This is a genomic window from Gimesia aquarii (assembly GCF_007748175.1).
GTDB classification, from domain to species: Bacteria; Planctomycetota; Planctomycetia; order Planctomycetales; family Planctomycetaceae; genus Gimesia; species Gimesia aquarii_A.
Genome location: NZ_CP037422.1, coordinates 5,802,447 through 6,033,132, shown reverse-complemented (window position 1 = coordinate 6,033,132; position 230,686 = coordinate 5,802,447). Strand labels below are relative to the sequence as shown.

176 protein-coding genes and 5 tRNA genes (2 of these 181 only partly in view) are annotated in these 230,686 nt (G+C 43.9%); 110 read left to right on the top strand and 71 right to left on the bottom strand.

Annotated features, from left to right (window positions below; genetic code table 11):
• The 6 genes from V202x_RS22860 to V202x_RS22835 form a co-directional block, all read left to right on the top strand.
• A protein-coding gene (locus tag V202x_RS22860; RefSeq protein WP_145179144.1) for a hypothetical protein crosses the window boundary here: on the top strand, positions 1-1,315 show its 3' portion. It extends 134 nt beyond the left edge of the window; 1,315 of the gene's 1,449 nt are visible here — the last part of the coding sequence; its start codon lies beyond the left edge, outside the window; it ends in the stop codon at positions 1,313-1,315.
• A 593-nt stretch (positions 1,316-1,908) separates the two neighbouring features.
• A complete protein-coding gene (locus tag V202x_RS22855) occupies positions 1,909-2,082 on the top strand; it encodes a Flp family type IVb pilin (RefSeq protein ID WP_144985973.1) in 174 nt (57 codons plus the stop codon).
• A gap of 553 nt (positions 2,083-2,635) precedes the next feature.
• Positions 2,636-3,187 (top strand): prepilin peptidase, encoded by a 552-nt coding sequence (locus tag V202x_RS22850; RefSeq protein ID WP_145179143.1) that lies wholly within the window; start codon positions 2,636-2,638, stop codon positions 3,185-3,187.
• A 307-nt stretch (positions 3,188-3,494) separates the two neighbouring features.
• Positions 3,495-4,544, top strand: a complete 1,050-nt coding sequence (cpaB, locus tag V202x_RS22845; RefSeq protein ID WP_145179142.1) for a Flp pilus assembly protein CpaB — start codon at positions 3,495-3,497, stop codon at positions 4,542-4,544.
• A gap of 160 nt (positions 4,545-4,704) precedes the next feature.
• Entirely contained in the window at positions 4,705-6,486 is a 1,782-nt protein-coding gene (locus V202x_RS22840; RefSeq protein ID WP_145179141.1) for a type II and III secretion system protein family protein, read from the top strand.
• Positions 6,487-6,569: 83 nt separating this feature from the next.
• Positions 6,570-7,781 (top strand): CpaE family protein, encoded by a 1,212-nt coding sequence (locus V202x_RS22835; RefSeq protein ID WP_145179140.1) that lies wholly within the window; start codon positions 6,570-6,572, stop codon positions 7,779-7,781.
• A 26-nt stretch (positions 7,782-7,807) separates the two neighbouring features.
• Here V202x_RS22835 and V202x_RS22830 read toward each other — a convergent pair whose 3' ends face one another.
• Together V202x_RS22830 and V202x_RS22825 are read right to left on the bottom strand one after the other, a co-directional pair.
• Entirely contained in the window at positions 7,808-8,134 is a 327-nt protein-coding gene (locus tag V202x_RS22830; RefSeq protein WP_145179139.1) for a hypothetical protein, read from the bottom strand.
• Positions 8,135-8,276: 142 nt separating this feature from the next.
• Positions 8,277-8,765, bottom strand: a complete 489-nt coding sequence (locus V202x_RS22825) for a DinB family protein (RefSeq protein WP_145179138.1) — start codon at positions 8,763-8,765, stop codon at positions 8,277-8,279.
• A 202-nt stretch (positions 8,766-8,967) separates the two neighbouring features.
• Here V202x_RS22825 and V202x_RS22820 point away from each other — a divergent pair, with 202 nt between their 5' ends.
• Positions 8,968-10,392: a bifunctional folylpolyglutamate synthase/dihydrofolate synthase gene (locus V202x_RS22820; RefSeq protein ID WP_145179137.1), complete on the top strand. Its 1,425-nt coding sequence runs from the start codon at positions 8,968-8,970 to the stop codon at positions 10,390-10,392.
• Positions 10,393-10,538: 146 nt separating this feature from the next.
• Here the strand turns inward: V202x_RS22820 and V202x_RS22815 are convergent, their stop codons facing one another.
• From V202x_RS22815 to pilM, 3 genes are all read right to left on the bottom strand, one after another.
• Complete coding sequence (locus V202x_RS22815; protein ID WP_145179136.1) at positions 10,539-12,722, bottom strand: hypothetical protein; 2,184 nt, start codon at positions 12,720-12,722, stop codon at positions 10,539-10,541.
• An 83-nt stretch (positions 12,723-12,805) separates the two neighbouring features.
• Positions 12,806-14,497 (bottom strand): hypothetical protein, encoded by a 1,692-nt coding sequence (locus tag V202x_RS22810; RefSeq protein ID WP_145179135.1) that lies wholly within the window; start codon positions 14,495-14,497, stop codon positions 12,806-12,808.
• Positions 14,498-14,592: 95 nt separating this feature from the next.
• Positions 14,593-16,728, bottom strand: coding sequence for a type IV pilus assembly protein PilM (gene pilM, locus V202x_RS22805; protein WP_145179134.1), 2,136 nt, complete (start codon positions 16,726-16,728; stop codon positions 14,593-14,595).
• A 653-nt stretch (positions 16,729-17,381) separates the two neighbouring features.
• Here pilM and V202x_RS22800 point away from each other — a divergent pair.
• Entirely contained in the window at positions 17,382-20,279 is a 2,898-nt protein-coding gene (locus V202x_RS22800) for a hypothetical protein (protein WP_145179133.1), read from the top strand.
• Between the two features lie 3 nt (positions 20,280-20,282).
• Positions 20,283-20,945 carry a (d)CMP kinase gene (gene cmk, locus V202x_RS22795; RefSeq protein WP_145179132.1) on the top strand — a complete coding sequence of 221 codons (663 nt, stop codon included), beginning with the start codon at positions 20,283-20,285 and terminating at the stop codon, positions 20,943-20,945.
• Between the two features lie 21 nt (positions 20,946-20,966).
• On the opposite strand, the gene V202x_RS22790 is transcribed toward cmk, so the two are convergent.
• Both V202x_RS22790 and V202x_RS22785 read right to left on the bottom strand, forming a co-directional pair.
• Complete coding sequence (locus V202x_RS22790; RefSeq protein WP_145179131.1) at positions 20,967-22,121, bottom strand: hypothetical protein; 1,155 nt, start codon at positions 22,119-22,121, stop codon at positions 20,967-20,969.
• Between the two features lie 239 nt (positions 22,122-22,360).
• Positions 22,361-23,755: a sigma-54-dependent transcriptional regulator gene (locus V202x_RS22785; protein WP_145179130.1), complete on the bottom strand. Its 1,395-nt coding sequence runs from the start codon at positions 23,753-23,755 to the stop codon at positions 22,361-22,363.
• A 1,073-nt stretch (positions 23,756-24,828) separates the two neighbouring features.
• Here V202x_RS22785 and V202x_RS22780 point away from each other — a divergent pair.
• From V202x_RS22780 to mnmE, 3 genes are read left to right on the top strand one after another with little or no spacing between them, the layout of a single operon-like run.
• A complete protein-coding gene (locus tag V202x_RS22780; RefSeq protein ID WP_145179129.1) occupies positions 24,829-25,575 on the top strand; it encodes a metallophosphoesterase family protein in 747 nt (248 codons plus the stop codon).
• Positions 25,576-25,577: 2 nt separating this feature from the next.
• On the top strand, positions 25,578-27,713 hold the full coding sequence (gene yidC / locus V202x_RS22775) for a membrane protein insertase YidC (RefSeq protein ID WP_145179128.1): 2,136 nt from the start codon (positions 25,578-25,580) through the stop codon (positions 27,711-27,713).
• Positions 27,714-27,737: 24 nt separating this feature from the next.
• A complete protein-coding gene (gene mnmE, locus V202x_RS22770; RefSeq protein ID WP_145179127.1) occupies positions 27,738-29,120 on the top strand; it encodes a tRNA uridine-5-carboxymethylaminomethyl(34) synthesis GTPase MnmE in 1,383 nt (460 codons plus the stop codon).
• 8 nt (positions 29,121-29,128) lie between these two features.
• Here the strand turns inward: mnmE and V202x_RS22765 are convergent, their stop codons facing one another.
• Positions 29,129-30,736, bottom strand: a complete 1,608-nt coding sequence (locus V202x_RS22765) for an SLC13 family permease (RefSeq protein WP_145179126.1) — start codon at positions 30,734-30,736, stop codon at positions 29,129-29,131.
• 78 nt (positions 30,737-30,814) lie between these two features.
• Entirely contained in the window at positions 30,815-31,291 is a 477-nt protein-coding gene (locus tag V202x_RS22760; protein ID WP_144985954.1) for a universal stress protein, read from the bottom strand.
• Positions 31,292-31,569: 278 nt separating this feature from the next.
• On the opposite strand from V202x_RS22760, the gene V202x_RS22755 reads away from it, so the two are divergent.
• The 14 genes from V202x_RS22755 to V202x_RS22690 all read left to right on the top strand — a co-directional run bounded on the left by V202x_RS22755 (position 31,570) and on the right by V202x_RS22690 (position 42,068).
• Entirely contained in the window at positions 31,570-32,418 is an 849-nt protein-coding gene (locus V202x_RS22755) for a sugar phosphate isomerase/epimerase family protein (RefSeq protein WP_145179125.1), read from the top strand.
• Between the two features lie 53 nt (positions 32,419-32,471).
• The gene (locus V202x_RS22750; RefSeq protein ID WP_145179124.1) at positions 32,472-33,719 is read left to right on the top strand and encodes a hypothetical protein; all 1,248 of its coding nucleotides are present in this window, start codon (positions 32,472-32,474) and stop codon (positions 33,717-33,719) included.
• A gap of 243 nt (positions 33,720-33,962) precedes the next feature.
• The gene (locus V202x_RS22745; protein ID WP_145179123.1) at positions 33,963-35,315 is read left to right on the top strand and encodes an HD-GYP domain-containing protein; all 1,353 of its coding nucleotides are present in this window, start codon (positions 33,963-33,965) and stop codon (positions 35,313-35,315) included.
• A gap of 228 nt (positions 35,316-35,543) precedes the next feature.
• A tRNA-Phe gene (locus tag V202x_RS22740) sits at positions 35,544-35,616 on the top strand.
• 393 nt (positions 35,617-36,009) lie between these two features.
• Entirely contained in the window at positions 36,010-36,354 is a 345-nt protein-coding gene (locus tag V202x_RS22735; protein WP_145179122.1) for a hypothetical protein, read from the top strand.
• A 615-nt stretch (positions 36,355-36,969) separates the two neighbouring features.
• Complete coding sequence (locus tag V202x_RS22730) at positions 36,970-37,962, top strand: tyrosine-type recombinase/integrase (RefSeq protein WP_145179121.1); 993 nt, start codon at positions 36,970-36,972, stop codon at positions 37,960-37,962.
• 190 nt (positions 37,963-38,152) lie between these two features.
• Entirely contained in the window at positions 38,153-38,374 is a 222-nt protein-coding gene (locus V202x_RS22725) for a hypothetical protein (protein WP_145179120.1), read from the top strand.
• 9 nt (positions 38,375-38,383) lie between these two features.
• The gene (locus tag V202x_RS22720; protein WP_145179119.1) at positions 38,384-38,635 is read left to right on the top strand and encodes a hypothetical protein; all 252 of its coding nucleotides are present in this window, start codon (positions 38,384-38,386) and stop codon (positions 38,633-38,635) included.
• Between the two features lie 36 nt (positions 38,636-38,671).
• Positions 38,672-38,854 (top strand): carbon storage regulator, encoded by a 183-nt coding sequence (locus V202x_RS22715; RefSeq protein ID WP_144980124.1) that lies wholly within the window; start codon positions 38,672-38,674, stop codon positions 38,852-38,854.
• A gap of 23 nt (positions 38,855-38,877) precedes the next feature.
• Positions 38,878-39,957, top strand: coding sequence for a hypothetical protein (locus V202x_RS22710; protein WP_145179118.1), 1,080 nt, complete (start codon positions 38,878-38,880; stop codon positions 39,955-39,957).
• Positions 39,958-40,037: 80 nt separating this feature from the next.
• On the top strand, positions 40,038-40,433 hold the full coding sequence (locus V202x_RS22705) for a hypothetical protein (protein ID WP_145179117.1): 396 nt from the start codon (positions 40,038-40,040) through the stop codon (positions 40,431-40,433).
• Positions 40,434-40,445: 12 nt separating this feature from the next.
• Complete coding sequence (locus V202x_RS22700; RefSeq protein WP_145179116.1) at positions 40,446-41,120, top strand: DUF4031 domain-containing protein; 675 nt, start codon at positions 40,446-40,448, stop codon at positions 41,118-41,120.
• Between the two features lie 208 nt (positions 41,121-41,328).
• The gene (locus V202x_RS22695) at positions 41,329-41,586 is read left to right on the top strand and encodes a hypothetical protein (RefSeq protein WP_145179115.1); all 258 of its coding nucleotides are present in this window, start codon (positions 41,329-41,331) and stop codon (positions 41,584-41,586) included.
• A 62-nt stretch (positions 41,587-41,648) separates the two neighbouring features.
• Positions 41,649-42,068 carry a hypothetical protein gene (locus tag V202x_RS22690; RefSeq protein WP_145179114.1) on the top strand — a complete coding sequence of 140 codons (420 nt, stop codon included), beginning with the start codon at positions 41,649-41,651 and terminating at the stop codon, positions 42,066-42,068.
• Between the two features lie 79 nt (positions 42,069-42,147).
• On the opposite strand, the gene V202x_RS22685 is transcribed toward V202x_RS22690, so the two are convergent.
• A complete protein-coding gene (locus V202x_RS22685) occupies positions 42,148-42,396 on the bottom strand; it encodes a hypothetical protein (RefSeq protein ID WP_145179113.1) in 249 nt (82 codons plus the stop codon).
• Positions 42,397-42,572: 176 nt separating this feature from the next.
• Between V202x_RS22685 and V202x_RS22680 the strand changes: the two genes are divergently transcribed.
• The 4 genes from V202x_RS22680 (at position 42,573) to V202x_RS22665 (ending at position 46,160) form a co-directional block, all read left to right on the top strand.
• The gene (locus tag V202x_RS22680) at positions 42,573-42,959 is read left to right on the top strand and encodes a hypothetical protein (protein ID WP_145179112.1); all 387 of its coding nucleotides are present in this window, start codon (positions 42,573-42,575) and stop codon (positions 42,957-42,959) included.
• 166 nt (positions 42,960-43,125) lie between these two features.
• Positions 43,126-44,670 (top strand): toll/interleukin-1 receptor domain-containing protein, encoded by a 1,545-nt coding sequence (locus tag V202x_RS22675; RefSeq protein ID WP_145179111.1) that lies wholly within the window; start codon positions 43,126-43,128, stop codon positions 44,668-44,670.
• Between the two features lie 258 nt (positions 44,671-44,928).
• Positions 44,929-45,753 (top strand): toll/interleukin-1 receptor domain-containing protein, encoded by an 825-nt coding sequence (locus V202x_RS22670; RefSeq protein ID WP_145179110.1) that lies wholly within the window; start codon positions 44,929-44,931, stop codon positions 45,751-45,753.
• 62 nt (positions 45,754-45,815) lie between these two features.
• Positions 45,816-46,160 (top strand): hypothetical protein, encoded by a 345-nt coding sequence (locus tag V202x_RS22665; protein ID WP_145179109.1) that lies wholly within the window; start codon positions 45,816-45,818, stop codon positions 46,158-46,160.
• Positions 46,161-46,311: 151 nt separating this feature from the next.
• Here V202x_RS22665 and V202x_RS22660 read toward each other — a convergent pair whose 3' ends face one another.
• On the bottom strand, positions 46,312-46,845 hold the full coding sequence (locus tag V202x_RS22660) for a hypothetical protein (RefSeq protein WP_145179108.1): 534 nt from the start codon (positions 46,843-46,845) through the stop codon (positions 46,312-46,314).
• Between the two features lie 601 nt (positions 46,846-47,446).
• Between V202x_RS22660 and V202x_RS22655 the strand changes: the two genes are divergently transcribed.
• A complete protein-coding gene (locus tag V202x_RS22655) occupies positions 47,447-48,853 on the top strand; it encodes a hypothetical protein (protein WP_145179107.1) in 1,407 nt (468 codons plus the stop codon).
• A gap of 231 nt (positions 48,854-49,084) precedes the next feature.
• Here the strand turns inward: V202x_RS22655 and V202x_RS22650 are convergent, their stop codons facing one another.
• Together V202x_RS22650 and V202x_RS28170 are read right to left on the bottom strand one after the other, a co-directional pair.
• A complete protein-coding gene (locus V202x_RS22650; protein WP_145179106.1) occupies positions 49,085-49,825 on the bottom strand; it encodes a methyltransferase domain-containing protein in 741 nt (246 codons plus the stop codon).
• A 303-nt stretch (positions 49,826-50,128) separates the two neighbouring features.
• Positions 50,129-50,221, bottom strand: coding sequence for a hypothetical protein (locus tag V202x_RS28170; protein ID WP_409996669.1), 93 nt, complete (start codon positions 50,219-50,221; stop codon positions 50,129-50,131).
• A 218-nt stretch (positions 50,222-50,439) separates the two neighbouring features.
• Between V202x_RS28170 and V202x_RS22645 the strand changes: the two genes are divergently transcribed.
• The 3 genes from V202x_RS22645 to V202x_RS22635 all read left to right on the top strand — a co-directional run bounded on the left by V202x_RS22645 (position 50,440) and on the right by V202x_RS22635 (position 52,851).
• Complete coding sequence (locus tag V202x_RS22645) at positions 50,440-50,916, top strand: hypothetical protein (RefSeq protein WP_145179105.1); 477 nt, start codon at positions 50,440-50,442, stop codon at positions 50,914-50,916.
• Between the two features lie 64 nt (positions 50,917-50,980).
• Positions 50,981-52,051 carry a DUF4062 domain-containing protein gene (locus V202x_RS22640; protein WP_145179104.1) on the top strand — a complete coding sequence of 357 codons (1,071 nt, stop codon included), beginning with the start codon at positions 50,981-50,983 and terminating at the stop codon, positions 52,049-52,051.
• 296 nt (positions 52,052-52,347) lie between these two features.
• Positions 52,348-52,851 (top strand): hypothetical protein, encoded by a 504-nt coding sequence (locus V202x_RS22635; protein ID WP_145179103.1) that lies wholly within the window; start codon positions 52,348-52,350, stop codon positions 52,849-52,851.
• Positions 52,852-53,387: 536 nt separating this feature from the next.
• On the opposite strand, the gene V202x_RS22630 is transcribed toward V202x_RS22635, so the two are convergent.
• Entirely contained in the window at positions 53,388-54,437 is a 1,050-nt protein-coding gene (locus V202x_RS22630) for an IS110 family transposase (RefSeq protein ID WP_145179102.1), read from the bottom strand.
• 554 nt (positions 54,438-54,991) lie between these two features.
• On the opposite strand from V202x_RS22630, the gene V202x_RS22625 reads away from it, so the two are divergent.
• Entirely contained in the window at positions 54,992-55,609 is a 618-nt protein-coding gene (locus tag V202x_RS22625; RefSeq protein ID WP_145179101.1) for a hypothetical protein, read from the top strand.
• 550 nt (positions 55,610-56,159) lie between these two features.
• Here the strand turns inward: V202x_RS22625 and V202x_RS22620 are convergent.
• Positions 56,160-56,354 (bottom strand): hypothetical protein, encoded by a 195-nt coding sequence (locus V202x_RS22620; protein ID WP_145179100.1) that lies wholly within the window; start codon positions 56,352-56,354, stop codon positions 56,160-56,162.
• Between the two features lie 434 nt (positions 56,355-56,788).
• Here V202x_RS22620 and V202x_RS22615 point away from each other — a divergent pair, with 434 nt between their 5' ends.
• The 4 genes from V202x_RS22615 (at position 56,789) to V202x_RS22600 (ending at position 59,243) form a co-directional block, all read left to right on the top strand.
• A complete protein-coding gene (locus V202x_RS22615; protein ID WP_145179099.1) occupies positions 56,789-56,992 on the top strand; it encodes a hypothetical protein in 204 nt (67 codons plus the stop codon).
• Positions 56,993-57,300: 308 nt separating this feature from the next.
• Positions 57,301-57,768 carry a terminase small subunit gene (locus V202x_RS22610; protein ID WP_145179098.1) on the top strand — a complete coding sequence of 156 codons (468 nt, stop codon included), beginning with the start codon at positions 57,301-57,303 and terminating at the stop codon, positions 57,766-57,768.
• A 317-nt stretch (positions 57,769-58,085) separates the two neighbouring features.
• Positions 58,086-58,616, top strand: a complete 531-nt coding sequence (locus V202x_RS22605) for a hypothetical protein (RefSeq protein WP_145179097.1) — start codon at positions 58,086-58,088, stop codon at positions 58,614-58,616.
• A 150-nt stretch (positions 58,617-58,766) separates the two neighbouring features.
• Positions 58,767-59,243 carry a J domain-containing protein gene (locus V202x_RS22600; protein ID WP_145179096.1) on the top strand — a complete coding sequence of 159 codons (477 nt, stop codon included), beginning with the start codon at positions 58,767-58,769 and terminating at the stop codon, positions 59,241-59,243.
• 123 nt (positions 59,244-59,366) lie between these two features.
• Here V202x_RS22600 and V202x_RS22595 read toward each other — a convergent pair whose 3' ends face one another.
• Both V202x_RS22595 and V202x_RS22590 read right to left on the bottom strand, forming a co-directional pair.
• On the bottom strand, positions 59,367-59,726 hold the full coding sequence (locus V202x_RS22595; RefSeq protein ID WP_145179095.1) for a hypothetical protein: 360 nt from the start codon (positions 59,724-59,726) through the stop codon (positions 59,367-59,369).
• Positions 59,723-61,372 carry a DNA-methyltransferase gene (locus V202x_RS22590; protein ID WP_145179094.1) on the bottom strand — a complete coding sequence of 550 codons (1,650 nt, stop codon included), beginning with the start codon at positions 61,370-61,372 and terminating at the stop codon, positions 59,723-59,725. The genes V202x_RS22595 and V202x_RS22590 overlap by 4 nt, the downstream gene beginning before the upstream one ends.
• A 141-nt stretch (positions 61,373-61,513) precedes the next feature.
• On the opposite strand from V202x_RS22590, the gene V202x_RS22585 reads away from it, so the two are divergent.
• The 3 genes from V202x_RS22585 (at position 61,514) to V202x_RS22575 (ending at position 69,515) form a co-directional block, all read left to right on the top strand.
• A complete protein-coding gene (locus tag V202x_RS22585) occupies positions 61,514-62,548 on the top strand; it encodes a hypothetical protein (protein ID WP_145179093.1) in 1,035 nt (344 codons plus the stop codon).
• Between the two features lie 429 nt (positions 62,549-62,977).
• Complete coding sequence (locus tag V202x_RS22580; RefSeq protein WP_145179092.1) at positions 62,978-66,169, top strand: CHAT domain-containing protein; 3,192 nt, start codon at positions 62,978-62,980, stop codon at positions 66,167-66,169.
• 28 nt (positions 66,170-66,197) lie between these two features.
• The gene (locus V202x_RS22575; protein ID WP_145179091.1) at positions 66,198-69,515 is read left to right on the top strand and encodes a WD40 repeat domain-containing protein; all 3,318 of its coding nucleotides are present in this window, start codon (positions 66,198-66,200) and stop codon (positions 69,513-69,515) included.
• A gap of 33 nt (positions 69,516-69,548) precedes the next feature.
• On the opposite strand, the gene V202x_RS22570 is transcribed toward V202x_RS22575, so the two are convergent.
• The 6 genes from V202x_RS22570 to V202x_RS22545 all read right to left on the bottom strand — a co-directional run bounded on the left by V202x_RS22570 (position 69,549) and on the right by V202x_RS22545 (position 75,070).
• Complete coding sequence (locus V202x_RS22570) at positions 69,549-70,739, bottom strand: S8 family peptidase (RefSeq protein ID WP_145179090.1); 1,191 nt, start codon at positions 70,737-70,739, stop codon at positions 69,549-69,551.
• A 299-nt stretch (positions 70,740-71,038) separates the two neighbouring features.
• Entirely contained in the window at positions 71,039-71,239 is a 201-nt protein-coding gene (locus tag V202x_RS22565; protein WP_145179089.1) for a hypothetical protein, read from the bottom strand.
• A 240-nt stretch (positions 71,240-71,479) separates the two neighbouring features.
• Complete coding sequence (locus V202x_RS22560) at positions 71,480-72,160, bottom strand: RusA family crossover junction endodeoxyribonuclease (RefSeq protein WP_144984079.1); 681 nt, start codon at positions 72,158-72,160, stop codon at positions 71,480-71,482.
• Between the two features lie 395 nt (positions 72,161-72,555).
• On the bottom strand, positions 72,556-73,122 hold the full coding sequence (locus V202x_RS22555; RefSeq protein WP_144984076.1) for a hypothetical protein: 567 nt from the start codon (positions 73,120-73,122) through the stop codon (positions 72,556-72,558).
• Between the two features lie 391 nt (positions 73,123-73,513).
• Positions 73,514-74,494 carry an SdiA-regulated domain-containing protein gene (locus V202x_RS22550; protein WP_197993049.1) on the bottom strand — a complete coding sequence of 327 codons (981 nt, stop codon included), beginning with the start codon at positions 74,492-74,494 and terminating at the stop codon, positions 73,514-73,516.
• A gap of 378 nt (positions 74,495-74,872) precedes the next feature.
• On the bottom strand, positions 74,873-75,070 hold the full coding sequence (locus V202x_RS22545; RefSeq protein ID WP_144984070.1) for a hypothetical protein: 198 nt from the start codon (positions 75,068-75,070) through the stop codon (positions 74,873-74,875).
• Between the two features lie 167 nt (positions 75,071-75,237).
• Here V202x_RS22545 and V202x_RS22540 point away from each other — a divergent pair, with 167 nt between their 5' ends.
• The 12 genes from V202x_RS22540 (at position 75,238) to V202x_RS22490 (ending at position 84,505) form a co-directional block, all read left to right on the top strand.
• A complete protein-coding gene (locus V202x_RS22540) occupies positions 75,238-75,498 on the top strand; it encodes a hypothetical protein (protein WP_145179088.1) in 261 nt (86 codons plus the stop codon).
• A gap of 3 nt (positions 75,499-75,501) precedes the next feature.
• Entirely contained in the window at positions 75,502-75,699 is a 198-nt protein-coding gene (locus V202x_RS22535) for a hypothetical protein (protein ID WP_145179087.1), read from the top strand.
• A 13-nt stretch (positions 75,700-75,712) separates the two neighbouring features.
• Positions 75,713-75,892 (top strand): hypothetical protein, encoded by a 180-nt coding sequence (locus tag V202x_RS22530; RefSeq protein ID WP_145179086.1) that lies wholly within the window; start codon positions 75,713-75,715, stop codon positions 75,890-75,892.
• Positions 75,889-76,431 (top strand): hypothetical protein, encoded by a 543-nt coding sequence (locus V202x_RS22525; RefSeq protein WP_145179085.1) that lies wholly within the window; start codon positions 75,889-75,891, stop codon positions 76,429-76,431. The genes V202x_RS22530 and V202x_RS22525 overlap by 4 nt, the downstream gene beginning before the upstream one ends.
• On the top strand, positions 76,409-77,071 hold the full coding sequence (locus V202x_RS22520) for a host-nuclease inhibitor Gam family protein (RefSeq protein ID WP_145179084.1): 663 nt from the start codon (positions 76,409-76,411) through the stop codon (positions 77,069-77,071). Before V202x_RS22525 ends, V202x_RS22520 begins: the two co-directional genes overlap by 23 nt.
• A gap of 116 nt (positions 77,072-77,187) precedes the next feature.
• Positions 77,188-77,772 carry a terminase small subunit gene (locus tag V202x_RS22515; protein ID WP_145179083.1) on the top strand — a complete coding sequence of 195 codons (585 nt, stop codon included), beginning with the start codon at positions 77,188-77,190 and terminating at the stop codon, positions 77,770-77,772.
• 740 nt (positions 77,773-78,512) lie between these two features.
• Positions 78,513-78,610: transfer RNA gene (locus tag V202x_RS27625), tRNA-OTHER, on the top strand.
• Positions 78,611-78,821: 211 nt separating this feature from the next.
• The gene (locus tag V202x_RS22510; RefSeq protein WP_145179082.1) at positions 78,822-79,166 is read left to right on the top strand and encodes a hypothetical protein; all 345 of its coding nucleotides are present in this window, start codon (positions 78,822-78,824) and stop codon (positions 79,164-79,166) included.
• Between the two features lie 532 nt (positions 79,167-79,698).
• Positions 79,699-81,390: a glycosyltransferase family 39 protein gene (locus V202x_RS22505; protein WP_145179081.1), complete on the top strand. Its 1,692-nt coding sequence runs from the start codon at positions 79,699-79,701 to the stop codon at positions 81,388-81,390.
• 46 nt (positions 81,391-81,436) lie between these two features.
• Positions 81,437-83,104: a bifunctional glycosyltransferase/class I SAM-dependent methyltransferase gene (locus tag V202x_RS22500; protein WP_145179080.1), complete on the top strand. Its 1,668-nt coding sequence runs from the start codon at positions 81,437-81,439 to the stop codon at positions 83,102-83,104.
• A 520-nt stretch (positions 83,105-83,624) separates the two neighbouring features.
• Positions 83,625-83,951 (top strand): hypothetical protein, encoded by a 327-nt coding sequence (locus tag V202x_RS22495; RefSeq protein WP_145179079.1) that lies wholly within the window; start codon positions 83,625-83,627, stop codon positions 83,949-83,951.
• Positions 83,952-83,998: 47 nt separating this feature from the next.
• A complete protein-coding gene (locus tag V202x_RS22490; protein WP_145179078.1) occupies positions 83,999-84,505 on the top strand; it encodes a GrpB family protein in 507 nt (168 codons plus the stop codon).
• Between the two features lie 27 nt (positions 84,506-84,532).
• On the opposite strand, the gene V202x_RS22485 is transcribed toward V202x_RS22490, so the two are convergent.
• On the bottom strand, positions 84,533-86,722 hold the full coding sequence (locus V202x_RS22485) for an FdhF/YdeP family oxidoreductase (protein WP_145179077.1): 2,190 nt from the start codon (positions 86,720-86,722) through the stop codon (positions 84,533-84,535).
• A 253-nt stretch (positions 86,723-86,975) separates the two neighbouring features.
• On the opposite strand from V202x_RS22485, the gene V202x_RS22480 reads away from it, so the two are divergent.
• The 5 genes from V202x_RS22480 (at position 86,976) to V202x_RS22460 (ending at position 97,051) form a co-directional block, all read left to right on the top strand.
• On the top strand, positions 86,976-88,940 hold the full coding sequence (locus V202x_RS22480; protein WP_145179076.1) for a redoxin domain-containing protein: 1,965 nt from the start codon (positions 86,976-86,978) through the stop codon (positions 88,938-88,940).
• An 88-nt stretch (positions 88,941-89,028) separates the two neighbouring features.
• Positions 89,029-91,371: an efflux RND transporter permease subunit gene (locus tag V202x_RS22475; protein ID WP_145179075.1), complete on the top strand. Its 2,343-nt coding sequence runs from the start codon at positions 89,029-89,031 to the stop codon at positions 91,369-91,371.
• Between the two features lie 221 nt (positions 91,372-91,592).
• Positions 91,593-94,241, top strand: a complete 2,649-nt coding sequence (locus tag V202x_RS22470) for a PSD1 and planctomycete cytochrome C domain-containing protein (RefSeq protein WP_197993048.1) — start codon at positions 91,593-91,595, stop codon at positions 94,239-94,241.
• A gap of 67 nt (positions 94,242-94,308) precedes the next feature.
• Positions 94,309-95,763, top strand: a complete 1,455-nt coding sequence (locus V202x_RS22465) for a DUF1501 domain-containing protein (RefSeq protein ID WP_145179073.1) — start codon at positions 94,309-94,311, stop codon at positions 95,761-95,763.
• A gap of 91 nt (positions 95,764-95,854) precedes the next feature.
• On the top strand, positions 95,855-97,051 hold the full coding sequence (locus V202x_RS22460; protein WP_197993047.1) for a M14-type cytosolic carboxypeptidase: 1,197 nt from the start codon (positions 95,855-95,857) through the stop codon (positions 97,049-97,051).
• A 54-nt stretch (positions 97,052-97,105) separates the two neighbouring features.
• On the opposite strand, the gene V202x_RS27620 is transcribed toward V202x_RS22460, so the two are convergent.
• The gene (locus tag V202x_RS27620) at positions 97,106-97,252 is read right to left on the bottom strand and encodes a hypothetical protein (RefSeq protein ID WP_197993046.1); all 147 of its coding nucleotides are present in this window, start codon (positions 97,250-97,252) and stop codon (positions 97,106-97,108) included.
• Positions 97,253-97,332: 80 nt separating this feature from the next.
• Between V202x_RS27620 and V202x_RS22455 the strand changes: the two genes are divergently transcribed.
• Entirely contained in the window at positions 97,333-98,715 is a 1,383-nt protein-coding gene (locus V202x_RS22455) for a BPL-N domain-containing protein (protein ID WP_145179071.1), read from the top strand.
• A 19-nt stretch (positions 98,716-98,734) separates the two neighbouring features.
• Here the strand turns inward: V202x_RS22455 and V202x_RS22450 are convergent, their stop codons facing one another.
• The gene (locus V202x_RS22450) at positions 98,735-100,021 is read right to left on the bottom strand and encodes a metal-dependent hydrolase family protein (RefSeq protein ID WP_145179070.1); all 1,287 of its coding nucleotides are present in this window, start codon (positions 100,019-100,021) and stop codon (positions 98,735-98,737) included.
• 33 nt (positions 100,022-100,054) lie between these two features.
• Positions 100,055-100,915: an alpha/beta fold hydrolase gene (locus V202x_RS22445; protein WP_145179069.1), complete on the bottom strand. Its 861-nt coding sequence runs from the start codon at positions 100,913-100,915 to the stop codon at positions 100,055-100,057.
• A gap of 123 nt (positions 100,916-101,038) precedes the next feature.
• Between V202x_RS22445 and V202x_RS22440 the strand changes: the two genes are divergently transcribed.
• Both V202x_RS22440 and V202x_RS22435 read left to right on the top strand, forming a co-directional pair.
• Positions 101,039-101,713 (top strand): GntR family transcriptional regulator, encoded by a 675-nt coding sequence (locus V202x_RS22440; RefSeq protein WP_145179068.1) that lies wholly within the window; start codon positions 101,039-101,041, stop codon positions 101,711-101,713.
• 48 nt (positions 101,714-101,761) lie between these two features.
• Positions 101,762-106,363 carry a DUF6797 domain-containing protein gene (locus tag V202x_RS22435; RefSeq protein ID WP_145179067.1) on the top strand — a complete coding sequence of 1,534 codons (4,602 nt, stop codon included), beginning with the start codon at positions 101,762-101,764 and terminating at the stop codon, positions 106,361-106,363.
• Positions 106,364-106,459: 96 nt separating this feature from the next.
• Here V202x_RS22435 and V202x_RS22430 read toward each other — a convergent pair whose 3' ends face one another.
• Entirely contained in the window at positions 106,460-107,428 is a 969-nt protein-coding gene (locus V202x_RS22430; protein ID WP_145179066.1) for a DUF1559 domain-containing protein, read from the bottom strand.
• 801 nt (positions 107,429-108,229) lie between these two features.
• Positions 108,230-109,801: a GDSL-type esterase/lipase family protein gene (locus V202x_RS22425; protein WP_145179065.1), complete on the bottom strand. Its 1,572-nt coding sequence runs from the start codon at positions 109,799-109,801 to the stop codon at positions 108,230-108,232.
• A 358-nt stretch (positions 109,802-110,159) separates the two neighbouring features.
• Between V202x_RS22425 and V202x_RS22420 the strand changes: the two genes are divergently transcribed.
• Entirely contained in the window at positions 110,160-111,089 is a 930-nt protein-coding gene (locus V202x_RS22420) for a response regulator (RefSeq protein ID WP_145179064.1), read from the top strand.
• Positions 111,090-111,181: 92 nt separating this feature from the next.
• Positions 111,182-111,913: an SDR family oxidoreductase gene (locus tag V202x_RS22415; protein ID WP_145179063.1), complete on the top strand. Its 732-nt coding sequence runs from the start codon at positions 111,182-111,184 to the stop codon at positions 111,911-111,913.
• Between the two features lie 28 nt (positions 111,914-111,941).
• Here V202x_RS22415 and V202x_RS22410 read toward each other — a convergent pair whose 3' ends face one another.
• Positions 111,942-113,282, bottom strand: coding sequence for a polysaccharide pyruvyl transferase family protein (locus V202x_RS22410; RefSeq protein WP_145179062.1), 1,341 nt, complete (start codon positions 113,280-113,282; stop codon positions 111,942-111,944).
• 181 nt (positions 113,283-113,463) lie between these two features.
• On the opposite strand from V202x_RS22410, the gene folB reads away from it, so the two are divergent.
• Positions 113,464-113,835 carry a dihydroneopterin aldolase gene (gene folB, locus V202x_RS22405; RefSeq protein WP_145179061.1) on the top strand — a complete coding sequence of 124 codons (372 nt, stop codon included), beginning with the start codon at positions 113,464-113,466 and terminating at the stop codon, positions 113,833-113,835.
• Between the two features lies 1 nt (position 113,836).
• A complete protein-coding gene (gene folK, locus V202x_RS22400; RefSeq protein WP_145179060.1) occupies positions 113,837-114,340 on the top strand; it encodes a 2-amino-4-hydroxy-6-hydroxymethyldihydropteridine diphosphokinase in 504 nt (167 codons plus the stop codon).
• Here the strand turns inward: folK and V202x_RS22395 are convergent.
• Entirely contained in the window at positions 114,337-114,618 is a 282-nt protein-coding gene (locus tag V202x_RS22395; RefSeq protein WP_145179059.1) for a hypothetical protein, read from the bottom strand. The genes folK and V202x_RS22395 overlap by 4 nt on opposite strands.
• 410 nt (positions 114,619-115,028) lie before the next feature.
• On the opposite strand from V202x_RS22395, the gene V202x_RS22390 reads away from it, so the two are divergent.
• From V202x_RS22390 to V202x_RS22310, 17 genes are all read left to right on the top strand, one after another.
• Entirely contained in the window at positions 115,029-115,556 is a 528-nt protein-coding gene (locus tag V202x_RS22390; protein ID WP_145179058.1) for a TadE/TadG family type IV pilus assembly protein, read from the top strand.
• A 72-nt stretch (positions 115,557-115,628) separates the two neighbouring features.
• Positions 115,629-116,201, top strand: a complete 573-nt coding sequence (locus tag V202x_RS22385) for a TadE/TadG family type IV pilus assembly protein (RefSeq protein ID WP_145179057.1) — start codon at positions 115,629-115,631, stop codon at positions 116,199-116,201.
• 54 nt (positions 116,202-116,255) lie between these two features.
• Positions 116,256-118,052: a pilus assembly protein TadG-related protein gene (locus V202x_RS22380; RefSeq protein ID WP_145179056.1), complete on the top strand. Its 1,797-nt coding sequence runs from the start codon at positions 116,256-116,258 to the stop codon at positions 118,050-118,052.
• 520 nt (positions 118,053-118,572) lie between these two features.
• On the top strand, positions 118,573-123,714 hold the full coding sequence (locus V202x_RS22375) for a DUF1549 domain-containing protein (RefSeq protein WP_145179055.1): 5,142 nt from the start codon (positions 118,573-118,575) through the stop codon (positions 123,712-123,714).
• A gap of 80 nt (positions 123,715-123,794) precedes the next feature.
• A complete protein-coding gene (locus tag V202x_RS22370; protein ID WP_145179054.1) occupies positions 123,795-125,264 on the top strand; it encodes a DUF1501 domain-containing protein in 1,470 nt (489 codons plus the stop codon).
• A 371-nt stretch (positions 125,265-125,635) separates the two neighbouring features.
• Positions 125,636-127,807, top strand: coding sequence for a PQQ-binding-like beta-propeller repeat protein (locus V202x_RS22365; RefSeq protein ID WP_145179053.1), 2,172 nt, complete (start codon positions 125,636-125,638; stop codon positions 127,805-127,807).
• A 37-nt stretch (positions 127,808-127,844) separates the two neighbouring features.
• A complete protein-coding gene (locus V202x_RS22360; protein WP_197993045.1) occupies positions 127,845-128,699 on the top strand; it encodes an SIMPL domain-containing protein in 855 nt (284 codons plus the stop codon).
• 62 nt (positions 128,700-128,761) lie between these two features.
• Entirely contained in the window at positions 128,762-129,805 is a 1,044-nt protein-coding gene (locus V202x_RS22355) for a prenyltransferase/squalene oxidase repeat-containing protein (protein WP_144985920.1), read from the top strand.
• A gap of 80 nt (positions 129,806-129,885) precedes the next feature.
• On the top strand, positions 129,886-130,911 hold the full coding sequence (locus V202x_RS22350; protein ID WP_144990916.1) for an AAA family ATPase: 1,026 nt from the start codon (positions 129,886-129,888) through the stop codon (positions 130,909-130,911).
• Positions 130,880-131,881 (top strand): DUF58 domain-containing protein, encoded by a 1,002-nt coding sequence (locus V202x_RS22345; protein ID WP_232098642.1) that lies wholly within the window; start codon positions 130,880-130,882, stop codon positions 131,879-131,881. The genes V202x_RS22350 and V202x_RS22345 overlap by 32 nt, the downstream gene beginning before the upstream one ends.
• 29 nt (positions 131,882-131,910) lie before the next feature.
• Positions 131,911-134,052 (top strand): BatA domain-containing protein, encoded by a 2,142-nt coding sequence (locus V202x_RS22340; protein ID WP_145179051.1) that lies wholly within the window; start codon positions 131,911-131,913, stop codon positions 134,050-134,052.
• Positions 133,958-136,483, top strand: coding sequence for a vWA domain-containing protein (locus tag V202x_RS22335; RefSeq protein ID WP_145179050.1), 2,526 nt, complete (start codon positions 133,958-133,960; stop codon positions 136,481-136,483). The genes V202x_RS22340 and V202x_RS22335 overlap by 95 nt, the downstream gene beginning before the upstream one ends.
• Positions 136,484-136,519: 36 nt before the next feature.
• The gene (locus tag V202x_RS22330; RefSeq protein ID WP_145179049.1) at positions 136,520-138,706 is read left to right on the top strand and encodes a hypothetical protein; all 2,187 of its coding nucleotides are present in this window, start codon (positions 136,520-136,522) and stop codon (positions 138,704-138,706) included.
• Positions 138,707-138,783: 77 nt separating this feature from the next.
• Entirely contained in the window at positions 138,784-140,244 is a 1,461-nt protein-coding gene (locus V202x_RS22325; protein WP_145179048.1) for a hypothetical protein, read from the top strand.
• Positions 140,244-140,900: a hypothetical protein gene (locus tag V202x_RS22320; RefSeq protein ID WP_145179047.1), complete on the top strand. Its 657-nt coding sequence runs from the start codon at positions 140,244-140,246 to the stop codon at positions 140,898-140,900. The genes V202x_RS22325 and V202x_RS22320 overlap by 1 nt, the downstream gene beginning before the upstream one ends.
• Positions 140,901-140,904: 4 nt before the next feature.
• Positions 140,905-142,728, top strand: a complete 1,824-nt coding sequence (locus V202x_RS22315; protein ID WP_145179046.1) for an NPCBM/NEW2 domain-containing protein — start codon at positions 140,905-140,907, stop codon at positions 142,726-142,728.
• Between the two features lie 128 nt (positions 142,729-142,856).
• Entirely contained in the window at positions 142,857-144,182 is a 1,326-nt protein-coding gene (locus V202x_RS22310) for a hypothetical protein (protein WP_145179045.1), read from the top strand.
• A gap of 38 nt (positions 144,183-144,220) precedes the next feature.
• Here the strand turns inward: V202x_RS22310 and V202x_RS22305 are convergent, their stop codons facing one another.
• The 5 genes from V202x_RS22305 to V202x_RS22285 form a co-directional block, all read right to left on the bottom strand.
• Positions 144,221-145,225: a site-2 protease family protein gene (locus tag V202x_RS22305; RefSeq protein WP_197993044.1), complete on the bottom strand. Its 1,005-nt coding sequence runs from the start codon at positions 145,223-145,225 to the stop codon at positions 144,221-144,223.
• A 180-nt stretch (positions 145,226-145,405) separates the two neighbouring features.
• Positions 145,406-146,038 carry a CDP-diacylglycerol--glycerol-3-phosphate 3-phosphatidyltransferase gene (pgsA, locus tag V202x_RS22300; RefSeq protein ID WP_145179043.1) on the bottom strand — a complete coding sequence of 211 codons (633 nt, stop codon included), beginning with the start codon at positions 146,036-146,038 and terminating at the stop codon, positions 145,406-145,408.
• A gap of 171 nt (positions 146,039-146,209) precedes the next feature.
• Positions 146,210-147,565 carry a PQQ-binding-like beta-propeller repeat protein gene (locus V202x_RS22295; RefSeq protein ID WP_197993043.1) on the bottom strand — a complete coding sequence of 452 codons (1,356 nt, stop codon included), beginning with the start codon at positions 147,563-147,565 and terminating at the stop codon, positions 146,210-146,212.
• A gap of 198 nt (positions 147,566-147,763) precedes the next feature.
• Complete coding sequence (gene asnB / locus V202x_RS22290; protein WP_145179041.1) at positions 147,764-149,776, bottom strand: asparagine synthase (glutamine-hydrolyzing); 2,013 nt, start codon at positions 149,774-149,776, stop codon at positions 147,764-147,766.
• Positions 149,777-149,831: 55 nt separating this feature from the next.
• Positions 149,832-150,947, bottom strand: coding sequence for a glycosyltransferase (locus V202x_RS22285; protein WP_232098640.1), 1,116 nt, complete (start codon positions 150,945-150,947; stop codon positions 149,832-149,834).
• A gap of 158 nt (positions 150,948-151,105) precedes the next feature.
• On the opposite strand from V202x_RS22285, the gene V202x_RS22280 reads away from it, so the two are divergent.
• From V202x_RS22280 to V202x_RS22270, 3 genes are all read left to right on the top strand, one after another.
• The gene (locus V202x_RS22280) at positions 151,106-151,645 is read left to right on the top strand and encodes an O-acetyl-ADP-ribose deacetylase (RefSeq protein WP_145179039.1); all 540 of its coding nucleotides are present in this window, start codon (positions 151,106-151,108) and stop codon (positions 151,643-151,645) included.
• A gap of 4 nt (positions 151,646-151,649) precedes the next feature.
• Positions 151,650-152,525 carry an alpha/beta hydrolase gene (locus V202x_RS22275; protein WP_145179038.1) on the top strand — a complete coding sequence of 292 codons (876 nt, stop codon included), beginning with the start codon at positions 151,650-151,652 and terminating at the stop codon, positions 152,523-152,525.
• Between the two features lie 93 nt (positions 152,526-152,618).
• Positions 152,619-153,560, top strand: a complete 942-nt coding sequence (locus V202x_RS22270; protein WP_197993042.1) for a YdjY domain-containing protein — start codon at positions 152,619-152,621, stop codon at positions 153,558-153,560.
• A 4-nt stretch (positions 153,561-153,564) separates the two neighbouring features.
• Here the strand turns inward: V202x_RS22270 and V202x_RS22265 are convergent, their stop codons facing one another.
• A complete protein-coding gene (locus tag V202x_RS22265) occupies positions 153,565-154,515 on the bottom strand; it encodes a sugar phosphate isomerase/epimerase family protein (protein ID WP_145179037.1) in 951 nt (316 codons plus the stop codon).
• 675 nt (positions 154,516-155,190) lie between these two features.
• Between V202x_RS22265 and V202x_RS22260 the strand changes: the two genes are divergently transcribed.
• Positions 155,191-156,177, top strand: coding sequence for a DUF1571 domain-containing protein (locus tag V202x_RS22260; protein ID WP_197993041.1), 987 nt, complete (start codon positions 155,191-155,193; stop codon positions 156,175-156,177).
• Between the two features lie 52 nt (positions 156,178-156,229).
• On the opposite strand, the gene hemQ is transcribed toward V202x_RS22260, so the two are convergent.
• Together hemQ and V202x_RS22250 are read right to left on the bottom strand one after the other, a co-directional pair.
• Positions 156,230-157,072 carry a hydrogen peroxide-dependent heme synthase gene (gene hemQ, locus V202x_RS22255; RefSeq protein ID WP_232098638.1) on the bottom strand — a complete coding sequence of 281 codons (843 nt, stop codon included), beginning with the start codon at positions 157,070-157,072 and terminating at the stop codon, positions 156,230-156,232.
• A gap of 163 nt (positions 157,073-157,235) precedes the next feature.
• Positions 157,236-159,359 (bottom strand): alpha/beta hydrolase family protein, encoded by a 2,124-nt coding sequence (locus V202x_RS22250; RefSeq protein ID WP_197993040.1) that lies wholly within the window; start codon positions 159,357-159,359, stop codon positions 157,236-157,238.
• A 317-nt stretch (positions 159,360-159,676) separates the two neighbouring features.
• On the opposite strand from V202x_RS22250, the gene V202x_RS22245 reads away from it, so the two are divergent.
• A complete protein-coding gene (locus V202x_RS22245; protein ID WP_145179035.1) occupies positions 159,677-161,539 on the top strand; it encodes an AAA family ATPase in 1,863 nt (620 codons plus the stop codon).
• Between the two features lie 84 nt (positions 161,540-161,623).
• Here V202x_RS22245 and galE read toward each other — a convergent pair whose 3' ends face one another.
• On the bottom strand, positions 161,624-162,655 hold the full coding sequence (gene galE, locus V202x_RS22240) for a UDP-glucose 4-epimerase GalE (protein ID WP_145179034.1): 1,032 nt from the start codon (positions 162,653-162,655) through the stop codon (positions 161,624-161,626).
• Positions 162,656-162,815: 160 nt separating this feature from the next.
• Here galE and V202x_RS22235 point away from each other — a divergent pair, with 160 nt between their 5' ends.
• Both V202x_RS22235 and queF read left to right on the top strand, forming a co-directional pair.
• Complete coding sequence (locus V202x_RS22235) at positions 162,816-164,255, top strand: acyltransferase family protein (RefSeq protein ID WP_145179033.1); 1,440 nt, start codon at positions 162,816-162,818, stop codon at positions 164,253-164,255.
• Between the two features lie 131 nt (positions 164,256-164,386).
• Positions 164,387-164,752, top strand: a complete 366-nt coding sequence (gene queF, locus V202x_RS22230; protein WP_145179032.1) for a preQ(1) synthase — start codon at positions 164,387-164,389, stop codon at positions 164,750-164,752.
• Here queF and V202x_RS22225 read toward each other — a convergent pair.
• The 5 genes from V202x_RS22225 to V202x_RS22205 all read right to left on the bottom strand — a co-directional run bounded on the left by V202x_RS22225 (position 164,749) and on the right by V202x_RS22205 (position 172,939).
• Positions 164,749-165,621 (bottom strand): GntR family transcriptional regulator, encoded by an 873-nt coding sequence (locus V202x_RS22225; RefSeq protein WP_232098635.1) that lies wholly within the window; start codon positions 165,619-165,621, stop codon positions 164,749-164,751. The two genes, queF and V202x_RS22225, sit on opposite strands and share 4 nt — an antisense overlap.
• 921 nt (positions 165,622-166,542) lie before the next feature.
• Complete coding sequence (locus tag V202x_RS22220) at positions 166,543-167,256, bottom strand: hypothetical protein (RefSeq protein ID WP_145179031.1); 714 nt, start codon at positions 167,254-167,256, stop codon at positions 166,543-166,545.
• A 457-nt stretch (positions 167,257-167,713) separates the two neighbouring features.
• Positions 167,714-168,112: a hypothetical protein gene (locus V202x_RS22215; protein ID WP_145179030.1), complete on the bottom strand. Its 399-nt coding sequence runs from the start codon at positions 168,110-168,112 to the stop codon at positions 167,714-167,716.
• Positions 168,113-168,259: 147 nt separating this feature from the next.
• Positions 168,260-169,717, bottom strand: coding sequence for a DUF1501 domain-containing protein (locus tag V202x_RS22210; protein WP_145179029.1), 1,458 nt, complete (start codon positions 169,715-169,717; stop codon positions 168,260-168,262).
• A gap of 33 nt (positions 169,718-169,750) precedes the next feature.
• The gene (locus V202x_RS22205; protein ID WP_145179028.1) at positions 169,751-172,939 is read right to left on the bottom strand and encodes a DUF1553 domain-containing protein; all 3,189 of its coding nucleotides are present in this window, start codon (positions 172,937-172,939) and stop codon (positions 169,751-169,753) included.
• A gap of 937 nt (positions 172,940-173,876) precedes the next feature.
• On the opposite strand from V202x_RS22205, the gene V202x_RS22200 reads away from it, so the two are divergent.
• Positions 173,877-174,737, top strand: coding sequence for an SGNH/GDSL hydrolase family protein (locus V202x_RS22200; RefSeq protein ID WP_145179027.1), 861 nt, complete (start codon positions 173,877-173,879; stop codon positions 174,735-174,737).
• Between the two features lie 45 nt (positions 174,738-174,782).
• Complete coding sequence (locus V202x_RS22195; RefSeq protein WP_145179026.1) at positions 174,783-175,211, top strand: hypothetical protein; 429 nt, start codon at positions 174,783-174,785, stop codon at positions 175,209-175,211.
• Positions 175,212-175,240: 29 nt separating this feature from the next.
• On the opposite strand, the gene V202x_RS22190 is transcribed toward V202x_RS22195, so the two are convergent.
• Positions 175,241-176,371 carry a zinc-dependent alcohol dehydrogenase family protein gene (locus tag V202x_RS22190; protein ID WP_145180741.1) on the bottom strand — a complete coding sequence of 377 codons (1,131 nt, stop codon included), beginning with the start codon at positions 176,369-176,371 and terminating at the stop codon, positions 175,241-175,243.
• A gap of 156 nt (positions 176,372-176,527) precedes the next feature.
• On the opposite strand from V202x_RS22190, the gene V202x_RS22185 reads away from it, so the two are divergent.
• The 3 genes from V202x_RS22185 (at position 176,528) to V202x_RS22175 (ending at position 179,875) form a co-directional block, all read left to right on the top strand.
• Positions 176,528-177,394 (top strand): alpha/beta fold hydrolase, encoded by an 867-nt coding sequence (locus tag V202x_RS22185; RefSeq protein WP_145179025.1) that lies wholly within the window; start codon positions 176,528-176,530, stop codon positions 177,392-177,394.
• 32 nt (positions 177,395-177,426) lie between these two features.
• Positions 177,427-177,960 (top strand): flavodoxin family protein, encoded by a 534-nt coding sequence (locus tag V202x_RS22180; RefSeq protein ID WP_145179024.1) that lies wholly within the window; start codon positions 177,427-177,429, stop codon positions 177,958-177,960.
• A 193-nt stretch (positions 177,961-178,153) separates the two neighbouring features.
• Positions 178,154-179,875 carry an MFS transporter gene (locus V202x_RS22175; protein ID WP_145179023.1) on the top strand — a complete coding sequence of 574 codons (1,722 nt, stop codon included), beginning with the start codon at positions 178,154-178,156 and terminating at the stop codon, positions 179,873-179,875.
• A gap of 13 nt (positions 179,876-179,888) precedes the next feature.
• Here the strand turns inward: V202x_RS22175 and V202x_RS22170 are convergent, their stop codons facing one another.
• Positions 179,889-181,091, bottom strand: coding sequence for a sialidase family protein (locus V202x_RS22170; protein ID WP_145179022.1), 1,203 nt, complete (start codon positions 181,089-181,091; stop codon positions 179,889-179,891).
• Positions 181,092-181,497: 406 nt separating this feature from the next.
• Between V202x_RS22170 and V202x_RS22165 the strand changes: the two genes are divergently transcribed.
• The 3 genes from V202x_RS22165 to V202x_RS22155 all read left to right on the top strand — a co-directional run bounded on the left by V202x_RS22165 (position 181,498) and on the right by V202x_RS22155 (position 187,038).
• Positions 181,498-184,728: a DUF1553 domain-containing protein gene (locus V202x_RS22165; protein WP_145179021.1), complete on the top strand. Its 3,231-nt coding sequence runs from the start codon at positions 181,498-181,500 to the stop codon at positions 184,726-184,728.
• Positions 184,729-184,790: 62 nt separating this feature from the next.
• On the top strand, positions 184,791-186,182 hold the full coding sequence (locus tag V202x_RS22160) for a DUF1501 domain-containing protein (protein ID WP_145179020.1): 1,392 nt from the start codon (positions 184,791-184,793) through the stop codon (positions 186,180-186,182).
• Between the two features lie 160 nt (positions 186,183-186,342).
• The gene (locus tag V202x_RS22155) at positions 186,343-187,038 is read left to right on the top strand and encodes a GntR family transcriptional regulator (protein WP_145179019.1); all 696 of its coding nucleotides are present in this window, start codon (positions 186,343-186,345) and stop codon (positions 187,036-187,038) included.
• 46 nt (positions 187,039-187,084) lie between these two features.
• Here the strand turns inward: V202x_RS22155 and V202x_RS22150 are convergent, their stop codons facing one another.
• Both V202x_RS22150 and V202x_RS22145 read right to left on the bottom strand, forming a co-directional pair.
• Entirely contained in the window at positions 187,085-187,612 is a 528-nt protein-coding gene (locus V202x_RS22150) for a carboxypeptidase-like regulatory domain-containing protein (RefSeq protein ID WP_145179018.1), read from the bottom strand.
• Positions 187,613-187,694: 82 nt separating this feature from the next.
• Positions 187,695-188,789 (bottom strand): DUF1559 domain-containing protein, encoded by a 1,095-nt coding sequence (locus tag V202x_RS22145; protein ID WP_315851512.1) that lies wholly within the window; start codon positions 188,787-188,789, stop codon positions 187,695-187,697.
• 807 nt (positions 188,790-189,596) lie between these two features.
• Here V202x_RS22145 and V202x_RS27615 point away from each other — a divergent pair.
• From V202x_RS27615 to V202x_RS22135, 3 genes are all read left to right on the top strand, one after another.
• Positions 189,597-189,681: transfer RNA gene (locus tag V202x_RS27615), tRNA-Ser, on the top strand.
• 22 nt (positions 189,682-189,703) lie between these two features.
• Positions 189,704-189,777: transfer RNA gene (locus V202x_RS22140), tRNA-His, on the top strand.
• Between the two features lie 27 nt (positions 189,778-189,804).
• On the top strand, positions 189,805-190,401 hold the full coding sequence (locus tag V202x_RS22135; protein WP_145179017.1) for an HNH endonuclease: 597 nt from the start codon (positions 189,805-189,807) through the stop codon (positions 190,399-190,401).
• A gap of 53 nt (positions 190,402-190,454) precedes the next feature.
• On the opposite strand, the gene V202x_RS22130 is transcribed toward V202x_RS22135, so the two are convergent.
• The 4 genes from V202x_RS22130 to V202x_RS22115 all read right to left on the bottom strand — a co-directional run bounded on the left by V202x_RS22130 (position 190,455) and on the right by V202x_RS22115 (position 196,634).
• Positions 190,455-193,202: a DUF11 domain-containing protein gene (locus V202x_RS22130; protein ID WP_145179016.1), complete on the bottom strand. Its 2,748-nt coding sequence runs from the start codon at positions 193,200-193,202 to the stop codon at positions 190,455-190,457.
• 273 nt (positions 193,203-193,475) lie between these two features.
• Positions 193,476-194,405, bottom strand: coding sequence for a DNA integrity scanning protein DisA nucleotide-binding domain protein (locus tag V202x_RS22125; RefSeq protein WP_145179015.1), 930 nt, complete (start codon positions 194,403-194,405; stop codon positions 193,476-193,478).
• A 365-nt stretch (positions 194,406-194,770) separates the two neighbouring features.
• Positions 194,771-195,649: a DUF6263 family protein gene (locus tag V202x_RS22120; RefSeq protein WP_145179014.1), complete on the bottom strand. Its 879-nt coding sequence runs from the start codon at positions 195,647-195,649 to the stop codon at positions 194,771-194,773.
• 124 nt (positions 195,650-195,773) lie between these two features.
• Positions 195,774-196,634, bottom strand: coding sequence for an NAD(+)/NADH kinase (locus V202x_RS22115; RefSeq protein WP_145179013.1), 861 nt, complete (start codon positions 196,632-196,634; stop codon positions 195,774-195,776).
• Positions 196,635-196,905: 271 nt separating this feature from the next.
• Here V202x_RS22115 and V202x_RS22110 point away from each other — a divergent pair, with 271 nt between their 5' ends.
• A complete protein-coding gene (locus V202x_RS22110; protein WP_145179012.1) occupies positions 196,906-197,565 on the top strand; it encodes a hypothetical protein in 660 nt (219 codons plus the stop codon).
• A 20-nt stretch (positions 197,566-197,585) separates the two neighbouring features.
• On the top strand, positions 197,586-198,428 hold the full coding sequence (locus V202x_RS22105) for a sugar phosphate isomerase/epimerase family protein (protein WP_145179011.1): 843 nt from the start codon (positions 197,586-197,588) through the stop codon (positions 198,426-198,428).
• A 63-nt stretch (positions 198,429-198,491) separates the two neighbouring features.
• On the opposite strand, the gene glmM is transcribed toward V202x_RS22105, so the two are convergent.
• The 3 genes from glmM to V202x_RS22090 form a co-directional block, all read right to left on the bottom strand.
• Entirely contained in the window at positions 198,492-199,841 is a 1,350-nt protein-coding gene (gene glmM, locus V202x_RS22100; RefSeq protein ID WP_145179010.1) for a phosphoglucosamine mutase, read from the bottom strand.
• Positions 199,842-199,951: 110 nt separating this feature from the next.
• A complete protein-coding gene (locus V202x_RS22095; RefSeq protein ID WP_145179009.1) occupies positions 199,952-200,638 on the bottom strand; it encodes a lysophospholipid acyltransferase family protein in 687 nt (228 codons plus the stop codon).
• Between the two features lie 12 nt (positions 200,639-200,650).
• Complete coding sequence (locus V202x_RS22090; RefSeq protein WP_409996689.1) at positions 200,651-201,649, bottom strand: sialidase family protein; 999 nt, start codon at positions 201,647-201,649, stop codon at positions 200,651-200,653.
• Between the two features lie 486 nt (positions 201,650-202,135).
• Between V202x_RS22090 and V202x_RS22085 the strand changes: the two genes are divergently transcribed.
• Both V202x_RS22085 and V202x_RS22080 read left to right on the top strand, forming a co-directional pair.
• Positions 202,136-203,437 (top strand): O-acetylhomoserine aminocarboxypropyltransferase/cysteine synthase family protein, encoded by a 1,302-nt coding sequence (locus V202x_RS22085; RefSeq protein WP_145179008.1) that lies wholly within the window; start codon positions 202,136-202,138, stop codon positions 203,435-203,437.
• Between the two features lie 195 nt (positions 203,438-203,632).
• Positions 203,633-203,705: transfer RNA gene (locus tag V202x_RS22080), tRNA-Lys, on the top strand.
• An 81-nt stretch (positions 203,706-203,786) separates the two neighbouring features.
• Here the strand turns inward: V202x_RS22080 and V202x_RS22075 are convergent.
• Positions 203,787-204,257: a hypothetical protein gene (locus V202x_RS22075; RefSeq protein WP_145179007.1), complete on the bottom strand. Its 471-nt coding sequence runs from the start codon at positions 204,255-204,257 to the stop codon at positions 203,787-203,789.
• 100 nt (positions 204,258-204,357) lie between these two features.
• Positions 204,358-205,377: a DUF1559 domain-containing protein gene (locus V202x_RS22070; RefSeq protein WP_145180735.1), complete on the bottom strand. Its 1,020-nt coding sequence runs from the start codon at positions 205,375-205,377 to the stop codon at positions 204,358-204,360.
• Between the two features lie 335 nt (positions 205,378-205,712).
• On the opposite strand from V202x_RS22070, the gene V202x_RS22065 reads away from it, so the two are divergent.
• From V202x_RS22065 to V202x_RS22055, 3 genes are all read left to right on the top strand, one after another.
• Positions 205,713-206,234, top strand: a complete 522-nt coding sequence (locus V202x_RS22065; protein ID WP_145179006.1) for a sigma-70 family RNA polymerase sigma factor — start codon at positions 205,713-205,715, stop codon at positions 206,232-206,234.
• Positions 206,235-206,247: 13 nt separating this feature from the next.
• Entirely contained in the window at positions 206,248-207,903 is a 1,656-nt protein-coding gene (locus tag V202x_RS22060; protein WP_145179005.1) for a LamG-like jellyroll fold domain-containing protein, read from the top strand.
• Positions 207,904-208,250: 347 nt separating this feature from the next.
• Entirely contained in the window at positions 208,251-208,451 is a 201-nt protein-coding gene (locus tag V202x_RS22055) for a cold-shock protein (RefSeq protein ID WP_144985863.1), read from the top strand.
• Positions 208,452-208,617: 166 nt separating this feature from the next.
• Here V202x_RS22055 and V202x_RS22050 read toward each other — a convergent pair whose 3' ends face one another.
• From V202x_RS22050 to V202x_RS22040, 3 genes are read right to left on the bottom strand one after another with little or no spacing between them, the layout of a single operon-like run.
• Complete coding sequence (locus tag V202x_RS22050) at positions 208,618-210,996, bottom strand: aminotransferase class III-fold pyridoxal phosphate-dependent enzyme (protein ID WP_145179004.1); 2,379 nt, start codon at positions 210,994-210,996, stop codon at positions 208,618-208,620.
• A gap of 9 nt (positions 210,997-211,005) precedes the next feature.
• Positions 211,006-212,679, bottom strand: coding sequence for a hypothetical protein (locus tag V202x_RS22045; RefSeq protein ID WP_145179003.1), 1,674 nt, complete (start codon positions 212,677-212,679; stop codon positions 211,006-211,008).
• 27 nt (positions 212,680-212,706) lie between these two features.
• Complete coding sequence (locus tag V202x_RS22040; protein ID WP_145179002.1) at positions 212,707-214,194, bottom strand: hypothetical protein; 1,488 nt, start codon at positions 214,192-214,194, stop codon at positions 212,707-212,709.
• Between the two features lie 182 nt (positions 214,195-214,376).
• Between V202x_RS22040 and V202x_RS22035 the strand changes: the two genes are divergently transcribed.
• Both V202x_RS22035 and V202x_RS22030 read left to right on the top strand, forming a co-directional pair.
• The gene (locus tag V202x_RS22035; RefSeq protein ID WP_145179001.1) at positions 214,377-215,102 is read left to right on the top strand and encodes a FadR/GntR family transcriptional regulator; all 726 of its coding nucleotides are present in this window, start codon (positions 214,377-214,379) and stop codon (positions 215,100-215,102) included.
• A gap of 60 nt (positions 215,103-215,162) precedes the next feature.
• The gene (locus V202x_RS22030) at positions 215,163-215,987 is read left to right on the top strand and encodes an HpcH/HpaI aldolase family protein (RefSeq protein ID WP_145179000.1); all 825 of its coding nucleotides are present in this window, start codon (positions 215,163-215,165) and stop codon (positions 215,985-215,987) included.
• Between the two features lie 4 nt (positions 215,988-215,991).
• On the opposite strand, the gene V202x_RS22025 is transcribed toward V202x_RS22030, so the two are convergent.
• From V202x_RS22025 to V202x_RS21980, 10 genes are all read right to left on the bottom strand, one after another.
• Complete coding sequence (locus V202x_RS22025; RefSeq protein WP_145178999.1) at positions 215,992-217,431, bottom strand: DUF1501 domain-containing protein; 1,440 nt, start codon at positions 217,429-217,431, stop codon at positions 215,992-215,994.
• Positions 217,432-217,470: 39 nt separating this feature from the next.
• Positions 217,471-220,329, bottom strand: a complete 2,859-nt coding sequence (locus tag V202x_RS22020; RefSeq protein WP_145178998.1) for a DUF1553 domain-containing protein — start codon at positions 220,327-220,329, stop codon at positions 217,471-217,473.
• A gap of 257 nt (positions 220,330-220,586) precedes the next feature.
• Positions 220,587-221,105 carry a hypothetical protein gene (locus V202x_RS22015; RefSeq protein ID WP_145178997.1) on the bottom strand — a complete coding sequence of 173 codons (519 nt, stop codon included), beginning with the start codon at positions 221,103-221,105 and terminating at the stop codon, positions 220,587-220,589.
• A gap of 84 nt (positions 221,106-221,189) precedes the next feature.
• Positions 221,190-222,488 carry a DUF1501 domain-containing protein gene (locus V202x_RS22010; protein ID WP_145178996.1) on the bottom strand — a complete coding sequence of 433 codons (1,299 nt, stop codon included), beginning with the start codon at positions 222,486-222,488 and terminating at the stop codon, positions 221,190-221,192.
• Between the two features lie 96 nt (positions 222,489-222,584).
• A complete protein-coding gene (locus V202x_RS22005) occupies positions 222,585-225,341 on the bottom strand; it encodes a DUF1549 and DUF1553 domain-containing protein (protein WP_232098628.1) in 2,757 nt (918 codons plus the stop codon).
• A gap of 50 nt (positions 225,342-225,391) precedes the next feature.
• Positions 225,392-226,075 (bottom strand): hypothetical protein, encoded by a 684-nt coding sequence (locus V202x_RS22000; RefSeq protein WP_145178995.1) that lies wholly within the window; start codon positions 226,073-226,075, stop codon positions 225,392-225,394.
• Positions 226,075-226,662, bottom strand: coding sequence for a hypothetical protein (locus V202x_RS21995; RefSeq protein WP_145178994.1), 588 nt, complete (start codon positions 226,660-226,662; stop codon positions 226,075-226,077). The genes V202x_RS22000 and V202x_RS21995 overlap by 1 nt, the downstream gene beginning before the upstream one ends.
• 36 nt (positions 226,663-226,698) lie before the next feature.
• Positions 226,699-227,232 (bottom strand): RNA polymerase sigma factor, encoded by a 534-nt coding sequence (locus V202x_RS21990; protein ID WP_197993039.1) that lies wholly within the window; start codon positions 227,230-227,232, stop codon positions 226,699-226,701.
• A 438-nt stretch (positions 227,233-227,670) separates the two neighbouring features.
• Positions 227,671-228,714 carry an alpha/beta hydrolase gene (locus tag V202x_RS21985; RefSeq protein ID WP_145178992.1) on the bottom strand — a complete coding sequence of 348 codons (1,044 nt, stop codon included), beginning with the start codon at positions 228,712-228,714 and terminating at the stop codon, positions 227,671-227,673.
• Positions 228,715-229,081: 367 nt separating this feature from the next.
• Positions 229,082-230,686, bottom strand: partial view of a molybdopterin oxidoreductase family protein gene (locus V202x_RS21980; RefSeq protein ID WP_145178991.1) — the 3' portion only. The gene runs 603 nt beyond the window's last position; the window shows 1,605 of its 2,208 coding nt (coding positions 604-2,208); the start codon falls outside the window, past its right edge — the gene reads right to left on this strand; it ends in the stop codon at positions 229,082-229,084.

Below are 230,686 nucleotides of genomic sequence, written 5' to 3'. Positions count from 1 at the left end.
CTGGGATGACCCCTGGTATGTCATTCACAATCCCCTCGCAAAGAGTTGGCATCCTGAAAATTTACAAAAGATCGCAACTCAGGTTGTCACCCGAAATTATGCCCCATTAACCATCTTTTCGTTTTTGATTGATCATAGTCTCTATGGACTTTGGGCCGGTGGGTATCATCTCACGAATATTTTATTGCATGTCATCAACACTATTCTCGTTTTTCTATTGGTCACTCGTTTTACCCGAAATCGTTTCATTGGCTGGGCGACTGCTGCCGCATTTGCGATTCACCCCGTCCAGGTGGAGACTGTCGTCTGGATTTCGTCCCGTAAAGGATTACTTTCGGGGGCTTTTATACTGGCTTCACTTTGGTATTGGCTTAGAAAGCAGAGAACTCTGGAGCAGAATACTTGTGGATTTATTTTCTTTATTTGTGCGTTGCTTTCAAAAGCATTAGCAGTTGTGGTACCTGCGATCGTATTCTGTTATGACTTCCTGGTGGCGAAAGTGCCATTTCGCGAAGCTGTTAAACGACAGATTTTTCCGGGCTGTTGTGCCCTTTTATTGCTGATGATCACCATGTTGGCTCAAACTAGCGAACTCGGTGGAGTGCGCGATCACTTTGGTATGAGCAAAGTCGAACTTCTCGGTGTTGATACTGTGATCATGTCAAAATATGTGCAAATGTTATTATGGCCTGAAACGAGATCTGTCCTTTATGATCCACCTGTATCGGGAATCGGCTGGGAAATTATGATCTCACTATTTTGCTGGCTGGTTGCTGCTTGGGTGTTTGTTCGAATGGGGAAACATCAGCCATTAATTCCATTTGCAGGTGTTACTTTTCTCTTACTTCTGTTACCTGTTCTCAATTTATTTCCCATTACGACGTTGATGAATGATCGTTATTTATACCTGCCCTGTATTCCTTTCTTTGCTCTCGTTTTTAGTGCCATTATGAATTTATTGGAGAAAATGCGACTACAGGTAATTGTACCTTTGCGAAATGGGAAACCGGTTTCTGGTTATCTGGTTCCTGCAGTTTTTGGTGGATTGGTATTGCCATTGCTTACCAGGTACAACCTGCAGACTGAACAATATCTCTCTGTCTGGAAAGATGGCCTCTCATTGTGGCAATATACTGCACAGCAAGTACCTCAAATACCGGTTGTCCAGATCCAGTTAGCTAATAGCTATCACAACCAGGGGCAACATGCAGAGGCGATTGCGATTATCAAACGGGCAATTGAGAGTACAACACCTGATGAACTGGACCGCCAGAGAATGGAACAAAAGCTTCAGGAATGGGAGCGGCTTAGATAATGGTCAAACAACAATAATTCTACATGAAGCATTACGTGAATACCCCTCTTTCACTGGTTGGGCCTGGTCAGATTTCGAAATTCTGAACGAAATCAGACTCAGTTTTCTCTGCCCCACAAAAAAAATATGCCGTTGTTTTTTGTCATCATCGTTCTAATTGTTTGATTAGATAGACCTTACGGCCGCTTTAATGTTTCTTTTGAAAGACCTTTGTTTTTTCAAAAAAATCTTTTGGTTCACTGCTTGACTGTTATTTCCTGTGACCTACTTTTGAGTGTTGACACTTTGATCTGTAACTCAACGGGCCAATCAGTGAGAACAAATTGAGTGACATCATTTCGGAATTAGTTTTTCGATAAATTGTAATTTATGAATAGTCCAATACCATTTCTGCAGTTCAGTTTTTGAGTGTAGAGATTTTGCTCTTCAAAAGAGGGGGCATATTGGGATGCTTCACCTGAGGATGTGACTCAGAGAAGCAATTGTTTCGGGTGAGTTGTGAGAAATCTCATATTTCTCATAACTTAGTTGTTTAGTGTCGGTGAATGTGGTTCATGAATCGACTCCAATTGGAAAGAAAGAGAGCAACAACAATGAAGAATCTGACAAAGAGCATCAAGAATTTCCTGGTTTCAGAAGATGGTCCTACAGCTGTTGAATACGCTGTGATGCTTGCTCTGATTGTGATTGTTTGTTTAACAGCAATTCAGGCTGTCGGAACAAACGCTAACGCGAAGTTCGAACAAGTTCGTGATGCGTTGACCTAATAGCAGTCAATCGTATTACAACGCGAGTACGAGTGAATCGCTCAGTCGAACTTTTCGGCTGAGCGTTTTATTGCGTATCAGATTCTCAAAACGCGAATCTTTGTTTTCAAACAATTTGATTTAGTGAATAACAAAAAAATAAGTCTTTAACCCGAGGAGAAAGCAGCATGTTTCCTTACTTCATAGATCCCCAGGTGGGAGCGGTTATGGAGTTAATCCTGCTGATCGTTCCAGTAATTGTTTGGTTCACCTCCCTTCTGATGTGCAGCCGTTGCTAACTGGTCGGGACAAGGAGACGACAGTATTGCTGGCAACCGGTGTGCTTTAATCTGGTTGTGAAAAAACAGCAATATTTTTCAAGATAATCACCTCACCGCTCTGCCTGTGACCTAAATTAATAATAAGAATACAAAAGTTAAATGACCAATATCAGGGGATTTGAGCGCTTTCATCAAGTGGCAACAGTCCTGATTTGTGAATTTGAATGACATAAACATCCCCAACGAAATACGAAAAAAGTATTTCAATAAGACTAATAAGAAAGGCCATATTGATGGATTGGCAACAGTTACTTCTAGAGAATTGGCACGTAAAATTTGTATCCATCGTTTTGATCTATGCAGCTTACATTGATGGAAAAGAACTTCGAGTTCCAAACTGGATCACATATCCAATGGTGCTTTCTGGTTTGGTCTATATGACTTGGACGGGTGGATTGGCCGGTCTTGGTTGGGGATTACTCGGGATGCTTGTTGGTCTGGCTACCCTACTTCCTTTATACAGCGTTGGAGGAATGGGAGCTGGTGACGTTAAATTGATGGCAGGTATAGGAGCCTGGTTAGGTGTGAAAATCACATTCTATGCATTTTGTGTCACAACAATTGTAGGGGCAATCATGGCCATTGCTATGGTGCTCTATCGCAAGAAATTTTATACGCACTTGGCACAGGCCATGGTGATTCTCGACGAATGGCGTTCTGTTAAAAATCCACGTGAATTATCACGAATTGCAAAAGAGCGAAAGCCGACGATGTTTCTCCTTCCCTACGGAATTCCAATTTGCATTGGTTCAATTGCTTACTTCTTTTATGCCGGCTTACTTTAAAGTTGGCATTTAGATCAGGTATCAAAAGTTAAAATAGATAGTTTGTGTTGAGTGTGTGTTTTGGGTGAAAGCCTTCGGGCAAGGCTACTTAACCAGGATTATTATTTCAAACGATAAAATCGTTATAAATTGAAGCAAGTACTCTCGAAGTGCCGATATTGAGAATGATGACAGAGTTTTCTTTCTGTTAACCTGTGAAAGCAGGATCAAATCAAGTTTGACACTTCAGAAATAGACACGAATCAGTATCGAGTCTGTTCTAGTTACGGGAGTCACTTGATTTGTTTCTCTTTGATGGGTGACAGACATGAAAATAAAGTCATTGATGATGTTGGTCGTCGCAGTCGGTTGTGGATTGGTTGCGATGTTAGGTGTAAGACAGGTGCTCAATCGAGATGATCAGAAGCAAGAAGTTGAGACTGCAAATGTTTTGGTGACAATTGCTGAAATTGCTCCTGGTACTCCTTTGAATGAGTCGAATGTAAAGTTTAAGTCATGGCCAATTGATCAGATACCAGAAGGCTCTGTTACAAAATTGGAGGATTATAAAGATCGTTCCATCAAAACCCGAGCGGTTCCTGGTGAAATCGTGATGAAGGCAAAGCTCAGTGAGCAGGGAGCGCGTGGAGCATCTGTAGAAATTCCAGTTGGAAAACGAGTTTTTACAACATCGGTTGATATGACCAAAACACACAGTGGTTTAATACTTCCAGGTGACTTTGTTGATGTTTATGTAACTTTTTCAGCGCGTAAACCAGAGGGAGGCTTAACCACAATTACGAAAGTGATTCTGGAACGTGTCAAGATCTTCGCAACGGATCATCTTACTGATGTTGGTGGAGCTGATAGCAATCAAGTAAAGTCAAAAAATATTTCGATATTACTGTCACCCAAAGAAGGTGCGATCCTGAAAATGGCTGAGCGGAAAGGGGAAGTTCATCTCGCATTGAGAGCACAATCTGACACGTCGGATACAGAGGATATTCAGTTTAATGAAGATGATTTAGCCGAAGTATTTTCGATTGAAGGTGGTGAGTACACGGATCCAAACGAAACAAAAGGTGATACAAACGAAGAAGACTCTTCAAAAGAACTGGCACAAAAATCTGACAAAACAACTTCAGCCAAACAGTTTTTAGACGAAGAGCAACAACCACAGGAGATGACATCTGTGGGGGCAGAAGTCGAGGCAGAGTTAGAAGAAGCCAAAAAAATGTGGCAAGTCGAAATCTTTTCAGGAGAACAAAAAACAATTCAAGAAGTTGAACTTCTGGAAGAAGAACTGGAAGATAAAACCGCAGCTTTGAAAGGCTTGTGGGAAGTATTTACTAAGAAACAAAATGAAAAAATAAATTAGTTTGATTATTCCCAGCCTTTTGATCAGATACAGGGGATAATGATTTCTGGGCCAAGTAAAGAGTATCCCGATTGGGAATTGGATTATTTCAAAGAGTGATTCGAAGTCTGGGTTTCACCTGGTTTAGATGGCTCAACTGTTTAAAAAGTAAGGGGCACGGATGCTGGCCTTAAAAAAACAATTAAGAATGATTAGACTACCTTTAATTGTATTATTGGTATGTGGTGTTACCACTGTAAAGGGATACTCGCAGAAAGAACAAACCGCGGTTCCCGGAGCAAGCGAACCAATTGTTCAAGTCACTGCCCCCAAAATGAAGCTGGAGATTACAGAGAAATTCTCCAAGATTCTTAAGTTTCCAGGCAAAATCAAACGCGTCGACGGATTTGATCCGACTGTGCTGGGGGTGACTGCTTTAACTCCGAATGAAATTCGGGTTCAAGCCATCATACCGGGGGTTACAACTCTGGTCATCACTGATGAAAACAAAAAAGTCTTTTCTGTTGAGACTTTTGTCAGTGGAGACGCTCGGCATTTACAGGCCTATCTCCGTGAACTGTTTCCCAGTTCTTCTGTCACTGCGATCAAAGTACAAGACTCTGTTGTTTTGCGTGGCTGGGTTACCGAACCAGAGGCCATTACTGAGATGGTCGAAATCGCAGAACAGTTCTTTCCCAATGGTGTGTTGAACCAGATGAAACTGGCTGGAGTACAGCAGGTTTTGCTCAAAGTCAAGATAATGGAAGTCCAACGCTCGAAGATACGACAGTTGGGTGTGAACTGGTTATTTTTAAACCAATCGTCCTATGTTTATAGTACGCCTGGCTCTCTTGTTCCAATTACAGGAATTACAGTTCCCTTTGGTGGCCCCCCTGCACTGACTGCTTCACAGAATTTGCTCAGTGGAACTTCACTGGGGTTTGGACTGGTAGACAGCTCAAGCATCTTCCAGGCGTTTATTGAAGCATTAAAACAGGAAGCATTACTTAAGATTCTGGCGGAACCTGAATTAGTAACGACCAGTGGTCGTCCCGCTAACTTACTTTCTGGTGGTGAATTTCCAATTCTGGTACCACAAAGTTTGGGTACTGTCACGATTGAGTGGCGCGAGTTTGGTGTTCGAATGGAGGCGGTTCCCATTGTTCTCGGCAACGGTCGTTTACGATTGGAAGTACAGCCGGAAGTCAGTGAACGAGACTTTTCTAATGCGGTTCAGGTCGCTGGAACAACAGTACCTGGTTTAACAGTTCGCAGAGCGAATACAGCAGTGGAAATGAATTTCGGGGAAACGATGGTGATTGCCGGGTTAATTTCCAGTCGAAGAACAGCTGAAACTTCGAAGACTCCTTTTTTGGGTGAGCTTCCTGTGATAGGAGCAGCCTTCCGCAGAGTGAGATATAATGAAGGCGAGACGGAGTTGGTCATTATGGTAACACCGGAGTTGGTCTCGCCACTAAAATCGGGACAGGTGCCTCCGGGAGGTCCTGGTTTATTTACAGCGACACCCACGGATCGAGAGCTGTACCTGGATGGAGTGCTTGAAGTACCAAATTATGGTGATGATTGTCCTGAATGCCGTTATTCTGTGCCTGGACCAATCAGTCCTGAATCAATGATGTATTCTTCAGACCATGTATTACCTCCTGCATCTGCTTCACAAGTACCACCTGTACCGGCAGCACCTTCGGTTCAATCTGAAGTGATTAAGAAATCAACTCTGTCACCAGAAAATATTAAAAATTTACAGCAACAACAAAAATTGAAACGAGCTGCACCGAAAGCTCCTGCCAGTTCAAAGGTACCAACTCTTAATAACTCATCAGCTGGTAAATGGAAAGCAAAGCAAAATACATCAAATTCGAATCCGAAAAAAGCTCCCAGCAGCTTGAGCAGTCCGCCTTCCAATAAGCGTCCTGGTTTAATCGGTCCCGGAAGTAAATAGGAACTATTATAAAAGTATGATCTGACTCGATAACCGTAAAAGTTACTTATGAGTACGTAACCTTAAGAATAAGTGATCATGAAATGAGTGGAGTTGTTCGATTATCCATAATCGATCCTAACGAGACAACACGCAATGAGCTGAAAAATATGCTGATTGGCGTTGATATGGTTTGGCTTGAAGCAGAGTGTAGCCGTTACGAATTTTTTTCGGATGTTGTTTCACAGACTCAGCCAGACATTGCTTTGATATCGTTGGATGCGAATCCTGAGATGGCACTCAATCTCATTGCTCAAGTCACGCGAGATTTACCATCTTGTAATGTCATCGTGGTGAGTAGTTCGCAAGAAGGCAGCTTGATCTTAAAGGCAATGCGTAATGGTGCCAAAGAATTTTTAGGTTTCCCTTTGGTCTTGGAAGATTTTCTCTCTGCCCTCAATCGGATACAGCTTACCTCTGGGAAATCCGAGGGTGAGCAGAGTGCGCCCCGCTCAAGTCAAGTGATCACGGTAGCGGGAGTGAGTGGAGGTGTTGGCTGTACATCTCTTGCCATCAACCTGGCCTGTTGTCTGGCAAGCAATGAGAGAAATAGCGTGGCGGTAATCGATCTTGATTTAGCATTGGGTGATACTGATGTCTGGTTGGATATTATTCCCGATTACACCATTCAGGATGTTGCTGAAAATATTGCCAGGCTGGATTATTCATTATTGAAGCGATCTTTAACTAAACATGATTGCGGTGCATTTTTATTGCCTCGACCAGTACAAATGGATCAGTCGATGCAAATCACCACCGAAGTGTTAAAGCGTATTATTGCACTTTTAAGAGCCACGTTTACGCATCTGGTGATCGATATCAGCAAATCATATAACAGCCTTGATATGGCAGCGATGGAACTCTCTGATACGGTCTTATTGACGGCTCAGTTGGATTTGCCATGCTTGCGAAATGTGGTGCGTTTGTCACAATTTTTTGATATGAACGAACATCTTTCAGACAAAATCAAAGTTGTAATGAATCGTTTGGGATTGGAAGACACACAAATCAGTATCGGTAAAGCGCTGGAAACCATTGGTCGTGATATCTTTTGTCAGATACCAAATGATTACGCCACAATGGTTGAATCAAGAAACAATGGGGTTCCTCTTGCCTTACAGTCGCCCAAAGCGAAGTTGACCAGGACGATTATGGATTTAGCAGTTAGTATTGGAGGCGATGTTTCTGCTGTTGATGAAGACTCAACAGCGAAAAAGAAAAAAAGTCTCTTTGGTTTTTTAAATAACTCAAAATAGAAACTGTGAGTCAGTAACCTAAAGAATTAAGCATCCAAATCAAGCTGTGTACCGAGTTCTCCCTCAGCATCTGGGGCTCTTACAGAATGATTTTCTTCAGATTTGGAGTCCTGAGACTTAGTCTGCTCCTCTTCGCCATCAAATCCGAATGGCATACGACCATCGGCATCACGGTCGCCTGATTTGTCGGCATTACCAACGTCCTGTAGTTGATGTTCGGTCATCGCTTTCTTGTCGATAGACATGTTTTGTTGAGCAGCTTCTGCTTTCTGCTTATCTACATTCGCCTCGCTTTTCTGTGCGCCAGCAAAAGAACTTTGTAAATTAGACGCACTCGGGTTGATCGAACTCATAATGACTGATCCTTTAACCACGTTTTGCAAGCTACCAAGATCAGGCTGCACATCAGAGGATGCGATTTGCATATCGCCACTAAAGCATAATTTTCAACGATGCCTCAAAAATGTCAAGAGGGATTTGATTGTGACCAAGGAGTCAGTGCCCCGCCTTCCATGAATTTAGCAATAGATGGGCTTGTCCTTGATGATGGGCCTCATGCCAGCAAATGACTTGCAATGCCAGACGATTTGTCCAGCCTCGCTCTTTAAGTCCTTCCGGAATTTGGTCTAAATCTGATTCATGAATTGTTAAGAGTGTTTCAAGCAAATTTTGACGTGATTTGGCAAGAATATCTCGTATTTCATTCATAGAGGGAATGTTCTGATCAGCAACACTCCCCTTTTGAAATTGAGGGAACCAGGACGACAAATGAGATGTCGTTTTTCTTAGACGGTTCGTTGCAAATAATTCTTCTGTAATAGCAATATGCATTATCTGCCAGGCGATATGTGCTCTTTGGGGGCCTGGCTGGTATATCAAAGCACTAAGTGGATCGTCTAATTGTGATATTTCTTCCAATAATTTTAATGTCATATTTCGATTAAATTCTAAAAGTTGCTGTATTGTAGCAATGTAATCACTCATTTTACTTGTTTACCTTAAAGTTCTAACTGAATTTGACAGTTGTAAATTTCTCAGTTTGATTGTATATCTCACAGTCTACATCAGAAAAGTGCTTAGCTATAATAGTGTGATATTTATTGGCGTTCCTGTTAGCGTATCAAGGTCAACACTTAATCAACCTCAATATATTTTATTGACAATTATATAGAAGGAACTGCCTGACATGGGAGTCTCGGCAGAACAGTATCAACAAAGTCTGGATTACCTCTTTGGTCGTCTCAATTATGAACGAATGGGGAGTAGTAAGTATTCTACCAAAGATTTTAAATTGGAACGCATGCAAGAGCTTTTGCGGATTTTAGGTAATCCTCAATCCGAAGTGCCTGCTATTCATGTGGCAGGTACAAAAGGAAAAGGCTCCACTTCAGTGATGATCGCGGACATGCTTTCTGCTGCAGGATATCAAACAGGTTTGTTTACTTCACCGCATGTGACAAAATATGAAGAACGAATTCTCATTGATGGTCATCAGATCCAACCTGAGCAACTGATTGACATTGTGAGTGAAATTGCTGCACAGGTCAAATACGATCAGGATACATCAAGCCCTACTTTTTTTGAGTTAACAACTGCTTTGGCCTGGATGCATTTTAATCAGCAGCAAGTCAATTTTGCAGTAATGGAAGTAGGACTGGGAGGTCGTTTGGATTCGACTAATGTCTGTGAACCGCTTGTTTGTGTAATCACAAATATCAGCTATGACCACATGGCTCTTTTAGGAAATACGATTGCGAAGATTACACGTGAAAAAGCGGGGATCATCAAGCCAGGAGTTCCTGTTTTTAGCGGAGTTACCCAACCAGAGGCCATCGAGGTTTTAGAAGAAGTCTGTGCTGAGAAACAAGTACCATTGTATCTACTGAACCGGGATTATTTTTGGGAACTGCGTTGTGAAACAGAGAATCAGTTACATGTGCCTGGACTCAGGAAAACCCAAGAACAGATTCCAACTCAAAAAATTCAGGTCAAAACTCCCTGGTCTGTGATTGATGAAATGCCAGTAAATCTTTTGGGAACACATCAAGCGGCCAATGCTGCACTGGCGGTAACGATATTAGATTATCTTCGACATCAGGAAACTCCGATTGAGCTTCAACAAATGCGTGCAGGTATGGCTTCTGTCAAATGGCCCGCGCGAATTGAAGTTGTTCAAAAAAGCCCTCCTGTGATTGTTGACACTGCTCACAATGATGCTTCGATTCAGGCACTAATCAAAACACTCGAGGAAAGTTTTGGATACCAGAATCGTTTATTGATTTTTGCCGCTTCGCGAGATAAAGACATCAAAGAAATGCTGATCACTCTGTTACCACATTTCCAGACAGTCATTTTAACTCAATATTTATCAAACCCGCGGCGTGTTCTCGTAGATGAATTACTCGAGTTAATGCAATCGATTCAATGTGAAACAAAAAATACTGCTGAGATGATTGTCACTACAAGCCCAGACGATGCCTGGTTAAGAGCAAAAGCATGTTCGACGCCTGATACTTTAACTTGTGTGACGGGGTCTTTTTTCATTGCTGCTGAAATGCGGGAGCTTCTTCTCGGGACGACTGATGAAATCCTCGTTTCAGAATCTTGCTAACTTGCAAGAATTAGATTACCTCTGCAATTTGATTAGAAATTGGTAAGTTCGTTTTAGATTCGAATTCAGAAGAGTGTAATGCGCATTAAAATAGGAGCAGGATAATGAAGCTTACCCTGCCCCTTTTATATTAGTGAATTATTAGGTTAGGGCCCTACTCGAATCGGATTTTTTCTACGTTTGCTTTTCTTTCCTTTTTTCGGTGGGCCAAGCATCTCTCCCTCCATGCCTTCAAGACCAAGGGCACTGATGCCCTCGAAACCTGCTGCATCAAAGCCATCTGTCGGTGCAGCCGTTCGTGCCTCCATTGCTTCTTTAACCCAGGCAAGACTTTTTCGTTCCCGGTCAAGCTTTGCTTTAGCTTTATCATAGGTTGGTGACGCCTCAGGAGTCAGAGACGGTTTTAGGTTGCCAAAGCTATCAACGATGATTGCTTCTGCGTCGACAGGCAGGTGTCCGCGTAATTTCGCAGGCAAATTCAAATCTGGATGTTCGTCTGCAATGATTGTTGGTGATGGAATCGCATCGACGAGATAGTTTTGTGTATCAAATTCAACAGCAGCTTTATCATCAAATTCTTCTTTTGCTACATCATAGAGTTCAGTAATTTGTTCGCCGCCGATTTCTTCACCAACGGCAGTTTTGAGAGTAGAATGAATGGTTGTTCCCGTTTTGGGATACCATTGGAAGACTTCAAAGTAGGCTGTGGTCCCATTGACACCACGCGGAGGTTTGACATTTTGAAGAAAATAATAGACGTCCTGCTCCGCGGTAACGGCTGCCGTGTCATTGCTCCAGGGAGTTGTGCGTGTTTCTCCTTCAGCAACAGAAGGGAGAACTACTTCTTCAATCGGACGCTGGAAGTTAGGATTTCTCACAACGAGTCGCACTCGATATTTATAAGTTTCACCAGGATTCAGATCAAAATCAAAGTAACGGAATAAAAGCAAACGTCCAGCTGCTGAGGCATTAGTTCTCAATTTCTCGACAAACTTTTTTTCATCCAAAGGTTCTCTAGACGCTTGGGGACCCATCATATTTGCAGCCATGCCCCTGAAAGCAGCATCCATTTCTGAAGATTCATCACCCATCATGATGTCAGTGCGAATTTGCCGCATACCAATCTGGAGTTGTGAAAACCCCTTTTGTTTTTCTTTGAAGACTTTTTCACCTGCATGAGTCTTTTGGTAGCGCTCCAGAAGAAGTCGGTTGACTTCCAGTTCTTGTTCAATTTCTTCTTGACTCAGTGTGAAATTTTCGACCCGAGGATGAGTCGCTACTTTATACCAGAACCCGGCAATACGACTGGGAAGTGGCATCGTAAAGACACGATCAGTGATGCTGGTATTGACAACGGGCGGATCAAAGTCGGCACTTTCTTTTAAAACTTCAATTGAAGTTTCGATATCTACTTTTTCCCAAGGGCCAGACCAGGGATCGTTACCAGGAATTGCCTTTTTACGTTGCAATTCAAAATCAAGGAACTCAAGAATCCTGCCTGCCTGCATATTCTGGAGTGAGAACGCATCACCCAAGGAACGCTCCAGCTTATCTTGCTGCGTCGCGAGATCAAACACACCTCGAACGGCGACATATCGCAAACCACGGCCTTCACGCGCGGGGCCTGCCATGCCTCCCATTCCCATCATTCCGTCTTCAGCAAAAGCCGACTCCATACTGTCTGGAGAAGCAAAACTAGGATCAAGACCACCACCGGCAGCCATCATTTCCGCGGATTCAGTCATTGCCATTGCTGACATATTCCCAAAGGTTAAACCCGCCATAGCAGAATCTCCGGCACCCGCCATACCAGCGCCAGTTCTACGTCGTTTGAATTCATCGTATTCTGGTTCGTCAGGCTTGGTTGTTTCCGATCCTTCAATTTCAGATCCGTCGCCTTCTCCATCCATGGCAAGTTCAGGAGGGCGTATCATCATAATGAAACGGCCGTAATCAGCTTTCAAATCTTCGACGGGGAGCCAGACTACTTCTTTAGCTTTTTCTTTTTTACGATATATTTGCCAGGAGATTGGAGTAGAAAATGTAAACTTGGAGACCTCGACTCCGTTATCAATCACATCTTTTACATTTTCGAACAAGTCGTCTTCTTTAAGAAATTCATTACGTTTTTCTTCCGGCCATTGACTATTTTTGACCAGTGTTTGTGCAGTATCTACTTTTTGGTTTAGTTCAACTGGAGTGCGTTTTTCTGTTGTCCACTTTGAAGTAAAGACAGCAAATACAATGAATAGCACAACAAAACACAGGACAATTTTTTCACCGTGATTTACTGCAAATTCTTTGTAGTTCATTCCTTTGAGATTGGACATCAAGTTTTTCACGGGACCTTCTCCGTTTGGTTAAGTTTTTTACTGTAATTAGTCAAACTTAGTTTTGAGGTAAACAGGTTTTATTATTTTACAGCTTCCTCTGACTTGGGTTCAGTCTTTGGTAGCTGTGGATTATTAGAATCGGAGCCTGCTGGTTGCGGCTGAGTAGACTCCGTTGGTTGTTTTGGTTGTTCTCCAGTAGTCGAATCATCAGGTTGCTTTTCTGAATTTTCTGCTGGAGCAGTCAGTTCAACAGGGTTTGCTGGGTTTTCTACAGGGGGTGTTGTTGAAGAATCTGCAGGTTGTGGCTCTGCGCCAGTCACTGGTTGCTGATTTGCATCCATTTCCCCTCCCTCTGATTGAGCAACGACGTCTCCTTCTGGAGGTGTGTAGGGTTTGTAGAGTGTCATCAGGCCTGCGATCGTAACAACAGCTAGTTCCGGGTCATTGAGAGCGGCATCAAGTAAGCTTTTGTTTTCGAGCCCTTGATCACGTCCTGCTCCAGGGAGTCCATCTGCTTCAAAGCCGGCGCCTGGACGACCTAAACCTCCATCTAAACTACTTTCCAGATCAAATTCGTCTCCACCTGCCATAGCTCCGCCTCTACCTGGTCTACGGCCAGCCATGCCACCGCCCATTTGACCAAGCGGGCTGAGATTATCATCAAACATATCTGCGATTTGAACACGCTTAATTTCGACGGGCCAAGGCATTTTTGTCAGCTCTGCGAGTAAATGTGGTAGTTTTGTTGATTGAACGACAACTTTTAAATAGAAGGCACGAGTTTTATAAGGAAGCTCTTCTTCTTCATGATAGTACCGTTTGAGGTTTTGCGCACCCCTTGCACCAAAACCACCGCCGAGCCCTCCAGGAACCATAGCATCTGCAGATTCCATCATCTCACCTGACTCGTCCCCTCCTCCAGCAGAGCCATCAACATCATTCCCAAAGATTTCTTTCAAATCCATGTCAACGCTGATACTCTGCATTCCATCCTTGCCACCTGCCATGCCAGGTTGGGGGCCACCGCCACCAAATAGTCCACCACCACCTGCAAAATCTCCTTCCATACTCATGCCTGGATCCATGCCATCACCACCAGCAGGGGCGCTGCCGTCATCGCCAACTGTTCCCCCCCGCAATTCAAGTACAGAAATCTGTCGAACGGCAGACTCACTGATATTGGCCGCACCTTTATTGACATCTGCAATTGCTTTCAGAATGGAGGTCACGAGCCAGATATCTTCCTGGGCGTCCCACATTTCTTTTGGAGTTGGTGGTAGCGTTTTCCATTTGTCTAAAGGAACATGGGGAATTACATTGGGAGAGAGATCGACTGTTCCGGTCCCCTCTCTCAGGTCAAAGGGATTTGCCAGCTTATGTACACGTAAAATTTCAAATTTGTAAGCGCTACGATACAGGTTTCGTGGTACACGAGATATCTCACCACGATAAGGTGTATCTTTCATCAAAGGAGCAATATTTGTTGGCCATACAAACAAGCTCTTTTGTTTGTCCCAAAGATATTTATGTGATTGTCCAATGTAATTCTCTTTTTCTTTGTTGATTTGTTTGAGTGCGGTTGACCATGTTTCATTAGGAGGATTCGGAGAGATTTGCGCGTCGGTAAACGCTTTATCAATAGCCGTTTTTCGTTCTTCGATTTCTTTGGCAAGGCCACCTGTCGCCATGCTCCAACCAATAACAGGCAGTAGCAGTGCGATAAACAGAATAATCCAGAATTTATGAGCAAGAATCGGTTTTAGTTTGTCCATGAGTTTGTCCTCGATTCTCCGCAGAGATTTATTGACTCAAATTCAGTAATTTTGATCACTTTATCACAGTATTTAATTTGAAAGTAAAACGTTGATTAACCTGCTTCTGCGGTTTCTTCCCCTTCACTTGAAGAGGACTCTGGTTGCGTTTCCAGCCGTTCAAGTACCGGAATCGGTTTCCAGACAAATTCTAATGTGAATTTTGTTTGGTGAATTCGCATTGGTTTGACTTCTTTTTCAACACGATTTCTACCAGGGCGCGGTCGTCCGACGCCGCCCAAACCACCACCGGGGATACCTATGGCGTCTTCTCCCGGTAGGACGCCTCCGACTCCACCACGAGCCCCAAAGCCTCCAAATCCACCGCGGGCAAAGGCTCCTCCTTCGCCACCTGGTTGCATTCCCCGTGGACGACCTTTGGGATAAAATTCGAACGGGCTTCGTTCATCCGAAAGAATAATGGCATGTGAAATACCCATTTTGCGTACATCGACCATGGGAGAATTTGGATTTTTCACTGTCCACGATTGAAGGTTTTTGAGTAACGTTTCATGGACATATAGAGCACCAATATCGGTCGTTGGCTTTGATTCGTCGTGGTGATAATGCAAACCATGTAAGGTGAAGACAAAGCCTTCTCCTTCAGGTGCTTTATCCTGATCTTCTTTTAGCATAATTGACTTCGCTTGCTTAGGTAGTTTCTCAAACCACTCATTCAAGTCGGCATAATGCTTTACTGTAATTCCAGGTAACTTGATCCGCTTACTTTGCTCAATTTTTTCATTATCAAGTTCGTCGCCAATGTCGCGAGGAAGGCATTCATTTATGGCTTTGAACACCTCTAACCAGTCGTCCCTTGTTTCCAGGTTCCAAACAAGCTTGTTCCCTGTCTCAATGAGAGAAGTAAATTCACTTTCTGCGCTATCATAGCTAGACTTATATCCGCTCACTTGAGTTGTCAAATTTTTGACTTTACCTTCTGCACTACCAAAACGTTCGGTGCTAACTGAGTTGGCAACATTGCTATACCCTACTGCTGAAATACAAAGTCCCACTAATAAGGCTGCGGCTGTAACAACGGCCCAAGGTTTTTTACGCCGAATCTTACGAGCTGTTGCAATTTCAGGTGGTAGTAGTGAAGTGCGAATAGATGTCTGTTGCAAGGCCTGCAACGCAATTCCATAAGGAACAGTAAACGTCAGGATATTGTCCTGGAACAGTGGTTCGTTAAGGACCGCATCACCAACCAATGCCTGAAAGTCATCAAGCCGTTCCACTTCGTATTGTAGGTTTTGTTGTAAGAATTTTTGTAAACCAGCAAGTTTAAATCCATTACCTGTCCCATAGACTTTGGAAATTTTCGCATCACGGTTAACACTGGAAAAATATCCAATAGATCTTTGGATTTCCGCGACATAATCGTTAAAGACAGGACGCAAGGCTTGGAACACTGCTCTTGGGTCTTCTGATCGTGTTGCATTGCATTTGAGATGCTCGGCTTTGGCAAATGTGAGTTTCATCTCTTTGGTGAGGGCACGCGTAAAGTGGTTTCCACCAATGGGTACGTTACGAATCCAGATCTTACTGCCATTAGTTACCATCAGTGTGGTACTGTCGGCACCCATATCGACCACAATGGAAGACTCTTCAGGATTCCCCTCGTAGTCCTGGCCAACTCGCATGCCTAGTGAGTCATAACAAAGAGTGTTGTAAAGACCCAGTGGGGCAATTTGGATCAGCTCGACTTCGAGTTTTCGATCAACAAACGGTTGTAGTGTTTGTAAGACCTGATCGCGTTTCATCGCAAAAATACCGACTTCGGCATCCAGCATGTAGCCGCTTTCTTCTACACCTCCACCCAGAGGCTGATAATCCCAGATGACATCTTCGAGAGCAAAGGGGATTTGTTGTTTCGCTTCATATTTCACAATTTCAGGAACACGATTCGATTGAACCGGTGGTAATTGAATGAACCGAGCCAAAGAGGCCTGCCCTGGAACACTGATTGCGATCAGATCCCCTTTAATTTCGTTACGAGACAGAAACGTTTCCAAAGCCTGGCTAATCAATTCATCGGGAACCGCATCTGGTTGGCTAAGAATTTTAGGATGCGGAATATAATCGAAGGCAACGGCAATCACTTGATCGGCGGCTTCCGCATAGCGAAGACGGATGGCTTTTAAACCAGCTTGTCCAATCTCAATGCCCCAAACAGCTTGATTATCTGCCATGTGTCCGATTACTCCTACTTTCTGGAACGGCTTGTCTCAGTGGTTACCAGAATCAATAACGAGGTGAAATTCCGCTTGCTGAATCAAATTGCTCAGAAGTGCGAAATGAGAATCATCTAAATTAGTTTCGTGTCAAGAAAGGTTCGAGAATCACTTTTGAGAGCAAAGAATTCCCTAACATAAGGCTATCACAGGATTTCGTCTAAAGTCAATGAAATAAAGGATGTTTGAAAACGACTTCATGAAAATTAATAAACATGCTCTGTATATTTTACTGCTTAAATGGAACTAAAATGAAGTAACAAACTTAAGGCAGATATCTTTTAGTAATGATGCTTTCATTTTGTTAGATGAGAGCTTACTGAGTATAGTTCCCGCAAATCCTATCATTTAATACGATTTTGTCGTTTTTCTGATGGATTCTCTAAAAAGATTTTAGTCGATTTTGGCGTGTCGCTGATCGTTCGAGGTTTAAAATAGGGCTGATTTAAGTATAAGTTCATCATACATTTGTGAATTATCAAGTCTGTGGAAGACGGTTCTATGGATCATCATTGGCGGTTTGCTTATGCTAATCGTAGTCAGCGTCGAAAATGAGAGCTTTCCCTGTAAAATAACAGAATGACACAACGTTCGTAAAGCATTGCAATATAATGACATACAATGATATTGTAATATTGATCCCTTGTCATAGTCTTGAAGATTTTCCAACGGAACTGGATGAAAAAGACGCAGAGAGCCTGCTCAACGCTTTTGCGGTGGCCTGGCATCCTGAACTTTTGGCCTCATCACGAGTGATTCCCAGTTGGCATCGTTCCGATGAACCTCCGCAGTTTTTGACAGATCGTTTGCTGCTCATTCCCAAGACTTCTGAAGATTGGCTGCCTTACGGTTGGATTGAAGAGGCTGAGTCAAATGGCGCAACTGTTGTCAGTGGCAAGATTGAGCGAGATGAAATGGCAGAAGCAGCTCTTCAGCCACTCAACTCTGAACAGGAAGATTCGGCTCATGAGGTCTTGTCGGATGATTTGGTTGCTGATTTTTATGCATTGGGGCTCTGTTATATTCAATTAGAATTATTAACCCGCTGTATGCACCATTTTAGTAGCTTAGATGAGGCAACCATTCAGCGGGAGGCCATTGCCGCTGCTGATGCAGCGTTAGCCAATGATATTGAAGCAGCCCGCGCGCATCTCAAAGGATGTTTTGAAGTCCTTCTGGAAAATCGGGAACGTTTTTATCCCATTGATTGTTATTTGCTCGACTTGTGCCTGTTGACGCCGGAGTCGGTTGACGATTCACTCAAGCAGTCCATCGCCGCTGAGCGGCCCTTAAATTTGTTGATCACCGCAGATGATCTTGAAACCATCGCTGAAAAAGATCCTGACTTAATAGCACACCTGAAAAGGAGCTGTCAAAGTCAGGAAACGGAAGTGATCGGAGGGGACCAAGAGCAGATTGCCATTCCGGTTGTGCCAGTTGAGTCTGTCATCTGGCAGTTGCAATCGGGAACGAACAAAATTCAGGAGCGGACAGGACGTGCACCTACGACGTGGGCCAGGCGGCGTTTTGGCCTGGCCTCTCTCCTACCTATGTTACTGCATCGATTTGGATTTCATTCTGCCTTGCATATCGTATTAGATGATGGCGTTTATCCCGATTATGAACAAAGTAAAATTCACTGGGAAGGCGCAGATGGAACGATCTTAGATGCCTTTTCTCGAATTCCCATGTCTGCTGAAGGTGCCGCCAGTTATCTTCGATTTCCGCAGCGGATGGCGGAGTCGATGGAAGAAGATCAGGTCGGGGCTTTGATGTTTGCTCATTGGCCTGATGTAAAGTCCCCCTTCTTTGAAGATTTTAAACGCATCCATCATTATGCCCCCGTGTTGGGGAGCTTTGTGCTGTTGAATGATTTCTTTCAAAACACGGAGTCATCGGGACGACATTCCTCTTATGATGCCCGGGAATACTTATCGCCTTTCCTGAGTCAACTTGTGGCGATGCGAATACCCAACCCTCTTAGCCGCTTTATTGATCATTTCCAAAGGTATGATGAGTTTACTGCCGGGCTCTGGTTTCACACAATTTCCAAAGCCATCTATGGACAAACGATACAAGATGCCTCGCTTTTCAAAATAGAACAAGCTATCGAAAGCGGCCATCCCGATGCGAGCGAAGAACATCTTCAAAACGCTGTTACGTCGCTGAAAGGTTTTTGTGAAGCGGGCATAGCTAAGTTGGCTGATGTGATTCTTCAAGGCACGGAACAACAACAGTATGGAGTTTTATTGTTGAACTCCTTATCGTTTAATCGGACTGTTGTTGTCGATCTATCTGAGTTTCCTAATGCACCAGAGCTAAGTGATTCAGTCAAAGCAACACAATTTGATGATCGACAAAAGAAAGCCGTTGTTGAGATCCCGGGGGCGGGTTTTGTCTGGCTGCAGCCAGCCCAGTCCCCGCCAGAGCATCCTAAAGTGAATGTGCCAATTGCGGAGCCACTCTTGCTTAGAAATGAATTTTTTGAAGTTCATATACACGAAGAGACGGGTGGCATTGCTCAAATTAAAGAATATGGTCGCAAGCCGAATCGTTTAAGCCAGCAATTAGCATTTCGATTTCCCTACCAGCGAAATATTTCTACAACAGGCCCCTTAGGGAGTTGGGACAATAAAACTCCTTATTCCGAGATACGAGAAGTGAAAGTAGAGCTGACATGCGATGGTCCAGGCATGGGAGAAATTGTCACAACTGGTGAAATATTTGATCAGGTGAGTGAGAGCACGCTGGCAACATTTCGTCAGATTTTCCAGCTTTGGCGCGGGCGGCCTATTCTTGATGTGAAGATTGAGCTTGATATTCAGACAATGCCGGATGGAAATCCCTGGGACAATTATTTTGCAGCTCGATTTGCATGGGGAGATAGCACGGCTTCTCTGACAAGATCGTTATTAGAGAGTGCGCATGCATTTCAGGGAGAACGGTTTGAAAGTCCTCACTATTTTGAGATTGCAGAAGGTGAAGAACGGGTAACGATTCTCAATCATGGTTTACCATTTCATCGTAAAACAGGGCCTCGCATGCTGGATAGTATGTTGGTTGTTGAAGGAGAAACCAAACGCGAATTTAGATTCTCGATTGCTGTCAACCAGAGCTTTCCCATGCAAACAGCCAAGAATGTCATGGTTCCCGCAGGTCAATTTTCAAGTCCGGTTGGACCTCCCCGTATGGGAGACAGTGGTTGGTTATTTCATGTTTCAGCCAGTAATGTACAACTAACACGAATTTTGGATCTGGTAAACCACGAAGAAGGTTCCTCGCAACATACGTTTGGTGTATCGACTGGTTTTGCAGTGCGTTTGATTGAGACCGAAGGGATACATCGTTCTGTCAAATTGCGATGTTGGAAATCACCCGTCAGCGCCAGACAACGTGATTTTCACGGTAAAACAATAGTGGAACTTCCGATTGAAGACGACGCTGTTCTAATTGAAATGTCTCAGTATGAAATTGCTGAGATTGAAATCCAGTTTGAGGAGCAATCCTAGTTGATGATCGTGACGATAGATGGTCCGGCAGGATCTGGGAAAAGTACTGCAGCACGAGGTTTATCGCAGCGTTTAGGCTTCGAGTTTCTTGATACAGGGGCAATGTATCGATGTGTTGCCTGGAGTGTGCTTGATCAAAACGTTGATCCAACTGATGAGGAAGCGGTTGAAGTAATTAGCCAGCAAATTAAAATTTCATTTTCTGATGCCCAAGTGCTGGTTGATGGACGGAATGTTTCAGAGGCAATCCGTACCCCTGAAGTGACGGAAGTTGCTTCTCTGATTGCACAATACCCGGTAGTGAGAACAGAGCTGGTACGTTTGCAGCGTCAAGCAGCTGAAGGAATTGATATCGTCAGCGAAGGTCGAGATCAGGGAACGGTGGTTTTTCCTGAAGCGTTCTGCAAGTTTTTTCTGATCGCCGATCCGCAAGAGCGAGCCCGACGCAGACAGGCAGAACTTCGAACTCAAGGGAAAAACATGTCGGTTGCAGAGATATTGCAGCAAATTGATCAACGCGACCAACGTGATGAACAACGCACCGTCGCCCCGTTAGTACCGGCCGACGATGCGGTGGAATTCAATACTTCGACTTTGACAATTGAAGAGGTTTTAGATCAATTGGAACAAATTGTCAGATCACGAATGAGTTCCAAACCTCACTAAACCGAATCGATTGATTTTGGATTAGAAAGTCAGCGTCAAAGTAATCGTCGTACGGCTGTCAAGAAGATCTTTTCGATTAGAAAGCGGGAATTCCCAAACGCCTGCGAGAGACAAGCAGCGATTAACGCGGTAGTTGGCTCCAAAGGCGGTCGTCACAACATTATTTCCTGCTACGCTGGAAGAACCAAGATTGATCCAGTCTCCCCCTTCAATACTTAGCGGCAAAGCCTGACCACTTTTGGTATAAACAATTCCGTTCAATTCTGCGATTGCCGAGAGTTTATTGGTAATGGGATGGTCATAATGCACACTGTAATAAATCGATTGTGATTCTTCTGACGTGTCACCAGGAATATGATAGCCTGCTGAGGCGATGACATGACCACTGCCAATTTGCTTACCCAGAGAAACATAGGGTGTCCATACTCCATCACCATTTCCTTGAAACACGCGTGTACTTCCATTGGTTGTTTCATAAATCAGTCCACCAGAGAGTAAAAATTGATTCTCTACATCTCTGATAAAGACATATTTCAGGCCAAGTCCAAGGTCTGACCAGCCTGTTCTATTTCCCACACCACGTGTTTGTAAAGTATTATACCCATCTTTGATTGCCAGAAAGGAGAGTCGTTCGTTCAAGGCAATTCCGATTTGGAGAGCGTAGACTTGCAAGTCCCCTGCTCCAAGCACGGGGGTCTGAGCGTCAATCATTTGATTGATGAAAACACCGCGTACATAGGTCAGCGAGCGTGGATCAATCGCCCAAACGGGATTACTTACCGGCATAATAAAGTCATCAAAACAGCGATCGCTGGGAAATTTATTCAATAACGGTATTCGATCACATATTGTACAACATGAGCTACAATTGCATATTGGGCAGTCACAAACAGAAGATTGATCGTTGCAGACAGAGGAAGAACAATATCCGTGCGCGGGTTGGCTCAGTGCTGGTTCACCGCTAGGCGTATGAATCAGTTCTGTTTTCGAGTCTGGTGGAAGAGTAGAATCATCATCGTCATCCAAGACAGGAGGTGCTGGTGCCGCATCTTGTTCGAGGACTCCTTGAGATAATACATCTGCTAAGGTTTGTGGTTGAACCGCCTCTTCGGCATAAATTGCCGAACTGGTAAGAGTACACGAAATCGTGACGATCATAATCAGCGAGAATCTCATGTTTCCCCCCTCCTGGAAATGAGATGATGGAGCGTTTGTTCGCTAAATACGTAATTAGATTGTTTTATTCTCTCAAAAGTATCGGCCATTTTATTTCGTGAGATGAAGGGATAAAACAAACCTGATCTGTTTTACCTAAATGAATGGTAATACTGCATGTGAATGGTTTCAGAATGCAAAAAGGATGCACGTTTGAACGACGTGCATCCTTGATAAGTAGAGCAAAGTAAGGTTAATGATTAGTGCATTAGTTGCTTTTCGAAATCGATTTCGTACTTCTTCATTTTCTTATATAGTGTTGTGCGATTGATTCCCAAGGCTTTGGCCGTGTTTTGTCGATTCCAGCCATTGGCCTCAAGGGCTTCGATAATGATTTGACGTTCAGGGTTTGCTAAAGCACTCTTTAATGAGGCATTTCCCACTCGATTGCTAGAAGAGGCCAAAAATGATTGTTCCTGACGAATTTGTTCGGGAAGATCATGAATTCGAATGTAATCACCTTTTGTTAACACAACCGACCGCTCAATGACATTAATGAGTTCTCGAACATTACCTGGCCAGGAATATTTTAACATGGCTTGAACTGCAGAAGCATCAAAACCTTTGATGGATTTGCCAACTTGTTCGTTATAAATTTTGAGATAGTGTTCGATCAGCAGCGGAATGTCACTGATGCGTTCTCTAAGTGCAGGCTGAGTCAATGTAATTACGTTAATGCGATAATATAAATCCTGTCTGAATTCTCCTTTGGCTACCATCTCTTCCAAATTTTGATTGGTTGCCAAAATGAGACGAATATCAACAGAATGAGTTTTATTATCACCAACTGCTTCGAATTCACGATCCTGCAAAACCCGCAACAATTTTACCTGCAGACTGGGAGAAGACGTAGCAATTTCATCCAGGAACAATGTACCACCATCCGCCTGTAGAAACTTACCAACTTTGTCGTGAGTTGCTCCCGTAAAGGCGCCGGCTTTATGACCGAAAAGCTCACTCTCCAGTAAAGTATCTGGAAGCGCGCCACAGGCAACTTCAACAAATGGTTTACTGCAGCGATCGCTAAGCTGGTGAATCGCACGTGCAGTCATCGTTTTTCCCGTACCATTTTCACCCAGAATTAAGACCGTCGTCCGAGTATCTGCTACACTTTCGATCAAATCAAACATTTTCTGCATTTTGTAGTCTTGGCCCACGATATTTGCCAGACCAAAACGCTGATCGAGTTGGGCTTTTAGTGACTTGTTTTCTTCTACAACCTGCCTCTGTTCCAAACATCGTTCAATGGTCAGACTTAGTTCTTCATCAATGACCGGTTTGGTCAAATATTCGAAAGCACCAAGCCGGATCGCCTCTACAGCACTTTCGATAGTTCCGAATCCCGTCAACATAATAACGGCAGTTTCAGGTGAGTTCTCTCTCACCCATTCCAGTAATTGAAAGCCGTCCTGGTCTGGTAAATTGACATCGCACACGACCACTTGGAATGGAAATTCCTTCAGACGTTCAATGGCGTCCAGACAGGTTAATGATGTTTCTGTACGGTGGCCGAGACTTCGTAAATAGTCAGCCATCGCTTCCAGAATATTTTGATCGTCGTCAACTACCAGTAATGAACCAGAATTTGTCTTCATTGAATTTGTCTCACCCAAAGTGTGTTAGTTATGCTGTAATCATCGTACAGCTGAATCTGATTGTGAAGTTACATAGGATGTTTCTCTTGGATTCACAATTTGAAATTGAAAATCTGTTTGTTGCTCGATTTAAAATCAATCATTGATTTCAAATGCAGAGCGCGCTGGTATTCGATTTCCTCAAAACGAATGAGCAAATCAAATTAAGTTTCATGCAGACATATAGTTACCTGATTGGAGGAACTTTTGTCTAACAATCAAACTGGGGAGCAAACAGTAATGAAGGGATATTGAAAACATAGGGCATAAGTTTCAAACTGGCAACATGCTCCTATGACGTCTGTTGTTTTTGAGAATCAGAACGAGATCTGTACCTGAAATCCGAGGTGTGGCTGTTGCAAAAAAGCAACATTTGTGCCCCTGCAACACTACTAGAAAAACAATATTGTCAATTGTGCCGGTTTTGAGACCTTCGTAATGGTGTATCCTATTCTGTTAAGATGTGTATAATTCCTACAATGTGAAATGAAGGTACATTTGATTCGATCTACGGTAAATCACCTGAATTAACAAGAAATAAGAGAGAGAATTCAATCTTGAGGGAGCTTGAGAGCAGATAAATTTGAAGTGGCTAATGACTTTTCTATGATCTAGATCCTTTTTGGTCATTGTTTTACAAGTTGAGGCCGAATTCCTACTGGAATTTATTACGAAATACGAAAGAATTACCAACTAATAGCGAATGACAACTGCAAACAGAGCCTTGAGATGGTACCCGTGTACTGCTACTATTGGTGCTGAATTGAAATAATCCAGATCTAGGTTTCGAATGTATAGTGGTCTGGGGTTATAAATAATCGTATCAAATAGCTCAAAGGGCTTTGCAGTCGACTCTCAAACATCCTGTTAGGAACAGACAGGATTCTATGTACGCGGTATCAATTTACCATTCGAATGCAGGGTGTTTTACTTACCGAAGGTCGCCTCTTAGATTGAGGTGTCTTCAATGATTATTACCGGGAGATTTGCCTGTTTGTTATGAGGCTCCGGTAACAGATAATGGGAGTTATCCGTTGTTAAGAGCAATAATAAGTGATATTCACGGAAACCTTGAAGCGTTGGAAGCAGTTCTGGCTGACATAGACCGCCGTGAAATCAGCGAGATTTATTGCCTGGGAGACATCATTGGATATGGTCCCAACCCGCGCGAGTGTATTGATCTAGTTCGTAAACGCTGTCAAAAGTCCCTCCTGGGAAATCATGATCAAGCTGCTCTGTTTGATCCCGAAGGTTTCAATGCTGGTGCGGAACGTGCCATTTTCTGGACGCGACGTATGTTGGAAACGGGTGATGCATCAAAAAATCAGGATCGATGGGATTTTTTGGGCGAACTTCCCCGTATGATTCGCGAAGAAAAACTCTTGTTCGTTCATGGATCAGCACGAAATCCATTGAATGAATATGTCTTTCCGGAAGACATTTACAACCAGAGAAAAATGGAACGTATTTTTGGACTGGTAGATCAATATTGTTTTCAAGGTCACACGCACATTCCGGGAATTTTCACAGAAAGTATGAATTTCCTTGCACCAGACGAAGTAGATTACGTTTACGACTTTGGAGCGGAAAAATTTCTGGTGAATGTTGGTTCGGTTGGGCAACCTCGTGATACTGACAACAGATCTTCCTACATAATTCTTGATGATGAAAAGTTAACTTTCTGCCGAGTCGAATACGATTTCAATGCCACCGCAGAAAAAATTTACGACATTCCTGATTTAGATAACTTCTTGGGCGACCGTCTGCGTGATGGTCGATAACAATGGAACAAAAAAGACTCTTACTATTCGTCACTCTGTCTGCGACTGTTTTGTTTGCCTGGCAACTTTTCGTCGTCCCCCTCATTGCCCCTCCCCAAAAACCAGCGGTGAAAAAGGCACCTGAAAACGCTGCGCAGGCGAAGCCTGAAGCAGAGGCCCCTCTGGCTGCGAAAAAACCAGGAGAGGCTGAGGAAGTTGAAAAGAATAAGCCTACGCAACAAGCTGTTAAACAAGCAGACCTTCTCAACAATCCTCGTCAAAAGATAGTTCTGGGTTCACTTGATCCCCAGTCAGGCTATTTTTTGCAGGTGTCTGTTACGACTGAAGGTGCATCGCTGATTGATGCTCATTTAAATGATCCACTCTATCAGGAGTTAAAGGCAAATAAGCAGCCATTAAAAGTTTTGGATGAATTTACCGCGGGGAAAGATGTCAGGCGTTCGTTGGACTTGGACATTAAACAATTAAATGAGAAATTGGCACCATTAAAAACAAATTCGAAGAGCGCAAACTGGAAAATACTGGAACAGGTCAAAGATCCGCTTGACCCCAAAATCATCCAGTCGGTTCGCATGGGACTGACAGCCCCTGATGGCAGCATTGAAGTTCAAAAGCAGTATAGTCTCAAGAAATATCCAGTACCTGAAGGTAAAACCTTTCGTGAGTTTCGTGATACAGATCAGGCTGGCTATCTAGTCCATTTTAAAATTAACGTGATCAATCACGGCGATGCATTACAGAAACTGGATTATCAGCTTTTAGGCCCTGTTGGAGTTCCACTCGAAAATGCCGATAATACGCGTAAATTTCGCGATGTACGGATTGGATTTCTTCAAGATGATTTGGAAATCGATACGGTTACCTTGTATGCTCCCGACATTGTTGAAGAAATCGATGCTGGTAATGTTGAGAAGTTAACTCGCGCATTTCAATTTGCCGGGGTTGATATTCAATATTTTGCCGCTCTTCTGACACCAGACGGCAAAAATTACAAGCCAGAACTTGTCAATGGTGAGATGCGGTCAAACTATTATAAGAGCATTGAACCTGTTTTGATCAGCCGTTCATTGAAAGATGTATCGCAAAGCAGCATATCTGTTAAAATCAATTCGGTTGATATGGAACTGGCGGCTGGTGCTGAAGAAACACATACCTATGCCATGTATGTCGGACCTAAACGAGAGTCATTGCTCGGCCCCCCTTTGCAGGCGACCGAAATTATGGACTTCGGTTTTTTTGGTCCGGTTGCCAAACTGATGTTGTGGTTGTTGACTACATTGCACAGCATCGGTCTGTCTTACGGGCTTGCCATTATTGGTTTGACAATTATGGTCCGTGGTAGTCTTTATCCGCTTTCTCGAAAGCAGGCAGTCGGAGCTCAAAAGATGAAAGAGCTCCAGCCCCAGATCGCAGAGCTCAAAAAGAAATATGGCGATGATCGCGAGAAGCTCGGTAGAGCGCAAATGGAGTTGTTCAGCAAAAACAATTACAATCCGTTAGCAGGTTGTCTCCCCATTTTCTTGCAGTTGCCAATCTTTTTTGGCTTGTATACTGCGTTAAATAATGCGGTCCAGCTACGGGGAACACCATTCCTCTGGATTGATAATTTAGCCGCACCTGATGAGTTGTTTCAGCTTCCCTTCGCAATTCCGTTTCTGGGTGATTACTTTAATCTGTTACCGATCGTTACAGTCGGTTTATTTGTTGTGCAGCAGAAGTTGTTCATGCCACCACCGACCGATAAAGATCAGGAGTTACAACACAAGATTATGAATTACATGATGATCGCGATGGGATTCATGTTTTATCGAGTCCCCGCTGGTCTTTGTGTTTACTTTATTGCTTCCAGCTTATGGGGGATTTGTGAGCGTAAACTACTTGATTTTCAATCAAAACGACATCCTTCTCCTGCCGCAGCGACGGACTCAAAAACAATAGAAGTCAAAGCGGAATCTAAAAAAAATCAAGCTCCTAAAAAAGACGCTTCCAATAATGATAAGCCTGAGAAAAAAGGATGGTTCGCTCGTTTACAGGAAATTGCTGATCAAGCACAGGAGCAGGCTGCTTTGAATGAAAAGAAGAAACAGCAAAGTTCTCGTCTAAAAGGGGCAGGTAAAAAGTCCAAAAAACGTCGATAACGATGATTCCCTAAGAGACTCGGCATGAATCTTCAATTTGACGACACGATCGTTGCTCTTGCCTCTGCTCCAGGAAGTAGTGCAGCTGGAATCATTCGAATTAGTGGGGACGATATAGTACCATGCTTATCAACTTGTTTTGAATCAACCAGCGAATGGCAAAGTTCCCGACGATCGGAACGCCATTCTGGGCAATTACGGTTAACTGATTCGGACTTGTGTCTCCCTGGGACTTTATACTATTGGCCGACAGCGCGCAGTTTCACGGGGCAGCCATTAGCTGAGTTTCACACGGTCAGTGCTCCACCATTGCTGGAATCTGCGATTGAGAATCTCGGTTCGCATGGTGCGAGGATGGCCCGGCCCGGAGAATTCACATTACGAGCATTTCTCGCCGGGCGTGTTGACTTAGTGCAGGCAGAAGCAATCTTGGGTGTGATTGATGCCTATGATCACGAAGAACTGAATTTAGCCCTCAGTCAGCTCGCAGGAGGCGTCTCTACTCGTATTGCGCAGGCTCGAATGAATCTACTCGAATTGCTCTCCGAATTGGAAGCAGGCTTGGACTTTGTAGAAGAAGACATCGAATTTATTGATCGTGATACACTCGTTTCCCGCTTACATGATATTCGCACGTTTTGTGAAAAACTTTATGACGATTCTTCTCATCGCATGGAATCAACGGGCACGCTTACTGTAGTCCTGGCAGGTCTGCCAAATGCGGGGAAAAGTACGCTATATAATACCTTAGTTGGTGATGCTCAAGCTGCGTTGGTTTCAGATGTGGCAGGAACGACAAGGGATTATCTGGTGACTTCTTTAGAATGGGAAGGCCAATCAATTCACCTGATCGATACGGCCGGGATGGAATCAGGAAAACATGGAGTATCGCTTAGTGCTCAGGATTTTCGACGAGAACAAATCGCGCAAGCAGACTTAGTAATCTGGTGTACTGCGGCAGATATTGACTCAGAGCTGAAAAGTAAAGACCAGATACAACGTGATCAATTATCTGCAGAGCAAAATGTCATCATTGTAAAAACCAAGAGTGACCTCTCCTCTGAACCACTCAAAAATACATCATTTCCTGATTGTGATGTCATGTTAAGTGCTACGCAGGGTGTGGGAATTGAAGCACTCAAGAATCTGATTTTAACACGTTTGACAGAATACCACCGTGGCAGCAAGTTTCTGATTGGTTCCACTGCTTCGCGCTGCCGAGAAAGTTTGCGGTCTGCCAGTCAATCAATGCAGGCGGCGGAAGAAGCAGCCACATTACGAATGGGTGAAGAACTGGTTGCGATCGAAATTTGTGATGCTTTACAGCACCTTGGTCAAATTGTCGGGCAAGTATATACCGATGACATCCTTGATCGTATTTTCAGTAAATTCTGTATTGGGAAATAAAGATTAAGCTAAGGTTGATAGATCCAATCTGGAACTTTTCCAAGTTCAATACCCATTTGTGGGATGAAGTAGAATAACATAAATGCGGTTAACAGGAAGACTCCAATCAGATTCAAGATGATTCCGTACTTTAGCATATCGGAAATCTTAATCTGCCCGGAAGCAAAGACAATCGCGTTGGGAGGAGTTGCAATGGGCATTGTAAACGCACAACTGGCTGAAATCGCCGCAGGGATCATGATGATTCTTGGGTCCACATTCAGACTGATGGCAGTGGCAGCCAGAATGGGAAGGACAGTGTTGACTGTTGCAATATTAGATGTGAACTCGGTCAGAAATGTCAGCATCAGACAGGCAGTAAAGATGAGCGCCCAGGGAGGCCAGCCAGTCACAATTTCAGAGAATATTTGACCAACCCAAATTGATAAACCTGTCGTTTGAAATGCGCCCGCGATAGCAAAGCCACCACCGATCAATAACAACACGCCCCAGGGAAGTCGTTCTGCTGTTTCCCAATCCATGAGATATTCTGTCTCAGCCTGCTCTGACTTTTGTGCGGGAATCGCGAACATTAAGATGGCCATTCCCATGGCAACCGTGGAGTCATGAACCCAGCCAGAAACATTTTCCACTGGAATCCCCCACTTTGTGAGAAAGTAAATTGGAAACTGCTCCCAACCGGCAAGGAGTTCATAAGCCCCAAATTTTAGAGGCTTACGTGTCACCCACAAAATCGCGGTCATTACAAAGATGATCAGCATCAGAATTTCAGGTCGCGAAGCACGCCCCAGTTTATGTATGTGCTCACGGATAATTGCCTGAGAAGAATCTTGCGATTTAGATAAACTTGGCATTTTCCAGCAGAGAACTACCCAGGTCAAAAATAAAAAGGTGATTCCAAAAGGGACAACCATCACCATCCACTCCCCAGCGGACAGTTGAGGCCCCTGGGGGAATTGGGCGAGCCAGATCTGCTGAAAGGCAATGTTAGTAGGAGTTCCAATCAGAGTTGTCACACCTCCAATGCTGGCTGAATATGCTATCCCCAGCAGTAGTGCGACTGAGAAATGGTGTATCGCCTTTGAAGATGCTTCTGGAGATTCCAGTGTTGTTAATTCTGTGATTGAACCAATGATAGCCATACCAATTGGCAGCATTAGTAATGTGGATGCCGTGTTGCTAATCCACATGGATAAGAATGCCGTGGCGAACAAAAAGCCCAGTATCACACGCCGTGGACTTGAGCCGATCACATTGATGATATGTAGGGCGATACGTCGATGAACGCCCCATTTTTCAATTCCGAGCGCAATGATAAAACCGCCCATATAAAGAAAAATGTTTTGATTAATATAGGCTTGGCTGACTGTTTTGGGGTCTTGAATCCCAAAGATGGGAAATGCCACTAAAGGAACCAGGCTCGTCACTGCGATGGGGAGCGCCTGCGTCATCCAGAGAATTGCCATCAAAGCTGTCACAGCAGCCAGGCGTTGTGCAGCGGCTGACATATCTTGTGGGGTTGGTAGATTCAGTATGATCAATAAAGCGATAATACTGAATAGCTTCCCATAAAAGGGAATTCGGCTTTCTGCTGAATGTGATGAGTCGCCAATCACAAATCTGAAATACCTGATTTATCTGAGTGAATCATTCAACCAGAGAGGAAAAAGGAATTGAAAAGACAAAGAGATTGCTCACTCATCATCTGCCATACCTGGATGGATAAATTGATGCCCTTGCGGACGAACTGTTAATACGGGGCATTTTGCCTTGCGAACTACTTTTTCCGCAACACTCCCCAATAATAAATGGGCAGTAAAGGAACGTCCGTGAGTCCCAACAACGATTAAATCTGCATCTTCACGTTTAGCGCATTTCAGGATGTCGACGAACGGATTGCCATGAACCCACTCTGTTTCAATAGTAAGCCCCTCTTTATCTTCGTCCAGAATCCAGTTCTCTAATCGTGTTTCAGCGAAGTTCTCAAAATCTTCTTTAGGAGGTAGCGCATAGCTTTCAAACATCGGCATGTAGACGACCGGGTCTTCGATGACATGTAGTAAATGTAATTTTGCATCGAATTTTTTTGCCAGTTCGACAGCATATTGGGTAGCAGCTTGTGCTGTTTCACTAAAATCGGTTGGTATGAGAATTTTATTGATTTCAATCATGGCAAATTACCTCTTTTGTTTGGTCAGTTTGTTTTGATCTTCCTGATAAGCTTCCATTATAGGACGACTCTGTCTGGAAACAATAGACGGGGCAAGTTGTAAAATAGCATTAAGTTGTGTGTTTCTTTAAATTGTAAAGAAAACAAGGTGCTCATTTGTGAAACCAGCGAATTCTTTTTATGATAACAGACAAGTTCCCAATTGTTTTAGGGTTCTATCAGTTTTTGAATTGGATCATCTAAAGAATCACAAAAAGATCAGTTTCTGGAGATAGAATTATGGAAAAATGGCCCATTGGTGTATTTGCTTCGGTTGATGCAGGTTTGGGGGTTCATCTTGATGTAGCTCAGGAACTAGGAATTCCCACGATCCAAGTTCATGCTCCACATAAAGAAACACGGACTCCAGAGGCAGCAGCAGCATTTCTAGAACGGTGCAATGCAGCAGGCATTACCATTACGTGTGTTTTTGGTGGGTTTGATGGAGAAAGCTATGCTGATATTCCCACAACGAAACAAACGGTTGGGCTGGTTCCCCAAGCGACACGTGCCGCTCGTGTTGAAGAAATGAAAGAAATCTCCGATTTCGCCAGGTTGTTAGGGTGCAACACAATTGCCTTGCATATTGGATTTGTCACTGAAGATCGGAATTCGGAGGATTATAAAGAGCTGGTTTCTGTGACTCAGAATTTACTCGACCATGCAAAAGTGAATGGCCAGACTCTGAATCTGGAAACTGGACAGGAAACCGCAGATCATTTGCTTGATTTCATTAGTGATGTCGGCCGTGATAATCTGAAAATTAATTTTGATCCTGCTAATATGATTCTTTACGGAACAGGCGACCCCATTGCTGCCTTGAAACGCGTTGGCCACCTTGTAGCCAGTGTTCATTGTAAAGATGCGACTTGGGCTGCAGAAGGCAAACGTGGAATTGAATGGGGGGCGGAAGTCCCTCTCGGTGAAGGCGATGTTGGTATGGGAACATATTTACGTGCTCTCAACGACATTGAATATACCGGTCCTCTGACTATTGAACGAGAAATACCGGAAGATCGAGAACAACAAAAAGCCGATATTGGGAAAGCCGTAGCACTGCTAAATGAATTGAAAGAACAAATTGGCTAAGGTGTCCTGCCTGTTTACTGCTTTCATTTTATGCGTGGTTTTGGAGTCCGTTTGTGGCGAATGTGATTGAAGATGTGACTTGTGCAGGATGTTGTTGCGTATGTGATAATATTCAAATCACAACTGATGGAACCCAAATTCTCAATGTTCAGACAATTTGTTCGCAAGGAAGATCTTGGTTTGAACAATTTGGACAGACGGACCCATTGTTGCCCCTGATTGATGGTCGTACGGTTTCTCATTCCGACGCTGTCCAACAGGCAGTCGATCTGATTCATCTTTCGAAAGCACCTCTAATTTGGGGGATGTCACAATCCTCTACTGATTCAAATCGAGCGGCAGTCGGTCTGGCAGATCAAATTGGAGCTACCATAGATACCGCTGCGTCCTCTAACGTAAGGGCATTACAACAGGTGGGCGAGGCCTCTTGTACGCTGGGAGAAGTTCGCAGTCGTGCCGATTTGATTATTTATTGGGGAGCAGATGCATTGCTCACAAATCATTGTCACCGGGAAACTCTTCTTGCTGGGCACGAAGAGTTTCCACGAACGATTGTGTCAATGGGAACGAAAACTCCTGGATCTTCTGAAGATGTCGATAAATCGATTCAGGTGGAAGCACAAAACACGTTTGAGGTGATCTGGTACTTGAGAGGACTGTTAAAAGGAATTGATTTCCATGAAGGTGAGTCAGCAGGGGCTTCTATATCTGATTTGAAGGAATTAGTCAGTCTCATCCAACAGAGCAAATATATTGTTTTCTTTTTTGGTCCAGAATTTAAACAAGGTCATTTGTCACATCGTGAGATCGAAGCTTTATCAATATTGGTACGAGAGATTCAAGCTGATCGCCGATGTCACACAATCAGTGTACCGCCTGCGAGCGATACCAAAGGCGTAGAGCATGTGTTGGCATGGCAAACAGGTTATGCCGCTAACGTGAATTTTGCAGCTGGGTATCCACGCTACTTTCCCATCGAGTTTTCAGCCAGTCAATTAATACAACGGGGTGAAATCGATCTTTGTGTTTTAGTAGGAGCGCAACCCCTTTCGAGTTTATCAACAGAAGCGCAGAAGTATTTGACAGAAGTTTCCACCATCTTAGTCGGGCCTGCTAATATTGATGACTTAGATTTGAATGTGTATATTCCAACAGGTGTTTACGGCATTCACTTTCCAGGTTCCATTTATCGAATTGATGGAACACCCCTCCCTTTACGTGGTCTTGTTTCCACCAATCTTCTCAGTGAGGCAGATGTCTTGACTGACATCACATCAATCTTAAAACAGACTCCAGTATAATTAAAGACAGTGTTTCGCCTCCTTGGATTCTCAGTCGGTCCGGTTATTCAAACCAATCGTTAGGATTGGAATTGGAATTTTCATCGGATTCCCCTCCATCGTAAAACCTTAGTTTGTTTTTAACCTAAGTTTTTAATGAGTTTTAGCTCATGGGATCAGAGAACTGTATTCCAATTTAAAACAAGACATAATCTGTTTTCCTTGATGCAAAATTAGGAATCAGTTTCGATACAGGTAGTAAAAATGACGACTGAGATCAATGAAAAAATAGATCAGGCCGCCGAATCATCTGCAGATGATCAGCAGACAGTTTCCGTACGTGTTGAAGATTTGATTGTCGGCAGAACAATTAACAATGCGATTCATGATTCCAATGGAGTTTTGTTATTAGCTGCGGGATCAGTCGTTAATTCACGGTTCAAACAACTACTGCGTGATCGGAACATGTCTAATGTCGAAATTCATAGTGATGATGCCGCGTCAGTGAGTTTAAGTGCTTTTGCAGACATCGATGATTCTGATGGTGGCATTTATTCGACTGTATTAACCGAGAAGCTGGATACTCTCATCGAATCTGGATCGATGTTTGTGGCTAACACCGGACCAGCTCTTCGAGATTCGATGGTCGTGCATGGTTGTAAAGGTTATGACCAGGAAAGTCGCGATAAGCTGTTTGCACAACAGCAGGAATATGGTGAATCGCTGGATGATATGATGCGTGGTGCCTTGAAAGGCGAAACTCCCAAAGGAGCGGATATTGCCGGCATGGCCGCTAATTATCTGACGCAATTGACGGCTGATGCAGATAGTGTGATTTCAACTGCAGCAGAAGCAGGACAAGATGAAACGCTTTCTCAGCATTGTTTACAGATGTCACTGCTAGGAATGGCGATTGGGGCAGAACTGAATTTGGATGAAAATAATGTGCGAAATATTGGTTTGTGTGGACTCGTACATGACTGGGGAATGGTGCGTGTGCAGGACAAAATTGGCACATGGCGTCGCAAGCTTAACCCGCTTGAGCTCATGGAAATTCAAAAGCATCCGATATTTTCGCTGGAAATGCTCGAAAATGTTGCTGGAATTCCCAGTATTGTTCCCGTCGTTTGCTATCAGGTTCATGAGCAACCTAATGGTCAAGGCTACCCTCGTAATCGTACACATAAAATGATCCACATGTTTGCTCGAATTTTGAATGTCGCTCATTCTTATGTTTCTTTAACAACATCCAGAGAAGACCGCCCTGCTCTGATGCCTTATGCTGCAATGGAATATCTGCTCAGACAAACAAATGATAAAACGATTGATTCAGCAGCAATGCGAGCTTTATTAAACTTGCTGTCGCTCTTTCCCGTTGGTAGTTTTGTCACTTTAACTGATGGAAGCGCGGCGCGAGTCATCAGACGGAATCAAAATTTATATACCAGCCCGATTGTGCAAATCATCCAATCTGCTGATGGAAAACGGGCTGATCCTGCGGATCCAGATAATATTATTGATCTCGATCAGAATGAACTGCAGATCGATCAAGCCTTACCGACTCCCGGGAAAGATGAGATTGACCTCTCTTCCGAACTCTTCGACGGTCAAGTCTAAGCTCATTTAATCGTTATAATCTGCTGATTCTTCTGAACTTACATTGGTTCTTAAACCTGTAATTGCCAGGGAGTCGACTCAGAACCAGGAAAACTCCCGAATCCTTTTCAGGAAATGCCGGTTTTGCTTGAAACTGAATGGAGAATGGCTTATATTCCCATCTCGCTTCTATTAAACAATGATTTCATATGGGGTTAACGTTATTGAAATCACAGTAGGAAACGAAAAGGGCATGTAGCTCAGTTGGTAGAGCACAGGACTGAAAATCCTGGTGTCGGCGGTTCGATCCCGCCCGTGCCCATTGCTCCTTAATAAGCAGGCCTTTTGGAACGTTTATACCAGGACTACGAGTCCCGGTACAAATCAAAATTAACGTTGGAGCGGGGAGAAATATTACGAAGCCAGCTCTTTCCTGAGCTGTTTGACGTCACTGTTTGTTTAGCAACTTCTCGCTTCAACGTTTTTGTTTTTTGTTCCGTGTCTCTATCCTCGTGTAATTGGAAATTAGTTGGAGCGAGGGGATAAATCTCTTTACTAAGACAGCTTCTAGCTGTTCGACGTCTGTTAGATTGTTGCACCTTCTCTCGCTCCAACTTTTTTTAAAATGGCCTGCAACTATTTGAGTTTCTATTTTTAGATTAACTCAATGACTGCTTGCCTTACTCCATCTCAACCAATTTAAAAGGCAGCAATTATGTCCGATGATCATCGCGATGACGATGACGGTATGGAAGAATCCGATCCCTTTCTTTTCGGGTTATTCGAACATCTGTTCGATGACGATTACCCCCTCTCTGAAGAAGTGATCCAGTTCCGTAAAGATTTTACCGTGAAACAACTTGGCGACTATCTCGCAGAATATAAACACTATGATTTGTATGCTGGTGAAGATGCCATTCACAAATGGATCATGGATAAATATTCCTGGCTTCCGCAACAAATCAAAGAACTAAGTTGGAGTGAATTAGATTTCATTTTGAGGGATAACGAAATCAACGAAGCGATTCAATTAGGACATAAGAATTACAGAAGCGAATAAATATCTCGAATTTGCTTACCCTCCTTTTTTCAATTTTTTTCTGTTCTCACTTGACTTTTTCAAATCACCGTGCGCAAACTGACTCTCGCTAAACAAAAGTGACGCTCGTGAGATTTCTCACCAACCTTCTTTTAAGCCGGTTATCTCAGCTTAAAGATCGAGACCTTACGAACGTCTAATTACAAACAATTAGGATTCGTATAGTCGGCCCTTGTCACTTGGGCATTAGCCGATCTTTGGAGTTGAGTTTGATGCGGGGTTCTTTGCTGCTTTGCTTGCACATATCCAGAACTATTTCAGCCGGTTGATCGTGCGCGTTATACGCTGATCAACCGGCCCGCTTTATTCAACCCCCAAAAAAAACACGATCAGAATCGTTGCGCTAAACGTACGCACTTTTGATTGTGGGGAGGTGAATGATGGTTTTTTGTTTTGAAGTTTGGGTTGAAAACTGGATAGTTTTCTCAGAGAAGGATCGCGTTTGTTCATTCAAGATTCAGGAGCTAACAAAATATGCCTACATGGAGGCACAACGGAGTAAGGGCGGGAAGCATTTAGCAGGCACTATTTTCCCGTTTGGGCGCTGCAAAAAAATTATCAGGGAGACCTGCATATATGATTTCTTCACCCCTAAGAAAAGACGATATTTTTCCGTTTCCATCTCAATTGATTTCAAATTCAAACGATTTAAAAAATCATTTGAAATTACGAGATTGTTACGAAAAATATGTTCTACCCGATATGAAAGATTCTCCAGAAGGAACCTTGTCTGTTTATCGAACGGCGTTGAATCATTGGGAAGCCAGAACTTCCAATCCCAATGTCGGGGAAATCACAAACGAAAGTCTACGCGAGTTCAAGGAGACTTTCGAACTCGAAAAATATTCTCCGGAATCGATCAAAAAATATTGGCGACACATCAGACGCATTCTTCGTCGTGTTGGTCCTCCTATCCAGGGCAATCCACTCGGAGAATCGATTATCGAACGTGTTCCATACATGGCACCACCCAAAAAACGATTTCGAAAATTTCCCCGGCTTGTGACGGACGAAGAGATAAATGCGGTTTACCATGCCTGCGATGTTGCCAAATGGCCCTATACTTCAGATTGCCCTCCCCTACTCTGGAGATTGGCACTCGTTGTATTTTTCAATTGTGGACCACGGACTCAAGACTTTTTTCAACTTCTATGGGAAAACGTCGATCTGAAAATGAGGCGTGTTTCCTTTGTTGCTCAAAAAACGTCAAAACTCCAAGGCGTTCCCTTTCAAGAAATCGTCGGTTTGCATTTCGAGTCTGTGTTTCAAAATCAGAAGAAGACCGATCGTGTCTTTCGAAGCACCAAATGCAAGAGAACGCTTTACGATCAGTGGAAAGCAATTCAAGATTCCGCGGGCATCAAAGAATACATCGAATTTCGGGATCTGAGAGAGACCTGCAGTTCGCGTTTAGATGCTGCAAACCCCGGTGCAAAAGCCGGGAAATGGGTTTTGGGACATGGCGGACGCGGAGTGAACGAAGTTTATTATCTCAATCCGAGTCCGGAAGTCATTCAAGCCGTCGAAAATCTCGAACAACCAGATTCGTTTTATTCGATTCTGGAATAGATTCCAACGACGCGGAGGTCGTTCATCCTCACGTCACACGTTATTACCTGGTTAACTCATTGATCTCAAACGTGTGGCCGCGTCGTGTTTCAACCAACGTAGGCACGTTGTCCCTAACTAACCGCCCGTCGATCGATTACTCGGTCGGCGGGCGTATTGCGTTTGTATGTTTCTTTTCAAAGGAGAAGTCATGAAAACATTCAACGTTTTGCTCTGCCGGAAAACAGATCTCGAAAACGAAAAAACATTTACGGAACTTGGAGATCTGAAAACTGTCGAAATCAAAGCCGTGGATTATGAAGCCGCTGTCATGATCGTTCATCAGGAACACAGTCCTGATGGCTGGGCGATCCTGACTTGTGAAGAACAGCATTTTGTGGCTGGCGCGCAAAAATTTGTGGTTACTGAATGAGGTCATGCGATGGCTGATTTACTCGCAATCGAATTTTATCGAAAAAAACGAGCGAAAGCTCTGAAAGCCATTCAGGAATTCAACGCGCATCATCCTCCTGGTACGGAAGTCTTTTATTGGTCCGAGGGACGCGATCTCAACACGGATCCGGACGGACTGAGTAAGACGACATGGAAAGCGATCGCGTTTCTCGAAGTGGCAGCCGTCTTCGTTGAAGGTGAACAATGGCCGGTCCCGCTTTCACGGATCGAAGTGGTTTGAAAATGATTTTTATCAACCGTTTGAAAGGAGTCTGATATGTTAGTTTTGAGTCGAAAGGTAAATCAAAAAATATTAATTGGAGAGAACATCGAAATTCTGGTTACGGAATTAAAACCAGGTAAGGTCAAGATCGGAATTGTCGCGCCTTCTGAAGTCCCCATTGTTCGAGAGGAACTGAAAGAATCGACCGAAGAGGCACCACAACCACAAGTCGCCTAAAGGCGCGAACAAGGAATGTTCGGATGAGTCGCAAACAACTGGATCTCGATTTTAATCGAGGCCGGAAACTTTGGATTTTACATCAAATATCGCCCCTCATGCCGTTTTCCCGTATGGCACGAGTCCTCCGGGCAATCGATGATGTCGCCCGTAATGAATCCAAAGTCTCGCTCACACATCGTGAAATCAGCGCCTATGACGGCATGAGTGTCCCCACCGTTCGCCGGGGAATCGAAGATCTCTGTCGTTACGGTTTGTTAATCAAAGATTCAACCATTAACGCACGTGGCCAGCAAGCGAACTCCTATCGCATTGTATGGCCGAATCTTGATGCGATTGCCAACGGTGAACCGCTCGATGATCCGGCTCCTGTTCCGGAAAAATCGACGCAAGTCCTTAAAGTAGGGGGTGATCACCATGAGCACCCCCCTGATCACAGTGACTACCCCCCTGCTCACCATGATCAGGCCCCCCCTGATCACAGTGATCAGGCCCTCTTATATCCGCCGTTAAAACCGATTAATACTCCTCCCCCCTCCCACCAGGCGCTCGTTACCAGTGTGCCCGCCTGGTCGGTGGTGGAGGAGATTTTAATTTCAGAAGGAGTGGGCCGGGCGTCACCTGCCGTTGAGTCAGCCAGGTCTCGTGGTTGTGTTCCCGCAGAAATTTTGCAGTTGATCGAATTTGCTCGATCAAAACCGGGAGCCTACGGCCCAGGAGCGATCTACACGCGAGTCAGAAACGCGCTACCCGGCGACAATCCCGCCGCGGGTTGGCCTCCGGAGGATGAAAAATACCACAAGGGTCAGAGGCAAGCGCAGGCAGATCGCGAACGTCAACGATCTGCACAAGAGATATCAGATCGACGGGCAAAACGAAAAGCGAATCAACGCGCCCTGCAAGAGCTGGAGCGTGAATACGGCCCCCAGCTGGACAGATTGAAACGAGACGAGCTCCTCAACTTCGTGAAAGCTCATTGTGAACCGGTCATTGTCCGGGCACTGGCCCAAAATCCGGATGTTCATCGTTCACCCGGTTTCTATCGCGTCACATTGCTGGAGGCACTTCGAGACCAGGCAACCGGATTGCCTGGTGAAGTTTAATCCGCGATCGCTGACGGAATGGCGATCGCGGAATCCTTTTTCAACCGATACGAATTGGATTTTTTAATCAAGGAGAGTTCATGACCACGTTAAACATCAAAAAGGAATATCCGGGAGAAATCAAAACCATTACATCTTCCGAAGGTGAAGTCTTTATTCGAGCCAAAGATCTCATTTCATTTTCCCGACATATGGAAATCGAAAGCCAAAAGATGAATGAGAAATTTCAAAACGTCGAGTACAAACGACAAGCCTACGTTTACCAACAGGTTCATTGCAAATACGCATTAACGTTGGAAAAGATCGAAGGTGTTCAACAACGTAAGTGGTCACAAAATAAAAACAAACACGACCTAAATAGCAGCTCCGGTTCGGTACATAATCCAACACCATTCAAAGAAATGATCATTCCGATTCTGGTACTTCTCTTAATCTCGATCGCACTTGGAACTCTTGCTGATCTCATGCTTTCTTAGGACGCGAATCTCATGTCACAAGTTCAACTCGACTTTTTTAATACCCCCGACGAGCCTGCTATGAATTCTGTTTATGTGGATCCGATGTCAGGCTGTGCCAGAAATCCAAACTGGAGATACAACGAGGCCTGCCACATGTTTGTTTCTCCGGAAACGTCTCTCGACGTGCTACATGACTTCGCGACTCGCATCGGATTGATGAGGGGCTGGTTTCAAAATCAATCAACGATTCCGCATTACGATTTGACGAAGTCAAAACGTCAATTGGCGATTAAACAGGGAGCAGTGAGTGTCGATCACCGATTTACGAATGCGAAGCTCAAAGCCTGGCGTTTACCTGGGATTTCGTTTTCGATCACAACCGATCAGACCAGGATGAAACGCAAAGACGTAACGCGTCGTCTCGGTTGGCACGATTTACAGCCAGGCACGTTGTTAAAGGCCTGCGTGAAATGTATGGGACTCAAACGCGGTGAAAAGAGGGAAGTCATTTGTGTGATCCGCGTTGTTTCCGTCTACAAGGAACCGTTGAGCAAACTGGTTTTTGATCGTGATTATGGAAATCAGGAAGCGACGCGTGAAGGCTTTCCGGAAATGACTGGTGAAGAGTTTGTCGCCATGTTTTGTAAAAAGATGCGTGTCGTTCCCTCAACCAAAGTCACACGCATTGAATTTTCTTATGTTTGAATGAAAGGAGTCTATTGGCAGATGCACGATCTTGATAATTCAGGTGAAAGAGTTACCAAAGGTGGTGGAGATTGCGGTTGTGCGAAATTTCTACTTGCTTTTGGTGGCTTCATTTTATTGATCGTCGAAGTGTTTAGATAAACCACTATGTCTTGTAAAAGACTGTTACCCACCCATTATTTTTAATTTTAGAAAGGAATGACATGCAATGACTGCAACACTAATAAACGAGTTTGAAAGTCAGCTCAATATTCAGCAGGTTGATGTAGGTGGAATGCTTGAATGTGGACTACGGCAAAACTGGATTTCAGGGGAAGGAGAAGATCTTGAATTCTCTATGGATTGTGGTGCTGGCCTGGGTTCGCCGTGGCTTTTAATCACAGTAAAAAAGCCGGGTGAAGAAGACATGAATTTCCGTGCGAATATGAAGGAATTTCTTGGCGACTTGATCCAGCAGATTTCATAGTGTCTGGGAAAATGTTATTTACCAGACAACATTTTAAATCATTTTTAGAAAAGGATAATTCAATGGTTACAGATTTAGGATGGAAACCAGCACCAAAAGACAAAGTTATTAATTGCCCAATATGCGATCGAGGATATCCCACAGTTCAGGCATTTTATGAACCGCACGAGGATGGAGATCGGTTAATCAATATCTGCACCGCATGCGGAAAAAGAGGCTATATCCGGTCAGACGAAGAAATTGTTAATGGTTTTAGTTCCCATATTATGTGTGTCGAAATGGTCATCGAAAACGAAATCAAACAGAAATGCACACAGAGACAGATTGCTATGACTTATGCACTGGCTCTGAAATCAGATTATCCGACCGATTGGAAAAAGGTCAACTCTATGATCATAGAGCGCTGGTCTGTCTCTGGTTTGGAACGAATCAAAAAAATGGCTTGGAGTGGAAAGTGTTTTGAAATTCCAGCCAGTAAGTGACCGGTAAAAGGTTGTTTACCAGACACTTTATATGTACTGGTCATATCAGCTCGAATTCTCAGCGTTTGCGGGAAAGTGTTCAAATAATGTCAACCCAGAATTGTACGTATTCTTCAACAATAGATTCCAATGACGCATTACTTTTTACCACAAAAAACAGAGGAGCATAGAAAGAAATTGCCCAGCTCCTATGTTCAGGATTAACGGATCCATCAGGTTGAGTTATAACTCCGGCGATAGGACCAACACCCAATACATAAATCACTAACAATATTGGAATTGCATAGCTTAGGAATCGAATAAATTTTGATTCTTTTCTTTCAGTCATGCGAACTACCTTGGAATTGCAGGAATCCAACACGCACAGTTTAAATGATTGAAGGCGAAAAGTAATCAGGAATCTTAGTTATCTTCAAAGCGAGGTTGTTTGGAATTAAACAAAGTGTCTGGGAAACCGTTGTTACCCACCCATTATTTTAAATCAAATTAAGAAAGGTAAATGGGATGCAACGACGTAATTTTATACAAGTTGGATTTGCTGCTTTGGCTGCCCTGTTTACAAAACGATCAAGCAAAGCAAAACCGAAAGCGTTTGTAGATCCACGCCGAGGATCAGGAATAGGGACTATGCCACAAAGCCCCTATTTGCCTTGGAAGTCGGCAGAATCAAAAACAACTTGGAAAGTAGGGGATAGCATGGTCGTTGCCTTGAAATCATATCATCCTAAAGAATGGCAGATTGATTCAGTGTCTGTAATCTTTCTACCTGATGCTGATGGTTATTGCACGTTGGCTTCATCATCGGGGGAGCTATGCCAGACTGATTGGAGTGAGGTCGAATGGTATGTCAATCTCGATGATTTGATCAGCACGCTACCGGCATTGCAATGACAGGGTAACAGTCATTACTCCGACATTCTTCTTCAGTACAGCTAACCTTCTTAACGATGGTTTCAATTTTGGTGACATCAAACTTATTTGCATTTCTGATGCCAGACACTCATAATCTAAGGTTCGGTTAGGATCTGGTGATTTATTCTTTTAAGGAGACACAGCAGTGGCTAATCCCGCGCATGTGAAAATTGTCAAAAAAGGAGCTCAATCAATAACAAATTGGAGAAAAAAGAACCCACATTTTACGTTAGATTTGAGTCGGACCGATTTGAGTAATGCCGATTTGAGTAATGCCGATTTGAGTAATGCCGATTTGAGTAATGCCGATTTGAGTAATGCCGATTTGAGTAATGCCGATTTGAGCGAGGCCATTTTTGAAGTTACCAATTTGAGTAATGCTAATTTTAGTAATGCTAATTTGCAAAATGCTAATTTGCGTAATGCTAATTTGCGTAATGCTAATTTGCGTAATGCTAATTTGCGTAATGCTAATTTGACTAGTGCTAATTTGACTAATGCCAATTTGGAGAGTGCCGATTTGAGTAATGCCAAAATGAGCGATGTCGATTTGAGCGGGGCTCGTTGGGTAAGGGCCATATTGTGCGGTATTGATTTTAGTGAGGCCAATTTAAGCGGGGCCAATTTGAGCAATGCCAATTTTTCCGGGGGTAATTTGAACGGTACTGATTTGAGCGGGGCTACTTTGGGCTGGGCCAATTTTTGCGGGGTTAGAATGAAAAATGCCAATTTGGAAAATGCCAATTTAACACATGCCAAAATGAGCGGGGCTAAATTGATTGGGGCTAATTTGAGTGGGACCGATTTGGATGGGGCTGATTTGAGCAGGACTCATTACTGGAGAACTAATTTGAGAAATGCTAATTTGAGTCGGGCCAATTTGAGTCGGACCGATTTGGGCGGGGCCGATTTGAGAAAGGCCGACATGAGCGATGTTGATTTGAGCGAGGCCGATTTGAGCTGGGCCGATTTGAGCGGGGCCAATTTGAGTAATGCTTCTTCAAAGGAAACACGATGGACTGATCTAGATTTATCGCAATCAATTGGTTTGGAATCAGTCATACATCGAGGACGAAGTTCTCTCGGTGTTGACACCTTGATGAAATCAAACGGTAAGATTCCAGAGAGATTTCTTCGTGGTTGTGGTTTAACTGATGATTTTATTTCCTACATTCCAAGCCATTTTGCAAATCCAGCGATTGATTTCTATTCCTGCTTTATCAGTTACAGCCATGAGGATAAATCGTTTGCTCGTCGGTTACATGACGCTTTGCAAGGCAGAGGAATTCGCTGTTGGCTCGATGAACATCAGCTATTACCAGGAGACAATATCTACGATCGTGTTGATCATGGAATTCGTGTGTGGGATAAAGTACTGTTATGTACTTCAAAACATTCACTGACCAGTGGCTGGGTTGATGATGAGATTAAGCATGCGTTTGCGAAAGAAAAGCAGCTGTTCAAACAAAGAGGACGTGAGGTTTTGTCTTTGATACCACTGAACTTGGATGGTTATCTTTTTTCAGAATGGCAACATCCCAAATGTAATCAAATTCTTGAACGTCTTGCTCCTGATTTCACTAATTGGGAATCTGATAATACAAAGTTCGAAGTCCAATTCGAGCGAGTTGTTAAAGCTCTTCAAACCAATGATTCAGGCAGAGAACTTGATCCCATTCCAAAGCTCTAAATCATGCAAAAGTGTCCCGGTAACGATGTTTTACTGGTCACTTTCTTTGGCAAGATCTCAATACTAATAAAGTGTCTGGTAAATAATGATTTACCAGACACTTTTCTTTTGTGGAATCCTTGGTTGATGGTTGGGAAACAATAGCTGCCCATTCATTTTTCATTAAATTTTGCCGGTTCCCTGTTGCAGTACATTGCTCTAGTGTACCCTGAATAGAGAGATGCTTCTGGCAATATTATTCTATACGAGGAAATTCTAATGAAGGTCTTTATCAGTTGGTCAGGGAATCGCAGCCGAGCCGTTGCAGAGATGCTCAAAACTTGGATTAAATGTGTGTTACAAGCCACTAGACCTTGGTTATCTACTCGTGATATTGACCGTGGAGCCCTTTGGTTTAGTGAAATACATGACCAATTAAAGGATACTGCTGTCGGAATTGTCTGCTTGACTAAAGAGAATCAAAATCGCCCTTGGATCTTATTTGAGTCGGGAGCTCTTGCAAAGGGGTTGTCGTCAAGTCGAGTTTGTACGTTTTTGATAGACTTAGAACCATCTGACATTGTAGACCCTTTGGCACAGTTCAATCATACGATACCCAATCGTGACAGTGTTTGGGAGTTGGTTCGAACTTTAAATAAAAGCCTTTCAAATGAATCGCTCGATGATATTGTTCTGGATCAAGTGTTCGATACATACTGGGGGCAATTTGAAAAATCGTTTGCAAAAATCATTGAAGATAACCCACAAACAGAAACCATTCCACCTCGACCGGATGGTGACATTCTTGTAGAGATTTTGGAGAATACGAGAGGTATGCAATCGCGGCTTAGACGTTTAGAGAGTCGTGAAATACGAGATGATCCAGATATGCAGGAATCTCTAAATGTATTTGAAGAAGAATTATTAAAAGAATTATTCTTGTTGTCCACAAAGTCACCGAAGGATGGCATGACTAAAGGTGATATTCTACATTTTTTCAGAAAGAACGGTGTTGCACCCATTAGAGCACATAAACTTATGCAAGAGCACTTTAATCATTTGAATGCCGCAAGTAACACGCCCCACCTGGATAGTGTCCGGTAAATAAATGTTACTCGGACACTTTATTTACGAGATCATTTTAAGTTTGATAATAAGCTAGCAACATGAAAACATTCTGCCACCGTCTGGAATATTTTGGAGCATCTGAAAGAGTGGTTGCTGCAGCAGCCAAAGAGTGGTGGCAGGCCAATGATTACAGAATCGATCCACTCGTGAATTCCACCCAAATTTCCACATTCCGAGGCTCAGGATTTGGATTTACAGACCAACAAACCAAACGAATTATGCAGGTCATTCTGAAGCCGGTTGGTGATGGAACGGCGGTGTCGGTGTATCACCATACAAGCCGGATTTTATTCATCATAGGAATCATGTTTGGTGATATCTTGGAGAGGGAAACGGACGATTTCCTACGGTACATTCGGGAATATATTGCTAAAAAATGCTAATGTCTGGGTAACGGTAGTTACCCGGAGATCAGAAAACAACAAGTGTCCGGTAAATGGTTATTTACCGGACACTTTTTATTCTTGGCTCGCGATATCACACAATATTTTTTCATTTAAGGCCTAGCGGACGTGTCTCCAGTACATGCGATTGTTAGCCAGTTTTGTTGTTGGTCACGAACAGCACAGGGCCAGCCTCGTCCAACAATGGGAAATAAATGTCTGTAATCGCAAGTATAGCGAACGATCGATATGGTTCGACCGATTGTGTATCACCGATCAACGGCCATTCAATATAATCGACTACGTCGTATGAGTGAGCTAGGCGATATAGTGTTTCGCGAAGGAATGATCCCACCCCACTGTTTTCGGTAGGGATCTGCCAGTCGATGTGTTCAAGGAGTACAGCCACACGGTCGGTGTTCGCCGTTGCCGAATTGAGATCGTCCCAGGAAACCTGCCGCACGCGAATTGGTTTCTTCAATTCTGGATCATCGCTGAACTTGGAATATGCATCGAGCCCTGTCTGGAATAGGTCGACAGCAGATTCTTCAGAGAGTTTCGGTGTGTCTGCACGGTTTAGGGACCGCATTTCAATTGCGCGATTAGCCATCTGCCGACCGACCGGCAACACTTCGAAGCATCGATGTAGAGCATCATCCGACAAATCCCAAGTCAAAAAGTGCATCCGAAAGTCGCTGTGGGGATCGTCATATGCGGCTTCGAAGTCGAAAGATGAATCTGTGCCAACTTCAGCATCAATGATGCTATACCAATGGCGTAACCAAGAACGGCGACGATCTTCCAAGGTCTCAGCTTTCTACTGGCTAACTTGAATTAGACTGAATTATTTCAGAATAACCCATTAAGGGTAGAACTTAATCAAATACTGTTTAAACAGGGATGAATAGTCAAGCGAAAATTGAGGAAGTCGCTATGATCCTCGGAATTAGGTTGAATGACTCGAATCGGGAAAAGCGGAATTCTGAACGGTGATCTAAACTCATTCTCACACCCTTATCAGTATGATTTAAATTAGTGTCCGGGTAATACACATTACCCGGTCACTAATGCAGATCTTTCCAACCTTAAATCTAGAAGATATTTCCATTTTCTAGATTAAGAGACTGGCTGTTTTACTCAAGTTGAACTCATAATCAAATTGGATAAGCAGGCACTTTCCCCATAGGTACATGAATTTACTTCTATAACCCTATGTGATGAAAGTCTGTGCCATGAATAGATCTGTCATATCTTCTCGGTTTATATTTCTGATTACGGCGCTATGTGTGTACGCATCCAATGTCGTAGCGGAAGAGCCCGCCACGACATTGACCCCAGAAATGCGACGATCACCTTCAGAAGGACTGAATCTCACCGAGAACGGCTCCGATCTGGAAACTTTCATTAAACGCCACCAGCTCGTACTTCGAGTCTGCAATCGAGTCGTTGTCAACAGGGGCGACCGCATGGCTACTTCAGCAGTCAGCGAAATAAGACGCTTTCCGCGAGAAGGCCAAACCTATTACTTCGCGAATTTTCCTGAGAATGGAACTGCCGCATATTTCCGGCACTACAATGGTTCAGACCATCGTGTCTCTCACAAACGTATCCCTGGTTATGACCAGGAAGTAAATATTGGATATGCTTGGGCAACCGCTAACCCGCTTGGTACGCAGAAAATCCGATATACACATCGCCCGGCAACGGATGACTACGCGATCCACAGCCCATTTGCACTGATCGGACGCAGCCTTTATCCGAACCGGCACACCTTCACGCATTACGCATTCCCGCGATTCACAGGAACCGGTGTTTCCCCACTGAAAATCGATAATGGGGTAATCCGTGTCGTATCCAATCGGGTGGCCGGAGGAGCAATTTGGGAATGGTGGTGGAACGGAAAACAGTTCATCAACCAAGCGGACTATGGGAGATTAATTCAGAGTTCACTTGGGATCGCTGGTGAAGTCGCACTTCCAACAGAGGGAGGTAACGACCACAACAAAGGTTCTGACCAATCAGTTTACGGACATGGCTCTCCACTAGTTTCGGCAAAGAATGTGGATGCATTGACTCAGGTTACGCGCGCAGTGCCTGTTGAGTGGTCTAAATATAAATACCCTTCACTCAACACAAAGAAGCACCTAGTTGTATACAAGGACTGGCAGCTTGGCAAAAATATCCGACTCTCGCCGGACCTTTCACTTGGCGCGGGGCATTCACAACGACGTCATCAGATCGTTGAATATACTACCGTCTTACACTTGCCCGAAACTGTCCCAGGTAACATCGATTGGGAAATTCCGACCGGTTATCTGAATACAGAGTTCAATCGATGGTTTACCTTTGACGCCCGAGAGCCGGATATCAATCGTGGCCTAAAAGAGGTGACGGAGTTTATGCGCGCCAACCCAAATGGGTTGCGTCGCATGCGTGGCTGTACTGGGTTGATTCTCGCAACGGAAGATCTCAAGTACGCTATGGGGGCATACGGAGCACATCGTGACGACGGTGGCGATGTGAATAATTATTACTTTGCACGATACGGAGATACTCATAAGTTTGCACTAGCTCGACGCCTTGGTAACCGAGCCCGTCCTGGAGAACACACGTCAAAGACGTACTTGATGACAGGAACTCTTAGCAACGTACGCGTCGCGATGCGTCGTCTACACATTGGAGGTTATCGTTAAGCCTGAAAAAAACATAGCAAAAACGTGAACCGGATCAAACGACTTCTCCGATAGTGTCTGGGTAATAGGTATTTACCAGACACTTTTCATTATGAGATAGTAGCACTACAAAGTTAAAATGACCGGGCAACGTGCTTTACCAAGTCATTAATCTAGAAGTTGATTTTCAAACGGTGGGTATAAAGGCATGTAATGTAGTAAGTATTAGTTTGTGGCGTTGTTCGCTCATCATCACGCATGACGCAACACAAATACATGAAAAAATGGCGTGATGTCGAATTCTGATTCTATCCGGAGTTCTGTTTTTTGTGCCAGAGTCGTCCATGTGGACCGCGGGTAGAAATGGAAAAATCCCGGCCCAAAAGCTGCAGCTGCAGAAAGGTTGCGGAGGTGTTCGGCAACAATCAGTCGACCTCTTGGTGCGGTGATTCGTGATAGCTCTCGGAAAAGTACTTCGCGCTGTGACGCGTCACGGATTTCGTGGGCAGCGAGAGTTACCACAGTCATTTCAGAAGTGTTATCTGACAGCGGAAGTGCATCTGGTTTTGCGGCGATGGACGGTGAATCACCCGAATTCTGCTTTGCTCTGGCAATTGCCGGTTCGGTCATAAAAGATTTGTCAAATAGGTCCAATTCTATGTAATCGGTACTGGGGAATACTTTAGAAATTGGGAGTGTAGTTTCTTCGACGCAGACACTCAGTTGAACACATGTTTGTGGAGACTGTTCGACACAATGAGTAAGCCATTCACCGGAAAGAAAATCGGAACGGTCAAACATGACGTAAAACGCTACGAAAGATGAGATTGCGTACCAGGTTGCAACAAGGGCACCAAGGAAACCTAAGTATCTGATGGGCGACGGAACTAGTTGGATCGTCCAAATAGTGAATCCAACGGCTGCCCCTAGAAAGCAGGTGAGATAAAGCGGCCAATTATATCGAGCGAGGGAAACAGCGCGGTCAAAACTCATTCTAATATGCTTTTCTGTTATTACGAGTGTTCCCTGGATAAGCTCTTTTGATAGGAGTCCATAACTTGCCGCATAAAGTTTCGCATCACGAAGCCAGCGGAGTTGATGTTCCAATATTGATTGATTATTTATTTTAGATTCACTCTAGTTCATCCTCAACAATACGGTCTTTATTTCTACTGTTCAATGCAAGGATAAAGTAACATCAAAACAATGACCGGGTAATAAGAGTTACCCGGTCACTTTTCTGCGATTGTAGATTTTAAATTCGGCAAAAGAACGTAACTCAGTCCCTCGTCTCGATCATGATTGGATTGCCGAGAGGGGCTGATTTTGAGTTGAAGTTTCCATATCTTTGTTGACCGCCAAATATGTTAGATATTGTTCGATGTCCATTTTTCCAATCTAACAGAGGATGCCTCAACCGTTTCCGATTGCGTTCATAATGAAAACGCAAGAACCTCTCGATCCACAACTCGTAATTCTACTCGGCCTTCCCTGAACAATTTCTGACATAAAGCCATTTTGTGTCGATTGATAATAGGCAGAAATCTTGATACATTTAGATATGTGATGTTTTGTCTATCAGTTATTATGTATCAAAGGTCATTGGAATGCTGATTGAAGATGTCTTCAGCCTAACACCTGGCACACGCATAATTGCTCGCCAAAGAGACAGTGGCCTTATTATCGACCAACACGGCGGGTTCGAGTACAGGGTTCGGGTCGGTGACGTCGCGGTCATTCGACATGTAGGCATCGACCAGGGATTGAATCCGTACATCTCATTTGTACTTGAGTCAGATACAGACCAACGCGAAGTGCGTGAACGCCCCTTAGCAATCTCAAAGCACTTCATATTCGTGGGCGACGAAGTTGCTGATTGTGACAGATTTAATGCAACTGCTCTTTGTCCAATCTGCCATCTCGAATCTGCGATCTACAGCCAAAAGGAGTGGACGTGTTCCAATGGATGTGACCTCAATGAATATCGTTACTGCAAACGATGCGGCACTTTATTTCGCGGACTGTCGGGAAAGTTCTGTAGTACCTTGTGTAAAGATAGTGCCAAGAGCGTTCAAGATGCATAACAAAACGATGCAACACGGTGACTTTGAACATTAGTTAACAAGACAGCATTGAGAGCTGCCACATATGGAAAAGCGATATCAAGTATTTGTGAGTTCCATGTACACCGACCTGAAGGATGAACGCCAGCAGGTCATGCAGGCGTTAATGGAAATGGACTGCATTCCCGCTGGAATGGAGCTATTTCCCGCTGCAGACGAGGAGCAATGGCAGTTCATCAAGCGGATCATCGACGACTGCGACTACTACCTTCTGATTATCGGTGGGCGTTACGGGTCGGTTACAAACGAAGGCATCAGCTTTACAGAGAAAGAATACAAATATGCAAAGTCCAAGAAGCTGCGAATTGTCGCGCTCCTTCATCAATCACCAGAGGAACTGCCCGCAAAGTTTGTCGAAGCGGACCCGGAACTGAAGACAAAGCTGGATGAGTTTCGCCAGCAGGTAGCAAATGGGCGACTCGTAAAGTTCTGGAATAGCACAGAGCAACTGATTGGTCTTGTTGCGCTGAGCATGCAGAAGACGATCAAGATGTATCCATCGAAAGGATGGATAAGTGCATCTTCCGTTACAACTGAGGAACTACTGTTAGATAACAACCGCATTCGGGTTGAGAACAGAGAACTCAAACAACAACTGGAGAAGCTGACACGCTCTAATGAATCATTCGAAAAGGTGAATAGCCATCTGCCGCAGGACTACGTCATTGAAGGTACTGGTAGAGCGAAGGACTCATCTGACTCAAAAGATCGAATTCCGTGGAAAGTAGCATTCAATCTCCGCGACGTCTTTATTATGCTCGCACCGCATTTGATGGCACCGCTCGACGAGTATGAGGTCGAAGACCACGTTGCGGATATTCTAAAGTTGCTACATCCCAACATGCCGGAGAGTACATCGCTCGAACAACGTTTCCTAAAGGACATTGGCACGTTGTTTCGAGCAGTTAATCTAATAATAATTGATGTTCAGCTTGATAAGACCTACGCTAACTATTTCTGGAGTCTCACTCAGCTAGGCGACAGGCGACAAATACCACTTGGCCGAGCGGTTGCAATCTGCGCAGATAACACAGGGACGGCCCTTGTGAATCTCTGCGTGCGAAGGTCGACTAACAATGAGATACAAACACACTGAGCGGCGGGCGCCGTCGCTCCTGAAATCAATATCGACCACCGCCACTCGGTGAAAACAAGCGTTACTCTTGCCCTCGTTGGAGATACTCAAACGTAATCTCAAATGCGTTTTTAAGAGACCGTTTTAAAAGACCCCCTCTAAAATAAGTGACCGGGTAATAGAGATTACCCGATCATTAATTTGATGTAAATGCGAAATCATACTGCGTTAATTGATAATAGGCAGAAATCTTGATAGATTTAGAAGAAGCCAAATTCTGTCAATAGTTAAGCCTCGCGGCAGATATTGGAGGAACAATGAGCACGTCCACACGTTCAAACATTGCGATCGCGATTTTATGGATAGCCATTCTCTTAGCGACAGGGTATTACATCGTCGAAGGGCTCAAGGTGATCGCGGAGCCTGTATCAAAGATTATCGTTGCCGTACTTACCGGGCTCTTTGCTTTGATCGGGGTATACTTTACCCATGTCCTAACTACCCTGCGCGAACGAGAGGCCGATCAGGTTCGACGGAAGCAGGAACGTTATGCTGCGATACTCGAGGGCTTAGTCCCATACATACGAAGCGATGGGGACAAGGCAGATGAGTTTGCCGTTCCAGTCTTGCACGCGTACGTCGTAGGAGAAAGGCGAGTGGCGTCGGCTATCGCTCGTTTTCTCGAAGATCGTACTTCCAAGAAACTCGATACTATTGTAAGCTCTATGCGCGTAGACTTGGGAATGGAACCCCTTGATCCCGACACCTCGACGGAGGGCCTTCTGGCGCCAAAAATCATTGAAACGGCGGGTTTGAAATGACAAACGAGAGACCTAAAAATCCGTGAACCGGAGCAGGCGACAACACGGGTTTTGAAACCAACGTCTTTTGGCAGTCGTCCAGTTATGGCTGTCGATACTCTATCCCAAATTCGATATATTCAAACGACTATGAAGCCGTGTTTGAGTCAAGGTTGGCATTACATGTTACTTTCCTTTGCTGCTAGTGAATCTCCCACAAGAGATAGTTAAGTCAGGATGCAAAACTATCCGCTGAGTCCCGCAATACCAAATGGTATTGCGGGACTCTTTAACCAAATAATGATCATTTTTGTTCTACCTTTTCAAAACGCAATTGACCAGCTTTGGGAATTCATACGACTATTCGAGGTATCTGTGCATCAACAACGGCACAGTCTCATTCATCCAAATACGCCGCGCTGCTCATACGTTTTCACGCGATTCTGTCGCAGGAGCGACCTCGCTGTTTGAGTATCGAGCTGACGCGGACAGTTCCCTTGTTTCTGGCGAATCATGCTGGCGAGTGCGTCTGATTATCATGTTGTTCGGCCCAATGGTCAGGTGGTTGCTGGCAGCGGTAGAAAATCACACCAAGGCGTGCCGTCTCGTAGCATTGCCCAACAACGCACGAGTAGTTTTCGCGCCAAAGCCACGATCGCCTGTTTTCTGCGCGTCTTCTGACCACGCGAAAGCCTCTTCACCAACCGCTGAGCCCAGAGGTTGTGCCGCAACAAGATCCATCCCGCTTCAACCAGCATCTTTCGTAACAAAGATGGTCCTCGGCGAGTAATCCGTCCACGACGGTCGGTTTCACCGGATTGAAACTGTTTGGGAACTAGTCCTGCATAGGCGGAGACCTGACGGCCGTTGGTGAAACGCTGTGGATCATCAAGGTATGCAACGACGACCTCGGCCGTACAACGTCCAACGCCGGGGATGGTCCGCAACAGTTTCACTTTGGCGTCCGTCTTTGCAAATACGTCCAGCTTGCGTTCCACTTGCTGCAGTTGTTGGCAGATACTCTTGAACGCCTGGAGTTCGAGGGCCACTTCACCACACCAAAGTTCATCCGGACCACATTGCTCTAATGGTTTCACATGTTGTTCGATTGCTAGCAAGCCCGTTTCTGTCCACGCACGATGGCCACGGTCAAGTAGAACTCCTTGTTGTTGAAAGAGAGCTCGCAAGTGATTCTGGATCGCAATCCAACGAGTAATCAATGACTGACGATACTTCAGCAGCGCTCGCCGCTGTCGTATCTCTGGGGTTGGGACATAAACTGTTGGGAGTTGTTCCAATGCTGCTAGTTGAGCCAGCTTGAGTGCATCATCACGATCCGTTTTGCGTTTGATGTTTTTGAACTTCCAGGCCTCGTTGCTGGGATTGGCGACGTCGCACCTCACGCCATGGTGACAGCACAAGTCGTGCACCCAACCTGCAATCGAGCAGGTCTCGATGACGACCAGATCGGGACTTTCCTTACTTAACAGTTGCTCGAAAGAGAACACATGCGTTTGCACTATCAGAAAATCCGACTTGCCGGTTTCGGTAATGTACCGACAGGCGACCGACTTAAACTTTCCTAGATCGATTGCAAGAATCTTCATTGTCATGTACTCCTTGTGTGTGAGTTAAGAATCAGTTCTCCTTGATACCAGTATTGGCGATCGAGGAACACACGGCTTACATGGATTCTTTTTCTCAAAAGCATTTTTAAATGACGACTTTAAAAGACACCCTCAAAAAGATTGTCCGGGTATTAGCTGTTACCCGGTCACTTTTTCTTTATTATAAACGAGTTTTAGAAAGTGAAACGATGGGCGAATCAACAAAAATACAATGCTACGATGATGATTCTTTTAACCCTTGATTCGTAGTTCAGAATTCCACTTTTCCCGATTCGAGTCACTCAACCTAGTTCCTTTGATCATAGCAACTTACTCTATATTCTGTTGACAATTCATCCTTAGTTAAACAGAATTATAACTCGTTCTACTCTTAATGGGTTACATCAAAAATATTTAGCCTAATTCGAGTTAGGTTCCTAAGGAGCATTATGACCTGGAAAGACATCGTCGATTCGGGACTGAAGTTCACCGAGAAAGTCCTTAGAGATGCCGCTCTCTGGTTCTGGCTCGGGGTTGCCATCGTTGTCCTTCTTGTGGCTGATTCGGAAGGCTTGATCCCTATCAGCCAAGTCCTTTCAGAACCTCGCGTCGGGCTCACTGTCAGCCTAGTAGTAATTGCGAGCCTCTGGTTAAACGCGCTTGAGCTACATCACTCCCTTGTGCGCGGCGCGGCTACTGGTCGAAACTGGGTGGCTGAACGACTAACATGGTTTGTTCGCAAGCGCAAGGCAGGCCGGGTCCGGCCTGGTAGTGAGGAAACCCTGCGAGACCTTCTTCGCACACCATGTCGAGAACGCCGCTGGTTTCTCTGGTTCCTTGAAGGAAAAGAGTGTACCCCCCTGGAGTTCCTGCTGCCTTACGGGACCACACATCATGATGAGGAGTTTGCGGGTGCTCGTAGCTTACTTCAACTCGGCCTCTTACATCGTACCGGTGACAGTCATTCTGACTTGGTATTCGTCCACAAGCGGCTCTACGACGTGTATAAGGCTACAATCGCAGGGGATCCTCGACTTACCCAAGAACTTGATGCCGAAAAAGATGTGATCAGAGCGCAAGGCCGGTCGGCACTTAGAGAGGAGCTTCCAACTTATGCGACTGAACGATTTTTCCGAGCTATGCAGCAAAAATCCTCCAAGCAGACAACCTAACAAGGCATGTAGCAATCAGCGTTGTTGATGCTGATTTTTGTGTCTATACAATTATGAACAAATCATCTGAACCACAGCCGCACGTTTCGATCACGCACTCGACTCAGGAAAAAATTGTTCGCCGAAGACTTCACTTGGACTTTAAATATATTTCTATTCGACGACTGGGAATTCGGAGTTGTTGACAAGGTGTTCTATATGCTTCGCGCAACGGCACTTAGTTGTTATGCGAAGTCCGAGCCGCGTGGATTTTCGTTAGAATAGGGTAAAAAAATCAGACGGCATGTAAATGCAGGATTATTCAGAACTTGCCGTCAAGTTTTATTTAATCATCTCAGTCACTTATCGCTCCACAAACTCCTATGCACTCCAGTATGTGCCTTAATACCACCGTTTTAAAAGACACCCTTTAAAATAATGACCGGGTAATAGCTATGACCAGACACTTTTCATTAATGGGTGGCCCCAATCATACGATACGATTTCATTTAAACCCTAATTGATGTCTCTCAGGGCCGAATGCGATCGTATTGGCGAAATCAATGTACAATTAATGAACATCTTCGATCGACGGGGATTCATTGACTGGTTGCCGTGGATACCGTCTTTTCAGATCGTCGATCAATGGCATCAACGTTTTTCTTGCGAGCCCTCGAATCGAGATCTTCTCTTTTGCCGCGTAGCGACATAGCGGCCACCAGTCATCCCGATCAAGCTCGATCGTAATTGTCTTTTTTCTTCTCATAATCCAACTGCCCTTGACTTTTTTAAACGAGTTAATGCGAAATTGTAACTGCGAAAAGAAACTGGTGTAGAATGATGGATCACATGAAACGCCAGTCATTTTCAGAGAGTGGTAGGGCATGGATGCATTACCGCTCTTTATATCATTTCTTAATCAGGCAAGGAAGCCGAATCAATACTCGAAGAAACTCCCTCTCAAACCGCTTGATGGTAAGACAACCTATCCCACTACATTTCTGGCAGTTGTATTTTCCCTACGTGGATTCCAGACATGATCGATCAAGGTGCACAAGCTCCCGATGATGGATCGCTCTTTTCTTTAATGAATACGTTCCACATTGGCAAGAGGGGCCTCAACGGGAACAAGTTTCGTAGTCTTCGTTGCCTTATTTGCTCTGATCAATCTCGGATTGAAATTGTTGAAAGGAATCAAATATGAAAAGCCATAGCTCAAATGATCGTCCAGCTGATAAATTACCGGGAGCTGATCCCATCATTCAGCCTGATGAAGATCTCGACAAGGCTTTGAATGAGCTGTCATACCTGGACGAGTTTGATCAGTCGACCAATGAAACTTGCACCAGGTACATCGAGCAACTCGAACAGGAATCTGAACAACAAAATAATGATTTTGATTGAGGGAAAGAAGAAAACCAAATCGTTTCCACACGATTCGGTAAGCTTTTAAGATCAGTCAGCCGAGTACAAGCCTGGCTAAAAAAATTCTCGGGTCCTCCCGCGGGGGGCCGGCACCGTGCGCGGTGCTTAAATCGCACTTTTTTGGTTTCAAAACGAAATTTTAAGTGACTTCTTCTTCTTCCTATTAAATTGAGGGGCAAAACATCAGCAAAGCGATCATCCCAAAGAGCCACTTCAAAACGCACCACGTCAAAAACGAAAAAAACAGCTAAAAAACAGGCTCCAATGCAAAAAACGGAGCCGGTCAATTGTGTCATTGGTTTTCTGCTGCTGCCGAACGATGGGACGTTAGCGACAAGACGATTCAGAACTGGATCAAAAAAGGACTTCCGGTTAGTGGAACTCAACGAAAGAGAGTCTTTGATGTTTCTGAGTGTGATGCGTGGGTGGCATCTTATCGCGATGAGAAAGCAGACAGAGAATCCCAGAAGCTCAACGAAGAACTCAAAAAAGAGAAGCTGCTTCAGGAGAAATTGAAGCGGAAGGACCTGGAGCGTAAAGATTTAATCGCAGATGAGAAGCTGATCAGTCGGGAAGAATACGAGTTGTTTGCCGCGGAATGTGTGATCGAAGCCCGCGACCAGATGTTGACACTACCAAAGGAGATGCAGCGTCATCTCTATAAAAAATGCCAGTCAAAAGTGAAAGAAATGCAAACAATGATTGAGCAGACATTGCAGCGGTTATCTGTGATCGAAGAGGGACCGAAAAAATGATCACTCAAACTTCGAATCTCATACCGAACCACGTGGATGATGGCGAGACGCCGTTTCACTTTGAGGGGTTTTCCAAGATTGACCGGGTAACTGTAATTTCCCACCCATCATTTTTAATTTTAGAAAGGAAATCATGGTGCGATTTGATTCATTCAAACTTATTTCTTTGTTTATAGCAACTTCCTCAATTTTCTCTTGACACTTCATTTCTGGTTAAACAAAATTTCATTAGCACTGCCGTTAATTGATTATACCGAAATAATTCAGAGTAATTCAAATTATGTCATAACGGCCTTAAGAAACGCAAAATTAGAACCATGACCGACGACCTAGAAAAACGAATTGCCAGTCACCTCGACGCGAAGAAGAGTGACAAGAGTCAGCATGACGACGCATTCGAGGCGTGGAGTAAGGTCGCAGTTGCTACGCTGACCGACTATGTGTGCCCAACATTTATCAAGGTATCCGATCCACTGGGCATTAAACTTGTGGTGGAGTCGGTTGAATCATGGGATGCCACGCAGGGGCCAGCACAAGACGGTATCTTCCCAATGTTCGTGGCGGAGGCAAAGCTCAATCATCGTCCCGCGAATGGCGACATTACCTGCAAAGTGGAGATCACATTTTCGCACAAGAAGCTACTGCTTTTTCGGCCAAAGGTTGACATAATCTATGAAATTTGCTCAGAAACGCTCGGAAAGGTATACAGCTTCGGTTACTATCCAAATGACCGCGATTTCAAGGTGCGTTCTTTTGCTGTTTCCGATGTAAAGCCCAAGTTGGAGCCTTGCATTGAACGGCACCTTAGACGAGCTGGGGAGAAGATGATCAAGCAAGAACTCCTCTGAGTGGCATAACAAAACGGACAATCCAACTGGCGAATCGGGCGGATTCTCAACTCGATGTTTCTTGGCCACCGCCTGGTTGCCATGCCAGATCTATATGATATATCTAAATATTATTCAATACTGAGGAACTAAAAGGCATAGCAAAAAAGAATGACCAACACGTCCCATTACGAAATCTTGCAAATTCAACCTGATGCCAGTGATATTATTATTAAAGCCGCTTACAAGACATTATCCGCAAAGTACCATCCTGATCGTGATCCAAGCTTCGAAGGAACGGCCAAGTTCAAACAGATTACCGAAGCATTCAATATCCTCTCCGATCCAGCATCGCGTATGGCATACGACGAAACTCTTCGCTCTGGAACTCCCGAACTTACCCCTTTTGATTACCAGATTTTGATCGTGTACAAGCGCAGCGGAAAGATTGCAGCACTAAAAATGTATCGCCAGGCACATGGAACAGGGTTCAAAGAAGCCAAGACCTACTTGGACAGATTATTGTCAGCTCATAATGTTCCAAGTTCAGCTATAGGGTGTTTGCTCATCTTTATCGTCCTGACAACTAGTGCTAGTGTTCTGTGTGCCTTAATCCTTATGATTAATGGCTACATAATATTTGCATAAACTGAAATGGCAAAGTGCCAACTGAAGTGAATAGTAAATTATATTTCCGGGACATTATTCTTCTGTGGGATCACTGTGATATGACCGATAAACGATGTTTTACCGGTCATTATTTACAAGAAACTATTCTTCAGGCTCCTGAAAACAAGATGGAATTAACCTTTGAATCCGTTCAAGCCATGCTTTTCTTTCTAGCATCATCTCAGTCGGGATATCTTGATCATCTGTTGAAATAGATACGCCTTCAGAATACCAAATCGCAACAATAAAATTGGTTTTCATAGCTGGTAAACTATCTATTAGTTTCATACCAGCTGCAGCATGGCGAAGTGCGCCTGTAGCTGCTTCGAGGAGGTTATTCCGGAATTCTTTATCATCAGCAAGCGGATGTTTATAATAACGAAGAAGCAACTCCGTAAGAACTTCAGATTCAAATAGACCTGAAAAATCAATAGTTCTCTCTACGATTGAGTGATCAGTCATAAAGCTGCTAACTCTAAAAAATTCATCTTAGGTCTAGTTTGGCCTATTAGATATGATTGAAGTCCTCTTCTTTCAATATGATCTGAGTTCCTGCTTTCATAATGCTCTAAAACCCAATCACCTGAGTTTGGTACAAATTGGTTCAGCGCGGACATCGTTGATAAGGTACGTTCTACTCGATCTAATAAGTTCCATGTTTCTCCAATATAAACTGGAAGAGATGTGTCACTTCCTCTTTTTAATGCATATACGGCCGGAGAATCAGGGATTTTTTTCAAACTTATTTCTGCTAAATCAAAAGAATTGATTTTTTTTCGAAGCTTATTTTTAGGCAATTGCTCTGATGAATTTTTCCACGCTCTAGCTTCTTTTCTAATTCTTAAAGCAGCCCATCGGTAATCAAAAGAGCGAAAACCCGGAGCTAAGCTTCTAGCATAGCTGTCAAAGCGTGATGCAGCATACGGATCACAAAGAATGTGATCCAAACTAGGATAACCCATATCTAACATGCGACGTAATGCAATTTCACTGGCATACTCGAACGGATCCATTTTCTGAAATGGCATTTGTACTCTTTTAGTTGCTTTTATCTCTGGGAAGTGGCCAGTTTTTCTCATCCCCATAAGAGTAAGATTCCATTCACTAGGTCGTCCACGCACTTTTAGTAGGCTACATTCATCAACAAACGAAGCATTTAAGACTGGATCTGCAATAATTTTGTCTACGGAGTTCCCTTTTGAAACTTTCTTGAATGCTTTAATGATTAATTCATTATTTATTCCCTCATTTTTTCTTTTCTTAACAGCAACAGATGGTGCACTTTTAAGAGGATCTTCAGGACCCTCCAAAGGATCTCCAGATCGAACAGAATCGATACGAGCTTGTGCAAGCTGGATGTATTCTGGAGAGATATCAAATCCCAGCCAACGTCTACCAAGTTTTTTGGCAACACAAAGCGTACTTCCCGATCCAGAGAACGGGTCTAATACAACATCATCTGGATTAGAACAACTACGAATAATTCTTCCCAATAGTTGTTCCGGCATTTGGCAACCGTGAAAGCCAGCTCGCTCTTTAAAAGTGCCAGCTATACGTGCGAAATACCAAGTATCTTGATCGTGGTTAAATGTTTCAGACGCATCTTGTGGCCTAAGAATCCATGTATTGTCTGGAACTTTGCCTGATGAATTTGCCCTTTTGTCGTTGTATATGAGCTGCCGAGCAGATGGAACTCTAATATCATCATCATTAAAAGTGAACTTGTTTGGGTCTTTTACAAAATAAAGTAGATGCGTATGAGATCTTCCAAATTTTTTATTGCAGTGAACGCCAAAAGTATAATACCAGATCACCCAATTCCTTAAGTGTAATCCATTTTTTTGGGCGATCATCTTGAGCTCAGCAACATATTCATCTCCAATTGCGATCCAGAGTGCCCCGGTGGGTTTAAGTGCATTGATACTTGATTTAATCCATTGTTCTGACCAATTCAAATACTCACTGCATTCCTTATTGTCATCATATACGTCATAGGAAAATCCTATGTTATATGGGGGATCAGCAAAGATTAAATCTATCTTGTTCTTATATTTCTTAAGCCCATTATTACATTCTTGTAGGTAGAGTTTGTCAGTCCATTTTGTCATGATGTATCCTTGTTCTCTAGTGGATAACCTATAATATCTCTAGATCACAGAAAGCGCAAGAGAATTTTTTTAATAATAGACCTTATAAGAAATATTTTTAATAACTGAACATCTTCAACTCTTTCTAATTATGTGAAAAATATGCCAGATTCAGTATTACATGTTGTTTTAGACGCAAACATACTTTCAGATTTTTTGTACAAAAAATCCACAAAAGCCCAAGAAAGAGTCCCGCGAAGTAATAATTTGATTGCAGCGGTTATGAAGTCAAATTGGCCTCGTATAAAGCTTTATACTCCGGCAATTTGTATTGCTGAAACATTAGGTATTATTGATAAGTATCGATTTGCATCTTGGAAGGGGGAATTTCGATCAGACCCGTCGATATTGCTAACTCAAGATGACTACGAAGAAATAAGAGATACTTTATTTAGTATGGTTAATAGCGGAGTATTAGAACAATTAGAGCATGAACCTAAACACGCCCTGATGTCTAGCGTTATTTCACCAGTGAATTGCGATTTCAATGATGAATCTGAAGGTAATAAAACCATCATGATGGGAGCAACTGACTGCGTTATTATCGGAATGGCTACTCACCTTACAAGCCGTCTTGGAGAGGATTCAGTAATTCTCGTTACTGGCGATTCAAGAATGGCTAAAGTTACAAAATTGGCAAAAAAACTATCACATGAAAAAGCAGAAGAGCTAGGTATTACCAGTAATGCAAAAAAACTCGGAATTAAATGGAACAATGAAATTTATCCTGAAGTGATTAATCTCAGTGAAGCAACAGATTCTGAACTGAAAATAGCTTTTGGAGGATGGCCTTTACCGAATTCGAAAATAAGCTATCAAAAGAAAAGTGACTCTACATTAAAAAAAAGTGAAAAGGATGAGCTCAATAAAATATGGGAGGAAATTAAAGTACAAAAAGAATATAGGATTTGGAACTTTAAAAAAAATGAATTAACCGAACCAACTATTGACAAGCTCCCTTACACGAAAGCCATCGATGCAATTCAGATTCAATATGCTATTAAACATGGAGTCTATTTAATGTGTAAAGATATTTCGTGGTCACTTTTGAATAGGCGAAAAGCAAATAAACCTAGCGAACCTAAGTCTCACGTTAATGAACAGTTCGAACAGGGCTCACTCTTTAAGGATGACTGAGCTAGTATCATTTCTAATTAAAGTCAGTATTCGGGTTTGAACTGATACCTAGGTAAGTGACCGGGAAATTATTTTTACCCGGTCATTTTTTTAGAAGAAGGTACATTTGGGGGTTGTGTTTGAGGTGAAGTAAAGATGGGAATCGATTTACTCGATCTAGTTTTTGTGTTGAAAACGGTTTGAGATCAAAATAGCTCGGGATAAGTTTAATAAGCTTCTCAGCAACTGAAACACTTCTAATTCTCCCCCAAATTGCTGGAAGGATATTTGATTGTCTAATTTTGTTGAACTAATCTAAGTTTTGACAAGTGAGCATTAGTTCTGTATCTTGTGTTTTGATTGACAGTGTGTATTTTTGAGCACAGTTCTGTGTGGTCAGATAGATTAATGCATCCTAACTGTCATGTCTCAAAACAATAAAGGTGCCAATTGCGTTTGCTATTCAAATCGCTTAGTCGCGTCCTTGTATTTTCTCTTCGTATTCCGGAGTTCCTGGTACGCCCAATTATTCTCTCTGTACTGCAACAAAAAACAATGTTGTACAATCATCCTGTTTTGTTGCTAGCGCATCAGGTGGTTGGGGATGTTCCGGGAAACCAACAATCCAATATACTCTCAATTTCCGATGCCCAGCAGGCTCTGAAGACCGAACCACTCAGGTCATTGCTTGTTCAGGAAAGAATTAGGGCGATTGACGTTGTGTTGACTGGCAGAAACAACGATACCAAACATGACGGTTTTCTCGACTGGGATTTGTCAGATCGCAAGCTGGCAATCGTGGCAATGCTGAACGACACAGCTTCGCGGGCCGTGGGTGATACACGACTGCAGTTGACTACCGCGTTGTCCTTTGCTGAACGTGCAACCCGGGCTGGTTTCTTTGATAATGCGACAGAAGCCTTTGGCCGGGCATTCGATGCTGCTTGCTTAGCTGGTAACGATGCAGCTGCAGTCCGTTCGCTCTATTCTTTAGGACAGCTGCGATATCGGCGTGGAGATATAGATGGTGCGCTGCACGATTTGTCACGTGCGACGTCCTGGACGTCTCGTCCAAAGGCGGAACTTACAAAAGTCCTACTGTTCCTTTCTGAAATACATGCTGCACGCGGGGAGTTCGGTGAAGCCGAGGAATATGCAAAGCAAGCTATCAGTAGTGAGTCGATTTGGCTCGGGAATGATTCTGTCTCAGCCGCTCAACGCCAACTCGGTGAACAATATTTGCTTCAAGGGCGCATTACTGAATCCGCAGAAGCATTTTCTTGCGCATCAGAACTTGGAGATAAACTTGCGTTGGAAGAACTGTACCGTCTGTATCTGCGACGTGGTGATTTGGATTCGGCGCGAGAGATTATTTCTAAGTTTCCTGACGATGGGATTGTCGGTGTAAGTATGGACTTCGTCTTGGCTGCATTTGCACGGTTGGGACATTTAAGACACTGGCTCATTGTTGAGCGGGAGGCTCTCGAACGACATAAACATTCAGGTGACGAGGAAGCTGTGCTGCTTTCCTACCGTCGACTGTGCGTGATTAGCGGGCAGTTGCGAAATGGTGACGATGTCCGCGACTGCTTTAATTCAGCCATAGAAGTTGCTAACAGAAGTGAGCAGAAGATTGGCACCGGTCATCTCCTAAAAGACTACGCAGAAGCATTGTCAAGATGTGGGATATACGCTGATGCAATGCAGACGATTGCCCAGGCCATCGCTATTTTTTCTTCTCTAGGCCTACATGTTGCTGAGACTGAGTCTCTGTTAATTCGTGGCAATGCCGAACTTGAGCAAGGTCTCTTCAAGGAGGCAGATGCAACGTTTCAGGATGCCCGGAGTCTCGGCCGCGAACTTGAGTTGCCCGACTACGAACTGGAAGCACTATTGCGTCTCGTCGAATCAAGTTTATTGAGGAAGGCATCCGATGTCGATTCTGAGCATCTCGACAGAGCAATGACTCTTGCCAGGGATGGAGAAAACGTGACAGGTCAGGCCCGTATACTGCTGGCAAAAGCTAACCTTTTAATCGGCAAAGAAGAACGAGACCGTGCTGATACGGCGAAGGCAATCAGCTTACTTGAAGAAGCTGCTCAACTGATCCTCCGAACCGAAAGGATGGATCTTCAGCGAGTTGTTCTTGAGAGACTCGGGTGGTGCTATGAGTTTCAAATTGAAGAAAAGAATTACGCTGCTGCTCGCTCTTATTACAAACGCGCAGTGGATTGTTATTTCCAAGAGCGGATGTCACTGCCACCTATTCAATCAGAAGCTGTCGGAACACCTTCTCGCAACCGTCTGCTTCAGGTTTCACAAATTGCTTTTGACAATTCCATTCGGCTTGCTGAAGCGGAAAACGACGTCAGTGAAGTTGTTCGTCTATCAGAACTGCGCCGAGCCCAAACACTCTGCGAATGGATCAGCAGAGACAACAGTTATACATCAAAAATAAATTCATCACAGTCTAACGTTGCCTATGTACCAGGCCATCGCGAAGCAATCCTGCACTTTACCTGGTTCCATGACAGAACAGATGCCGGTGACAGATTGCTGCTGGTAGTAATCTTTAGTGAAGGAGATCACCATCTGATACGTCTTGAGACAAAAGGAATTGAATGTGCACTGGAAGAGTTCGAATGTCTATTGAGTGAGGTGACTTCAGGCCTGAAAGCCTCAGGCGGCAGCCTTACATCGATCTTCGATTCTAAAAAAGCCTTTATCATTTCACTAATGCAGTTGTCGCGTTATTTCCTGCCGTCCCAAGTCATGGAATTATTGATGAATTCTGGAGTTGATCGACTGGTGATAATTCCTGATAAGAACTTAAACCAGATCCCATTCCCAGCTCTGATCAACATCCGCACGAAAAGACACATCATCGAGGAGTATGAAGTTGTTCTCGCGCCAAGCATCGAAGTCCTTGCAGCCTCCCGCCAAAGAGAGTCTCAGACGGCAACACCTGTATTGCTTGGCGTTGCCCAGCCGATAGGATCCGACCTCGCTGCATCTGGTGATGGTAAGTTCGTCCGGGATCGGATCCTTGGTCACTTCAGCGAAGAATCTCATCTTCTCATGGGGGCTCGCGCATCGGCAAGAGATTTCGTTGATCTCGCGCCTCAGGCAGACGTGATTCATCTGATGTTACACGGAAGTTCCCACAGTTCCCGCCGGGCCAATGCTCCCTCGCTTGAGTTCGCCGGTGTGGACGGGTTGTTTCCTGGAGAACAATTTTCCAGTGATACGCTGTTTCGCCTCGTGAAGAACGGCAAGCGGTTTCCACGCTGTCAACTGCTGACAATGAATGTCTGCTTTTCAGCGGAAATGAGCCGTCCGGGCGACTATACCAGAACTGATATCAGTGGATTTCCAGCAGCGATTCTGTCGCTTGGTGTGCCAGCTTTTATAGGCGCACGCTGGCTTCTCTACTCAAAGCCGGGCCAGATCTTCTTTGAAAAATTTTACATGTGCCTGCGTGAGGAGGGCCTCGCAGTAGGGGCAAGTTTCAGAGCTGCAGTACTCGAAGTCAAAAACTACAAGGGACCGGATGCAGACTGGGACGTACCTTTTTTCGATCATCCGTATTTTTGGAGTGGCCTGATGTTGATTGGAGACGGAGGACGTTCTTTTGCAACATGATAAACCGAGACAACTGAAGAATAATTCAATGACGAAGCCGGAGAAGGCTTTACCCGATTCAACCTATACGACTCAGGCCAATCGGCTACGAGTTCAAGCTGTTATTAAACGGCTAGGTATCGTTGAGCAGATGAAGGCGCTTCCGGCAGAACTTCCATATGAGGATTGTGTTCCAGAATGGCTGGGTGACCTTCAGAAGGCTGACCCGGCAATTGACACAACCAATGCTTTGGAAGCTCTCAATGAAGCTGCGGCGGCGGTTGGCTGCAATTTGCGTCAAAGTCTCAAATTAATCATCGAAAAATCTCCTGACATCGCTCTTAACTCCGATGAAATCAGGAGTCGTCTTATGCAGGCATGTCCGGAAAGGGGCTTTCTGATATCGTTGCTAGTCAGAGCGATTGACAGCGGGGTGGTGGCTGATTTACTGCGTCTTGATGATCCAAGAAAATACGAACTGATCTCGTCCCGGTGCATAGCACAACTCAAAGACAACAGTCTTGACGTAGATCTATCAGATTGGATCCTATCAACTTGGAGCGTTGCTCTGGGGGTACCTGTTTCGTCAGACCAAATCGCACCTTACAAACAAAAATTCAGTATGTTTAACGCCGCATTTGCTGTGTTGCTGGGGGTTGTCCTTTTGCGACAGCTGTTCTGGTATCTTTGGGCAATTGACGAACAAAACCGATGGCGAGAAGGATTTACCAATGCAACGTGGTGCGGTTTCTGGGCTGCCGTCATCGGTGCACTTTTTGCGATCTTTTTCTTTCGAATCGCGATTCCTATTACGCCTATGAAGCACGTTTTTGACAGCATAACTGATCGGCATTCAGTGATATTAGCGGTTTGGGGAGCAGCGTTGTGTTCGGGAGCAACCGGAGTAACTCTCGTTGTTGTTGAATCCATTCTTCCACCTACATGGAACTCGCTTGTTGCGACCTGCTTTGGAATCATCTTAGGAGTTGCAGTTATTCTGTTGTTCAAACAACGAGCTGTGAAGTATCTTCTGATTGCCTTGCTAGTTGTGTTAGGAGCTTATTATCTTGATGTGATTGCTTTCTATGATGAAGATCCAGAGGCACTCTTACATTTTACTTGTTTTATGCCGGGTGGCGACGCATTGTTTCTATTGCTGTCGTGTTTCACCGGTTCAATCATTCCCGGTCTAATTGTCTTTCAATCGTACGGCCGATGGAAATCAGAGCCACAAAATCGCTTCCAGTCACTCTCATCGGTGAAAAAAAACTGGAATCCCGTCATTGCTGTCGATAGGTTTGGGGAGAAATGTGTCTTCACGGACGGTGAGAGTTGCTACATCCAGACTCAGGCAGCGGAACTGGCTCCAATTTGGAAGCATTCGTGGAGGATCACAGCGATCTCGTTTGCACCTTCAGGAGCCTTTTTTGCTTCGGCATCCTGTGATGCGACGGCTTGCGTCTGGTGCTGGGAGGACAATGCGAATATCGCAGTCCTATACGGCCACGCAACATCAGTAACCGCAATTGGTTGGAGCAGTTGTGGTTCGCTTCTGGCAACAGGTACTGCGTCCGGTACTATTCTTGTCTGGGATGCTACGAAATGGAAATCTATCAGTCATCTGAGTTTGGGGCCAGGCATCGTAACAAGTATTGCGTTTGATATTCACGACCGCAACACCTGTTTTGTATGCTTTGATAATGGAAGGGTATGCCGTATAGATGTCGTCACCAATTCGATGTCATGTGAAGCTCTTTTCGAAGTTGGTAACTCTGTGTTGATGACGCTGGTACCTTCATTTGACCTACTTGTCATTGCCGGTACTCATGGCATCAGCTCGGTGACTTCTGAAAACTTGACACTGGTCGTTCAAGCATCATTTCACACTAGTAATGATGGCCCGGATGAGATATCTGCTGTGATCGCTCTAGAGTATGACGCAGAATCTGATGAAGTGCTGATCTGCACCAGTGAAGGAACTCATTGCTGGGATCTTAAGTCGGAATTCACACGCGAGCTCTCATGTGACAGCAGGATCGCGACACTCGCAGTTGCGGCAGCAGAAAATAAATTGTTTGGAATCCAGAGCCACTCAATTCAAGAAAGTCCTACACCATATTTAGTCCACCGTAATGGCGATATGCTTTCCAGGTATAATAAGAGTCCCTGTGAACCTGCTGGTGAACCAAAGAAAGGAAACGTATTTACGGAATTGATTGAAAGACATTTAGAATCCGCCCAATACAGCGTCTATGAACGCAACCGCAACGGATTTATTGTTCGCGCGGTACTTGTCTTGTTCTCAACAGTTGGCGCTTATGGCCTGTTTGGTATGGCTGGCTGGGGTGTTGGCGGATCATTTCAAATGCTGTCTGCCGCGATTTTCTATGAAAGCTCAGACCCCACCGATTTTGATAATTTCAGTATCGTGATGACACGTGCGTGGCGTGAAGGCATGTCATCCGGATGGCATATTTGTGGTATTACGGGCATGTTTTTTGTGTTACTCGCTTCTATCATCTCAATGATCAGCAGGTGGCATGCGGAAATTGTACGAATCTATGGAGAACTCGGCATCTTGGGAGGAATCCGTTGGCTTATCCTTCCCGCGACCGTTTTATGCTATGTGGTTTCCACAAGCTGGACTAATTGGGTGCTCCACTTTTTGCTTAACGAACTTTTCTGGATCCTTTTTATATCACTTTTTGGATGGTCTATCGGAATTGTGATCGCGACCTGCATAGTCATTAGAGTCCATGTACTTAACAACCTTGGGCACCAATCATTCTCGACAGATCTTAATAAGTTTTCCGGAATGAGCTTTGGGGCTTCGCACATGATTGCTACGGTTATTATTGGTCTTCCGATCGTTTTGTTTAGCTTTGGGTTGACATTGCTGGAGTATCCAACTTCGATGGCCATTAGTGCTTTGATGCAGATTTCTCCAGAGGGCACCACTAGCGGTCGCGGTACGCTTCCGAACACTTTTGAAGGGATTCCAGGAAATCCCGTTCCCATTGATCTTTTATGGAACGATTTTGAGACTCGGCCAACATGGGCGGAAGAAGAATATGTTGGAAGAAATTTTATGATTGAAGGCTTTATGACAAGCCGATATCCCGTTTTTCGAATCAGCGACTCTACGACTGGAAAAGACATGGTACACTGTGAGTTCGGATATCAGGATTTTGAACTCATTAAAGAGAATCGATTCCTGAATGATTTCATCGAAGCTGGCGGACAATATGTTCAAATCAAAGACGGCCAACGAGTCCGTGTGAGTGGAATTTGTGTCGGACTAGATGAAAGGGGTTTAGTACTGTTTGAAAAGTGTCGAATCAACCGTTCCATATTTCAACAGAAATAAAGCAACGCTTGTGTTGCCACTGGCCGGGACCCTCTATGGTGTTTGCACAATCCCGGCACCTACATCGCTTTCTGGAGCACCTTCCAAAAACTGATCGGTGGCGCTTCCAACCACCTTATCCGCAAGTAAACCGCTGGAAACGATCCCCTGCTTCTTCGTCAGATATTCCAGCCATAGCGCGGCAACACCGGACACATGCGGTGTTGCCATACTAGTGCCGCTCATCTCTGAATCGCCGCCTCCAGGGATCGCGGATAGAATATCAACACCCGGCGCAGAAACTCTGACTCCGGTGTTAGAAAACGACGCCACTTCAAGCTTCGTACCGGAATTCATGAGGGCACCGACGCTCAGAAATCCTGGAGCTGCCGCTGGCAGGGATTTGTCTATTGCATAATCCGATCTTTCGTCGCGCCTAGTTTCGTTGCCAGCGGCTGCAACCAGTAGCAATGGCTGAGTGGCAGAAATAGTCGCATGAGAGGCATAAGTAGAGAAGAAATCCAAATTCTGCTGATAAGCTCGTAGGGCTCTTGAGAAAGCCACATCGCGCGGCAGTTCCTCACACAGTTTCTTGGTGTAGCGAGGGAAATCAAAGCCAAGAGACATGGAAACAATATTGGCACCGTTTTCAATGGCCCATTGAAGCCCGCGTTGAAGTTGCACCGATGTCGTTCCTTGCCTTCCAATGATTTTGCCGATTAGCGCTTTTTTGATTCCAGGTGCAACGCCAATTCGGACGCCGTTGATACTCTCACCAAAGATTGTCCCCGCGACATGAGTGCCATGACCATCGTAGTCTACAGCCTCTTCGCCGGTGAAGTTTTCACATTCGATTCCCGAAAAAATGTGGGAGAACGCTGGGTGCTCTTTCTCGATGCCGGTATCAAGTACGGCAACAGTCACACCATGACCCGTCAATTCCGTTCGCTCCACACCGACTGCCCGTAGCCCCCATGGCAAAATGGATGTGTCGCCATTTGAAGGGCGCTGAGTTCGATTCATCGGGGCAATATGCCTTAAGGGGATGACCGGTGCGATACCGAGGCAGTCTTCCTCACTCCGAATTTCGTTGAGCTCTACAAGTGGCGCATTTATCTGCTCAACTATCATATCTTCCGACGCTCGGGGATTAACGGTATACGGATGACCGTAAATCTCTTCAATCGAAGTAGGTGATGCAATTTTTCTGCGGCGAAGCACGAGATATTGGACAATATCTGCCATTTTGTTCCCTGTCTATAATCACAACAGTTATTAGAAATCAGTGTAGAACAAACAATACACTTCATTTGATTATTCTACAGACATCGAAGCAAAAAGAAGAGACATTATCGAGTTTTTTAGCCAACGTTCTTGATCTGCTAATCTGAAAAATTTCGCAGCTCCGATCAAACACAACTTCCACTAAAAGACTGTTTCCAAAGAAAGTCCTCGATGACAGTTGATATTAAAACGAGAGAATTCTGAAAAATAGAAAAAAGTGTCCGGTAAAATTGTTGTTACCCGGACACTTTTAATTTCATTCAATCACGACCCGCTTGATTCATTTTTTGAAGAATAATAGAAATCAAATCATAATTGTCCAAGATCAGACCATCAATTCTAATCATTGGGCTCGCTTGAATGACATGCGTCTTGATCTCTTGATGCTTTAGCCCAAAGTCGATTTCACAAGATTCGCCATAAGGAAATTTAACCCCATTGATAAAAACAGGCAGAATCATTTCAGTGCCCCATCATAACAAGTCTCCGGGAAATAATATTTACCCGACCTCTTGTCTGGGTAATATGAGTTACCCGGTCACTATTTTAGAGGGTGTCTTTTAAAACGGTTTAAAAACGCAATTGAGAAAACGTTTGATTTTATCGAACGAGGGTAAAAGTAAATTTTAGGTTGATCGGGTAACAGCCAACGAATGTGATTTCATATTTCGCGTGAACGGTCTCTCCAGTTCGACCTGTTGTTATGTTTCGCCAGCAAACTCTTCAGGTGACAAGTCTCTAAAGCCAACTGTTCTCGTTGCGTGAAACGGTTGTGCTCCACCAGTCATCGAGGCAAGCGTCAAGTAAGATACATTTTCATTCTCAAGAATCGCTTTGAGGTCTTCACCTGCTTGGATCGCTTTAACCCAAATAGTTTTCAGCTCTTTGGGCCAATTGGTGTTCACTGGACAACGCAGGCCCTTTTCGAGGCGAATGAATACCAAATCATCTCGCTCACAATAGTGGTCCGAATCAAACTTGAATTGGAAATGCAAATACTCATCTCCTGAATTGATGTGGGTCCAAGAGATATAAAGCCCCTTAAGCTGGCAATCGTCGATCATGATTCCATCAGGCCCAGTGAACGCGTCAATGATTGGTTTCAGACAGTTGTCAATGTCTGCTTTGGCGTCGGTCTCGTAGCGACTCTTCGCTGGAACGTTCCATGTGATCTCGAGAATTATCTGTCCCGTTAAAATGAACTGAAACTTTGACAGCTCGGTTTTGATTTGTGCGATGTAGGCGTTTCGCTGGGCTTTTTTGGATTGAATGGATGCCGGTGCGCCGGGGATCTTGACAGACAACTCACCGAATGGTGATGGAGCGACACCCGCGTCTGCTTCTTCAAGAGCTTCGATAAGTGGCTCACCATTATCCGACATATTTGCTACTCGTATATTTGAGGCCTAACTATTGATAGACAGAATTTGATTCTGTCTATATCTATCAAGAATTCTGTCTATTATCAATTGATGGTATGTATCCGCTTCAGGTTTATTCAGGGAAGACTGGAATGACAGCGAATGTTGATCTTCTGGCAATCCGACCATGATCGAGACGAGGGGCAGAGTGACGTTCCTTTGCCGAAATTGAAATCTAAAGTCCCAGAAAATGGTCTGGTAAATAAGAGATACTCAGTCATTATTTTAGAGGGTGTCTTTTAAAACAGTCATTTAAAAACGCATTTGAGTATATCGAACGAGGGCAAGAGTAACACTTCGCATCAACGGCCGTTTCACTCGGGTAGCGAGTGGAACGGTTCGACTGCATATGCTTGTTATAAGTAAATTCCAATTTCTTCTAGCTCTATTTGCAACCCATCCATTTCTATGTCGGGATTTAGTTTAATAGCAAGATCACTACTAAAACTACCTTCGAATATTTTCTCGAGAACAGATATATTTATTTCTCTTTCATAATAACCTGTTGCCCAGACGTGATAATCAATCGCATACCATTTCAATACTGTTTCTAGGTCGATTAACCACTTAATAGGTAATCCGAACTTTACCCACTCTGATTTTTCTAGGTACCAAACGCAGGTGGCTTTATCCATGCTAAATGCCGGTTCGGAAACAAACGAATCATAGCTACTCGGTATCTTGTTATTCACGCTCTCAATATTCGACATTAGTCCGTCTTCAGGACTTAAGCACTTGTACCCAGCGAGTTGACCAGATATCCATAAAAACCACTCTCCACCAGAACCATCTCTAAGGGATCCCATCTCTTCAGAATCAGACCATTTTGAGTTATAGGAAAAATAACGGTACTGCCACTCGGGCTCAATGATAGCGTCAAGCAATGCAAGTGTTTTCAGTCTTTGGCGCAATTCCGTGATCATGATTTACTCATAACTTTTAATAGGCAGAATCTGATTCTGTATATTATCAATTGGCTCTATATGGATTGCTGCCATACTTGCCGGTCGGCAGTGATGTAGCAGCTTCAACTCAAAATCAGGCCCCTTCGGCAAACTCATTTTGCCTGTTGATATTAAAACAAGAGAAGCCTGGAAAAACATATAAAATGTCAATTGACGCGATAAGTGATTTGTTTTTCTAGGAGCGAACGTGGGATGAATTGATAGTTGCGAGAATAGAAAGAAGTGATATGTTAAAGCTCTTCTTTCAGGAACCTAATTCAATTCTCATATTGTAAATCCACTAATGCAATTTATATGAGTAGAAAAGTAAAATTTTTATTTGGTTTACGTAATTGTTAAAAAACCGACGTTAGAATTCATCCGGCTTGCCAAGTATTACGATTGAAGGTTCGTTTCCGGAGAGGTTATACATTTTTACTAAATTATGATCTCGATCAACATCTTTTCCATTATTGTCAATCCCTATTAAAATATTTCCGTTGTGAAATACGATACCCTCGGCTAGGCCATATCGTGTCCCCTCTTTGTATAAAGAACCATATTTACCATCTTTGAGTGCGGCAAATGACAGACGTGATACAATTATTTTCTTTGTGGGATCAATCTTTATTATCGAATAGCCACGTCGTTCCAATGCATAAAGAAAGCCATTGTGAAACGTGAGTCCAGAGTACGTTTTCTTTCGACCAAGATGCCTTTGAGTGTCATCTGTAAAGGTTGTTCCTGGAACATCGAACTGAGAAACTACTATGCCACGAGTAACAGCATGATTAAGAGATACAGCTAGAATGAATCTAGGGTTCCGTTCCTTAGCCAAATACAGCAATCGCGATTGATTATCATACGCGATTCCTTCAAAACCTGAGTTATCCCAGTGGTTTATTGATAGGCCAGTCGGATCGAAGTCTATTTTAATTTCATTATTGTAATCGAGTTGAGTACTTTTACTATTAAATGAAAATGAGTAAATGTGCGTTGGATCCTCATTGACGACAAAGAGTGTATTTCCTTTACACGCTACACCTTCAAAGCTCGGCATTCTTTTATCATTTTCGTAGTTAAGAGAGAGCCTGCTGACTATGTGCCAGTGGCCATTCTTGTGTTCGATACCGTAAAGGTATCGATCGTTCGACTTGTCTCCAACCACAAACAGGTTTCCGCTATGTGTCGTAATACCACTGAGGTGAAGTGGAGCAGAATGCGAATACTTACTACGATATGAGCCATGCAATTGCGAAATCGACTTAATTTCTGCGACTAAAGGGGGGGTATCTGCTTTACAGACAGGCGTATGAATGAAAAGGCATAAGATTACTAATATGAATTTCATTGTTTTCCTTTGTCTATAATTCAGTTTCTGATCTTCAGATGAATTAATACTCCCAAACATGTCATTTTGTGCATTATGATTGTAAGCATTTATGTTCATGTTTCAACTGTTTTCAAACGGATTACGAAGTTTTTTCTTAACACTCATATGTCAGGTACTCAAGCCGTGAGTGTATCTGAGAATGATACTTCCGCTACAGTCATTGAACATTGAAATCAGTGAAATTTAATTTGTATCTTAATGCAAGGAAGATTGGTTAGATGGCCTTAATCAAGTGATATCTTTTCATTTAAGCTCTAATAAACGTTTCACTGGGACGGTGCATAGCCAGAGCCTCTCAGGATAAAAGACGGTCTTATTGACGAAATTATTATTCCATTAATGAACATCATCGATCGGCGGGGATGCATTGATGGGTTGTCGCGGAAACTTCCGTTTTGCTTCCTGGATCAACGGCATCAATTGCTCCTTCGCGATTCCGCGAATAGATCGTTTCTCTTTGGCTGCATAACGACTTAACGGCAACCACTCATCAGTATTGAGTTCTACTTGAACAATCTTCCTGTTTCTCTTCATAATCTGCCCTTGACTTTTGCGAGTTGTACCATCCTTAATTTAAAACGCAATCGAAAAGCCGGAGCCGAACCATGGAGCGGAGAAGCGACGGTTAATTTCAGAGCGGTAGCGCAGGGAAGCAATACCGCTTTTATATCATTTCTCAGCATGGCAAGGAAGCCAGATTGATGCTCGACAAACTCCCATTCAAAGCGCTTGACGGTAAGAAAACGTATCTCACTGCATTTCTTACCATTGTCTTTTCCCTAAGCGGAATGCTACTTGGTGAAATTCAGACAGCGGAAGCGATCAAGCTATTACTGGCCGCCTTCGGCCTTGTCGGGATTGGTCACAAATTAGAAAAGAGTGCTCCCATTCAAATGGTGTTTGGAGAAATCGAACCAACTGAGGAGAGATATCACGATCCAAGTCAGTTTTCAAATGAGTGATCAATGAGCGGTCTATTAAGAATCATCGCAGCCCTTTTGGAGCTGTTGTTTTTCTGGACCAAGAAAAAACATAGCAACGAAAACGAACGGCTGGAAGAAGCGGAAAGGATTCAACGCAATGCGACCAATCGAGACGAACAAGCGGTTCAATCACAGTTTCACCGTATGCGTTCTCGTGGTCGCATTACTAACGATCGTTAGTGGTTGTAATTTGGTGGATCGTCTCAAACGCAAACCGGAACCCAAAGTGATCGCGGTACCAGACAAAATGGTTCCGGATATGCTCGATCAAGGTGATCCAGCTCCCTATGACGGTTGGCTCTTTTCAGATTCCCTTTTTAATGAGTACGCTCCCTATTGGCAAAAGGGGCCTTACGGGAGCGACCACAAATGATGGCCATTTCCCCGGATCCAAATAGACCGGAATCCAAAGTTTTCGATTCTATTTCGATGCTTTTGCTTTGGATCTTCGCTTTCCTGATCCTTTTATTGACACTGCCTGGTTGTCAGTCAGACGATCAAAAACAACAGTATCGCCCCTTTTACAATCCCCCCTCAAAACGAGTCCGGCCCAGCGAAAAGATCCGGAAACCGATCCAGGGAGCTGCGGACCGTGTCGATGAGGTATTGGAGAAAACTCCGGTGCCGGCCGTTGCTGGAATTCTGGCAAACGATGCACTCGACATGATCGAGAAAGTTGAAACGATTACGGTTCAAGAACCCGATCCGGAAGTCGTCGAAATCATCGAACCGAAACCGGATCCGTTGTATGAGGTTCCGGAAGATTCAAGCGATTCGGATCAGCTGAATGCGGATCAATCAGAATCAAACAGTGGAACTGTTTTTCTTGTCTTCATTGCTTTGATGACGTTGATCTATCTTGGTTTCAAATTGTTGAAAGGAATCAAACGTGAAAAGCCTCACCGCCAATGATCGACCCGCTGCGGAATTGCTGGGAGCGGATCCCGTCATTCAGACAGAGGAAGATCTCGACAAGGCTTTAAATGAACTCTCATTTTTGAACGCCTTTGATCAGTCTGTGAACGCGACTTGCACCAGGTATATCGAGAAACTCAAACAGGAATCTGAGCAACGCAAATATGTTTTGATCGATGATCAAGACCCAGTCACGATTGAAAGCCGAAGGGAGCTGCTCAACAAGCGAGTGAACGAGTATTGCAAAGCTAATCGATCGAGCTTGATCGATGGAAAGAAGAAAACCAAATCGTTTCCACACGGTTCGGTGAGCTTCAAAGATCAGCCAGCCAGGGTGGAGTATCGATCTGGTCTGAAAGAAGCAGACAGTCTTAGTCTATTAGATAAGCTCATGCAGTCATCGTTGGTTGAACAGATCACAGCCTGGTTGATGTCGATTTGTGTTTTTGGAAAGAACAAAGAGGCGCGCCTGTTATCTGAAATCGTCGAACTCAAACCGAAGCTCAGTGTTTCCAAGATCAAAAAAGCATTCGAAGAAAAACGATTGACGGCAGATCATCTGAAACAACTCGGCTTGAAATATTCCCAAGGCAAAGAACAGCTGACGATCAAGCCGGCTGAGTACAAGCCTGGCTGAAAATTTCTCGGGTCCTCCTGCGGGGAGCCCGGGGCCGCGCGCGGTTCCCTAATCGCACTTTTTTGGTTTCAAAACGAAATTTTAAGTGACTTCTTCTTCTTCTTCCTATTAAATTGATGCGCAAAAAATCAGCAAAGCGATCATCCAAAAGAGCCACTTCAAAACGCACGACGTCAAAAACGAAAAAAACCGCTAAAAAACAGGCTCCAGCGAAAAAAACAGAGCCGGTCAAATGTGTCATTGGATTTACTGCTGCTGCCGAACGATGGGACGTTAGCGACAAGACGATCCAGAACTGGATCAAAAAAGGACTTCCGGTTAGTGGAACTCAACGAAAGAGAGTGTTCGATGTTTCTGAGTGTGATGCGTGGGTAGCATCTTATCGTGATGAGAAAGCAGACAGAGAGTCCCAGAAGCTCAACGAAGAACTCAAAAAAGAAAAGCTGCTTCAGGAGAAATTGAAGCGGAAGGACCTGGAGCGTAAAGATTTAATCGCAGATGAGAAGCTGATCAGTCGGGAAGAATACGAGTTGTTTGCTGCGGAATGTGTGATCGAGGCCCGCGACCAGATGTTGACACTACCAAAGGAGATGCGGCGCCATCTCTGTAAAAAATGTCATGTAAAAGTAGAAGAAATGCGAAGATTGATTGAGCAGGCATTGCAGCGGTTATCTGAAATCGAAGAGGGACCGAAAAAATGATCGCTCAAACTCCCAATCCCTGAACCGAAGGAGGTGGCCGCCAATGGCCGAACAGATTAACAAATCCGACAAAAAGTGTACGGTAAATAATAAAAACCCGCGTCGTGGAGATCCTTGTCCGAACAAAAAATGTACGGGAAAACTGAGCAGCTACTCACAATCACGCACAGCAAGCGGCAGAATTTACTTTCTTTCCTGCGCCCGCTGCAATTTCAAACCCAAAAATAATAAAGAATTCAAAAAGTTCGTATGACTTTTTTGTTCTAGTCAGGTAAGACCCTATATCGAAATCAACATGGTACTACCCATTGTTTGACTCTATGAAACTACGCGAACTGGATTTCTGAAGATGATCTGGCCGAAAGTTTGTTGATGCAATATTTCCACATTGCGTATATGGCTACCTAATTCCAAAAACTTACTTGTGTTATTTGTTGTGAAGAAATCACCTCATTTTTCTATGTAGTGATAAACACGAATCACACAAATGAGGATAATCATGAAAATCAGAATTGTGAAATACTACATTAAAAATCCATTATGCCCTGCTCTCTCCTGATTACTCATTTTTGTAAACATACCTATGACGATAAATGGAAATATGAACGAGCAGATCACAAAAACTAACATCTCAATGAAAAAGTAAATTTTCAAAAAAATACCTACGATCTATTTTGAATTGCAGATCCTAGTTACTCCACGCGAATAAATTATTTCAGTTGATCCAGCCTGCTTTCAACAGTTGAACTAATCGATAAATAGCATTCAATCATGAACATTAAACAATGTATCAGGACTGAAAATCCTGGTGTCGGCGGTTCGATCCCGCCCGTGCCCATTGCTCCTTAATAAGCAGGCCTTTTTGAACGTTTATACCAAGTCGTTATGTGTTGGTATAAATCAAAACTAAAGATGGCAGAGAACTGAGCCTGTGATCATCAGGGTCATAGCAGTCATTAAGATTAGAGATCTATTTCTCTTATTTAGTCTGTTCAACTCTTTTCCTGTCAACTTGATCCATCTCATTAAAACTCAAAAAGGCAAGCATTATGTCCGATGATCATCGAGACGACGATGATGGTATGGAGGAGTCAGATCCCTTTCTGTTTGGATTATTCGAACATCTGTTTGATGACGATTATCCCCTTTCTGAAGAAGTCATTCAGTTCCGTAAAGACTTCACCGTCAAACAGCTGGGGGACTATCTCGCAGAATATAAGCACTATGATCGCTATGTTGGTGAAGAAGCGATTCACAAATGGATCATGGATAAGTATTCCTGGCTCCCACATCAAATTAAAGAGTTGAGTTGGGGAGAATTAGATTTCATTTTAAGAGATAATGAAATCAACGAAGCCGTTCAATTTGGGCATGACAAGTACAAAAGTGATTAACGATTTTGGCGACGACGAATTTAAGTATAACCGATGTGTCGTTGATGAACCTGTCCCAAAACATGACCACTGGTAAAGAATATTAAACAGTTTTCTTCGATTTGATAAGAATTCTAGACTCAAGTTACAACGAATCTTACAGTCGTACTGTTGAGTGGGAAACTTCAGTTGCCTGCAATATGTCTACAATGATTAGGTATGACAATTGCTTAAATTCAGGCAGGCCAGGACCTTGCCCCTTAGAATCAATTTCCAATGGATTTTGGTTATAAGCTTTAGTACGCTGGATATTTACCGTAATCAGAGCTTGCAAGTATGTGTTAGTGGTCTTTACGCATCACGATAACTTTCCCATAAATTCAGCAAAGAGAATTTATTTCCCCTTACGACCTTAGACTAGCGCAAAACAAAGTTGATAGAGCTTTTAAAACGAATCGTACAAATCAATATTAACTGATCAATCAAACGCACTCTCACTCACTCTTTGAGGTCTACTCAGGCCGTTACATCAAAATCGGGATAATGAACAATCATGAAGGATGATAAGTTGGCTGAATCAACTGCGAGGGATGATGAAAATCAGACTTCCAAATGTTCAAAAGCTGACTCTACCCGAGGTGTTGAGAGTTCTTATAAGGTTTGGTTGATAGTAGCCGGTATTATACTTATAGGGCTCGCATTTCGAGCAAAGCTGTTGGATGCATTCTTTCTGGACTTTGACGAATCGATGCACTTCCAGGTGGCACGTCAGCCTACATTATCCGATGCCTGGCATGCCAGTCGCGAGCACACGCATCCTCCATTGGCGTTCTTAGTTTATCATTACTGGATGAAACTAGGTGATTCTGAGCGAATGCTCCGATTACCTGCCCTACTCTTTAGTATTTCGGCTTTGGTCTTAGGTTTTGTGTGGCTCAAGGAATTATTGGGGCCACGACCAGCTTTAGTAGGCCTCGCGTTTCTGACTTTTTCAATGCCGATGGTTCATCTTGGCGCGTTAATGCGTGGCTATACACTTTTGCTCACCTTTATCTTCGCGGCACTTTATTTACAAGAACGTTTTTTGCGTACTCACTCAACTGTTGCGCTTGCTGGATCTGGATGTTGTCTGGCACTTGCCATGTTGACGCATTATAGCACAGCATGGTTAATGTTGGTGCTCGGACTCTTAGTTACATTTCGAGTGATCTCGGGAACACTGCCTCGAAGGGCGGTTGTAAGTTGGATCATCCTTCAATTTGTACTGCTAGGTATTTGTGTTGCAATGTATTTTGGCCATATAAAACAATTTATCAATAGCAATGCAAAAACAGATTTATGGGATTTCTGGTTGTATGACAGTTCCTATGACCCCGTAACCACTCATCCTGTTTATCTCGCGTTAATGCGGACTCTTGAGTATATCAAATATCTCTCTGGGGCATTGTGGATGTTAATCGCTGGCTTAGTGATCTTTGGTTCCCTAGTCATGTTAAGAAAAGGATTTCAAGATACCGGGTCGAAATGGATTGCACTCGAACGTAGTATGATGGTTTTGCTGCCGCTGGTTGTCGCAATGCTACTGTTTCATTTCCGTATTTATCCTGTCGGGCACACAAGGCATTCGATGTGGCTCATTCCATTTGTGGTTCTTGGTCTCGCAGCAGCAACTTTGCCACTGGTAAGACGACCCGGTTTTGGACGTGTGACAGTTTTTACATTGGTGATTTCTTTATGGATCTATTCATACGCGTATCCGAATGTCTGGAAATTACAGACCACACAAACTCCCATTATGGCGCGCGAAACAATAGCGTTATTGAAGAAGACTGTGCCCGAGGGGGCCACTATTTTAACAGACGGTAGCACGCGTAATGTTCTTGAATACTATCTTGTCGGTGATTCTATGACTCATAGAAAAGCACTTGGGGGTGGCTACACTGAATATCAGATGGCTGGCTATCGAGTCATCTCGATTCCGAAATTTCATTTCTTTATGTATGACATACGAGCCGACTGGACGAATTTTTTCAAGGCTTTTGGCGAGAATGCGACAAAACCAATCTGGGTGACATACCTTGGATTTGAAGTACCTGATAACGATACCTCATTAATTTTTAAACGATTCCCACCAGGACGTCTGATCAAAAAAATAAGTCACTTGGATAATCAGATTTTACATGTACAGTTTCGTGATCCGGGCAAAAAATTAACGGTTAAGTCAAGTAAGAAAGAAACTCCTTGACCTTTTAACTCAAATCAAATTTTCAACTGAGGTCAAATTCGAACAGATGCAGATCACTCATTCCTCATACCGGTTCCTGATTTATGTTGTCGCCTATGAAGCCGAACAGCATTTGCACGATTTGTTCGAACGGATCCCATATGAATTATTTAACCGGTCGGATATCCACTTTCTGGTAAGTGATGATGCTTCATCGGACAATGGTCCCAACATATTAAAAGAGTGGTTGGAAGCTCATGAAATCTACAACATTACAATTCTAAAAAACCGTGACAATCAAGGTTACGGGGGGAACCAGAAAATCGGTTTTCGCGTAGCAATTGATGAAGGATATGACTGTGTAATTTTATTACACGGTGATGGACAGTATACTCCTGAGCTTTTGCCCGAATTTATGAAAGTCTGGCAAGAGTCGCAGCCCGATTTGATTTTGGGTACGCGAATGCATTCAACCAGTAGTGCACGTAAAGGGGGGATGCCATTGTATAAGCTTGTCGGAAATCGAATTCTGACAACTTTTCAAAATTGGCTCACGGGTTGGAAATTGAGTGAGTATCACACCGGCTATCGTGCCTACGCAACAAAATTTCTGGCAAGTGTTCCGTTTGAGATTAATACAAACGAATTTCACTTCGATACGGAGATTCTACTCCAGGCAGCCCATGTTGGAGCCAGCGTAAGAGAGATTGAGATTCCTACCTTTTATGGCAATGAAGTTTGTCGCGTGCCAGGTTTGAAATATGCCTGGAATGTGGTAACTGCGACGATACAATTCAAAATGCACCAGTGGGGGATGTTGTGTTCGTTAAAACTAAGAAATTTGTCTACCGACCGTTATCGTGACAAGACACAGGCTGAATATTCCTCTCACGCGCTCGCGCTGAATCTATTAAAAAAACACAAGGCGCAAAAAGTTCTGGATCTTGGTTGTGGTTTGGGACATGTAGCATCGCAATGCGAGCGATCTGGAATGGAAGTGACAGGTGTAGATTGTGTAAGCCCACTACCCGAAACAATGACGGAGTTCCATTCAGCAAATCTGGAAACTGATGTGTTACCAGTATCAATAAGAGACTTTGACGCGGTGTTATTATTGGACGTGATTGAGCATTTAGCCAACCCAGAGGATTTTTTGTTGTCGATGCGCAATGATGACCGAAACCACCCAGCAGACGCGCTTGAAGAACCGGTTTCCTCAGATCAGCTTCCAGTTTCTGAGTGTGATCGAACCAATAGCGTCCCTGGAAATGATCCTAACTTAGCAGCGAGCAATCTATCTCAGCCATTGCTTGTGTTGTCCACTCCCAATGTGGCGTTTGCTGCAATACGGCTCAATTTATTGATGGGTCAATTCAGATACGCTGAGCGCGGGATTTTAGACATCACTCACAAACGACTTTTTACACGTCGTTCCCTGCTGCAGATGTTAAAGGTGTGTGGATACGAAATTGAACACGTGCACGGAGTCGGTGTTCCCTTCGCAGCAGTTATGCCGGGTCGCACTGGTCGTGCGCTAGGTTGGCTGGCGAATCTATTTGCAAAACTGTGGCCATCGTTATTCGCATTTCAGATTCTCGTAGAATGTCGCCCTCGTCCTGGAGTTAATCAGGTTCTGAAAGATGCGATTCGCATTCACGAAGTCACTTCTGAGGAAAACGCGCCTGTGATTATCAAGAGTTTAAATCATACAGAGTCACAGGAGTTACTAGATTGACCAGATTGTTAATAACGTTGTTATTATGGTTTTTTATCCAAATAGGTCTTACCAAGCAAGATCTCGAATTAGTATTTTGAGCGTAGGCAAGTCGGAGTGTTAGCAGGTATTTGGCTTGTCAATTCTTTATCCGTATGTTACTCAAATAATATGCTAGCTCCTGTATATAGTCACGTATATGGCTTATTTGCATCTTACACGTTGAAACCAGTTCTTGATTATGGACAGTAAAATTCTGAGGGGCATTAATCTGGATGGATGACAGATTAACTTGATTTGGTTTTGTCGATCATATTGGTCTATGTTTACTGCTGAATCTCAGCCATTAATTTGAACGGTTAATAGTGAAATAATACAGATACAAAGAAGTATAGATTCTATCTACTTGTTCTCTTTGTTATTTTTGACTGTGGTTGGTAATCTGAGCAACCACATCCACTGAAAGAAGCGGTCGAGGCAGAATCAAAAGAAACATTATCCACTCTGTTGAAGAAATCAATGATATGTAAGGAAACAGTATATGGAGATTAATTCGATTCTGACAATGCTTTGGATAGTATGTAGCTTGTTTATCTATCGATATGGTTTTGCATTAGGTTCTATTTATTCGATTGGGCTGACTTACTTTTCCTTTATTGTTGTACTTATTATTGGTCTTCTTGATGGCGTAGGTCTCCATAATGGAGATGTTTCCACAGCGGTACGTCTATTGTTATGTTTATTCTTGGCAACACTCGTTTCTTGTGTCATTGTACCAGTTTCTTTATTTACCGGATTTCTACTGAAAATTTTGATGTCCTTTCTGGAATCAGTAATGTCAAAAAGTGGCGAAGTAGATGTTGATTAAAATAACTTTAAAAACCTTGGGAACAATCGAATGTTGAGTGTATAGAAATGAAAAGAGCACCAGTTGAGTTAGTAGAATATGACCCCGAGTGGCCTGACAAGTTTGAAGCTGAGAGGGCCTTCTTAATGCAGATAATTGGCCAATGGTTTTACGGCAGCATAGAGCATGTGGGGAGTACTGCTATTCCAGGACTCCTTGCAAAGCCAGTGATTGATATTATGTTCGGAGTTAAGTCACTCAATGAGTCACGTCCAGCTATTGATGTGCTGGTAAACAATGGGTATGAGTATTGGCCCTACAAAGCGGAAGTTATGCACTGGTTCTGTAAACCATCGGATGCATTTCGAACACATCACCTGCATTTAATACCATTTCAAAGTCCACTCTGGAACGAGCGTATTCAATTCCGTGATCTCTTAATTACTAATCAAAAAATCGCAAAAGAATATTCGGATTTAAAAAGAGAACTTGCCGCACGATATAAGGAAGATCGTGAAACTTATACCCAGATGAAATGGCCGTTTATCCAGCGCGTACTAGAGGATGAAAAATGATTCTTACGTCAGTTTGACTGTGACAAATCAAGCGACCGCTGGTTCTTCTGCTGTGATGGTAATCCACACAGATTTGAAGCCCGGTGTCTTTGAAAGCGGATCGACTGTATGTGGGACGAGGACATTGGCTTCAGGATAATACATGAGTGCGTTCCCTGCACGGACGTCGAACTCTCTCACCAGAATGTACTGCATCTCCCCTGCTTCACTTTTGATGCTTACGCGTTGATCAGGTTTGAAACCGAGTCGTTCGATGTCCGCTTTATTCATCAGAATCACGTCACGTCGTTCCTGGCCGCGATAGATGTCTTCATCGTCATAAACGACACTGTTGAATTGTCCTTCTGATCGCACCGTCATTAAGCGAAGCTGATTCTGATCTTCAGGCAGTGTGGGTAACGGAATTGCATGAAATTTAGCTTTGCCGCTTTCGGTAGGGAATTGGTATTCCTCGACGGCACGACCTGTGACGTGAAACTCTTTATTCGATTGAATTGTTTCTTTCATACCTTCATAACCGGGAATGAGTTCTGCAATCAATTCACGGATCGCTGTATGGCTCTCCAGTTTTTTCCAGTCGATCCGATTGTCGTCAGCGAATAATTTTTGGCCGATGGCAGCCAGAATTGAGACTTCACTCCGAGGGCCTTCAAAACGTGATTTCCCTCCATCGCTCATACGAACATAGCTAAACATCGATTCCTGAGTTGTTGACTGTGGTTCTTCGTCGCGCGGTAGAACGGGGAGAATTAATGTTTCTTCACCAGTTCCCCAGACATGACCGGTATTTAATGTTGTCGAGAGATACAACACTGTTTTGATACGATTCATTGCTTCCAGAGCGTATTTTGTATCGGGATTACTGCCAAACAAATTACCACCCAGACAGAATGCAAAATCAATTTCTCCACGATGGGAGGCTTCCATACAGGCCATCGTGTCATAGCCAGGAGTTGTGGGAACTTTGATATTCAATTGACTTTCAAAACGCTCGAGCATCGCTTGTTTCATGCCGGGGGTCACACCCACTGATCCCAGACCTTGAACATTGCTATGTCCACGAATTGGCATTAAGCCTGCCTTACGGCGGCCAACCATGCCTCTTAATAGAGAAACATTAACAATTGATTGAACGTTATTCGTGCCATGCAGATGATGAGTGATTCCCATACACCAACCGATGACTACATTTTTTGCAGAAATGTATTGGTCTGCGATTTTTTTAATAGTTTGTCGATTAACACCACTGTGTTTTATGACTTCATCCCAGCTGGTGTTTTTCACCTGTTCCTGGAATGCTTCAAAATTTTCTGTATGTTTGGCAATGAAATCTGAGTCGTGAACACCTTGCTCCAGTACTTCTTTTGCAATACCGGTCAGCAAAGCCATGTCACCACCAATATGAGGCTGTACGTACATCGAAGCGATGCTTGAGCCAAATAACAAACTTCGTACATCACTGGGAACTTTAAAATTGACGAGTCCCAATTCCTTGACCGGGTTAATGACAATCACTTTTCCGCCACGACGACGGATTTCCATAAATGCTTTCATTAAACGCGGATGATTAGAAGAGGGATTGGCTCCAATTAAGATATAGAGATCTGTATGGTCCAGGTCTTCCAGGCGAATGGTCCCTGCTCCGGTGCCGATACTGGAGCCTAAGCCTACACCACTGGCTTGGTGGCAGTAAAATGAGCAATTGTTAACATAGTTGGTGCCCATTAAACGCGAGAGCATTTGGAAGAGGAAACCAGCTTCATTGGAAGAACGTCCACTGGCATAGAAAAAACTACGGTCAGCTCCAGCAGCTTTCAGACGATCAACGACCAGATCAATCGCTTTTTCCCAGGAAATGGGGCGATAATGTTCTTCCCCTTTGGAAAGTAATAAAGGCTCGGTAAGTCTACCACTGTACTCCAGCTTCCGCGAAGAAAGTGACTGTAATTGGCTGAGAGTATTTTTCGCAAAGAATTCTGAAGATACTGAGGGTTGCATATCCGAAGCCATTGCTTGAAACGACTTTTTACAGACTTCTGGGAATAGGCCTGCCTCATTGACCATTCCCCCCTTTTGGCCACCCATTCCCACTGCACAGGTTTTACAGGCATTCTTGGAACGCATCGACTTCCAAAGTTTCCACCAACCGACCCGATTTGCGAGTTTCAGGCTATATTTAATCGCTTTCCAACCGCCGCCGCTACGAGGAGCTTTCACTCTGCTACCTTTCTTTAGTACTGATCGGAGGCACAATCACACATGTGTGGATCGTGTTAATTTCTTTTAAAGAGAATTTTTAATTCTGTTGCCAAAATCTGCAACCAATGTAAGTTACGTCGAGTATATCTAATTGAAACTGTCCAATCAACGTGGGAGGCCTACAATCATTTCAATGAGGGTTGCGTGGGTTTCCGACGCGTTGATAAAATAAATGCTCCTATCTAATTGATTCAGGAGGAAGGATCACTTCATGTTACGTATCTGTTTGATATGTTTGTTTTCATTGTTTTCCCTCTCTAGCAGCTTCTTGCTTGCTAACGAAGGGACGAAATCTACAAAATCAGAGTTACTGACATTTCGACTGCCGACCTCAGATGGGGGGATCGCAGAATTGGCCGAAAAACCTAAGCACTCCGCAATTGTCGTCTGCTTTTTGGGAGCCGAATGTCCGCTGGCGAGATTATACGGACCGAAATTAAACCAGATGCAGGCCGACTATGAATCACGGGGAGTTCGGTTCATTGGTGTGAATAGTAACCAACAGGATTCTCTGGAAGATGTGCAGAAATATGTCAAACGCTATGAGATTCAATTTCCAGTAGCCAAGGATTACGGAAACGCGGTTGCCGATCAGTTCAAAGCGATTCGCACTCCTGAAGTATTTGTGCTCGATAAAAACTTAAAGATTCGTTATCGCGGCCGTGTTGATAATCAATATTTACCCGGCATTTCTCGTGCGGAGACGACGTCGCATGACTTGAAGAATGCACTTGATCAACTTCTTGCGGGTCAGACGATTAAGGTGGCCAGCACCGAACCGAATGGTTGTTTTATTGGCCGTGTAAAAAAAACGACTGGAAAAACGACACTGACTTTTTGTAAAGAAGTTGCGGGGGTTTTAAATCGACATTGTGTTGAGTGTCATCGCAAAGGCGAGATAGCGCCGTTCGGCTTGACTGAATATGATGAAGTGCGTGGCTGGGCCGAAACTATGCTGGAAACCATTGAAGACGGTCGCATGCCTCCCTGGCACGCGAGTCCAAAGTATGGGAAGTATGCGAATGCCCGGTACATGTCGGAAGCCGATAAGGACGTTCTGCGTGATTGGGTTGCTGGAGGAATGCCATTTGGCGATGTCAAAGATCTACCACAACTTCCAGAGTTTCAAAACGGTTGGCATTTACCTCAAGTCCCCAAAACGGTTTATCATATGCGAAAGCGACCGTTTATCGTTCCGAAAGAAGGTGTTGTAGAGTATCAGTATTTTGTAGTAGATCCAGGATTTAAAGAAGACAAGTGGGTTACTGGTGCTCAAGTTCTCCCAGGGAATCGATCTGTTGTTCATCATGCAATTGTTTTTATTCGTCCACCTGACGGATCCGATTTTAGAGGGATCGGCTGGTTGACTGCTTATGTGCCTGGGCAACGCGTCAGCATGTTACCCCCGGGGCGCGCTCGAAGAGTTCCCGCTGGCTCCAAGTTGGTTTTCCAGATGCATTACACACCGACTGGATCGGTGGAAGAGGATATTTCAAAAGTCGGGTTACTATTTGGTGAGGAGAAAGACATCACTCACGAAGTTTTTACCCTGGTGGGTATTGATCAGGAATTCGAAATACCGCCTCACGCAAAAGATTTTCCCGTCTCTGCGAAAGTACGACGCATTCCACCGCAAGCAGAGTTATTAGCCATCGCGCCTCATATGCATCTGCGAGGCAAGTCGTTTCGTCTGTTTATGAAACAAAAAGGCGATTCACAAATATTATTGGATGTGCCCAATTACGATTTCAATTGGCAACATATTTACGAGTTGAGTCAGCCGATGAAACTCGACACGGTAGATGAGCTTAAATTTACCGTGAAGTTTGATAATTCTGAAGAGAACCCCTTTAATCCTGATCCAAATGAATATGTGACTTGGGGTGATCAAACATGGGAAGAGATGGCGATCGCCTTTTTTGAAATCGCAGAGCCTCGTTTTACTAAGCAAAAGATGAAAAAGCCAGAAAAGAAAAAGGTGAACTCTGAACAGGAGCGAAAGCAGCGAGTTGAGAAATTTGTCGCTGAGTTTATCCAGCGATTTGACAAAAACAAAGACGGACATGTCGATGTTGATGAGATGCCTTTGTCGACCAAGCGTTTTGGATTTCGAAATCTTGATCATAATGACGATGGAAGGTTGCAAAGGAAAGAAATCGAAAGTGCAGCCAGATAACGATCGTAAACGTCATTTTTTAAATTTGTGTTCGGAATACTCATCACTTTATTTCTAGAATCTCTTTTCCGGCAGAAAGTAATATAGAGTGTTTCGTACATTTAATCGATGTTCGACTTGGTTAGTTGACCATCCTGCTATCGTAACAATTTTGATTCTGATTTTGAGCGGGATTGCGCTGCTGGGGTATACTGTTCCGGAACAGATTCGTGACTGGTTTAAACCAGCCCCTGTTGTAGAGAAACAAAGCAATCCTTCAAAACTAAAACTCATACGTCAAGCACCTCCTGATGTCGACCCCATCAGTCTAACCGATGCCCACACGATTCTTGTGGTTGACTCAGATGAGTTCTTTACCACAGAGGGGATCAAAGCGCTCAGAGCGATCGTTGAGAAAATCGAATCGCTTGATTATGTACGAAGTGTGTTCTGGCTGGATGATGTCCCTAATCTTAATATTTTCGGTTTAAGAGAACCAATTGTTCCCAACGAACGGGCTTCTGAAAAACGATTGATGGCTGCAAAAGAGAAAGCAATAGCCCATCCATTAGTGGGAGGACAATTACTCTCTGAAGATGGTCGAACTTTATTATTGATGGTGAAATTTGACTGGTTCTATGTTGATGACGATGAAGATTGTACCACCGGACTAAAGCAAGTGGCACAACAGGTTGCTGAAGAATATCCTGATGTTAACTTTTCTTTTATGACAACAGGCCATATCCCCACCTACCTAACAGCAATTCGCACACATAATGCTAACAAAGTTAAATATCAGGTAATCGGTTATGGAATGATCTTGCTGATGGCGGTCATTCTATTTCGTGGCATTTCTGCCGTCATTATCGTGGCACTGGCGCCGATGTTCGGCGTCTTTCTGACAATGGGAGTCATTCAGTTTTTTGATTTTCAGAACAATCCCTTTAATGATGTTGTTTTACCTGTCTTGCTGAGTCTAGTTGGTTTTACTGATGGTGTGCACTTGATGGTACAGATCAGACGACATCGTGCAGCAGGCTTGAGTGGACGTGATGCTGCCCGTCGAGGAGTTCAAGAGGTGGGTCTTGCTTGTGCCCTGACTTCACTGACGACTGCGATTGGCTTTGGTTCCCTTTCGTTAGCACATCATGAAACTGTTCGAGAGTTTGGTTATAGTTGTGTAATCGGCGTAATTTTAACATTTGTCGCTGTGATTACGGTGATTCCCCTTGCCTGTCGTACCTGGCTCGGACGCTCTATTCATGTCGGTCATAATAAGGGAATCATCGACCGTCATTTGGGGCGCATTAGTGTGGTCATCGATCTGGTACTCACACGGACGAAATTGATCAGTTCATTAGGAATCGGTATCACAGTTGTCTTGATTTTGATCTCTTCGACACTCAGACCCGATGAACGTCGCGCAAATATGTTACCAGAAGGTTCGGAGGCAGCGTTGGCGCTGAATCATATGGACAAGGCATTAGGTGGCCTGGAACATTCACGGATTCAAGTGACATGGAACGACAATGTAGAATCGGATTCCCCCGAGGTATTAATCGCCATCAGTAAAATTGATGATTTATTGCAGCAGGAACCATTAATTGGACATCCGATTTCAATTCGTAACATTTTGGGAGCCCTTCCTGGTGAGGGGGATCCAGAAGAGCGAATGTCAATGCTTGATTTATTACCGCCTCCATTAAAACGTGCTTTTTATACTCCCGAACAACATCGCGCTGATGTCAGTTTTCATGTACAGGATTTAGGAATTGCCAGGTATGGTCCCACCTTTACTCGAATCGAAGAGGGATTAACGGCAATCAATGCAGAGCACCCCGACTTTCAGTTTAGCTTGACCGGTTCTGCTGTTTGGCGTTGGAGAAATCTGTATCAGATTGTTGTTGACTTAGCGACCAGTCTGGGGAGCGCGGCGATCATTATTTTCATTGTGCTGGCGTTTGCTTTTCAATCCTTGAGACTGGGTTTGATTTCGATTATTCCGAACATGTTTCCTTTGGCTGTCACAGGTACTTATCTCGTTTTCACGGGACAGGCACTGGAAGTCGTCAGCGTATGTGCATTCACAGTTTGTCTGGGAATTGCCGTCGATGATACCATTCATTTTTTGACGCGCTTTCGAGAAGAACAACTGAATGTCGAGAATGATCATGAAGCCATTCACCGTGCATTTACGGGAGTGGGGACTGCGCTTATCATGACCACAATTGTATTAGTCGCCGGCTTTTCCACTGTAGTGTTTAGTGATATGCGCGATCAACGCATCTTTGCCATTATGAGCGGCTTGACGATTTCGTCTGCGCTCTTTGGTGATTTGGTCTTCTTACCTGCTCTCTTGGCACAGTACGCAAAACGATCACAGGTTCCCGCGATTCAAGAACCAGAACAGGCCCCGATCCAGCCGGTTGAGGGAAGTTTGGTTTCAGAGTAATACGACATACTTTCGATGGTTCGTTCACTGCTTTGACAAAGAGCGATTCAGCAGAGAAAGAATATTCCCAAAATGCCTGCTTACAATTTAAGTAAAGTTAAATAATTTGACTTTACTGCCGATAAACGCTATATTTGTACCCTATCAAAACGTTTTCTTCTTTTGTTTTCTTGAAGAAAAACCTGCCTCATTTTGTTCCCGCCCCAACAAGGAACAGAACTTTGTTTGACCAAACGATTTCAAGATGGATCACCAGTTCTATTGTGCTTCTCTTTTGCTTGCCGTGCTTGGCAGACTCTGAGAAGAAACTAACGTTTGAGAATGACATTCGTCCGATTTTCAAGACGTATTGTTTTCATTGTCACGGCGAGGAAAAAGAACTTTCCGGTGCGCTGGATTTGCGGTTGCGACGATTGATCATGCAAGGAGGCGATTCAGGAGCAGTTATTGAAACTGGTAAACATGCCGAAAGTCTACTCTTTCAATACGTTGAGTCTGGCGAGATGCCTCCCGATGAAAAATTGCAACTTAAGCCAGAAGAAGTATCGATTATTGCAAAATGGATTGATCAAGGGGCTAAGACTGCTGGTCCGGAACCAGATGGAGAAATCAAACCAGGGCAATTTCTGATTTCACCTGATGAACGGTCGCACTGGGCTTTTCGTCCGATTAAAAAATCATCTGTTCCTGTTGTCGCTGATTTATTGAAAGAGGAATCCCCGGCAGAAATCAATCCTGTGGATGCTTTCATCGGACGAAAGCTCAAAAAGAAAGGACTGTGGTTCTCTCCAGCAGCAGATCGAAGAACTCTCATCAGACGCGCTTCATATAATTTGACAGGCTTACCACCAACTCTTGAAGAAGTTGACAATTTTCTTGCCGATGAGTCACCTGACGCTTATGAGAAACTGATTGATCGTTTACTCGAATCACCTCATTATGGTGAGCGTTGGGCGCGCCATTGGTTGGATGTGGCCGGCTATGCAGACTCAGAAGGCTATAATGACAAAGACCTCATTCGCCCCGATGCCTGGCATTATCGTGATTATGTCATTCGTGCGCTGAATGCAGACAAACCCTGGGACCAATTTATCATTGAACAACTCGCTGGTGATGAGTTAATCAAAGCGACACATGCCTCTGCCCAGAAACTGATTGATGAAGATCCGGATGCCTATGATAAGTTAACGGCGACTGGTTTTTTGCGTCTGGCTCCCGATGGAACTGGATCGAGTCCAATGGATCCAGCAATCGCACGTAATCAAGTGATTACGGAAACTGTCAAGATTATGTCTTCGTCGCTACTGGGAATGACTGTTGGGTGTGCTGAATGCCACCACCATCGATTTGATCCTATTCCCCAACAGGACTTTTACCGTTTACGCGCTGTGATTGCTCCTGTATTTGATCCTTTCAAATGGCGTGTTCCCAAGAATCGTCGGGCTGCGTTACTAGCGAAAGAAGATAAAGAAAAAGTCGCTCAACTTTCAGCAAAAGTGAAAGCCCTTGATGAGCAGCACAATAAAGTTAAGAGCGAAGTTCTTCAGTTGATTTCAGAACGCGTTTTCAAAGAAATTCCTGAAGAGGATCGAGAGCTTGCCAAAAACGCTTTTGAAACAGAGCGCAAAGAACGATCTACGGAACAGGCCGAGTTTCTCAAAAAGAAGTATCCCATGTTAGATTTACTTTCTCTGGGAAATCTACATTTATTCATAGCACGCTATAAGGATGGTAATGATTTGAAAAAGCGATATGAGGAGATTAAGGAGAAAGCAGACAAATTACGAACAAAAATTCCTAAGCCAGAATATATCAGAATTGCGACAGAAGATTCACGGCATATTCCCGAAACCTTTGTCTTTTATCGTGGAGATATTTCCTCACCAGAGTCAGATCGAATTGATCCTGGTGGCCTGACTGTGATCGGACAGAAATCAAATAATACATTTCCTGATAATGACCCACAATTACCAACAACCGGTCGTCGTTTGGCGTTTGCTCGCTATTTAACAAACGGAAAACACCCGCTGGTAGCCCGTGTGTTAATGAACCGTTTCTGGATGCACCATTTTGGGCGTGCGATTGTTGATTCCACCGGTGATTTTGGTACACGCTCTGCAACACCAACACATCCAGAACTGTTGGATTGGTTGGCTGCTGATTTTATGGAACATGGATGGCAGTTAAAACGTATTCATCGTTTGATAATGACTTCGAAAACTTATCGTCAAACTTCGACAACGCATTCGGAGAAAGCGGCTGCCATCGATGCCGACAATCGTTTGCTGTGGAGAATGCCAATGAAACGATTGGAAGCTGAAGCGATTCGGGATGCAATCTTAGCTGTCAGTGGAGAATTGAACCGAGAGCAATTTGGTGTGCCTGTTCCCGTTTCCTTGTCTGATAGCGGTTTGATTACAGTCGGTGCTGGAAAAATATCGAAGGATCGTCGCGAATTAAAACGGTCGGTTTATATTCAGGTACGTAGAACACAACCAGTTACTATGTTGAATGCCTTTGATGCTCCCAGCATGGAGCCGAATTGTGAAAGAAGAGTTTCTTCAACGGTAGCAACGCAATCATTAGCGTTACTCAATAGTGAATTCATGCGTACTCAATCTATTGCATTCGCAAAGCGCGTCATCGCAAGTGTAAGCCAAAAAGCTGATGCCGAAACCATAATTCGAACTGCATGGAAAATGGCATTGTGCAGTGAACCGTCGCCGGCTGAAATGCAGGCATTACAAAAACATATGCAATTACAGATGAAAGAATACAAGACGCAGAAAGTGCAAAACCCACGGGAGGAATCTTTGGCTGCACTATGTCATGTCTTATTTGGTACGAATCAATTTTTATATATTGAATGAATTTCAACGACCGTTAACTCTGAATGTTGTCTGACTTTTATTCGAAATTCTAAAGAGGGAGTCTGTTGTGTCTCTGGTCTCTTCAAATTCAACTATAAGTTCGCGTCGTCATTTTCTGGCACAAGGTGCTTTTGGAATTTCAACACTTGGTCTGGCGAGTTTGTTAAAAGAGGAACTACTTTTAGCGGCACCTGATAAGCCCGAATTAGAAGCACAAACATACGATTTATTGCCTAAAAGGACGGACCACCCTGCCCGAGCAAAATCGATGATTTCCATATTCTGTGGAGGCGGTCCCAGTCATATAGATCTCTTTGATCGTAAACCGATTCTCGATGAATATGCAGGTAAGCGGTTTCCCGGTGATGGAATCAAATATGATAACGCCGGTCAGGCGACGTCCATTATTATGCCTTCTCCGAATACATTTGAAAAATGCGGAGAATCAGGCATGGAAATCAATGTAGAAATGCTACCCCACTTTGCGGAAATTGTTGACGATGTCACGCTGATTCGATCAATGCAGTTACCGAACATTCGAAATCATGTGGCAGGCATGCGTGCTATGACTACAGGTCGTGGTCGTGAAGGTTGGCCTTCTCTGGGAAGTTGGTTGACTTATGGATTAGGATCTGAGACGCAAAATTTACCTGCATTCGTTGCCATTACAATTCCCAAAAATCCAGTTGGGTCACCTTATTGGGACAGCCGTCAGTTACCATCCATTTATCAGGGGACTGTTGTCAGTAAAAATGAACCTCGTATTGCCAACTTAAATCCGATAACACAACTCAAAGGAAAACCTCAGGGACATCAACTGGATTTGCTGAAAGAGTTGAATCAGATTCATCTTGAGCGTCATCCGGGCGAACATGACCTTTCTGCAAGAATTGCCAGTTACGAATTAGCTGCTCGCATGCAAACAGCAGCATCTGAAGCTTTAGATTTATCAAAAGAAACGAAATCAACACAAGAGCTCTATGGTGCCGACGATCCAGTTACGAAAGAATTTGCCGACGCCTGTATCCTGGCACGTCGATTTGTAGAACGTGGTGTGCGTTTCGTACAAATCTGGAATTATGGTTGGGATATGCATGAAAACATTTTTGAATATTTAAAGAGACGCTGTGATGCTTCAGATAAACCTTGTGCTGCGTTAGTAACAGACTTGAAGAATCGTGGGCTCTTAGATTCAACCGTTGTGCAGTGGGGCGGAGAAATGGGACGTCTGCCCGTGATTCAGGATCGTGGCGCAGGTAAAAAACCGGGTCGCGATCATAATACAGAAGGCTTCAGCATTTGGATGGCCGGCGGTGGAATCAAAGAGGGACATATATATGGCGCGACTGATGATTTTGGTCACCGGGCGGTCGAAGACGTGATGACACAACACGATTTTCACGCGACTTTGTTAAATCAATTTGGTCTAAAGCATAAAGATCTGCATTATACTCATAATACGCAGCCTGTCGCATTAGTTGAACCTGGGCAAGGAAACGTTGCTACAGGCATCCTGAAGTAGTTCATTTATTCATTAGAAAGCATCAATGACGAGGATGTATTTTCATCTAATCGCATTCCTGTTACTTAGTATAGTTTTCCCAGTGCAACTGATGGCGGAAGAATTGGTTGTCTCATCTGCATATGAAGGGGGATCGGCAGAAGTCATCGAAATTGATCAAAGGAAACGAGCGATCAAAATTAGACCAGCCGGTGATCCCCAATTTGGTTGGCCTTGCTGGTGGTACTTTCAAGTTACAGGTGTCACACCAGGTGAAGAGATCTCAGTCACAGTCGATGCGAGTGAACTGAAACAAGCGAATGGCAGAAAATTTTCCGCTATCTGGGCGCTACCAAATCAAGCAGCATTTAGCACGAATCAAAAAGAGTGGCAACAGACTCCACCTGGAATACGAAACAAGGAAACGTGCCAGTGGAAAGTAAAAATCGAGGCAAATAAGGTCTGGTTTGCCTGGGGACCTCCCTTTGTTCCTACGGATGCCCAGGAGTTAGTGAAGGAGTTGAGCAAGAAGCATGCACATGCAACTGCGTTTGAATTGTGCAAGACTAGGGCTGGTCGTGCAGTCCCGGCTCTGTCTGTAACACAAGCGAAACATGAAAAAGACGCTCAAAGAATGGTGATTTGGGTTCAGGCGCGCCAGCATGCCTGGGAATCTGGTGGAAGTTGGGTCGGGCGTGGTTTTATTGAATGGGCTGTGAGCGATGATCCCCAGGCGGTACGGCTGAGAGAAAAAGCTGACATTTATTTTGTACCGATTATGGACATAGATAACGTGGCAACTGGTAATGGTGGAAAATCACAGGTCCCCCACGACCATAATCGAGATTGGACGAAAACATCGCAGTGGAACTCAGTCAAATCAGCCATGCAATATCTCAAAGAATTTGACCAGGCAAAGCGGCTGGTTTTGTTTGTCGATTTACATAATCCAGGGGCAAATTCGAAACTTCCTTTCTTTTACGTAGCACCGCCAGAGCTTGCTACAAAAAGAGGAAGTCAACTTCAGTCTGCATTTATTGCAGCCTGTAGCAGGGAAATGAAAACGCCCTTTCGATTAAGTAATAGCACTCCCTCGACAGGGCCAAAATATGACAAACGCTGGAAAGCAATTTCCAGTAATTGGGTTAGAAGTGAAACACACGAGTATGTGGTGGGAATTACGTTGGAAACTTGCTGGAATACGCCACATAGTACTACTGCTGGCTATATGGCAGTGGGCAAACAATTAGGGCGAGGTATCGCACGCTATTTAGAAAATGATCCTCGGAAGCCCCATGATTTTGACTGACTCTCAAACTATATGTTTTACTATTTATTTTTAATGAAAAATCAGTAAAGAAACTTACGCAAAATGCAACAGCTTAATTGAGTGCTCAACGCGAGTTGAAAAATCGCCTACGATTTTAGCATTTACCAGACCATCTAATCCGGTCGACGTTTTTTCTTTGAAGTTCGAAGCACCTGCCAACAAAGCCGATTTCATTATCATGGCTGTCTTTCTTTTCTTATAATCTCCATCAATTAACATTATGGTCTTGTTGGTTCCTCCCTTACATAAGTGAATGGATTATGAGTTTACTCCGAGTTACAGCATTTGTTTTCGCACTTCTATTTCTGCAGATTACTTTATTCGCTAATTCTTTTGAGTATCTAAAACGTTCTTCACAGAAATCGGGACCAACGATTGCCGTGATTGGTTATCAATCCGAGGCTGGAAATGCGGGGGTACACGCTCTTTCTCAAATTGCAACTTGGGAATTATCAAGAGGAACATTTGTTGTTTTTCGAGAGAGTGATTCCTCTGAGTTAATTCATAAAAAACAGATCGCTCGATTGGGAAATCGCAGTCAATGGACTGAATCTGTTAATAAGATTTTGGAAGAGGTCAAGCCCGATTGGGTTATTCAGCTTTCTGAATCATTTGATGCAAAATCTCTCATTAGCGAATCTCATGGTTCAACGATCTATGGGAAAGGAAACGTTGCCAATTTAGCTGAACTAGTTTCAAAGATGAGTCGTGCTGCTGAAGTCGCTGGATTAAAAGACGAGCCCAAATGGAAGCACCATATCCTGGAAATGAAAGATGTCGAATTACCACAAATGATTTCTGTTGTTACCTCAGCGAAACATCCCCAAAAGAGGCGTCTATGGGTTCGATCACGGCAGCAGCGAGCTGCAATGCATGAGTTATTAAGTAGATTGGAGATGAGAGCAGAAGGTTCTTCGTATGATGACATCATGCCTAACCATCGAGAACAAGGAAAAATTCGCTTAGCGATTTATCACGGTCCAGGAGCGGTCAGTAGTAGTGGCCATGACCCGGTCTGGATTCAACATACACTAAGGCTTGTACCAGATTTCCAAACGTCTCTTATCGGTCCTGTTGAAATTCAAGCTGGAAAACTGTCTCAGTTTGATGTTCTGCTGGTTGGAGGTGGGCTCTCAAATCGTCAGTCGAAGGGACTCGGGAGACGGGGGCGCGATTCTATCAAGAAGTTTGTCAAAGCAGGAGGTGGCTATATCGGAATCTGTGCAGGTATGTTTTTAGCTTGTTCCTCGTCTGATTATCGTCTCGGTCTATTGCCAATTGATTCCGCATCCTGTTCTGGAATAGGAAAAATAAAGCTTGACTTTGATGCTGATATAGAAATCCAGTTAAAAGGAACGTATCCAGCCAAATTTTCAGGAGGTCCTGTCAAAGTTCGTAAATTAGATCCTTCTGAAAAGAATGTCAAAATACTGGCTTATTTCCGGTCAGAACCACTTGAGAAAACCACGAGTCGTAAATTGACTGACTCTCCGGCTATTGTCAGTGGGAATTATGGAAAAGGACGTGTGTTACTATTCAGCCCACATTGCGAGCGCGCTCCAGGCCCTCGATCTGCTTTTGTGAACGCAATTCATTGGGCAGCAAAATCAAAAGACTCTCCAAGATCGGATAGAGGGTCTTAATGAACTCTAATTGAATATCCTAAGAATTCTGAGTTGCGAAAATTCCGCGAGCCTGGCCACTCTTGACGATCCCTCCCTGTATGACAGCAATAAACCGTTTGCGGTCTTGAAGTAGAGAAATATCAGATACGACGTCACCATCAACAACTAGTACATCACCGAGTTTGCCTGGTGTGAGTGTACCCAATTCTTTGCCGCGTCCCATAATTTCGGCACCGGTTTGCGTAGCGCACTTGATGACATCTAGCGGTTTAAATCCTACGTAATTCACGAAGAATTCCAATTCTTTCGCATAGTCACCGTGTGGGTTCCAGGCGAACCCATAGTCACCGCCCATCCCCACTCGACCACCTGCAGCAAGAATGCGGCGCGCACTTTCTGCTCCACCTTCGAGCGTTTCTTTATGGCCATCGATGACGGCTTGTGACATACCAAATTCAACACCTCGGTCGATGCTTGCCCGTTCAAAATATAGTGCTGGAACGACAGGTACGTCTCGTGCTAATAGTAAGTCCAGGGTTTCATTATCAATAAATGTTCCATGTTCGAGTGTGTCATAACCAGCCAATAGTGCATTCTTAATGCCCTCTGTCGCGCGGCAGTGGCCAGTTACTTTCATATTGTGATTATGAGCGGTTTCAACAACTGCATGCATTTCGTCAAAAGTCATGCATAGGGTATGGTGGTCATTAGCATCGGCTGCCGCAGCATCACCCGTGGGGTAAGTTTTGACCCATTCTACACCATCTTTGATCAGCTTACGTACTGCAGCCCGCGCTTCGTCCGCGCCATTGATCAACAGAATTAACCCTTCCATTCCGATTTTACGGAATTCGGGATTCCAGTCCATCAATCCGCCAGCACCACAGATTTCGCGACCACTTGCAGCCAAACGTGGGCCGGGAATCAGATCGTTTTCAATCGCTTTTTTCATCCAGACATCGATATTAAACAGGCTCCCACCACTGCGTGCGGCCGTATACCCGCATTCGAGGGCTAGCTTCGCATTTGTAGAAGCAAGCAGCGTGACATATTCAACAGGATATTTTATGTCGAGATCTTCCAGAGCTGCGACATTGAAATAGGTTGGATGGAAATGAGCTTCAACCAGACCTGGCATGATCGTTCCACCATTAGCATCAATTTCGGTGGTATCATTTGCCATTTCTGGTAATTCCGTTGCCTTGCCAACGAATGAAATAGAACCATCATCAATCAAGACTGCACCATCGGTAATGGGAGGAGCCCCCGTTCCGTCAACCACCTGTCCATTTTTGATGAGCATACGAGTCGTCGCGATCTTCATTCTCTCTACTCCCAAATGATGTTATTATTTGAATCAATCCTGTGGTACAGATTTGAGAAATCCCATGATTGCATTGATAAGCTTTTGCGTGGCTGACCAATGAATTAAATGACCGACCTTCGATAATTTGATACGCGAAACCGCCTTTGACCAGGATTCGATTTGTGTTGCATCGGCATCGATCAACATTCCCCCTGCTGAGACATCAGCTTGAATAAGTAAAGTCGGGCATCGTATTCGACGAAAAATAGATTCGGTTTCATATCCTTCAAGCCATTGCCCTGCAAGAATGGGGGGCAGCACTGCGGGATCGAGTTCTTGAAGACAACTTGCTGTGAAACGAAGTGAAGCCTCATCTCGAATATCACCCAATATTACTTCTTTGCCAGTCTGTGGATTTCGTAGTTTTTGTTGCGATAAGTCATTAATGATTTGATCGAGGTTACGTTGGTCACCTGCAAATTGAAGAAAGCCATTAAAGAGGTCGAGTAAGTTTGATTCTGAAATACGATTACCCATTGTATGTAGTGGTGGGTCTTCAAGAATCACGGCGCGAACTTGTTCTGGTAATGTAGCTGCCAGAGCCGCTGCCACCATCGCCCCCAGTGAGTGTCCATAAATGACAAATGGGTGGTTAAACTGCTTTGTGAATGTGATCATATCAAGAACATAATCAGTAACCAGATACCCTGCCTCGGAGTTTGACGATTTTCCATGACCACGAAAGTCGGGGGCAAATAGCTGCCAGTCAATTACAAGGTCTGTTATGACAGGAAGAAATGTTTGCCAGCGTCTCGTAACTCCATGTAACAAAAGCAATGGAGTACCATTTGGGGGACTGGTTGCATAGTTCAGGTCCAGTCCCCATCGATCAAAACGATTTTCTGAGATCATCAAAAATACTCTTGTAGTGCACCAACTGTCTGATTATAGTGTATTCTGGATCCAGGATCCATTTTATGAGATTAGAAATTAGTTGTCAATCGAGTGAATCAAAAAGAGATTGAGAGAATTCAGATGAATACGACAGGCTTGAATGCTCAAATCAAGCGGACCTCTCTGGTTGATGCGGTCTATGAGTCGCTTTTGGAAGCGATTGTATCTGGAGGTTTAGCACCTGGCGCTGAGTTAAACAGTGTCGAATTGGCCCAACAATTGGAAGTGAGCCGTACACCTGTGAAGGAAGCCATCAAGTTACTGATTCATGATGGGCTTGTAGAGCAGGTCAATAATCATAAAGCACGAGTTGCCCAATTTACCAGTCAGGATATTTGCGAGATTTATGAGCTGCGCGAACAACTGGAAGGAGCGGCAGTCGAGAAGGTAACTCAGTCCATTGATGAAAAAGTGTTAAATCAATTACGAAGTGAATCTGAGTCACTGCTACATACATATGGTGAATTATCCTGGGCATCGAAAGCTGTTAACTACGATATTCGATTTCACACAATACTTGCTACTGAAAGTGGAAATAGACGATTGTTAAAGGAAATCATGCGTTATCGGTTATTAGTTCGCGGTTTTTGTCGAATGACAGGTTCTGAAGAAACACTACTGCAGGCTCTTAAAGAACACATCGTGATAATTGAAGCAATTGAGTCAAGGGAACCTCTATTAGCTCGTCAGGCAATGGTTTCTCATATTCAAGCCCGAAAAGAGACTGTTTTAGAGCAGCTGTTTACTGAAGAATAACAAAAATCCAAGTAGTAGAAACAATCGACGAAGAGGTGACAGAGACCAATGATGAAAATCCAGCAATGTGTAGGAATAACAATTGCCAGCCTGCTTTTGATCATATCAGACTCGTTTGGAGAAACATCAGACAAACCAGTTCCCAGTATTTATGCAAAACAGAATCTCGTCGCCTGGTGTATCGTACCCTTTGATGGAAAAAAACGTGGACCAGCTGAGCGAGCAGCAATGTGTGCTAAGCTTGGTCTGAAGAAGATTGCCTATGACTGGCGTCAGGAGCATATACCCACCTTTGAAGAGGAGATTCTGGAATACAAAAAAAACGGATTAGAGTACTTCGCTTTTTGGGGTGAGCACGAAGCCGCCTTCAAATTGTTTAAAAAACATGATCTACATCCTCAAATATGGGTGACGCTTCGAGGGCCAGATAAAGGGACTCAGAAGCAGAGAATCCAGATGGCAGCAAAACAACTGCTACCGCTTGTTAGACGTACGGCCAAGATGGGATCAAAACTAGGCCTCTACAATCACGGCGGTTGGGGAGGCGAGCCGGAAAACCTTATAGCTGTTTGTGAATACCTCAAAAAACACCATGATGCACAACATGTGGGTATCGTTTATAACCAACACCACGCGCACAGCCGAATCGACGACTTTGCGAAAGTTATCGTATTGATGAAACCACATTTACTTTGTTTGAATTTAAACGGTATGACACGTGAGGGGGACAAACATGGAAAGAAGATTTTGCCCTTGGGAGAAGGTGAATATGATGTTGCATTACTGAAAATCATTAAGGATTCAGGTTATAGCGGGCCAATCGGAATTATTGGGCATACACAGGATGACGTCGAGCAAAGATTACAAGATAACCTCGATGGGCTTGAATGGATCATCCCTCAACTCGATGGGACTCCCCCTGCACCGAAGCCGAAGTTACGCACCTGGTCGCCAAGAAAGAATGGTTCTAAAGTTTCAGCGATTCAACTTGAAGGTCGAATTGAATACCGTAAACCGCCGATTACGGTTGAGTGTCGGATTCTGTTGCCTCGTCAAGATGTCTATAACATCATTGTGGCAAGTGATACCAAAAAATCAGGCGCCCATTGGGAACTCTTTTCAATGGTTCAGAGTGGTATGTTCACTGCATACACACCGGGATTGATTCCCAATCATACTTACTCAAAAGCAATGATCTGCGATGGGAAACCACATACCGTTGCCATGGTTTATGAGTCAAATCGGATTCAACTTTTTGTAGATGGAAAAGTTGTTGCCACTCAAAATGTAAAACCGAGTGGAATGACAGTAATTCCTAGTGGATTGGCCATTGGTAGTCTCGTTGAAAATGGTCTTGGTTGCACTGGTGCAATCGAATGGGTTCGCATCAGTCATACAGCACGTCATCAACCCTGGAATCAGTTCACTGCACCACCCAAAGATGCTTACACTTTACTTAACTGGAAGCGTGGAATACCTGTCGAGAACAATCAAAAGGCGGTCCACATCCAATCTCACAACCACAGGCACTCTATTACTGCTCGTTCAGCGAGACCATTGGGCAAAACTCCCCACTATTCCCCAGAGCTTGTTGAAAAACTACTTGATCAAACTAATTCACATGGGAATGCTGCCCGTGGTTTGATGGTGTTTTCGGCGGCAAAGTCAGCCTGTCTCAGTTGTCATAAAATCGGCAAACATGGAGGCACTGTCGGTCCAGATCTAACAGAAATCGGGAAACAGCGTAAACCTCGTGAGATTATCGAATCAGTATTGTGGCCGAAACGGCATACGAAACGTGAATATATTGCGCATGTTGTGCTGACTGTTGATGGTCGAACACATACAGGTTATATCATCAATAAGGATGCAAAAGAGCTTGTACTCCGCGATCCCACCAAGGGACTCAACCATAAAGTTGTGATTCCCGTCAATGACATCGAATTTCAACGCGAGACCGGCTCACTCATGCCTGAGAACCTGACTGCAGCGATGTCGGAACAACAGTTGCATGACTTATTGAGTCTACTTGTCAATCTCGGACGCTTAAACGGAATCCGGATTACACAAATCGATTCGGTGCTCTATCATGCCCATGCCCATCTACATGGAGCAGTCTCGTTCCCATTCAATCGTAAGCCTCTTCAACCTGAGCATTGGCCGCATTGGGAGCACCATGTCAACCGTAATCGCATCTATGACTTTTATGCCAAAAAGGCTGATTATTTCATAGGACAGGCCAAGTCAGGTAAACCTGTACCAGGTTTATTAATGGATCACCCAGGACTCGACGGTGGGACGCTCGGGCATTGGGGAAATCAAAACGAAACGACATGGGCCAGTGATGCCTGGTCGAAAGTCAAACTTGGTTCAGTGCAAGCAGGCATTTTTAGAGGTGCCGGGATTACTGTGCCACGTGGAGTGTGTGTGCAACTTGGTGAACAAGGAGAGATGGCCTGCTGTTTCAATCCGGAAACACTGTCATATGATCTCGTCTGGAAAGATGGCTTCTTAAAATTTTCTTCAGTACGTCATGGATTTCTACACGGAGTAACTATGGATGGGACTGTTATTCCTAATTCAAGTCGCGGTCTGGGGCCAAATGGTAAAAAAATTGATGAGCCGTTTCGCTATGAAGGTTATTACCGTATCGGAAATCGTGTTGCATTTTCGTATCGGATTGGAAAGACACATTTCCTGGATTCGCCCTGGATTGAACATGGTAAATTTGTGCGGCAAGTTGCTCCATTCACAGAGCATCCATTGGCCAATCAGCTTAAAAACAATTCACAGAAGTGGCCTCAAACGTTTAAAACGGCGATTAAACATGGCAGCATGTCTCCATATACAATTGATACGATAGAACTTCCTGTAAAGAACCCCTGGAATATTCCAATATTTGGCGGCGGCCTTGGTTTTCGTCGCGATGGAGCAGCTTTTGTTTGCACAATGCATGGTGACGTTTGGCGTGTTACCGGTTTCAGGTATCCATCAAAAGCTGCAACCTGGAAGCGGTTTGCTTCTGGATTGCACCATTGCCAAGGGATGATCGTCGATGATGATGGTATTTTTGTCTTATGCCGCGATCAAATCACATTATTGAAAGACCTGAATCATGATGGGGAAGCTGATTATTACCATTGTTTTAGTAATGCGTTCAAAACGTCTGACAAAGGGCATGATTTTATTTGCGGGTTAGAACGGGATGTGGATGGTTATTTTTATATGTCGTCTGGCAACCAGGGTATTGTTCGAATTTCACCTGATGGCCAACGCGCTGATATCATGGCGACAGGTTTTCGGAATCCGGATGGCATTGGTTTGACTGCGGGTGGAATGATTACAGTTCCTTGTTCAGAAGGCAGTTGGACTCCTGCATCAATGATTTGTGCCTTTCGTCCTGGTCAGCACCTGGAGAAAGCGAAATCAAAGATTCCCTATTTTGGCTATGGAGGTCCGCAAAATGATCAACCACCGGCACTTCCGCTTGTTTATTTACCGCGTGGTTTAGACAACTCATCGGGAGGCCAACAAACAGTACGCAGTGATCGTTGGGGGCCTTTGAAAAATCAGTTATTGCACTTCTCGTTTGGTATGGGATCACATTTTCTGGTCTTACGTGATGAAGTTGAGGGGCAAGTCCAGGGCGCAGTGGTTCCTTTGCCAGGCGAGTTTCTTTCAGGTGCGCACCGGGGACGTTTCAACGACGAAGATGGTCAACTCTATGTTACTGGAATGCAGGGCTGGGGCAGTTACACACCTGAAACGGGATGTTTTCAACGTGTTCGTTACACGGGGGATTCTGTGCAATTGCCTATTGGTTTCAAGGTGTTTAAGAATGGTATTTTATTGAAATTTTCTGCTCCATTGGACACAGAAATCGCAGAACAGTCAGTCAATCATTTGGCACAATGCTGGAACTATCGTTACAGCGGGGCATATGGCTCTCCAGAATTTTCGACTCGGCATATGGGTATGCGGGGTCACGATCTTGTTGCAATCAAGTCTGCACATGTTGTGGGTGATGACCAGTCTCTCTTTCTAGAGATGCCTGACCTGCAACCGGTCAATCAACTACATCTGAGGATTCAAACGAATCAGCAACACTCGCATGAGTTGTTTGCCACTGTGCATAAACTTTCGCAGCATTCTTTTATTGAGGGGCCAAAATTAGATCCCTTAGAGGGAAAGCTGATCAATCCACACCCCATTCTTGCTGATTTAGCTTTGGTGAAGCATCGTGTCCCCAACCCCTATAAAAAACCTTTAAAGGGAGCCAGGAAAATTACGATTGAGACGGGGAGCAATTTATCTTTCGCAACACGCTCGTTTAAGGTGAAACCAGGAGAACGAATCGAGTTTACGCTTTCGAATCCTGATGTCGTTCCACACAATTGGGCATTAGTGAAGCCTGGCACGTTACAACGAGTTGGCGAACTTTCTAATCATTTGGTCTCTGATCCCAATGCGGTAGCGCGACATTATATTCCTGAATCGAGTGATGTTTTGTGCTATACCGATGTTGTTTTGCCAAAAGATCGTTTTACGATTTTTTTCAAAGCCCCTGACCAACCTGGTAGGTACCCATTCCTCTGCACTTTTCCGGGACATTGGCTGGTTATGAACGGTGAAATGGTCGTAAGTGACTAGGTACAGTTCCAAAAGTGGAAACCAGTCAGCTATATTATGAGAAAAAGGCCGAGAAATTCTCTCGGCCTTAGAAGTCCTTCAGTTTTATAGAGATGCTTAGAATTCCCCGAGAACGTTCCCATCAGCAATTGTCCCCAAATTCTTAAAGGTTTCGTAGTTCATGTTTTCGCTGAGAAAACGAACTCTTCCGTCGCCCAAAAGAAAATGTGCTCCTCCCTCGTGCTTACTGGAGAAATTTGCGATATGGTTTGTGGTGTTGGGGGGATGCTGCATTATCATTGTTCCTCCCTGCCCCACGTGCCCAAGGATTAATGAGGCTTGACCTTCCATCATAGAGGCCATGGCCATACCAGCCGGTCGCATGACTCCCGGAATCGCAGCATACCATGTAGAGTCTGCCTGAATCGTTGAACTAGCCCCGACAAACTGATGCTGATAAGAACGCTCTCCTACAACAATCGTATTCGACGCCCCGTCGGTGAGATCACGAACTTTGGTATTACTATTGCGATACATGATCCCCTTCTCAGCGGGGTTTCCAGGGGCCACGGTTAAACTTCCATAACCATAGACGCCGACATAGTTTGCTGAAGAAAGTTGATATGTATTTGTCCCGTCTGAAACTGAAAACACACCCTGATTCGGGTCACTGGCACAGCGAAAGATGGGGAGTGCTTCATCCGCAAGATCAATATTGGGGCTATCCGTGCAATCCAAATTCAAATCAAGTTGATTGTACAAGGGAGCTTGATCCAGAAACGGTAAAAGCATCACTCCCCATGCAAATCCGGAGCCTGTCTCTGTATCACTTCGATCTGTTGGAGTAACTCCTCGGGCGATATATCCAGGTGGATAAGTTTTGTGAGCGTTGTGATAATTATGTAGAGCCAGTCCAATCTGTTTCAGACTGTTTTTACAAGTCGAACGGCGGGCAGCTTCCCTGGCCTGTTGGACCGCGGGAAGAAGCAGCGCAATCAAAATTGCAATGATTGCAATGACAACTAAGAGTTCAATGAGTGTAAATCCGCGATTTGAGCGGGATGCTAACGGTATAGGAAATTGCATGGATGTTTCCCTTTGTGATTATTTGTCAAGATCGAAGCGTCCTCGACATGAATCAATTACTAAGGTGGGTAAAGCGGTAGCGGGTTCTCAGGGCATTAATAGAGATTGATACCCAAATAAACCACAAGCAAAAAGATAATCAGAGCATGATCAGTTGGGGAGGCGGGATCTCTGGTACGAACGATCTCTTGATAGGTAGATCGTTGAGAAAGTTTAGCGGAATGATCAGCTCATTTGCTGTGTTTAATGTCAGGGGAGGATTCAGATCCCATTGATTGACAACAGAGAGTCCTTGCTTTGTGGAATGACTACAGCCACAAATGGAAGAGGCATTTTTGTTTTTGGTTTTAGTATTTGAATTAGAAAGACACTTGTTCTGATTTGAGCAACAGCTTTGGGATGTCGTTTGTTTTTTTGATGAACAACAGGCTTTCGGTTTGGTTATTTTTTCTGTTTTCGTACTATTGATGCAGCAACATTGCGATGTTGTTTTTAACTGGCTTTCACAATGGCAATTCTTTCCCAGAGTCAGTCCAGGTAGAACTCTTGTATTAGTAATCAGAAAGAGAATACAAAGAACGACAATACTGACGGTGCGCAGTAGCGTTCCACAGAAGTTTGCTCTTTGAAATCTACATATTCTAAATACTCGGTGGGAAATCACTTGATGCACTCATCAGCACACAGGCTTTGTTTAGGTCCTGCTGTTATGTCTCAACATCCCTGTGTTGATTATTGTCTCTAAGCAGAGTGGTGATGAAAAGAGAGTAATAACGTTTTTTGCCTAAGTGAGACAATTTTTTAAGGCGCCAGATATCGTGCCAGAATATTGCCTAGAATTTGTTCCCCTTTGTCATTTGCGTGGACGGGATCACGCTGAAACCAGTCCACGTTTTTATCAGAGTTTCGGATATATTGCCCCCAATGTGCGCGGAGATCCAGAAAACCGCAGTTTTGATTTTGTGCAAGCTGTTGAAGTTGATATCGATACGGAGTCTTCTCTTGATCAATACTTAATTGCCATTGTTGATCATTATGAGGGTCAACTCTCCCAAAGGCACCTGTCGTTAACAAGATCTCTGCGTTTGATTGCTCTCTGATTTGTCGAACAACACTTTGGATCGCATCAATATCATTTCGGTGGCTAATTCCTCCAATAATAACAAGGTCTGGATTTTGCTCGGTCACATAAAGTTGAACGCGTTGATTTTCTTGATACCACCAGCATCCAGTAGATCCACGAACTGATGTGATTTTGGTAATCTTGCATGCAGGATATTTTTCTTCAATTAGAAGATGCCACTGGGAGCGTGAAGTATCGTTTACGATACTATCTCCCAACATCACAACACGAAGATTTCCGCCCCTCGTAATTTTATGACGGGTTTGTTTGAGGTGTTTCAGGCGTCTGGGATTTGGCATATAATTGATCGGTGGAATCGTTTGATTGATTTTCTTGATCTGCTTTAAGGTGCGTGTTGTTTTCTCATTGATGCTTCCCCCTTCATACACCGTATTTTTAACAATAAACGAAACAACGCGATTTGGATAAGGATGTTGAAAGTGATGTCCTTTCGATTTTTTAGTTCCTGTTTTGACTGACAGAACTTTAAAATTATGTTTTCTATCACTTTCTGGAATTCGTCTAAACATTAGATAAGTGTTTTCATCGGGAGGCACAACTTGATCATTCTCTGAAACAATATGAAGAACTGGGATGCGTGCCTTAGCGATAGTTTGGATTTGATCTATCGGGTTGTTTTTATATAACAAGGCTTCTGCTTCAGTCAGACCGTAGGCTTTAAGACAAGCTTTCCAACTCGCTTTTGAGCCTTCACTTTTTCCTTTTCCACCGGGCCAACTTTTGAAATCACAAACAGGTGTGTCAGCATAGATACAGCTTACCTTTTCTGGATTCACCACGGCCCAATTATAAATAAACAAACCTCCACGACTTACACCTTCCAATGCGACCTTCTGTTGAAACCCATGTTGCTTCGTTAAATATTGGTAAAATTTGTTCCCATACTCGATTGCCTGTGGTGACCCAAACAGATTGGCAACATCGATATAGGCAATGTGAAAACCTTGTCTCAGCAATTCCACATCCATTTCGTAATGAAAATCCGGAAAACGAGCACGCCAGATCCAGGGCTTTCGAAAAGCAGTTTGAGTTGGGACTACGACATAACATTTACGGTTGTCTAGCTGAAAATGAAACCGTTTGAAACCATGCCAAACATCTTGTCGACCTTCCCATTCGGATTTCCCTGTCGCTATTGAGGAGGCATATACTTCATATTCTGGGGAGGTCAAAATCAGAAGCAAAGCAGTATTGAAAAAAAATGGAAAAAATCGATGTCGTGATTTCATTTCTTGTCTTTTCAGGTTGAGTTTGGCTATCTGTTGAGCAATTGAGGTATATATTGATTTCTTAAACAGTTAGCGTTTTCGCTTAATCGATTCAGTTAACAAAAATTTCATCATTTGCTCGAAGGATTGTATTGGTTTTACTGGATATAGGTTTTCAGGTATTCGCAAAGCCTTTACCTGATAATTAAAGGTTTATGTCTCAAACAATTTTTTGACATATAGTTTAGGCAAACAAATATCATATTGAAACTGTTGCGAGAATCCTGTGTTTGGATTCATGTGTGGAAGAATGATTTGATTCTACATAAATCGCATTCGTTAAACAGAAGTATTTATTTAAATAAGACGAGTTTCTGCTATGTCTTTAATTCCAGCTACTCATACGACCGAAACATTAACCAAACGGTTTTCCGATCCGGTGATTAACTCCGTAGTTGATGTTTTTAAATATTTTGTGGGCACGACTGCCGAATTAGCCAAAATAGTCCCTGTGCATGAAGCGCCACGCTTTGAAAAAAGCTCAGCCATTGAAGTTAATGGCCCTGGGAAAGGGATTGTGGTTATCAATGTTCCTACTGAATTAGTTTCAAAAGCAGTCTCCCTACTCATAGACGAATCTTTGGCTGATGATGAACACGTTTTAACCGACTTTGTCTGTGAATTGTCGAATATGATCGCAGGTCAGGCCAAAAAGGCAGTCGACCACATGGGTTTTCTATTAGGTCACCCAACAGTCATTGAAACAGAGTCCATAAACACCTTATATCCACCGGAAGCTGGTTCACAATGTGGTATTTTTAATACTGGTATTGGTCCCATTATTGTTCATTTTGGCTTTGTGGGACAGCTGGGTGAAATTGTCGATTATGATGAAGAGCAGGTCGATAAAAAGCGTATCCTGATTATTGATTCTGATGAGATGGATCGTGCACTTTTTGAGGGTCTGCTACACGAACGTTACACTGTCGAAAGTGCCGCTTCAGTTGAAGAAGCTTTTATGGACGCGGCTCTGAATACTCCCGACCTGATTCTGCTCGATATTGATTCACCTGATGGAAATCATGCAGAATCGGTAAAATATATTAAGCAGTCACCTTTAACTAGTGATGTTGAAGTCCTTGTTATGACGGCAAATCGTTCTACGACATCCATTATTCAGTCATTCAACCATGGAGCCAGTGATTACATCCTCAAATCGGACTTCACAAAACAGATTTTAGTTGGCAAAATAGAACGCGCATTCGGGAGAACACCGGTTGTGAAAGAAGAAGTGGCTTCTGTCAACTAGAATATCCTTTCATGTATCAAAATCTTTTACATGACCCCGGTTGATTAACCGGGGTTTTTTGTTTATCGAATCTATATTTTTGGAGTTGTAAGTTGGATTTGAAAGGAAAAGTAGCTGTCATCACCGGTGCAGCAGTACGCATTGGACGTAGTATGGCTTTAACTCTCGCTGAATCTGGTGCTGATATTTGTATCCATTATGGATCTTCAAAACAGGAAGCAGAGCAAACATGCCATGAAATTCAGTGCATCGGAAGAAATGCGTTTGCGGTATCAGCAGATTTGGCTAATTCGAAGAACGCAGCCACTGAAATTATCGATGCGGTTATTAGCGAGTTTGGTAAGGTCGACATTCTCATTAATAGTGCTTCCGTTTTTGAAAATAAGACATTGCTAAATTCTTCTGAGCATGATTGGGACTCCCACCTCAATATTAATTTAAAGGCTCCCTATTTTTTGAGTCAGCAGTTCGCAAAAGCGATTCACTCGGGTCAAAGAGGGCACATTATCAATTTGGTTGACTGGAGAGCTCGAAGAGCAGGAGTCGGTCACTTACCATATCGAATTTCCAAGGCTGGGTTAGTGACGTTAACGGAATGTCTTGCACTTGAACTGGCTCCCGAAATCCAAGTGAATGCCATAGCTCCTGGTGCTATCCTCCCACCACCAGATCAGGATGCCTCTTATCTCGAAAAAAGGGCGGAACATATACCACTCAAACGCGCAGGTAGTCCCGACGATATTTGCCATGCCCTGCTCTATTTACTCGAATCTGATTTTGTAACAGGAGAAGTCTTAACGGTCACAGGTGGCGAACAACTCTAAAACGAAGAATGAGCGTGTTATTCAGTGATCAGGAAGAATGACTATTGCCGATAGCGTTTTTCACAACTTGCATCGTATTTTTCTGGCGGTCTTGAATCGATTGCATCACTGATTCCAGATGTCCGAGCGACTGCTCATAGTTGCGATAGACATTAGTGACCTTTTTGGCGATTTGCTGTTGATTCACTTCGTCAATTTCAAACGTCCAATCTTTGAGCCCGATATCGTACCACATTTGCCCCTTTATGGTGTCTGTTGGCTGTCTAATATATAAGCCGGGAGTTCCATGTGCACAGGCGATAATAGGCGAGTGACATTCCATACTCACAACAGCGGCTGCGTCGCGATAAAGTGAACTTGCTTCGTCTGGGAGCCAATAATCATCGTGGGCAATGACCATTGATTTGACATCTGGCGGAAGCGGATCAATCACCAGTGGATGAATTATTGCAGTTTGATAGGTCATTTCAGGACAAACGACTACTTTATGGCCTGTTAGACGCACCCATTCCTGGATTGCGGACCTTAACTTTGCATGATCGATTTCCTGGTATTTTTGATTGACACTCTCTACTTCTTGAATTTTTTCTTTTGACCAACGAATCGATTTATGAATTTTATGATACGGTGTGAATCTGAGTCGGGGGACAGCACAGAGATATTTTCCTTTTTCAAGCTGATTTTTCTTTTGAAAGGCGGTTGCCTTTTGATCATCCGTGATATCAATCGCAAACGTCGCATCGGGAGCAAAGTCCTGATGTGAAGATGTTACTTTGGCTGCAGTTAGATTTTTAAGGGATTGTGTTTCGCGCGTGAAGATAAAGGCAGCTTCTGACAAGAGGCTGTGTAACTCTTTGTTAAATTTAGTGATTGTGACCCCATAGATTCCATAGGGTTTTCTCGTCATTTTTTTCCAGAATGCTAATTCTCTTTGCGAAACAACGCTTGGGCCGGAACCATGGAGAAAAAAATCTGCATGCTGAAATGCTTGTCGGAGAGACTCTGAGTTCAGTTTTCCATCGCGTTGAAGGCGGCCTTTTACGATTTTGAGGTGGGGAAACCGTTTTTTTAACATTGGTTCGACCCCCCGATCGAAACTATTAGGCCACAGAATGACCTGAAACTCGGGAGCGTATAATTCGAGTAATTTCAAGATTCCGGGAGTATGACCAATATCTCCAATATTCACCGTTTGCCAGCCAGATCTCAGTAAAATAGTCGGAGTTTTAACCGGTTTCGATGTCGATTGTGAGAACGATTGCGCTTGTATGAGCATACCACTGCAAAGTCCCCCTGCCAGACCTAATGAGTGATTGATAGACTGTTTTAACCAACTACGACGCGAGAGATTCTGCTGCTGATTGTTCATGTGAGTTTTTTCTCTCAATGTTCGGCCCAGATCAATGATTTGGTAAGAAATAAATCAATTCTATTTTTAGAAAAGCGCCCTGTCCTGTGCAACCAGTTGTACTAACATTATAGTGAAGTTAACTGTTTCAACGTTTATTAGCTTGCTGCATCCTCTTTTTATATTCATCATGATTATCACAATGCCTGATCAAATCAACATTTCTGATTTATTATTACGAGCCATTATTGGCATCAATGATGAAGAAAGGGACAAAAAACAAGACGTCCTGATCAATTTAACTTTGCATGTGGACTTAAATGAAGCCGGTAAGTCAGATGATATTTGTGATGCAGTCAACTATCGGACTATTACTAAAGAAATAATCAATTTAGTCGAAAACTCACAGTTTGAACTTGTAGAAAAAATGGCTGCAGAAGTTGCCAAACTTTGCTTAAAAGATGAACGAGTACTACGGGCAACGGTCAGAATTGAAAAGCCTGGGGCTTTGCGTTTTGCTCGTTCAGTAGGTGTGACGATCGAGAGAACCCGCGAGGATCTTTTCGGAGTCTGACATGAATCAGGTCTTTCTGGCATTAGGCAGTAATATTCGCCCGGAATTCTATCTTCCCCGAGCAGTCAGATTATTAAGTAACTATGGTGTTATTCTTAAAAGATCATCCGTTTGGCAAAGTAGTCCTGTCGGAGACGAGAATCAGGCTGATTTTTTGAATGCAGCAATTCTGATGGAGACCCCATTAGAAGCATCTAAGTTACGATTGGATATTATTGCCGGGATCGAACAACAGCTGGATCGGGTCCGCGATCCTGATAATAAAAACGGACCCAGAACGATTGATATCGATCTGGTCCTATTTAATGAAGAGCAGTTGGAAATCGGGCACCGAATCATACCCGATCCGGAAATACTTGAGCGAGCATTTTTGGCCGCTCCTTTAGCGGAACTTGCTCCCCAATATGTGGTTCCTGGTGTAAACAAGACACTGGAGCAAATCGCGAACAAATTAACGTCTACTGATGAGAATCCGTTAATATGCTTTAGTGATGTGCAAATTTAAGAATCACGCAGAATCAAAGCGTCTCCAGGGAGGCAGGCCATCTTAAAGAACAGCCCTTGATCTTCGCATTGAGATTTATAGGCATCGGGCATTTTCGCTTCCGTTTCGTCATCCCATTCTAGGATATAGGTCCGCTCAGACACTTTCTTGCCGCGCACTTCCACCACCATTCCTGTCCAGCCACCGCAACAAATTTCTGGAAATTCCGGTACATATACCTCTTCTTTTACCTGAATATTTGAGCCTGCTTTGATAGTCGAAGATGCCTTTTTACCCATAATTTATTTCTGCCAAAACATATTTAATCTTTAAATTTTTGAGAAACCAATTGGCACGTTAGTCGACAGTGTATCGCTAATGCAGCATGGATTTCAATTGAAGTAGAACGATAACCCTCCCTTAGATACAAGAAATTAACAATTTTTTGGCATTCATCCATTTGATGTGGCTTTTTGGCAACATATTGACCCCAGTGAAAGCGTTTTAATTTGCATCCTGTATCAGTATTACTACATAAGATGATAAGTTTTTTTTTACAGAAAAATCCCTCCTCAAGCTCATTTCTAAGCTATTGTTTTAGTGGATAAAACCCTCCCCTCTTGAATGTACTCTCCCGGCGATCTGCTGATTTGCAGAATATAAAACGAACCAAAGTTGGATCAATACTAATATTTTCAAGAGGACTGAAATGTTGACGCGGCATCGCCGACAGGCATTGAATCAAAAAAATGATGAAAAACGCTCCGGCGCAACTTTAGTTGAGTTAGCGTTTGTGGCTCCCGTCTTCCTGGCATTCGTGTATGCCATTTTTGAATTTGGTTATGCCTACGTGGTATCAAACATGATTCAGGAAGCAACACAAGAAGGTGCCAAATTAGGTCGTCTTGAGGGTGTTACTACGGCTCAGGTAGAGACCAAAGTCAAATCCATACTCGATACAGTTTTCGATTCGAATTTAGCCACAATCATGGTGAAAAATGCCAGCCAGTTTGACACCGAAGGCGTAGACGTTTCACAGCTTGATTATTCTGCCCTTCCTGACATCAACCTGGCAGATGCAGAAAAAGCCCAGTTATTTATCGTTCGTGTGGAAGTTCCGTATAAAGATGTCCGTTTATTAAGTTCATTTTTTGTTGATCCGGTGGAAGCCGCAGCGGCAGCGAGTCACGAAGAGAGTCTGATGTTGTCGGGACACACTGTCAGACGTCACGAATAAGTCACTGCAACAATTTGTTAGCAGGAAATATATTTACCGTTTCGGTAAGACACTGTTTGCAGGAGTAAACTCATGCGTGTGATACAAGACAAAAGAACAAATTCAAAAATTAATTCTCAAAGCCGCCGAGGAGTAGCGGCAATGGAATTTGCTGTGATTGCGCCAGTGTTTATGGCGTTACTTCTTGGAATGGTTGCCGTCCGTCGTGCCGTACATACCACTACGATTATGGATGCGGCATTAGCACAGGCGGGACGACTGGCTTCGATGGATGCAGGGTTGGATTTGCCTGCGGGAATGAACTTGAATGACAAGATCATTCTGGATGTCCGTAATTTTTTACGTGCGTCTGGAATTGAGAATGATGAATCCAATCTGACGATCACCATCACGCATGCAGACGATGAAAATGGGGTTCCTCTAGATCCCATGCCATCTCCTCCAAGTTCAGGTGATAACTTTGATTTGAGTGATGCAAGCAATCGCAACCGATTATTTCGAATTGGTATTGAGATACCCGATGGGGCACTAAGTTCAGATCTCACCGACATCATGAATTTGGAAGGGTCAATGGCCAAACCACTCAATGGTGACCCTGTCTGGGATTTGATTTTGAATAATGGCACGACAAAGATCGTCAACTAGAAAACATTTTTAAAAGAGTATGACTCTGTCTTCAGGGGAACATGGGGGGGAAAGATGAAACAAGTCCAAGTAACACAAAATGAAAAAATGAACTCGCCGGGCGAACAAAATCGCCGCGGTGCGTTCATGGTGATGGCAGTCCCATTTCTTATCGCGACGATGGGATTTTTGGCGTTTGGTATTGATGTCGCTGTGATCACAATGACCAAAACCAGAATGCGGAATGCCGTTGATGCAGCAGCCCTGGCCGCTGCTCAGCAAATTACAAACACGATTCAAGAATCTGCTAATGACATTGAAGAAGGACAAGATGTGGGGGGCGCGGTTCAGGATGCGAATGCGATCGCTGTTGATGCCGCAAAAGCCATGGCTGAAAAGGTAGCTCGTTTAAATGGAGTTTACATTGACCCTGAGAGAGATGTCGAATTTGGAAAGAACTATCAGGATAGCCAGGGGAATGACCATATGGAATGGGGGCCAGGTGCCAAGCCTTACAATGTGGTAAGGGTGACTGCACGACGGGATAATCCTGCAGAAGGTCAAGATGATTCCAAATTGCAATTGTTTTTTGCTGGTTTCATGAATGATAAAACAGCGGCAATCACCACTTCCGCAATAGCATTCATTGAAGCCCGTGACATCGTTCTTGTACTCGACTATTCGGGATCAATGAGTTACGACAGTCAATATGATGCGATGTCATCGTCAAGTCTAGGAAAAGCGGCTGTGGAAGCAAACCTGGACGATATCTGGGACACTTTAGTCGCATCTGGTGTTACTTATTCTGATACAGGAAAACTGAAATTTCCTGCGACTGGCTATGGAAAGATTAACTCAGCTGTGGGGACTTATCATAGTTCTGACAGTGATGAAACGGTGTTCTATGCGCTCGATCTAGATGAAGTCGATTCATCTGGAAATCTCAAGTATCCATTTCCTCAAGAAGGGAAAGATTCTAATGGGAACTTAAAAGGGCAACCCACTGGATCTTCAAATAAATCGGCGTGGAAAAGCTACATCAACTGGGTACGAAAAGATAGTGCTGTTAAAAACTATGGCTATAGAAAAGACTATGGCTATCGTACTCTCGTAGGTTATCTGATTGAACGACGTAAGAAGAACAATCAGTCTGAGGATTTATGGCGAGCTCCTATTTATCCATTCCATGCGATGAAAGAAGGGGTAACCTTATTCACAGAGTTCCTCGGCGGGTTGCAGTTCGGAGATTATATTGGACTGGTAACCTATGATGATTCTTCGAGAGTCGAATCAGTACTCAACGATGACGGAGTCGCTGAGACTGTGGATTTAGGAGATGATCTTATTACGAATCGTTATGCCGACATTAATACGATTCAGAGACATAAACAGGCTTCTCACTATGCCCCCTTTACCGGTATGGGGTACGGGATTCGTGATGCGAGAGAGCTGTTGTACTCGCATGGTCGTGTTGGTGCCAGACCTACAATTCTAGTGATGACCGATGGAAATGCGAATCGTTCTCCATCAGGCTGGTCACTTCCTGGTAGCTGGAACTGGGATGAAGTCACTGACTTTGACGGGGATGGAAACTCAGACTATTCAACAACGAGCCGTGATAAACAGTATGCTTTCTGGCAAGCAGTGGAAGCAGCCAACATGGGATACACCGTGCATACGATGACGGTTGGAAAAGGAGCAGATCGAAATTTGATGAAGGCAATCGCCGAAGCGTGCAATGGTATCTGGATTGATGCTCCCGGTGGTTCCACGATTGAAGACATGCAGGCTCAGTTGTTGGTTGCTTTTGGTAAGATTGCAGCCAATGTGCCACCAGCCAAATTGTTGGCTGACCCAGATAATGATTTTTAATCAGAGATCGAATGTTTCATGATTCGTGCCTGCTTGGGTTGATTTCTACCTGAGTGATTGAGGTGGCTGGAAACAGCCACCTCTTTTTCATGTGCCCTTACATTTTAGTGATATTATAAAATGGATATCGCTCTCATTGTCAATGACCTAGTTGTTGAGAGACAAAATGATGTCTCAGGCAGATAGTCATCTGTTTTCGGTTAAAATAGCGTGTTTCTGATTGCGATTTTCCAGTAGAATTCAAAAAGAAAAATTCTTTTTTTTTTTGAAAAACGAGAAATTGTCATCGACGAAGATTTACGATACATTCATAATAGTTAATATATTCTTGCATCCGAGAATTAAGTTCCTGGCTGGAAACGGTCAGTTTACAACTTATCCTTCCGTCACTCTCACCCTGATTGATCATTAAATCTCGTAAGAGTCCTCTCAAGATCAATAAGGGGCAGTGAAAAGAGAATATCTCTTTTCATCACCAGAGTTATTTTAACTTAGGTCTGCCATAAGGGGGTTGGGGCTCATGTCGATCGACAAGTTCCTTTCTTTTGCTATCACTACACTTATTTTGTGTACACACACAGTGTCGAATGCTTTCGCTGCGAATCCATCTGGTGTCGATGGTAAAATCAGCTTTTATCAACACATTCGCCCGATACTTCAGGCAAATTGCGCAGGATGTCACCATCCTCGAAATCCTGAAGGGGAATATGTGATCACAGAATTTTCTCGTTTACTTCAGGGAGGAGAAAGTGAAAGCACCGCCATTATTCCAGGTAAGCCGGACGAGAGCTATCTGGTAAAGCTGATCACACCTCATGGTAATGAAGCCGAAATGCCAAAAGGGAAATCGCCTCTCCTACAAGATCAGATCATTCTGATTCGTTCCTGGATTCAACAGGGAGCCATTGATGATTCACCAAAGAAGGTCGAGTACCAATTTAATAAAAAGAATCCGCCCAAGTATTCTTCGCCCCCAGTAATAACTTCACTGGATTATTCTCCAGACGGGAAATTACTAGCCGTTGCTGGTTTTCACGAAGTTGTTCTACATGCCGCTGAAGGCAATAAATTAGTCGGGCGACTGATTGGAAAATCCCAGCGGATTGAATCGGTCCAGTTTTCACCTGATGGAAAATATTTAGCCGTGACGGGAGGAACTCCTGCTGAGCGGGGCGAAATTCAAATCTGGGATGTGGCAAAACAAACATTGAAAAAGTCGGTCCCATTGACCTATGACACCATTTACGGTGCGAGTTGGTCACCAGATGGAAAATTACTGGCATTTGGTTGTGCTGATAATACAGTGCGTGTGATCGAAGTCGAGACAGCTAAAGAAGTACTTTATCAGAATGCTCATTATGATTGGGTCCTGGATACTGTTTTTTCAACAGATGGGAGTCATGTCATTTCTGTCAGTCGTGATAGAACAACGAAACTCGCAGAACTAAAAACACAACGATTTATCGATAATATTACTTCGATTACACCCAAAGCTTTAACTGGGGGACTCGCAGCGATTGCCCGTCATCCCACTCAAGATACGATTCTGGTTGGTGGGGCAGATGGAGTCCCCAAACTTTACCATGTATTCCGCCAATCAGTACGTGTGATCGGTGACGATGCGAATCAGGTACGACGCTTCCCTGCCCTCAAAGGAAGAATCTTCGGAGTCGATATTCATCCGAATGGGAAACAACTGGTCGCAGTCAGCAGCCTGAATCACACAGGGGAACTGAAAGTTTTCTCTTTCGAGATTGAAAAAAAGTTCTCGCCTGAATTAGTCAAGATTCTATCAAAACGAGTCGTGACACGAACTCCGGCTGAGAAAAAACAGGTCGAAGAGAACCGGACGAAATCAGTCAAATTGGTAAGTGAAGTCAAAGTTCCAGAGTCAGGTTTATATACTGTTGCTTATCACCCGCAGGGCGAAATGATTGCTACTGCAGGACAAGATGGTCAGGTCCGGCTGTTCGAAGCGAAAACAGGGAAATTAAAAAAATCATTTGTACCTGTTCCTTTAGAAGCGAACCAAACACAAATCGCAGAAAAGAAAAGTAAAACGCAGAAGTCTGGGTTAGTCGTAGTCGATTTGAATCAGAAAAAAATGCCACTCGAAACACTCTCAGACTCCGACCCGGTAGTGAAACTGGAAGTACAACCGACGACTGCCAAGATCGCGCAAAAATACGACACGATTCAGTTCATTGTTACAGGACATTTAAAATCCGGAGCGAAAACAGATCTGACACGTTTAGTAAAAGTGAATACAACCCAGCCAGGGAAAATATACGTTTCTCCAACTGGCTTGGTACGCGGACTTCAGCCAGGCACTGTCGATGTCAATTTCAGTCAAAAGGGAATTCAAACGAAAGCGAAAATTACCATAGCCGAATTTCCTGAAGATTATCGTCCCGATTATTGGCGGGATGTTGCTCCTGCATTTACAAAAATGGGATGTAATTCAGGGTTATGTCACGGCGCAAATAAAGGAAAAGATGGATTTAAGCTTTCCTTAAGAGGAACTGATGATCTGTTCGATCTCAGAGCTTTCACTGATGATCTTAAATCACGCCGTGTCAATCTGGCGTCACCTGAGAAGAGCCTCATTTTGTTGAAAGCAATTGCAGAAGTTCCACATAAAGGCGGCCAAGTAGCAATCGCCGGTGATGCACATTATGAGATCGTTGCATCTTGGATCAAGAATGGGACTCCTTTAAAACAAGATTCTGCCCGAGTAGTAAGTATTAAGATTACTCCCGAAAATCCTGTCATTCCACGTGCAGGCCTGTTGCAGCAGTTCCGTGTGCTGGCAACTTATGACAACGGTGAAATTCGTGATGTAACTTCCGATTCGTTCATCGATAGCAGCAATATTGAAATTGCGAAAATGCATCATGGTGGGATCGCAGAAGTACTCCGACGAGGTGAAGCACCGCTTCTGGCTCGGTACCAAGGAAAGTATGCTGCGACAACTGTGACCGTTATGGGGGATCGCTCAGACTTTGTTTGGAAACAGGTCCCCGTTCATAATTACATTGACAAACTGGTTGATAGTAAACTCAAGAAAACCAAAACGCTTCCATCTGATTTATGTACTGATGCCGAATTTATAAGACGTCTTTTCATTGACTTAACTGGATTACCTCCAACAATCGAGGATGTCAAAACATTTTTAGCCGACAAGCGAGAATCGAAAGTTAAACGTAATGCTTTGATTGACCGGCTGATTGGAAGCCCTGAGTTTGTTGAACATTGGACCAATAAGTGGGCTGATCTCTTACAGGTGAATCGTAAATATCTGGGTGTCGAAGGCGCGAAGTTATTCCGCAATTGGATTCGTAAATCTGTTGCAGACAATGTTCCCTATGACCAGTTTGTTTATAAGGTGCTTTCCGCTTCTGGTTCGAACAAAGCGAATCCGGCTGCTTCCTACTTCAAAATTCATCGTACACCTGTCGATACAATGGAAAACACAACGCATTTATTCCTTTCAATTCGATTCAATTGCAATAAATGCCACGACCACCCCTTCGAGCGGTGGACTCAGGACCAATACTATGAAACATCTGCATTTTTCGCACAGTATGGTCTGAAGAAAGCCCCTGAAAGTAAAGGACGTACAATTGGTCGTACAGCCGTCGAAAGCGGAAAACCTTTGTTCGAAGTCGTCTATGATAAAAAAGATGGTGAGATGATTCATGAACGCACCGGTGCTAAAACGTCACCTAAGTTTCCCTACCCCGCAGAATTCGGAGCAGATAAAAAGGAACTTTCACGGCGTGAACAATTGGCCCGTTGGATCACTTCACGTGATAACCAATATTTTGCCAAAGCGTATGCGAATCGCATCTGGGGTTATCTCACCGGGACTGGTTTGATTGAGCCGATTGACGACATTCGTGCTGGAAATCCGCCATCCAATCCGGAACTATTGGACCAATTAACGGCAGACTTTTTAAAGCATAATTTTGATATTCGTCACCTAATGCGTGTGATATGTCAGTCACGAACCTATCAACTTTCGATTAAGACGAATAAGTGGAATGAAGATGATTCAATTAACTATTCACACGCAAAAGCACGGCGTTTACCAGCAGAAGTATTGTATGATTCACTTTGCCGTGTGACTGGATCCGTATCAAATATCCCAGGAGTTCCAGCTGGAACGCGCGCTGCAGAGCTTCCCGATGTTGGTTTTAAATTGAAAAGCGATTTCCTGGCAAAGTTCGGACGTGCCCAACGCGAGAGTCCTTGCGAATGCGAACGGTCTTCCAGTGTAGAATTGGGACCAGTAATGGCATTAATTAGTGGTCCGACTGTCGGAAATGCCATCAGCGATCCCAATAATGCCCTGAGTAAACTCGTTCAAGAGGAAAAGGACGATCTGTCGCTAATCGACTCGATCTTCCTCAGAGTTTTGAGTCGTCCAGCAACAGACGAGGAAAAACAGGCAGGAGTCAAATTAATTCAACAACAGATTCATAGTGAGCATGAGGCATTAACAAAACGTCTCGTTGCCTACGAAAAAAGCTTAGCTCCTGATGTAATCAAGCAGGAAAATCTACGTGTCAAAAACGTACAAGATGCACAACATGCCGTCACTTCGTTCCAGAAAGCAATTGCTCCCCGGGAAGCCTGGTTGAACGAAGAGCAAAAAGCGCGTACTGCTAAGTTGCAAAAAGTCTTATCTGAATATCAAAAGGAATTAAAAGCGAAAATCACGAATTGGGAAAAACAAAATACGAAGGGGTCGAAGTGGATTGCACTCAAGCCTGAAAGTATGTCGGCTACTAATAAAGCGACTTTAAAGCTCCAGAAGGATCTTTCCGTATTAGCAACAGGAAAGAACGGCAAAGGTGATTATCAAATTGTCGCACGTTCGAATTTAAAAGGGATCTCTGCTGTTCGTCTCGAAGTTCTGACGCATGATTCATTGCCCAATAAAGGACCAGGACGTGCAGCAGATGGAAATATAGTATTGAATGAATTCGAGGTCTATTCAGCACCAATATCAAAACCAGCTCAAAAAACAAAATTAACTCTAGCGAATGCACAGGCCGATTTTAGCCAGAATGTTTATAATGTTTCGACTGCCATTGATGGAAAGGTAAAGCCTTCGAGTGATGGTTGGGCTCTGGCTCCTCAAACAGGGAAATCGCATATGGCTAGTTTTGATATTCAATCAAAAGTGACAGTCGATGATCAGGGAACGATTTTAACATTTGTCTTAAAACAACACTTTAGCAGTAACACACATTCCATTGGCCGGTTTCGACTTTCTGTCACTAACAGTGGTGGTCCCACAACGTTAGATAAACATCCCCAGGATATTCAGAAAATCCTTGCAAAGAAGCATGATAAACGAAATGCAGCCGAGAATAAGAAACTGCTTGATTATTACAGTAAGTCGGATCGTAAGCTACAAGCACAGTTGAAAGCTGTCGCCGACAGTAAAAAACCACGTTCCACTGATCCAAAGCTGGTAGAATTACGAAATCATCTAATGAAGATGCAGAATATTCGCCCTGTAGATCGAAAATTAACCCGTTTACGCAACGATGTTCGGCTTAGTGGGGAACAGGTTAAGCAGAAGCGACTCATTGCAGCCCAGGACTTAACCTGGGCATTGATCAACAGTCCTGCGTTTCTGTTTAATCACTAAGACTCTATTATCAAGCGATAGTACAATCTAACGGATAGAATACTTAAACCGACCTCTAACAAAAGTGAGGAGATACTGAAATGCTAATCATTCCAGGTCAACCCGGCAAGGAAGCGTGTGAGTCCAGAAACCAGATATCTCGACGTGATTTATTAAGAGTCGGTGGTTCCGGCATGATGGGCATGGGGCTCGGTTCCATGCTACAACTTCAGGAAGCGGCTGCCAACAATAATGAAGGTGGCGGTCCTGGCTGGGCAAAAGCAAAAAGTGTGATCTTGATCTTTTTACAAGGCGGTCCAAGCCATCTCGATCTATGGGATCCAAAAGAAAATGTTCCTGATAACGTGCGAAGTGTATTCAAGCCAATTCCGACGAAAATTCCAGGAGTCCAGTTTACTGAATTGCTTCCGAATCTTGCACAGCAAAATGACAAATTCACTATGATTCGATCGATGAGCTACACGCCGAAAGGGCTCTTCAATCATACAGCTGCCATTTATCAAATGTTAACCGGTTACACGACTGATAAGGTCAGCCCCTCGGGGCAATTAGAGCCTCCCAGTCCCAAAGACTTTCCAAACTTTGGTTCCAACATCATTCGGTTGCAGCCTCCACAAGTCTCTATGTTGCCTTTCGTAATGCTGCCCCGCCCTCTACAGGAAAGTAATGTTGTTGGTAAAGCAGGAACCGCTGGTTTCTTGGGACGTGCGTATGACCCCTATTATTTGTATCCGCCAGGAGATGATATGGATATGAATAAAATGGATAAGATCAGTGTAGACGACCTTAAGCTACGTCCGGATGTTTATACTTCTCGATTACAACGGCGTGCCAGTTTACGAGAATCGATTAACAAAGGGATGCCACAGCTCAATAAAGCTGTGGAAGACTATAAGCTTGATAAATATTATTCTCGTGCACTTGATCTGGTAATTTCCGGGCGTGCTCGCGATGCATTTGCCCTGGAACAAGAGTCAGACGCGGTTCGAGACAAATATGGGCGAAATACTTTTGGACAAAGTCTCCTGCTGGCGCGCCGTCTTGCTGAAGCGGGTACGCGTGTTGTCGAGGTCGTTTGGCCTAAAGTTGCAAACTCTAACAATCATTCCTGGGATGTGCATACCGGGCTTTCCAAGCGTCTAAAAGACCAGTCAGCTCCCATGTTTGACCAGGGACTCGCCAGTTTAATTTCCGATTTATATGATCGTGGTACTCTCGATGAAACTTTGGTTGTCGCCGTTGGTGAGTTTGGAAGAAGCCCGCAACGCGGTGTGAGTACGTCGGGTAACTCAAATAGTGACGATGGAAGAGATCACTGGCCTTATTGTTACACGTCTCTCATGGCTGGTGCAGGTTTGAAACGGGGTTATGTGCATGGCGAATCTGACAAAACAGGCTCCAGTCCTCGAAAAGATCCAATCCACCCGCGCGAATTGTTGGCTACGATCTACCACTCGTTTGGCATCAACCCTGAAACAATTGTGTATAATCACTTGAACCAACCTCGTGAGTTAGTAAAAGCTCAGGCTGTTACCAAATTGATGGGGTGAGAGTTCATATTCATTACGAAACGAATCAAGCCCACCTTTTGAATAACTGGTGGGCTTGTTTTGTAGTTGGTGGTTCTTTGTTATTTCAAAATGGTCGAATTTTCTATTTTGATAAAAGTTATTAAAAATTGGAAAAGCATCAAAATAGTGCTTGAAATTTTGATTATCAAATGGTGTACAATACGTTTGTTAAAACTAACAGGAGAATTTATTGTACGAGATGGAATATTGTTCTAAATAAACAGAAAATTTACAGAAACCGGGAACTCATCTCCCCCACAAACGTCCTGGTTATTGTTCTTATAAATCGCGCCACGATTACCTTGATTTCTAAACTAATAAACAGGCCATTCTCGATCTAAGGATGGGTAATGTTACGTATGAGTGCGCACTTTAATTTCTTTCAGCTAAAATCGGTCTGCTCCCATCTTTTTACCTGCGTGGCACTTTGTGCTTCATTATCGATGGAGAAACCACTTTGCGCCCAAATTATTTTTGCACAACCAGTAGCAGCAGCAGAAGCCATCACTGTAGGCGATGTTGGCACTTCTCCCCATAAGATGCCGGGCTTTAGTATCTCAGTGGATGAAAAGAAACTGAATCTGCTTGATGATTACGAGCGATATATACGGCATCAGATGTGGGAAAAGGCATTGTCCACATTGAAAGAATTGGCCGAAACAAAGTCAACTTCACCTCTACTACCAACCACTGATGGTTTTTTAGTCGATGCAGAACATCGTATCTGGTTGGCGATCACATCATTACCAGCAGAAGGTCGTGAAGCCTTTCGTCTATTTTTTGATGGCAAGGCCAATAAGCAGTTTGAGGAAATATCGTCGGAAAGCGGATTTTTCGATCCCAAGGTCATTAGCAAGGCTAAGAACATCTATTCACAATACTTTTTGACATCGGTCGGAGATGATGTTGCTGAGTTGTTGGGAAATGATGCATTTGAACGCGGAGAATTTGCTCTGGCGGCACACTATTGGAAGTCAATTTTGGATCACCATCCCGATAGCAATCTGCCTGAAATTGATTTGAATGTCAAATTAGCGTTAGCTTTGATTCGAAGCCATCAACTTGAACTCGCAGATGCGAACATACAATTAATCGCACAACAGTTCCCTGATAAAAAAATTATGATGGGAGGAAGATCGATAGATCCAGTCAGTTACTTGCAGTCGCTGATTACTGAAAAGCCAGTGAAATCTCGGAATTCAGTTGAGCAGCCTGACACAAGTTTTGCTTTATTAAAGCAATCTGTGAATCTACAGCAGACAAAAAGTAAACCAAAATGGAAATTGTCTTTTCTGGATAAGAGTGTTGTGCAGGCCATCATGAATTCTCAGTCGAACTATTATGGCAGAAGGAAATCATATATCACTTTTGTTCCACCCATGGCAGTCGATTCAAAACGAGCCTACTTCAATTTTTATGGCGTTTGTTTTGGCGTCGATCTTCAGTCAGGAAAACTGGTTTGGCGAAATTCAAAGTTTCAAACCCTGGGAACTCATTTCAATAATTATAGTTTTCATCAATCGACTTGTTTACAGCAATATCATATCAGTGTTAGTAGTGACTATGTTTTAGCTACAATGATTCCTCAAAAAGAAATGAATCACTATCGCGCGCGATATCGATTAATGGCCTACCATAAAGAAACCGGTAAAGAATTATGGACCTCGAACATTGGTAATGAAAGTTTTATTTCGAAACCACTTGTTGACGGAGACCATATTTATATTATTTCTCATACCCAAAATAACAAGTTACTTACTTTAAACAGTCTTTCTTTAAAAACTGGTAAAAAAGAGTGGTCGATTCCTCTAGGAACTGTTGTTGCAGGTACTTCGTCTAGCGGGATGCCTCTGATGCCAGTTCCAATTTTACAAAAAAAGGGTGACAACTTATTGGTGCTGACGAACAATGGAGCCTTATTTGAGATTGCGATTCCCAGTAAAACTGTGAATTGGGTATTCCGCTATCCATATAAGGCGAGTCAACAGAATCAAAACTATTATTATGCTGCTATCAAAGAAGAAATAGAATTGCACACTAACGGTCAGATGATTCGCGATCAGGGGCTGGTTTATTTCAAAGAAGCAGGAGCAAATGAAGTATTTGCATTAGACTTGGTTGCAAAAAAAGTAATTTGGAAGCGACCTGTCAAAGTCTCAGCTCAGATTGTGGGAATTGATCAAAACAATGTCTATCTTTTATCAAAAGAGTTAGAAGCCATTGACCGCAAAACACATCAGCTAAACTGGTCTGTTTCACTTCCGATTGCGGCGGGTGGATTAAGCGCACTCATTGCTCCAAAAGAAGTGCTAGTATTTACAAGTCGCGGAATTTTTGAAATTTCAAAGACAAATGGAGACATCAATCGTATCTATCGAGGAAGTGATTTGACGTCTCTTGGAGGTGCCATTGATTTTTGTAATGACTTAGTGATTTGTGTTTCGAATCAGTCAGTCACCGCATACCCAGTCGCCTCGAAACTATCTCCTGATAATTCTGACACTGAAAAGTCAGTTCCTTGATCTACAATTTGATATAAACTCACTAATGGAAATTAATATGAGCGGCATGTCCATCTTGAATCAACGTTTTACAGCTCTCAATCTGGTTTTGTTCTTATGCTGTGGTGCAGATGTGCTTACAGTCTCTGCAGACGAAGCAAACGGTATTACCGTTGTCGGCATGGGCAGTATTGAGGCGAAACCTTCCGTTGTGGAGCTAACTGGAATGGTCATTGGGCAAGGTCAATTAGCAGGCGATGCGGTAACAAAATATCATGGAAATCGTCGTAGAGCAGAGACTGCTTTCAAAAATTTAAATATTCCAGGGCTCGAAATTGTTGAAGAAGGAATGTCTCTCTATTCTTCTTTAAATGCAAGTCAGATGCAGGCAATGATGCGTGGAATGGCTGTGAATAATACACAGTCTCAACAACTTTCCGTTTCGGAAATGATAAAAATTCGTTTAACGGGAATTGATAAATTAAGCTCGCAAGAACTGTTGGAAACGATTGTCAAGATTATCGATTCAGGTAAGGATGCAGGGGTGATTATCGGAAACGATACAACGCCGACTATACCTGGACAGTATAATCCATCCAAAGCCAGAAATACGATGGCGACTTTCAAAGTCACGAATGTAGGAAAGTTGAAAGAAGAAGCCTATCAGAAAGCGGTTCAAGATGCCAAAACGCAAGCAGAAAAACTTGCCAAACTGACGGGGGTCAAATTAGGAAAAGTCGTTTCGATTAATGGAGATGGCGGCGTTCCGAAAAGTTCATCTGTAGTTTATTACCCTGGTTATAGTCGTAGTTCCATGACTGCAAACACCGGAAAAAATGATGAACAGCCCTCTTCGCTTTTAAAAAGCATCCCAATTTCAGTAGCAGTGCGTGTGACTTTTTCAATTGAATAATTAATTGGCAGTAATCGGATCTTCCTTTAAGCTAACAGTGAAAATAGGAATCGAGGCGTCAAATGCGACTGATTCAGCAAGCAGCAATCCATTTCCTATGTATGCTTTTTCTTTGTGTTCCTGCTTTATTAAAAGCCGAAGAACTTTTACCTCGTCATATAACACCTGCTGCTGTGAAATCGATTAAACGTGGTTTGGACTATTTAGCCAAGCAGCAAACTGCAGGAGGAAGTTTCCAAACCACTCAAGATGGCAGTACATATCCAGTTTCGATGACCTCATTGGCAGGCATTGCTTTTTTGGCTAATGGAAATACGACAAGCCGTGGCCCTTATGCGGATCAAGTACGAAAAGCGACAGAATACGTTTTAAGTCAAGCTCAGGACAGTGGTTTAATAGCCGCTGGTTCAGAAAATGGTCGTCCCATGTATGGGCATGGTTTTTCACTGTTATTTCTTTCCAGTGTGTTTGGCATGGAGACGGATGCTAAAGTTCGTGCACGAATTGCCAAAGTCGTGAAAGACGGAATCCAGTTAACATCCTCAGGTCAAAGTCATTTAGGGGGTTGGATCTATACACCCGGAGGGGGTGATGAAGGAAGTGTTACCGTGACACAAATGCAGGGGCTCCGGGCAGCCCACAATGCGGGATTCACAGTACCCAAAGGAACGATTCAAAATGCCGTCCGGTATCTGGAACTTTGTCAAACACCGGAAGGAGGGATTCGTTATTCCTATCATTCCGGAAACGATACGCGATTACCGATTTCGGCGGCCGCAATCACCTGCCTCTATTCTGCTGGCGAGTATGAATCTCCTTTAGCTGAAGAATGTATGGAATATGTCTATGGGCAATTCAAGAATCGAAAAAATGGTTTTCAGTCCGGTCATTATTTTTATTTGAACCTTTACGCCGCTCAAGCGTTTTATCAGGCAGGTGATGAATACTGGAATGCCTATTTTCCGGGTCAGCGGGACAGTCTGGTTAAGTCGCAAGTATCAAACGGAAGCTGGAATGGAGATGGAGTCGGGCCAATTTTCGGGACCAGTGTGGCCTTAATCGTTATGCAACTACCCTACAAATATTTACCGATTTATCAACGTTGATTTTCTATCGATAGGAACCGGTCCTGTAAGACTGGTAGAACGGGGAGTGAATTTTGTCAGAAATCAAAACAGCACCAGATATGGTAGCTTTGGAAAAGCTCAAAGTTGCCCAGGAACGAATTCGCGAGCAGATCCGGACCGTTGTCATAGGTCAGGACGATGTGGTTGAACAACTATTAGTCAGTATTTTAGCTGGTGGCCATTGTATTCTGGAAGGAGTACCAGGACTGGCAAAAACATTGCTGGTTTCGACATTGGCTAAAAGTCTTTCACTGGAGTTTGGGCGTATTCAGTTTACTCCTGACCTGATGCCAGCTGATATCACCGGAACGGATGTGATTTATGAAGACCGGGAAACTGGTAGCCGTGAATTCAAATTTATTGAAGGTCCGATTTTTACAAACCTTTTATTAGCAGATGAAATCAATCGGACACCTCCCAAGACTCAGGCTGCTTTGCTACAGGGAATGCAGGAAAAAAATATTTCGGCGGGGACAAAGCATTATCAACTTCCTCGTCCATTTTTTGTATTGGCAACACAAAACCCGATTGAGCAAGAAGGTACTTATCCTCTACCCGAAGCACAATTAGACCGTTTTCTGATGAAAATCATTGTTGAATATCCTACGCGTGACGAAGAACGTTTAATCTACAAAACAGTAACTGGAGACGATTTAGTAGAGCCCGAAGCAACTTTAACAGGTGAAGAAGTACTGGAACTGCAGCATTTGATCCGACGTGTGCCTATCAGTGATTTTCTAGTGGATTACACAATGGACCTGATCCGGGCAACGCGTTGTGATAGTGAAGATGCTCCCGAGTTTATTAATCGTTGGGTTCTTTGGGGCGCAGGCCCTCGTGGTGGTCAGTCTTTAATTTTAGCTGCCAAAGCGCGAGCCGCCTTGTACGGACGGCCTGAAGTTTCCGTCGAAGATTTACAGGCGGTATCAAAATCCGTTTTACGGCACAGAATCGTGTTATCTTATAACGCGGAATCAGAAGGCCAAACAGCAGATACGGTAATCGAAAAATTGATTGAGGAAACACCGTTACATCACAGCGAGGCAGGAAAGGATGGACAGTTTGAAAGAATACTTAAATCCTGAAATCGTCGGCCGAATCGCTGGAATTGGTTTTAAGACACGACAACCGGTCGAAGGTACGATCGCTGGTCTCCATCGGAGTCCTCTGCATGGTCTTTCCCCTGAATTTGCCGATTATCGAAGCTATACCCCTGGCGATGATTTGAAAAATCTGGATTGGAAAGCATATGCAAGATCTGATCGATTCTATATTAAACGCTTTGAAGAAGAATCGAATTTGCGTGCAGTCTTTATTATCGATTCTTCAAAATCGATGGCTTATGGTGCACCTGCCTTTTCAAAATACGATTGTGCCGCCACGCTTGCTGTTTCACTTTCAGCAGTCTTATTAAAACAGAGGGATGCTGTTGGGTTGGCGATTTTGAATGATCAGGTTCAGGAAGATTTACGAACGGGAGGAACCCCCTCACATCTTGCAAAATTTATTGAAGTATTACAGCGAGTCCAATTGGCAGGAGAAACTGATATTGGCCCCGCTGTCTCGCAGGTCGCCGACCAGATCCATCGGCGGGGTGTGGTGATTGTCCTCTCTGACCTTTTGACTCCTTTAGACCCATTTTACGAATCTTTAGGCAAGCTTCAATATGCAGGGCATGAAGTGATTGTCGTACACATTCTACACCGGGATGAATTAGAAATGCCTTTCAAAGACTCTGTGATTTTTCGAGATATTGAAGGCGAAGAAGAAATTTTTGCGGAACCCTGGGCGTTTCATAAGGCATATCAGGCTGCTATGGAGCAATTCATTCAGGAATCACGACAACGTTGTCAATATTGTGGAATTGATTACTTGCAGGTTTTGACAGATGAGAATCTGGGGGCTGTGCTTAGTAACTATTTACACAACCGTCAGTATGCACCGTCAAAAACACATCGTGGGAGAATGTCATCACTTGGGAGTTCAATACGTACGGAATCACAAAGCGAAAGTAATTCAGAACAATCCCCTGCCCCGGAAACGAAAACACTTTAGTATCCTGAAAGAAAGATTGAAATCAATTCATGCATTTTCTGGCCCCTTTATTATTGGCGGGAACGGTTTTAGCAACTGCTCCCATCATTATTCACCTGTTAAACCGGCGACGGTTTATTCGCGTGGATTGGGCGCCGATGGAATATCTGAAGCTGACATTAAAGACAAATAAACGTCGATTGCGAATCGAACAATGGCTCTTGTTGGCTCTCCGGACGTTAGCTGTGCTCGCGCTGTTTTTGGCTGTCGCTCGTCCGATCAGTTCAGGAACGAATTTAGCTGGCTTCTTATCAGTAGAAGGTCGTGCCAGTCGTGTGATTGTGATTGATGATTCACTCAGTATGTCTTATCAAAATAGTGATCAATCTGCCTTTGAGCGAGCAAAAAACGCAGCACGGCAAGTGTTGAATCAATTAGGTCCACAGGACTCTGTTTCCGTCGTCCTGGCGTCAAATCCAAGCCAACCCCTGGTTCGCATGGCACACTTGGAAGAAAACGAGAGTAACAAAGTGATCTCACGGATCAACGAGCTATCAAATTGCCAGATGGGCAGCCAGTGGATCTCAACATTGGAAGATATTGATCGTCAATTGCAGGAATCCACGTTTCCTGTCAAAGAAGTCATTGTCATCTCAGATTTATGGGCCGCTGGCTGGACTTTGGAAGTACGCGACTTATTTGATCGCTGGTCGCAGGAGCAAGTCACCGTAAGATTTATTGATATTGGAGAAGAACCTGCTGGAAATCGAGTATTACACTCTTTGGAATCAGAAAGTCGTATTGCACTGGTAGATCAAGAATTCAAATTAACGGCGGTGATCCAAAATGCGGGTGAAGAACCACTCAAGTCAGGTCAGGCGCTTTTAACCGTGGATGGTAATGTCACTCCCGTAACATTACCGGAAATCCCTGCTGATAAAACAGTCAATGTCCCTGTCAGCGTACGTTTTGATCAGGCTGGACAGCATGTCGTGACTCTTAGCATTCCCGCCGATAAGTTACTGGAGGACAACACGCAACGAAAAATTATCAATGTGCGCCAAATGGTTGATGTTGTGCTAGTCGATGGCGAACCCGGACTGAATCCATTTGAAGGTGAGACCGATTTTCTGGCATTGGCTCTTTCTGCAGGGAATTCAAATTGGCAAGTGACTCAAGCAGAAAGTTCGAATTGGAAGTCACAGCTGATGACTGCACCAGACTTGATCGTACTGGCAAATGTCGATCAATTGTCGAAAGAACGCGTGCAGGAATTGGAAGAGCTGGTTTCACTAGGTACAGGGTTGATGATCTTTGCCGGTGATCAACTCGATCTGGAGCTTTACAACGAACGGCTCTTCAAAGGCGGCAGAGGACTGTTGCCAGCTCAAATTGATAAAATACGAGATTTACAAACACAGGGACTGGTCATCGAACCGATTGCCGATTCACCAATTGAAACCTTAAAAAGTTTGACACCAGAACTTTTGAGCAGAGTACGTCCGCGTCGTTTTGCTGATGTTTCTCTCGACCCAGGTACAGACCAGCAACAAGTGCGGGTTCTGGCGCGCTGGAACGATGCGCAACAATCTCCAGCTGTGCTTGAAAAACGCTTTGGTGAAGGCCGTGTTATCTTCTGGACGATCACAGCTGACAAAAGCTGGAGCGATTGGCCAGCGGAAGCCAGCTTTGTTTTGGCTATGCGTGTGGCAGCACAACAGATTGCCGCGGATATTCAGCGTGGTGAAAACCTGATTGCTGGGGAGCCTATTAATTACGAATTGGAAACGGTCACAGTACCTCAATCAGGGGACTTAAATTGGCTAGACAGAGAGGCAAGTTCACTCGAAATTACATTTGGAAACATCGATGAAACAAAAACGATGTTAAGCTCTCCCGCTATTCGATTTTCAGGAGTAGCTGAAGCGACATGGCAGACGCCACAACTTGGTGAACAGTCACAGAAATTTGCTATCAACGCCAATGTAGAAGATTCGCTTCAAAAGAAATTAAATGAGCAGGCATTACAACAGTTTTTAGGACGAATGCCCTTAAAGCTGATCCGTTATCAGGGGAAAGAGATGGATCTTTCTACTGATGGCACAGAATTATGGCGTTATCTGGCAGTTCTATTGCTGGGTTGCCTCATATCGGAAAGTATGCTGGCGACTTGGATTGGTCGAAGGCGTTAAACTGAGAGATTTAAAATTGAATAAGTTTCTGGAATTTTTATTTGGCATTCAGTCTTCGTCCTGGACCGAAGGAGGACACTGGTCCGCCCAATGGGTCGGTCTTCCTTCAGGTGACTGGATGCTGCTCTTGATATTGGCAATGTTAGTGCTATCTGTCGGTGGCTGGTGGCTTTATAAACGTGATGCACAGCAAGTTCCACTCCTTCGCCGCACTCTGCTTTATACCATTCGCATTTCGATTGTCTTCTTAGTGATTGCAATGTTGCTGGAACCGATACTGGTGCTAAGCAAAGAGGAAAAAATCCCTTCGCATTTGTTGGTCCTGTTGGACACCTCACATTCGATGTCGTTAAAAGACGCGTGGAAAGACGAAGCAAAAGCGACTGAAGTGTCACGTAAGTTGGGAATGTCTGCAGACACAGATACGTTGCGAAATATGAATCGAATAGAACTCACTAAGAAACTGATTAATGAGTCATTTCTCAAATCGCTTTCTGCGGAGGGAACACGCACAGTTCATTTGCACGAATTTTCAGATAAGTTTAATCCCGAATCATTGAAACTTTCTGAGGAATGGAATGCTGCTGGCAATGCCACTGCGATAGCCAGTTCACTCAGACAGGCACTGTTGTCCTATACGGGAATGCCTTTATCGGGCGTCCTATTGGTAAGCGATGGACAGTCGACAGCTGGTGAGCCTCCCGAAGAAGTATTGCAGATGTTGTCAGACGAAGGAGTTCCCCTTGTGACTGTTGGTGTCGGAACCACCGATGGTCCCAGGAACGTGGCAATTAGTCAGGTGGAAGTGAGCCCGGTCGTTTTTGTACAAGATACAAATCAGTTGACGATTCACATTGAGTCACGGGGAATGGAGTCAGAGCCAGCGACTTTATTAATTGAACAACGCAGAAATGGTGGTCCCTGGCAGGAATTTTCACGCGAAGACATCGTGTTGAACTTGGAAGGATCGTTACAGCCTCGAAATTATGAATTTAGTGAGACAAAAACAGGGAAACTCGAATTTCGTGCTAAGATCATGGACGCGGGGCCGGAAATCTCACAGGATGATAATCTCGCATCTGCTGAAGTACGTGTGATCCGCCAGCGATTGAATGTACTGTTTATTGCCGGTTCTACCTTTCCGGAAGTTCAATTTTTACGCAATACGTTTCTCCGAGATCGACAGATCAATTTATCATCCTGGCTGATGGCTGCTGACAAAACATATGAACATCCAGGCGATTTACCCATTCGTCGTTTGCCGGTCACTCAGGCAGAGCTCAACGATTATGACTGTGTGATCTTGTACGATCCTGATCCCACGCAGTGGCCAGTAAATTTCCCAGAATTATTAAGTAATTTTGTCACGAAAGCAGGCGGAGGTCTTGTTTATATCGCAGGAGAAATGCAGACAGCACAAATGTTTGATCGTCAATCGGATCCTTCTTTAGGCTGGTTGAATCTACTGCCTGTGATCCGAGAACCGGGGCTGTTCCGTTCTCAGGTACAAATTCGCTTGAGTGCCCGCTCTCCCTGGAAATTAGATGTGACCGATCAGGGATTTCAGGATCCCATATTTACATTTTCTAGTGATCGTCAAGCAAACGAAGAAGTTTTAAATAACCTGCCTGGTATGTATTGGCATTTTCCTGTCACAAAAGCAAAACCCGGGGCAACCGTACTAGCTGTTCACGCAGATCCCCGTATGCGGAATGAATATGGTCAGGAAGTGTTGATTGCCTCACAGCGTGTGGGACCTGGTTGGTCAATTTTTATTGGCTTTGACAGTACCTATCGTTGGCGTTATCTGGACGAACAGTTTTTTGATGGATTCTGGGCACGTGTGATTGATCGAGCTGGCCGCAGCAAACAACTGGGTGGAAATTACCCGTTTCGACTTTCGACACCTCAGGCAACGTATCAGCCCGGCAGTCAGGCGAAGATCATTGCCCGTTTTCTGGATGAATCACAAATGGAGCCTGGCCTGCAAAGATTGTATGGTGATGTCGAACGGGGTGATGATCAGCCAATTCCTTTGACATTAACCGCGGGAAACAAAGCTGGCGAATTTTCTGCAACCTTTCCGGTACCTCAGCCTGGAACATATTTTGTCCGAGTCTGGTTAGGAGACGAAGCCGCTGGAGCAACAGTAAAAACTGCTACGCTTCCGATTAAAGTGGAATTTCCCAATAAAGAGCTGGAGAACCCCGCATTGGATGAAGCATTTTTACAGACAATGGCGGTTTCTACAGGAGGCCGTGTTTATCAACTGTCTGAAGCAAATGAGATTGTTGATGCCTTTAAAATCAAGCAGGTCTCCCGCTTGCTTGAGCAACGACAGGAAATCTGGGATGCTCCCCTGTTTTATATTTTGATTTTTGGTTTACTGGTTACCGAGTGGATTATGAGGAAGTGGTGTCGCCTCATTTAGGTAGGTCTCAAATGAGCAACCTCTGGAGTTAATGTTATGTCCAGCATTGAACGGCCTGATGAATTCAAATCGTTCCAAAATACGATTTCTCAAAAACTGGAAGTCGTCGCTGGTTCATTACGCCGTCATACGATCCTCGAAGCAACCGCTCGAGTACTAATAGCCATTTTAGCGCTAGCTTGTTTCTCTTTGTTATTTGATTGGTGGCTGGAACTGAGCCTGGTAACACGTGTGCTCTATTTTCTTGTGGGATTAAGCGCCGTTGGTTATCTGATATACCGCTATTTTTTTCTGCCTCTGCAAGTATCGCTTTCGCCGATTGAAATTGCAAATTTGATTGACCAATCAAAGAAAGTGCCAGCTGAACAGGCAATTGCCCCACGTGTGGCCAGTGTATTACAACTGCCGAATCATTTGATGGAAAGAGAACAGTCGCTGCCGATGATCGAACAAGCCGTGCAGCACAATTATCAGCAACTCAGTCATTATCCATTTCAGGAATCGATTGATCCACGCCATACCAGAAATTGTCTGTTGGCTTTGCTGATTACATTTCTGCTGCCTGCCTGTTTTGTTCTTGCCCTTCCAGATACAGCCAGGTTGTGGGGACAACGCTGGCTGCTTGGTTCAAATGAACCATGGCCACGCGATACTCAATTGACTGTTGTGGGGTTGGAAGAGGGGCAATGGGTGATTCCAAGAGGGGAAACAGCAACTTTGCAAATCCGTGCAAATGATACAGGAGAAACGACGGAAAGTGTGTGGCTACATATTCAGAGCGACGATGGAGAGAGCGAAACCATCACGATGAATCGCTTTCAGACTGGCGATTTTCGATATGAACTTCCTCCTTTACAACTTCCGGTCGAAGCGTATGCCTGGGGAGGTGATGATGAGACGGAATCATTTCAAATTATTCCTATTGACCGTCCCCGAATAACGGATTTGAAGATTATAGCGACGCATCCTCGTTTATCAGAACCATTTGTGTCTCATTTCTCTGCCAGTGAGGGAAATGTGAGATTACTGCCGCATTCAAAAGTGACACTGGAATTAACCACAAACGTGAAAGTACGCCATATTGACGTTGATTCTGAGAACGTTTCGTTACAATGGGTGAAAACAGACGACACGCATTTTAAGACAAAATGGTCTCATAAGAAGCCCGTAAATTTCAAGTTGATATTGCAGTCTGCGGAACACGACATCAATTCGCATCCAAGACCTGTTTCCATTGGAGTGCAGCCGGATCGTAGTCCTCGATTGAGTTTTCGCTATTCAGGAGTACGACAGCGTATAACAGCAAAAGCGACCATTCCATTTTCCCTGATTGCCCAAGATGATTTTGGAATTCGTTTGGTTCATATGACGTCGATGATTCCTCTATTGGGAGCTACGTCTACAACGGATCAAGAAGTAACACCAAAGGCAGAAGATCTGGAGTTTGGAGGAACAAAAAGTACAGACCAGTCGAAACCAGAAGCTAAAAGTAAATACCCTGTGTATGGTCCTGCAGAACCCGCAGTGGAAACCGTAATTGATGAAGAAAAACAGGTTTCGATAGCAGAGATGAAATTGAACCCAGGGGCGGTAATCACCTTTCAAAGCCATGCAGAAGATAATTGTTATACCGGAGTACAAAAAACAAGTTCGAGGCAGTTAGTCTTTCGGATAGTGAAACCGGAAGAACTTTTTCGGGAAATTTTGTTGCGTCAACAACAACTACGATCGCGCCTTCGAAAGACACGAGATCAAGCAGAGGCTTTACGAGACCAATTGAAACTGGCAACCAGTCTGGAACAGGCCGCTGATTGGATGCGAATGCACCAATTGGCACGCCGTGAAGTCGGACAGGTTAGTCATGCTTTGAATGGGTCTGTAGATGAAATGAAACTGAATCAACTCGGAGGCGAAGAAACATATCAGTTGATATCACAAACAGTACTGAAACCACTAGAGGACTTGCATCAACGCGAAATGGAACAGCAAAGACAGGCACTCGAAACATTGCGGAGTCAAACTCCTGAATCAATGGAGCAAATGACGACTAAACAGGACGAAATTTTAAAGTCATTGGATAAAATATTAAACAATATGGCGCAGTGGGATAGCTTTATCGACGTTGTGAATCAATTAAACGCCGTTATTAAGCTGGAACAACTCGTCAAAGAAAAAACTGAAGAACTGAAGAAGAAACAGGTCGATTCCATTTTTGATAAGTAAAACAAGATTACAGGCAGTCGGTTTCCGGCTGATTACCATTCGGTTTTAATAAACCACCTGTTAGGGAGACGCGGGATATGTGGAAGAAACAAACATTCAATTGTTTAGGGCTAATGCTAACCGTGGTGGCAATTGGACTCATTGCATCCGTCAATGCTGCAGAAAAAGCAGAAACAACTTCAAAATCTTCGAGTAAAACAAGTAAGGTGAAAGTTCCTCCGCAGCAGCGGATCCAATTTGAGCAGGAAAAAGCGAAAGCACATATGGGAGAACTGGAAGAACGCATGTTCCGACTCTCCAAGCTAATTCGTGACTCACAACCAGAAGATGCAGCGCGGCTTTTAATGGGTCTCCGCAAAGCACGGGAACATCTAATTTTGGATCGTATGGGTGAGGCATCGAAGTTGTTAGATGATCTGAAATTAGACCAAGCCAGTAAAGAACAGAAGGAGATTCTGGTATTACTGGAAGAACTCAAGAAACTGCTGTTAACTGCGGATATTGGATTGGAATTGAAACTGGAGCAGTTAAGGAAGTTGATTGAATCGCGAGAGACACTTAGTAAGCTACTCAAAAAAGAAGAATTACAGCTTTCAAATACGCTAGATCAACAAGCAAAAAAAGATAATAAGAAAAACCTCGCAGCTCTTAAAACCAGCGAACAACGAAATCAGAAATCTGCTGAAAATTTGGAACAATTACTCCGTGAGTATGGGGCTGCATCCAAAGGTATTTGCCAATCACTCGCGGGTGCTGGCAAATGTATGGGTGGTGCTTGTAAAAAATTAGGAGAGTCAAAACCAAAGCCCGCTTCTAAAGAACAAAAAAAGGCGATCGAACAACTTAGCAATGCGGAAAAGGAAACGAAAAAACTTGAAGAACAGCTTCGTAAAGAAGTTGAATCACTTGCACGGCAACGGGTGATGGACCAATTACAAGACATGATTACTCAGCAAAAACAGGTCCGTCAGGTCACGACCAAATTGCAGAACCGAGTTGCCCAAAAGCAGAAACAAGCACTCGTTTCTGTCAGACGGTTATCGAATTCTGAAGAAAAGATTATCAACCTCTGTTCAGAATCAATTGAGCTTTGTGAATTAACACGCTTTAGTATGGTATTGCCAGTTGCTTTAGGGGCCGTGCGAGAACAAATGGAATTGGTCAATGAAGGCTTACTTCGCAGCCAGGCCGATAAAGAAATGATTACCGATCAACGACAAATTGAAGAAGACCTTCAAGCATTACTTGATGCAATGATCGAAGCTTCTCGACCATCTAATAAACAAGGTGGTCAATGCAAAGGTTGCAAAGGTAATAAAAACAAATTATTGGCGGAAGTAAAGATGTTGCGCTGGATGCAGTATTCAGTTCATCAGCGTACTGAAAATCTGGATAAACTCATCGATCAGAAAAAAGTCTCAAAAACAGCGTCAAAAGAGCGACTCGACCTGCTTTTAATTCGCCAAAAAGAAATCGACACGATCACCGGACGGTTACATAGTCTGACCTGTCCTCATTGTCTGTCAGGAGGTCAATAATGAATCGATCAACTTTAAAGATGCCAGTCACATTTACATGCCTCACTTTCTCGATTTTGTGTTTCCTAAACTTTGTGTTCATTAATCAGAGTGCATTTGGTGAAGAAAAAGATTCGAAACCAGCTACAGGTGCCATCGAAGCGGCCAAACCAAAAGTAGCATCTGGAAAGGGATTGCCGGTTCAACTACCGCCAAAGCAAGACCTATTATCACTGGTTCGTGATGATGCCTGGTTAAAAGACCCATTCAAGAATATTCAAACTGATGTGAAGTCTGTGATCAATGATTTTGATAAAGGGCAAACGAAGCAGCCTGTGAAGACAACACAACCACGTATTATTACGCGTCTGGACACATTAATTGAAATGTTGGAAAAATCATGTAAAGGTGGTGGAGGAGCAGGTTCGAATCCGACCCGTCCCGCAAATTCCTCTACATTGGCAGGAGGTCCTGGCGGTCAAGGAAAATTGAAAGCGCCTGATAAAAAAGGAAGAAATTGGGCAGATCTCACTCCCAAACAACGCGAGAAAATACTTCAGTCTCGTACAGAAGGGTTTCCTCCAGGCTATGAAGATATTCTCACAGATTATTTTCGTCGTTTAGCACGTAATCAAGCAGTAGAAAAAAATAAAACCTCTTCTGAGAGACAAGAGTAATTCAATGTTTTTAAAGATTTCGCTGAGTCAAATTAGTCGCCTGATTCCTATCGTGGGATACACTCTGTTTATTTCCATTTGTTCTTCAGCTTTAGCGGATCAGATCATACTTTATGACGGGAAGAAAATCTCAGGCGAAATCCGTTCGATTGATTCTAAGGCTTTGACGGTTCAAGTAGGTAAATCATCAAAAAAAATAAATATATTTGATGTGACGTCCTATGATTTTATACAACCAGCCCTGCCGAAGGATCTTAGTCAATTATTGATTGATGGAGAAAAACCTAGCTATTCAAAAGGTCCCCGATCTGGAAAAGTAAAACTGAGGAAAGGTTTTCATCGTTTCACTCTTCCCTACTATCATACCGTGGGATTTGCAAAACTAAATATTTCGATGTCAGGACCCAACATAAAAAAAGCTGTTGTGCCACAGGGAATGTTATATCGTGTCAATGATGAAATTCGGGCAATTCATCCTCAAAACTACCAAATCGATAAAGAGGGATATCGTCTGCCAATAACAGTCAAGAAAGCAGAGTCAAGTATTGCTTATCAGTTAATGGAGTGGAAGCCGCCCAAAGAAGTAAAGTCCATTCATGATTTGATGCATATTCCCGTTAAAAAATATGGAACAGTTCCTCGTCTCGCATTACTAACACGCCGCAGCGCGATCCACTTTGGTTTTGTTTACGAAGGATTACTCCGCATTACAAAAGATGGAGAATATACATTTTATATTGAAACAGATAAAAACAGTAAAGCGAAGTTTTATATTGGTGCTTATCCCAGAGAACTTACCAAACAAGCTAAAAGTAAGAACGACTCTGGCTGGCGCATCACTTTTTCGCAACAGGGTAAATTGACGGGAAATATCACAGCATGGACCAAAGACGAAGTGACTTTCCGATTCCAAGTGGCTGATAAGGAAATCGATGTTGCATTAAAGCCAAGTGCACTTCACGAACTTTGGAAGATCCAGACTAATAAGAAAAAAAACTGGAGAGCAGATCGAAAGGACGAGTCCAAGACGGAAGATTCTGCATATGTATTGACGAAAGATGGCAATGTGCACCGTGTTTCAGGTGAAGTGATCGGGGTAAAAGAACAGAATTTGCTTTTTAGGTACCAGGGACAGGAACGAGAAGTGAGCCTAGATCGAATAGTAGGGTTAGTTCTGCATAAAAACCGGTTCAAAAATGAGTCCTCTCTTTTATTACAAAGTGTAGTCAACTTGACTGGGGCTTCGAAAATTCCAGGAGAAGTGACTCTCGATAAAGGATCGAATGTTATCATTAAGATGCCCTGGGGAAATCAGCTCACGGTTTCCAAAGACAACATTACAGGGATTAAAACGGTAAATGCGCGCTCAGTTCCGTTAACAGAGTTAGTTCCTCAGTCTGTTGAACAGGTTCCTTTTTTCAATCAGACTTATCCCTATCAAGTGAATAAGTCGTTCTCAGGTCTTCCACTTCAGATTGGTAAGAAAGTATTTCAGAAAGGCTTGTGTGTACATTCCAGAACCAAGTTGGTTTATTCATTGGGAAAGAATTTTGAACGATTTCACTCAACGATTGGACTCCAAAATGGTTCAGGGCACCTTGGCAATGTGGATGTAACGATTACTGCTGATGGTAAAACGATTTATGAAAAGAAAGAATTTACGATTACAACTAAGCAGGAACCGCTCAGCCTGGATATCACCGGTTGCGAAACATTAACTTTGACTGTTGACTTCGGAAAAGGGCAGAATGTGGGAGACCGCTTTGTTTGGGGGGACCCCAAGTTAATCCGAGCAACTCCAAAAGAATTGACAGCTGTTAAAAATTAAACGAAGACTGTTTTATGAATCATCTCTATTCAAATATGAAAATACTACAACTTAGATCACAGCTTTGTTTGGACCCCCTGAGTAAATGTTTGCAGTTGATACTGACTGTCTGTATTGTTTGCTGTTTTTTGAGCATAAACAAACTGGTAGCTGGTGAACCAGAGAAAAAGAAACAGAAAAATTCTCAATTGATCGTCCGGGATGTCAATGTGTTTCTTGTTTCAGCGCATGGTAAAAAACTGAATGATGCTGCTTTGTTTCGCTCTACAACTCCAGGGTATATGTTATCTCGCAGATTGAGTGCAGACTCAAGTGAAGGTAGTATGCCTGCGCCATTAGGTCTTATCACATTTGAAGGCCCGGCTGTAAAAGATATTGATGTACTCATTGAATTTCCTGCGGGTCGATTTTTGTCGCATTGGCCAACAGCGCGAATTCAATCAAAACGAATTTACTGGCGATCGCAAAATTTGTTAAAACATGCTGATCCCAGCATGAACTTGGCCGAACAACATTGGCTTCACCATTTGCAAAACAGTGAGCGACTGTTTGTGAAAGGTCTCGACAAGACGGAACGCTTTATTTTATATGATGTCGAACTAAATCATGTGCCACGCATTGTTCTGAGTCAGTCGAAAGATGGGATGTTTCAAATTCAGAATAGCCAAGCCGTTCCATTACAACACGTAACGATTTTTCAGCCATCAGTGGAAAAAGAGGGTTGGAAGTTAGCCTCGATTGAACAGATACCCGGTGTTAAGAAAGAAAAGAAGAACCCAGATATCAAATCGAACAAAGCAGTGAAGCCGAAAGTTGTGGACCCACTCTCGGAAGAAAACCTGAAAACTAAAGCGAAAGAAAAAAAAGCAAACCAGTTAGCTGCAATAGGTGGCCAGTTACGAGCGCTTGGTGCACTTCCTGCATTGGCAAAACCAAAAGCCAAGTCGTCAGACAAATCGAAAGCAAAAGCTCCAGTAACGAAAAATGTTCCCGCAATCAAAGTTCCTTATTCTGAAAACACATCACTTCCCCAAGAAAATATCCTGAGTGTCTGGGAGAAAAAACTAAAAGAATTAGGTCTGGGAAAACCAGAAATAACACACGTATTGAATATTCTGAAGCAGCATGCGTTTCGTAAAGATCAGGCGACTATCGTGTATTGCATGGATGAAGGATACCTTGACAAAATTATGCCAATTGAAATTACTCCTTTTCCGGACGTTGTCCGTCGGGTCGCAATTGTAATCATGTTGGATGTTGATCCTGCGTTACAAAAACGGATTGATCAATTAATTGTCCAATTGGGAGACACAAACTGGGAGCAGCGCGAAGCGGCGCAAAAAAAGCTTGAGGAGTATGGAAAAGCAGCACAAAACCAGTTGCAGAAAGCCATCAAAAATAAAGATCTGGAGATTGTCTTTCGCGCAGAGCAAATTCTGAGTAAGCTCAAATGATTTTATTTTAGGCTTAATTCAGAACCAGAGTATTCGCTTTAATGAAAAATAATCGGTGTGACGGTAAAGCCGATGATAAAAAATGCAAGCGTGAGCCAACCTACTATGATACGCGTTGTTCCCAAAGGGACTGAGTCGTCGGCTGTAGGAGGATGAGTGATACCAAAAAAGACTAGTAAAAGGATCAATAGAGAATATCCAAACTCCTGATTGTAAGTCATGTAGATAATTGCGGTGATCAAAAATAATCGTGCTACAAAGTTCGCTTTTTTGCCAATGAGTGTATAGAGAATGTGACCTCCATCAAGCTGGCCAATCGGAAGCAAGTTTAATGCAGTGATAAAGATGCCAACCCAACCAGCAAATAACATTGGATTTAACACAACTTCCTGATTTTCTGCAAGTGGTCCATGAACCAGTGTGATCATCCATTGTAAGATTAATGGTTCTCCGTAACTGTAACTTCCTGCCAGATGACTTGTAGTGCTGATCGTTGAATTAAGAGTTCCCCAGTAAGCAAATGGAATTGCGAAGACGAGCCCAGCAAGCGGGCCTGAAACGGCGATATCAAACATTTGTTTTCGGTTGGCAATCCCTCCACGTTGCAGGATAACAGCACCCATCGTGCCAAAAGGGCTCATCGGCATCGGAATAAAAATGGGACGCGTGGCAGGAATACCATATCGTCTTGATTGTAAGTAATGTCCCATTTCATGTGATAACAGTATCAGCATGACAGGTCCGGCATAATTAAATCCATTCGATAGAAAATGCCCCCAACCAATTCCTTGTATATATTTGAATAATTCAATGAACTCGGCAGGTACGGGGACAAAAGGTCTATGACCATACCCACCAACAATAAATGTACTCATACATGTAAGAATAAAAAGAATGAGTGGTAGCTTACTACGCGATGCAGGCATATGCGGCTGCGGAGCTGGATTGCGGGGAGAAAAATTCTTGACTTCTGTCTGGTAGTCACTTGGTTGAACGATAATGATATGATCAGATGGAAGTTGTGAATTGTTTGCGTCTGACATAAGCCTGGATCTAAAAAATAGATATTTAAATGATCGAATTGTCATATTTTATACTTTCAACTCGACTAAGTTGAGTCGTAATTCTCCTTGATTCCGATGAATTTTGTAAATGAATCATCGAAGTAAAGAAAACTTGAGATTCGAAGTTAAATAATCTCTGACTTACTTTGGAAATGAGATTTATCTGAGAGGTGACTGCCGGAGCATTCGAGCTGCTCGCAAAACATAATCAATGCCACTATAGATGGTGATAATTGCGGCTGACCAGATAGAAATATCTCGAAGCAGTATAAAGCTGGATGTATTAAATGGAGACTCAGGGCTTAAGGAAAGCAGGCTGAAGATCACTGCAATACATTGTACTCCCATTTTAATTTTACCGCTCCAACTCGCAGAAAAATCTCGTCCATGTTGTTCTAGAAAACCACGTAGACTGGTGATGAACATTTCTCTTCCGATGATAATTAATACAAACCAGGCATTGATTCCGGAACTAGGCCCACGTTCTAGTAGAAAAATGAATGCACCACAGATGATGATTTTATCGACAAAAGGATCAAGGATACGCCCCAGAGTTGTAACTTGGTTATATTTTCGGGCGAAATAGCCATCCAGAAAGTCTGTTGCAGCGGCAATGATAAATAGTATTGCAGATGTCTTCCACCAACCTTCCAGATAAATCATCACAAACAGAACCAGTGCCAATACAAGTCGACTAATGGTGATCAAATTGGGTAAATTCCAGACTTCCGGTCCTAATAATTCAGTGCCTTCGGTCTTATTTCTGGAGTGATTATCCGATGCTGAATTCATGTTGCTTAAAATATTAAGGAGAATATAACGAAAAAAATTATAACGACTTACCGGATCAGGCCAATTTAAAGATACGCAACTTGTATTTAGAATGTTTGTAAGATTTCTCGAAAAGCCTGAAAGGTATATTATAGACTTAGAGGAAAATTTTATAGGCCACCCTGATTGCTTTTATTGGGATTCGTCAGTTGGTAACTCATAAGCAACTAATTTTGTGTTACTGCGTGCATAAACACGGTTCTCGGCATACGCAGGATGGGCCCAGGTTTTCCCGATTAGGTTTGTACGAGTCAATTCTTTGTAGCCCGCAGGCGTTAATTCCGCCAAAATCAAATCTCCCGCTGAATTGAGAACCAATACTCGCGATGATTGATTGAGCCACACCAGCGTCGCCTGAGGATTTCTACTATTACCGGGAGTCATCTTTTTCCCATCATCCCAGATCTTTTTACCGGTTTGATACTCAAAACAGGTCAGGCCAAACTGTTTATCAAGCAAATAGGCATAACCATCCTTGTAAAGCGGTTGTGACATCAGACCTCGTAATTTACGGCGATCTTCCCATTTCAGCTTAGCTTCCTGCGGTAGCCGCCCCAGTTGAATTGCCTTAGATCCTTCCCAATAGCCGGCGACAAAAATGAGACCCTCTTTTTCAATGGGGCTGGCAATGGCCACACCGTAAGTCACTTTGTAAGGAACCGACCATAAGTGCTGTCCTGTCTGAGGAGCGACACTGTGAATGTGGTTGGGAGACCAGACGATCAGTTGGTCGTGGCCTTGATGTTGCACTAAAAGGGGAGTCGCATAGCCTGCCTGGTCCGAGAGAGTTCGCCAGCGTTCTTGTCCTGTTTGACGATCCAGAGCGATAATGGCAGTCCCCTGCTCTTTTCCACCGGGCATCAGAATGACCTGTTCACCGACCACATAGGGAGCCGCTGCGTAACCCCATTGGGGAACTTTACCACCAAAATCGTTAACAAGATGTGATTTCCAGATCACATCACCCGTTGCTGCTGAAAGGCAAAACACATCACCCATCGTTCCTAATGTATAAACAAAACCATCAATCACCGAAGGGGCGACGCGCGGGCCATTGCCATAATCTAGCTTGTTATATTTACTGGGATATTCATGCGACCAAATTTTTTGACCGGAGAGAGCATCAAAGCATAGAACTCTTTCGACATCTTTCCGCTGAATGCGATGGCTATGCACGCCTTCTGCTTTTTTCTGTTCTTCTTTTGAAACAGCAGGGCGATCCATGACATAAAGTCGCCTTCCTGATACGGATATTCCACCATAACCGCCACCGATTTCTCGTTCCCATAATTTCTTGAGCCCCTCCTGGGGCCAAACTGTTTTAATTGGAGGGCCATTCCATGTGCCGTCTCCGCGTGGACCGCGCCATTGCGGCCACTCTTCATATTTAATAATTTCTTTGTTTGTACTTTGAATGTTTTTTCTAACCTGACTCATCGCAGGTTTAGCAATAAGTACTAAAAGTATAAGAGTGAATAAGTAACGCATTGTGGTCTCGTGATTGGCAGGTAACATGTAGGCAGGAAAGCTTCAGTTTAAAATTAATACAACTGTCTCTATTTTATGCTGCTGAGTAATAGAGAACCAGATAGAGATTCGTTGATTCAGCAAAAATAATCGTCAATTTCAACTAAAACATTTCTGGATTATTGAAATGTTTAATCAGAACAGACAAATAAATTTTATTTATGCCAAAATAGTTTCAGGAAAATGATCGGGAATAGAAACCGGATCGATAAACGTTTGAAACCACATTTCTAATACAAGCAGCGACCACAGACGGGCACTATGATCCCATTGCAGAGTGAGGTGCTCGTTAATCAGCTGTTCAACTTGAATCGGATTGAAGATCTGTCGATCTTTGGCACTTTGACTCAAAAGCACATCGAACAGTAATGGTTTCAATTCGTGGCGGAACCATTCATTGAGTGGTACACCAAATCCCATTTTTTTACGTGTCTGAATCGATTCCGGTAAGAGATCAGAAAAGGTATCGGTTAAAATTTTCTTGCCCCGTCCGTTTTGCATTTTCAATTCTAAAGGCATAGCTGCTGCAAGCTCAGCAACATGATGGTCCAAAAACGGACTGCGACATTCCAGACTATGCGCCATACTGGCAATATCGACCTTTGTTAGTATATCGCAAGGCAGATAAGTGAGTACATCAGTTGCTGTAGTCCGAGTAACAAAATCACGATCGCAGCAAAGTTGATATGCTTTGAGTAGAAATTGATCTGTATCAAATGTTTCCAACTGCTCGCGAAACGCCGGTGAATACATCTCTAAACGTCGTTCTGTATCAAATATACCAACCCATTTCAGGTAGCGACGTTCGGGAGGGACTGCTAAACCTGCGAGAAATCGTTTCACGCGACGGCGAAACGATTTTTGTTCAACAGACGCAGGTAATTTTTGCCACAATGATGCCGTCATCATTTTTTTTAGGATTGTGGGCAGTCGATCAAACCATTGAGAGAGTGCAACAGCGCGATAGCGATCGTAGCCAGCAAATAGTTCATCACCTCCGTCGCCAGACAAGGCAACAGTCACTTCCTGGCGTGTGACTTGCGAGAGATACATTGTCGGAATGGCGCTGCTATCTGCAAAAGGTTCATCATAATGCCAGGCCAGTAGGGGCAGCCTTTCTAATGCTTCTGGCTCAACGATATATTCATGATGCTCGGTTCCCAATAATTCGGCTGCTTCTCGTGCATAGTGCCGTTCATCAAATTGTTTTACTGGAAAGCCAATGGAAAATGTGTGTACGGGACGATCCGACATAGTCTGCATTAACCCGGCAATGATAGTAGAATCGATGCCTCCAGACAGAAAGGCTCCTAAAGGCACATCACTCCGCATACGAATCTTCACAGACTCCGTTAATGTGGTTCGTAGTGCTTCCGACCATTGCTGTGGTGTTCGAAACTGATAGTTTGGATTCGACTCAGGATTCTGATAAGGGGGCGTCCAATAGCGTTCAACTGTGAATTTTCCCTGTTCATATACTGCATAATGGGCTGGGGGAAGTTTTTGATAGCCTTTCAATATCGACCAGGGGTGTGGCACATATTGATAAGCAAGAAATAAGTCGATCGCGTGGGGATCAACGGTTCTCTTTGCATCGGGCATTTGCAGTAATGATTTCAGTTCGCTGGCAAAACTGAGACTACCCACTTGTTCTCGATAAAAGAGAGGCTTCTGCCCGATCCGATCGCGTGCTAAAAAAAGGCGTTCACGACGTTCATCCCAAATGGCGAAGGCAAACATGCCACGTAAACGTTCGACACAAGTTATCCCCTGCTCTTCATATAGATGAACGATAACTTCTGTATCAGTTTCTGTTTGGAATTGATGCCCCTGTTGAACAAGTTCGTTTCTAAGCTCCAGGTAGTTGTAAATTTCCCCATTAAAAACGATCCAGACAGAGCCATCTTCGTTGGACAGTGGTTGATGACCCGTTCCCAGATCGATAATGGAAAGTCGCCGATGCCCTAAGGCTGCCCCGGTATCAGATGTAGGATTGAAGTTTGCATAGGCTCTTTCATCATTAAAGAGAAATGACTTGCCGGAAACATCGGAATGATAGCCACCTGTATCATCAGGACCACGATGTTCGAGCACATTAGTCATGCGCTTTAGCACATCTGGCAAGATGTTTTTTTCCCGTGTTGTCCACGCGGTTCCGGTAATTCCACACATGAATTTGGTTCTAAGTGATATTTAAAGATAAAAGAGAAGCAAAGAGTGGCGGAAACTATTTAAGCACTTCACGATAAAGAGTGGCGTACCCTTGTATCATTTTATCGATATTGAATTCTTCTTGCATCCTTTTTTGTGAAGCACTTGCCATTTCTTTTGCCAGTTGAGAGTCAGCAAGGATGCGTTCTGCATATTGTGCAAATCCGGTACAATCACCAACTGAAGTTAAAAAACCGGTTTTACCGTGTACGACCAATTCTCGGTTAGGTTGAATATCGCTGGCGATGACTGGAATCCCATATGACATCGCTTCCATTATACTGTTCGATTGACCTTCGAAATCACTGGCTAGCAGAAATATCTCAAATAAAGGAAGCAATTTACTCACATCATTACGATGTCCTAAGAAACGCACATTGGGAGTCACCGTATATTTGTGAGCCAATTGTTCTAATTTTGCTCGTTCGGGACCATCGCCTATGACAAGTAAAATGACGTTTTCATTCATTTGTCTTAATAATTCCACAGCCCAGAGCAGATCTTCAACCCGTTTCTGTCGAGCCAGCCGACCGACAAAAGCAATCAAACGAGCATTCTCGGGTAAATTTTGCTCCTTAAACAATTGACATCGGGTTGTTTCACAAACTGTGCTATTGGCACTCGGGATGCCGTTATGGACGACTCGCAAAATTGATTCCGGGACACCTTTTTCGCGGTAAAAGTCGATTACACCTTGAGAATTACCTACCAGTAACGAAGTCTGAGGAAGTAAGCTGCGATCTACTTTGTTTTGCCAATTACTTTTCCAGGAATCAATACAGCGTTCAGAAACGATCACTTTCGGGCGTTTTTGTGAAGACGGTAAGTGTTTGACAGCCATCCTGCCATAAGAATTCGCAGCAAATAACCACGTATGGAGTATGTCTGGTTGCTGACTCTGTAACGTTTTTTTTAAGGCCCGATAAGCAAACGGGTCAAATCTGAAACGTTTATTCAAGATCTTCACGGGAATATGGTTTTCTTTGAGTAGACGCTCATAGGGCCCCCCCCTTGTCAGAGCAATTACCTGCACTTCAAATTCATCACGCGGCAATGTGGTCGCTAGCAAAGCAAGTTGTTTTTCAGCACCAGATTGATCAAGGGTAGGAATTAGAAGGCTGACTTTTATCACGGTGTTATAATTCACAATCGTTGCATGGATGTGTTTTAGAGTGCCCTTTGAACAGAGCCCCTGATATTTTATACTGTCTGTAGTATTTTCAACTAAACAAAAAACATCAAGATCTGTTTTTTGGCGTTTTGTGATTCTCTATCATAGATCGTGAACCTATGATCGTACAGTTTGGCTCTGCCCGTATTGAGTTAGTTCTGGGAGATATTACAACTCAGCAGTTGGATATCATTGTCAATGCTGCAAATTCTCAGTTGGCCGGTGGTGGAGGCGTTGATGGCGCAATTCATGATGCTGCAGGACCTGAAATTATGAAAGAGCTGAGACAACGTTATCCCGATGGTTGCCCTACAGGTAGTGCCGTTGTGACTTCAGGCGGAAAATTGACATCTCAGTATATCTTCCATGCGGTCGGGCCAATCTGGCAGGGTGGTAGCAAAAAAGAGAGTCAGTTACTCGAGTCAGCTTACCAAACATGTCTTTCTCTGGCTGAGAAGCATCAGTGTAAAACATTGGCTTTTCCATCAATCAGTACTGGCGTTTATCGTTATCCCGTGGACTTAGCGGCTGAAATTGCATTACGAACTGTGGCAATGAAATTGGAATCATCCGATGAATTAGAATTGGTTCGGTTTGTATTGTTTGATCAGGGGACTTTCGGTGGTTATGCGCGTGTTTTAGAAACGATGCTCGTTTAAAATTATGACCGATCCTCTAATACAAGAATTTGTCGCTTCAGATAATTATCGCTTGCAGGGACGTGTCTGGTCACCCTCAGCAGAGCCGCCAAACGGAACACTGGTTGTTTTACATGGTATTCAGAGTCACTCTGGATGGTATGAATATTCTTGTAGAAAATTATGTGATGCTGGTTACCAGATTTGTTTTTTTGATCGCCGCGGCTCGGGCTTAAACTCTAGTGATAGAGGATACGCCTCACATTGGCAGCGTTTAGTAAACGATGTGATTCAACTGCTGACAAAAAGACGTTCGCAACAAAAACATTCAAATCATAAGGGGCCACTCATTCTGCAAGCGATGAGTTGGGGAGCGAAATTGGCAGTGGTCGTCGCCGCATTACGGCCTGATTTAATTGATGGACTCGCGTTACTTTATCCTGGAATCAAAACGCTTGTCAAACCAACGGTTTTTCAAAATATTCAGTTGAAGCTGGCACAACAAATCAGAATTAATCGAAAAAAGATCGAAATTCCATTAAAAGAGCCTGCTTTATTCACAGGTGAAGAGTACTACCAAAATTTTATCAAAAATGATCCTCTGGCATTACACCAAGTCACTGTATCGTTTCTGCTCGCAAATCGGGAGTTAGATCGAATCACAGAACAGGCTGCAGAAGGCATTAAGTGCCCCGTACTCTTTATGCTTTCAGGGCAGGATCAGATTGTCGATAATTCTGCTACCGAAGCCTATTTTGAGAAATTTCCGACTCGTCAAAAAAAATTGGTCCAATATCCTAACGCACGACACACTCTGGAATTTGAACCAAATCGCGACCAGATTGTTGCTGATTATGTGGATTGGTTGACAGATCTCATTTCTTCACAGAAGATCTCCTAATTCTTGCTGATTTGGTACAGACATAAACGCCAAACCACATAGAATACTAGTGTAAAAGAGACACTCTTAATCCCGAATTATTTGGAAAGATTAATGAAACAGTTTAGTTCTTTGTGGTTACCATGTCTGGTGGTGGTGTCTGGTTTAACGACCATGCAATATCTTAATGCTGCTGATCCCGTCAAAAAGAATACTCCCAAAGCAAATTCAGAATCCAAAAAGAAAACGAATAAACAAGATGACGGTCTAGTCGCCCTTAATAAACAAAAGACCGTACTTCTGGACCTGGAAGGCAAACGTTTGTTATTAAGGACAAAAGTTTGCCTCCAGGAAGGCGTATTGGAGATGTTGTGTTGCAAAAAACAGACCAAGGAGCACGAATCAATCCTTTCGATTGATTCAAGCGCAAAGGCCATTCATGCAGGTTTAATTGCTATTGGAGCCAAGGTTGGGACTCCTGTTAAATTTAGTCCGAAGTTCCAGCCTCCTAAGGGACAGAAATTGAGTATTTTCCTGCAGTGGAAAGATAAACAAGGTAAGTTGCACCGTGAGCCTGCCCAGAGTTGGGTTCGTACTGCAACGAATCGTTATTTCACAGCCAAACTTGATCAGCTCCCTGAAGGAGTGGTCATCGATAAAAAAAGTGAGCTACGATATGATGAGAAATACAAGGAACTGATTTGGTTTGGGCAGATGTCCAAAAAAGAACGAGATGCCTTCCTTGCTAAATCGAGACAGAAACAGTTTCGAGCTGCAATTAACAAGTTCTATGATGAAAGCCAACCTCGGACGATGAAAGCAGACTGGATTTTTGCAGGTAGCGGTTTTTCAACAGACGAAGCAACTGGGGAAAAATATTACCATGCAGAAAGTGGAGACTTAATCTGTGTTGCCAACTTTCCAACTGCAATCATCGATGTCAATATCGCCAGTTCGGCATCGGGTGAAGGAAATCTTCTATTCGAAGCCAATCAGACTAAAATTCCCCCGCGCGGAACTCCAGTTACAATTGAAATCTCTCTCGCTAAAAAATAGTTGCCTAATTAATCAAGGCAAAGGCTTTTTTCATCGCAATCGCGGTCGCGGAAACTGCCTGATCAGCCGGCAACTTTCTGAGTGCTGCATTAAATGGTTCAGCACGTACAGGACCATCATATCCTATACTGTTGAGTGTATTTAGGAATGTTGAAAGATCAATCACACCTGTTGCCATTGGTAACTCGCGTTTTTGATCTATCTGCTCATCTATTTCTAAGCCTGCAGGAGCATCATTCAAGTCGACTGCAACTATCTCGGCATTGCTTAAAGTCAATAAATCTGCTTTGGTTTCATGGGCTGTGTACCAGTGCCAACTATCCAGGATCAGACCTACTCCTTTGACATCGATAGCAGAAATCAATTCTTTCGTTTCCGGCATCGTATGAATAAACGGGAACTTTTGGCTCGACCATAAGGTTTTGGGGCCTACATATTCCAGTCCGAAGCGTAAGCCATGGTCTGACAGTATCCGTGAGATTTGTTTTAAGCGGCGTGTATGTTGTTTGAAGTTCGCATTGTAGGTAAGTTCAGCATGTGTTGGCATCAGCCATGTTCCAATTCGCGTAACACCCGCACGTTGTAGAGCAGCAGCAGCATTGGGAAGTGACTTCAATCCCTCCTTGAATTTTGATTCATCCTTACGAAAGTCGACTGGCATACCAGCTGCACTAAAAACCAGATTTTTACTCTGCATTTCTGATTTCAGTTTCGACAGTTCATTTTCAGAAAGTCGACCAAGGTAACCTGCATCTGGAACGACCGCTTCAAAACCGTATTTCTGAGCATAGTCGATGGCTTGTTTTTGATTAGCTTTAACACCGATGCGACCACAGGAGAGATCCAGTTTCATGACTCGTTCTCTTCCGAGAGATGCACAGACATGATTGCCCAAAGAACTTGTGAACAACGCAGCACATGCGCTTTTGATAAACGAACGTCGATTTAAGGACATGAAACTCACCTTCTCTACTTAATACAAATGATTTTCAATGGAATCGAAACTAAAGAAAACTGATGTCATAAAAGCGTATATGAGATAATAATGCTTAAGTGATTATAAATGAATGTCTTAGAAAAATAAAACCTGGGGCAACATTTCCAGATTATGAGCTGAATTTGGTAGAGCGATTACAAAAATATAAGTTAGATCGATGTGGTGCTTTGAGTTGAGTTTGCGGGTTCCATCTAATCTGAACCCATACAAATTTGAGAAACGCTCTGATTAGGAGCTTAGACAAGATTCTCTCATACAAACCTGCTGTAAATGACGAATTTTTAGGAATAGCTATCCTGAATTCATCTAAGTACGTGTTCAGCAATGAGGCTGAACTGGTCTGATGTCTTGAGTGGGCCAGAAAAGGTGGCAACGAAGTTATTCTCTCTATCAGATAATATTGAGAAGAATTAGATATTGATTCGACTTTTTCAGGCTTAAAAGAACATAAAACCTTATGGAATCAAATATTTGTCAGACACACAAAGGGATTTCCGTGTGCTGGCCACATCATATCACAACGACGGGCAAGCCCGGTTTACGTCTTTTCACGGATGAATGGATCTCGTTATGGAGAGCCAGTTCAGACAAGACGGTGCCTTGCATTTTCTTATTGAAAAGGGACGGTACCGCATGATGCGCATGCTAAAAAATAGATCAAAACACCATTTTTCGAATATGTTGGCTTCAGCTATCTTTTCGGCGGCGATCGGAATCCTTTATTTTAGTTATGATCCTTCTCCTGCAGATGCTGATCCTAATGACACTGGTGTTGTTGCAAGCAAGCCAGTTCCCATTCCTGTCATAGCCTATAAACCAACACATCAGGCTGAATCAGGGCTAAATATCAATTCAAAAAAGGAAAGTCCGAAGCCTCAGCAGAATGGGGTTTTGACGGGCCGAATGGCTTTATTAATGAACTTGCTGCTATTGGAAAAAGGCTGCCGCTATCTGGAGACTGTTCCCGATTACACAACAACATTTTCGAAGCAGGAATTCCTAGGTGGTGAACTGTCAGAGAACCAGGTCATTAATCTGAAGTGTCGTCATAAACCATTTAGTGTTTATATGAAATGGGTCGTGGGTGACAAAGGGCAGGAATTACTTTATGTCGATGGCGAAAATGATCAAAAAATGCTTGTTAAAATGGGAGGGCTAAAAGGTCGATTGGTACCAACCTTAAAACTTGACCCCCACGGTTCACTGGCCTTAAAAGAATCTCGACACCCAATTACGAAGGCCGGAATCAAGGCTCTGGCTGAAACGATCATTCATTTTCGTAAAAAAGATCTTGATGAAAAACTTAATACGGAATGTGTCATGCTGACCGACCAAAAATTTGACGGGAAAGACTGCTATTGTTTTATAGCTCATTTTGCTAACGCAAAAGAGTCAGAAACTTATCGTAAGTCGGTCGTTTACATTGATCAAAAAACTTGTCTGCCAGTTTTTGTCAGGGGATATGGTTGGCCAACAGATGGCCTGGCGAGTGCATCGCCAGAGGAACTGGATGAACAGACTCTGATTGAGTCCTATTCATTCACAAACATCAATATGAAATCAGAGTTGGCAACAACAGACTTCAGTAAAACAAACAAGAATTATCGCTTTCGCAGATAAGCAAAAGTGTTTTTAATAGATTGATTGAGTACAAATCGCCCGTCTTGAACTTTTAGAGTTTGAGATGGGCGATTGCTTCTTCCGGGGACATAATATAGCTCAAATAAAAAGGACCAAACTCCGCATATTTGGCAGAAGCTTTGTCAAATCGCATTGTATAAACAATTTCCTTAATTGGCTCTGGTGCGCGACCCCATAAGCTAACTCCCCATTCCCAATCATCAAATCCTGTAGACGCTGTGATGACCTGCACGACCCGTCCTGCGAATTTCATCCCGCTAATACCATGTTCCGCCATCATGTTGTAACGGTTACTGAACTGCTCCATATACCAGTTTGCTCCGGGTACACGTGATTTATTCATTGGATAAAATGTGTAGACAGGAAAGTCCGGAAACTCCGGATAGATTCGCTGTTGATTCATAGCCGGCAGCCGACCTTCATAGGCTTTCAGTTTCGCCTGAAATGCAGGACTTTCCGGATCAGCCCCTTCCTGCTGGAGCTTGGCTGCATATTGATCCAAAGTCGGTACATACTCTGAAATTTCCGTAATAGAAACAAATGAATAAGTTGGTATCAACGCTGGACCAAGACCCGAAGAACGGATTCCCTGCTTAATACTGTCAATTTTGATGGGATCGGGGTCCATAATCAGAACATGTAAATCTGCTTTATGGCCAGAAACAACCGAGGTTTGCATGCGAATCGGGGCATCTTCACGTTCAGGATTCAGTAGCGAAGCGAGGGCTTCTCGTCCTGTGGCACGAGTATTTTGATCTATATGATTTAGTTTGTCTTGATCAACACGGTAGTACAAATGAAGACAATGCCAGCCTTCCGTCATCTCCATTGTGGGATCAGGAAGCGGAGCAGAAGTATGTTGAGGACGATTCACGTCGAGTCACCTTGCTAAAAAGAAATGGAGAGTTAATCATCAATGATTATCACTCGTCTCATACATTATGTTGAGTAAGTGATCTTCAGTGATTATAGCTGAGAGATAGTAATGAGCAAACTCAGTCGTTGTATCCGATTTTGAATTCAATTTCGTTTTCTGTTTAATTTTCGCTAATTTGAAGCTGTTTCTTGTCCCAGCCTAGTTTGTGGCCGACCTGCTCGGGATACTTCCAATCCACCGTATTCACAAAATTTAGCTTGACTGGACAGCGACTGGCTGCCATCGCAACGGTCTGTGGTAGATCTAGAAACCGTAGCACATTCAACAAGGCAGGACCGATATGATGTGAAGATGGTACTCCTTTTAGATCCAGCTCGTCGACACCACTTTCAAAAAGTGACGCATACAGACACAAAGCAGCAGCATCTCCACTGGCTTTCAGAATTAGAGCGGACTTTGATACTTCTGACTGTGCTTTCACTTCCTGGATGGCTCGGCGGATATCCCAGATTTGCATTCCTTCCAATGATTGACCTAATAAATAGAATCGACGTCTGATCTGAACTTGTTTTCGTTTGTCAGGATTCCAACTGCTCAATCCAACGCCTCGTGGTGCAAAAAATGCGACGGCAGTTTTTTGGTCAATCACCTTTTGACGTAGTTTTTGATAGATTTTCGGTGACGTTGTGGACTCTGAATTCTGTTGAAATGATTTTGGAAAATCAGGAGCCAGCACTTGTGTGATGTCCTCCCATTCAGATTGACTCAGGACGTTCAGTATGACTTCTTTGATACCGTCTTCTGGGAGCGTTTCTGGAAGAATGAGATACAATTTTAATGGTACATGCTTTTGACTGTCAAAAGAAATCGTTTTCAGGCAAAGGCCATTTTTAATCGATGTTTCTACTTTGGCTTTAATTGTAGAATCATTTTTCTTCGGCCAGGCACGGAAGGTTTTTTGCAGTAGTTGATCTTTCCACTTAGCTATTATCTGTTCCCACTGCTGTGTGTCTTCTGGAACAGGAAACGAGTTAGAGGCCTGTTTGACAAACGTATTTTGTATGCTCGTATTCTTTTGATCTTTGGGGAGTGTTTTAAAAACCTGAAGTTCTTCGGGAGTATGGAACTTTGTTGCCGCCATTTCGATCAGTGAATCATCACCTTTAAGAAAATGATTGAACCAGTGAAAAGCGTGAATTCGTAATTCCTGTGTATCTTTGTGGGGACCTTCTGTAATTTGTAGGCCGAGATTTTCAGGTACACCATATAATTCGTAAATCTGCATTGTATTACGATAAACGTCAACGACCCCATCGAGAGGAAAAATACTATCTTTATCGGTATTGGAAATTAATAAAGGGCGCGGCGCGACCAATGCAGCCACCTGAGCATAGTCCCATTGATAGGTATTAACCATAAACATACAGTCGCAGTGTCCTTCGACGGCTCCATCGATCACATAGTTCTTAAGATTTGTGATGCCGGCAACAGGAACCGCAGCTTTGATTCGCTCATCCAGAGCGGCAATCCACCAGCTATAAGCACCGCCGCCTGAGCGACCGGTGACTCCCAGTTTCTCGCCATCAACTTCAGGTCGCGATTGGAGATAATCTAATGCACGAATGCAGTTCCATGCTTCGACTCCAGCCGGAGTGTAACCGCGGGACAACCACCACCACATCCCTTCCCTGTAAGTCCCGTGATGCAAACCTTCAATTTCTCCCAGTTGTAAGGTATCAATTGTCAGACAGACATAGCCGTTTCTGGCAAACCACTCACCATGATGCTGATAATGCACTTTATTGCCGTAGCTGATGCCATTTTTCTTAACACCTCCATGACCGCAAACATAGAGGATTGCAGGTAATTTCTTGTCTTGTTTGAGAGGTCGATAGAGATTCCCTGTGACATACAGACCGGGGCGTGACTGAAAAGTGAGATTTTCCACGATGAAACCATCACTGGTGATGCGATTTGTTATCTCTGGTTTGAGGTCTGTCTTGGGAGGCAATGGAGATAACCCCAACATTTCGAAAAGCTGTTTTCGGTAAACACCTCTTTTATTTTCCCAGGTTTTTAAGTTTTTAATATCCTTCAAGCTTTGATCGGCTAGTTGCATCGTGTGATAGTGAAAATAGTCACTCAATTGTTGATCTGCTGCTGTGGTTCCAATAATTTTTCGTCGTTCCTGAACAGGATTCGCTGCTTGAGACGAGGAAATTTGCAAAACGAAAGCTGACAAAATCAATACGAATAACATTCGGTAGCAGCGTTTTTGAGTCATAGTCATTCCTGTTGTATTCAGAGGCAGGATCTTGAGGAGTGGTAGATCTATTAAGATCACCTCTATTTTATCAGGTTGAGTAGCCTCTGTCAGTTCAGTCGTTGTGAATCTCTTGGATACCGGGCATTTTTTGATTTGATCTTCTCGCGAATGAATGTCAAATCAGCCTTTTTATAGTGAATCAAGCAAAGCCTGGTGAACCAACAGTACTAAGAATTCGTCTATAAGGTAGGATGGTTCGTTTTTTCAGCGGTTTAATTTTCTGAGCTGAAGAAGGGATTATATCATCAAGAAAATCATAAACCGGGAAAAATTCAATGTCTAAGCAAGCAAAAAATCTGAAAGAAGTTCTCAACAAATGGTTGGAACGCGATCTGACGAATGAGGCAGAGACGGGAAAATTGTCTCCCGTTTTTTTGATGGATAACCTTGTTTGTGATGTCATTGATGTTTTGAATGCCGGTCGTTTTCCGATCTTGTATGGTGGTTCAGGGGTTGGGAAATCTTCTGTGATTCACAAGCTCGTGTTACTGTCCGTTGCAGGGAAAGGCCCTGCCTCGTTTGAGAAGGCGCGTGTCTTGAAATTGTCTTTTAAAAGGGCTTTGGCGAGCTTGAAAAAAGACGACCAGTTACGTGGCGAGTTTCAAAAACTCCTGGAATTGCTTTTAGAAACAGACGAAAAAATCATTCCTGTCTTCTCTGATACGGAAGTGATGGATGACTATTATCTCCAGCCACTTTTACAGGCGTACGCTTATCAAACAGAACGCCCCTTACTTGCAGAAGGAAATCGTGCCAGTGTGGAAGCGATGTTTGAAAACTATCCTGATCTGGAGAGTCACTTTGTAGCCTTGAAAGTAGACGAACCGGATTTGGCCACAGCCCGTTCGATTGTCAGTCTCTGGTCTGAAAATCAATTCAAATCAGAACGAGTGCGATTTACTGAATCGGCCCAGGAAGAAGCGTTGTTATTGACACACCGTTTCCTCTCACGGTTGAATATGCCTCGTAAGGTACTGGATCTGTTAAGTCAGGTGAAAGTGGTTCGCAGTAAAGCGAAAAAAGTTAATGAAAAAGATGTCATTAACCGTTTTCATCAGGTACATAAAGTACCCCTGTCGTTGATTGATCCCGATTTACCATTAAATTTGAAACAGGTACGGGAACAATTCGCTTCCGTAGTTTTGGGACAAGATCAAGCTGTAGACGCAGTCGTAAGGATGATTGGAATTATCAAAGCAGGATTGAGTGATGTGCGGCGTCCTTTGGGGGCGTTTCTGTTTGCTGGACCAACGGGGGTTGGTAAAACCCACATTGCCCAGAAATTGTCGCAATATCTGCTGGGACGTCCTGAGAGTATGGTCCGTTTGAATATGGCAGATTATCAGTCGGAAGTTGCCGCCGTGACGCTATTTGGAGATCCTGAAGCGTATGCTCTGTCTAAAAGACAAGGGCTACTGACTCAGCGTTTACAGGGGCAGTCTTTTACTGTGTTGTTATTGGATGAATTCGAGAAGTGCTCTCCTTTGGTGTTGGATCGGTTTATGCAGTTGATCGATGAAGGTTGTTTCATTAATGGAACCGGTGAATCGGTTTCCTGTCGTTCAACAGTGATCATTGCGACAACCAATGCGGGCGCAGAACTATATCGTAAAAGTATGATCGGTTTTTCTGAAGGGTTTTCTTCAAAACAGGAAGTAGAACAGGCGGTTCATCGTCGTCTTGTCGAATACTTTCGTTTCGAGTTTTTGAATCGATTTGATGAGATTGTGTACTTTCATTCGCTAAACGCAGTCGATATTCGTGCGATTGCGGAGTGCGAATTAAACCTGTTACAGAATCGGATTGGATTGAAACGAAAACAGTTGAAGATTCAAGCGGATCGTGACATTCTCGATTGGCTGGCTGCGAAGGGATATGACCCCTATTTTGGGGCACGTTTTTTACGACGTACGATAGAACGGTTTGTAACACCAGTAATTTCTGATGTTATTAACTCAGAGTTTCCCGAAAAAGGCAGCACGTTACATTTAACATTTGAAAAGCAACGTGTTGTGGTACGTTTTGAAAAACAGCGAGGAGGCATAACCAACCGTAGTAAGACTGATGCAATTGCAGGTGATAAAATAGCCGACAAAGTTACAACGCATCGGAACGAACGGACAACAACCGCTGTCTAAGATCAGTAAGAATCAGCAGGTCATGTGAGTATACATGGCCTGCTTACTTGAATACAAAACAATTTACAGTCAGGAAAAAGTAAATCAAGCATCGTCCTTTAATTTCTTTTCCGAACTAGAGCCTGTTTGTGTCTGATACCCGTGGGGGTGACTTTGAAACCAATCCCAAGCAGTTTGGATGATGTCTTTCAAAGATGTATATTTTGGAGACCAACCCAGTTCCTTGCTGATTTTTTCATTTGAAGCTGCCAGGATTGGAGGATCTCCAGGACGACGAGGACGGTACTCTATCGGAATTTTAGACCCAGTCACCTGCTCTGTCGTTTTAACGACTTCGAGTACCGAATACCCATGACCGAGCCCAATATTGTAAAAACGATTTATATTTGGTTCTAATGCATTTAAAGCCAAAAGATGTGCTGCACAGATATCTTCCACATGAATATAGTCGCGGATACAGGTTCCATCTTCGGTCGGATAATCATCGCCGAGAATCGTAACCTGCGATTGTTGTCCCAATGCAGTATTCAGACAATTGGGAATTAAATGGGTTTCTGGCATATGGTCCTCGCCAAGCGAGCCATCATGGGTACAACCAGCAACATTGAAATAGCGCAGGCCAATAAAACCAAAGTTGGGATCACTGTGTGCACAGTCTCTCAAAATCTGTTCGATAAATAATTTTGACCAGCCATAGGGATTAATGGGGCTCTGGGGACTCTCTTCGGTGACTGGAACGTTTGCAGAAATTCCATATGTAGCGCATGAGGAACTAAATACAATTTGACTGACTTGTGAATGCTGCATAGCGCGCAAGAGAGAGAGAGTACCAGCTGTATTGTTGGTATAGTATGGCAATGGATTTTTAACCGATTCCCCCACATAGGCCAGCGCGGCAAAGTGAATCACTTTTTCAATACGCTGAGATTTCATAATTTCGGTTAAACGTTCTGTTTCCAATAGATCAAGTTGAAAAAAAGAAGCTTGAGGCGAAACTGCCTCTCGATGACCACGCGAGAGGTTATCGATCACACAGACCTTATGTCCCACTGAAATGAGCTGCTGAACACAATGTGAGCCAATATAACCTGCTCCACCTGTTACAAGTATGGTCATCGAGTTTTTCCGAAAATCAAAGAGAAGAAAAGAGATTAAGAATAATGATTTACGCTGAAAACCAAAAACAGTACCATAAAGGTGGCTTTCAGAGCGAGAGTCATCAAAAATATTCCTTTCAAGTGATACAATAGCTTCTATTTAGTCATCGGTAAATCAGATGTCTCAAAATACTCCGAATTTCGGCTCACAAAAATCAGAAACGATTCCTTTGCAGAAAACTTCAGAACCGGAGCCACAAACAGAAGCGGATGTTAATTCGAACAGCGCGAAAAAGACGAAGCAAGATCATAATAAACGTCTTGTATCACTCGACGCTTATCGTGGCTTTGTCATGCTGGCGATGGCCTCTGGTGGCCTGGCAGTGGCCAGTGTCGTGAGCCGTCACCCTGAAATACTAGATCAGTATCAGGGAACGCAATGGGAGAGCTCCTGGAAATGGATGTGGCAGACTCTGGCTTACCAATTAAGCCATGTTCCCTGGACGGGAACTGCGTTCTGGGATCTGATCCAACCTTCGTTTATGTTTATGGTGGGGGTTTCAATGCCCTTCTCTTTCAGAAAACGTAAGCAAAAAGGAAATTCGACGTTTCGTATCTGGATGCACGCAATTTTTCGAGCAGTCTTGCTTGTCGTGTTGGGAGTCTTTTTATCTTCGAAGTCAGGCCCCCAGATCAATTTTACATTTGCCAATGTGCTGTGTCAGATAGGGATGGGTTATCTTGTTGTGTTCTTTTATGTGAATCGTTCTTTCCTGACCCAAATGATGGGGATCGTCACGATATTAGGAGGGTATTGGTTTTTCTTTTATCAATATGTACCCCAAGAACAGGAATTGGCTGACTTAAAAGCGTATTTACAGGAAGTGAAACAGAAAGACGATACAGAATGGACGCAGTTTTCGGGGATTGGTAGTGCCTGGAATAAGCACACGAATGCGGCTGCTGCCGTTGATCGACAGTTTCTGAATCAGTTTCCTCGCTATGAAAAACCGTTTCGGGAACAGAAATTCTGGGCCAACATGGGAGGCTACCAAACATTCAATTTCATTCCTTCCATCGCCACGATGTTATTTGGTTTAATGGCGGGGCAACTTTTGATTTCGTCACGCAAAGAAAGTATGAAAGTCAAATGGTTACTACAGGCAGGCTTAATCTGCTTTGGAATTTCGATGATCCTGGACACCTCGATCTGGCCTGTGAATATCAACAACTGGGAATGGCATCTTGCACCGATTGTGAAACGTATCTGGTCGCCTGGTTGGGCGATCTTTAGTGCCGGTTGGGCATTTTGGTTTCTGGCAGTGTTCTATTGGATCATCGATGTGAAAGGCTATAAAAGATGGGCGTTTCCATTCGTGGTCGTGGGGATGAATTCCATCGCCATGTATTGTATGGCCCAACTGATCCGGCCCTGGATTCAGAAATCACTCAAGATTCATTTGACAACTCTTGACGCTGCCACCGGCTGGACAGTCACCAATTCGTTATATGGTTCTGATTGCCCTTATACACCGATTGCCCTTTCCGCAACGGTTTTGTTTATCCTTTGGCTAATTTGTCTGTGGATGTATCTTCAGAAGATCTTCATCAAGATTTGATGCAATTTGACCAAAACAGACTTGGAGTGCTTGCATGAATTTGGAGATCACTATAGAACACGATGAGTCTGACGTGAAACTCGCTGTTACCACCTCACATTCTAAATATTAATTACGACAGAAAATTCATCATGAGCGAAACAGAATCATTTCGTCATCTTCTGGAAACATTCGAAAACCCTTATCCGAATCGTGATTACGTGATGGAAACGGTTTGCCCAGAATTCACTTCGATGTGCCCCAAAACAGGCCAGCCTGACTTTGGAACATTGATCATTTCTTATATTCCAGATCAAGTCTGCTTTGAACTCAAGTCATTAAAGCTCTATTTGCAAAGCTATCGCAACGTTGGTGCCTTTTATGAAGACGTTACCAATCGTATCTTGGACGACTTGATTGCCGTCACTGATCCCCGCTGGATCGAACTACGAGCCGACTTTACTCCTCGGGGAGGAATTAGCAGCAGTATCACGGCATCGCATCAAAAAGAAGATTAGTTGTTTTTGGGTTTCAACTGTGACAAGACCGGATGATTACTCCGCAAGTGGAATTCCAGTTCGGATCGCGCGGTAATCCAATCTTCCTCTAATAGTGCATTTAGAATTCGTTGATGCTGCTGGATCTCCTGAATCGCAGCTTCACGATCATTCGATTCCCACAGAAAAAGCAGGTCGAAATAGCGCCCATGCCGATCAAAGAAGTTGATGATGTAATAATTGTCTGATTGTTTAATCAGATATTCGTGCAGACTGTTATCAATCTGCAATGGCTCTTCCTCAGATTGTGGTACGCAGTTCCTTTCCAGGATCTTCTGTAAGACTTGCTTATCAAGGGTTTCTTTCGACAGTTCGAGTGCTTTCAATTCTAATACCACCCGTACGTCAAGAAATGCATCCAGGTCATGCTGATTGAAAGGCCGCAACTTCCAGCCACGACGCGGAACGTGTTCGAGTACCCCATCTCCCGCCAGCCGATTAAACACATTACGTAAGGTTGTACGACTAATTCCATATTTTTGGGCAGATGCCGCTTCGCGGAGATAAAGCGATTCTCCTTTCAGACTCATCAGTAAGAGATCTTCAGAAATTCGTTTGAATTGATCTTCAGGAGGGATCGGTCGTGGCGTACCTGCTGCAGTTTGTGCGGTATCGATTTTCTCTTTGTTGATGCATAAACGCCGGTTTTTCTCTCGATAAAGATAACCTTCTTCGATTAACTCATTAACAGCATGGTAGATTGGTGTGACGCTGACTTGATAATGATCAGATAATCCAGCCAGTGTCAGTGATTCTTGGGGTAATTCCTCACGTGAAAGCCGGGAAATCAAATCCTCTTTAATGTAGTTCGTCAGTGTCAAAATCTGCATCAGTGCCCCTCAGTGTTTATTACATTTGTGCATTTTATATGATATTGGTGACAATGTAAACTGATGAGCTGGACTACGAAGCAACGCATCCGTAAAGCGTTGGTCAGGAGACCGAATTCACTCGTGCGTATTTCTGCAGTGATCAGCAAGTGGTCATGGGGCGCATTTGCCCTCCTCCCTTCAAAAAAAGTGTTGATTTTCGTCTTGACGGCTGGCTCCCGTTTTTGAAACTCTTAATTTCTGCGTCGCGCGCGCGAGGCAGTGATGTTTTGCGGGTGAATTTCTGCCCTCCTGCACTTCTCAGCACTATAAAAACCCCTGAAAAGAGACGTATTTCAGAGACCGCCACCAAAACCACTTCAGGGTGTGCAGTATGGAGAACCCCGTTTCGAACCATTTTCAACAAATAACAGAGAGATTTAACGTGTCGTTTTACCATATCTGAGACAAAACTGCGCAAATCTGTTTTCTGAGATCGTGATGCAATCAAGAGAAATACTGAGTCAACCAAAATCCAATAGACTACAACCACAGCCTGCTCCCTATTAACGAGACAACACTTATACAATCCAGAATAAACAGCACGGGAAAAAGCAGCGTAAGAAATATCTCAGAAAAAAACCGCGCATGGCCCTCCGCCTGAAAGACACCCTCATAAAAGATGCGCCCTCGTATTTTACTGCAAAACAGGAAACCAACCGCAGATGAACATCGTAAATTATAAAAACCAAAGACGGATCACTTTCTCACGCGTTCCATTTATTGGCGAGGGTTCATAATTGGTAAGTTTGTCGCCATTTATGAATCAGATTCTTGCATTATGACATACTTTTGAATCGTCGGAGATTTGCTTGACTGAGATGTAGCAATCGGAGGGAGGTTTTCAACACAGTCGCTGACACCTTTTTGTTCAGTGTCCCATTACTTGTTTAGGTCACCTTTGTCGGTTAAGAAATTATGGTGAATCCATTTTTGGAGTTCATTGGATGGATAAGTGGACAACACTACTTGATCATCCTCGCCGATCGTAAAAGAAATGCTACGACCGTTGAGATCAGCGGGAATTATATTTTTCAATTGGATGATTTGTTGATGTCTCTTTCCTTGCTCATCGTCCCACTCAATGCGCGCACTATCAGTGATCTTGTACGGTAGGCCTTCGCACGACATACTTGAAACTCCAGAATTTCCTTTCAGTTGACCATTTTTTTGCTCGGAATCCAGGTAATTTTCGTTGAAAACAGAGTACTTGCCAAAATAGACCGCGATGTTTTGAATGACGTCTCCAGATCGATTCTTAACATCGACTTCGTATACAGGCCCTCCATTACTGGCAAAGATTCTATCCAACCCATTTTTTACTTGTGCATCATCTCTCATTTCTTCAACTGAGAATGTTGCTACTTTAATGGTTTGATCGGGTAAAATTAAAAAACAAGCTCTCGTACTGAGTCCCTGATCTTTGCGTGGTTTGGGAATGGAAAGGTTTGATTCATAAGTCTGTCCTCTCTGATCTTGCCATGTGCATTTTACCTTTGATGGCATCGCTCCAATGAAGGGACCATCAGGGTGGAATTGACGTCCATTAAGTGGAGGTGAATTGAAATTATAGACTCTCCCTTTTGATTCGATCATAAAATTTTTGATTTCTGTTCCAGTGCGATTATACACTAAAAGTCCGTAAAATTGTGTGCTTGGACACCCAGAAAGAGTTAGGGTAAATGCGAGCATTAAGACGACTTTTCCAATCGAAAAAGGTACTCTGTTAATTCTAAAAAAAAGAGTCAATTGGAAAGACATCTGTAAAACTTATCCTTTTGAGATGATTCAGTTTCTACTCATCAATTAGATTTCAGAGGGGAATAAAGACGGGAGTACAAAAAAGGTGTCAGGAAAACTTTTTTGTGTCTACGTGCATGAATGCGTCGTAATCGCCTGGCTTCTTAAAAAAAGCACCCGTGTTATGAACTGGTTAAACACATGAAACACTACACCGGCAGGACAATTTCGTTTAGTACGGGGCAATCAAAAGGTATGGCAGAATGCTACCAGGTTGACCTTTTTTAGCTCATGCTCTTTTTCTACTCTCAATTCAGGGCTCAAGATCTTTAAGTGATATTAATTTCTTGTCCTTTAAATACTCTTTGTCATACAGGCCGATACAGGTATCTACTTTTAGTCGAACTATTTTCCACCCGTGATCATCTAGTTTTTCACCCAACCACATATACGGAATTAATGGTTGATGAAGGGAATTTTGTAACGACTGACGCTCATTGGGAGTTAACTTATGAAACGTTTTTTGAGGAATCAGTTCTCTACAAATATGCCTAAAAAAACCTTCATAATCAAACCAAGGGTTTTCTAGTTGATCCTCAAATTGTTGCGCCCATTCAATGACTCTTTCTGCACTCCATCCGAGTAATCTACCAAAAATTTCTATGGCAGCTTCTATATCACAGTACTTGTCAAGTTCTTCTTTACTCAACATAGCTAAAATTTTCTTTTTAAGCTTGTGTATATTCAAAGACAGGAACGACTCCAAATTGGACTTCCAGTTTCATCACATTAAAGTTGGTATTATGGGAAGACCATAAAACACAAAAAAGTTCCTAGTTTCTTGCCTACGAGACCTGTATTACAGGATTTTATCTAGTACCGTGCCGTGCACATCGGTCAAACGATAGTCGCGGCCCTGGTGTTTGTAAATCAGGCGTTCGTGGTTGAATCCCAGGCAGTGTAGCATGGTCGCATTGAGATCGTGGACGTGGACGGGGTCTTTCGCGACGTTGTAACAGAAATCGTCGGTTTCTCCATAGGAGATGCCGGGCTTGATTCCGCCACCTGCCATCCACATTGAGAAGCAGCGACCATGGTGGTCTCTGCCGTAATCGGTGGACGTCAGTTTTCCCTGACTGTATATCGTTCTGCCAAACTCACCACCCCACACGATCAGAGTGTCATCGAGTAGACCACGCTGTTTGAGATCGGTAATCAACGCACTGGTGGGCTGGTCAATGTCACCACATTGCAGGCGAATATCACTGGGTAGATTATAATGCTGGTCCCAGCCGCGATGATAGAGTTGAATGAACCGTACGCCCCGCTCTGCCATTTTGCGGGCTAATAAGCAATTGGCGGCATACGTTCCTGGTTTGCGGGATTCTTCGCCATACGCTTTGAAAGTCTGGTCTGTCTCTTCAGAAAGGTCAATCAGGTCGGGTACGGAAGTCTGCATCCGATATGCCATCTCGTATTGGGCAATTCTGGTCCGTATTTCCGGATCGCGGTATTCTTCGAACTGGCGTTGATTAAGTTTCGACAGCCCATCCAGCATGCGGCGTCTGCTGTCAGCATCAATTCCGGGAGGGTTTGACAGGTAGAGCACGGGATCGCCGCTTTGTCGAAAGTTGACTCCCTGATGATTTGAGGGCAAAAAGCCAGTCCCCCACAAGCGGGCATACAAAGGGTCCGCGGGACGCGAGGCACTGCCACGGGAAATAAGTACGACAAATGAAGGCAAGTTTTGATTCTCGCTGCCTAAGCCATAACTCGACCAGGCGCCAAAGCTGGGGCGTCCCGGTTGTTGATGGCCGGTTTGCATCAGTGTGACCGCGGGATCATGATTGATGGCTTCGGTGTGCATTGATTTAATCACACAAACATCATCGACGACTTTCGAAAAATGCGGTAAGGCATCACTGACCCAGGTGCCACTTTCACCATGTTGTTTGAATTTGAATTGATTCGGCGCCGCAATCGGAAATGATTTCTGTCCCGATGTCATGCCGGTCAGACGTTGGTTGCCGCGAACGGAATCGGGAAGCGGTGAGGTATTAAGGTCTTTCAAACGCGGTTTATAGTCGAACATTTCCATCTGGGATGGACCGCCATGCATGAAAAGATAGATGATACGTTTTGCTTTGGCAGGAAAATGGGGACCTTCTAACTCACCCGGGTTCGTCTTTGATTCACTGGCGAACAACGCGGGATTTAGGAGTGAACCGAGGGCAGCGGATCCAATTCCTGTTGCATTGCGACGAAAGAAATGACGTCGTGTGAGTTCCTGTTGTAGTTCTGCATGATCAAAGTGCATGACGACTTCCTGATTCAGTTGTCTTGTCGCGGATTAATTTTTGGTAACCGTCTCATCCATATTGAAGATCGTGCTGGTCAAGATTGTCCAGGCAGCCAATTCAGTAGGGGAGACGGTTTTGTCAAAGGGAGCTTCTCCAACGCCAATTAATTTTAAGGCGGCAGGTTGATTCTTCTCAAAGACCTGCCGTTGTTTATCCAGAATGGTTGTTAATATCAGTTGTTCCTGTTGGCTTGGCAGACGACTGGTGGCAGATCGAAATGCAAATTGAACTCGCGCAGTCTGAGAATCGTGTTGCTTTAATGTCTTTTCTGCCAGGGCACGAGCTGCTTCCACATAGGTCGGGTCATTTAACAGAACCAGTGCTTGAAGCGGAGTATTTGTGCGAGGACGACGAACCGTACAGGTTTCACGCGTGGGCGCATCAAAGGCCATTAAAGCAGGAGGTGGACTTTGACGTTTCCAGTATGTATACATGCTTCTGCGATACAAGGCATCGCCCTTGTCTTGCTTGTACTTCAATTCACCATCATAGGAGACCGCTTCCCAAAGTCCGGCTGGCTGATACGGCTTCACGCTCGGCCCCCCCTGCTTCGTACTGAGTAAACCACTGATTTTGAGTGCGTTGTCGCGGACGGTTTCCGCGTCCAATCGAAATCGGGGACCGCGGGCCAGTAGCCGGTTTTCGGGATCACGTTCGTAAAGTGCGTCGGTCACGTGTGACGATTGTTGATAGGTGGCCGAGAGTACAATCTGTTTGACGAGACGTTTGACATCCCAGCCGTTTTCCTGAAAGTCAACCGCCAACCAGTCCAGTAGTTCCGGATGGCTGGGCCATTCTCCCTGCGAGCCAAAATCCTCCACTGTCTTCACTAAACCGGTGCTGAAGAGTTGCTGCCAGACACGGTTCACAAAAACACGCGCTGTCAGGGGGTGCTGCGGACTTGTCAGCCATTTCGCCAGTCCCAGTCGATTCGATGGCAGGCTTGATTTGAACTCGGGCAACGCGGCGGGAACGTTGGCGGTTACTTTTTCGCCGTGGGCATTATAGACGCCACGCACTAAAATGAAGGTATCGCGTTTCTTTTTGTTTTCCTGCATCACCATTGTAGTGGGCATGTTTTTTTGTAGCGAGGTCAGTTTTCGACGCATGGTATTGAGTTGTTGTTCTGCTTTCCGCGACTCGTCTGAAGCAGCCGTCTTGAGGAAAAACGCGTGTATGTCCTCTTTTTGCCGAGCAGTTCGTTTTTTGGCAGGCAGTGTGACGGTGCTGTCCAGAAACTGATAGGTGGCGAGTTGATTTGCTTCCGCAGCGGTTAACGTTCGATCATAAATGCGCAGATCATCCACAAAGCCCTTATAGAAGGCACTTGTGCTGCGACGTCCAATACGTAGCGGTTCACTGGTCGCAATACTGCCGGTCAGACGATCAAAGGGAGCTTTCGTTTCTTGTACTTCACCATTCAGGTAAATGCGGACACCGTTGGCTTTCGAAGAACCATCGTATGTCACAAGCAGATGCTGCCAGCGACCGGTGCTGATGGAGTTGGTTGTCACGACTTGAATGGCGTTGGAATTCCATTTGTTGATGAAATGGACACCCAATTTGCCTTTACGTATCATGATGTCGAAACCCCTTAAATGATTTCGATCATCATTTTTGGATAAAATACAAATAGGCCCACCCGAAGACGGTTTGATCCAGGCGGCCACCGAAAATGGAGTGTCGTGCTCAATTGTGAGTGATGCATCGATTTCGAGCAGTGACCCGCCGTCAAATTGCACGGCCTTGCCTTTGACGCCGGCGACGGATTTGGGTTTACCAACAGATTTGATACTGGTATCGGAATTCTCTTTTTTCTGTTTAAGTTCATCCAGAGGAAAATGGTGGAGTAAGCCATCGGCTGACGGTGGAGTGAGTTTGGCCAGAATCGTTTGTTCCCACTTTGCCTGCTGTTGATTCAATTCTTTTTTACGCTGTTGATGTTGTTTTTCGAGTACCGCAATCTGTTTTTTATGCTGTTCTATTCGCTTCTGCAATTCCGGGTCCGGAACTTGAATCAATGGCATGGCATTGCCGGCAGTACCCGTATTTCCTCGTTCCGGGCTGTTATTGAAAAACGCAAAGAATTGATAGAACTCTTTTTGTGAGATCGGATCAAACTTATGGTCGTGGCAGCGGGCACAGCCCATGGTGAGTCCCATCCAAACCGTTGAAGTGGCATCGAGTCGATCGACCACGTATTCGACACGGTATTCTTCATCGATGACCCCTGTTTCGCGAGTGGTCATGTGATTGCGATTGAAGCCGGTCGCAATCATTTGGCTGAGCGATGGCTTGGGCAGCAAGTCACCCGCCAATTGTTCGATTGTGAATTGATCAAAGGGCATATTCTGATTGAAGGCATTGATCACCCAGTCGCGCCAGTGCCACATGTACCATTCTTCATCGGTGAAGTAGCCGCTGGTATCCGCATAGCGTGCGGCATCCAGCCAATAGCGGGCCATGTGTTCGCCGTAATGGGAGGATTTGAGTAATCGGTCAACGAGCTTTTCTGTTGCGTTCGGGGAATCGTCTTTGAGAAACGTATCGAGTTCTTTTAATGTCGGAGGCAAGCCGGTCAGATCGAGAAAGAGACGCCGACAAAGCGTCGTTTTTGATGCGCGGGGATTGGGTGACAACTTTTCCTGTTCCAAACGCGCAAGAATAAAATGGTCCATTGACTTTCGAGGCCAGCCTTGATTTTTGACCGTAGGGAGTTCAGGGCGACTTGGTGCAATAAATGACCAGTGTTTCTGATAAGGGGCTCCCTGCTCGATCCAACGTTGAATGAGCTCTATTTCCTGTTTTGAAAGTTCTTTGCCGGATTCTTCCGGTGGCATTTTGTCCGCTGAGTCCGATGACAGGATACGTTTGAGTAATTCACTCTGCTGAGGCTGCTTGAGGTCGATAATGTGATAATCATCACGAGGTTTCAGTACATCGCGTTGATCATCTAAACGTAGTTCCGCTTCGCGAGTTGATGCGTCGGGACCATGACAGTGCAGACATTTATCGGAAAGAATCGGACGGATATCACGGTTAAATTTAATACGTTTCGTCTGTTGTTTTTTATCTGGTTCTGCCCAACTCAATTTTGCAGAGAAACTAAACCCCGCAATGATGAGGAACGAAATGCAGGACAGACTCAGCAGGCGAGATTTATGTACCGTATCAAACATAGATCAGCTCTTAACGGAATGGAGGGATGCAGGTTGGATCTCAGCTAATATTTAAGATAGTTTAAATATTAGCAAATCGCGATGCCTTTGTCACCTATTACTTGGGAGAAATTACCTGTAGCTCTATAACACTCGTGGCAAGCTCCTCCAAAGATTCATCAATTTAACAATCATTCGCCGCCGTGGTTATAATGCACTGCATCTGGATGACGATCTGTGATAAGGTCAGTTCTGCATTAGATACTCGGAACGTAGGTGTTAAATAGCAACTTGAGAAGTCTATGTTTGATATGAATTAATATTATACACCAGAAGTTTATTTAATCAGCCCGTTAAAACTATGAATGATGATAGATCGGCCGAACGTACTTATTATTTTCGCTATAATCCTCTTTATCTCGGAGTCTTATCCGGCATCTTTTGGTTCTTGCTTGGGACTGCTTCAGTATTAGTCGCGTACTTGAATCCAGATGGAGCATTCAAAAATCCTCAGAAGTTTATTTTATTTTGTACGACTTCTTATTCCGTGATGATACTGTTGAGCATTTGGTTAGTGTTATCATATTATCGTGAGCGGCTAGTAATTACCGACTCGACGATAACACTCCACGGTGTCTTTCGTAAAAAGACATTTTTTTTGTCTGATATTACAAGACTCATCTGGTTCACACGTTTTGGTAAAATCATCCTGGAATCCCCACAGGGTCAGATGAAACTATCACAAGGTAAACTTACCGATTTTGAAAGAGCAGAAATAGTCGCTTTTCTTTACGATTCAGTCGATCAAAAATTACAGGTGGATTGGTCAAAATTCATTAAAAAATGTGTTCCGATTTGGGGAGGGTATGAACTCTTAACTCATCCCTCACTTTTTGTTGCATGTGTCATACCTGACATTCATACTTATACACAGAGTCCTGAGGGATAAAATGGTTCTATGAATCCAATTGTCTTTCACATTATCTCAGGACAGGCATTTTTTACCGGGTCAGTTTTAGTCATGCTCGCGGCGTGGTTATCCACGCGTGAGAGTCGCGTTGCGAAGCGTGTGATGGTATTGGTCTTTTTGCTTGGTATGATTGCGATTGTCGTTTCATCAACGTCCATGCCTTACTGGTTCTATGGGTGCGCGGGAGTGATCACGCTGGTCTGGATAAGTTCCTGTTTTGTCAAGAAATGGCGGCGCTGGTCGGCTTATGCTGTGATCGGTGTGTGGGCAATCGCAATTGGGTTGGAAGCGCCTTATCATCTGACGCCTACAATTAAGCCGGTTGCTTCTCGATCGATGACCGTGATTGGAGATTCCGTAACTGCGGGTTTGGGAGGCGGCGACAAAGCAGAAACATGGCCGCAGATTTTGGCGCGCAAGCATGATTTACAAGTGCAAGATATTTCGCACGTAGGGGATACTGTTTCAGCAGCATTGAAGCGGGTTCAGAAAGCACCCGTCGTTTCTCCAATCGTCTTACTGGCAATTGGCGGGAATGATATTCTGGGGTCTACGACCACTGAGCAATTCGCGAAAAGTCTGGAGGCATTGCTGGCTGAGCTGTCAGCACCAGATCGGCAATTAATCATGCTGGAATTGCCGCTACCTCCGTTCTACCATGAATACGGTCGTACTCAGCGGAATCTGGCGCAGAAATATGATGTTGCACTCGTTCCCAAAAGGGTATTTCTGTCGATTATCGCTAGGGGCGAATCGACGTTGGATTCGATTCATCTTTCAGAGGCGGGACATCAGACTATGGCAGAAGTGGTTTGGGGACTTGTGATGCCAGCTTATGCCACTGATTGAAACAATGTGAATAAAAAGGTTAAATTGACTGAAAGTACTTTAAAGATGAAATATGATGAGTATTGGGACACATTGGTCAATCGAGTGTATCAACAAAATGAAATTCTGACGGGTGTCGAGGAAACATTTTATCGGTTTGCCTGTATCTATGGTGAAAATATGGTCGATGGAATCCAATCATATTTTGAACGTCGAATTCAAGAATATCCAAAAGACCTGGCTGCATTGCAGGAGCATGGTTTTTCTAAAATCGCTGAAACATTGCAAGAAGCGAAAACGATTCTGTTTGGTCAAGTCGAGATTACTTCGGAACTTGTTGATCAGATTTTTGATGAAATGTACGAAGACGAATCATTAAGTGACCGTATCGACCAAGAATTGAGTTCCACTTATGACGCTCTGATCTTTGAGCTCGAAGTCCTCTATGACTTTAACATCAAATTAGGGGTCGAAAATGAGCTCTTCACAGAATGACTGGTCATAATCGTTCAAAACGACGCTGCTTAGTTCTCAAACGTCACCACTTGTCGAACAGCGGCCCCTGTGGCGAGATCGTCGAAGGCTTCGTTGATCTCGTCCAGTTGGATCGTGCGTGACAGAAGTAGATCCACGGGTAACAGGCCCGCCTGATACATGGCGATAAAACGTGGCAAGTCACGTCGGGGGACAGCGGAACCCATATAAGAGCCTTTGATCGTACGTTCTTCCGCTACCAGGCTGACGGCGGGAACCGAGAACATCTTGTTAGGATGCGGAAGCCCGATCGTAATCGTTGTGCCGCCGCGTTTCGTGGCAGCATAGGCTTGCTGCAGAACCTGCTCGTTGCCCACGCTTTCGAAGGAGTAGTCGACCCCGTTTTGAATGTCCTTGATTTTTGTGACCGGATCTTCTTCACGGGCGTTGATTGAATGCGTGGCACCAACTTTTTGGGCCAGTTCTAACTTATCCGGGAGCAAATCGATGGCGAAAATCGTTTCTGCGCCGGCAGCGCGAGCGCCCATGACGGTGCTGAGACCAACCCCGCCTAAACCGAAGACTGCCACACTCGATCCCGGCTCTACTTTTGCTGTGTTGACGACGGCTCCGACACCGGTCATGACGGCACAACCGAACAAAGCCGCCGTACTCAATGGAAGCTGGGAATCAATTTTGATCAATGATTCCTGTGCAACGACCGTATACTCGGAAAAGGCGGAAACGCCGAGATGGTGATTGAGTTCTAATTCGGATTGATTTTGAAAATGCCGTTGACCGGAAAGCAATGTCCCCGCAAGGTTGGCTTGTGCCCCCGGCTCACAGAGCGCGGGCCTCCCCGTTGCGCAGGGAATGCAGTGTCCGCATAATGGAACGAAGGAAAAGATGACATGGTCATCTGGCTTAAGATCATGCACGCCCTGCCCTACCTCGCGAACGATGCCGCTGGCTTCATGTCCCATCACCATTGGCATGATGCGAGGACGTGAGCCGTCAATGACTGATAGATCGGAGTGGCATAAACCCGCGCCGGCCATTTCAACCAGAACTTCTCCCAGACCAGGCTCGGATAATGTGACCTCTTCTACAACTAGTGGGTTTGACTCTGCATAGGGGGTAGGTTGCTGCATGTCGTAGAGAACGGCGGCTTTTGTTTTCATCTTCATCCATCCTTAAGAACAGACATTGTCGAATGCTTTCATTTCGCTTAAAAAGATGTTAAATGATCTTATCAATCGCGTGTAACGACTACCAGAACCAACGGAAGAAAAAAGCGACTGGCAATTTATATTGCACTTCGTAGATTGAGCTTATTAATGAGTACCAAGGCGTACAAATCGACTCAAGCAAAAAAAGCGGTCATGGATTCGTATTCCTTGATGCTGGAACATTGGGAGGTTCCCTTTCAGGAGCGCGACCTTGAAACGAGCTTTGGCACTACGCATGTCATTGAGTCGGGAGACAAGCAAAACCCGCCGTTAGTCTTACTGCATGGCGGCGGTGGAAATTCCACGATGTGGTTTCCGAATATTGTCGCATTGACGCAGCATTTTAAGATTTACGCGGTCGACATTGTTGGCGAAATGGGGAAAAGTGATGACACCCGGTTGTCCTATACAACGGATGATTATCCAAACTGGTTAGGTGAAGTCTTTCAAGAACTGTCGCTTTCTCATTCCAATCTCCTGGGAACATCATTGGGTGCCACCTTATCAATTCAATTTGCGATTCGAACACCTGAATTCATCGATCAATTGGTACTGGTCGCTCCCCCCTCATTAGAGAAAATGAACACTGGATTTATATTAAAAGGTCTTTTATCTGCTCTGTTTCCGACTAGCTCAATTACAAAAAGTTTTTACCGCTACATTACGTCGCCAAATTCCATCCAACCTCCCGCATGGGGGTTAGAAGATCAAGTGGTACGATCAAAAGCACAACGTTTAAACACGAATACGATCCCCGTTGTTACTGAAGAAGATCTGTCCAAACTGCCAGAATCAACGCTCTTGATTCTGGGCAAGGATGATCGGATTTATTCCATTGATGCTGCGGTGAATAAGGTAAAAAAAGCCGCACCCCAAGTTACCATTGCTGTGATTGAGAATGCGGGGCATGTGGTTACCGTGGAGCAACCTGAAATATTCGCGAAAACGTTTTTCGAATTTATGAATGTCTCTTAACGAGCCTGATTTGGTATAAGAAAAGAGAAATAATGCGAACACTTGTCATTTATTTTTCCTATTCAGGTAATAATCGGCTACTCGCTGAGTCTCTTGCCAAACAGATGGAATGCGATGCCTGCCCCATCATTGAAAAGAAACGTCGCACTATGTTAACGATCATTTTAGATATGATCTTTAAGCGAAATCCAAAAATCGAACCGCTTCCGCATACGGTTTCCGATTATGACCATCTTATTCTCGTTGCCCCAATTTGGGACTCAAAAATAGCAAATCCCATGAAATCTTTGCTTCGACGTGAGAAGGAATCGCTGCCTGCTTATTCTTTTATATCACTTTGCGGCTATGAACGCGCCGGGCAAAACGAAAGCATTTTAGAACAGTTGTCTGTTTTGACAGGACAAGCGCCAAAGGCAGTTTGTGAATTAAAGATCTGTGAACTCTTTCCGCCTGAGCAAAGAGAACAGATCAAAACCATTTCACGTTTTCGTGTGAATTCTGAAGATCTCGTCAAATTCGAGATGCCGATTAACGAGTTTCTTAAATTGATCAATGCCGTTCAATGAAAAGATTCCTCCTACCATAATGCTTGCTTCTCAACCCAAAATGTGATCACTGTATTCAGGGTGTTAGATCACATCAAGCTGTCTACTTTGAAGCCAGTCTCAAACAATTTAGTGCTCGTTTTCATATCAATTTATTGTTATACTTTCGCATTCCCCAAATGCTCACAGACTCTGATGGAAAGCTAAGAATCGAATGTCCAGCACTGAGCCACCTACATCCTATGTTCGTTATCGCGTCATTTTTGCCTGCATGTTGATGGCGATTTTGTTGTATCTAGATCGATTTTGTATCTCGTTCGCTGAGGTATTTATCAAAGATGAGTTGGGGTTGAGCGACAAACAGATTGCGATCATTCTCGGATCGTTTTTTGTCTCTTATGCATTCTGTCAGGTGCCTTCCGGTTGGTTAAGCGACCGTTTTGGCGCGCGGACAATGCTGACTCTTTATATTTTGATGTGGTCACTGTTTACCGCACTCACCGGCTTTGTAACCGGTTTCATTATGCTGTTACTGTTTCGCTTGGGGTTTGGGGTAGGACAAGCGGGAGCTTATCCTACGAGTGCGAATATTGTCAGTAAATGGATGCCACTTTCCGCACGAGGCATTGCCAGCAGTATGGTCGCCGTTGGGGGACGCTTAGGCGGTGCGCTTGCTCCGATTCTCACCGCATTTCTGATCGTGTTATTCGTGCCGATTTCTCAGTCGTCTGAATTGACTACCGGTGATCTAATGAAACCACAGCAATTTGCCGTCAAGTTTATGGAGAATTTAAACAAAAAACAGGAATTTGAAACGACGATTTACGACCACCTCACTCCGGAAAGTAAAGAGTATCTCAAAGCAGTGGCTTCAGAAAAAGAGACTGAAACGGGAACGGCCGTTGAAGCCGACTTTCTCGTGAATTTGAATTCCATTTTGCAAAAAGACACGTTGTATCACTCCTCTGATTTTGAGGATCTGAAACTGAATCAGCAAGCAGAACAATTGCTCAATATTACTCCTGGTGAAATGAATGTTGAGGAGAGGTCCCGTTTGAATCGGCTCTTACTGGAGGCTCGATACTACACTGAATTTCGGAAAGTTCAGGGTAAAGGCTGGCGACCGGTGATGGTAGTCTATGGAGTGTTTGGAATCGTCATTGCCGGTTTCTTCTGGTGGACCATCCGCGATTATCCACGGATGCATCCATCCTGTTCCGAGCAGGAGTTGGAAGCAATTGAATTTGGACGCAATGAAGAAGACAAAGACCATACAAAAGAGATTGGTGGAATTCCCCTGAAAGCGATTGTGGAGAACCGAAGTCTCTGGATGCTTTCTTTGTCTCAATTTTGTACGAATATCGGTTGGTTATTTCTTGTTACCTGGTTACCACGTTATTTGGACGAGACATATCAAGTACCCTTAAAAGAGCGCGGAACAATGATCACTGTCGCACTAGCAGTTGGTTGGTTCGGCACTCTGTCCGGTGGTAAGGCGACCGACTGGCTGCGGAATCGAATCAGTTTGCGCTGGAGTCGTGTGCTTCCAATTGTCGTGTCACGATTCACTGCCATGGCTGCCTATATCTTGTTATGTTTTCTTGATGTCTCTCCCTGGGTAGCAGTGGCACTCTTTTCTGTGGTCGCTTTTTCGACCGACTTTGGATCTCCTGCCATGTGGGCTTTTAATCAAGATATCGGCGGTAAACATGTGGGGTCTGTGCTTGGTTGGGGAAATATGTGGGGTAATCTGGGAGCAGCAATCGCTCCCTATCTCATGATCTGGGTGATTGGCGAAGACGATCATTACTGGAGCATGGCTTTTGTTACCTGTGCGGTTGCGTTTTTCATTGCCGGTGTGGCTTCGCTGGGTGTCGATACGGCTCAAACTCTGATTGTTGAAGAAGAGCCTGAAGGTGAACTGGCATCGACTTAGTCCAGAAAAAGAATTACTTACTTTTCGCCAGTTGATCCAGTTCGGAAAGTTTGAGTCGTACACTGCGGATATAAGGCGGTTTGCCTTTGTCCCAATGGCCGTAGGTGGTAACGATGAAGGTGCCATCGGGTAGAACTTCCACGCCGGGGTAGGCACAGTCGGCGCCTTTGGTATTGTCTTTTAAGCGGACGTGATACTGTCCTTCGTTTCCTTTGACGAGATCATCGTAAGTTCCCACCCAGGCTACCCAGTCGCCTTCTGTGGGCGCGGTGTGACCTTTGGGGGTTTTACTGCGAAACGAGATGAGGAGTCGTCCACTGACGGGGTCGTATTTGCCGGTATGACGATCTCCGTTCAAGGAACCGGGAAGATCGCGGGGCTTCGTCCAGGTTATACCTTCATCGTCTGAGAAAATGATTTGTGAGTTATGCCGCCGACTGTTTTCTCTCAATAGAACAGCGAGTTGTTTTCTGTCTGGCGAACGAATGATGCCAGGCTCACAAATATGGTAGTCGGAGGATTTATGAACTGCTTCGGGATCAGACCAGGTTAAACCACCGTCGTTGGAAATCGTTTTATAAAGAGTGAAAGCGATCGGCGATTCCTGTTTGGAATTTTTGGAGATAAATCGGCCATCATCGTGAAACAGAGCCATATAATGGCCTTTGTCTGTTTTCAGCGGTTCGACACAACCCATGACGACGATGCCGCCCCAGTCACCGACCTGTTTGAGCTCGCTCCACGTTTTGCCATCATCTTCCGTAACTGCCATGCGTGTCGGATACAAACCGGAAAACATGATGATTCGTTTTTTACCATTGGCATCAATGACTCGATGTAAGGTCGGAACTTCTCTCGATGTCGCCCAAGATGCGGGAGTCGGGAGACGTTCGCTCCAAGTTTTACCAGCGTCATTAGAGCGTTTATAAATAATGCCCCCCTTCCCGTGCCCTTTAGGATAGACACAGAGCATCGTCTTGTTGTCTTCGAGCAGCACGGTTGTAGGGTGTCCCAAGTATTGACCTTCCTCTCGATCAACGACGATTTGGCGATCCGTTTCAACGTTGAGGTCAACATAAGGAATCGTAAATCCGGGTTGCTGTGGTTTTGCTTGAGTGGTACCGGGTTCAGATGCAAACGAAGATTGAAACCAACAGCAAATAGTAGTTAGAACCATCAGAATTAGACTCGTACGAGTGAGCGCTTTTAATAACATTACAAGTCCTTACTGTCAGCGAGCATTGATGGATTTCAGAGTGCCGCTATTTGGATCTCATTCTCAATCTCCAAGATTGACTGCATGATCTATCCGCAACAAAAATGCGTTTATTCACCCTAACGAGGAATGAATTTCGCTTCAATATCCGTTTTCAGAATATGTAGAAACATGAAGCATTGTTGCTCCATTTGAAGAATCGAATGATGAATAACCCGTACTAAAAAACCTTGAATATTGTTCGATTCAGGTGCTTTTTTAAATAATATATTGTTATTCCCGATTTTTCCCGATATGATATAAATGCTACTTGATGTATCTGATTGTGATACAACAAGATAGATTACAGAGTTCCTCAGCCTGTTTGGCTTATTCCCACCTGACCTCAACCATCGTAGACATGATCATGAAAACTTTGCAAAAAGTGACATTCGGCATCGTATTCACGGGTCTTTTCGGTTTACTGACTCCCGCGCTTTTCGCAGCAGAGTCGCAGCCAGATCAAGCGGGGCTTGATTTCTTCGAAAAGAAGATTCGTCCTGTTTTGATTCAGCACTGTTATGAGTGCCATTCTGAAGATACCAAAAATCTTAAAGGGAGTTTGTTACTGGATTCAAAACACGGGTTATTAAAAGGTGGTGACTCGGGGGCAGCTCTTGTTCCAGGTAAACCGGCAGAAAGCCTGTTACTCGAAACCTTACGTTATGGCGAAGATAGTTATCAAATGCCTCCCAAAGGCAAGCTACCCGATGCAGTGATTGCCAATTTTGAAAAATGGATCGCAATGGGCGCTCCCGATCCACGCAACAAAACGAGCAAGAAACAAGTCAAAGCAGAAATCGATTTTGCCAAAGCACGTGAGTTCTGGTCGTTCCAAGCTCCAAAGAGCCAGCCAGCTCCAGCGGTGAAACAGCAGAAATGGCCGCTTAACAAAATCGATTACTTTATTCTGGCCGCTCAGGAGTCAAAAGGTTTTTCTCCTGCTCCCGCGGCTGATAAACAGACTTTAATTCGTCGTGCCTATTTCGATTTAATTGGTCTGCCTCCCACGCCGGAAGAAGTCCAACAGTTTGTGAATGATTCTTCTCCACAGGCCTATGAAAAACTGATTGATCGGTTGTTAAGCTCTCCCCATTATGGCGAACGCTGGGGACGCCATTGGCTCGACGTTGCACGTTATGCAGAAGACAACACCAATATGGGACCACACAACGGTCCTTATCCTCACGCGTATCGTTATCGCGATTGGGTCATCAAAGCGTTCAATGATGATGTGCCCTATGACAAGTTCATCATCCGTCAATTGGCAACCGACTTCCTACCGGAAACAGGTCCCGAAGATTACCCCGCGTTGGGTTATATGGGTTTGGGGCCTTCCTACCATAAAGAAGTCGCGCTTTCCCGACTCACGCTGGAAAATCGATATGCGGATGACTGGGAAGACCGTGTCGACAGTCTGTGTCGTGGTTTGTTGGGTCTGACCATGGCCTGTGCCCGTTGTCATGATCATAAATATGATCCGTTGACTGTCGAAGATTATTATGGCATCGCAGGAGTTTTTGCGTCGGTTCGACAGACGACGCGCCCCATCATTCCCGATGCAGAAATTGCGAAAACGCAACCTGCCCGCGATAAAGCAGATAAATTCACAAAACAAAATTTAGCACTGACTGAAAAAATCAGAACATGGAATAAGCGAAACGCCTTACTGAAAGAAATCATTAAAAAGTCGCCGAAACCAGAGGCGACTTTGATCGCACCGCGACCAGATATTAAAAAGCAGGAGATTATTAAATTTCTTCCCCCAGCAGAAGAATTAAAGCAGAACACGGCCCAGATCGCCAAATCCAATAAGACCATCAAAGAGAATAAGGCGAAAATTGCTGACATCAAAAAAGCAACTCCCGGTTTTGATCTGCCACTGGCTGACGCGCTCACTGAAGAGCAAATTCGAGTTGAAGAAATCACAGCAGACCGGATGAAGATCGTCTATTATCCCAATAAGCCGCGCGACTTAAATGTGTTCATCCGCGGAAGTGCCAACAACCTGGGAAAACTTGTGCCTCGACGATTTGTGCAAGTGCTTTCAAAAGAGAAACCAAAGCCCTTTAAAAATGGGAGTGGTCGACTGGAACTGGCGCATAGTATTGCCAACCGCGACAATCCTCTGACGGCGCGAGTCATGGTGAATCGAGTGTGGCTACACCATTTTGGTGAAGGTCTGGTTGATACACCGAGTAACTTTGGAAAAACGGGAGCCCTTCCCAGTCACCCGGAATTGTTGGACGATCTCGCTGTCTGGTTTATGGATCAGGGTTGGTCGATCAAAAAGTTACATCGACGGATCATGTTATCAGCCACGTATCGGCAAACTTCCAATGTCGCATTGTCGGAAGCACAGAAGATCACTGATCCGAATAATCGGCTTTTGTCTTATTTCAATCGAAGACGACTGGAAGCGGAAGTCTACCGAGATGCGTTATTAGTGGCCGGCGCTAATCTGGATCTGAAACAATCTGGGCCTTCCGGCGATATTGACGATTCCAAATTTGATCGGCGCGGTGTTTATGCCATGGTCTCGCGTCACAAACTGAGCACATTCTTACAATCTTACGATTTTCCTGATCCCGCCATCCATGCCGCCCGACGTGCCAATACGACGACACCATTACAACAACTATTTGTATTGAATTCGCCGTTTGTCAGGCAGCAAGCTCAAAAACTGGCGAAAAGACTGGAAGGCGAGTCTTCAGAAAAACGAATCGATGCCATTTATCAGATGTTATTCTCACGTGCGCCCACACGTTCTGAAATGCAGATTGGCTTACAGTTTCTAGAACAGATTGATTCCACGGGCACACCCACTCCCACCGTTGAACAGATCCCGACATTTGCTGGCAAACGTATTAAAGCGAATGTCAAAGAACTGGGTGACCATTATTCGGTTGAACTTTGGGTGAAAAACCAAATCCCCAATGACCAGCGTATCATCACCGGTTATTTCTTTTCACGCGGCAAAGATTCTGCTCCCAAGGCAGCCGGCGACCATTTAGGTATTGCGGGAAAATATCGCCCCAACAAAGAAGGTCGGCTCTTTTTCTACAACGGTGATCAAAAAAGACAATCACTTTTCGGAAACACAGTGATTCAACCGGGGACCTGGAATCATGTTGTCATGGTTCGCGACCAGCAAAATATTCGGGTTTATCTCAACGGAAATTCGAAACCGGAAATTTCAGGAAAAGCGAAGCCGGGGTATGAATCAGGTGTTTCGGAAATCATTATCGCTGGTCGGAATGATAATTTTTCTAATTTCCATGGGCAGCTGGGGGCGGTAGCGGTATTTAATCGTGTTTTGAATCCCAATGAAATTCAAAAACATTTTCAAGCAGCCAAGCTGGAAAAAGACGAACTTGCCCATGCAGAGTATCTGGCTTCGATTTTGGAGTCAGACCCGCTCTCCTGCTGGCCATTACGAACTGACAATCCGCATTTTTCTCAAGCTGTTGATATCACCAAAAATAAAAATAACGGGACTTACGAAGGGCGGCAGGATGCTGATCCCAAGAAGCTTACCCCTTGGCAACGATACTGTCAGGCTCTGCTCTGCAGTAATGAAATGATGTTTGTTGACTAATGTTTCCATCCTCGTTGTTACATCGATTCAAATTTATTTGATAAGCTAAAGAGACTCAGAAGATGATCAATACAAGCAGACATGGAATATTGACCCGACGCGAAATTCTGCAGAAAGTGGGCAGCGGATTTGGCATGATGAGTCTGGCTGGCATGCTTTCCACTTTGGACGCAGCCCCCAAAAAAATACCGCAGCAAACTCCCCATTTTGCTCCCAAAGCAAAACGTGTCATCTTTTTGTTTATGAGTGGCGGCCCTTCTCAGGTTGATACCTTTGATCCGAAACCTGCCTTGAAAAAGTACGAGGGACAGCGCCCCGCGGCGGCAAATATTCGAACTGCTTCCAAAACAATGGGCTTACTCCCTTCACCGGTCAAGTTTATCAACTCGGGAAAGTCAGGCATTCCCGTTTCAGAACACCTTCCCAACATTGCCAAACATGTCGATGATATGGCGATTATTCGCTCAATGCACACCGATTTTCCCAATCATGCGCCAGCGCTGTGCATGATGAACTTAGGAACGCTCACGCCCACTCGTCCCAGTCTCGGTTCATGGTTAACCTATGGTCTGGGAACTGAGAATCAGAACTTGCCTGGTTTTCTTGCTTTGTGTCCCGGTAAGCCCGTGGTTGGTCCTAAATTATGGGGAAGTGCATTTTTACCAGGCAAGCACCAGGCAACACACATCAATAATAAGGATCTGACGCCAGAGAAAATGATTCCCTATTTGAAGAATGAGGCATTGACTCCGGAAGAACAGAAAAAACAATTGGACCTGGTACTGGCAATCAATAAACAGCACCTCAATAACAGAGTGGGAGACAGTGCCCTTGAAACACGAATTAAATCAATGGAACTGGCTTACCGGATGCAGTTTGCAGCAACGGATGCATTTGATATTTCGCAAGAGCCTGAAAAATTACAGGAAGCCTACGGTAAGAGTGAATTCTCAAAATCTTGCCTTTTGGCCCGCCGCTTAAGCGAACGTGGTGTGCGATTTGTCCAAGTCTACTATGGAAATCGACAACCATGGGATACACACAGTAATCATGACAAGAGTAATGAGCGACTTTGTAAAGACATTGATCGACCAATTGGCCAATTGATGACTGACTTGAAACAACGGGGTTTACTGGATGAAACGCTCATTGTCTGGGGAGGCGAGTTCGGCAGGACTCCGACTGCGCAAGGAGGCATCAATGGACGGGATCACAACCCGTTTGGATTCTGCATGTGGCTGGCGGGTGGCGGAATCAAAGGTGGTGTTGTACATGGTGAATCGGATGAATTCGGGTTCCGCGCCATGCAGGACAAAGTACATGTCCACGATCTACACGCCACGATTTTGCATCTTCTTGGCATTGACCATGAACGGCTGACTTATCATTATTCAGGGCGAGATTTTCGCCTGACTGATGTGGCTGGAGAAGTTGTACAAAATATCATTGCCTGAGGAATCTAATCAATAAGACTCCCTTTTTTCAGGTATGTTGTAGTCCTTTTTCAGAACTTATTGCAGCCCCTCTTTTAACTGCCTCTCACATCATATATAATATACACAATGCTTTTAGTGCGATATTGTAAGCATTTACACGGCCATTCAAGGAAATGTCATGTCTACTACCAATCTACCTGGATCGTTCTCCATGGTTCCCAGAGGGAATATCCGTGAGGTTGTCGTGCAACGAATTCTGGCAGCGGTCATTCGAGACGAATTTCCCGTTGGACACCGGATGGTGATTCAAAATCTAGCCGAGCAATTTGGAGTCAGCGCTACCCCTGTTCGAGAGGCTCTGGTCGAATTGGCTTCGATCGGGATTGTTGAAAACCTTCCCAACCGTGGCGCGGTAATGCGTGAATTTGGAGTCACTCAAATCCGTGAAATTTACCAACTTCGAAGAATTTTGGAAGTTGAAGCGATTCGAACAGCGTGTGGGAATATTGAACCAAGACTTCTCTCAGAAATGTCAGATGAGTTTGCGACGATTGCCAAAGAGCCTCGGGGCGATAGTTGGTCACAAAAAGCAATGTTGCTCGATATCAAGCTACATACATTGATTGCAGATCATTGTGGTAGTGTTCGCTTGCAAGATGAGTTACGCCGATACAATACCCTGGTTCAAGCGATTCGCGAAGTTGTTGACAATGAAAGTCAGGCACAAGAAATTGCGCTCTCGGACCACAAACAAATCATCAAAGCGCTACAGTCAAACGATTGTGATCTCGCTGCACAAACAATGGAAAAACATATCTGTAACACAGCAAATTTAGTTGAAAAATTAATGCAGGAACGTCTCCAAAACAAGTAAGCTGAGTTGGTGACTTCTTTCAACAATGACATTGAGATCGGTCGGATTATTTCAAATCAAATTGGAAATGGTTATCCAGCTCAGGATCCACTTTCGCTTCCAACTTTGAAACGGTTACATCAGAATACTGTCGCGGAATCATTTGCGTTAGTTCTGGCGGGGTTTGTGCCTGCGTCAGAACTCCACCAGCGGATACAATTTTGTCAGCCTCTGTGACTTTTGCTTGATACTCTTCTTCTGTCATCTTTCCGGGAGGAACCATTTTCAAAATGGTAACTTTGTAAGTTCCCGGAACAACACCATTTCTTTCGTCTCGAGGTCCGAAGTAGGATTTGAGTTCAAATTCTCCCAGCTCGTCAGTCGTGGCATTAATTGTTGCATTCGCTGATTTTATTTCTGGATTATAAAAAACAACTGAAGCTCCCTTCACGGGTTCACCTTTAAATAAAACCGCGCCTTTGACAGGAACTGTTTCCGGTATTTCACGAGTGTCTGACGAACAGCCAGTCAGGAAACCAGTTACAAAAAAAATTAACGTGATGCTGATTCGGTGAAGACAATTAATGCAAAACATGATTAAAAGCCTCGTAAAATTGTAATTCTGAATTTGGAAATGACACACGTGCAATCGTGCAACGCCGGGGTGAGGATGTTTTTTAGAACTCACCAACCGTCTCAGTTCCATTTTTCGTACCGAGTGCTCCCCAAATCCCGTAATGGCTTGGGCCACTCGTGGCTGGTGCTGCGCCTAAGTTTCCTGTGTCGATATTTTCACTGACAAAACGTACGGCGCCATCAGCCAGGAGAACATGTGCGCCTCCTTCGTGATAACTACTGGCACTCGCAAGTGCCCAACTATCGCCGTGTGTATTCGACATGCATGAAGGACTATTGGGAGGTAATACTGTACAGAATCCAGCAAAATGTGGTTGACCATGTTGCCACATCCCCCCCATATGTCTGTCTTTCTGGACGCTCTGACCTGCGTTGTAGAATCCTCCACTGGCGGTTGTAAAACAGGTATTCGGTGCTGTGAGAACCGAGCTCACACCATTGGCAGCCAAACCACGGACATCTCTATCATTTCCAGAGTAGATACCCCGTTCTGCTAACATGATTGTATTACTGGCACCGTCGATAATATCTCGAAAGCGAGTACTGGATTGAAATCCAAAAATCCCTCTTGTATTTCTGACACCCCAATTATTAATCGTGTCCCCCATACAAAAGACGTAGCTTTGTGGGACCGTCCAGCCAAAATTTCGATAGGCGGCAGGTGCCGGATTCGAAGGACAAAGTATTAATGAAAGCTTTGCTTTCCAGGGGGCGTAACCACTGTCATCCCGTGAAGAGCCAAATGCCGGGTAGCTTCCCAGCGGTGAGGCGATCTGATTAAACAAGGGTGCCTGATCAATATAAGGCAACAAGCCAATGAATCCACTGACACGACTTTCATTTCCACTTCCAAACGTGCCCGTCCCACAGCCATCAGTGACGGGACTACCTCCAAAACAGCGACCATTTGCAGTTCCCCCCATCATATGGACAAAAACGCCAAAGGTATCATGATAATTGTGCAATGCCAAACCGATTTGTTTGAGATTATTCTTGCACGTAGATCGACGTGCTGCTTCTCTCGCCTGTTGTACAGCTGGTAAGAGAAGCGCGATCAGTATCGCAATAATCGCGATAACGACCAGTAATTCAATCAGAGTAAAACCATTCTGCTTACGGGGCTTGGATAAGATCACTTTCAATCTCCTCAGACAAATACAAGACTACAGATTGATGCACATTGATAAAACCTAAATATAATATATTATATATGATATAAATTGTATAATAAGGTCAATAGAGATTGTCCTGATCTCTTAAACTTTTCATGAATTTTGCAAGGGATCTTGGAAGCGTAGCTGACAAAGCATTGTATTCTTTCGTACACATTCTTGCTAAATTGTATCTCACTTCTTTGACAGGCCTATGTATTTCCACCGAGGTCAAATGAAACAAAGCGTCTGCCCTTTACGAATTCGAAGTTAATTGCGATCTATTTTTCTTCTTCGAATTGAACACTGGAAATACCAACCCAAATTTAGGTTTGATTTCGTTTGCGGTATCCAAAAAATTCAATTTATCACGAACTTTTATTCGGGGATTACGTCTTAGTTGAAACAAAGGAATTCTGAGTTGAGATCAGTAAGTAAAGGAGCAGACAGTAAAGTGTTAATGCAAAGGCGACTGTTTTGTTATGGCATGGGAGAAGTGCATTATTCCAGATTCAATGATGATGAGTACGGTCTCCAGCTCTGCTTGTAACACCTGGCATTTGTAATTTCGAGTCTGTATATCGCCTGGTGTTCTCACGACATCAGGTTTTTTTATTTTCTGGAATTGGTAGTCGACGAGGATTCGAGTGCACATGCATTGAATTCTCAACCTTTTGATCTAATGGACGGGATACAGGCCTTTGAAATCAAAGATGTGTATTCAATTCTCGCAGGGGATACTAAGAAACGGAAATGCGTTCGATTGATTAAACACTGAAGGTTTGTCTTTCAGGAAGTCATCCGGCTGGATGAGGAGCTTGTCTTGAAAACAAGTGGCGATCAAAATCGTTTGTGGGTTCGAGTCCCACGGCTTCCGCTTTTTGTAGAAATTCGATATGGTGTTCGTAGTGTAATGGTTTTGCACGTAACACTGTGAATGTTAAAGAGGTGGGTTCAATTCCCCCCGAACACCCTTTTTTAAATGATCAGGACTGAAATCATGGTAGCATCAACATTGGAACGACCAACGCTGATACTGAATCGGAATTGGCAACCTGTGGGGGTTACAACCGTTGCCCGTGCCGTTGTCAAAATCTGGAACGAGAGCGCGTTGATCGTCGACCCTGCTGACTATCAAACATATTCGTGGTCAGATTGGGCAAAGTTACATCCAAATGACGATGAATTGTCGATTCAAAGTAGTCACTCACGATTTCGGGTACCAGAAGTGATTACGCTTTTGAAGTATGATCGAGTCCCCCGTAATGTTGTGACGTTCAGCCGCCGAAATGTTTTCAAGCGTGACCGTTATACGTGCCAGTACTGTGGTTGCCAACCAGGCAGCGAAGAACTCACAATCGATCACGTATTGCCGCGGTCTCAAGGTGGCGAAACTTCATGGGAGAATTGTGTCCTGGCTTGTGTGGAATGCAATTCGAAGAAGGCCGCCCGAACGCCATCGCAAGCGAGGATGAAATTGCAAAAAGAACCAATTCGTCCGAAGTGGAAACCCTTTTATGCGATGCAAAGCATACGAATCGACAGCTGGTTCCGCTTCATCAGTGAGTCCTATTGGAATGTTGAATTGGAAACATGAATAGAGCAAGTGCTTCTCGAAACTCAAAGGGGAAGCACTTGCTTCCATGTTGCCTACTGAAGTTTATCTAATACCGGGATGGCTTCTTCCTGATTGAGAGGTTTTTCCATTTGCCTGGACTGGACTTGAACTAACACTCGCGCATCGCCTTTATTTCGAGCAGCCAGAAAGAGTTCAAAGTTCAATGCTTTTTTTGCTGGTAACTCCTGAGTCGATTCAAAAATCACATAGGATCCTGCTTGTTTGTATTTTGCAGGTCCCTTTGCAGAGAGAAACATCAATTCTTGTGGGATTTTGACCCGGAATTCGACATTCGTAGCTGAGGCACTGCCTTGATTCAGCAGCTGTACTTGCATTGCCATTTTTTCGCCTACTTCAAGTGGCCCTTTTAACTCGCTTGTTTCCAATTTCAGTAAAGGTTGGCCAATAATTGTCGTTTCTGACTGTAGATTTACTGCAAACTTACTACTTTTATCAATGACAACCTGAACGGTACTGAGCGCTTTTCCCACGGTCGTTGGTTCTAATTCAATGGACAACATGTGTTGATCACTGGCTGGTAATTCAAGAATATCCCATTGTACGACTTTACGAACTGGATCAAATTGCCCGTTGGCTGATGCAGAAATAAATTTCATACCAGGAGGAATTGATTCAAAAACAGAGATGTTTTGTATTGGCTGTTCTGAATTGTTGGCGATAATGTTTTCATACTTGGCCGAGCGTCCAAGATATCTGTTTTTGGGGCCTTTTCGAGTTAATAAAATTCTCTCACCATTACCGACAACCTTAAGGGGAACTTCGGTTTCCGCTTTTAGATTTCCATCTCCAATAACACTGGAAACATTCTTACCTGAACCGGGTTTGATTGCCTTTAATTTCAGTTGAATCTGTTTAGTTTCACCGGCAGGAATCACACCGACACTGTATTCAATATCATCCCCCCCGGGATGCGAAAATTGAGGTGGAATGAGACTACGGACATACACATTTTTTGCATCACCCGATCCTGAATTTGTAATCGTATAATTAACAACAGTGATCTCACCGGGTTTAACAGCCTCTGGAGAATCGGATTTGATAATCAGCTTCGGCGATGTAATTTTTGTTGCCGCAGCAACTTCAGTCACAAAATTCACCGTTGCGACACTTCCAATTTGGCCTGCTTTTTCAGGTATAATTCGAATGGATATTTTCTTTTCAACTCCTGGTCCCATTGAACCTAAGCGCCAAATGATGCGATCATTGATTTGTTCTGCACGCGGAATTGTTCCGGTAAGCTTTGCGCCTTTAGGAATACGGTCTTCGACGACCACTTCCTGTGCAGAAGTGGTTCCAATATTTTTAACGAGTACATGGTAAATAAATGGTTCTCCCAAGACTGCTTCGGGAGGTGCCATTTTTTGAATCGTCATTTTAGGGGAATGAATTTTCTGTTGAACCTTTAGTTTTGCTGGTTCATGTGGAACAGGTTGATTCTCTTCAACAAGGCTCAAAGGCTTTGGTTCCGGGCTCGGAGCGAGTTCGACAGGATCAAGAGTTGCTTCAGTGACTTTCCTGGGCCCACTTTCGATCGTAAACAGGGGAGGCGCTTCAGGACTCGACTTTTCTTTACGTTTTTTTATGACAACGACATCTGAAGACTTCTTTTCAGAGGCAGGCTCTTGTTTTGGCTTAGGATCACTATTAAATGGCGATCTATCCTTATCGAGTTGAATTGAGTTATCTGTAATCTCTTTTACTTCAGGATTTTTAGTTGTGATTTGTGGAGCAGTCCCAATTTCATCTGGCTTATCAGGAACGGGCTCTATTGATTTCGCACTTGATTCTGTAGTAAATGGATTGAATTCCGGTTCTACTTCGGGAGTTAATTGTTGTTTCGGTGGGATCGAAAGTGTCTTCGTTTCTGATTTTTGATCAGGAACTGTCATAAACGGATTGGAATCGATGGTAGGAGTGTCGTTAGTACTATTTTCGATTACCTCAAACGGTGACTTATTATTCTCAAGTTTCTTAACAGGCAGTTCTTCTTCTGTAAATGGGTTTTCTTCAACTTGAGTTTGTTCAACCGGCTGAATTTTCTGATCTGACAAACGGGGTTGATCTGACGCTGCGTCAGCTTGTTTAAACGGATTCACTGAATTTTCTTTGCCGGGAATCTTTTCAACTGGGTTCGTTTCTTTAGAAAGCGAGCTTGCAGTTGAATCCGAAGCTGGTAAACCAAACTGTGGGCCTGTCTTAAACTCTGATTGAGTTGGAGTAAGTGACTCCACTTTTTCAAGAGGTGTTTTTACCGAATCCGAAAAGGGATTCTCGGTGGCTTCGGACACTTTCATTTCTGAAGATTCACGGAAGTCAAGACCTTTGGGAGGGGCTTCAAAAGTCGTCCCCTTCTTGGACTCATTAACTTCAGCCACTTTCTGGTCATCGGTTACAACTTCATCAGAAGCTGCCATAAGTTTAATCTTGGAAGACTTTGTGTTCGGTTCAAATGGTATTTCGCGTGTCTTTTTTTTCTGAGTAGGTAACAGTTTTGCAGTGCGGGCTGTCAATTCAGAAAGCTCAGCAGGTACTTTACTGAGAGGAATTTTAAGTGGAGCTGTATTTTTTTCCGTTTGATTTTTCACGGCTGAAGGGGCATCGGGAGGTGAGTTATTATCCACACCATCCAACGATTCTAATTGACTCACTTGGCTTTCATCAGCACCAGTCTGCATTCCCTTCTGTGCCTGAAGGAACATCAAAAAACCCAGACCAACGACTCCAGAAACGGCGATGAGTTTGATTGCTACATTCGACATGGGACTCCCTTCCCGCTGAACAAGCTCTTAAGTAATACAAATTGTATTGAAGCTGATAGCAAACCCGAGATAAAAATCTTTCAACCTAAGCTGAAGTGATTATTGGTATCTTTAGCTCACACTAAAACTATCGAAGAAATTCAAGGATTGCTTCTTGCGAGGGATTCATAGCAAATATTACAAATCATGGGAAGAGAATATTTGAGAAAATTTACGTATCTGCTTTCAAAAATTGATGATACGGAAATGAGTCGATTGACTAGATATTGAGATTTACTCTGTTTGAGGTGGTTCAGTATCAAAATCAAACCACTTCATCGCACTGCTCATCGGTTCGATCCTCAGTACAACATATCCATCTTGAAAGATACGAACAGTCCCCGTTGACTCTGAAACAGCAATCGCAATTGCTCCAGTCGATTTAGAGATGGCTGCAGCAGCCCAATGTCGCGCTCCTAAACCTTTAGAGAGAGTCAGACCCTCTGCTGAAGCGTTCAAAATACGACCTGCAGATTGCGCAATCCCCTCAGAGCTGATAATAAATGCTCCATCAATTTGTGCCAGCTCTTTCATGCTTTCTTTGACACGTGGATTACTCACAACCCGATCTTTTTGTGAGTAGCCTTTAAACGGGTCATGGACCTGCTCATGCGAAAGACTTAAGACTTTGCGATGATTTCCTACTACGAATAAGGCACCAACGGGTTTTCCTTCACGGCCTTCCCGACCGATTTCGACAGCTAAATCAACGACTGTACGTAACGTCTGCAAAGGAACTTTGGTTTCCAATCTTTGTAAATCACGCGAAGTCAGTTTCGCTAAGTGATCTGCAAGACTAACGATACTTAGGGAATCAGCGTATTCTCTCTCGAATCCTGCATAAAGGGCAATGATTCGTTCGCCTGATGCCAAAAATTCATCTGCAATCGCTTCTAAAATCGCCTGGCTGATTTGAACTTGCCGTGTTTGTGGTTCGTGAATCAAAGGTACTAAGGCGATGCCGTCTTCCTGAGCAGCGCGCTGAACGTCAGGCTTATCAGACGAAACGACGAGACGTAACTTCCCCAAAGACTTCTTGATTTCCAGAAAATCATAGGGGATATCAGCTAACAGGAAGACGACTTCGATCTCACACTCACTAGCCAATCGTTTGGCGGCTTTCAACAAGCTAGATAATTGTGGAGAGAGCTCAACTCGTTGCATGTCCGGTCTCAGTGGGAGTAGATAACCTATTATCGCTTTTTACTTTATACTTTCGCGCACTTTAGGTATCTGACTAGTTTGCACCAGCAACAGCATCCTCAAAAAAATTCGTGGTTAATTCGAGACGCCCAAGAAGTGTTCATTTGAACCATCCACCAGGGCAGTGAGAATATGGCTATTTGCAGTCACTTGCCTACCTTCGCGTCGCTGCTCTCTCAGTGTAAAATAATTGACGTCAGCGTCAACTCATAAGTGATTGCCAGCTCTGAAAAAAAGCAGTCTCGTCTTAAGTTTGGAATGCAATAGAGAATTTTTTCCATAGTTCCTCAGCTTGAGAGCAAACCAAGTTTGTAAAGTTCAATTCTTTATTGAGCTTCAGACTTCTTGTTTTCCTGGGCAATCTCTGTGGGATCCACCAATGTTTCTACCCGAGACGAAATGGCTCGCATTGCCCCTTGCCCCTGAAATATCCCTACCTGCGCTTTATCAAGAAAAACGTCTTGTAAAACTATGATCCCCTTCTCGATATCCATTTTAATGGTCCCGGACGGTGTTTTTTGAATTAATTGTAGCCCAATTTTAGGATCATTTTGCCGTGTCAGAATCTTCGTTTTGAATTTGATTTCAGCAATTTGGTCTTTTACAGTTTCCAATGTGAAAGTTCGTCTGATTGGAATTTTTTTTCTTAATTTTTTTCCAACAGCAACTTCGATCTCATAATCTTCTTTCCAGGTATCGCCGATTTTTACTTCCTTTTCCGGGAGTGGAATCAAGAATCCCTGGTTTTCTGGTTTTGAGTCACCTGCTTTTGGAATGATCGTTCCTAATGGGGAATAGACTATCCGAGTTGGTTTACCGATTGTTTCTCGTATTTTCTCATATTGTTTCAGGTCTTTTTGTTTTGGGTCTTGGGAGTCAAAAGTTGCCGGTGCCTGTTTATCAAACTGCGCACTCATTTGCACACGGTCAATCATAGTTTCCAGAGTGCCATTTCCCTTTTCATCAACCCATACCACACGATAGTGTTTTTCGGTTTTGGCGGTGTTGATTGTAGTTTGTTTGTTCTGGTTCAGTTCCACTGATATTTTGTTCTCTGAATCGACCGTATAATGCACGAACTGGGAAGGCGTAAATTTATAGCGTAAAAGGTATTGCGCTGCATCTTCCTCTGCAAAAGTAAGATTGTAAGATACAGAGGAACAAATCAAACTCAAAGATAGTACGCAGAACACAAAGGACCGCATCAGGGACTCCTTCCCTTAGTGAAAATGGGTTACTAAATTCCTTAACCTTTGCTGAGACTAACACATCGATGAAATTATGGGGAGGTCATTTTTTCGGAAGTCAGAAGAAATTCATCGGCAGACATCATTCAGCACCATATTTCGGCTGCCCCCCCCAGCCCAACTTGCGATTGAGCCGAGAATAGTAGTTGAAACCGGGGATACGCGCGAGTTTAAATGCGACAGTCGCTTTTGAAATTTCCAGACGGTCCCCGGAAGAATAAGGCACTTTGATTTGCCCGTCAATCACCAGCATCGCGCCTGGTGGAACATTGGCAGCAGTCAAAGAATAAAGGGCATTCGCATTGTCAACTAAAGGACGATTCGAGGGGGTGTGCGGGCAAATTGGTGTGATCACAAACGCCTGAAGGTCCTGTTTCAGAATCGGACCTCCTGCCGATAAACTATGTGCCGTCGATCCAACAGGAGTACTGATGATGAGCCCATCTCCGCTATAGGTCGTGACTAATTCATTATCTATAGCCAATTCCACATCAATCATTGACATGGCACCTGCTGAACTAATTACAACTTCATTGAGCCCCAAATAGGAATTAGTCGTTCCGTCAGCCAGATGATGTTTGCATTCAAACATTAAGTGCTCAACAATTTTGTACTTTCTTTCGAGTATCAGCGGGAAGTTCTTGCAGAAACCTTCAGGGGTCAAGTCAGCTAAAAAACCTAACCGCCCCAGATTAATTCCGATCATCGGTAGTTGGTTCAGGCTCATCTGACGGCAGGCCCTGAGGATGGCTCCGTCACCACCGAGCACAATCACCAAATCCGCATCGGAGTTATCTGGATCGAAGTCTTCGATAACTGAAACTGAAGAGACATAGACAGAAGGTTGTGCTTTGAGATACTGATGGATTTGATCCCAGGCTGTTTGTATATGCGTACTTTGATCACGCTGAAGAAACATGATATTTAAAGGGCGATCAGACATATCCCACTTTCAGAGCAGAATCAAAGATTGATGAAGACTATGATATGCCCGGTATTATATGCATCTTTCAGGTTGTATCCAATGTCACGTCCTTAGTTCTTAAACAACGCTGAAAATTATTGTTAGTCAAAAAACAGACGAAATGCAAAAGGGATCGAGTTCGAGAGGATCTCATCTCAACAAGCCCTGCTCAACTGTGAATTTGATTGCCGATCGACTAGAATTCATGCTTTATTCTATTTTATCTGACTTTCACCAATGAAATGTCTCCATGAATTACTTTGCACATGGAATGAGATTTGTTGATCGCCCCTATTTTCTGACAGGAACCGCCCTGCCCGATTTGCTATCAGTCGTCGATCGTCGTGTCCGACTGCGGCGAAAAAATGTGCTCCCATTCACACAAGATGAATCATGGATCCAGTCTGAAATCGCCTCTGGTATCAAACAACACCTTGATGACGACCATTGGTTTCACTCGACTCAGGGTTTTTTGGAAATCAGTACCGATCTCTCTCTGATGTTTCGTAAACTCTTTGTCGACGATCAATACGCACGCGTCGGATTTCTGGGACATATCGTGACGGAACTGTTATTGGATACAGTTTTAATGGAGCAAAATCCAGGATTGATTGATCATTATTATGAAGCGTTTCATCAAATCGATTCATTAAAAGTAGAGATTGCTACAAATAAAATGGCCACCAACAAAACCGATCAGTTAAAACACTGGCTCATCCACTTTTATAAAGAAGGTTTTTTAAAGGATTATCTTGTCCCACAAAAAATGTTGGTACGCTTGAATCAAGTTATGAAACGAGTCAAACTACAGCCATTACCTGGAGAAACGATTCCAATACTGAAAACCGGCCGCGGGATCGTCGAAAAACGTCTCAACGATTTATTGCCGCCCGAACATTATGTGTCTTAATTGATTGAAAGAAAACAACTATGAAGTACGGCTTGAATATGCTGCTTTGGACTTCCGATGTGAATGAGTCGCATTTCGGACTGCTTGAACAGATTAAAGGCTGGGGATATGACGGCGTTGAATTACCTGTTTTTGAAGCCGACGAACAGAAATTTTCGCAGGTTGGAAAAAAACTATCTGAATTAGGTTTAGAATGTACCGCCGTCACAGTTTGCACCCCTGAAGAAAACCCGATCTCCAGTGATGCGAAAATCCGCGAAGCGGGGTTATCTCGGTTGAAACGTATGATTGATATGTGTGCCGCTTCAGGAGCAACTCATATGTGTGGCCCGATACACTCTGCTCTGGGTGAATTTTCTGGTGCAGGAAGAACAGCCGATGAATGGAATTATGGTAAAGAGACACTCGCCAAAGCAGCCGACTATGCACAAGAGCATGATGTGATGCTCGTCTGTGAATATCTGAACCGTTTCGAATGTTATTTCTTAAACTGTGCAGAAGACTGTGCACAGTTTACGCGTGAAGTCAATCACCCGCACCTAAAAATGATGTATGATTCGTTTCATGCCAATATTGAAGAGAAATCCATTACTTCCGCAGTCAAGGCATGTGCCGATCAGATGGTGCATGTGCATATCTCTGAAAACGATCGTTCTACTCCTGGCGAAGGTGGAGTGAACTGGGATGAAACGTTTTCTGCTCTGAAGGAAGTAAACTATGATGGTTGGTTAATGATTGAAGCATTTGGGTTGGCATTACCAGAATTGGCAGCAGCAACTCGAATCTGGCGAAAAATGTTTCCAACCGAAGAACATTTAGCAACCAAAGGACTGGAATTCATGAAAACCCGCTGGGAAAGTTGAGTTTCGATGCTTTGATTTAATAGAGAGTAAACATCGTGCTGAATGTTTACTCTCTTTTTTTATTCAAGCAACAGCTTTGTCTACAATTTCCATCGCCGATGCGCAAAGCGCTTCCGCATCATCGATTAGTGGTGCTTCTGCAATTACCCGAATGATAGGTTCTGTATTACTGGCTCTGACTTGTACCCAACGGTCATCCCAATCCAACCGCAGGCCATCACCCTTTGATGCTGTTGCAGAATCAAAATGGTTTTCAAGGGCGTTGCAAGCGTGATCAACTTTTTCTCTGGGACAAGTGATCTTGTTTTTGACGATGCTGTATTGAGGTAATGCATCAGCCCATTCACTCAAGGGCTTTTGGGAACCAGCCAGGCCTGCCAGAATATAAGCCATACTGACATAGCTGTCTCGTACATAGCCTACTTGAGGATCGATCACTCCCCCGTTTCCCTCGCCGCCAATGATTGCGGATTCCTGTTTCATTTTGGCACAGACATGGGCTTCTCCAACATATGAGCGGAAAAAGGGGCAATTATACTTTGCTGCGATATCTGCCGTGACTCGACTCGTTGAGCCATTAACGACAATCGGTCCGGGAGTTCTTGCTAGAACATAATCTGCGGCCAGCGCTAAAGTAAGCTCTTCTCCTATATAGCGACCTGTTTCATCTACAATTGCAAGACGGTCCGCATCAGGGTCTTGGGCAAAACCAGCGTCCGCTTTGTGTTTGACAACTTCTTCACAAAGAGAGGTGAGGTTTTCTTTGAGAGGTTCTGGAGTGTGTGCAAACTGACCATCTGCCGTGCCACCGAGAACAATGACTTCACAGCCTAGTGCTTCCAATAATTGAGGAGTAGCAACTGCTCCTGAACCATGATTGCAATCCAAGACGACTTTGAAATTTTTTTGTTTTGTCTTTTCAATATCGATCAGTTTTAAGACTCGTTCAATATGAGGTGCTGCCGGGTCATCATAGAGTTCTAGTTTTCCCAACTTGTCCCAGGAAACATCGTTGAAGGTTTCGTGATTGAGTACATCAAGTAGTGCTTCACCCTGTGCTTGGTCATAGACAGAACCGGCTGCTGAAAAAGGCTTCAAACCATTCCAGGGAATGGGATTGTGACTGGCTGTAATTTGAATTCCACCAGCGGCCTTCAGATGTGTAACAAGAACGCCACAGGTGGGAGTCGTTGCGATGCCAGCATCAATTACACGACAACCTGTCGCTATCAACCCGGCAATGACCGCATGACGTACCATTTCACCACTCGCCCTACCGTCACGCGATAGAACTACCGTCCCTTGGTTGGCTAATGTTCCCACTGCTGATGCAAATTTTGTTAAATATTCAGGAGTTAATCCATTTCCGACAACACCCCGTAATCCAGAAATACTGAGAATCCGTTCCGACATAATTACACCTGAAAATTAGGTTGAGTCAAAATTCAATCATTCAAAAGTTGTATACTCTGGAAAACCATAGTTAAGCTCGCTTCAATTGACAATCCCTGTCTTGAGAGAAATCAATTTGTTCTTACAGGATTTATCCACTCCTCGGCTTGCTGCTGGCATTCAATAACACATTGCCTCGTGAGCTCCAATAATTCTTTTTCTGCACCTCTGTCGCAGTATTGCTTGATCAACTCTGCAGAAATTGGTTTGCCAAATACAACTCGCACAGGTTTCAATCGAAGAAAATAGGCTCCGCGTGGCAACGCGCGAAACGCCCCTGCAACTCCAATTGGATAGATTGCACATTCAGTTCGCTTTAATAAAGCCAAAAAACCGGGTTTGAATCGTTGGACTGTTCCATCGTCTGAACGCGTACCTTCTGGAAAAATACCGACAAAGTTCCCGTTTTCTATATTCTGAATGGCAGCACGAAAACTTTGTGAACTTGCCGCCTTTCGACTAATGGGAATCACGAATTCGCGACGCAGGAAACAACCCAAAATTGGTATCCGAAATAGAGAATCACGTGCCATGAAGCTCACCGGACGGGTAAGTGGGAGACCAATTAGCAAGGGATCGAGAAAACTCTGATGATTACTGATCATCAAGCCTCCTCCCTCTACTGGCAAATGCTCTTTTCCCCGTGACTGGTAGCGCAGCCAAAACGCAAAAAAAACTTGCAGGATCCATTGAAAAAGAATCCAGAGAAAATTTCTGCGATTACTATTAGCTGTCGAAACTTGTTTAATTTCTGCCAACTCCGTCGCCTCTCAATTTATCTCTTTGAGATTCAGCTTGGCAGGATCCAGGACAACATGTTTGATCAACTCTCGCTTCCAGGTATAGGTAATATGTACTTTTCCGTCAGCCGTTTGAATGACTGCGGGGTAGGAGTACTCACCTTTTTGGTTTTCAAGAACAAGGCCCGTTTTCCAGTTTTTTCCATCTGAAGAAATTGCGACATGTAAAGGGCTTCTGCCTTTCGTTGTTGGGTTATACACTAAAAGTGAACGACCATCTTTGAGTGTGACCGCGTCTGTACCGCTATTGGGATTGGGAAGCGAAGTGGCAGTGACTTCACTCCAGGATCGCCCATTATCATCAGACCATGCTTCGACAATTTTACCTAATCTCCGACTTCGGCAGAGAATTTGTAAGCGATCTCCATACCGAAGTACGGACGGTTGAATCGCGCCAACTTTATGGCCATCGTTGAGTGGGCCAGTCCGATGCCATGTCTTTCCTAAATCGGGAGTCCACTCCATCTGTAACTGCCAGCCATCATGTTCCGTGCTCGCGGGACACAAAAGAGTTCCATCAGACAGAAGAAAGGGCTTATTTTTTACTGGACCAACAAAACCATCCGGTAAGCGTGTCGCTTTACTCCAGGTCTTTCCGTGGTCGTGAGAAATCTTCAGCATCCCCCACCATTCACTTGGATTGGGTCCCACTTTGTAAAAAAGCAATAAGGTCCCCGGTTTCGTTTGAAATAAGACAGGGTTCCAGCAGGGCCAGCGATGATTAGCGTCTTGGATGCCATCAGCAACACTGACGGGTGCCGACCACCCTGCCCCTGTGTTGCGGGAAAGCCAGATTTCCACATCTCGATTTTTTTCTGCGGTGCCACCAAAAAATGCACAGACTAATCCTTCTGGTGTCTCTGCAATCGTCGAAGCGTGGCAAGAGGGAAATGGAGCTTCATTATAAACAAACTCTTGCATCACAAGCCCAGGTTGCTCAGGAGTCGTTGCTTGGGGAGCTTTTCCCATTAACGCTGTTTCAGCAAAAAAACCAAAGTACATAGGAAACATAAGAATGATAAACGCTTTTACAGATTGCAAGCGGGGCATAGTTGTACCTTCTTTGCTAAGGGCTCATACTTCGGTTTCAATCAACAAATGAAAAGCTCAGGATATCATTCATTGTAGAGGAGTGGAATTGGCAACGAAAATCTAATCTAAGTAAAAAGAGAAAATCTACTCTTTTTCTCAAATAGATGGGCTTAATTGAGCTTTTGTAAAAGCAAGGTACAGTATCGAGATACTAGCGGGCGAATTGTTTTTTAAGCTCAACATCGATAGGATGATAGATCACTTTACGGGCTGTTTCCTATTGCTCGTCTTACTGGAATTGTCTCTCGTTTCGTATGAAATAGTGTGAATTTCTCATTTCTATTTCATCACAAATGAAGTTACTAAAATATCTAGTTGAGCTTGAAAAGCCAAATTATTTCCCATAGCAAGAAAGTAAATCCAATGGATGCCGAAGCATTGAAATTAGCAACTCTCTGTCTACATGGTGGCCAGGAACCAGATGGTACAACAAACTCACGGGCTGTTCCCATTTATCAGACAACTTCTTACACTTTCAACGACACTGATCACGCGGCCAGACTTTTTGGCCTTCAGGAATTCGGGAATATTTATACGCGGCTGATGAATCCGACGTGTGATGTCTTGGAAAAGCGACTAGCCTTACTGGAAGGTGGTTCTGGAGCTTTAGCCGTCGCTTCCGGGCAAGCTGCTGAGTCACTCGCGATTCTTAACATTGTGGAATCTGGACAGAACATTGTCTCTTCGTCCAGTTTGTATGGGGGAACATATAATCTGTTCCATTACACCTTTCCAAAATTCGGTATCAAAACCAATTTTGTGGACCAGAGTGATCCTGAAAACTTCAAAAAAGCAATCGATGACAATACCCGATGTATTTATGTAGAAGCAATTGGTAACCCGCGCTGTGATATTCCCGATTTTGAAGCCATTTCTAAAATCGCTCATGATGCAGGGATCCCGTTAATTGTTGATACAACCTTGGCGTCGCCTGCATTGTTACGAGCTTTTGAGTACGGCGCAGATATTGTGGTTGCTTCTTGCACAAAATTCATTGGCGGTCACGGTACTTCGATTGGCGGTATTATTATTGAAAAAGGCGGCTTTCCTTGGGATAACGGAAAATTCCCTGGCTTGACCGAACCCGACCCCAGCTATCACGGTCTTAAATTTTATGAGACATTCGGAGGGATGAATATCGCTTATATTCTCAAAATTCGCGTACAATTACTCCGCGATTTGGGACCGGCAATGAGTCCTTTTAATGCGTTCCAGTTCTTACAAGGCTTAGAAACTCTCCATCTGAGAATGGAACGTCATAGCCAGAATGCGATGGCAGTCGCTCAGTTTCTGGAAAGTCATCCTAAAGTTTCCTGGGTGAACTACTGTGGTCTCGAATCACATCCTTCATTCAAAATGGCGCAAAAGTATTTACCCAATGGATGTGGTGCCGTATTTGGATTTGGAATTCAAGGCGACACACCGGAGCAACAACAGTCGAATGGAGTTAAACTGATCAATAACGTAAAATTGTTCTCCCATCTGGCAAATGTGGGCGATAGTAAATCTCTGATCATTCACCCCTCCAGTACAACGCATCAACAATTGACTCCAGAAGAACAATTAAGTTCGGGAGTCACGCCCGATTTTGTGCGGTTATCGGTGGGAACAGAAGATCAAGCAGACTTAATAAACGACTTGAAGCAAGCTTTGGATCAGATCTAATCTCACATGCTTCGCCTAGTATTCAAATTCTCCCAGGAATCGACTGCGAAAATCAGTCGGTTCCTGAATTTCAAATAAGTTTGTGGATGTTATCAGCAGAGTCGGACGATAATTCTTTGTATCAACTCAGAGAAGGCACATTGATTCGCTTGTCGAATCATTTTACGAGAATTAAAATAAATCAACTTGTTTATCGCCCTTGTAGCTCAATTGGCAGAGCAACTGACTCTTAATCAGTAGGTTCTAGGTTCGATTCCTAGCGGGGGCATTGACAAAGCCTTAGTTCAATGTGAACTAAGGCTTTGTTTCTGAATAGGTTTCCACAGTGAATCGTTTCGACCCATATTATTTACTTTGACTTCAAATCAATGTCGATTTTATTCTCGCCCTCTTTAATGGTATATTCAAGTCCGCTGGTTGAATGTTGCTGATATTTAACAGGAAACCTCGGTTTGGCTGGTGCAACATCCCCCCCCTCAAGCATTTCTTCTGCAGACATTTCTTCGGTGTTTTTACCAACCGTAGGAGGTTGGATTAATACTTTGTAACTGCCTAAGGGAAGTTCTGATTTCCGTTCCCCATCGCGAGCCCATGTAATGGAGTAATTTCCATCCGCATCAGTCTCACCAAATGCAGCATATCCGGCGTCCATTTTCATAAAGAGTAATTGTGTCCCTTCATCAATGGTTTTTCCATCAAGAGTCAACTTGCCATTGACGCTCCCCATAGGACCGTAGTCTGTTTTGCTTGAGCATGCCGAGAAGAGGAATCCCATCAAAATAATCAATAATGAAGACATAGCAACACGCGACAAATACATGAATATAATTCCTTTATGATCACAAAATTCAGACGCAGATTAACTTAGTATTAATAACCAAGTAACAAATGAAGTCGTCAATTTCATTAAGAAATCAGACCTAGAATTCTCCAATTGGTTGGCCATCATCACGTGTGGCTAACTGCTTTAGAGTTTCAAGGTGAACGTTTTCACTGAGAAACCGCACTGAACCATCTGCGAGCAGAACCTGGACTCCTCCAACATGGAAAGACATCAAGGGATTATTGGCACCTACATTACTACCCATACCAGGAAAGAGTTGATTGGCAAACGGCTCTTGGTTAGGACTGTACCTGACAGTGGTCAGATTGAAACAACGTTGATCAGAATTTGCTGCAACTGGTTGAAGATTAGGTGGTGTACCAGTTACCCGAAGTCCCATCAGCCAGCCGTGTGTGGTGCCAGTCGCTGCCAGCTTGGAGTACGTTCCGGCAATAAGACGTTCAAGTTCTCCATTCGCCTCTCCAATCATGATGGTGTTACTCGAGCCATCAGTGCAGTCGCGCAACCGTATCCCTTTATTTGGAACGAGCATCCCTCCACCCGAAATCAGACCAAGGCTACCATCATCAAAAATACGACTTTCAGTAAATGTCGTTGGATCAGCGGCTCCTGTGATACCGGCATAATGAGCAAAAGGACAAAACGACCCATTTCGAACTGCCAGAGTTGATGAAGGACATGTGAATGCGGGGATACGCCCTGCTTGATTGACAATCACACGATTTAAATCGCCTGCGCTGCCAGCACCTTCATTGACATAGCCAGGGGACTCCCCTTCCCATTCCATTGAATTATACATAGTGGCGAGGTCCATGAATGGTAAGATTAATCCATAAAAACTGGGACCAAAACTATGGCCACTGCCGCCATTACGCGGTACACCGGAGTGAACACCTCCTGGAGGAAATTGTGAAAATGTTTCATAGTAGTTGTGCAGGCCAATTCCAAGTTGTTTCAGGTTATTTTTGCACTGAGATCGACGCGCCGCTTCGCGTGCCTGTTGAACGGCTGGTAGAAGTAACGCAATTAGAATGGCGATAATGGCAATGACGACCAACAATTCAATGAGTGTGAAACCACGTACACTTTTTCTCATAATTAATAATCCCAGGCCAAAAAAGAATCCACCCCTTAGAAAATAAATAAAGGTATTCGCTTATCCATCGTGATAATAAAGTGCAGAAAATCCAAATGGGGTGTATGTATGGATCTTTCTCCTATTCAAATTCTCCTCTCGAGTTTTGTATTCCCCTCAGATTTTGTGAATATTTGATGAATTTGTTGGAATTAGTCAGTAAATTCATTAATCAAAAAAAAAACGAAACATTTCCGGGGGAATTGTGCGTCAATTTGGAGAAGAAGGCAGATAGTTCACAACATGCCGATGAGGTCGATCAACGGCGCCAGTAATCTCCTTATCAATGTGACTCGATGAAGCCTTCTGGAAATGTTTTTGCCAAGTTAATGGTCACTTATGATCGTGAACTGTTACGGTATATAATGATGCTGATCCCTCGTCGGGATGATGCAGAAGAAGTGTTACAACGAACAGCACTTGTGTTGTGGGAAAAATTCGAGGAATACGACCAAAATAGAGAATTCCTGCCATGGGCAACTCGTTTCGCCTATTTTGAAGCGCTTAATTTTCGTAAGGAATGCGCCCGTAGCAGGCTGATATTCAGTGAAGAGATCATGTCGCTGCTGACTCAATCACGAAAAGAACAAGAATCATATTTGAGCCAGCGGCGTTCTGCACTCAAACAATGTCTGGCTGAACTTTCCACAGAAGATCGAAACATGCTGGAGCGAAGATATTCAGATTCATCAACGATTAAGTCACTGGCTGAGGAACAAGGACGTACTGTCAAAGCACTCTATCGACGGCTAGACCGAGTGCGAAAATTAATTACTGATTGTATCGAACGCCGAGTCGCTTCGTTGGACAGGATATAAAGGATCTTTTCAAATGCCAGCATCAATTCCTGATGAGCAAATCCCCGAAAGTGATGTCGATCTCATTCGACGTTTACTTGATGGGCATATCTCCGAGGAAGAGTTTGAGACAATTCAAATCCGCCTCCAGTCTGATACTGCTTTTCGAGATCAATATGTCCAGTTAGTCGACCTTGAAACTGCGCTTTATGAAGAATGCTCAGCACCGAATTCCAGTACGCATTCATCTGGTATCGTACCATTAAAAATTCCGCTACGGCTGAAATCCAATAGAAAATTCATCGTTATTACTCTCTGTACTGTCTGTTTTTTGTTTGTTCTCTCTTTCTTAATAAACTCAGTTTCAAATAATGCTCTCCCTCCCAGAAAGAGGCTCACTGAAACTCCCAAAAAAACAAATCCTAGTATCATTTACACTTCGAATAATAATAAGAAGAAAGAAACTCCAGATATTGCAATTTTAACTTATGTTGAAGGAATCGATTCGAATGAATTGAAACTGGGGCGATGTTTTAAGGCTGGTACGCTTAAAATTCCTCATGGAAAAATCAAACTTGAATTTTTCAGCGGGGCGCAAATTACGATTATTGGACCGGCAGAGATTGATATGATCTCAAGGTCGGCTGCGACTCTACGGTCAGGAAGGGCAACCGCACAGATTCCTGAATCAGCAATTGACTTTGTTATCAATGCACCTGAGGCTGCTGTTGTTGATTTAGGAACAGAGGTTGGAATTCAGGTCGATCAAGATGGTTCAACTGATATCGATGTGATTAAAGGTAAAGCAAAAGTCTCTATTCTCGGAAATGATGGAAAGTCCATCGCCAGTCAGAATGTAAATGAGTCACAACGCGCACACGTTGATCAAAACAGAATGGCTATCAGAAACAAACTCGACAATTCTACAACTGTTGTTGAAACTCCATCGGTAGCCTTACCGGTGAGAGAGGATTATGTAGACGCGATTAAACAATCAGAGCCTCTGGTCTACTGGCGTTTTGAATCTGAAGACCATGGGCAGGTTCGTAATGAAATGAGTCCTCAATGGCCAGCCAACCTCATTCGAAATTTCGATGAGCCAAACAGTTTACAGATTGTCGATGGTTATGCTCGATTTAATCTCTCGCGAAACCCTCGCATGATCATGTCTGCAGATCCATTTCCACTTCTTAATGAAGGACCTTTTTCAATCGAGTTTTGGTTAAAACCAGATCGATTATCACACATGACTTGTCTGTCGGTCGTTCAAGAAGATGACGATGTGGGAATTAAACATCTAAACGTTATTGAGATCATGACTAAACGACACCTTTCACATCTTGTACACGATCTCGGCAACATCCGTTTTCTCCAACGATATCCTCCCAGCCCTGATGGATTTACTGGGGCAAATCTCTTCTCGAAAGAAAGATGTACTCCTGGTCAATGGATGCAGGTTGTTGTCGTTAAAAAAAATGATATGCTTGAGATGTATATTGATGGAGCAATTACCAGACGCGTTTTTATAAATGTGGAGAATGAGCCATCAACTTACAAGCTATATCTTGGTCAACTCAGAATTGTGAATACACTGCGACAGTTTGTTGGTGCGATTGATGAATTCGCGCTTTACAAACGAATCTTAGGTCCGGAAGAGATCTACAACCACTATCGCTTGATGTTCTGGTAACGATAATCTGAGTCTGTGACTTGCTAACTTGTCTTTTTTTCGTGGTTAGTAGCAGTACGAACGGAAGAGAAGAATCACTTTAAAGCGGGCCTGTCGCCCTTTACACTTAGCCAGTACCCAGTATAATGCAAATGTCATGGCAGTTCGTGACGAGCAGAGACAAGGTGTAGGTATAACCGACTCTGAGTCGTTTTTCTCTTCCCGCTTCATTCTGCGTAGCAGGGCTTCTACGTAAGTTTTCGCTTCAGTTTTTTGTTGCTCTATCTGCTTTTTGTTTTTTGGGACTACGGGTTTGCTATACTTTCAGCGTGACCGTATGTCATAGGTTTTTATGTTGGAGCGCAGAAATGCCACAAGGTAAAATCAAGAGGTTAGTTTCAGATCGCGGTTTTGGCTTCATTGAAGGAGAACAAGGTGACTTGTTTTTCCACCATTCTGAAATACAAGGGTTAACTTTTGAAGAACTTCAAGAAGGTCAAATGGTTGAATATGAAGTTGGTGAAGGCCGTAAAGGTCCCTGCGCTACATCTGTCCGAGTTGCCGAGTAATCAGTATATCCTGATTACTTTATTATCGACTAACAAACACCGCTGGATTTTTTATTCGGTGGTGTTTTTGTTTGGATGCCACAAGCTACTGTCTTGAATTAGGTAAATCGGTGATTGAAAACTATTGTTTGCTCAATATGATGGCTCGCGTTTGAATTTAATGGAGCTAAGTCAGCCTCGCAAATCCTGTGTGTTTTACTGGGCCACCAATCCGTTTTCGAATCTCTCCGTCTTGGATTGCAGTGGCAAGTTCTGCAAATACTTCATCTAATGCGGCAAGATAGGCTTCGACATGTCGTGGCTCATGTGCAAGGCTTGCGTTAAAAGCACCACCGGCAAGAAAGCCGTGATTCAGCATGCGAGCAGTCATTAATGTAGTCAGTGCTGCTGCTTCTGGATGATCGAATGTCAGTACCGCCATCGCTGGATGACCTCCCGTATTAACAGGTACTTTGTGCTTACATCCAAGTTTTTCCCAGCCTTCAATGGCGAGAGATCCAATATGCGCCAGATGAGCAGGAATATCAAATTCCATTTGTTTCTTTACGCATGCTACTGCTGCGGCGGGTCCCACACCTTCTGTCCAGAATGTACTGGAGATAAATGATTCTTGTGCGGCTTGCATGACTGCTTGTGTTCCAATGATTGCCCCGATGGGAAAGCCATTACCGAGTGCTTTGGCGAAGACCGCTAGATCCGGTTCAACGCCATAATTACGGTGTGCGCCACCTAGGCAGAGTCGCCAACCACTTGAAATCTCATCGAAGATTAATGGTGTATCAAGGCGATCACAGCGCTCACGGACGCCTTCAAGAAAATTTGGATCGGGATCTGTTTTTCGAGTTGGTTCCATTACTACCGCAGCTAATTCATGACCGTGTTTCGTAATGATTTCGTCGAGTTCATCAAGTTTGTTATAATGGAACGTCAACGCGGTACCCGCTAAATTGGTGGGAACGCCACGTGGTTCAAGGCCCGGTAGAAGGTGACCGGTTAAATGATCGATTTGTTGTTTTTGGTCATTTTCATTTACAGTTAAATTTGCGGCGAGATACCAATCATGCCAACCATGATAGCCGCAAATTGCGACCTTATCGCGTCCAGTAAATGCGCGTGCGATACGAACCGCAACAACCATTGACTCACCACCCGCGCGAGTAAACCTTGCATTTTGTGCCCAGGGATGAATTTTGAGCAGTAATTTTGAGAGTTCTAGTTCGTCAGCCGTTTGTAAAGTCGCCATCGATCCAAGAGTAACACGACGAATCACAGCTGAATTCACATCTGGATCACTGTAGCCAAGAATACAGGCAAGAATTCCACCAAGGCTCATATCGATGAAATGGCGTCCTTCGATATCAATGATTTCACAGCCTCTGGCTTCACGATAGTAAGCAGGCCACTGATCTGGCGCAAACATTTCTGGTCGTTTACTTAGTAATTGTGTACCACCAGGGAAGATCTCTTTTGCTTCGCGATAGACAGCTTGTACGTCCGGCGGGTTTTGAGTCAGCGGTAACTTGAGCAGTCGTCTGGCTCCCAGGCAGAAGACTTCTTCCACATCCCCATCAGTCAGATGCTGATTTTTGCATGCCTGCTTCAGTGCCAGTAGTGACTCGATCCCGAGAAGCGTTGGTTTTGCAAATCGAGAGTGGCTGAAATCTGGTCGAATCTCGTCGAGCCATAAAAAACCATCTCCCAGGTTGACACAACGGCTGCGCATTTCCGTAACACAAAAATCGGCACCAAAAAGGAGTCGGGTGGGACCAAAAACTTTCAGAATCGCCTCGAACGCCTCTGGTTCACATACGGCAGAAGTATCAAAATAAACGTTTTCCAATCCTCGTAATGAAGAGATACCTTCGACTGTATGGCGACCACAAAAGCCACGTGCTGCGTGGGCAAGAATCAATTTCGCACCAGGATATCGCTCGCAATGCTGACGAATGTATGTTTGGTTTGCAGGCTCTGCCAACGCTCGTGGAAGCACCATATGCAACATGATCACCAGCTCATACCGATGCGCCAGTTCCCAGGCCCATTCTGGGAGAAATTCTTCCGTGGGTGCAAATAGTGTGTCTTCTCGTTCGGCAAATAAGTGATATACTTTGAATCCAACAAAACCATCTTTAACGACTTGTTGCTCAACTGCTTCTGGCTTTTGACGTGGTGTGACAATCATCAGTCCACGCGAATCTGGTGACTCTTTCACCTGATCTGCCAAAAACTGGTTTGCCGCTTCAACATTCAATGTACGTGTGGGAAATGGAAAAAACAACCCCCCTGTTGGACACCGTTCCGGCATCCAGAGTGAAAGTCTTTCATCATATACTGCCCGAGTAACTTCAGAAGGCCCTGCCGCCGCCAGTGGTGGAGTCAGTGTTCCTAGGTCGGCAGTACGCCAAAGATGTGCATGTGCATCAAATGAATTTGGTGGAACAAAACTCTTTAACTGTTGATCGAACAGTTTGAGATCTTCATCATTGATTGTTGCCCAGACATATGGATTGATTTCATTAGCAGCTTGACTCACGGATGCGTTCATAGTCTTGCCTTAATTCTTTCCAACATAAACAGCATATACTTTGGCACTATTTGCTTTTGGATAACTCACTTTGACTGAGATGTTCCTATTGGCAGGTAACCAGTCATGTGAACCTGGCCAGATCACTTCGAGATGTGTGCCAGATTTTTTGATTTGAGCAGCATCTTTACCAGAGAATCCAGCGAGTGGCTTAGCGCGTTCGTCAAGCAATTCAACGGTGAGAGGCGCAGTTGAAGAGACCCCCTCTACATTCACAAAAAGTTTAGCATCACCTCGAATTTTGAATGGTGCTGTTGCAAAATACGCAGCAGAATCAGAGACCTTTCGAGCAAGATAGCCGAATCCATCGCGCCGGAGTGTTGCGAGGCCAATTTCCATATTTCGTAGTTTGCCACCAGTATCCCAATGTGAATACCACATCATTGTTTGATCACCGATATTCGCAAAAGCATGCCCCTGCAGAAGCGCAGTATTGTCCCACTCATTTTTTTTGCCTCGCGAGATTACTTTGTGATCTGCGACTGGCTCTCGAAAATGAATCCCGTCGTTACTCACAATCAATCCCAAATCGACGGTGACGCCTTCATTCCAATATTCGCTCTCTTTTGGTTTCTTTGTCGCATCCTGCCACATGCCATAAAGCCCGATGATTGCATTACCGCGATTCCAGAGCCCCGCTCCCATGTGTGTTTGTTGGCCAGTGATTGGTTTGGCCGTGAACTGACCTGGCCTTGCAAAAGAAGTTGCTTTCGCTCGTGACCAATTTTTGAAATCAGATGAACGGTACGTGAGCATGACCCGCCCGATATCACTTCCATCCATTCTCCATGTCCATGGAGAGATCAACTGTCCTGTGGCGTAATAAAATCCATTGTAGTGATACAACCCTGAGACTTCGAAACGTTCGCCGCCAGCATTCATGGGACGGTCTCCTATCACTTTCCAACTCAACCCATCAGCACTTGTTGCACTGATAAATGCCCCCCATCGTCTCTCATCAGGCCCAATTCGACTACGTCCACCTCGAACATCATCAAATGGTGGATGTGCGATATAAACGCATTTATAACGACGATTTGGATCAGGGTCTTTGGGATCGTACATTACGGTTAGAAAATCATTCACCTTAGTCAATGAAGGAACCGTAGACTCCACCAGGCAGATATTGTTCTGCTTGTTTCCATTGAATTCAACGAGTCCTAATTTGGGTTTGATCCAATTGACTCCATCCGTACTTTCGGCATAACACATGGGGCGCCACCAACCAGGCGCCTGCCCTGCTTTGATCTCGGTTTCGAACATCCCCAGATACCACATGCGAAACTTTCCATCCATTTGGAGTACACTTCCATAGAGTATCGCATGACCATGATCCGGTGCACCAGCAGGTCCACGGCGTAGAACAGGATTGGCAGGATGTTTCTTCGCTTCTACAGGAGTAAGTTGCAAATTATCTCGCCACGGAATCGCATGATCATCGAAAGAGAAAAAAACAGCCTCTTCCACCTCCGGACCACCTGAAACTGAGACACGAACTGATGATTTCAAGTTGTGCGCGTTTTGCGTTTCTCCTCTGACAGTTTGCGGACTGACCTGCAATGAAAAAACGAATAACACTAGCAGGAGTGTATGTTTTCCCCATGTGGGAACTAGAGATGCAACCTGCAATTGTAGTCTGTTCATTGGAAAACTTTCTGATTCATCTTAGTTCTAAGGGGTCCGGAGCAGAGGTTGGTCATTTTCAGGTACTACGAGTTTCTCGAGCATTCTCAAATCAGCCCCTGTTTTTTCATTGTTTGCGGTAGAGCTCTGGAAATGTGAGTGAGTATCTTGACCTGTCAGCGTTTGGAATTCACTAAAATTACTCTTCGTGTAAGTTGTTTTATCAAAGCGAAACAGGCTGACATCATAAATATTGTGATCTGCAATCCATCGCACGTCCCGCCACAAGATCACTTCTGATACTAAAGGCCCCCGTGACTCGGTGGCTGCAATGTAGTCATATCGCGCGGGTTTTTGTTTCGCTTTAGGTTCACTTCTCATCATCGAATTATGTAGTTTGACTTCTCCACCCGTTGCTTGAAACTTGAGCCCCTGCAACGTAAGTCGGCGTGCATCAAATCGTGAGTGCTTGGATACACGAACTTCATTCACATCGGTCATACGGCGAATATAGACATTATCGATATTGAGCGAACATGGTCGATGTTTTTTCTCACGTCCGGTGACATGTAGGGTTCTTGCTGCCGATGAAAGCACTACGGCATTGCTCAAAGAATATTGCCCTGTATCAAGGAAGTAGAGATCGAACCCAAGGCAATCACGAATAAAAACGCGATTGTAACTCGTCTGACTGTCTCCTGTATCACAGATTCCAGTTGAATTGCCAATCGAGACGAAACCGTCGACACGATATTGGGCTGTTTCGTGTGCGCTAATACCATCATCACCACACTCAATAGCACGAATATTTTCAAATAATACATCTTCACAATGGCCGTGAATGTTAAATCCATCGTTATAGGGATGTGTCGCTGTCAGGTTGCGAATGATTAAATGCGCATTATGATTTTCTTTGTTGCTGCTGAATTGTACGCCAGCTGATCGAGTGGGCACAAAAATATTCGCTTTGGCAAGCTCCATTCCCGGTGATAGCTTTAGATAGAAGTCACCGAATATTTTGTTTGATTCAGATTGTTTCCTGCTAACATCTTCTATGAAAGTCCACTCTCCAGATTCTAGTTCCTCAGGCTTTTTCAGAGGTGCACTCGGCCCTTTTGAAGTACGCCCCATATGATTCATCTTGCCGTTCCAGAGGAAAAACCACCGACTAATAATGGCATTGTTAAGATGGGGCAATAGGTTGCTGCAACGAAACAATCCAGGCTGAACTTCTTGCCATTGCCTTGGATCGAGTGGGTCAGAGCCTTCTAGTATTGCACCATGTCCATCAAGGGTGATCGGCTTACCAGGTTCGCCCTGCACTCCATAAAAACCGGCGTAGTCTCGGTAGACAATGGGAAGCAGGTGAATCGTGTCGCCAGGTTTTGCAATACGAATCGCCCGACTTATAGACTTTACCGGACCAAAGGTTGATGAATCATCGCCAGATGTTGGATCAACTCGGATATCGCGTGCCGAAAGAACTGAAGCCGACAAATGGATATTGAAAATGATCACGAAGATAATAAATCGCAATATTTGATCTCCTTGAGTCAAAACCAATTCAATAGTGTTGAATTTCAATAAAATACTATTATAATGAAAATCGCATTTCAACTATAAACCCTCTCTGCTTATAAAATACTGTATATTTAGCAATTTATTAAGTGGACTCATTGTTGAGGACTAATTAAATTCTTAATAAATAGGTTTTATTTATGCCTGAAGAACCAAGAAAAAACCTTTCGTATCAACTTTCAGAACGGATTCGAGAGTATATTGAGCAAGCTGAACTACCAGATGGCTCCTTGTTTATGACGGAAGCTGAAGTCGCCGAGCAATTTGATGTATCACGTGCTGTTGCACGTGAAGCTGTAGGACAACTGCGTGCAATTGGTTTACTTGAAGGTCGCCAACGGAAAGGACTCATTATCCGGCGTCCTGATCCCGTAAAGCTGTTTTCGGCCAGCCTACCATTTCTGGCAAAATCAAAGCAGGATGTGTCAGAACTTTCACGATTACGCTATGTTCTGGAAGTCGGTGCCGTTGAGCTAGCAGTAAAGAATGCAAGTCCCAGCCAGATAACTCAATTGATGAATATTGCTGAACAGATGAAAACAGTCATCAATTCCAAAACGCAAGTGAATCAGGGCAAGGAACTCGACATTGCTTTTCATTCACTGTTATTGGAAATGACGGGCTCAAAAATCATCGCTGGAATGCAGCGTGTTCTGGTAGACTTCTTTGGTAATATTGCAATCAGTGACTCTCTTGATGATAGCAGTACAGAGCGTATTGCCTGGGAGCATACCGAACTCGCAGAAGCGATTCGTGATCAGGATATTGAACGTGCTCGCGCATTAATTCGTATGCAACTACGTCACTACTTGCCGGAGGCAGAAAGTGAATCACAGCTTGATGAGAAAACAGCCAAAGTGAATTGAAATTTTATTCGACCATCAATAATCTACAAATTTAATATTCTGATAAGGAGCGAGTGGCAGATGAGATTGAGTCGAGTAAAAGCGAAATTAAATCGCGGGGAACCTGTACTAATCACGTGCTGTCACTTCACTGACCCGAGTGTTTATGAGCTTGTCAGCCTGATGGGATTTGACGGGATCTGGCTTGATGTGGAACACCATTCTACCAGTGGGGAAACAGCCGCATCACTGATGCGCGCTGCACGCGTTGGCACATCAGACATCATCGCGCGCCCGGCTAAAGGTGAATTTATGAGAATGGGCCGATTGCTTGAAGCAGGCGCACAAGGAATCATGTACCCACGGTGTGAATCGGCAGAAGAAGCTTTAGAATTAGTTCGTTGGGCAAAATTCGCTCCTGAAGGAGAAAGGGGAGTAGACGGTGCTAATGGTGACAATCCTTATTGCTGTATGCCGATGCCAGAATATTTAAAAACAGCCAACGACCACACGCTACTGATTGCACAACTGGAATCACCCAATGCTCTCGAACAAGCCGAAGCAATTGCGAATGTGCCAGGCATCGATGTGTTGATGCTTGGACCAGGTGATTTGAGTGTGATTGCCGGCATTCCTTATCAGTTTGATCACCCTTTGATCACAGATGCCTACCGCCGCGTTTCAGAAGCCGCAAAAAACACTGGGAAGTGGTGGGGAACAGTCAGCAGTACTCCAAAGCACACACAGATGTTATTTGATATGGGAGCAAAATTCATCTGTCATGGCTGTGATCTGATTATGGTCAAACAGGGAATGGAACGGATTCAAGAACGATATGCTTCGCTTGGTTTTACTTTTGACAATCGATTGATTGCGGAAGCAGAAGAACTAAAGAGCCAGTCCTGAGCGATCAGGAAAACAGATCTTTTTTCACATGTCCTTCAACATCAGTTAAGCGAAAATCGCGACCAGCATGACGATATGTCAGACGTTCGTGATCAACCCCCAGCAGGTGGAGCAAGGTTGCATGCATATCATGCATATGGACTTTATTTTCGATAGATTCATGACCAAACTCATCGGTGGCTCCATAGGAGAATCCAGATTTTACACCTGCACCACATAGAAAATGGGTAAAACCTTTTGGATTATGATCGCGGCCATCGGCTCCCTGCATAAAGGGATTTCTGCCAAATTCTCCTCCCCACCAAACTAATGTATCTTCCAGAAGACCTCGTTGCTTTAAGTCTTGAATCAGACCAGCAACAGGTTTATCTGTGGCTTTGGCGTGAATTTCATGACGTTGTATTTTGCTGTGCTGGTCCCAACGTGGATTGTTGCCATTGTCTGCATAGTTCACCTGAATGTAACGAGTTCCCGCCTCTGCCATGCGGCGTGCTAAAAGACACTGACGCCCAAAGTCTTCCGTTTCTTTCTGATCAATTCCATACATATCAAGTGTTGCTTTTGACTCACCAGAAAGATCCGTGAGTCCGGGTGCGTGTTGCTGCATGCGAAATGCAAGCTCATAGGAATTGATCACAGCAGACAACTCATCATCTTCTTTGTGTGTTTGCAGCTGGCTCTGATTCAATGACTGAAGAAGTGAAAGTTGTTGACGCTGCTTATTGAGAGACCATTGCTGATTTTTGATATTATTGAAGCGTGCTTCCCTGGCTGGTTGCCCTGCTCTTCCCAGTGTGGTTCCCTGAAAATGTGAGGGAAGGAATGCATTCGAGTAATTTCGTGGCCCCCCATTCGCTGAAGAGGGAGAAATTGTAATGAAGCCAGGGATATTCTCGTTTTCTGTTCCCAATCCATAGGTGATCCAGGAACCAACTGAGGGCATGATCAAATTTGTCGTTCCAGTGTGCAGAAACAAAGTGCTAGGACCATGTGCGACGCCATTAGTATGCATACTGTGAATGAAACACAGGTCGTCTACTTGCCGACCAATCTCCGGAAAAAGGTCCGACACCCAATGGCCACACTCACCGTATTGCCGAAACTTCCAGGGAGACTGCATGACCTTTTCTTTACCAAAAGTTCCAGTTTTGGCAATCGTGCGTGAATTCTTAAATTCCAGTTCGGCGCCATTTTTCTTTTCAAGCAGTGGTTTATAGTCAAACGTATCAACGTGACTCGGCCCCCCCTGCATAAAGATGAAAATGATCCGTTTGGCGCGAGGAGTAAACATCGGCTCTTGTGGTGCCAAGGGATTTTGAAGAGCAACACTAGTGGTATTAGCGCGGGTTTGCGAAAGCAAACCTGAGAATGCCAGCGAGCCAAAGCCACAAGCTGATGATCGTAATAGATTCCTTCTTGAAACAGGACGATTCGCATCCAACATGAAAGGCTCCAGATTTATGATTAAGTATTTTGCTGGTGATTATTTGATATATCGAAAATCAATACAGGCAATCACTGTTTGACAGGCTGCAGTCCAGGCTTCTCTTTCAGATGCTCCGCCTTTCAATTTTGCCTCGCTTAAAAACCGTTCCATCCCCATTTTTTCATTCGAATTGGGTAACCGCCCGAGAGTCATTTGAAACAGTGCGTCAATACGAGAAGATTGATCTTCGGAAAATTCTTCAATCAACCGTTTCGCAAGCTTTTGTGATTGATTGATCACAAAAGGGTTATTCATCAGATAGAGGGCCTGAGTTGACAAGGTACTTGTATTACGGTTTCCTACAGACAAATTGGGATCCGGAAAGTCAAATATGGCCAATAGCTCGTGCAATCGATTACGAAAGACGGGGATATAGACACTTCGATAATTATTCGTAAATTGATAACCATATTCTGATTTTGTGTTCTCTTTGATTGTCTGGTTTTGTCGAGAAAGGTCAAGATTTCCACTAACAAACAAAATCGTATCTCGAATTGCTTCCGCATCAAGACGCTTGTGATTTTGATGGGTTAACAGTCGATTGTCTGGATCAGCCGTACGTTGTTTCGCAGTCGATTCACTTGAAAGTTGATACGTTTTGGAAAGCACGATTTCACGAATCATCGATTTGGTTGACCACCCACTCTCAATCAGCTTCAAGGCTAAATGATCTAGTAATTCGGGATGGGAAGGTAACTCCCCTCGTGTGCCGAAATTATCGACAGTGCGCACTAAACCGACTCCGAACAAATGGCGCCAAATTCGATTCACATAAACACGAGCCGTTAAAGGGTTTTGTGGGTTGGCTATCCATTGGGCCATTTCAAGCCGTCCACTTGAGACTTTTGGGATCATGATAGATTCTTGTACCTGAGCGACAGAAAGAAATCCACGGGGGACTTTTTTTCCGAGATTATGCACATCACCTCTAATGAGAAGATGATAGTCTCCCGGTTGCTCGTCTTCATAAATGGACATGATTTCTGCAACTTTTGGTGGGGCTGCTTTCTTTTTGTTTGCGATCTCAAGTTTGAGTGACTTAAGTTGTTTTTTTGTCTCTTTAATTTTAAGCAAAGTGTGTTTGTATTGGTTTACCGCTACCTCTTTCTGCTTTTCAGAATCTTGACTGACCGGTGCCGAAATGAAACGAATGGCATCCACAATCACATAGCCATCAGTTCCTGCATTTGAAATAATGACTTCCTCATTTTTTGTACCAGAAAATTCAAATTCACCCAAAGAGGAGAATGCACCATCAGTCGGTTCGATTCTCTGGTTCACATAAACGGTATGCTCTCCTTTTGATGTTTTAATCGTGACAGGAACACGTGAGGCGCGAGATTCGGCAGAGTTATATGCCAACTGCACATCATAGCGGCCTGACTTGAGCTGCTTTGGAGAAAATTTAACCTGCTTTTTCCCTTTGGCAGCGTGCTGGTCGTGAATATAACCCTGGCCAACGTAGTCTTTAAAAAACGTCGATTTCTGCCAGTTTCCAACAAGTGTGGCAGCAGAATCATCAAGTGTGATCGTATTTAATTTCTGCTCTAATTTCTTCAAATGACTCTGCTTAGCTTTCTGAGCAGCGGTGAGTCGCGCCATCACTTGAATGTACTCATCTCTTGTACGCTGCTTCTCTGGCGAAAGCGGGAGAGGCCGTTTTGTCCAGCCGGAAACATTTCCGGGAGTTAAGACTTTTGTACTGCGAAAGATCCCGGCCAAAGCGTAATAATCCGTTGCAGGAATCGGGTCAAATTTATGATCGTGGCAACGAGCACAACCGAGGGTCATCGCCAGAAAGGCGCGACCTACAGTTTGAATCTGCTCGTCAATGACGTCCATGCGCAATTGTTCTTTGTCTTGTTGCTCATAATTAGTTGGTCCTAGAACCAGAAACGCGGTTGCAAATAACTGCTCACGTTTTTGTAAATAGTTGTTCGATTCCAGCAAATCTCCGGCAATTTGCTCCATGATAAATTCATCGAAGGGCTTATCCTGATTAAAAGCATCAATGATATAATTGCGGTATCTCCAGGCTGACTGGTATAGTAATGAGCGACCTCCACCCGTTGATTGTGAATAGCGGGCAACGTCCAACCAGTAACGGCCCCAACGCTCTCCAAAATGAGGCGATGCAAGTAGTTGATCAACTAGACGTGCCACAGCATCAGGACTCTCATCACTTAGAAATTGATCAATTTGATTCGGCGTTGGCGGCAAACCTATCAAATCATAATAGAGTCGACGTACTAAAGTGGTACGATCTGCATCGGGCGCTGTAGTCAGATTTTGTTTTTCCTGGGCAAACCGAATCAATCGATCAATATCTGATCGACTCCAAGCAGGATCAGAAACTTTGGGAAGGGATTGTTTTTTGACAGGTTGAAAAGCCCAGAATTGTTTTCCTTTTTCAATATCAATACTTTGCCTGACGATCTTGCTTTTCCCATCCCTTGGATCAGGGGCTCCCATTTTAATCCATGTCTCAAAATCAGCAATGATTTCCGGTGCCAGCTTGCCGGAAGGAGGCATTTCAAAACTCTCAAACCGGAGTGATTCTAATAGCAGGCTTTCTTCTGGCTTTCCAGGAGTGAAAATTGCCCCTGAATCTCCTCCCTTCAGAGTTCCAGCACGAGTATCGAGTAGTAATCCACCCCGAATCGACTTGGAGTTCGAAGCATGGCATTCATAGCAGTGTTTTATCAATACAGGACGAATTTTTGCTTCGAAAAACTCAATCCCTTTACTTTTTGACGAAGCATCTTTGGCATCTACATCTGTTACTGAGCCTACCGACATCATAACGATGAGAAACATTAGACGCACTGTGTAGAAAGATTGAACAGGCCGTAGCATCAATCACGCTCCAAGCTCGAAATCAGAACATATCTGCTCTTGTACAACAGAATCACATCAACTCATGTTTATATCAGGATTTAGGAGCAAAAACAACTCTTTTTTGTGATTGTTCAGAGCAAACTCGTCTACATTTTCTAGCCAAAATTCGATTTATAAAAAAATACCCCTGGTTCAAATAGTAGAACCAGGGGAGCGATCATGCTGATTGGCCAACAATTAATTCAGCACAACGAAGTCAAAACGACTCCATCGAATTAAGTATTTTTCTTCTTTTTCTTTTTTGAACCTTTCCCAGGTTTTTTGATTTTAGCGAGTTGATCGGCGGTCAAGATTTTTGAAAGTTTACCTCTGACTTCACCATTCAGTTTTTTCATTTCTGCCCCCACTTCTTTCATTTGCTTGCTCTGGTCATCAGAGAGCTTGAGAGCAGAATTAACGGCAGAACGAAGTTCCTTCCCTTTTTTACCTTCTTCTTTTGCCTGCTTCATCGCTTTACCACGGGCTTTACGCTGATCGGGAGTTAGAATTTCGCGATTCTTTTTCTGTAAGGCAACAAATTGAGGTGTATATTCCTTTTTTAGACCAGCAATCTTCTCTTTTTGTTCATCAGTTAATTCGATCGTTTTCGGTAAATTCAAAGCTTGAATTCTGACCGTTTGTTGTTTTTTACCTTTTTTCTTTTTGGCTTCTTTATCTGCTGCATTAACTGAAGCAACACAGGCAAAAATTAAGGTCATCGTCAGAAGCGCTTTTGATAGTTTCAACATTTTCATTCCCCCTCAGGAAATAATTTTATTACCGATAATGCCAGATCTACACATAGATATATTGGCTGAAATCTTGAAATCGTTCTAATGTTATGCAAACAGCTTATCGATCACAGATCCATCACGAACAATAGTGATGGGGCGTCCTGTATTCGTATGATATTCCTGTGTGAAATCGATACCGAGATTGTGGTAGAATGAAGCGGCAACATCGTCCGGAGAATAACCATCGTCAATCGGTCCAGTCCCTTTGTCGTCGCTCTTTCCAATAACCTGTCCCCCTTTGACCTGGCCTCCTGCCATTAACATAAACATGCAGCGGGGATAGTGATCGCGTCCACCACGTTCTCTATTGATTTTAGGAGTCCGTCCAAATTCCCCCGTCACATAAACTGCGGTCGACTCGAGCAATCCTTTTTCAGCAAGACCGTTAAAGAGCGCTGAGAGACCTGTATCAAGTGAAGGCAGTAATCGATTCTCCAGACTGTCCCAGTTATTTCGGTGTGTGTCCCAGCCGCCGGTGGAAACAGTCACAAAACGAACTCCCGACTCAACGAGACGTGAAGCTAACAGACAACTTTGCCCAAAACTGGATTCGCCAAATGGTTTCGAAAATGCGGGAGATTCTTTAGAGATATCAAACGCATCTCGTGCTCTTTTGGATGTGATGATTGAATAAGCCTGTTGACCAAACTGATCCAGCCCTTCAATTAACTGCGAATTCTTTTCTAACCCGTTGAAGGTTTGATCAATATCTCGTAACAGCGATTCACGGCGTTCGATGTTCTCAACTGTCAAACCAGAACGGAGAGAAATTCCTCGTACGTTGAACGGTTGGCCGGGACGAGGAGTCGCACCGGTATTGAGTGGAGCATACTTGACACCGAGAAAACCAGGTTTTTGAGTCGAATTGGGAATCGAAACATAAGGAGGAAGGTTTTCAGGTCCAGGGTTTTCTTTTGTAAATACGGCTCCATAACCTGGATATTCCAAAGAAGGCAAAGGACGATTACCAGTATTGACGTAAGAACGCCCTAAAGCATGCGCTGCAACAGAGTGCGAGACACCGCGTAGCAGTGCAAACTTATCCATACAAGAAGCGAGCTTTGGAAGATGCTCACAGATTTCAATTCCGTCAATGTTTGTTTTGATCGGATTGAATTCACCACGATACTCACTCGGTGATTCCGGTTTCAAGTCGAACGTGTCCATATGGGAGGGACCGCCTGGTAGCTCAATAAAAATAGCTGATTTGGCACCTTTTGGTTTTGTTTTTCCGGCATCGACCAGTCTTAAATAAGAAGAAAGTGTCAAACCTGTGAAACCGAGTGCACCGACCTTGAGAAAATCACGGCGTTTTACTCCATCACATGTCATTGAAATAGCCATTTGAATTCCTTTCGCATTGAATTGCCCAACATTTTTGGTCAGGCTTTAATTGTTTGTAGTTGTATTGAAATGAATCGGATCAGTTTCAGAAATAAACTAGTGATTGAGCATGAATTCCTTTGTATTAAGTACTGCCCAAACAAGATCATAAATGCCTGCCATTTTGTCCTTGGATTCATCAAGATACTTTTTGGCAGCAGTTTTCTCTGCTTCAGTTGGATAACGACTCAAGCTTCTTAAATAAGTTCGAGTAATAATTTCTTCCGTTTTGTCTTCGGCAAGAGGTTGCTCAAAAGACTGAACGCGAACCGGAGTATTTTTCATCTTATTAGATGCTTGTTGAACTTTCCTTAGCTCTGTTTTCAAAGCCCGCAAGCGTTTTTGCGCCTGTTGTAGTTCTTTTTTCTTATTATTTTGTTTTTGTAATTTTGCAACCTGCTGTTTCGTCGATTTCGATTGTTCTTTGAGTTGATCAATTCGCTTATTGAATCGCTCTTTTCGTTCAGCCGGCTTTTGAACCGCCCCTAATTGCTGACCAACCTGGAATAACCAACTACCGTTAGAACGATTGATCGCTGAATAGACATCATTATCATTCTTGATATACATCGTCTGTAGTAAACTGGGATCGACTGAACGATCACAGTCGCAGTTACTTTCGCGTGTGGAGCGACCAAAAATCGTCAACGCATATTGCTTGTCTCTAATGGTACGATTGCGTACTCCAGACGCAGGGATTCCAATGGCACGCCCATCAACACTGTTTTTCATAGAGTCGATCGCATCATCCGAAGCAGTCGCCTGGTGAATTGCATCGTATAATACTTCAGCGGGTAAACGATGGGGGATGTAGTGACTAAAGTTGATTTCATCCAATTCATTTGTTTTGTTGGTTTTCCAACTACGCTGATAAGTATCGCTATTCGTGATTTGGCGATGCAGCCATTTCATATCAAAATCATGTCGAATAAACTCACGCGATAAATAATCAAGCAATGGTCCGTTACTGGGGGGATTTGCCAGATTTAAATCGTCAGGTGGCTCAATGATTCCTCGATTAAAGTAAGAAGCCCAGACACGGTTCACAAACGCTTTTGCAAAATAGGGATTATCTTCCCGACGTAACCATTCCATCAATGCAGTCCGAGGATCTTGCATTTGACTGATTTTCACGACTTCGGCCCCCAGTAATTTAGCTGTATCAGGACTCCGTGAATTATTGCGTCGTCTTTTCTTATTCTTATTTTTGTTATTGGTGCGTACAGGCCGTGCTTTTGTCACATAGACTTCCTGGAAGGGGACATTCTTCTTCCCTTTGACTTTTTTGTTCAGCTCACGGAGTAATTGATTGCCCCGTAATTTATTTGCACCGAGTTCTTTCACCATTGCGGTATATTCTGTCCGCGATTCCGGATTGACTCCAAAATTAACCCGTGTAAAGAAACCACGAAACTCTTTGAAGTCTGTTTGCGTCCACTGGTCGAAGGGATGCTTATGACACTGGGCACATTGAATTCGGATCCCCAGGAATGTATAAGCAAACCCTAAAACACGGTCATCAGGATTTCGAAAATTGCGTCTTGCCCAGTAATAGGGCATATGACCACGGTCAGCAAACTCCTTGTCAGATTTGTCCTGATAAATCGCATTCATCGCAGTCGTGAACTGCTCAAAGTTTTCTTGAGGTTCACGGCTGGTTGCCAGTAAGATTCCTTCGGTAATTTCGTCATAGCCAACGTTGTCCGCAACGCGTTTTTTGATCCAGTCGTACCAATCCTGACTGGGACGTTCCCGAACCGGAGACACATTGATTAAATCATCATAATTATTCTGGGTAAAGTCACATAATTTTGTAGTCCACCAGGCTGCATAGCCGGGAGATTCCAGTAGTTCATCAATCTTTTTAGATCGCTTGTCTGGTGAAGTGTCATTAACAAATGATTCAACTTCGTGTGGAGCCGGTAAAGTTCCAGAAAGGTCCAAACTGATGCGACGTAAAAATTCTGCATCAGTACATTTTTCCGCAGGCACCATACCTAATTTTTTCAACTTGTTAATGACATGTTTATCAACGGGAGTTGATGTTGCGATTTCAGGATATTTATTACCATATTGATCGGAAACAGGTCGAATTACAGGAATGGGAATGACGCCCGAATCGTAAAACGCAACGACGTGGGTATCGCCTGGTTTTTGTGCAGTAACTAAACCTTTTGGTGAAATTGTCGCGATCTGTTCGTTATTGGTTTGGAATCGACAAAGTGGAGTAACGTCTTCTTGAGTACCATCTGACCAGACTGCTACGGCACGTAACGCAACGGTCTCTCCCTCTTTATTGAATTGTATGGAATTCGGAGTAATCACAAGTCGCTCAAATTTCGGAGCTTCCTTCGGAACTCCCAATGCGCCACCTTCAATCCAACGAGTTAAGAGCTGGTGTTGCCAGCTACCCGCATCAAAACGTTTGCCACCTTCGTGGTCAATTTCTTCAAGAGGTTTTTGCAGGACTAAGCTTTTGACTGGTTCTTTGAGATCAATCCGCTCAACGTCTTCCGCGGTAATCTGTTTATGATCCATGATGAAGTCATAGCCAAACAGTGAGAGCCGAAAGTCGCCTTTACCTTGGAAGGAACCATGGCAAGCACGTCCGTTGCACCCGAGTTTTCCAAGCAGAGGAACAACATGCTGCTGGAATTGAGGGACTTCCTTGTTATCCGATTCAGCAAAACGCTGACTGACCGGTTTTTTGATTTGTGTGTCATTCGCCGCCTGAACCGTCGTCGTCAAAGCAACTAATGCCAGGATTCCGGCTACATATGTAGAATAATAATTTGTCATTTTGGTTGATTTCATAACACACCTTGTCATAAGGACGAAATATCGTCAGTCAAAAAGTAATCCGCTTACTTCTTGTTTTTATTTTTTTGTCCAGTTTTCTTGATACTACGATTTATTTTTTTAAACTCAGCATCAATATAGTCATCTCGGTTTTCTACAATTTCTGAGATTGATTTTTGAAGCTTTTCCACTCGTTTTTCAGCTTGTTTTTGATCGTATCGCAAGAGTTCCAGCTGAAGGTCGACTCGTTTTGTAATCAGATTTTTTAATTTTGATTTGTCTGTTGCACTTCCCATCACTGAAACCCGGGCAGCTAAAAGACGAATGCGAGAATCGACTTCCCAACGTTCCAAAGTCAGACGATAGCGTTCTGTATCCCTATTTTTGAAGCGTTCCAATTTGGTGCGTGTGTTGTCCAAATCACGAAGTGCTCGTTTATATTCACGTGGTTTATGTTTTTTGAGGCGTTGAATTAATTTTGCTAATTCAGGATGATGCTGCTTCGCAAATTCGAGTGCGAGTTTTTCCCGATTGGGACCAATACCAGTCGCAGCCTTCCGTTCTTTCGGAGTAGTAACAGGTTTTGTGAATGATTTCTTATTTTGCAAGCGTTCCGCGGTAACAGAAACCGTTCCCGTTTTTGCTGAGTCATCAGCATAAGTCAGACCTGCAAAGAGAACGATTACGCAGATCGGGATCACCGGTACAAAAGGATTAAAATAATGGATATTAAAACGTGCCAAAGACATCAATTCACACTTTCATCCGGAAGTGAGACCGCGGTATAAAGCCAGTCGGGAACTTCTAATGTATCAACTTCAGCCAGACTGGCTTGTTGATCAATCAAATCAATTTGAACAGTGTTCGAATTTGATGAGACAGTGGTGCTCCTACCTTCAGCAGATTCAGACCATAGATCAAGTAATTGTCCCAGATCATCTTGCGAAGGCTCAGTTTCAACGATTTGTGAGTTTGTCGTTGTCCAGTAGGGTGAAACGCTCAACAAATATGAAACCGAACATAGCAGAGCAACAGCACAACCCAGCAAGGTCCAGTATTGAACACGTGAAGAAGAGCCAGATCGAGGATCTAAAGCCGTCTGCTTTGACGTGACTGTTCCTGAGAGACTGACTGGTGTTGGTTCAATCGTTTTCAAACCCGCGATGAGCTGAGTGACAGTAGCTAAAGCTTCTCGGGCATCCTGTCTCTCGCCGAGTGATTCTTCAAACCGTTGTGAGTCCTGTTCAGAAAGCGCATTAGACACATATTGGAATGCTAACCACTCCAGATCATCTGGAGAATTATTTGGAACGAGGTTGCCTGACGAGTCACTCATGAAATACGTCTTAAAAATAGAATGTAAAAACTAAAATCAACGATTCTCTGCTGGATTATCAAGTTGTTTTGACAGGGTTTTGATTGCAATTCGCATACGCGTCAATACAGTACCTAGTGGAAGCTCATATTCTTGAGCAATCTCTTTGAATGTTTTATTTTGGTAGATCCTCGCGATCACTACTTCTTGTTGATTTTCGGGCAATTTACTCAGCGCTTGCCTGACTTGTTCAATATTCTCATTTTCTAAAAGTCGATGCTCTGGTTTTTCAGTCAAATAAACTGTCGTCGTATGACACAAATTTTTCAGCGATTTCCTGTCAATTTTACTCCGACGCAACAAAGCCATTGATTCGTGATAAGCAACTTTAAATAACCAACCTTTTCTGGTCTCTTCCTTTGACTGATTGCCTGATTGCAGTGCTTTGGAAAAAGTTAATTGAATTACTTCATCAACGAAATCGTGGTCGCGTAAGAGCCCCGTTAAAAAAGCGCGCAATTCGGCAGCATGCTGTTCAAATAATTGATGGACGATCTCGGGGGCGAGCTTGCCATCGTTACCGGTGGCCAATATCTACTCCCGTTCAATAACAAAACCGCGGCTTTTAGTAATAAGGATGCACGAACTGGCGAAATTATTTTCAGAATCTCCAGACTTTTCAAAAAAATGCCCTGAGAGGGATTCTCGCCATAAGTCACATCACTGCAATATGATACAACAGATCGACATAAGAAAATAATACACAATCTTCTATGAGATAGAGGATTGTTGCCACCATTATGTAAAAAAAGAGTTCCAGATTCGACTACGAAATTGGGGATTCTATGAGAATCTGCTTTCGATCAGAAAATTCTCGTTTAGAGAGTGGGACCAGCCAGGACTTTCTGGATCGGACCTTATGCATTTGAAATGCAAGCTTAAAGACCGGTCTTACGCAGACCTCATTTTGACAGGCGCCATCATTAAATTTTTAGTGCGAACCAAACATTCGCAAACTTTAACGGATCACTAGTGGCTCTCATTAAAATAAATTGCTGGCACAATGGTTTCCGCGATTTCTGGATGGCTATAGTAGTTTGGAAACATGTGGCCTGCGCCGACACACTTCGAAACATCGATATCATTCACGCGACTGAGACAATCACCAAGGGCGCGTCGATCAAGATAAGTGAAGCCGGTACGCGCTAATGCTCTGCGTGAAAACGTGGCAAGTACGGGATAGAAGAGAAGAACTCTGTCTTTTTTGTTTCGAAGGTTAACGAGGCACTCAATGCAGTTCAGACTGCAGCCGTAACGTTGCCCGGGATTTAACCAATTGTGATTAATAGCCGCGGCAGCGAATACTGCACGAATGCGTCGCGAGTGACAAGGGATACAAATCCCACATTCATTCAAAGAGAAGCCTTGAATCGAACCACCTCCAATTAAATGTAGAGTTGACGATACGATGCGAGCACCATGACTATGACCTAACAGGCTGATGTCGTACTGTTCAGGCAATTGGGAAATCAATTGTGCTAAATAATACCCATTATACTCAGCTCGCTTTCCAAGGATGTTGACATCGATTGGTAGTATCTTTGTAGGCATCTCACCGCTGGGCCATGTGAAGAAGATCACATTCAGCGGACGATTTGGAGCTGCGTTCCTCAGCCAAAAATAGGTGTTATACGAATCTGTTAGCGCTCCTTCCCACTTCACAAAGCTACCATGCACCATGATACAAATCGGAGCATTAGGATCTAACGATTGGACTAAAGTCTCAAATGAAGACTCTGTAACATTTCCTCCTCCACTGGAATGATAGACATCAAATTCACAGCATGGGCAACAGCAATTACTTTTCTGAACACAACAACGACTACTGACAACCCAGTAGTTGAGTTCAGTCACACAAGAAGTGCAATCCTGATACGGAACACATTGTTGTGCATCGCTAATGCAAGCCGGAGTTGAAGAAGCTTCCTGTGCATATAAGGGCATGGCACACAGGAGTAAACAGAAACAGTAGCATGCTTTCAGCTGCATGGATCGAGTTGTCAATAAATTCATTGGCCTGATTTATGCTATATTCCAAGGATGAGAGGGTTGAAATCATCTTGTCTCACATGCAGCGCGCACTCCTGATCTATGTTTGCTCAGAGTGCTTATGAGGAATATCGGTATTCTTCGGAATCCATTAGCGCAATTTAATACAAACTCCGATTTTACGGATTACGCCCCATCATTTCCTAAAGACAAACGAGAAAGCGGAGATTTGACTAAAGTCATTAGGAAGGATTCGAGTGCGATTAGGCATTTTTCGGCAAAGACAAGAAACTACCACTGAACAAAAATGAGTAGCATTGAGAATAATCAGGAATGTTGAAGGGGGCCGTATCCCAAGCTGGCTTGCATGACTTGATTTCTCAGAATTGATTCAATTTTTCAGTACACGAACGGCACAGCATTTATAAGAGGGCTGGCTCGAATAGGGATCGAAAACCGCATCAGTCAATTGATTGGTCTGTTCATAATGCATGGGAATAAAAATCTGGCCCGGCTGTACAGATTGTGTGATAAAAGCCTGTGCTTTGATACGCCCTCGCTGTGATTCCACAAAAATCCAGTCATTGGGTTTGATTGACAATTCACTTGCATCTTGTGGATTGAGTTCAACATAAATGCGCGCTGGGTAGAGTTTCCGCAACACGTCAGAATTTTTCGTCCTAGTTTGCGTGTGCCATTGTGAAGCTGTTCCTCGACCGGTCAACAAAATAAAAGGATATTGCTCATTTGGCGCTTCCGGCATTTTTGTTGGTTCGGAAAAAATCATTTTGGCACGGCCATTTTGATGATAGAACTGACCATCCTCAAATAATCGACGTTGTTGTTCTAAGGATTTGGTATCTGACTCAGGAAACGGCCATTGAATACCTCCCTGCTCTTCAATCGCTGCATAATCTTTAATACCGGAAATATCACATGGTTGTCCTTTTGTCAGCTGCTTCATCATTTGAAAGACATCCTCTGGTGATTTCCACTGCGAAAACATGTCAGCACAACCCCAGTATTGAGCGATCAATTTGAAAATCGAAAAATCAGACAAAGCCTGTCCTGGAGCACGTGTGACACGTTTGACACGGCTGATTCGACGTTCTGCATTAATAAACGTGCCCTCTTTCTCTCCCCAGGCAGCCGCTGGTAAGACCAAATTCGCATGACGGGCTGTTTCGGTAGTATGATACATGTCCTGTACCACGAGAAAATCCAACCGGTCTAAAATGTCACGTACCTGTCTCTGGTTAATCCATGAATGTGCTGGATTGGTGCAGATGACCCAAAGCCCTTTAATTTTACCGGCCAAAATTCCTTCAATGATCTTATGATATGGCCAACTGTTTTGAGTGGGAATACGATCAACTGGAATCGAAAGCGTTTCAGCAACTTTACTACGATGCTCTGCGTTGAGAAAATCATGTCCCCCCAACAGGTTGGTTGTGTTGCTAAATAGACGAGACCCCATGGCGTTACATTGGCCGGTAATCGAATTCGGTCCAGTTCCTGTTCTACCAATGTTCCCCGTCATCAAAGCCAGATTGATCAATGATTGAGCGGTGCGTACACCTTGATAACTTTGATTGACTCCCATGGTCCACCAGAAAGAAACCCGCTTTCCGGAATGAATGATTTCTGCAAAGTGTTCAATGGCAGTACGACTTAGTCCTGTCTCATTAGTAACCCGTTCGATTGTATAATCTTTGATATGCGCAGCAAATTCTTCAAAACCTTCCGTATGATTTTGAATAAACTCTTCAGCAAGGTGCCCTCTTTGGATAAGAATGTGCGCGATACCATAAAATAATGTCAGGTCTGATTTGGGATAAATCTGTAAGTGCTGAGTCGCCTGCATCGCCGTTTCGGTTTTTCGTGGATCAACAACCACTATTTCTGGTTCATGCGAATTTCGCATGACGCGTTCCCACATAATCGGATGCGCAATACAGGGATTAGCACCGATAAATACCAGTACGTCTGACTCTTC

Excerpts from the sequence above, each read along its gene's own strand:
- pgsA (WP_145179043.1), bottom strand. The coding sequence starts at position 146,038 with ATGAATTCAGCATCGGATAATCACTCCAGAAATAAGACCGAAGGCACT.
- V202x_RS22505 (WP_145179081.1), top strand. The coding sequence starts at position 79,699 with ATGAAGGATGATAAGTTGGCTGAATCAACTGCGAGGGATGATGAAAAT.
- V202x_RS22305 (WP_197993044.1), bottom strand. The coding sequence starts at position 145,225 with ATGTCAGACGCAAACAATTCACAACTTCCATCTGATCATATCATTATC.
- V202x_RS22680 (WP_145179112.1), top strand. The coding sequence starts at position 42,573 with ATGCAACGACGTAATTTTATACAAGTTGGATTTGCTGCTTTGGCTGCC.
- folK (WP_145179060.1), top strand. The coding sequence starts at position 113,837 with ATGAATCAGGTCTTTCTGGCATTAGGCAGTAATATTCGCCCGGAATTC.
- V202x_RS22365 (WP_145179053.1), top strand. The coding sequence starts at position 125,636 with ATGTTACGTATGAGTGCGCACTTTAATTTCTTTCAGCTAAAATCGGTC.
- V202x_RS22110 (WP_145179012.1), top strand. The coding sequence starts at position 196,906 with ATGAATTACTTTGCACATGGAATGAGATTTGTTGATCGCCCCTATTTT.
- V202x_RS22685 (WP_145179113.1), bottom strand. The coding sequence starts at position 42,396 with ATGACTGAAAGAAAAGAATCAAAATTTATTCGATTCCTAAGCTATGCA.
- V202x_RS22335 (WP_145179050.1), top strand. The coding sequence starts at position 133,958 with ATGGCACAGAATTATGGCGTTATCTGGCAGTTCTATTGCTGGGTTGCC.
- V202x_RS22480 (WP_145179076.1), top strand. The coding sequence starts at position 86,976 with ATGTTACGTATCTGTTTGATATGTTTGTTTTCATTGTTTTCCCTCTCT.
- V202x_RS22540 (WP_145179088.1), top strand. The coding sequence starts at position 75,238 with ATGCTCGACAAACTCCCATTCAAAGCGCTTGACGGTAAGAAAACGTAT.
- V202x_RS22440 (WP_145179068.1), top strand. The coding sequence starts at position 101,039 with ATGAATACGACAGGCTTGAATGCTCAAATCAAGCGGACCTCTCTGGTT.
- V202x_RS22850 (WP_145179143.1), top strand. The coding sequence starts at position 2,636 with ATGGATTGGCAACAGTTACTTCTAGAGAATTGGCACGTAAAATTTGTA.
- V202x_RS22690 (WP_145179114.1), top strand. The coding sequence starts at position 41,649 with ATGGTTACAGATTTAGGATGGAAACCAGCACCAAAAGACAAAGTTATT.
- V202x_RS22105 (WP_145179011.1), top strand. The coding sequence starts at position 197,586 with ATGAAGTACGGCTTGAATATGCTGCTTTGGACTTCCGATGTGAATGAG.
- V202x_RS22600 (WP_145179096.1), top strand. The coding sequence starts at position 58,767 with ATGACCAACACGTCCCATTACGAAATCTTGCAAATTCAACCTGATGCC.
- V202x_RS22630 (WP_145179102.1), bottom strand. The coding sequence starts at position 54,437 with ATGAAGATTCTTGCAATCGATCTAGGAAAGTTTAAGTCGGTCGCCTGT.
- V202x_RS22250 (WP_197993040.1), bottom strand. The coding sequence starts at position 159,359 with ATGACTCAAAAACGCTGCTACCGAATGTTATTCGTATTGATTTTGTCA.
- V202x_RS22665 (WP_145179109.1), top strand. The coding sequence starts at position 45,816 with ATGAAAACATTCTGCCACCGTCTGGAATATTTTGGAGCATCTGAAAGA.
- V202x_RS22130 (WP_145179016.1), bottom strand. The coding sequence starts at position 193,202 with ATGTCGAATGTAGCAATCAAACTCATCGCCGTTTCTGGAGTCGTTGGT.
- V202x_RS22360 (WP_197993045.1), top strand. The coding sequence starts at position 127,845 with ATGAGCGGCATGTCCATCTTGAATCAACGTTTTACAGCTCTCAATCTG.
- queF (WP_145179032.1), top strand. The coding sequence starts at position 164,387 with ATGAGCGAAACAGAATCATTTCGTCATCTTCTGGAAACATTCGAAAAC.
- V202x_RS22165 (WP_145179021.1), top strand. The coding sequence starts at position 181,498 with ATGAAAACTTTGCAAAAAGTGACATTCGGCATCGTATTCACGGGTCTT.
- V202x_RS22550 (WP_197993049.1), bottom strand. The coding sequence starts at position 74,494 with ATGAAATTCATATTAGTAATCTTATGCCTTTTCATTCATACGCCTGTC.
- V202x_RS22425 (WP_145179065.1), bottom strand. The coding sequence starts at position 109,801 with ATGAAATCACGACATCGATTTTTTCCATTTTTTTTCAATACTGCTTTG.
- yidC (WP_145179128.1), top strand. The coding sequence starts at position 25,578 with ATGGAACAAAAAAGACTCTTACTATTCGTCACTCTGTCTGCGACTGTT.
- V202x_RS22495 (WP_145179079.1), top strand. The coding sequence starts at position 83,625 with ATGGAGATTAATTCGATTCTGACAATGCTTTGGATAGTATGTAGCTTG.
- V202x_RS22045 (WP_145179003.1), bottom strand. The coding sequence starts at position 212,679 with ATGAACAGACTACAATTGCAGGTTGCATCTCTAGTTCCCACATGGGGA.
- mnmE (WP_145179127.1), top strand. The coding sequence starts at position 27,738 with ATGAATCTTCAATTTGACGACACGATCGTTGCTCTTGCCTCTGCTCCA.
- V202x_RS22375 (WP_145179055.1), top strand. The coding sequence starts at position 118,573 with ATGTCGATCGACAAGTTCCTTTCTTTTGCTATCACTACACTTATTTTG.
- V202x_RS22345 (WP_232098642.1), top strand. The coding sequence starts at position 130,880 with ATGGACAGTTTGAAAGAATACTTAAATCCTGAAATCGTCGGCCGAATC.
- cmk (WP_145179132.1), top strand. The coding sequence starts at position 20,283 with ATGATCGTGACGATAGATGGTCCGGCAGGATCTGGGAAAAGTACTGCA.
- V202x_RS22180 (WP_145179024.1), top strand. The coding sequence starts at position 177,427 with ATGCGAACACTTGTCATTTATTTTTCCTATTCAGGTAATAATCGGCTA.
- V202x_RS22005 (WP_232098628.1), bottom strand. The coding sequence starts at position 225,341 with ATGAAATCAACCAAAATGACAAATTATTATTCTACATATGTAGCCGGA.
- V202x_RS22010 (WP_145178996.1), bottom strand. The coding sequence starts at position 222,488 with ATGGCTATTTCAATGACATGTGATGGAGTAAAACGCCGTGATTTTCTC.
- V202x_RS22535 (WP_145179087.1), top strand. The coding sequence starts at position 75,502 with ATGAGCGGTCTATTAAGAATCATCGCAGCCCTTTTGGAGCTGTTGTTT.
- V202x_RS22565 (WP_145179089.1), bottom strand. The coding sequence starts at position 71,239 with ATGATTCTGCCTGTTTTTATCAATGGGGTTAAATTTCCTTATGGCGAA.
- V202x_RS22510 (WP_145179082.1), top strand. The coding sequence starts at position 78,822 with ATGTCCGATGATCATCGAGACGACGATGATGGTATGGAGGAGTCAGAT.
- V202x_RS22700 (WP_145179116.1), top strand. The coding sequence starts at position 40,446 with ATGTCACAAGTTCAACTCGACTTTTTTAATACCCCCGACGAGCCTGCT.
- V202x_RS22320 (WP_145179047.1), top strand. The coding sequence starts at position 140,244 with ATGAATCGATCAACTTTAAAGATGCCAGTCACATTTACATGCCTCACT.
- V202x_RS22670 (WP_145179110.1), top strand. The coding sequence starts at position 44,929 with ATGAAGGTCTTTATCAGTTGGTCAGGGAATCGCAGCCGAGCCGTTGCA.
- V202x_RS22055 (WP_144985863.1), top strand. The coding sequence starts at position 208,251 with ATGCCACAAGGTAAAATCAAGAGGTTAGTTTCAGATCGCGGTTTTGGC.
- V202x_RS22085 (WP_145179008.1), top strand. The coding sequence starts at position 202,136 with ATGGATGCCGAAGCATTGAAATTAGCAACTCTCTGTCTACATGGTGGC.
- V202x_RS22380 (WP_145179056.1), top strand. The coding sequence starts at position 116,256 with ATGAAACAAGTCCAAGTAACACAAAATGAAAAAATGAACTCGCCGGGC.
- V202x_RS22825 (WP_145179138.1), bottom strand. The coding sequence starts at position 8,765 with ATGAGTGATTACATTGCTACAATACAGCAACTTTTAGAATTTAATCGA.
- V202x_RS22125 (WP_145179015.1), bottom strand. The coding sequence starts at position 194,405 with ATGCAACGAGTTGAGCTCTCTCCACAATTATCTAGCTTGTTGAAAGCC.
- V202x_RS22515 (WP_145179083.1), top strand. The coding sequence starts at position 77,188 with ATGCGCAAAAAATCAGCAAAGCGATCATCCAAAAGAGCCACTTCAAAA.
- V202x_RS22800 (WP_145179133.1), top strand. The coding sequence starts at position 17,382 with ATGACATACAATGATATTGTAATATTGATCCCTTGTCATAGTCTTGAA.
- V202x_RS22790 (WP_145179131.1), bottom strand. The coding sequence starts at position 22,121 with ATGAGATTCTCGCTGATTATGATCGTCACGATTTCGTGTACTCTTACC.
- V202x_RS22275 (WP_145179038.1), top strand. The coding sequence starts at position 151,650 with ATGACCGATCCTCTAATACAAGAATTTGTCGCTTCAGATAATTATCGC.
- V202x_RS22460 (WP_197993047.1), top strand. The coding sequence starts at position 95,855 with ATGGCGGAAGAATTGGTTGTCTCATCTGCATATGAAGGGGGATCGGCA.
- V202x_RS22525 (WP_145179085.1), top strand. The coding sequence starts at position 75,889 with ATGATGGCCATTTCCCCGGATCCAAATAGACCGGAATCCAAAGTTTTC.
- V202x_RS22445 (WP_145179069.1), bottom strand. The coding sequence starts at position 100,915 with ATGATCTCAGAAAATCGTTTTGATCGATGGGGACTGGACCTGAACTAT.
- V202x_RS22840 (WP_145179141.1), top strand. The coding sequence starts at position 4,705 with ATGCTGGCCTTAAAAAAACAATTAAGAATGATTAGACTACCTTTAATT.
- V202x_RS22695 (WP_145179115.1), top strand. The coding sequence starts at position 41,329 with ATGACTGCAACACTAATAAACGAGTTTGAAAGTCAGCTCAATATTCAG.
- V202x_RS22615 (WP_145179099.1), top strand. The coding sequence starts at position 56,789 with ATGAAAAGCCATAGCTCAAATGATCGTCCAGCTGATAAATTACCGGGA.
- V202x_RS22220 (WP_145179031.1), bottom strand. The coding sequence starts at position 167,256 with ATGATCGAATCAAAAGGGAGAGTCTATAATTTCAATTCACCTCCACTT.
- V202x_RS22115 (WP_145179013.1), bottom strand. The coding sequence starts at position 196,634 with ATGTCTGATCGCCCTTTAAATATCATGTTTCTTCAGCGTGATCAAAGT.
- V202x_RS22500 (WP_145179080.1), top strand. The coding sequence starts at position 81,437 with ATGCAGATCACTCATTCCTCATACCGGTTCCTGATTTATGTTGTCGCC.
- V202x_RS22000 (WP_145178995.1), bottom strand. The coding sequence starts at position 226,075 with ATGTCTTTGGCACGTTTTAATATCCATTATTTTAATCCTTTTGTACCG.
- V202x_RS22705 (WP_145179117.1), top strand. The coding sequence starts at position 40,038 with ATGACCACGTTAAACATCAAAAAGGAATATCCGGGAGAAATCAAAACC.
- V202x_RS22455 (WP_145179071.1), top strand. The coding sequence starts at position 97,333 with ATGAGTTTACTCCGAGTTACAGCATTTGTTTTCGCACTTCTATTTCTG.
- V202x_RS21985 (WP_145178992.1), bottom strand. The coding sequence starts at position 228,714 with ATGAATTTATTGACAACTCGATCCATGCAGCTGAAAGCATGCTACTGT.
- V202x_RS22635 (WP_145179103.1), top strand. The coding sequence starts at position 52,348 with ATGAGCACGTCCACACGTTCAAACATTGCGATCGCGATTTTATGGATA.
- V202x_RS22350 (WP_144990916.1), top strand. The coding sequence starts at position 129,886 with ATGGTAGCTTTGGAAAAGCTCAAAGTTGCCCAGGAACGAATTCGCGAG.
- V202x_RS22710 (WP_145179118.1), top strand. The coding sequence starts at position 38,878 with ATGAGTCGCAAACAACTGGATCTCGATTTTAATCGAGGCCGGAAACTT.
- V202x_RS22355 (WP_144985920.1), top strand. The coding sequence starts at position 128,762 with ATGCGACTGATTCAGCAAGCAGCAATCCATTTCCTATGTATGCTTTTT.
- V202x_RS21995 (WP_145178994.1), bottom strand. The coding sequence starts at position 226,662 with ATGAGTGACTCGTCAGGCAACCTCGTTCCAAATAATTCTCCAGATGAT.
- V202x_RS22585 (WP_145179093.1), top strand. The coding sequence starts at position 61,514 with ATGCCAGATTCAGTATTACATGTTGTTTTAGACGCAAACATACTTTCA.
- V202x_RS22215 (WP_145179030.1), bottom strand. The coding sequence starts at position 168,112 with ATGTTGAGTAAAGAAGAACTTGACAAGTACTGTGATATAGAAGCTGCC.
- V202x_RS22720 (WP_145179119.1), top strand. The coding sequence starts at position 38,384 with ATGGCTGATTTACTCGCAATCGAATTTTATCGAAAAAAACGAGCGAAA.
- asnB (WP_145179041.1), bottom strand. The coding sequence starts at position 149,776 with ATGTGTGGAATTACCGGAACCGCGTGGACAACACGGGAAAAAAACATC.
- V202x_RS22555 (WP_144984076.1), bottom strand. The coding sequence starts at position 73,122 with ATGATCACGGAATTGCGCCAAAGACTGAAAACACTTGCATTGCTTGAC.
- V202x_RS22715 (WP_144980124.1), top strand. The coding sequence starts at position 38,672 with ATGTTAGTTTTGAGTCGAAAGGTAAATCAAAAAATATTAATTGGAGAG.
- V202x_RS22620 (WP_145179100.1), bottom strand. The coding sequence starts at position 56,354 with ATGAGAAGAAAAAAGACAATTACGATCGAGCTTGATCGGGATGACTGG.
- V202x_RS22150 (WP_145179018.1), bottom strand. The coding sequence starts at position 187,612 with ATGTTTTGCATTAATTGTCTTCACCGAATCAGCATCACGTTAATTTTT.
- V202x_RS22050 (WP_145179004.1), bottom strand. The coding sequence starts at position 210,996 with ATGAACGCATCCGTGAGTCAAGCTGCTAATGAAATCAATCCATATGTC.
- V202x_RS22855 (WP_144985973.1), top strand. The coding sequence starts at position 1,909 with ATGAAGAATCTGACAAAGAGCATCAAGAATTTCCTGGTTTCAGAAGAT.
- V202x_RS22245 (WP_145179035.1), top strand. The coding sequence starts at position 159,677 with ATGTCTAAGCAAGCAAAAAATCTGAAAGAAGTTCTCAACAAATGGTTG.
- V202x_RS22820 (WP_145179137.1), top strand. The coding sequence starts at position 8,968 with ATGGGAGTCTCGGCAGAACAGTATCAACAAAGTCTGGATTACCTCTTT.
- V202x_RS22185 (WP_145179025.1), top strand. The coding sequence starts at position 176,528 with ATGAGTACCAAGGCGTACAAATCGACTCAAGCAAAAAAAGCGGTCATG.
- V202x_RS22035 (WP_145179001.1), top strand. The coding sequence starts at position 214,377 with ATGCCTGAAGAACCAAGAAAAAACCTTTCGTATCAACTTTCAGAACGG.
- V202x_RS22315 (WP_145179046.1), top strand. The coding sequence starts at position 140,905 with ATGTTTTTAAAGATTTCGCTGAGTCAAATTAGTCGCCTGATTCCTATC.
- glmM (WP_145179010.1), bottom strand. The coding sequence starts at position 199,841 with ATGTCGGAACGGATTCTCAGTATTTCTGGATTACGGGGTGTTGTCGGA.
- V202x_RS22570 (WP_145179090.1), bottom strand. The coding sequence starts at position 70,739 with ATGGCAGATATTGTCCAATATCTCGTGCTTCGCCGCAGAAAAATTGCA.
- V202x_RS22410 (WP_145179062.1), bottom strand. The coding sequence starts at position 113,282 with ATGAACAATCAGCAGCAGAATCTCTCGCGTCGTAGTTGGTTAAAACAG.
- V202x_RS27620 (WP_197993046.1), bottom strand. The coding sequence starts at position 97,252 with ATGATAATGAAATCGGCTTTGTTGGCAGGTGCTTCGAACTTCAAAGAA.
- V202x_RS22385 (WP_145179057.1), top strand. The coding sequence starts at position 115,629 with ATGCGTGTGATACAAGACAAAAGAACAAATTCAAAAATTAATTCTCAA.
- V202x_RS22260 (WP_197993041.1), top strand. The coding sequence starts at position 155,191 with ATGATGCGCATGCTAAAAAATAGATCAAAACACCATTTTTCGAATATG.
- V202x_RS22645 (WP_145179105.1), top strand. The coding sequence starts at position 50,440 with ATGCTGATTGAAGATGTCTTCAGCCTAACACCTGGCACACGCATAATT.
- V202x_RS22025 (WP_145178999.1), bottom strand. The coding sequence starts at position 217,431 with ATGTTGGATGCGAATCGTCCTGTTTCAAGAAGGAATCTATTACGATCA.
- V202x_RS22605 (WP_145179097.1), top strand. The coding sequence starts at position 58,086 with ATGACCGACGACCTAGAAAAACGAATTGCCAGTCACCTCGACGCGAAG.
- V202x_RS22015 (WP_145178997.1), bottom strand. The coding sequence starts at position 221,105 with ATGAAAATGTTGAAACTATCAAAAGCGCTTCTGACGATGACCTTAATT.
- V202x_RS22225 (WP_232098635.1), bottom strand. The coding sequence starts at position 165,621 with ATGCAGATTTTGACACTGACGAACTACATTAAAGAGGATTTGATTTCC.
- V202x_RS22490 (WP_145179078.1), top strand. The coding sequence starts at position 83,999 with ATGAAAAGAGCACCAGTTGAGTTAGTAGAATATGACCCCGAGTGGCCT.
- V202x_RS22450 (WP_145179070.1), bottom strand. The coding sequence starts at position 100,021 with ATGAAGATCGCGACGACTCGTATGCTCATCAAAAATGGACAGGTGGTT.
- V202x_RS22395 (WP_145179059.1), bottom strand. The coding sequence starts at position 114,618 with ATGGGTAAAAAGGCATCTTCGACTATCAAAGCAGGCTCAAATATTCAG.
- V202x_RS22640 (WP_145179104.1), top strand. The coding sequence starts at position 50,981 with ATGGAAAAGCGATATCAAGTATTTGTGAGTTCCATGTACACCGACCTG.
- V202x_RS22195 (WP_145179026.1), top strand. The coding sequence starts at position 174,783 with ATGAAATATGATGAGTATTGGGACACATTGGTCAATCGAGTGTATCAA.
- V202x_RS22590 (WP_145179094.1), bottom strand. The coding sequence starts at position 61,372 with ATGACAAAATGGACTGACAAACTCTACCTACAAGAATGTAATAATGGG.
- V202x_RS22835 (WP_145179140.1), top strand. The coding sequence starts at position 6,570 with ATGAGTGGAGTTGTTCGATTATCCATAATCGATCCTAACGAGACAACA.
- V202x_RS28170 (WP_409996669.1), bottom strand. The coding sequence starts at position 50,221 with ATGGACATCGAACAATATCTAACATATTTGGCGGTCAACAAAGATATG.
- V202x_RS22785 (WP_145179130.1), bottom strand. The coding sequence starts at position 23,755 with ATGAAGACAAATTCTGGTTCATTACTGGTAGTTGACGACGATCAAAAT.
- V202x_RS22830 (WP_145179139.1), bottom strand. The coding sequence starts at position 8,134 with ATGAGTTCGATCAACCCGAGTGCGTCTAATTTACAAAGTTCTTTTGCT.
- V202x_RS22430 (WP_145179066.1), bottom strand. The coding sequence starts at position 107,428 with ATGCAATTTCCTATACCGTTAGCATCCCGCTCAAATCGCGGATTTACA.
- V202x_RS22020 (WP_145178998.1), bottom strand. The coding sequence starts at position 220,329 with ATGCTACGGCCTGTTCAATCTTTCTACACAGTGCGTCTAATGTTTCTC.
- V202x_RS22075 (WP_145179007.1), bottom strand. The coding sequence starts at position 204,257 with ATGTATTTGTCGCGTGTTGCTATGTCTTCATTATTGATTATTTTGATG.
- cpaB (WP_145179142.1), top strand. The coding sequence starts at position 3,495 with ATGAAAATAAAGTCATTGATGATGTTGGTCGTCGCAGTCGGTTGTGGA.
- V202x_RS22060 (WP_145179005.1), top strand. The coding sequence starts at position 206,248 with ATGCCAGCATCAATTCCTGATGAGCAAATCCCCGAAAGTGATGTCGAT.
- V202x_RS22210 (WP_145179029.1), bottom strand. The coding sequence starts at position 169,717 with ATGCACTTTGATCATGCAGAACTACAACAGGAACTCACACGACGTCAT.
- V202x_RS22545 (WP_144984070.1), bottom strand. The coding sequence starts at position 75,070 with ATGAAGAGAAACAGGAAGATTGTTCAAGTAGAACTCAATACTGATGAG.
- V202x_RS22340 (WP_145179051.1), top strand. The coding sequence starts at position 131,911 with ATGCATTTTCTGGCCCCTTTATTATTGGCGGGAACGGTTTTAGCAACT.
- V202x_RS22660 (WP_145179108.1), bottom strand. The coding sequence starts at position 46,845 with ATGCACTTTTTGACTTGGGATTTGTCGGATGATGCTCTACATCGATGC.
- V202x_RS22175 (WP_145179023.1), top strand. The coding sequence starts at position 178,154 with ATGTCCAGCACTGAGCCACCTACATCCTATGTTCGTTATCGCGTCATT.
- V202x_RS22295 (WP_197993043.1), bottom strand. The coding sequence starts at position 147,565 with ATGCGTTACTTATTCACTCTTATACTTTTAGTACTTATTGCTAAACCT.
- V202x_RS22135 (WP_145179017.1), top strand. The coding sequence starts at position 189,805 with ATGGTAGCATCAACATTGGAACGACCAACGCTGATACTGAATCGGAAT.
- V202x_RS22205 (WP_145179028.1), bottom strand. The coding sequence starts at position 172,939 with ATGTTTGATACGGTACATAAATCTCGCCTGCTGAGTCTGTCCTGCATT.
- folB (WP_145179061.1), top strand. The coding sequence starts at position 113,464 with ATGCCTGATCAAATCAACATTTCTGATTTATTATTACGAGCCATTATT.
- V202x_RS22815 (WP_145179136.1), bottom strand. The coding sequence starts at position 12,722 with ATGTCCAATCTCAAAGGAATGAACTACAAAGAATTTGCAGTAAATCAC.
- V202x_RS22120 (WP_145179014.1), bottom strand. The coding sequence starts at position 195,649 with ATGCGGTCCTTTGTGTTCTGCGTACTATCTTTGAGTTTGATTTGTTCC.
- V202x_RS22435 (WP_145179067.1), top strand. The coding sequence starts at position 101,762 with ATGATGAAAATCCAGCAATGTGTAGGAATAACAATTGCCAGCCTGCTT.
- V202x_RS22730 (WP_145179121.1), top strand. The coding sequence starts at position 36,970 with ATGATTTCTTCACCCCTAAGAAAAGACGATATTTTTCCGTTTCCATCT.
- V202x_RS22595 (WP_145179095.1), bottom strand. The coding sequence starts at position 59,726 with ATGACTGATCACTCAATCGTAGAGAGAACTATTGATTTTTCAGGTCTA.
- V202x_RS22235 (WP_145179033.1), top strand. The coding sequence starts at position 162,816 with ATGTCTCAAAATACTCCGAATTTCGGCTCACAAAAATCAGAAACGATT.
- V202x_RS22560 (WP_144984079.1), bottom strand. The coding sequence starts at position 72,160 with ATGTCGGATAATGGTGAGCCACTTATCGAAGCTCTTGAAGAAGCAGAC.
- V202x_RS22575 (WP_145179091.1), top strand. The coding sequence starts at position 66,198 with ATGACGAAGCCGGAGAAGGCTTTACCCGATTCAACCTATACGACTCAG.
- V202x_RS22030 (WP_145179000.1), top strand. The coding sequence starts at position 215,163 with ATGAGATTGAGTCGAGTAAAAGCGAAATTAAATCGCGGGGAACCTGTA.
- galE (WP_145179034.1), bottom strand. The coding sequence starts at position 162,655 with ATGACCATACTTGTAACAGGTGGAGCAGGTTATATTGGCTCACATTGT.
- pilM (WP_145179134.1), bottom strand. The coding sequence starts at position 16,728 with ATGGCAGATAATCAAGCTGTTTGGGGCATTGAGATTGGACAAGCTGGT.
- V202x_RS22155 (WP_145179019.1), top strand. The coding sequence starts at position 186,343 with ATGTCTACTACCAATCTACCTGGATCGTTCTCCATGGTTCCCAGAGGG.
- V202x_RS22070 (WP_145180735.1), bottom strand. The coding sequence starts at position 205,377 with ATGAGAAAAAGTGTACGTGGTTTCACACTCATTGAATTGTTGGTCGTC.
- V202x_RS22270 (WP_197993042.1), top strand. The coding sequence starts at position 152,619 with ATGAAACAGTTTAGTTCTTTGTGGTTACCATGTCTGGTGGTGGTGTCT.
- V202x_RS22170 (WP_145179022.1), bottom strand. The coding sequence starts at position 181,091 with ATGTTATTAAAAGCGCTCACTCGTACGAGTCTAATTCTGATGGTTCTA.
- V202x_RS22325 (WP_145179048.1), top strand. The coding sequence starts at position 138,784 with ATGTGGAAGAAACAAACATTCAATTGTTTAGGGCTAATGCTAACCGTG.
- V202x_RS22745 (WP_145179123.1), top strand. The coding sequence starts at position 33,963 with ATGACGACTGAGATCAATGAAAAAATAGATCAGGCCGCCGAATCATCT.
- V202x_RS22755 (WP_145179125.1), top strand. The coding sequence starts at position 31,570 with ATGGAAAAATGGCCCATTGGTGTATTTGCTTCGGTTGATGCAGGTTTG.
- V202x_RS22280 (WP_145179039.1), top strand. The coding sequence starts at position 151,106 with ATGATCGTACAGTTTGGCTCTGCCCGTATTGAGTTAGTTCTGGGAGAT.
- V202x_RS22760 (WP_144985954.1), bottom strand. The coding sequence starts at position 31,291 with ATGATTGAAATCAATAAAATTCTCATACCAACCGATTTTAGTGAAACA.
- V202x_RS22420 (WP_145179064.1), top strand. The coding sequence starts at position 110,160 with ATGTCTTTAATTCCAGCTACTCATACGACCGAAACATTAACCAAACGG.
- V202x_RS22735 (WP_145179122.1), top strand. The coding sequence starts at position 36,010 with ATGTCCGATGATCATCGCGATGACGATGACGGTATGGAAGAATCCGAT.
- V202x_RS22810 (WP_145179135.1), bottom strand. The coding sequence starts at position 14,497 with ATGGACAAACTAAAACCGATTCTTGCTCATAAATTCTGGATTATTCTG.
- V202x_RS22160 (WP_145179020.1), top strand. The coding sequence starts at position 184,791 with ATGATCAATACAAGCAGACATGGAATATTGACCCGACGCGAAATTCTG.
- V202x_RS22190 (WP_145180741.1), bottom strand. The coding sequence starts at position 176,371 with ATGAAAACAAAAGCCGCCGTTCTCTACGACATGCAGCAACCTACCCCC.
- V202x_RS22330 (WP_145179049.1), top strand. The coding sequence starts at position 136,520 with ATGTCCAGCATTGAACGGCCTGATGAATTCAAATCGTTCCAAAATACG.
- V202x_RS22065 (WP_145179006.1), top strand. The coding sequence starts at position 205,713 with ATGAAGCCTTCTGGAAATGTTTTTGCCAAGTTAATGGTCACTTATGAT.
- V202x_RS22090 (WP_409996689.1), bottom strand. The coding sequence starts at position 201,649 with ATGGGAAAAGCTCCCCAAGCAACGACTCCTGAGCAACCTGGGCTTGTG.
- V202x_RS22650 (WP_145179106.1), bottom strand. The coding sequence starts at position 49,825 with ATGAGTTTTGACCGCGCTGTTTCCCTCGCTCGATATAATTGGCCGCTT.
- V202x_RS22370 (WP_145179054.1), top strand. The coding sequence starts at position 123,795 with ATGCTAATCATTCCAGGTCAACCCGGCAAGGAAGCGTGTGAGTCCAGA.
- V202x_RS22390 (WP_145179058.1), top strand. The coding sequence starts at position 115,029 with ATGTTGACGCGGCATCGCCGACAGGCATTGAATCAAAAAAATGATGAA.
- V202x_RS22200 (WP_145179027.1), top strand. The coding sequence starts at position 173,877 with ATGAATCCAATTGTCTTTCACATTATCTCAGGACAGGCATTTTTTACC.
- V202x_RS22725 (WP_145179120.1), top strand. The coding sequence starts at position 38,153 with ATGAAAACATTCAACGTTTTGCTCTGCCGGAAAACAGATCTCGAAAAC.
- V202x_RS22265 (WP_145179037.1), bottom strand. The coding sequence starts at position 154,515 with ATGTCCTTAAATCGACGTTCGTTTATCAAAAGCGCATGTGCTGCGTTG.